Source organism: Mesorhizobium sp. M8A.F.Ca.ET.181.01.1.1 (assembly GCF_004792025.1).
In the GTDB taxonomy this organism is placed as follows: Bacteria; Pseudomonadota; Alphaproteobacteria; order Rhizobiales; family Rhizobiaceae; genus Mesorhizobium.
In genome coordinates this window covers 1037467-1268152 of record NZ_SRTV01000001.1, presented here as the reverse complement: position 1 = coordinate 1268152, position 230686 = coordinate 1037467, and the positions used below count along the sequence as shown (strand labels likewise).

Sequence of the window (230686 nt, the reverse complement as noted above, 5' to 3'; positions counted from 1 at the left end):
AGCAGCCGCGCGGTTTCCTCGGTCTCGGCATCGGTCATGCCGGCGACCGGCTCGTCGACCAGAAGCAACTTCGGATCCTGGGCCAAGAGCATGCCGATCTCAAGCCACTGCTTCTGGCCGTGGCTAAGATTGGCCGCCAGGTCATGACGCTTGTCGCCCAACCGGATGATGCCAAGAATCTCGTCGATCCGTCGCGTCTCGGCGGGCGATTGGCGGTGGAACAGCGCCGGGAAGATCGAGCGCGGCCCCTTCAGCGCCAGCATCAGGTTTTCCTCGATCGTGTGGCTTTCGAAGACGGTCGGCTTCTGGAATTTGCGGCCGATGCCCATCATGGCGATCTCGGCTTCGTCATGCCTGGTGAGGTCCACCTGGCCGTCGAAGAACACTTCGCCTTCGTCGGGTCGCGTCTTGCCGGTGACGATGTCCATCATCGTCGTCTTGCCGGCGCCGTTGGGGCCGATAATGGCGCGCATCTCGCCTTTGTCGAGCACCAGCGACAGATTGTTGATGGCGCGAAAGCCGTCGAAGGATACCGAGACGCCGTCGAGATAGAGGATTGTGTTGGACTTGCTCATGGCCGCTTACTCCGCAGCCTGCGGTTCGGGATCAGACCAGGACCATTCGCCTGGATTTCTCGCCGGCGATCGAGCAGGCTTCGAGGTGGCGGATGCGACTCTCACCTCGGTGCCGGCTTCGTCAGCGAGGGAAGCTACGCGCAATGCCCTGGCATTGCCGCGCCAACTGTCCCACATGCCGATTATGCCCTTCGGCAGGAGCAAGGTGACGGCGACGAACAGGCCGCCCAGCGCGAACAGCCAGAATTCCGGCAGCACACCGGTGAACCAGGATTTGCCGGCATTGACGAGCAGCGCGCCGATGATCGGCCCGACGATGGTGCCGCGTCCGCCCACCGCCGCCCAGATCACCACCTCGATCGAATTGGACGGTTCGAATTCGCCGGGATTGATGATGCCGACCTGCGGCACGTAGAGCGCGCCGGCAATGCCTGCCATGACGGCCGAAACGGTGAAGGCGAACAGTTTCACGTTCTCCGCCCGCCAGCCGAGGAACCGCGTGCGGCTCTCCGCGTCGCGCACGGCCATCAGCAGCTTGCCGTATTTGGAGCCGACGATCGCCCAGGTGATGAAAACGGCGAGCGCGAGCATTACCGCGCTGGCCGCGAACAGCGCCGAACGGGTCGCGTCGGCCTGCACGTTAAAGCCCAGAATATCCTTGAAATCGGTGAGCCCGTTGTTGCCGCCGAAGCCCATGTCATTGCGGAAGAAGGCGAGCAGCAGCGCATAGGTCATCGCCTGGGTGATGATCGAGAGATAGACGCCGGTGACGCGGCTGCGGAAGGCGAACCAGCCGAAGACGAAGGCAAGCAGGCCGGGCACCGCCAGCACCATGATTGCCGCGAACCAGAAATGGTCGAACCCGGTCCAGAACCACGGCAATTGCTTGTAGTTCAGGAACACCATGAAATCAGGCAGGATCGGATTGCCATAGACGCCGCGCGAACCGATCTGGCGCATCAGATACATGCCCATCGCATAGCCGCCGAGCGCGAAGAAGGCGCCGTGGCCAAGCGAAAGGATGCCGCAATAGCCCCAGACCAGATCGAGCGACAGCGCCAGCAGCGCGTAGCAGAGATACTTGCCGGTCAGCGCGACTATGTAGGACGGCACGTAGAAGGCGCTGGTTGGCGAAACAGCCAGGTTGAGCAGCGGCACGATGACGGCCACCGCCAGCAGGGCGAAAATGGTGATGGCGATGCGGCGGTTGGCACCCGCGGCGAAGAAGCGTCCTGACATCATGCTTCCACCGCCCTGCCCTTGAGCGCGAACAGGCCGCGCGGGCGCTTCTGGATGAAAAGGATGATCAGCACCAGCACGACGATCTTGCCGAGCACGGCGCCGGCATAGGGTTCGAGAACCTTGTTGACAATGCCGAGCGAGAAGGCGCCGACCAGCGTGCCCCAGAGATTGCCGACACCGCCGAAGACGACGACCATGAAACTGTCGATGATGTAGCCGCGGCCGAGATTGGGCGAAACATTGTCGATCTGGCTGAGCGCGACGCCTGCAATACCGGCAATGCCGGACCCCAGCGCGAAAGTCAGCGCGTCGACCCACGGCGTCCTGATGCCCATCGAGGCGGCCATGCGCCGATTGGCGGTGACTGCGCGCATCTGCAGGCCCCAGGGCGTGCGCTTCATCACGTAGAGCAACATGCCGAACACCGTGAGCGCGAACACCAGTATCCACAGCCGGTTCCAGGTGATGGCCAGTTGTCCGACGTCGAATGAGCCGGACATCCAGGACGGATTGCCGACCTCCTGGTTGGTCGGTCCGAAGATCGAGCGCACCGCCTGCTGCAGGATCAGCGATACGCCCCAGGTCGCCAGCAGCGTCTCCAGCGGCCGGCCGTAAAGAAAGCGGATGACGCCGCGCTCGATGATGAGACCGACGAATGCCGCAACCAGGAAGGCAAGCGGCAGCGCGATCACCAGCGACCAGTCAAAGAGGCCGGGAAAGGACGTGCGGATCACCTGCTGGACGACGAAAGTCGTGTAGGCGCCGAGCATCACCATCTCGCCATGTGCCATGTTGATGACGCCCATGACGCCGAACGTGATCGCAAGCCCGATCGCTGCCAGCAGCAGCACCGAACCCAGCGATATCCCATACCAGATGTTCTGGCCGGCATCCCACAAGGCCAGCGTCGAATTGATGTTTGCGATCGCAGCCGTCGCCGCGTCCTTGACCGCTCCAGAGGCGTTGGCCTCGACCGAGGTGAGCAGCGAAACAGCATCGCGGTCGCCGCGCGCACCGATCAGGGCGATTGCGGCGAGCTTGTCTGCGTCGGGCTTGTCTGAAACCAGAATGGAAGCGGCACGCGCCTGTTCCAGCAAAGCCTTGACGCTTGCCACGCTTTCACTGGCGATGGCTGCGTCGAGCGGGCCGATATTGGCGGCGTCCGGTGTCTTGAACATGGTGTCCGCGGCGGCGATGCGGACCGTCGGATCCTTGGAACCAAGCGTCAACGTGCCCAATGCATCGCGGATCGTGCGGCGCAACGTGTTGTTGACGCTGATCTTGGTTATGTCGTCCTCGGAGGCCTCGCCTGCTGGCTCGCCGCTCAGCGGGTCGAAAAGCTGGACGTTTTCGTCGCCTTCCTTGCCGACAAACACCATCGAGTCGGCCGTACGAACGTAAAGATTGCCGTCCGCCAATGCAGCAAGCGGCCGTTCGACAGCCGGATCGCCTGTGGCCGTCAACTCTTGAACGACAGCTCCTGTTTCGGAAAAGTCCGTTACTGTCGCGAATTTGGCGATGATGGCACGCAGATCGGCTTCCGCAGCGCCCGAAGACGACAGCGTCGTCAGCAGGAACAGAAGCGTCAGGCCAATCGCGTGGAGAATCTTCATCGGCTTTCGGTGACCATTGAAGGTTGAAGTTGGCGTCCGGACAGTGGAGGAACTGTCCGGACGCGCGCGGTCTTGGGCGTGGACCCGAAGGTCCAGCCCGGGGAGGATCAGTTCGTGCCCTTGCCGCCGCACTTGCCGGTTTTGACGTTGAAGTTGCCGCAGCTGAGCGGCGCGCGCCAATCGGAAATCAGGTCCTTGGAGTCGGGCAGGTAGTCGGACCATTCGTCGCCCATCACCAGGCCCGGTGTCTTCGAAACCGTTTCGAATTGGCCATTGGCCTGGATTTCACCGATCAGCACCGGCTTGGTGATGTGATGGTTCGGCATCATCGTCGAATAGCCGCCGGTCAGGTTCGGCACCGAAACGCCGACCATGGCATCGATGACCTTGTCCGGATCGGTGGTGCCGGCCTTTTGAACCGCCTTCACCCACATGTTGAAGCCGATATAGTGGGCTTCCATCGGGTCGTTGGTGGTGCGCTTGTTGTTCTTGATGAACTTGTGCCAGTCGGCAATGAACTTCTTGTTCTCGGGCGTGCTGACGCTCTCGAAATAATTCCAGGCCGCAAGATGGCCGACCAGCGGCTTGGTGTCGAGACCGGCAAGTTCTTCCTCACCCACCGAGAAGGCCATGACCGGGATGTCTTCGGCCTTGATGCCCTGGTTGCCGAGTTCCTTGTAGAACGGAACATTGGCGTCGCCATTGACGGTCGAGACGACGGCGGTCTTCTTGCCGGCCGAACCGAACTTCTTGATCGCCGAAACTTCGGTCTGCCAGTCGGAAAAACCGAACGGCGTGTAGTTGGTCATGATGTCTTCGGCCGCGACGCCCTTGGACTTCAGATAGGCTTCGAGGATCTTGTTGGTGGTACGCGGATAGACGTAGTCGGTGCCTTCCAGCACCCAGCGCTTCACCGAGCCGCCGTCCTTGCTCATCAGATAGTCGACGGCCGGAATGGCCTGCTGGTTTGGAGCCGCACCGGTGTAGAACACGTTGCGCTCGCTTTCCTCGCCCTCATACTGGACGGGATAGAACAGGATGTTGTCGAGCTCGGAGAACACCGGCAACACCGATTTGCGCGACACCGAGGTCCAGCAGCCGAACACCGCCGCGACCTTGTCCTTGGAGATCAGTTCGCGCGCCTTTTCGGCGAACAGCGGCCAGTTGGAAGCCGGATCGACGACGACGGCTTCAAGCTTCTTGCCGAGCAGGCCGCCCTTGGCGTTCTGCTCGTCGATGAGCATCAGCATGGCGTCCTTCAGCGTCGTCTCCGAAATCGCCATTGTGCCCGACAGCGAATGGAGAATGCCGACCTTGATCGTGTCGTCGGCAGCCCTGGCCGGAGCGGATATCATCAAACCGGCGGCGACCACGCCCGCCGAGACCATTTTTGTTATTGTCGAGAAATTACCCCTCATACCGAAGACTCCCAAGCTGGTTGATTGCACCGCAACACTACGATGCAACCCCCGTGCCAACCGCTGCCGGCTTGCTGAAAATAGCAAACTAACCGAACGTTATCAGTTAGTTGATACATTAGAATGAACAGAGATAAGAGAGCCGGTTAAAAAATGATTGAGGGAAATTTGCGCAGCGCACGAGGCGTATGCCTAATTTTAGCTCATTTTTGACACGTGCCTATATTTTGACCTTGGCGCACGTGTCGCGGACGACAAATGTTGCGGCGCGGCACGAAAATAGGGCAAGCTTGTCGTTCAAACGGACGACGTCATGACATCAGGCATTTCACGCATATTCATCGGCATTTTGTCTGTGGCGGCGGCAACCGGAGCGGCACGAGCCGATTTCAGCGATGGCAAGATGCCCGATGGCACTTATCACTGCGAAGTCTATCTGCTCGGCCTGTTCCTCAACCTCGGCGACATCACCATCAAGGGAAACGCCTACACAGGCCCCGTCACCTTCGGTACCGCCCAACAGGCTTACAACTATCAGATGGATGCAAACGGTGTGATTTCGTGGCTGGGCCCGCTCGGCGGCTATACCGCCGGCGGCAACGCGCTCTCGATGACCCAGGCAACCCTGGAAGGCCAGAACCCGCCCTCCTTCGACATCATCATGAAGCAACCCGACGGGGCCTTCACCGCCTCGACCTGCACCAAGGGAGGCAATCAGTAGGCCTTCGCCTCCCATCGGGGCTGCCTTGGGAGTCTGCACGTCTGCCGTGTCATCTGGATGTTGCCGAAACTGGATAGGCAGCGGTGCGCCGTCACATCCACCTCGAGAGGCCGACACCATGGCCAATTCCCCGTCTTCATCCTCCCCCTTCATTCGCGACGCTTCAACTCGGGAAAGCCGAGTGTCGAAAGAGCGGCGACCGCATGTGTTTCGCCGGCAAACAACGAGCCGACAAAGCTGCCGCCGGCGATCAATGCGCTGGATGCAAGGCTGCCTTTCAGGAGCGTGCGGCGCGAAACGCGCTCGGCGATGACGCGTCTACGACAAGACCCACGCCGCCGCCGATGGCTATGAAACAACGATCGTTGCGCGAGGCCGCCTAGCGCGCTTCCGTGGCAATTTCGAGCGCCAGGCGGCTCATGTCGGTGAAAAGCTCCTGGCGTTCGGAATAGTCGGTCTGTTCGCCGGTGAGCAGATTGTCGACCACGGTCAGCAGCGATAATGCCCTCGCGCCGAAATGCGCCGAGATGCGATAGAGAGCGCTGGTTTCCATGTCTACGGCCAGCGCTCCGAGCGCCCTGGCGTCGGCATAGCGGGCACGTGGGTCGGGATGGTAGAATATGTCGGTGCAGGCTGTCAGGCCGGCGTGGTGGTCGATGCCGAGTTCGGTTGCCTTGGCCAATGCGCAAGCGAGCAGCGCCGGATCCGGGCCGACATCAGCCTCGTAAAGGCCAAAGACCCGGCCGTTCTCAGTGTCTTCAGGCCGTGCCGATTGCGAGATCACAAGGCTGCGCAGCTTTGCCTCGGCGCTCAGGCCACCGCAGGTACCGGTGCGGATCAGTGTCCGAGCGCCATAATAATCAAGCAATTCATGCGCATAGATCAGGAACGATGAAACACCGATACCCGTCGCCTGAATGCTGATGGGCCTGCCTCGAAACGAGCCGGTAAAGCCAAGCGCACCGCGACGACGATTGACACAACGCGGCGTGTCGAGGAACGTGCCGGCCATCCACTCCGCGCGCTGCGGGTCGCCCGGCAACAAAATCGTGTCGGCGTAGTCGCCCTTGCTTGCCTCGATGTGTGGCGTCAACAGCTGCTCCCCCAAGCCCGCCTGCTATATTGCCAATAATCATGGCGTTGTTACCGCGTTGTGCAAGGGGCGCGGCATTGGAAATACCTAAGATTCAAGCACATCCTTGACGATCGTAGCCAGTTGCTTGAGCGAGAACGGTTTTGGCAGGAAGCCGAAATGCGCCTCCGCCGGCAGGTTTCTGGCGAATGCGTCCTCGGCATAGCCGGAGACGAAGACGAACTTGATGTCCGGCTGGCGTTTGCGCAATTCACCGAGCAGCGTCGGCCCGTCCATTTCCGGCATCACTACGTCGGAAACGACGATATCGACCTTGCCGCCGAGCGCTTCGAACACTTCCAGCGCCTCGACGCCGGAGGACGCCTCGTGGACGGTGTAACCACGCGAGGTCAGTGCCCGCATGCCGCCCATGCGCACGGCGTCCTCATCCTCGACCAGCAGTACCGTCGCCGACCCGGACAGGTCCTTGATGCTATCGGCCAGTTTGACTGCCGCGGCGGCCGGTGCTTCACCGGGTTCGGCCGCCTTTTTCGCTTCCGCGATGTGACGTGGCAGGAAGATGCGGAAAGTCGATCCCTTGCCGACTTCGGAATCGCAGAAAATGAAACCGCCGGTCTGCTTGATGATGCCGTAGACCATGGACAGACCGAGGCCCGTACCCTTGCCGACCTCCTTGGTGGTGAAGAACGGCTCGAAGATCTTCTTCAGCACGTCGGGCGCGATGCCTGAGCCGGTGTCCTCGACCTCGACCACCACATAGTCGGCGGCCGCGAGTTCGCGATACGGGAAGGTCTTGGACTCCTCGGCGGTCACGTTGCGTGTGCGCACGGTGAGATCGCCTCCCGCCGGCATCGCGTCGCGCGCGTTGACCGCCAGGTTGACCACCACCTGCTCGAACTGGCCGATATCGACCTTGACCGGCCACAGGTCGCGGCCGTGGTCGACCTTGAGCTTGATGTCGTTGCCGACCAGCCGGGCAAGCAGCATCCTGAGATCGGCGAGCACGTCGGTGAGGTTCAGCACTTCCGGCCGCAGCGTCTGCTTGCGCGAGAAGGCCAGCAACTGCCTGACCAGCGAGGCGGCCCGGTTGGCGTTCTGCTTGATGTTCATGATGTCGGGGAAGGACGGATCCGACGGCCGGTGATTGGTCAAAAGCAGGTCCGACGCCATGATGATGGCGGTCAGCACATTGTTGAAGTCGTGCGCGATGCCACCGGCGAGCTGGCCGACGGCCTGCATCTTCTGGCTTTGCGCCATCTGCCCTTCGAGCGCCTTTTGCTCGGTCGTCTCGACGGCGTAGACGATGGCCGATTCCTCGGCCCCTTCGCCGCCGGTACCGTCGGCGACGGCATTGACGTAGAAGCGGATGTGCCGTTCTTCGTTGCCGGGCAGCACGGTGTCGATCGGTTCGATATCGGCCTGCCGCTGCCGGGCTTTCTCGAACGCCGCGGCAAAGGCCGGCCGGTCGCGGTCATGGATCACCGTGTCGAGCCGTACGCGGCGATCCACGGCATCGCGATCGACGACCGAGGAAAACAGCGACAGAAAAGGTGCGTTGGTGCGCAGGATGCGTCCGCTGGCATCGACACCGGCGATCGCCATCGGCGTCGAATTGAAGAAGCGGGTGAAGCGCACTTCCGAAGCGCGCAGATCGGCCGAGGCATCCTCGCCTTGCGTACGGTTGAGCACGATGGTGCGCGTCGGGCCGCCGACGCCCTCGCGGCTTGCCGAAACGCGGTGCATGAAGCGCACTGGCAGCGCCTCGCCGGTCATCGTCGTCAAGTCGAGATCGATGACCGCATTGCGCGTCGTGCCGGGATCCGCCTTGACGGAGCGCACCAGCGCCATGCCGTCGCCGGCAACGATATCGGGCAAGGTGACGGCGCCGGGCGTGAAGCTGGCAAGGTCGATGCCCAGCCATCCGGCGAGCGTGGCGTTGATGTAGGTGACGCGGCCGTCCTGATCGGCCGAAAAGAAACCGGCCGGCGCGTGGTCGAGGTGATCGATGGCCTTCTGCAGATCGAGGAAGAAACGCTCCTGCTCGGCCCGCTCCTGCGAAATATCGGCGAGTTGCCAGGCCAGCATCGGCAACCGCTGGCCCGGAACGCTGAACGCGCGGGCGCGCGCCCGGTACCAGCGGGCGCCCGGTTCAGCGCCGGGCCGGATCGATTGCGCCAGCCTGAACTCGCCATCGCCCGGCTGCCCGTCACGCAAGCCGGACGCCAGCCGGTAAATGGTCACCGAGGCCTCGGGGACATCCGAGAGCAATCCTTCGACGGTCTTCAGATCGGCGGCCGAGGTGGCCCCGGTCATATCGGCATAAGCCCGGTTGGCGTAGACGACGCGACCCTTGGTGTCCGTGACCAGCAGGCCTTGGCCCATCGAATCGACGAAAGCCTTGGACAGTTCGTCGCCCGTCGAGCGCGGTGTGATCTGCACGAAGCCGATCGCGGTCGCGAACAGGAAGCCGACACCGATCATCGCCAGCACGCCGAGCATGCCGAGCAGGAAGGGATCGCCGAGGCGCTCGCGGAAAAGGCCGAAGACGATGGCCGCGCCCGTCAGAACGACGATGAAGATGATAAGCCGGGTGACCGCGCCCGGTCGCGTATTCTGGTCGACGATCGGTACCGGATAGAAATCGCCGCGCGCTTCCTTGGCCATATGCCCCCTGCTCGTGAAATCCGAGGTTCCGACACCCGCCCCTAATGCATGTCGCCCAAAAGTGACTTCGGTTTTGGGAAAACGTCACGCATGAAAAACAAGGACCTGAAGCGCGTCGCATGAATCCGTTTCAGCGCGACGCGCTTTAGCCGGTTGAATCATATTCTCCTAGTCCGGAAAAGGCCCGGGCGGCAAATGTCAGATAAAAATGATGTCGAGCGGCCTTCCCTGTGTTTCAAGCTGTTCACGATGCGTGAAAGGCAACTTGCGGTGGCCAGTCGCAACGGTCTAGTGTCGCGTCACTTTCCAAAACCGATCAGGGGAAACCAATGCAGTGGCTGGATAGCGTGGCGGGCCCCGGTTATGCGGCGGCACTCCTGTGGACCTTCGCGGCGCTGATCCTGCTGGTCATCGTTCTCATCATCGTCAGGCTCGTGCGCAACCTGACCTTCGGGACGTTTGTCGCCGGTGGCCGCAACCGCAAGACGCGGCTCGCAGTCATGGACGCCACCGCCGTCGACAGCCATCGCCGACTGGTGCTGGTGCGACGCGACGACATCGAACATCTGCTCCTGATCGGCGGCCCGACCGACGTCGTTGTCGAACGCGACATCCGCCTCGCCGCGCCGCGCCGTCCGGCATTGACCGGGGATGGCGGCCCGCAGCCTGTCCCGGCGGCCGGGACCCCGGTCGCGAAGCCGCGGCCGCCGCAGCCCGCTCCCGCGCCTCCCAGACAACCACCCGCTCCGCAGCCGGTGGCAGGGCCCGCCCGCCAGCGCCCGGCGGCACCGCCACCGGCTCCCGCAGCGAAACCGGCGGCGCAAATCTATCAGTCGACCAATGTCACGCCGCTGCCCGCCTACGGCTCCGCCAATGCCAATGCCGTCAGGCACGCGCCACCGCCGCCGCAGGACAGCATCGACGACACGCTGATGAAGGAACTCGAGGTTTCGCTGGACCAACCACGGTCCGGCGGTCCGGCGGCCAAACCGGCAGCCAAGGCGCCGCCGTCGCTCGATGATGAAATGACGAGGCTTTTGGGCGAACTCTCAAGCCAGAAGAGATGATTTGCGCCCAGGGTGGCCTGCCGGTGAATTGAACCGGTCGATGTTCAAGCGCGCTTTGGCATGCGCGGCGACATCGAACAAAAATGGCCGGAAAACCGGCCATTTGGAAATCGATGCAGCGCTACTGTCAGTCGTCGCGATAGACTTTTTCACGGCGCTCATGCCGCTCCTGCGCTTCGATCGACAAGGTAGCGATCGGGCGGGCGTCGAGCCGCTTCAACGCGATCGGCTCACCGGTCTCCTCGCAATAGCCATAAGTGCCTTCGTCGATGCGCTGTAGTGCCGAATCGATCTTCGAGATGAGCTTCCGCTGACGGTCGCGGGCCCTGAGCTCGATGGCGCGGTCGGTTTCCGAAGAGGCGCGGTCGGCGAGGTCGGGATGGTTGGCGTTTTCCTGCTGCAGGATTTCGAGGGTTTCGCGCGCTTCGCGCAAAATGTCATTTTTCCAGGTGACGAGCTTTAGGCGGAAGTAGGATTTCTGCCGTTCGTTCATGAACGGCTCGTCTTCGGAGGGTACGTAATCGGCGGTAACGATGTCGTTCATTCGACTCACCCAAACAGCCCCAAATTTGGCGCCTATATATTCGCCGCCAGACGCCTGCACAAGCGCAATCAGCCACCGGCTCACGCAATTGTTAAAGTGCGCCCGCAGCCTTCCCCGGAGCGGGATAGATCTGTTTCGATGGCGAAAGTAGGACGATCTTCGCCGCTTGCCCCCGCAAGTGATTCGCCGCGCCGAAGAACGTGCACCATTGTGCGCGATGCTTTTCTCGTGGCTAATCGCGGCAGGACTTCGGCTTTCGGGCGTCATTGGAGGTTGAGTGAGCAGGCTTTATCTGTTGCGACACGCCAAGGCCGGCTGGGCCTTGCCGGGCATGCGTGATTTCGATCGTCCGCTCGACGCATCCGGCCGCGCCGATGCCGAAAAGATGGGGGCCGCGATGCGATCCCGTTCCTATGTGCCGGACCTGACGCTGTGCTCCAACGCCAAACGCGCCAGGGAAACGCTCGAGGGACTGGCCGGTCAGACGGACACGGGCAAGGTGCTGTTTTTCGACACACTCTACAGCGAAGACGCGGCCGGCTATCTCCGGCTCGTCCGGGATCATGGCGGATCCGGCTCGTTGCTGGTCATAGGCCACAACCCGATGACGGAGGATCTCGCCATGGCGGTTTCGGGCGATGGTGGCGAGACGGAGCGGGCAATGCTCAATCATGGCTTTCCGACCTCGGGCCTCGCCGTCGTCCGTTTCCCCGGCAATCTGGCGAAAGCGGCCCAGGGAGCGGGCTATCTCGAAGCCTTCCTGACACCGGCCGATCTCTGATGCCGATGTCCAGCGCCATTTCAAAGCCGGGTTCCACCGCCTATATCGGGCGGACGCAAGTCCGAGAGAGCATATTTTGGCATCATCGCTGACCACCTTCACCGACGAGGCAAGAATTGCCCTCGACACATTGTCGGGACGTGCCACCGGACTTTTTTCTCCATCGCTGCGCTTGGGTGTCACGGGTCTATCCCGCGCGGGCAAGACCGTCTTCATCTCGGCCTTCGTCCACAATCTGATCCACGGCGGACGCCTGCCGCTGTTCGAGGCGCAGAAATCGGGGCGTATCGCGCGCGCCTTCCTCGAACAGCAGCCCGACGACGCCGTGCCGCGTTTTCAGTACGAGGACCACATCGCCGCTCTGGTCAACGATCGCGTCTGGCCGGACTCGACCCGCGCCATCTCTGAACTGCGGCTGACGATCGAATATGAATCGGCCTCCGGCTGGAACCGTATGTTCTCGTCGGGCAAGCTGTCGGTCGACATCGTCGATTACCCCGGCGAATGGCTGCTCGACCTGCCGCTGCTCGGCAAATCCTTCGCCGATTTTTCGCGAGAAGCCCTCGAAATGGCCACGTTGCCGGTGCGCGAGGACCTGTCGCGGGCCTGGCGGGCGATCTCGACGGAAATCGACCCGAATGCCGACGCCGACGAAATGACGGCACGCCGGCTGGCTGAGAGCTTCGCCGCCTATCTCAAGGCATGCAAGCTCGACGAGCGAGCGCTTTCGACCTTGCCGCCAGGACGTTTCCTGATGCCGGGCGACCTTGAAGGCTCGCCCGCGCTGACTTTCGCGCCGCTGGCCGGCCTCGGCGACAGGCGCGCGCGCAACGGGTCGTTGCATGCCATGATGGAACGGCGCTACGAGGCCTACAAGACACATGTCGTCAAACCGTTCTTCCGCGAGCATATCACGCGTCTGGACCGCCAGATCGTACTCATCGACGCGATGCAGGCGCTGAACGCCGGGCCTGGCGCGATGGCCGACCTGGAGCGCGCCGTCACCGAGATCCTCAACTGCTTCCGCCCCGGCCGGGGCAGCTTCCTCACCGACCTTTTCTCCCGGCGTATCGACCGCATCCTGGTTGCCGCGACCAAGGCCGATCATCTGCACCACGAAAGCCATGACCGGCTGCAGGCGATCGTGCGGCGCCTGGCCGACCGCGCCGTGGCGCGGGCGAATTTCACCGGCGCCGATGTCGACGTGGTCGCGATGGCGGCCGTGCGCGCGACCCGCGAAGGCACCGTCAAGCAGGGCCGGGAAACATTGCCTGTTATCATCGGCACGCCGATCGCCGGCGAGAAGATCAATGGCGAAACCTTCGACGGAAAGACGGAAACAGCTATATTTCCTGGTGATTTACCGGAAAAAATTGATGCTGTTTTCGATCTTTCGGGACCGGACCACAGGCAGGACTCCACAGACCCGGCAATCCGCTTCGTCCGGTTCCGTCCGCCCAAACTCGAACGCACGGCCGAAGGCGTCACGCTGTCGCTGCCGCATATCCGGCTCGACCGTGCCCTGCAGTTCCTGATCGGAGACCATTTGGCATGACAGCGCCCCGCAAACCGGCGGCATTCCGTATCGAGCCGGAAGCCGCGGCGAAACAAGACGCGCCACGAGCCCGCCAGGCCGAACCGTCGCGCAAACCACGCTCGGTGAAGGCCGATGTGGCGCTGGTCATCCCGGCGGAGGTCGACGTCTTCGACGAACCGGACATTATTGCCGCCGAGCCGTCGCCGTCGGTCGCCCCCCGAAAACGCTCGGTTCTCGGCAGCATCTTCTTTGGCGCCTTCGGCGTGCTGGTTTCGCTGGCTGTCGGCCTGTGGACCGACCAGTTGATACGCGATCTCTTTGCCCGCGCCGAATGGCTGGGCTGGCTCGCCGCCGGCATGGCGGCGACAGCGTTGCTGGCGCTTCTGGTGATCCTGATTCGCGAATCCCTGGCGATCGCCCGGCTCGCCGAGGTCGAAAAGCTGCAAAAGCGAGCCCTCGACGCCATCGCGCGTGACGATCCGAAAGCGGCGCGATCTGTGGTCGATGAACTGTCGGCCTTTGTCGCGGCCAAACCCGAGACCGCGGCCGGCCGGCGCGCGCTGGCCGAATTGCGCGGCGAGATCATCGACGGCGCCAGTCTGGTACGCCTGGCGGAAGCGGAAATCCTCGGCCCCCTCGATGCCAGGGCCAAGGTGATGGTCCTCGAGGCCGCCAAGCGCGTCTCGCTGGTGACGGCGGTGAGCCCGCGCGCGCTCGTCGACGTCGCCTATGTCGTCTTTGAGGCCGGGCGCCTCATCCGCCGGCTGTCGGAACTCTATGGCGGACGACCCGGAACGCTGGGTTTCTTCCGCCTGGCGCGCAGTGTGCTGGCGCATCTGGCGGTCACCGGCTCGATTGCCGTCGGCGACAGCTTTGTCCAACAGATCGTCGGCCACGGCCTGGCGGCGCGCCTCTCGGCCAAGCTCGGCGAAGGCGTCGTCAACGGCATGATGACGGCGCGCATCGGCATCGCCGCCATGGAGACGGTGCGCCCCCTGCCCTTCAGCGCTGCCAAGCGCCCGGGACTGGGCGATTTCCTCGCCGCGCTGACGTCGTTTGCGACAAGGAAAGACGCCGAAACAAACGCACCCGACAAATGACGAGCGCCTCTTTCGCGGCACGATGGGATTGCGCTTTCGAGGCCCTGAGGTGACGAAGCATTAACCAATCTTCTTCATGGTCAAACCGGTTTCAAACAGCCTCGTTGTTGCCGGGTGTCGTCGATGAAAAGCGTAATTCTGTCCAGCATCTTGCCCCTGGCGGCGGCGATCACAGCAGTCGCCGGTATTGCCTCCGGGGCTTGCGCCGGAGAGCCGGACAAGCAGTTTTTCCAGTCGGCCGAAGGCAAGTGGGTCGGCCCCGGCGAAATCGTCGCCGGCAAGTACAAGGGCACGAAATTCAACTGCAGCTTCACCGGCTCCACCCCCGACGGCAAGACGGGCATGACGCTTGACGGCGGCTGCCGGGTCGGCATGTTCACCCAGCCGATGTCGGCCAAGATCGAGCGCAACGGCCGCGACTACAAGGGTTCCTTCATGGGCGGCTCGGCCGGTGCCGGGCTCGATATCATCGGCGGCAATGTCGTCGACGCCCGCAAGGTGGTCTTCACCATCAACCGCAACCAGCTGCGCGGCGTCATGCAGGCACGCATTCCCGACGACAATTCGATGACGGTGACGGTCGCCGTGCGCGTTCAGGACCAACTGGTGCCGGTGATCGGCATGAGCCTTAAGCGAGTCGATGCCGTCGAAGTCGGCTCCATCACGCCGAACTGAGGCGCACCCCGCCTCCATTTCTTTAAGCAATTCCGGATGGTTCTTGGCATTGCTGGGATACCCCCAAACAAAAGAGGCGGCAGCCCATCGCCACCGCCTCCTTTGAAACAAACGAACCGGGCGTCAGCCCTTGATCGCGGCGGTCACCTCGTCATAGGCCTTGCAGGCGTCGGCCAAGGTCGTGGAACCCTGATACTTGGTCGTCACCGCCTGGACCTTGGCGGTCAGGTCAGCCGCCTTGGACGGGTCCTTGGTGATCGCCTCCTGCAGCGCGGCGGCCATGTCCTGCGCTTTCTTGGTTGCGATCTCGGTCGTGCATTCCGGCGCCTTTGAACAGGCCGAACCGGCAAGCACCGCCAGCCCGACGGCAACGAGCAAAAACTTCTTCATGTCAGTCATCTCCTCAAAAGGGCGCGACTTGATCGCCGCTCACCCCCAATGGCCGAAGCCGAGCGTGCTTAGCCTTCGATTGTGGCAAGATGCAACGCGTTACCGACGTTAACTTGTGTAGCGCGCCTGCAATATCGCCAACGGCCGGATTCAGGCTGCTGTGTCGGCGGCGGCAAAGTTCAGCTACGCGGTTGTAGCAGCGCCAAGACGGCCGTCGATGCGGCAAGGATGGCCGTCACGGTCAAAGGCGCTGTCGGGCCATAGGTGTCCACAACATAACCGCCGACAACCGCACCGGTGGTGATGGCGACCTGAAAGGAGGCGACCATCAGGCTGCCGGCTGCTTCCAGCGCGTCAGGCGCCGCGCGAGACAGATTTGTCGGCAGCACCACAGGCGCCATGCCGAAGGCGAAACCCCACAGGGTGGCGAACCCAAAGGCAACGCCGATGTGCACGCCCCAAAGCACCAATGCCAGCGCCGCGAACGCCATCAATGCGGCCGTAACCACGAGAGCCACGTGGATATTGGCGTCGGCCATGCGGCCACCGGCAATATTGCCGATCACAGCCGCGATGCCAAATCCGAGCAATGCCAGGGCAATTGGCCCGGTTGCAAGGAGCGTCACGTGTTCGAGAAAGGGACGCACATAGACCGAGCCGGCAAAATGCCCCGTCATCAGCAAAAGGATGGCGAGCATACCGAGTTGAATGCCACGCCGCCGTGTCAGCCGAAAGACGTCTGCAAGACTATTGCTTGCCGTTGCAGGCAAGGTCGGCAGGCTGAGCAACTGCAGCAGCATGGCAAGCAAGGCCAACCCCGCCGTCATGGCCATGGCGCTGCGCCAACCCAGCCAATCGCTGATCAACGCGCCCATCGACGGTGCGGCAATTGTTGCGAGCGAGACGCCGAGGGTGACGATCGCCATGCCCCGCCCCGTCGCATTGGCGCCAACCAGCCTCGCCACGACGGCGACCGAAAGTGCCCAGAAAGCGCTGAGAGCGATCCCCAGTCCGGCCCGGCCCAACAATAACAGCCAGAAATTGGGCGCCAGCGCCGCAAGAATGTTGGAACCGACCGCCAGGGCCATGAGGCCGACAAGCACCGTCTTGCGGTTCAATCGGCCGATGAGGACATTGCTCAACATGGCCGTCACGGCGCCGACGGAAGCGGTGGCGGTGACCACCTGCCCGGCCGTCCCCTCGCTGATGCCGAGATCGCGCGCCATCGGCGTCAACAGACCTGCCGGCAGGAATTCGGCGGACACCAGCGCAAAGCTGGTTGCCGCCAACGAAAGGACCGCGAACCATGTGGTTGCGCTCCACGTCGCCGGCGCGGCGGCATCAAGGTCTATCGCCGCGTCTTCAAGCTGTAATGTTGTGTCAGTCACGGAAGGATCTCCAAAGTTTGGAGATCTTTCATAAACGAGTCTTTTCGGATGATATGTATCTCAAAATCCGAAATTCATGTCTATTCGTCCAGGAATTGTGCGACGCACAACGCCCGGCGAGACATTGGTGATGCGCTTGAAGGCGCGAGCGAAGGATGCCTCGGAATCATAGCCCAAGCGGGTAGCAACCTCGGCCACCGACAAGCCGTTTTGTCCCAACAACTCGCGGGCAAGCTGCATGCGCAGACGGGCGAGATAGCGTGCCGCGCCTTCTCCCAATACGGCGCTGAAGCGCTCCGCGAAAATCGAGCGCGATTGGCCCGCCAGGCCGGCGAGGCTTTCGAGCGTCCAGTTATGGCCGGGGTCTCGGTGCATGGCTGCCAGAGCGCGGCCGATATGAGGGTCGCGGATGGCCGCGAGCCAACCGGTGGTCGAAGTTCCCGTGCAATTGACCCAGCAACGAATGAGCCGGGCTGTCAGCAAGTCCGCCATACGCGACAAGATGGTGGCGCTGCCCATCTGCGGTTGCGCGGCCTCCGCGGTCATTGCCGCCAGCAAAGGACCAACGACCGGGTCATTGCCGGCAACGTCGCAACCCTTGATGAGAGGTGGCATCAACGCGATCAATGGGTTAAGCGCACAGGCGCCCAAGGTCATGGAGCCGCAGAACAGGGTGCTTGTCGCGCCCGTGCCTTCCCGCACGACTTCGCAGACGTTGCCCCCCAACTTGGTCACCTGGCAATCATCGAGCGAGCCGCCTGCGACGTCCGGCGCGCTAGCCAGCCGATGGGCGATGCCTTGCGGCAGCAGCACCAAATCGCCATTGCGCAACTCATGCCATCCCTGCGCTTCGGTATGGATCCAGCATGGACCCTGACTTACAAAGTGAAAACGAAGGAGCGGTTGCTCCGGAAAGGCGATGCTCCACGGATGTCGGAGCTCGCATCGGCCATAGTTGACGCCACTCAAGCGAAAGTCTTGCAGGACTTCGCTGAGCGCATCCATCGGAATATGTGGCGCCGAAGACGACCGGGACGAATGGTCAGGCATTGGGCAGATATAGACACCAATCGTCCGACAGGCAAGCGGAGACCGTTGTTCCACCAGGGGAATCGCTTCGACGGCACCCCTGCCGGCCCTGGCAGGCTCCCCGCCCTTGCCTCCCGCTCCAACTGCATGCAAGGAGTGATTTCGGACACAGGGACAAGAGGCATGGCAGCGGAAGCATCAGGCAGCGATCTCATTCAGGTGGTGGCGCTGCTTGCCGCAGGGGTCGTCGCCGTCCCCATCTTCAAGCGCATGGGTCTCGGCTCGATCCTCGGATATCTCGCCGCAGGCGTGGTGATCGGCCCGTTCGGCATCGGTGTCTTTTCCGAATCGGGAGCCATCCTGCATGTCGCCGAACTCGGCGTCGTCATGTTCCTGTTCATCATCGGCCTGGAAATGCAGCCATCGCGGCTCTGGGGCCTGCGCCGCGAGATCTTCGGGCTTGGCGCGCTTCAAGTCGGGGTCTGCGCGGTGCTGCTGACTGGTGTCGGCATGGCCGGAGGGTTTCCGATCGCGCAATCCTTCGTCGCCGGGGCCGGTTTCGTGCTGACCTCGACGGCCATCGTCATGCAGCTTCTGGAGGAGCGCGGCGAAATCGCCTCTCCCAAGGGCCAGCGCATCGTCTCCATCCTGCTGCTGGAGGATCTGGCCATCGTGCCGCTGCTCGCCCTGATCGCTTTCCTGGCGCCCGGCGGTGCCGATACCAGCCTGTCGGAGCGGCTGACCGAGGTCGGTATCGGCCTCGCCGCGATCGTCGGACTGGTGGTGGCGGGACGCTACCTGCTCAATCCCTTCTTCCGCATCCTGGCGGATGCCCGTGCGCGCGAGGTGATGACGGCCGCGGCTCTGCTGGTCGTGCTCGGGTCGGCGCTCGCCATGCAGCTCAGCGGCCTGTCGATGGCGATGGGCGCCTTCCTGGCCGGGGTGCTGCTTTCGGAATCGACCTTCCGCCATCAGCTCGAAGCCGACATCGAACCGTTCCGCGGCATCCTGCTCGGCCTGTTCTTCCTTGCGGTCGGCATGTCGCTCGACCTGCATGTGGTGGCCGCGAACTGGAAGCTGATCGCCATCTATGTCGTCGCCTACATGGTGATGAAGGCTTTCGGCATCTACATCGTCGCCCGCATCCTGAAATCAGGCCACCGCGAGGCACTGGAGCGCGCGGTCTTCATGGCGCAAGGCGGTGAATTCGCCTTCGTACTCTATTCCGCGGCCGCCGCCGTCGGCATCATCGACGGCCAGGCAAACGCGACGCTGACGGCGATCGTCATCATCTCCATGGTGCTGACGCCGCTGGCGATCATCGCCTTGCGCCATTTGACGCCGCGCGACGAGCAGTCGCTGGACGGCGTCGAAATCGCCGACGGCCTGACCGGCAGCGTGCTGATCATCGGCTTCGGCCGCTTCGGCCAGATCGCCAGCCAACCACTGCTCTTGCGCGGTATCGACGTCTCGATCATCGACAACGATGTCGAGATGATCCAGGCGGCCGCCGATTTCGGCTTCAAGGTCTACTATGGCGATGGCACGCGGTTGGACATCCTGCACGCGGCCGGGGCCGGCCGGGCGCGGGCCGTGCTGATCTGTGTCGACAAGCCCGACGCCGCCATCCGCATCGCCGAACTCGTCAAGGCGGAGTTTCCCTTGCTTACGGTGTTGGCACGTGCGTTCGACCGCGGCACGGCGCTGCAGCTCATCCGCGCCGGCGTCGATTATCAGCTGCGCGAAACCTTCGAATCGGCGCTCGTCTTTGGTGGCTCGACCCTCGAGGCGCTGGGCGTCGATCCCGAAGACGTCGCCGAAACGATCGAGGACGTCAGGCGTCGCGACACGGCCCGCTTCGAGACCCAGCTCGCCGAAGGCATCCGCTCGGGACAGCGTTTCCTGAAAGGCAATATCGGCACGCCGATCCCGACCCCGCTTTCCACGCCCCGCCGTCCTGGCCAGGCGCTCAACGAGGAAACGGCCGGCGTCCTGCATAAATCCGAACCGGCGGATTGAACGGGGAAATCAACGATGGAACTGAACAGCAGAGCCCTCTCGGTCACCAAGTTCTGGCGCGACGCCGGCGAGGATGCCTGGTTCGAGAAGAACGACGCATTCGATGCCGATTTCCGCGCCCGCTTCCTCGACCTCCATTACGCCGCCGCGCGGCGCGAATGCGACGACTGGTCAGGACATGCCGAAGGCTCGCTGGCGCTGATGATCCTGCTGGACCAGTTTCCGCGCAATTGCTTTCGCGGCACCGGCCATATGTTCGCGACCGACCCCCTGGCAAAGCATTTCGCGCAAAAGGCGGTCGCTGCCGGCCACGATTTGGCGCTGGAACCGGAGGTCCGCGTATTCCTCTATTTGCCGTTCGAGCATTCGGAAAATCTTGCCGACCAGGACCGGTCGGTTGAACTTCACACAGCCAGGGCCGAGTTCAATCTGAAATACGCCCTGGAACATCGTGACATCATCCAGCGCTTCGGCCGTTTCCCGCACCGCAACAAGATGCTTGGGCGCGAAACGACCGCTGAGGAAAAAGCATTCCTGGATGACGGTGGTTTCTCCGGCTGATACCAGCGGTCTAGCGCAGCCACCAATCCTGGCCTGACGGCAGGCGCTCGATGCCGGCGGCATCGACCGAGCCCAGGCGATCGACAACGCGTTTGCCGCCAATGGTGAGGTCCGGCGCGATCTCGGCCAGCGGTGCCAGCACGAAGGCGCGCTCCAGCATGCGCGGGTGTGGCACTTCCAGGCCCGTTTCATGGATGATGCGGTCGCCGAACACCAGGATGTCGATGTCGATCAGGCGCGGCCCCCACCTCTCCTCGCGCACGCGCTTGAGCTTTCGCTCGGCATCGAGGCAGAGGTCGAGCAATGCCCGCGGCGACAGCCGCGTCGACAGTGCTGCGGCCGCGTTGAGGAAATCCGGCTGGTCGAGCTTGCCCCAGGGCGGCGTCCGGTAGAGCGAGGAAACGGCGGCCATGTCAGTGTCGGCATCGGCGTCGAGCAGGCGCAATGCAGCCCCCATCGACTTGGCCGGATCACCGAGATTGCCGCCGAGGCTCAGATAGACGGTGTTACTCGGGCCAGACAACGGTCACCTCGACGTAATCGAGCACGCCAGGCACCGGCGCATTCGGCTTGCGAACGGTGACCTCGGCTTTGCGAATCTGGGGAAAGCGCCCGGTGAGGGCCTTTGCGACTTCCAGGGCCAGGGCCTCGATCAGGAAGCGCCTGTGTCCGGTAATGATCTCCTCGATGACGGTGAAGGCAACGCCGTAATTGACGGTTTCCCCGATGGCGTCATCGACGAGCGCACGTCCGGGCTCGACGGTGAGCGAGGCATCGACATAGAAGCGCTGCCCGAGCGCTTCTTCCTCGTCCAGCACGCCGTGCCGGGCAAAGAAGGCGCAATTCTTCATGCGGATGACATACATGGCTCAGCGTTCCGATCCGGTGTCCCGCGCCAGCATAGCATCCGCCACGGCCAGCGCGTCCACGTTGATTGCGACATCATGGACGCGAAACAGATGCGCGCCCTTGAGCCTGAGTATGACGCTGGTCGCCGCCGTACCGGCCGCCCGGTCGGCTGCGTCGCGGCCGGTGACGGTGCCGATAAAGCGTTTTCGCGACGTACCGGCCATCAGCGGGAAGCCGAGCGCGCCAAGCTCGGAAAACCGCGCCATCAGATCGAGGTTTTCCGCCGCCGTCTCCTTGGCGAAACCAAAGCCGGGGTCGAGCACGACATGGTCGTCGGCGACACCCTGCCCGCGCCCGATCTCCAGCGATTTTCCCAGGAACGCCAACTGGTCGGCGATCACGTCGGGCAGCTTTTCGCGGTCGCGGCCGGTATGCATGATGACGAGCCCGGCGCCGGTTTCGGCCGCCACCCGCGCAATGCCTGGCTCGCGCTGCAGACCCCAGACATCATTGACGATGTGCGCGCCGGCTGCCACCGCGAGCCGTGCTGTCTCCGCACGATAGGTGTCGACCGAGATCAGCACGTCGCCTGCACGCGCCAGCGCCTCGATCACCGGCAGGATACGGGCCTGCTCCTCGCTGGCCGAGATCGCCGCCGCGCCGGGCCGGGTCGATTCGCCGCCGATATCAATGACCGCGGCGCCTTCCCCGATCATGCGGCGCGCATGGACCAGCGCGGTTTCGGGAGCATCAAACAGGCCGCCGTCGGAAAAGCTGTCGGGCGTGACATTGAGGATGCCAACTACCACGGCCTTGCCGCCAAGCTCGAGATGACGCCCATGCGCCAGCTGCCATCGCCTCGCCGTCATTGCGCATCAACCATGGGCTCATCAACCAAGGGGGTCATCAACGATGTGTGATCCGCATCGGATCAGTTCCGTTGCGCCGGCAAAGGCCGTAAAGCAAGGTGACCGAAGAGGCAACATGATGACACGATCCCTGCTCTGCGCACTGCTGCTTACCGTCGCCGTTCCGGCGGATGCGGCCAATCTGGTGAAGACATACAGCTATTTCGCCATTGGCGGCAGAACGCTGGAGGATATCGAGCAGCAACTCGCCAAACACGGGCCGCAGGTCAAAAGCACGGGGTCGCGCCACCCGGGCGCCACCCAGATGGCCTTCACGACACGCATCAGCTACGCCAGCCAGTCCGGCTCCTGCCGGATCGCCGACGCGGTCGTGACCGTCAAGGTCAAGGTGATCCTTCCCGAATGGCGCCGCCCACGCAAAGCCGATGCCGATGTACGGCTGTTCTGGGATACATTGTCCGCCGACATCAAGCGCCATGAAGACCGCCATGTCGAGATCGCCAAGAACCACGGCCGCGCACTGGAAGACGCGCTGAAGGCAACCCATCCGCAGAAGGATTGCAATGCTGCAAAGGCCAAGGCCGCCGAGATAACGGCGGCCGAGCTTGCCAGACACGACCAGGACCAGTTGCGGTTCGACCGTGTCGAAGGCGTCAATTTCGAAAGCCGCATCCTGCGGCTGATGCGCTACCGGATGCAACGCATCGAGAGTGGCCAATTGCCGCCGCCAACCTGAGTTTCCTCGCCGGCTCCGTTCGCCTGGATGCAAGCCAACCGGGCGGAAGCGTAGTGCCAGCTTCGAATTTTTTTCGAGCGGCGTTCGAAATCGGTCTATAGGGAACGACATATCCAGGGTTGCCTCGGGCACAAGCTGGAAGCACGACCATCACGATCGATCGCGCCGCGAATGCACCACAAAGACCCGATGGTGATGCGGCAGCGCAAGGCGCATGGACGAGAAATATGGACCAGGCAGTCGACAAGCAGGCCGTGGCGGCCGCGAGCGCGCCGCTGACCGAAAGCGAAAAGAACGCCATTATCGGCGGCGTCCTTCTGTCGATGCTGCTGGCGGCCCTCGACCAGACCATCGTCGCGCCCGCCATGCCGACCATCGGGCGCTCGCTCGGCCATGCCGAATACCTGCCCTGGATTGTCACCGGCTACCTCTTGACCGCAACCGCCGTGGCACCGCTCTACGGCAAGATTTCCGACGTCTATGGGCGTCGGCCGACCGTCTATGCGGCAATTCTCATCTTTCTTGTCGGATCGCTGGTCAGCGCACTGGCTCCCAACATGTTCGTCCTTATCCTGGGGCGCGCGATCCAGGGGGCCGGTGGCGGCGGCCTTTTCGCGCTGACGCAGACCGTGGTCGGCGACCTTGTCCCGCCGCGCGAGCGGGCGCGCTATGCGGCGTGGTTTTCCGGCACATGGGCCGTCGCCAGCGTCGCCGGGCCGCTGCTGGGCGGCACTTTTGCCGAACATCTGCATTGGTCCCTCATCTTCTGGATCAATATCCCTCTGGGCTTTGTTGCGATGGCGATCATCAACACGCCGCTCAAGAAGCTGCCGATCGCGGCCAAGAATCACAGCATCGATGGTCTTGGCGCATTGCTGCTCATCGTGGCCACGGCGCTGTTGCTGCTGGCGCTGAACTGGGGCGGCAGCGCTTACCTGTGGATGTCGCCGGAAGTCGTCGGCGTCCTGGCCGGCTCCGCGCTTTTCTGGGGAGCCTTTGCCCTGCGGCTGATGCGGGCGGCCGAACCGCTCATTTCGCTGGAAGTGCTGGGCAACCCGATCGTCCTGGCCGGCACTCTGTCGATGTTCCTGCTCCAGGCCTCCAGCGTCGGCCTTGCCGTCTATCTGCCGGTCTATCTGCAATCGATACTTGGCCTGACGGCCAGCGAGTCGGGCATTGCAATGCTCGGCCTTCTGCTTGGAACCGTGGGCGGCGCCGCTTCCAGCGGCCGCCTGATACCGCGCTTCACCCACTACAAGCGCATCGCCATGGTCGGCGTCCTCTTCGCCATCCTGTGCATGGGCCTGCTGGCCTTTGTCGCCGGCCATGCATCGTTGCTGGTCGTCGAAGTCCTGACCATCTGTATCGGGCTGGGGACCGGGACGACATTTCCGGTAACCACCGTCTCCGTGCAGAATGCCGTCGACCGCATGCATCTTGGTGTGGCGACGGGGGTGCTTACCTTTCTGCGGTCGCTGGGCAGTGCATTGGGGGTCGCGATGCTCGGGGCCATCGCTCTGGGCTTTGGGTTGCCGCTGGCCGGTGAAGGCGTTGCGGTGGCTGGACATGTCGCATCGGCCCAGCCCTTCGTGATGATCTTTCTCGTCGCGGCCGGCACTCTGGGACTGGGCCTCATCACGCTTACGCTGATGCCCGAGAAAGAACTTCGAGGCCACGTCGACGATCCGGCGCCCATCCTGGCGGAATAGCTAGCCGGAGACGCCGAGCTTCTTCTGCAGGCTGGTGGACGAAGTCGTATACTGGAACACGATTCGTTCGCCGGGGCTGACGACGCGCTTGGCGGCCTGCGCCATCAGCGCCACCTCGTGGAAACCCGACAGGATCAGCTTCAGCTTGCCCGGGTACCAGTTGATGTCGCCCACCGCGAAGATGCCGGGCACCGATGTCTGGAATTTCTCCGTATCGACCGGGATCAGGTTCTCATGGAGATTGAGCCCCCATTCCGCGATCGGGCCGAGCTTCATGGTCAGGCCGAAAAACGGCAGCATGCGGGTGCAAGGCACCTCGATGTCGCCATCCGGGCCTCCCTTGATGGTGGCCGATGCCAGCTGGCCATCGGCTCCGGTGAGCCCGGTCACCTGGCCGACCCGAAATTCCAGCTGCTTCATCTCCTGCATGGCGTACATCTTGTTGACGCTGTCGGGCGCTGCGCGAAACTCGGGCCGCCGGTGAACGAGTGTCACGCTCTTTGCCACCGGCTGCAGGTTCAGCGTCCAGTCCAGCGCCGAGTCGCCGCCGCCGACGATGACCAGGTCATGGTCGCGAAAATCCTCCATCCGGCGAACCGAATAGAAGACGCTCGTGCCTTCATAGGCCTCGATGCCGGGAATTGGCGGGCGCTTCGGCTGGAATGAGCCGCCGCCGGCGGCGATCACCACCACCTTGGCTTCGAACACCTCGTTCTCGTCCGTGGTCACGCGAAAGCCGCCGTCGTCCAACTTTTCGAGACTGGAGACCATGCGGTTGTAGGTGAAGTCAGGCTTGAACGGCTCAACCTGCTCAAGCAACTTGTCGACGAGCCCTTGCGCCGAAATCGAGGGCCAGCCGGGGATGTCGTAGATCGGTTTTTCCGGATAGAGTTCCGCGCATTGGCCGCCCGGTTTGTCGAGAATGTCGATCAGGTGGCACTTGAGGTCCAGCAGGCCGAGTTCGAACACGGCGAACAGGCCGACCGGCCCTGCCCCGACAATGAGGACGTCTGTGCTGATGATGCCGGTCATGATGCGCCTCGCTGCGAAAGTCCCGGCGAGACTGCATGACCATTGCCCCGCTGCCAAGCGTCAGCGGCAAAAATCGCCGATGCAGGCTTTCAGCCCTGACGTTCTGGCACCCGCACGATCAGGCCGTCGAGTGCGTCGCGCACCTTGATCTGGCAAGACAGGCGCGAGTTCGGCTGGACCTCATAGGCGAAGTCCAGCATGTCTTCTTCCATCGCCTCGGGCTCGCCGACTTCGGCCGTCCAGGCCTCGTCGACATAGACATGACAGGTCGCGCAGGCGCAGGCGCCACCGCACTCCGCTTCGATGCCCGGAACGGCGTTGCGAATGGCGTTTTCCATGACCGTCGAGCCGTTTTCGGCATCCACGTCGAAATGTGTGCCGTCATGGGCGATGAAGGTCAGTTTGGTCATTTGTCACCTGAAGGGAGTTTCGCCCGCAACGAAGAGCCTTTCGCCTGGGACGAAAGAGAGTTTCGCCCGAGATAATCACTCCGGCAAACAAGTCAACTGCCGCACGAAAGCGGCGCTCCGTGACGTTTTTGTCGCAAACCGGAATCAGCGATTGATGGCGGCGATGAAGTCGCGCATTTCGTCGATCAGCCGGCCGAGCCGCTTGAGGGTCTGGACGTCCTCCGGACGGCGCTCGATATCGGTGGCGCAATCGGCGATGGCGAAGGCGCCCACGCCGCGTGCCGATCCTTTCAAACCATGAGCCAGCAGCAGCCGGTCCTTGATGTCGGCATCGACTATTTTGTCGCGCACCGACAATGCCTGCTGTACAAACAGCGCCAGCACCTCCTGCTCAAGGGCGCGGTCGCCCATCGTTTGACGGGCAAGGTGTGCCAAATCGACCGGCCGGGACTGCCTCGTTCCCGATACGTCGCCCCCGGGCATTGAGAAGGCAATGCCGCTTTCGCCACGCATGAACTCGAACTCCATTTTCTTCGGCCGCCTGAAAAACTAGGCGATTCCAGTGGACAACGGGTTAATGAATGGCCGGGAAAAATGTTGCGAAAACGGCGCCCAAATCACGGTTCCGTTAACCTTATATTTAAAGTTTTACGTATCCCGCGGAATGCATGTTTTCTTTACCCCCCTGTGTCATTACGATACGAGGGTCCATTTTCAGCCTCCTGCGCGGGGGTAAGATAACCAGAATTATAAGCCCCCGCGGCAGCTAGTACAGGGTAGCGAAGGCATGGCGAAGAAACCAACGACGACCAGAACTCTCGACAGCGACGTAGCCAGGGAACTCGAAAAAGCGCTCGATCTCGACCTGAGCAGCGATACCGACAGCGGCGACCTCGATATCGCGGCTTCGATGGAAGATCTGGAAGCGCAGATATCGCAGGCCGCCGACGAGTTGGCACGCGAGGGACGCAATCAGCAGCCGTCGGCGCCCGTCGTCAATCAGGCTCAGGCCGCAAAGCCCGCGCCAAAGGCCAAGCCGGCCGAACTTCGCCCGGTGGAGACGCGCAATGGTGGCCAGCCCGCTGGTTTCGCGCCAGCCAACGACGATCGCCAGAAAGATTACAAGACCCTTCTGCACAGCCTGAACAGGCGCGCCTCCAACACCATCTACTGGGTCATCGCCTTTGTCTCGCTCGCCTGGATAGCGGGCGCCGGCGGACTGGCCAACCTGCTTTTTGGACCGGGCATCTGGCGGATACGCACGCTGGACCAGTTTTTCGCCCGCCCCGAACTGATCGGCCTCGCGGTCGCGGCAATCGTGCCCGTCATCCTGTTCTGGGCCTTCGCGGCGATGATCCGCCGCGCCCAGGACATGCGCATCGCCGCGCAATCGATGACGGAAGTGGCCTTCCGCCTGACCGAGCCGGAAAACATGGCCCAGGATCGCGTCATGATGATCGGCCAGGCCGTCCGCCGCGAGGTGGCCGCCATGGGCGAGGGCATCGAACGCACGCTTGCCCGTGCCGTGGAGCTGGAAACGCTGGTCCACAGCGAGGTCAACCAGATCGAGCGCTCCTATTCGGAAAACGAAACCCGGATTCGGTCGCTGGTCGACGGACTGGGCAGCGAACGCGAAGCCGTGGTCTCCCATGCCGAACGCGTCCGCGCCTCGATCTCCGGTGCGCACGAGACCTTGCGCGATGAAATCGGCGCGGCAAGCGACATCATCCGCGACAGCATCCTCAATGCGTCGACCAAGCTGTCGATGACGATCACCAATTCCGGCGACACGCTGATCGACCGCATCAATGAAAGCTCGATGTCGATCTTCGACTCGGTGGAAGGCCGGCTCGACAACATCACCGACCGGCTTTCGACCTCCGGCGAGGCTTTCGCCAGCCTGCTCGATACCCGCATCGCCAAGCTGACGGACACCACGGACGGCTTGACTCGCTCGTTGACCGACCTGCTCGACGACCGCACCACCGGCATGGTGTCTCTGCTCGGCGGCGCCGCGCGCACCCTCAATTCCGAGTTCGAGGCCAGCCTCAACGGCATCGAGCGCACCTTGGCCGAACGCGGCCAGGCGCTGATCAGCGAATTTCAGACCCGCGCCGAAGCGCTGGACACCGGCACGCAGAAGCTCAATGCGGCGCTGGAAGCCCGCGCCCGTCAGATCAACGAAACGCTGGTCGAGCGTGCGCGTGAAATCGCCCACACCTTCGCCGAGAGCAAGGACACGCTGTCGGCCATGATCGATCAGGGCAAGACCCAGATCGGCGCCGACATGGCCGACATCGTCACCTCGACCTCGTCCATGCTCGAAGCGCGCGCCAGCGATTTCGCCGGCCGCATGGAGGCAGCCCGCCACGTCGTGTCGCGCTCCTTCGACGCCGACATCCAGAGACTTGCCGACGCCCGCGTCGGTATCGAGGAAGCCGTCGAAAACCACAGCCGCAAGCTTTCCGAGAGCCGCGAGCGCATGGCGGAAGCCATGCAGGCGGACCTGGCGAAATTCGCCGAGGGCCGCGCCGGCATCGATGCCGCGGTGACCAACCAGGTGCAGAAGCTGGCCGAAGGCCGCGGCCTGATAGCGCGTGCGCTCGAAGAAGACCTGCGCAAGGTCAACGAATCGCGCGCCGCCATCGATGCGTCGCTCGGCAGCCACCTCGAAAGGCTGGAAGAAGGCCGCAACCGGCTCTCTCTGGCCCTCAACGAAGACTCTGGTAAATTGGTGCAAGCTCGTACGATCATTGATGAAATGGTCGCCGGACATGTCGGAAAACTGGCTGAAGGCCGCAACATCCTGTCGCGCGCTTTGGAAGCTGATCTCGGCAAATTGTCCGACAGCCGCGCCGACATAGACGGCCTTGTCGCCGGCCAGGTCGAGAAAATCGCCGAGGGCCGCGCGGTGCTCGCCAAGGCGCTGGAAAACGACATTGCCGGTATCAAGAACCTCATCGAGGCGCATTCGGCGAAACTGGCCGAAGACCGCACGCAGCTCGGCCGTTCGCTCGAAAGCGACTTGTCGGGCATACGCGGCCTGATCGACAGCCATTCGGGGCGCCTGGCGGAAGACCGCGGGCTGCTGTCGCAGACGCTTGAAGCCGATCTCGCCAAGTTGGCCGAAAGCCGCGCCAGCATCGACGGGCTGGTCGCCGGCCAGGTCGAGAAGCTCGCTGAAGGCCGCGACATTCTCAAGCGTGCGCTGGAATCCGACCTCAACACCATCAAGAACGTCATATCGAGCCAGTCGGACAAACTTGCCGAGGATCGCGGGCAGCTCTCGCGCGTTCTGGAAGCCGATCTGCAGAACGTGAACAGCGTCATCGCCGACCACATGAACAGGCTGGTTCAGGATCGCTCGACCTTGTCGAAAGCGCTGGAGGACGATCTCGCGAAACTGGCCGAAAGCCGCTCCAGCATCGACGGGCTGGTCGCCGGCCAGGTCGAGAAGCTCGCCGAAGGTCGCGACATCCTGCGCCGCGCATTGGAGGCCGACCTCAACACGGTCAGGAACACCGTTACCGACCAGTCCCAGAAACTGGTCGACGACCGCGCCCAGTTCGCCCGCGCGCTGGAGGCCGATCTCGAAACCGTCAACAGCCTTGTCAACAGCCACTCGGACCGACTTGCCCAGGAGCGTTCGACATTGTCGAAGGCGCTTGAGGCCGACCTCGAAACTGTCGGCAGCCACGTCAACAGCCACACCGAGAGGCTCGCCCAGGATCGTTCGACCTTGTCGAGAGCGCTCGAGGCGGACCTGCTGACCGTTAGCGGCCACGTCAACAATCACGCGGAACGGCTTGTCCAGGAGCGTTCGACCTTGTCGAAGGCGCTCGAAGACGATCTTGCCAAGCTGGCCGAGAGCCGCTCCAGCATCGACGGGCTGGTCGCCGGTCAGGTCGAGAAGCTCGCCGAAGGCCGTGATGTCCTCAAGCGTGCGCTGGAGGCCGATCTTGCCAAGCTGGCCGAGAGCCGCTCCAGCATCGACGGCTTGGTGGCCGGCCAGGTCGAGAAGCTCGCCGAGGGCCGCGACATTCTCAAGCGCGCTCTCGAAGCCGACCTGCAGAGGCTGACCGAAAGCCGCGGCGATATCGACGACATCATCGCCGGGCATGTCGGCAAGTTGTCCGAAGGCCGCAATATGCTCAGCCGGGCGCTGGAAGATGATCTCGGCAAGCTCGCCGAGACCCGCAAGGACGTCGATCGCTCGCTGTCCGGCCATATCGACCAGATTGCGGCCCGGAGCACGGACATTTCCGTCGCCATCGCCGCCGATGTCGACAAGATCGAGCAGGCGTTCAGCCGCCAGACCGGCATCATCGAGGAACGCGCCGGCACCATGGAGCGCGCCCTGTCGACTGGTGTCGACAACGTCCGCAGCGTCCTCGAGAAGAGCGCGGTCTTCGTCGCCGGCGCCTTGCGCGAAAAGGTCCTGGAAGTCACCAGCACGCTGCACGAGCAGGCCGGTGCGGCCTTCAGCGACGCCGATCGCAAGATCGCCGAGCGCGCCGAACAGACGTCCGCCGCCCTGCTGGCACGGGCCGAAGACATTGCCCGCACCTTCGAGGAGGCCGATCGTCGCCTCCACGCCCGCGCGGAAGATACGTCGAACGCCTTGCTCGCCCGCGCCGACGACACGTCCAGCTCGCTGCTGGCCCGCGCCCATGAAACCGCCGATCAGCTCGCCGCTCGCGCTGGCGAGATCGCCGGCACCTTCGACATGACGGACCAAAAGCTCGCCGCCCGTGCCCAGCAGACCGCCGATCAGCTGGCCGCCCGCGCAAGCGAGATTGCCGGCACGTTCGACGCGGCCGACCAGAAGCTCGTCGCCCGGGCCGTGGAAACGGCGCAGTCGCTGGCCGCCCGCGCCGGCGACATCTTGCGCAACTTCGAAAGCGCCGACCAGCGGCTCGGCATGCGAATCGGCGAATCCGCCGAGGCGCTCGCCGCCCGCGCGTCGGACCTTGGCCGCATCTTCGACGCCGCCGACCAGCATTTGGTCTCGCGCATCGCCGAGGGTTCGGACGCGCTGTCCAGCCGGGCGTCCGAAATCGCCCGCATCTTCGACGACGCCGACCAGCGCCTGGTTTCGCGCATAGCCGACAGCACCTCGACGATCGGCGAGCATGCGCAGACCATTGTCGGCGCCTTCGCCAGCACCGAGCAGAGGGTCGCCGATCGTGCCCGCCAGACCGGCCAGGAACTGGCCGTGCATGCGCGCGAAATCGAGCAGGCGCTTGCCGGCGCCGACGAGCGTCTTGCATCGAGCGCGGCGGCCGCGGCCGCCCGTGTCGAAGAGCAGATCGCCGGCGTCGAAAACCGGCTCGCCTACACGGCCGAGACGATGGGCCAGAAGCTCAACGAGCAGGTATCGACCGCCGAGGCGCAACTCGTATCGCGTGCCAATGTGATCGCGGAGACCTTTACCGCGGTCGGCCAGCATATCGGCCAGAGCACCAACGATGCCGCCAAGACGATCGGCGCCAACACCCGCGAGCTCAACACCATGCTCGCGGCGCGGTCCGCCGAGATGTCGAAGATCCTCGACGAAACCGCGCGTCCTTTGGTCGAGCGCTTCACCCAGGGCGGCTCGGACCTGCAAAAGAGCATGGAAGAGGTCACGGAACGCGCGACCGAGAAGCTGCGCAGCGAGAATGCGACCCTGGTCAACGCGCTGGCCAGCCGTACCGCCGAAACCTTGTCGGCGGTCGAAGGCGCCCGTTCGTCGCTGTCCGACAGCGTCGCCGATCTCATCGGCCGGATGACCAAGTCCAGCTCGCAGCTCGGTCAGTTGATCGAGCAGGCCGCGGTCAACCTCGGCGAGGTCGACCAACGTCTGACCGGCAGCACGCAAAGCTTCGCGGCAACCACCGAAAAGGCGGCGCAGACCTTTGCCAGCTCGGCGCGTCTGGTCGATTCGAACACGACAAGGCTGACGGAACTGTCGTCGTCGACCTTGCGTGAGGTCGCCTCGATCGCCACCAAGTTCGACGAACACAGCCGCCTGCTCGCCGGCGCCTCGGACCTCCTGAGCTCGGCCCAGAGCAACCTCGAACACACGCTGGAAAGACAGTCGTCGCTCGAGGATCTCGCCGTTGGCCTGGTCAAGAAGTCGGAAGATCTCGAAAGGGTCATGCGTTCTTTCGAAAACCTCGTCGGCCAGACGCTGCAGAACGCCGAAGGCAAGACGCTGGAATCGGCCGACAAGATCCGCAACGCCATCACCGAGGTCGTCGAGTCGGCAACCAAGCGCTTCGCCGATGCGACCGAGGAAATGCGGCGCACGGCGGGCTCGATCAAGAGCGAGCTCGACCTCACCCGCGCCGAGCTCAAGAAAGGCGTCATCGAGATGCCGGAAGAGGCCAAGGAATCGACCTCGGCCATCCGACGCGCCGTTTCCGAGCAGATCAACGCCTTGAAGGAGCTTTCGGATATCGTTGCGAAATCCGGTCGTGGCGGCGACTCCTCGGAACCGCGTCCCTTGCGTCCGGCGCCGCAGGCACCGGCGGCACGCGCCGCCGAGCCGCCCCGTCGCGCTCCGGCGCCGCAGCAGGCGGATCTGCGCCCGCCGCAGGCACCGCTGGGCGGCGCGGCACTGCGCGGCACGCTCGATCTGGAGCGTCCGGCGGAGCCAGCACCACGCCAGCGTGCCACCGACGCCGGTGCCCGCGCGCCGCAAGGCGGCTGGGTGCGTGATCTGCTGACCGCCGCGTCGAACGATGCCGACCTCAGGCCGGCGGCCCCCCAAGCGCCCGCGGAAGCACCGCGCCCGGCCCCTGCCCAGCGTTCCCCGCTGCATGTCGTGGAATCGCTGAACTCGCTGTCCGTCGATATCGCGCGGGCCATCGATCACGATGCCTCGATCGAGCTGTGGAACCGCTACCGGCGTGGCGAGCGTGACGTCTTCACGCGCAGGCTCTACACGCTGAAAGGCCAGCAGACGTTCGACGAAATCCGCCGCAAGTACCAGGCGGAGGCCGAATTCCGCGCCGCCGTCGACCGCTATTGCGACGATTTCGAGAAGCTGCTCAAGGATGTCTCGCGCAACGACCGCGACAACATCATGGCGCAGACCTATCTCACGTCGGACACCGGCAAGGTCTACACCATGCTGGCCCATGCCAGCGGCCGCCTGCATTAAGCGGTCGCCAAGCCAAAACGAAAAAGGCGGGGGATTTGTCTCCCGCCTTTTTTCTTGAAGGGACTGATCTCGCCACCCGGAAGACGCATCCGTATTTGGTCTCGCTTTTCCGGAACCGGATACTGACTTGTGAAGACGGCAATCATCTTCGACTGCGAGTTTCTCTGCCTTGAGGGCTCACAACGCAGATACTGGTGCGCGGCCCATGACCCGGATCCGGTCATCGCCCAGATCGGGGCTGCAAGGCTCGGCCTCGAAGGCGACTTCCCCGTGCTGGGCACGCACAAGGCCTACATCACGCCGATAGACCGATTCGGCGAGAGATACGCGCTCGATCCGTTCTTCACCGGGCTGACCGGCATCACCGAAGAAATCATCGAGGCCGAAGGCGTCGGGCTGGAAGAAGCCCTTGCGGGCGTCGATCGGTTTTCCGATGGAGCTCGGTTCTGGTCCTGGGGCAAGGACGAACTGAACATGATCGCCATCAGTTGCTATGTCGCGGGCATCAAGCCGCCCATCCCGGCCACCCGGTTCGACAACGCCGTGAAACTGCTGATCGCGGCCGGCATGCCGATCGAGGACCTGGCAAGGACACCGAGCAACAAGCTTGCGCAATATTACGGCGTCGAACACCAGCCATTGCAGGGGCATGACGCGCTAGACGATGCGCTGTCCGTCACCTACACCCTGCAGCACCTGATGAAGACTGGAAAGCTGCGGCCGGACGTCTTCGACCGTCCGTAGCCCGAAAGATGGAACTCCTGCGCGCCTGGCGCTCAGATCACCGAATCGGTCCAGCGGACGATCTGCTTGGCCGCATCGCCGAAGGCCGCGTCGAGCGCGCCGACATAGGCCGGGTTGCCGCTGCCTGATACGGGTGCGGATGCGGTGAAGTTCTTGGAAGCCTTCACTTCGCCGTTGCGGTCGTTGAGCAGGCGCACGAACAGGTCGACCTCGGCATGTTCGCCGCCATTGACGCGGACCTCGAAGGACCGGACCTCGACGATCACCTGATAGTCGATCGCCAGCCCCTCGCCCGGCTTGCCGACGCCGGCAAAGCTGCCCGAGCGCTGGAACGTCTCGGCCAGCCGCGCCTGCACGATCAGCGGCAGGCGGTCGGCCCATTGCGCGCCCTTCAGATACTGGATCGAGCGGTCGGAGGGTTTGATGACGATGTTCTGGCTGTCCAGCGCCTTCAACGCCGAAGGCTGGGCGATCAGGATTTGCTTGCGGCTATGGCCATGCGCGTCGACCGATGGCGCCGACAGTTCGAACGTGTCGAGCGGTGCCGGCTTGCCGCCGAGAGCCGCGCAACCGGCAACCGCCAGGACAACCAGCAGCGCAGCTGATTTCAACCCGCCTGTTCCAAGCCTACTCAACGGCACGCGTGATCCCCGCTGTCCCCGATCGTAAGATCAAACCTGCATTCACGAGCACTGTTCTTGCGGCGGGGCGGCGCCGAAGTCAACGCCGCGCCCTGCCGTCGAACTGACGAACCTCGCCCTCGCCACCCGAAAGGATGCGCTGCGGATTGCGGCTGAGATCCGTCACCGCCTCCTCGATGCGGTTGATCGAGCGGCGGCTGTCCTGCACCAGCGCCTCGACATTCTGCAGCCCCTGGCCCGAGAAGCGCGCCAGATTGTCGGTGATGACCCCAAGGCGGGCGTTCAGCGTATCGGCGACCTGCTTGAAGGATTTCAGCGTATCCCTTGCGTCGGCCATCACGCCGTCGGCCTGACCCGAGCCGAGCAGCTTGTCGACCTTGGCGAGGATGCCGTCGACCCGCACCGAGGCGTCGTTGAGCCGTTGCGCCAATTGCCTGGCGTCCTTGATTGTCTGGTCGATGTCGTCGGCCCGATTGGCGATCTTGCCGGTCACCTCAGCGATATCGGCAGCCGCCTTGTCGGCGTTGTCGCTGGCCTTCTGGATGTTGGCGAGCGCTTGGCGCACCTGCGCCGGGTCGATGCCGTCGAGTACGCCATCGACCTTGGCCAGCGTGCCTTGCGTCTGCTTGGCGAAGTCGTTGACCGATCCGACAGCCGTATCGACGTTCTTGATCACGCCATCCAGCTGCCGCGAGGTTTCCTTGAGGTTCCCCGTCACCGTGTCGACATTGGCAACGATGCTCTTGATCTTGTCTTTGTCGACGGCATTGAGCAGGCCCTCCGCTGCCTTCAACGTGCCGTCGAGCTTGCCTGAAACGCCTTTCAGCTCATCGGACAGCGCGCTGACGGCGGACAAGAACTTGTCGATGCCGTCGGAATTCCTGGCCAGTGCATCGGAAAACGTCCGTACGTTCTGCACGGTCTGCGTCAGCGGCCCGCGGACATCCTTGGTGAAGCCCTCCAGCTCCGTCAGCACCTTGTCGGCGCGGGTAAAGATGTTCTGCGCCGTCTGCAGCAGATTGGTCACGGCCGAAGGATTGGCGATGATCTCGGCGACCTTGCCCTCCTTTTCAGCCTGGTCGAGCAGCTTCACTTCCTTGGGGTCCGCGCCCTTGAGCTCGATATTGGCCTGCCCGGTAAGGCCGGCAAGGCCGATATCGGCCTGCGTCGACTTGGTGATCGGCGTCATCCGGTCGATCTCGGTGTCGGCGATGGCGACAGTCGGATTGTCGACGTCGATATAGACACGCTTGACGTCGCCAACCTTGACGCCGTTGAACAGCACGAAGCTGCCGCGGCCGAGACCAGAGGCCGAGCCCGGAATGCGCACCCGCAGCAGCGTCGTCTCGCCCCTGTCGCCGATCGCGGCCGTCCAATAGACGAAGCCGAAAGCCGCCAGGATCGCAACCAGCGTGAAAATGCCGACAATGACGTAGTTGGCTCTGGTTTCCATTGCTTCACTTATGGCTATGCACGAGCGGCAAGATCAAGTTGCCGTGCGCGTTTTCCGCGGAAATAGGATTTCACCCACGGTTCCTCGCTCTTCAGCATGTCGTCGATAGTGCCTTCGACCAGGACCTTTTTCTTGCCCAGCACCGCCACGTGGTCGCAGGCTGTAAACAGCGTATCGAGGTCGTGGGTCACCATGTAGACGGTCAGATCCATGGTGTCGCGCAGCTTGACGACGAGTTCGTCGAACTCGGCCGCGCTGATCGGGTCGAGGCCCGACGTCGGCTCGTCGAGAAAGACGATGTCGGGGTCGAGCGCCAGCGCCCTGGCAAGCGCGGCGCGCTTGATCATGCCGCCGGAGAGTTCGGAGGGAAACTTCTGCGCCGCATCCGGCGGCAGCCCGACCAGCTCGATCTTGAGCAGCGCCAGCTCGTCCATCAGCTTCCTTGGCAGGTCGAGATATTCGCGCATCGGCACCTGCACGTTCTCCATCACGGTCAGCGCCGAAAACAGCGCACCATGCTGGAACAACACGCCAAGACGCATGTCGATGCGCAGCCGCTCGATGTCGCTTGCCTTGTCGACGTCGACGCCGAACAGTTTGATTGTTCCCGACTGCTTGGGCATCAAGCCCAGAATGGTGCGCAACAGCACGGACTTGCCGGCGCCCGAGGCCCCGACGAACCCCAGTATTTCGCCGCGCGTGATGTCGAGCGACAGCTTGTCGAGGATCAGTTTGTCGTCAATGGCAACGGTGACGTCGTGCACCGAAAGGACGATTTCGCTGTCGACCTCGTCCTTCACCTCGACCCCATTGCCCTTCGCCATCTTGTCAGAACTCGATCGCTGCGTAGAACATGGCGAAAAGCCCGTCGAGGATGATGACGACGAAGATCGACTTCACCACCGAAGCGGTCACGTGCTGGCCGAGCGATTCGGCGCTGCCGCCAACCTTCATGCCCTCGACGGAGGCGATCGTGCCGATGATCATGGCCATGAACGGCGCCTTGATCAGGCCGGCGAAAATCGTGCTGAGATCGATTGCGACACGCAACCGGTCGATGAAGGCAGCGGGCGGGATATCGGAGTAAAGCCAGGCGGCGACAATGCCGCCGCCAAGTGCGGCAAAATTCGCGATGATCGTCAGGCAGGGCAAGGCGATCACCAGGGCAACCAGCCGCGGAAAGACCAGGACGCCGATCGGATTGAGGCCGATGACCTTCAGCGCATCAACCTCCTCGCGCATCTTCATGGAGCCGATTTCGGCAGTGATCGCGCTGCCGGAGCGGCCGGCGATCATGATTGCCGTCATCAGCACGCCGAGTTCACGCAGGATCAGCACGCCGACGAGATCGACGACGAAGATGTCGGCGCCGAAATAACTGAGCTGATAGGCGCCCTGCTGGGCGACGATGGCCCCGACGATCGCCGACATCAGCACCACCACGGGGATAGCGCCGACGCCCATGCGATCGATCTGGTTGAAGATGGCTGCCGGGTTGACCGCATGGCCGCGGCCGAGCTTCATCTGCGCGCCGCGGATGGTGGCGCCCAATATGTTCATCGAGGCGAGGAAATCGTCGCGCATCTCGTAGACGCGCCGGCCAACCGCCTCCAGCGCCCGAATGACAATGTTGGGCGGCCGCGCCGGTCCGGATTCGGGCTCGCGCCGGACGGCTTCGCCGACTGCTTCGAGCAATATGGAAGCGACGTCACTTTGGCCTTGCAGCCGGACCTCGACATTCTTCTTCTCGAAGACGCTGACCAGCCGGTCGATCAGCCAGGCGCCGGCGGTATCGATCTTCTCGATTTTCGAAAGATCGAGCGCCAACGTCTTGAAACCGCTTCGCTTCTCGATCTTGCGCATCTCGGCGTCGATCAGCGCCACGGTCCGTGTCGTCCAGACTCCGGAAAACGCGCAGCCGAGGACGCCACCCTCCTCGCCGACCGCCACGCGCGGGTCGTGATCAGCCCCCGAGGCGGTCGTGCCGCTTGCGTCGCGTTTACCGATGGTCAACATGGCGTCCTGTTTAGCCTGATGGGTCCGACCTTGTCGATTTGCCGACAACCCTTCTCGCATAGCCGGAGCAGAAAAATATGGCGCGTGTCATTTCGGTCGAGGCCGAGCGTTTTCCGATCGCCGGGACCTTCACCATTTCGCGCGGCTCCAAGACCGAGGCCGAGGTCATTACCTGCACGATCAGCCAGGGTGGCCATAGCGGGCGTGGCGAATGCGTTCCCTACAGGCGCTATGGCGAGACCATGGCTGGTGTCCATGACGCGATCCAGGCGATGAGTGACCAGATCGCCGGCGGGATGGACCGCATCGCCCTGCTCGACGCAATGCCTGCCGGGGCGGCGCGCAACGCCATAGACTGTGCCCTTTGGGATCTTGAAGCCAAGATCAGCGGCAATCCGGTGGCGAACGCAATCTGGCCGGACCCGTTGCATCGGCTCGAAACCGCTTACACGCTGTCGCTCGGAGAACCCGAGGCGATGGCGGCGCAGGCCCGCGCCAACGCCGGCCGGCCGCTGCTCAAGGTCAAGATCGGCGGCGACAACGACATCGCCCGCATCCGGGCGGTGAGACAGGCCGCGCCCGAGAGCCGGTTGATCCTCGATGCCAATGAAGGCTGGACCGACGACAACATCGTCGCGAACCTCGCCTTTGCCGCCGAACAGGGCATCGCCCTGATCGAGCAGCCGCTGCCGGCGGGCCGTGACGGCATTCTGCGCCACATCGCGCATCCAGTGCCGATCTGCGCCGACGAGAGCATTCATGAAGCAGGGAACCTCGAATCCCTTGTCGGGCTCTACGATGCCGTCAACATCAAGCTCGACAAGTCCGGCGGGCTGACGGCGGCGCTCACCTTGCGCGACCGCGCTCGTGAGCTGGGTTTCGGCGTCATGGTCGGCTGCATGGTCGGCACCTCGCTGGCAATGGCGCCGGCCGTTCTGCTCGCGCAAGGAGCCGATTTCGTCGACCTCGACGGCCCGCTGCTGCTTGCCCGGGATCGTGTGCCGGGTCTCGTCTACCAGGGATCGCTCGTCTCACCCCCGGACCGGGCGCTGTGGGGCTGAGCGGGCCGCAAGCCCGATCAGCACGAGGCCAATGATCGCGATCGGGATCATCGCCAGGAAGCCATCGACGCCGAGACGGTCATAGAGCGGACCGGAGGCAAGCGTGACGGCGGCCATGAAGAAGCCATTGAAGAAATAGGCGATGCCTTGCGCGGCGCCCGTGCGTTCTTCTGAGACGGTTTCGGCGATCATCTTCTGCAGGCCGATCAGCACCATTGCGACAGACACCGAATGCAGCGACTGCACTGCGAAAAAGCCGCCGACGCCAAGGCCGAGCGGCCACACCAGCGGAAAGGCGATCCAACGCACGATCGAGCCGATGCCGGCAATGAGCATAACCCGGACGACGGGTACGGAGGCGAATATTCGATTGAAAAACAGGAACATGCAGACCTCGGACACCACCCCCCATGCCCATAGCAGGCCGACGACGGAATCGCTGATGCCGATCGATCTCCAATAGATCGAGACGAAGCCATAAAGGAAGGCGTGGCTGGCGGTGATGATGCCGACGCCAAGCGTGAAATAGAGGAAATAGGCATTGAACAGGCCCGGCGCCGCGTGCTGGATTTCCGTCGCCGACAGCGGCGAGGCCTTGCGCGGCTTCCCCAGGCGCGGCGCCATCAGGCCTGCGGCGAGTGCCGCGCCAAGGGCAAGGAATATGATCACCGGAACGGCCCGGGGACCAGTAGCCGCCAGAATGAAGCCGCCCGCGACATTGGCCAGGAGATAGCAGATCGATCCCCATTTGCGCATGCCCGCATAGTTTGACCCGAAGCGGCGCACGCCCGAAAGCGCCAGCGAATCGGCGATCGGCGAATGCGGGGTCCAGACAATGGTCAGCAGCAACGACACCGCCAGCACCGTCGCGTAGGTCGGCGTCAGGAAATACCCCGCGGACAACAGCAGCGAGGCCGCGACGAGCACGACATAGACATCGGCGCGGTCCCTGGCTCGATCGGCAAGCGTGGTCAGCAGCGGTGTCGTCACCACGCGCAGGAACATGGGCGCCGCAAGGATGACGGCGATCTGTTCGGCGTGAAACCCCTTAGCCTGCAGCCAAAGCGGGAAATAGGGCAAATGGGTGCCAAGCGATATGAACAGCGTGCCGAAGATGAGGCTCATGCGCAGCTCAAAACGGCTCGGCTTCACGAGTTGTTCGGGCGAAAGCGGCGGCAGCGGCATGAATCGATCCAATGACGCTGCGCTCAACGACCGGCGAGCAGCGCAAGCCGATCCTTAACATGAGGAAAAACCGGGCGAAACCGGCTGGACCAGTCGATTAACACCAGAAAGTATGGGGCCGGCTTCCGCCTCAGGCGGCCTGCACCACCCTATCCTCGATGAGCATCGGGATGAAGGGCTCGTCAGGCGCTTCAGGCAGCACATGCGCCCAGGTCAGGATCTCCATGCGGCCGTCGAAATGCTCGACCACGGCGGTGCAGCTCTCCACCCAGTCACCGGTGTTGATATATTGCACGTCGCCATAGCTTTCGATGGCGGCATGGTGGATGTGCCCGCAGATGACGCCGTCGACATGCGAGCGTCGCGCTTCCTCGCTGAGCACCGTCTGGAACGAGCCGATGAAGTTCACGGCCTTCTTGACCTTGACCTTGGCCCAGGACGAAAACGACCAGTAAGGCAGGCCGAGCAGCTGACGCAGCCGCGTGATCACCCGGTTGACCTGCATGGCGGCGTCATAGGCATGGTCGCCGAGATAAGCGAGCCAACGCTGGTTGTGGACGACGGTATCGAACTGGTCGCCATGAATGACCAGCAGTCGCCGGCCATCGGCGGTTTCGTGGATGGCGCGGTCGGCCACGACGATGCCGCCGAAATGCACGCCCTGGAACTGGCGCGCGAATTCGTCGTGATTGCCGGCGATATAGGTGATCGAGGCGCCCTTGCGCGCCTTGCGCAGCAGTTTTTGCACGACGTCATTGTGACTTTGCGGCCAGTGCCAGCTGCGCCTCAGGCGCCAGCCGTCGACGATATCGCCGACCAGATAGATGATGTCGGCATCGTGGTAGCGCAGGAAATCGATCAGGAAATCGGCCTTCGCCGCTTTCGAGCCCAAATGGACATCGGAAATGAACATGCTGCGGAAAGTGCGGGGCTCTTGGCCTGACATTGCGGATTCACCCTTGCTTTCGACCAGCCTATGCTCCGATTCATGCAACAACCGTATGACGGTTGCGATTGGTCCAGCGCTGGCGCTAGCCTGCCGGGCAAATCAAAGGAGAAATCGTCATGGATCTTGGTATCCGCGGAAAGAAGGCCATCGTCTGCGCTTCGAGCAAGGGGCTCGGGCGTGGCTGCGCCATGGCGCTGGCCGAGGCAGGCTGTGACATCGTCGTCAATGGGCGCAATGCGGAGCTGGTCGCCAAAACCGCCGCGGAGCTGCGCCAACGCCATGGCGTGACGGTGACGGAAGTCGTCGGCGACGTTTCGAAGCCGGAGGTACAAAAGGCGTTGCTCGCTGCCTGTCCGGAACCCGACATCCTCGTCAACAACAATGGCGGGCCGCCGCTTCGCGATTTCCGCGAACTCGATCGTGGAAAAATCCTCGAAGGCGTTACTCAGAACATGGTGACACCGATCGAACTGGTGCAGGCGGTCATCGACGGCATGGCGGCGCGCGGCTTCGGGCGCATCGTCAACATCACCTCGCTGTCGGTCTACGTCCCGATCCCCGGCCTCGACCTCTCATCGGGTGCGCGCGCCGGCCTGACGTCGTTCCTTGCCGGCGTGGCGCGCACGGTGATCGAGCGCAACGTGACCATCAACAGCCTGCTGCCGGGCAAGCTCGACACCGACCGGCTGCGCGGCCCGCACGAGGCCGGCACGCCGGAGGATCCCAAGGCGGCCGCGGCGCGCAAGACCCGCATCAGCGCCGACGTACCGGCCAAGCGGCTGGGCACGCCGGAGGAATTCGGCCAGATCTGCGCCTTCCTGTGCTCTGTCCATGCCGGCTATCTGACCGGACAGAATATACCCGTCGACGGAGGCCTCTACGTTAGCGCGTTTTGACCGGCGAGCCTGCGAAGCAGCGCAACCTGATTTCGCATGAAACATCCGTAACAAACTGATAAATAATGGATTTTGACGCGCCGGCATTTAAAGCTGCCGGCGCGTCAATTAGCGTCGTGAAAAACCTTGGCCTCATGCTAAAAGGACTCCCGAAGCAGGTTTCGAGGAGCGGCCGCATGGAAGGCGAGAACAAGAAAACGGCACGTTCGGACCTCGACGAAGCCGCCCTCTACTTCCACAAGCATCCTACGCCGGGAAAGCTCGAGATCCAGGCGACCAAGCCGCTCGGCAACCAGCGCGACCTGGCGCTCGCCTATTCGCCTGGCGTCGCCGCCCCTTGCCTCGAGATCCGCGACAATCCCGCGACTGCCGCCGACTACACGGCGCGCGCCAACCTGGTCGGCGTCGTGTCGAACGGGTCGGCCGTGCTCGGCCTCGGCAATATCGGGCCGCTGGCCTCCAAGCCGGTGATGGAGGGCAAAGCGGTCCTGTTCAAGAAGTTCGCCGGCATCGATGTCTTTGACATCGAGATCGACGCGCCGGAAATCGAGCGCATGGTCGAGACCGTCGCGGCTCTGGAACCGACCTTCGGCGGCATCAACCTCGAGGACATCAAGGCGCCGGAGTGTTTTGAGGTCGAGGAACGCCTGAAGGCTCGCATGAGCATACCGGTGTTCCATGACGACCAGCACGGCACCGCCATCATCGTCGCCGCCGCCGTGCTCAACGGGCTGGAATTCGCCGGCAAGACCATTTCGGAGATCAAGGTCGTCACCTCAGGCGCCGGCGCCGCCGCCCTCGCCTGCCTCAATCTGCTGGTTTCGCTCGGCGTGCGCGTCGAGAACATCTGGGTCACCGACCGGTTCGGCGTCGCCTATAAGGGCCGTGTCGACGAGATGGACCGCTGGAAAGACCCCTATGTAAAGGACACCGAGGCGCGCACGCTGGCCGACGTCATACCGGGCGCAGATGTTTTCCTCGGCCTCTCCGCCGCCGGCGTGCTGAAGCCGGAACTGCTCCAGCACATGGCGTCGAAGCCGTTGATCCTGGCGCTGGCCAATCCCAATCCGGAGATCATGCCGGAAGTGGCGCGGGCGGCGCGTCCCGACGCCATGATCTGCACGGGCCGATCCGATTTTCCCAATCAGGTCAACAACGTGCTTTGCTTCCCCTACATCTTCAGGGGCGCGCTCGACTGCGGCGCCAGCGCCATCAATGAGGAGATGAAGATGGCGGCGGTGCGGGCGATCGCCGCCCTTGCCCGCGAAGAACCGTCCGATGTCGCCGCGCGCGCCTATTCCGGCGAGACGCCGGTCTTCGGCCCGGAGTTCCTGATCCCCTCGCCCTTCGATCCGCGTCTCATCCTGCGCATTGCGCCGGCGGTGGCCAAGGCAGCCTGCGACACTGGCGTGGCGACGCGGCCAATCGCCGACTTCGCCGCCTATATCGACAAGCTGAACCGCTTCGTCTTCCGCTCCGGCCTGGTGATGAAGCCGGTGTTCTCCTCCGCCAAGGCTTCCAGCGCCAAGCGCGTCATCTACGCCGACGGCGAGGACGAGCGTGTCCTGCGTGCCGCCCAGGTTGTGCTCGAGGAAGGCATCGCCGAACCGATTCTGATCGGCCGCCCACATGTCATCGAGGTCAGGCTGAAGCGTTACGGCCTGCGCATCAAGCCCGGTGTCGATTTCGGCCTGATCAACCCGGAGGACGATCCGCGCTACCGCCACTATGTCGACCTCCTGATCGAACTCGCCGGCCGCCGCGGCGTGACGACGGAGGCCGCGCGCACCATGGTGCGCACCGACAACACCGTGATCGCGGCGCTGGCGCTGAAGCGCGGCGACGCCGACGCCATGATCTGCGGCCTCGAAGGCCGTTTCGAGCGGCATCTGCGCAACGTCACGCTGATCATTGGGCCGCGCACCGGCATCAAGGACCGGGACCTGTCGACCCTTTCCATGCTGATCTCGCAGCGCGGCATCATCTTCCTCACCGACACTCACGTCTCCGTCGACCCCACGGCCGACGAAATCGCCGAGATGACCGTGCTGGCGGCCGAGGAAATCCAGCGCTTCGGCATAGAGCCGAAGGCGGCGCTGCTGTCGCATTCGGATTTCGGCTCGCGCGATTCGCCCAGTGCTCTGAAGATGCGTCAGGCCGCAGCCATTCTGGCGCGCATCGCGCCGGAACTGCAGTGCGATGGCGAAATGCACGCCGATTCTGCCTTGTCGGAGCATTTGCGCCAGCGCGTCTATCCGCATTCACGCCTGAAGGGCGAAGCCAACCTGCTGGTGTTCCCGAACCTCGATTCGGCCAACATCACGCTGACGGCGCTGCGCGCCATGATGGATGCCCTGCATGTCGGCCCCATCCTTCTCGGCACCGACAAGCCAGCGCACATATTGACGCCCTCGGTGACCTCGCGCGGCGTGGTCAACATGACGGCGCTGGCCGTGGTCGAGGCCGCGCACAAGGCGCAGGCCGTCGCCAATCTGGACTGAACGGGCTCGCGCGACCCGATTGATCCAGCCTCGCGTGGGCGGATGAAGTGTTGCGAGCCCACAACTCTTAACCGAGAAATCCCGCACTGGACGAATGCCGATTTCACGGAACGGATCAATTTGATATGGTCAGGCCGTCTGACTAGGCCGTGAGAATGTCATGAGAGCCCTGTTGCTCGCTTCGACAATGCTGATTGTGACCGGCGCAGAGGCGTTTGCCGCCGACGCCATCGGGTCGGAGCCGACCGTGCATGACTGGTCCGGCGTCTATGTCGGCGGGCATCTCGGCTATGGTTTTGGCAGCACAGACGCGACCTACAACCTGCCAAACACGCCAACGATCCGGGGCACGCAGGATTATGACACCGACGGCTTTCTGGGCGGTGTCCAGATCGGCTACAATTACCAGGTCAATTCCGCGGTTCTTGGAATCGAGGCCGATATTTCGGGCGCCGATATCAAGGGACATTCCGACGAGATCAATGTCGGCGGAGGTGATGTCTACGACACCAAGGTGGATTGGTTCGGAACGATCCGCGCCAGGGCGGGCTATGCTTTCGACAGCACCCTTGTCTACGGGACTGGCGGCCTTGCTTTCGGAGGCGTCGAAAACCAATATCTCGACGGACCCGCCAACAGCTATTCCGAAAAGAACACCAACGTTGGCTGGACGATTGGCGCAGGGCTGGAGCAGGCAATCACCGATCATTGGTCGGCAAATGCCGAATATCGATATGTCGACCTGCGGGACCAGACGATCAACTACGCGCCCAACTCCAATACGACCTTCGACAATACGTTCAGTACCGTCAGGATCGGGATGAACTACAAGTTCTGACGGCCGGCCATGCCCATTGCCGCGGCTGACGGGCACCATCGAATGCGCGCCGCTTTTCAGCCGACACAAGATGACTTCCGAAATGGACGATTAACCGCGAACGGCGTAGCCTTGGCCATTACTGGCAAGCGGGATCGAGGCGGATGGCAAGCGGAGGTTTGAAGCAGGCGCATGCTGCCGTGCTGCTCGGCCTCCTGCTGTCCGGCGCGGCGGTCAGCGAGCCGCAGGCCGCTTCGCGGGTCTGCCGTCAACTGGAGGCTGACCTCGCCGCGACCTCACGCGGCGGTGGCGGAGGCCCGGCATTGGTGCGGAAATACGACGCCGCGATCGAAAGGCAGCGCGACCAGATCTCGAAGGCTCGCGGTCAGGCGAGCAGCGCCGGTTGCGGGTTCTCGCTGTTTTCACGCAACATCAACCAGTGTGCCGGGCTGAACGCCACCATCGAGCGCATGAACGCCAATCTCGACAGTCTACAGGCCAAGCGTGCCCAGCTCGCCGGCGGCGGCTCACGCCGCGACCGCGGCCGCATCCTGGCGGCGCTCGATGCCAATGACTGCCGTGACGATGCGGTGGGGCCCCGTCGCGCGCCTCCGCAGGAAGCCAATCGTGAAGATGGGGACAATGCCAACCTCTTCGACCAGCTTTTCGGCGCCGACAACCGGCGGATCGATACCTTGGACCAGCCTGACGATTCGGGCGAAGAAAGCGATGTCAGCCGCGTCCTGAACCAGCCCGGCATTCCGGACGTTGCGGGCAGCGGCGGCGAATTCCACACCAGTTGCGTGCGCACTTGCGACGGCTATTTCTTCCCCATGTCGAACGCCGCCTCGGCCGGCGATTTCGAGCGCGACCAGAAGAATTGCGAATCGGCCTGCCCCGGTACCGAGATGCAGGTCTTCTATTCGCGCGGCATGGACGACGATTCGGCATCGATGACGTCATCGGTCACCGGCAGGCCCTACGGCGAGTTGCCGACCGCCTATCTCTACAAACAGCCCAACATGTCGCGGCCACCCGCTTGCGGCTGCAATGCCGCGCAGAATTTCCAGATCATTGGCGGCAACTCGCCAAGCCAGCAACAATCACAGCCCGAACCGGACGCGGCGCCGTCTGTTCCGGTACCGGCCTCGAAGCCCGATCCGGGTGCCGACCCCGAGACCCTGGCCAACATGCAAGGCGGGCTCGACCGTGAAGCCATCAAACGTCTTTCGGCCAGGCCGGTGACACCGCCCGTTTCGGCCCTGCCCCCGGAACAGCGCAAGGTCAGGGTCGTCGGGCCAACGTTCCTTCCCGACCCATCAGCGGCAATAGATCTGCAAGCTCCGGCCCCGAAGACCGTCCAGTAAGGGCAAGCCTGAGCGGCATGAACAGCGCCTTGCCCTTGCGGCCGGTCGCTTCCCTGATCTTGCCGGTCCAATCCTTCCAGACCGTCCCGTTCCACGGCTCCTCAGGCAGGAGATCGAGTGCCTGGTGCAGAAAATCGCGGTCGTCATCGGAAAATTCGGGCATCTCCTGCGGCCCTTCGCGCAGGACACGCCACCAGGCAATCGCATCAGCCAGCCGGTCGAGATTGCCGCGCACCGCCAGCCAGAACGGCTCGGCGTGTTCGCCGGAAATACCCAGCACCATCAACCGGTCCCGCGCCTCGGCGAACGGCATACGGTGCAACAGCACCCGGTTGAGCACGAACAGCTCGGCCGGATCGAACTTGGACGACGATTTCGAGGTCGCGGCCGGGTCGAAATGGCCGGCGAGTTCGGTCAGGTCATGCGCGGCCGCGACATTCTCCGATGTGCCGACCAGCACGGCCAGCGAAGCGACGGCCATCGGCTCGATGCCATCCTCGCGCAGGCTCTCGATGGAAAGCGCGCCGGTGCGCTTCGAGAGTCCCTCGCCCGAGACGGTGGTCAGGAGATTGTGGTGGCCGAAAACGGGCGGCTCGGCGCCCAGCGCCTTGAACAGGGCGATCTGCACGCCGGTGTTCGTGACATGATCGTCGCCGCGGATGACGTGGCTGATGCCCATCTCGATATCGTCGACGACGGAGGGCAGCGTGTAGAGATAGGTGCCGTCCTCGCGCACCAGCACCGGATCGGACAGCGAAGCCAGATCCACCGTCTCCTCGCCACGCACCAGATCGTCCCAGTGGATCTCGGTGCGCTCCGGCTGCAGCGGATCGCTGGAGAAATTGGGCAGCAGGAAACGCCAGTGAGGCCGGCGCCCGTCGGCCTGATATTCGGCCACCTGCTCCGTCGTCAACGCCAGTGCCTCGCGGCCATAGACTGGCGGCAAGCCTCGCGTGCGGCGCACCTTGCGCCTGAGGTCGAGTTCTTCCGGCGTTTCGTAGCAGGCGTAAAGGACACCCGCAGCCTTCAGCCGCTCGACCGCAGCGTCATAGATTTCGAAGCGTCGCGACTGATACTCGGTGGCATCCGGGAAAATGCCCAGCCAGTGCAGGTCGTAAAGGATGGCGTCGGCGAATTCCTGCTTCGAGCGGGCGACGTCGGTGTCGTCGAAGCGCTGGATGAAACGGCCCTTGTTGTTGAGGGCAAACAACCAGTTGAACAGAGCGGTGCGCGCATTGCCGATATGGATGCGGCCGGTCGGTGACGGGGCGAAACGAACGGTAACTGTCATGAGCGGGGCGTACCGGATGCCTTTGTGATTGACAAGATGCGCCCCCGCGCCGTGCCGCAGACATAGAACATGGCGGCTGGAATGAAAAGACCGGGCCGGGGCGCGCCTCAGGCCGCGCATGGCCGGCGGCGCCCCCGACGAGGTAAGTCGAAGGCGATCAGCGGCCGAAGTCGTCGGAACTGAGGCGGGTCCAGCGGTCGCCCATCAAGCCGCCGATAGCGATGTCGCCGGAGCGGACCGCCTCCGTGACCTCGGCGATTCGCGAGCGGACCATCGTCCCCCCGGCATAGCGGAAGATGAGATTCCTATAACCGAAGAGGTGGGACATGAACCTGCCCTGGGTCTGCCCGCTGATGCCCACGCAGCCCATATCCCGCGCTGCGGCGACAAGGCCATCCAGCGTCGCGCCCCAGTGAGGTGCGGACGCCTGGATTTGCAACAGGTTCGCCATGTCGCCGGCTTGACCGTAGAAGGCATAGCAGCCGAGCATCCTGCCGGTTCCGTCGTAAGTCCCGCCAAAATGAAGCGGGCCGTCGGCCCGCTTCTCGGCCGCCAATGCGAGCAGCCGCGGCAGCTCGCCATCCCTCCAACTCGGCCGAAGAGCGTAATCCGACAGGAGGGCCGGCAGCCGCTCGGCAAATTGCGCGGCATTGATCGGCTCGGCATGGACCCGATGCGACGATGAAGGCTGGACGGGCGCTTCGAACCTTCGCTTCGTGAGAGCATCGAACGCCCTCGCGCAGGGTTCGAGTGCAAGGCGAGGCAGGCGGGGCCATTTGCGGTGCAGTGCGGCGGCCGCCATCGCGGCTGGCCGGAAGATATAGGTCCATCCCAGACAATGGACCGGCAGGAGCTGGTATTTCATCGGCCGCGCGAAGGCCAGGGATACCCGGTTGGCCGAATCCGTCAGCTGCAGATCGAATTCGCCTTGATGCAAGGCGCGCAGCAATTGCGGTCCGGCCGAGCCGTGATCGGCGCCAGGGTCGGCCATGAACGGACCGATGATCGCCGCATTCAATGCCGCTCCGTTGAGTTCGTAACGGGTTTTCAGAACGCCGAGGAACCCACCCAGATCGCCCTGCGGATTGATCTGGACAAGGGCACTGCTCTCACCGGACTGGCCGGCAGGGTCAAGATAGATCTTTCTCATATACTCGGCCGTCTCCGCGATCGCGCGATCGAGGAGGTGACGGCGACGCCGGCGAAACTGCGTCAGGAAGAGTGCGGCGACGCGTTCGAGATCTTCGGCGGCGAGCGGCCGAACCGAGCCGTGCTGAGATCCCAGCACCGATGGCGCAGCCACCTTTTCCACGCCAGTAGTTCCGGAAGCAAGATGCATTTCGAAGACCGCTTGGGTTGCTTTTTCAGCATACAACAACCAAAAGTAGAGGCAACGAATCTCGGTCGGTAACGTAAACAGACACCGCGATCTCGATATATGAAAAAGGACTTCGCAGGCGGATTTGCTTAGCCGGCATATGCCGGGTGACAGGGGCTCGGACGTCTCGCAGCGCGTGATGGAGATGGCCTCCAGCCTAAGCCGGAGGCCATCTCGGGTCAGACCATGAGGCCCTTGGTCAGTTCCAGCGCCTGGCGCTCGAACAGGCGGCGGTAGATGCCGCCCTTCAGGCGGATCAACTCGTCATGCGAGCCTTCCTCGACGATCTTGCCGCGATCGAACACCAGCAGCCTGTCGAGCGCCCTCACCGTCGAAAGCCGGTGCGCGATGACCAGCGTCGTGCGGCCGACCATCAGCCGTTCCATCGCCTGCTGGATCAGCACCTCCGATTCCGAATCGAGGCTCGATGTCGCCTCGTCCAGGATCAGGATGCGCGCATCGGCCAGGAAAGCGCGGGCGATCGCCACGCGCTGACGCTCGCCGCCCGACAGTTTCACGCCACGCTCGCCGACCAGCGTGCCATAGCCTTTCGGCAGGTTGGCGATGAAATCGTGCGCGCTCGCCAGTCTCGCGGCATGCTCGATCTCCTCTTGGCTGGCGCCTGGCCTGCTATAGGCGATGTTTTCGGCCAGCGAACGGTGGAACAGGATCGGTTCCTGCTGGACGATGGCGATCTGGCCGCGTAGCGACGCCTGGGCGACCTGCGAGATATCCTGGCCGTCGATCACTATCTTTCCCGCGTTCACGTCATAGAGCCGCTGGATGAGCTTGACGAAGGTGGTCTTGCCCGAGCCCGAGTGACCGACGAGCCCGACACGTTCACCCGGTGCGATATCCACCGAAAAGTCGCGATAGAGCGGCGACCGGTGATTGCCGTAGTGAAAGGTGACGTTGTCGAAGGCGATGTGGCCCTGCGTGATGGCAATCGGTCCGGCGCCAGGCCGATCTTCAATGCCGAGCGGTTCGGACTGGAAATCGACCAGTTCCTCCATGTCGTTGATCGAACGCTGCAAATTGCGGATATGCGTGCCGATATCGCGCAAATAGCCTTGCAGCACGAAGAACGAGGTCAGCACAAAGGCGACATCGCCGGCGCTCGCCTGTCCCCACGACCACAGCATCAGCGCCAGGCCGATCACCGCGGCCCGCATGACCAGCAGCAGCGCCCCTTGCGTGGTGCCGTTAATGGTGCCGCGCACCCAAGTGCGCCGCGTGCGCGCACGCCATTTGGCAACCACCCTGGCGAGGCGGCGCTCCTCGCGCTCCTCGGCGCCAAAGCCCTTGACCACGGCGTTGCAGCTCACCGCGTCGGCCAGCGAGCCACCCAGCCGCGTATCCCAGGTGTTGGCAAGTCTTGCCGCCGGCGCCACATAGCCAAGCGACAGCATCGCCGTCACCATGATGAACAGCACGGAGCCAGCCGCGACCACCGCGCCCATCAGCGGCCAGAACCAGCCGAGCAGCAGCGTCGAGCCTAGGAGCATGACGACGGACGGCAGCAGCGCGATCAGGATGGTGTCGTTGAGCAGGTCGAGCGCCCACATGCCCCGCGTCACCTTGCGCACGGTCGAGCCGGCAAACGAGTTGGCATGCCAGTCGGTGGAAAAGCGCTGGACGCGATGGAAAGCGTCCGCCGCGATGTCGGCCATCATCTTCAGAGTCAATTCGACGATCGCCATGAAGGCAAGGTTGCGCAGCACGACGCCGGTGAGCGCCAGCGCCATCAGAATCAGGAATGCCGTCATCGCGGCATTCCAGGCAATCGCGTCCGCGCCGGCGCTGCTGGCGACGGCATCGACCAGCCGGCCGGAATAGAGCGGTGTCAGCACGTCGGCCATCGTCGACAGCAGGAAACCGCCCATGATCAGCGAAAGCCGCCAGGGCTGGCGCCGCCAATGGATGAGCGTGAACCCAAGAACACTGCGAAAGGCGCTGGCGCGCAAATCGATCTTAAAACGAGCCATGATGTCATTCGGGCGCAAACGAGCCCGATCCCAGTAAGGTCGAAAATTGATAAACCGCGCCGGGCAATTGCCCATGAATGCGGAGGTTCGGCTATGGTTGGTCGCCCGCCCAATGGGCGGCGACCGGCAGCGGTAAATGCCTTTTCTGCGTCCGGAATGGTTCCGATATTTCGGAACACCGGCGCAGCCCTAGGCTTCGCGGCCTCGCATAACGATGTCAAATCCTAGCATTCGGTCCTCCCTGAAGGGAATCGCGGAGAGGCCGTTATAGGGATGCTTCGATCGTTCGCCAAGGCAAGCCTGGCCAAAAGCAGTGCTGGACCAGCCGATGAGGCGATTTTGCAACAGTCGCGACTGGTGCCTCTCGTCGTCGCGTTGCTTACTCGGCAGACACCGCACGATCGAGGCGCATGTATCGTCCATCCATCGATGCCTTGAAGCCCAGTCTTTCATAGACCCCATGCGCGTCGCTGGTCGACAGGCTCCAGTGCGAGACGGTGCTGAGTTCAGGATGATCGATGAGTGCCCGCACCAGCCGCAAGCCGATGCCTTGCCCGCGATGCTCGGGCCAGATGATGATGTCGGCGAGATAGGCGAATACCGTGCGGTCGGTGATCGCCCGGCCGAAACCGACCTGCTTGCCGGCGATGTAAGCGGCGGCGCAGAACGAGTTGGCAAAGGCTCGGTGATGAAACGCATCGCTGCGTCCAGCTCCCCAGTAGCTCGCCATCAACAGGTCGGAGGTCGCGCGGAAATCGATGCGTGACAGGTCGAAGCTGATCTCACAATCCGGCATGATGGCACTCTCGCCGCGGTATCGCGCACTCTCGCTCGGCAGGCGAAAGGACCCCTATCCACGATCCCTAAAACGGTTGGTGATGGGATAGCGGCGGTCGCGGCCAAAATTCTTCCTAGTGATCTTTACACCCGGTGCCGCCTGCCGGCGCTTGTATTCGGCGATGTAGAGCAGATGTTCGATGCGTGTCACCGTCGCCCGGTCATGACCGCGCGCGACGATGTCGTCGACGCCCATCTCGTTCTCGACCAGGCATTCCAGAATATCGTCCAGCACCGGATAGGGCGGCAGCGAATCCTGGTCGGTCTGGTTCTCACGCAATTCGGCCGACGGCGCCTTGTCGATGATGTTCTTCGGGATCACCTCGCCCGAAGGCCCGAGCGCGCCCGGCGGCACATGGCTGTTGCGCCAGCGCGACAGCGCATAGACCTGCATCTTGTAGAGGTCCTTGATCGGATTGAAGCCACCGTTCATGTCGCCATAGAGCGTGGCGTAGCCGACCGACATCTCACTCTTGTTGCCTGTGGTGACGACCATCGAGCCGAACTTGTTGGAGATCGCCATCAGGATGGTGCCGCGCGCGCGGCTCTGCAAATTCTCCTCGGTGATGCCTTCCTTGGTGCCTTCGAACAACTGCGTCAGCGTGTGCAAAAATCCTTCGACCGGCTCGAAGATCGGCACGATGTCATACCGGCAGCCAAGTGCGCGGGCGCAGTCCTCGGCATCCTTGAGCGAGTCCTTCGAGGTGTAGCGATAAGGCATCATGACGGCGCGCAGCCGCTCCTCGCCGAGCGCGTCGACCGCAAGGGCCGCACAGATCGCCGAATCGATGCCGCCGGACAGGCCGAGCACCACATTCTTGAAGCCGTTCTTGTTGACGTAGTCGCGCAAGCCAAGCATGCAGGCGCGGTAGTCGGCCTCCTCCTTGTCCGGGATTTTCGACATCGGTCCTTCCGAGCAGACCCAGCCATTGTCCGCACGTTTCCAGGTGGTGACGTCGACCGCGTCCTCGAACTGGCTCATCTGGAAGGCGAGCGTCTTGTCCGCGCCGATGGCGAAGGAGGCGCCGTCGAAGATCAGCTCGTCCTGGCCGCCGAGCTGGTTGGCATAGATCATCGGCAAGCCGCATTCGATGACTTGCTTGATGACGACCTGGTGGCGAACGTCGATCTTGGCGCGATAATAGGGCGAGCCGTTCGGCACCAGCAGGATTTCCGCGCCGCTTTCGGCCAGCGTCTCGCAGATGCCGACCTCGCCCCAGATGTCTTCGCAGATCGGGACACCGATGCGCACGCCACGGAAGTTGACCGGCCCCTGGATCTCGGGCCCGGCCTGGAAAACGCGCTTCTCGTCGAACTCGCCGTAATTGGGCAGGTCGAGCTTGTAGCGTTCGGCGATGATCTTGCCGCCATCGGCGAAGACGATGGAATTATGCGTGCCGCTCTTGCGCTTCAGCGGCGTGCCGATGATGACGCCCGGACCACCGTCGGCGGTATCGGCGGCAAAATCCTGTGCCGCCCGCTCGCATGCCCTGAGGAAGGCCGGCTTCAGCACCAGGTCCTCCGGCGGATAGCCCGCGAGGAAAAGCTCGGTGTAGAGCACGAGATCGGCGCCCTGGCGGGCAGCATCCGCCCTCGCCTCTCGCGCCTTGGCAAGATTGCCAGCGACATCGCCGACCGTCGGGTTGAGCTGGGCAATGGCGATACGCAGTATGTCGAGTTTTTTGGTCATGCCTGCTGACTTAGCGCGGCGGAATTCGCCCCGCAATGGCGTTCGCTTGGACCAATTCAGACCGTCAATCGTCGCCCATATACTCGCGCAGCGATTGCGGCGAATGGTTCTCTCCGATCGACATCGCCAGGATGCGCGAAATGTGCCGGCGCGGCAGGCCCGTCTCCTTCACCCATCGATTGATCTGGGCCTGGATCCTGTCGAGATCCTTCTTCGATGTCGGGTTCTCGGCGATGTCGAGGCCCGCGTCGCGAAGGGCGGCGGCCATATCGGCCGAAATGACGAAAGCGTCCCAGCCCAGCCAGCGCAGGAAATACTGGCCGGTGTTGCCGCCGAGCCGGCTGCCATGCTTGCCGAGATAGGCCATCAGCCCGACCTGGTCGTCGGCGGGCCAGTCGGCGAGAAACCGGCCGAAACCGCGATGCTCCCTGGACACGCGCTCGACGAAGGCGGCGTTGTCGCGAACGGATTTGATCTTCTGCGGATTGCGCACGATGCGTTGATCCGAAGCCAGGTCGTGCCAGAAATCGTCAGGCTGGAACAGCAACCGCTTGGGTTCGAAGCGCAGGAACGCCTCTTCGAATCCAGGCCATTTCTGCTCGATGACCCGCCAGACGAAACCGGCTGCGAAGACGCGCTCGGCCATCGTCGAGAGGATGCGGTCATCGGTGATGTCGGCCACCGCCGCATTGTCGGGCATCGGCCCCAACAGGGAGGTCAGTTCCGCCTCGCCGCCCTTGCGATTTGCCGCGCGAGCGCGAATTTTCTTGAAGTCGGCCATCGGTCCCTGTCGGTTCGCCTCAATCTAGCACTTCCCGCCTGGGCCGGCAGCCTCTACCTCTAGCGCAGCAAAGCGCTTGGAGACAGCCATGAACAAGACGATCGACGATCTGGCGAACCGCTGGCTGAAGCGTAAGCCGGATGGACTGAGCCAGCTGGAAAGCCGGGTGCTGCAAAGCACCATCGAGCGTACCACCATCACCAGGGACACCAACAAGGCCGTCGCCTTCCATCAGACCTTTGGCGACCGCCTTGCCGATACGATTGCCCGCATCGGCGGCTCCTGGTCCTTCATCCTGACCTTCATCGCCTTCCTGGTCGTCTGGACATCAGGCAATGTCTGGCTGTTGTCACGCGATGCGTTCGACCCCTACCCCTTCATCTTCCTCAACCTCGTGCTGTCGATGATCGCCGCCCTGCAGGCGCCGGTGATCATGATGGCGCAGAACCGCCAGACCGAACGCGACCGCATCGATGCCGCCCACGACTACGAGGTCAATCTGAAGGCCGAGATCGAGATCATGGCGCTGCATGAGAAACTGGACGAATTGCGCCACAGCCAGATCATCGGCATGCGCGACGAGATCGTGCGGCTGGCGGAAGTGGTCAAGCGGATCGATGAAAGACTGTCACAGCAGTCGGCGTCATGACCGAGGCGATCCACCATTTCATCGAACAATACGGGTTGCTGGCGGTTTTTCTCGGCTGCGTGGCCGAAGGCGAAAGTGCCGCGATCCTGGGTGGCTTCTTCGCTCACCAACATGTTTTCGTGCTGTGGCATGCCTTTGCCGCGGCAGCGCTGGGCGCCTTCGCCGGCGATACCTTCTTCTTCATCCTCGGCAGGAGTTTCGCCGATAATCGCCATGTCGTCAGGCTGCGTCGGCGGCCCGGCTTTCGCCGCGCCTACCGTCTGCTCAACACCCATCCCAACATATTCGTGCTGTCGAACCGCTACATTTACGGCATGCGCCTGGTCGGCGGCGTCGCGGCCGGCCTTTCGACCATAGCGGCGCCCCGCTTCGTCATCCTCAACGCCATCTCATCGGTGATCTGGGCAGTGCTGTTCAGCACGATCGGCTATGTCTTCGGATTGGGAGCCGAACAGTTGATCGGCCAGGCGCTGATGCGCCACGAGCGGCTGTTCGTCGGGCTTGGCATCGGCCTTGCCGTGGCCGTGCTTGCCTGGCTTGCCGCCCGCCACATCGCCAAGCGGGAGCGCGCCAAGGAGGTTTGACCGGTTAGTCGATGCCGAGCGCCCGATCACCCCGATCGAGAATGAGCGGGATGATCAGGTCCTCCTCATCGGCGAGATGCCGGGTCAGCATCGCGATCAGCCGGCTGTTTTCGTCGGCGTAGGCATCGGCGGCGAAGCGCTGCTTGTCCTCACTCTCCTGAAGTGTGCGGATGAAGGCATTCGCCGCCTCGGCGTTGCGCTCCAGTCCTTCGTGGATCGTGTGGTGATCGGCATCGAGAATGTCGAAGCCGCGTTTCAGACGGGGCTCCGCCTTGGCGAAGGCCGGGAAATACTGGTAGTCCTCGACATTGTGGTGCCCATCGAGATCCCGAGAAAATGGTTGAGGCGCGGTGCGAACCAGCGCGCGAAATCGGGAGCAGGCAGTCTGCCTTCGCGATAGTTGCCAATGCCGTGGCTGCAGCGGCACGACATGTTCCGCGAACTCGGCGGCATGCTCACCGGCGTTCGAGAAGCGAGGAATTCGTGACCTCTGCCATGACGGTCTCCTTTGGTGACTGTCATATAGGGATCAAAGTCTCAGATCGGCACCCCGGTAATGCGTTCGATCAGGGCAATGCCCCAGACGCCGCCAGCGATCACGACCGAAATCAGCACCGCCAGCGAGCCACAATCCTTGGCCAGCTGGATGTCGACATTGAACTCGCGGCTGAACGCGTCGCATGCCGCCTCGATGCCGGTGTTCAGAACCTCGACCATGATCAGCAGCAGCACCGCGCCGATCAGCAAGGCATAACCACGCCAGGAGACCGAAATGAACCATCCGGCCGGCAAGGCGAGCGCCAGCAGCATCAGCTCCTGCTGGAATGCCTTCTCATGAGCGGCCAGCTTGCGAAACGCCCGCACCGAATTGATAAAAGCATCGATCAGCCGTTGCATGCCAAGGCCCCTCTCGGAATCACCGGCCCGGGATAAAGCAATGCTCCGATCAATGGAATAAGGCGGATCGTCCAAATTTCATTCGGCGACCGGTATGGATGGCGTCGACTTTTCAAACTGCGGCAGCCCGTCGTCTATCGAATAATAGTCGCCCTTGTCGCCGACGAAGATATGACATTCGCCCTTGAGCGCGGTCGGCTTGTCGAACGATCCCGCCATGACCGAAATATAGTCCTGATCCATTGCCTTCCAGAACAGCACCGATCCGCATGCCTTGCAGAAGCCGCGCCTGGCGAAAGCGGACGCTTCATACCAGGTGATGCTTTCCGTCCCTTCAATCGAGATGTCGGTATCGGCGACATTGGTCGCGGCATAAAAATGCCCGCTCTGTTTACGGCATTGCGAACAATGGCAGTAGACAACGCCACGCAGCGCCCCGCTTGTCCGGAAGCGGACCGCTCCGCACAGGCATGATCCCTGGTGGTTGTTGCTCATTTCGGCACTCCTCGAAGAAACCTCGTCTCCAGCATCCTTGTCAGGATTCCAGCTTCGCGGTGGTTACGCGCAAGCAAATACGACATCGATTGGCGCGGCGAATTCGAAATTCAGTTTCATTTGCGGCAACACACCGCGGAGTTTCGCATTCAAGACCACCGAACAGCGGGTTGTCCCGGGATGGTTGTGCAAAAATTCATGCGATTACAGCCACAGGTAGAGAACGCCTCTGGAAGTCGGGCGGATTAAGGAAACTTTAGCGCCGACGCAACTATGATCCTCCCAAGCGAAGGGCGCAGGTGGGGACGCGCCTCTTCGCAAGATGTTCTGGCGCACCGGGTAGCGCTCCCCAGGTCGGTGATCAATGGACCCGCGAATTCTGGCCGGGATCCGAGGGGAAGAGTGAATCAGACATGCAGCCGGCAGCAGCCTCGACCGAACGAAGCACCGATATCGCAACCACCGTTGTCGCCACCATGCGCCAGCTTGGCGTCCTCGGTCTGCCACGCAACTATGAGATTTTCTATGAGGCCTTGAGCGGCACCAACCGCGAACTCAGCCTCGCCGTCGTATCGCTGAGCAACCGGCCGACGCAGGACGAGCTGGATCAGATCGGACGCACCTTCTTCGCCCATAACCATGGCCCCGGCATCGTCGAGCATGCCAGGGACGTCATCGCCCACGAGCTCGAAGAGGTCGCGTCGCTCCTGCGCAGCGAACGCAGCCACATCGAAAAATACGGCAGAATCCTCGATGAGACATCGAGCGGCCTGACCAACCGCAGCCTGCTCTCCCAGGATCTTCTGCAAAAAATCGCCAATGCAATGACCATCGCGACCAATTCGACGATCGATCACGGCCGGCAGATCGCCTCGACGCTGAGCGACAAGACAGCCGAACTCGAGAGCGTCAAGTCGAAGCTCGAGGAATACAAGCGGCTGGCCGACACGGATCCGTTGACCCAGATCTGGAATCGCCGCGCCTTCGACAAGGAAATCACCAGGATCTACAACAGCAACAAGGGTATCCTGTTCAATGCCCTGGTGCTTGTCGACATCGATCGGTTCAAGGACATCAATGACCGCTACGGCCATCCCGTCGGCGACAAGATCATCCAGATCATCGCCGAGATTTTCCGGACCAGTATTCGCGGCGACATGTTCGTCGCCCGCACCGGCGGCGAGGAGTTCGCGCTGATCATCGAGGGCGCCAGCGAGGACGCGACCTACGAGATCGCGGAACGCATCCGCACGCTGATCGAGCAGACCCCCTTCACCAGCAGCCAGACCGGCATGAATTACGGCACCGTGACGGTATCGATGGGTATCTGCATGGCATCCGAGGCCGAAGGCCCCGAAGACCTCTACACCAAGGCGGATCGGGCGCTCTATCGCTCGAAAGTCAGTGGCCGCAACCGCGTCACCAGGCATTCGGCCATGGCCGGCCGCGCCGGCAAGAGCTGGCTGCTTTACAAGCAAGACTGAAGCCTGCGCTTTTCGCCGGCCGCGCCAGCACGGTCGGAGGCACAAACAAAAAAGCCGAAAATGGAAAAGGCGCCGGGTTTCCCAGGCGCCTTTTGCTTCATCGGTCCAATTGCCAGGCTCAGCCGTTCGCGACTTGCTTGTGCTGCACCGGATGGCTCTTCTTCAACAGATCCGAGACCAGGAAGGCCAGTTCGATCGCCTGGTCGGCATTGAGGCGCGGATCGCAATGGGTGTGGTAGCGGTCCTGCAACTCCTCGGCCGTGATGGCGCGCGCGCCACCGGTGCATTCGGTGACGTTCTTGCCGGTCATCTCGACATGGATGCCGCCCGGATGGGTACCTTCGGCGCGGTGCACCTCGAAGAAGGTCTGCACCTCCTTCAGGATGCGATCGAAGGGCCGCGTCTTGTAGCCGGCGGCTTCGATGGTGTTGCCGTGCATCGGATCCGACGACCAGACCACGCTGCGGCCTTCCTTCTGCACCGCGCGCACCAGCTTCGGCAGATGGTCGGCAACCTTGTCGGAACCGAAGCGGGCGATCAGCGTCAGCCGCCCCGGCTCGTTCTCGGGGTTCAGCAGGTCGATCAGTTCCAGCAGGCCGTCCGGCGTCAGCGACGGACCGCATTTCAGCCCGAGCGGATTCTTGATGCCGCGGCAATATTCGACATGCGCATGGTCGGGCTGGCGCGTGCGGTCGCCGATCCAGATCATGTGGCCCGACGTGGCGTACCAGTCGCCGGAGGTCGAATCGACACGGGTCAGCGCTTCCTCGTAGCCGAGCAGCAGCGCCTCGTGGCTGGTGTAGAAGTCGGTTTCGCGCAGCGCGAAATTGGTTTCGGACGTAATGCCGACCGCGCGCATGAAATCCATCGTCTCGGTGATGCGGTTGGCAAGCGACTCGTATTTCTCGCCTTGGGGGCTGTCGGAGACGAAGCCGAGCATCCAGCGATGCACGTTCTCCAGGCTGGCATAGCCTCCCTGCGCGAACGCACGCAGAAGATTAAGGGTCGCCGCCGACTGGCGGTACGCCATTTCCTGGCGGGCAGGATCAGGGATGCGGGACTTGGCGTCGAATTCGATGCCGTTGATGATGTCGCCGCGATAGCTCGGCAGCGTCACCTCGCCCTTGGTCTCGTTGTCGGACGAGCGCGGCTTGGCGAACTGGCCGGCGACGCGGCCGACCTTCACCACCGGCTGCGCGCCGGCGAAGGTCAGCACGACCGACATTTGCAGGAAGACGCGGAAGAAGTCGCGGATGTTGTCCGCGCCATGTTCGGCAAAACTCTCGGCGCAGTCGCCGCCCTGGAGCAGGAAGGCCTCACCGGCGGCGACGGTAGCCAATTGCTTCTTCAGCTTGCGCGCCTCGCCGGCAAAGACCAGCGGCGGAAAGGTGGCGAGTTGGGCTTCCGTGTTCTTCAGCGCTGCAAGGTCCGGATAGGCGGGAACCTGCTTGATCGGCTTTGCTCTCCACGAATTCGGCGACCATTTCGTCATCGCTGCACCCAACGCTCTTTCCGGCGAACACCCTTGCCCGCCATTTCCAGCCCCTAGATGGGGTGGCGGCTCCATACACGAAGCCGATTTCCTATTCTAGACCGGAATTTCGATGCTGGCGAATGGCTTGACGCCCCCTGGACGACCCGAAAGCCGGGATCAGGCCGCCTTCTCCGCCAACTTCGCCAATTGCGTCATGACCACAGCCGAGCCCGCCAGGCGCTTTTCGGCATTCGGCCAATCACGCGCGAAGACCACGCTATGGTCCGGCCTGATCTTGGCCAGCGAACCCTGCTCGCCGATATACTTGACCAGTCCGACGGGATTGGGGAATTCACGCTTGCGGAAATGGATGACGACGCCCTTCGGCCCGGCGTCGAGCTTCTCGACATTGGCCTTGCGGCAGAGCGCCTTGATGAAGACGATCTTCAAGAGATGCTTCACCTCGTCCGGCAGCGGGCCGAAACGGTCGATCAACTCGGCGCCGAAGGCGTCGATTTCCTCGGTGGTTTCGAGATCGCCGAGACGGCGATAAAGCGCCAGCCTGAGCTGCAGGTCCGGCACGTAGCCTTCCGGGATCATCACCGCCGTACCGACGGCGATCTGCGGCGACCAGCCGCCATCCTGGACCTCGCCGGAATCCTTCACCTCGGCGACCGCCTCCTCCAGCATCTGCTGGTAGAGCTCGAAGCCGACCTCCTTGATGTGCCCGGACTGTTCTTCGCCCAGAAGATTGCCAGCGCCCCTGATGTCGAGATCATGGCTGGCGAGTTGGAAACCGGCGCCCAGCGTGTCGAGCGATTGCAGCACCTTCAGTCGGCGCTCGGCCGTGTCGGTCAGCTTGCGGTTGGCCGGCAGGGTGAACAGCGCATAGGCGCGCACCTTCGAGCGCCCGACGCGGCCGCGCAACTGGTAGAGCTGCGACAGGCCGAACATGTCGGCGCGATGGATGATCAGCGTGTTGGCGGTCGGGATGTCTAGGCCCGATTCGACGATGGTGGTCGACAGAAGCACGTCGTACTGCCCGTCATAGAAGGCGTTCATGATGTCATCGAGTTCGCCAGGCGGCATCTGCCCATGGGCCACCGCCACCTTCAGCTCGGAAACGGATTCCTTCAGGAAATCATGGATTTCAGCGAGATCGCTGATCCGCGGAACCACATAGAAGGAATGGCCACCGCGGTAGCGCTCGCGCAGCAGCGTCTCGCGGATGACCAGCGGATCGAAGGGCGAGATGAAGGTGCGCACCGCCATGCGGTCGACCGGCGGCGTGGCGATCAGCGACAGTTCGCGTACGCCGGTCAAGGCCAGTTGCAGAGTGCGCGGAATCGGCGTCGCCGACAGCGTCAGGACGTGCACGTCGCTCTTCAGGTCCTTCAGCCGTTCCTTGTGCTTGACGCCAAAATGCTGCTCCTCGTCGATGATCAGCAGGCCGAGATTCTTGAACGAGATCGACGACCCGAGCAGCGCGTGGGTGCCGACGACGATGTCGACCTGCCCCTCGGCCAGGGCCTTCTTCGTCTCGGCGAGTTCCTTGGCGCCGACCAGCCGCGAGGCCTGGGCGACACGGATGGGAAGCCCTGAGAAACGCTGCGAGAATGTCTTGAAGTGCTGGCGCGACAACAGCGTCGTGGGCACCACCACGGCGACCTGAAATCCTTCCAACGCAGCGATGAAGGCGGCGCGCAGCGCCACTTCGGTCTTGCCGAAGCCGACATCGCCGCAGATCAGCCGGTCCATCGGCTTGCCGGCGCCAAGGTCGTCGCGCACCGAGTCGATGGCCGTCTGCTGGTCGTCGGTTTCCTCGTAGGGGAAGCGGGCGGCAAACTCGTCATAGAGGCCTTCGGCCGGCACTAGCGCCGGCGCGGCGCGCATCTGCCGTTCGGCGGCGATGCGGATCAGCTGCCCGGCCATATCGAGCAGGCGCCGCTTCAGCTTGGCCTTGCGCGACTGCCAGGCGCCGCCGCCGAGCTTGTCGAGCGTTGCCTCGGCTGTGTCGGAGCCATAGCGCGACAAAAGCTCGATGTTTTCCACCGGCAGGAACAGCCGGTCGTCGCCCGCATAGTGGATTTCCAGGCAGTCATGCGGCGCGCCGACCGCTTCGATGGTGCGCAGGCCGATGAAGCGGCCAATGCCGTGGTCGGCATGGACGACAATGTCACCGGCCGACAGGGCCGAGGCTTCGGCGATGAAATCGGACGCACGCTTCTTGCGCTTCGAGCGACGGATCAGCCGATCGCCCAGAATGTCCTGTTCGGCGACAACGACTAGCTTTTCAGTCTCAAAGCCGGATTCCAGCGGCAAAACCGCCAATGCGGCCTGGCCCGGCTCGAGCTGTTCGGCCTCGGCCAGCGTCTCGACCTGTTTGAGGTTGCCGAGATGGTGCTCGGCCAGAATCTGGCCAAGCCTGTCGAGCGAGCCTTCGGTCCAGCCGGCGATGACGACCCGGCGCCGCGCCGCGCGCTCGTCGGCTATGTGCCGGACGACGACATCGAAGACATTGACGTTCGGATCGGCTCGCTCCTCGACGAAGCTGCGGCCATGCCGCGAGCCGGCGTGGAAGACTTTCTTACCCCCTACGTCGGGCGCATCGAACACGGTAAAGTCGATGTCCTCGCGCTCGCCAAGCGAAGACTTGAGATTCTCCGGCGAGAGGTAGAGCAGGTCCGGCGCAACCGGCTTGTAGGGCACCGCATCCTTGAGCGCACCGTCAGCCTGCTTTTTGCGCGCCTCGTAGTGGTCGAGGATCAGCGTATGACGTTCGGCAAGCGCCTCATGCGCCAGATGGTCGAAAACCACGGGTGCGTCAGGCAGGTAATCGAACACCGTCTCCAGCCGCTCATAGAAGAACGGCAGCCAATGCTCCATGCCCGCGAAGCGCCGCCCCTCGCTGACCGCGGCGTAGAGCCCGTCGTCACGCGATGGCGCGCCGAAGGCCTCGATATAGGCGCGGCGGAAGCGGCTGATGGTTTGAGGCGTCAGCGCCACTTCGCTCATCGCCTGCAGCGCCATCGATTTGCGCTGGCCAGTGGTGCGCTGCGTGGCGGCGTCGAAGACGCGGATCGATTCCAGCGTGTCGCCGAAGAAATCAAGTCGCAGCGCCTCGGTCCAGCCGGGCGCGAAGAGGTCGAGAATGCCGCCGCGCACCGCGAATTCGCCGATGCCTCGCACGGTCGGCACGCGTTCGAATCCCGACGTCTCCAGCCGCGCGATCAGCGCATTCATGTCGATCTGGTTGCCGGGTCTGGCGTGGAAGGTCTGCGCCTCGACAAGCTCCGCGGGCGGAATACGCTGCAGCAACGCATTGGCGGTGGTGAGAATGACGGCACGATGCGGTTTCTTCGCCAGCGCGATCATGGCGGTCAGCGCATCGAGGCGCTTGGCGGCGGCATCGGAACCCGGCGACACACGGTCGTATGGCAGGCAGTCCCAGGCAGGCAGCTCCAGCACGGGCAGGCCGGGTGCGACGAAGGACAGCGCCTCGATGATGGAAGGCAGGCGCTGGCCGTCGCGGGCCACGAACAGCACCGGCTTGTCGGGTGCGATCTCGAGCGCCGTCTGGACCAGCGCGAAGGCCTCGTATCCATCGGCGACACCGTCGACGATGAACTGGCCGGTGCGGCCCTTCGGCAAGCCAATGGTGGGAATGAGAGCCATCAAATCACGGTCTTGGTTGTCGCAATTCCCGTGGGAAAACCGCTTCGCACTTTTCCTGGAATTGCTTGTGTTCAGAAAGTCATGTGTTCAGAAAGTCATGGTCCGGCGGGACGCCAGGATTTTTTGCAGGACGGCACAGTCGATCTCCGTCGGCACCGGGCGTTCGCCAGTGACCAGCGGCAGGAATTCCGTGTCGGAAATGTCGAGGAGCCTCTCATATTGGTCGATTTCCTCAGCGGTCAAGGTGCCGATCTCGGCATCGGCGAAGGTGCCGAGGATGAGGTCCATCTCGCGCATGCCGCGATGCCAGGAGCGGAACAACAGCTTGCGGCGATGGGCGTCCAGACCCTCGCTTGATCGTTTCGTTCCGGTCATTGTGCCGCATCCTCGCTTCAAGCGGCGCATATAGCGTGGATAGTGGGCGGTGTCAGCCTTGCGCTGCGGCCGTCGCGACATAAGCTGACATCATGCGTCCTTCCATCCTCGATCCCCTGTTTGTCCCGATCACTTCGCTTGCCGGCATCGGACCGAAGGTCGGTGCGTTGATCGAGAAGGTCGTGGCGGCCGACCTCGGCGATCGCGCAGCGCGTGCCGGCGATCTGTTGTTCGTGCTGCCGCACACCGTCATCGACCGCCGCAACCGGCCAGGCATCGCACTCGCGGCCGAAGGCGCCATCGTGACGCTTGAGCTGCGCATAGACCGCCACCAGGCGCCGCCGCGCGGCAACAAATCAGTGCCCTATCGGGTCTACGCCCATGACGATACCGGCGAAATCGGCCTGACCTTCTTCCATGCCCATGCCGCCTATCTCGAAAAGGCGATGCCGGTGGGCGAGCATGTCGTGGTGTCAGGCCGCATGGAATGGTTCAATGGGCGCCCGACCATGGTCCATCCCGACCATATCGCACTCGCCAATGAAGCCGAGAACCTGCCGCTGGTCGAACCGGTATATCCGCTGACCGCGGGGCTGTCCGGCAAGGTTTTGCGCCGTGCCATCGGCCAGGCGCTCGGCCGCCTGCCGGACCTGCCGGAATGGCAGGACGATGCCTTCATGCGCCGCCAGGGCTTTGCGTCCTTCGGCGACGCGCTGACCCGCATCCATTATCCCGCCGACCCGATCGATGTCGCGGTCGAAGGGGCTGCATGGCGCCGCCTCGCCTATGACGAATTGCTCGCCGGGCAGGTTTCGCTGGCCCTGGTGCGGGCAAAGGTGCGACGCCTGTCAGGCCGACCGCTCGTCGGCGATGGCCGCATCGTCGAGAAGCTGCGTGCGGCCCTGCCCTATTCGCTTACCCCCTCGCAGGAATTCGCGCTCGCCGAAATCAACGCCGATCTCGCCGACCCCGAGCGCATGCTGCGGCTGCTGCAAGGCGATGTCGGCTCGGGCAAGACGGTCGTGGCTCTCCTGGCCATGGCACGCGCCGTCGAGGCCGGCGGCCAGGCGGCGCTGATGGCGCCGACCGAAATCCTGGCGCGCCAGCATCTGGCGACGATCACCCCGCTTGCCGCCAAGGTCGGATTGCGCATCGCCATCCTGACCGGCCGCGAAAAGGGCCGCGAGCGAGCCGAAACGCTGGCGGGTCTCGCCAGCGGCGAAATCGACATCGTCGTCGGCACCCATGCGCTGTTTCAGGAAACGGTCAGCTTCCACGATCTGGTCCTGGCCGCCATCGACGAGCAGCATCGCTTCGGCGTCCATCAGCGGCTTGCCATCACCGCCAAGGGCGACGCGCCAGACATGCTGGTGATGACCGCGACCCCCATCCCGCGCACGCTGGTGCTGACCGCTTTCGGCGACATGGATGTGTCGAAGCTGACGGAAAAACCAGCCGGCCGCCAGCCGATCCGCACCGTCACGCTGCCGCTCGAACGGCTCGACGAACTGGTCGGCCGCATGCTCGATGCCGTCGCGGATGGCCAGAAAATCTATTGGATCTGTCCGTTGGTGGAGGAGTCAGAAGAGATAAAACTGATGTCGGCCGAGGATCGTTTCGCCTCGCTGAAGCCGCTGTTCGGCGATCGCATCGGCCTTGTCCATGGCCGCATGAAGGGTGCCGAGAAGGACGAGGCAATGCGCGCCTTCAAGCAGGGCGAGACGCGCATCCTGATCGCCACCACTGTCATCGAGGTCGGCGTCGACGTGCCTGACGCCACGATCATGGTCATTGAGCATGCCGAGCGATTCGGTCTCGCCCAATTGCACCAGCTGCGCGGCCGGGTCGGGCGCGGCGATATCAAGTCATCCTGCGTGCTGCTCTACAAGGACCCGCTCGGCGAAACCGCCAAACGCCGGCTGTCGGTGATGCGTGAGACGGAGGACGGCTTCCTGATCGCCGAGGAGGACCTGAAATTGCGCGGCGAAGGCGAATTGCTCGGCACGCGCCAGTCCGGCACGCCGGGTTTCCAGGTGGCGCGGATCGAGGCGCATGCCGACCTTCTCGAAGCCGCGCGAGACGATGCCAGGCTGATCCTGTCGCGCGACCCCGAACTGCAATCGGATCGCGGCGAGGCGCTGCGGCTCCTGCTCTACTTGTTTGGCCGCGACGAGGCCGTGCGGCTCCTGCGCGCCGGATGAGGGCTTAGCGGCGGATTGGCCAGGGTTCCGTTGATCGGCTCACCGTTCAGCGTCACCAATTTCGTCTTTACCTCAGGGGCCACCAACCCGGCCGACACGATCAGCTTGGCGCCGTCCTCGATCGTCATGTCGAGCGGCACGATGTCGGATTTGGGCACATACATCAGGAAACCGGTCGTCGGGTTCGGCGTGCACGGCATGAACACGGCGATCAGCGGATCACCTTCCTGGTCGAGCTTCTGATTGATCTCGGTTTCCTTCTCGCTGGCGACAAACACCAGCGACCACACACCCTTGCGTGGATATTCGACCAGCCCAACCTGACGGAACATGTCGCCCTTGTTCGACAGCACGGTCTCGAAAATCTGCTTCAGCGAGCCATAGATGCCGCGCACCAGCGGCATGCGGCCAAGCAGGCGCTCGCCAAATCCGACTATGGCGCGGCCGACAATGTTGGCGGCGAGAAAACCGATCAGCGTTATCAGGATCAGCGCGACGATCAGCCCGAACCCCGGAACCGGGAACGGCAGGTAGGTATCGGGGCTGTAACGCGCCGGGATATAGGGTTTGACCCAGGAATCGACCCAGCCGATGAACGACCATGCGATATAGGCGGTGATCGCCAGTGGGGCGCAGACGACGAAGCCCGTGAGGAAATAGTTCCTCAGCCGGGTCATGCCGGGGGTCTTCGGAGCATCGGACATGGTTCACCGGGCGCGCGGATTGCGCCGCAACATTAGTGAACCGGAAGACGGTTTGGAACTGCGAAGTTTTTAAAGGCGCCTGTTTAAGAGTGCCTATTCCACCGTCACCGATTTCGCCAGATTGCGCGGCTGATCGACGTCGGTGCCCATGAACACGGCGGCGAAATAGGCGAGCATCTGGATCGGCAGCGCATAGATGATCGGCGAGATGATTTCCGGCACATCCGGCAGCACGATCGTCTCCATCGTCTTCACGCTCACCTGTGCCGCACCTTTGCTGTCCGTGATCAGGATGATCTTGCCACCGCGCGCCGCCACTTCCTGCATGTTGGACACGGTCTTTTCGAAGATGCGGTCGTGCGGCGCAATCACGATCACCGGCATGTTCTCGTCGATCAGCGCGATCGGCCCGTGCTTCAGCTCGCCCGCCGCATAGCCTTCGGCATGGATGTAGGAGATTTCCTTGAGCTTCAGCGCGCCTTCCATGGCCAGCGGGAAATTGGTGTCGCGCCCGAGATAGAGCACGTCCTTGTAGCGCGACAGCTCGCGCGCGATCCGTTCGATCTGCTCTTCGAGCTTCAGCACCTGGTTGGCATAGCGCGGTGCTTCCGAAAGCGCTCGCACCAGCGTCTTCTCTTGCTCCGTCGAGATCGCCCCGCGCGCCACGCCGGCGCGCACGGCAAGCGACGCGAGCACGGACAATTGACAGGTGAAAGCCTTGGTCGAAGCGACGCCGATCTCCGGCCCCGCGAGCGTCGGCAGCACCACGTCGGATTCGCGCGCCATGGTCGATTCCCGCACGTTGACGACGGCGCCGATCTTCATGCCGGCCTTGCGGCAATAGCGCAGCGAGGCCAGCGTATCGGCGGTCTCACCGGACTGCGAGATGAAGAAGGCCGCATCGTTCGCCGACAGCGGCATCTCGCGGTAACGGAATTCCGATGCGACATCGATATCGACCGGGAGTCTCGCATAGCGCTCGAACCAGTATTTACCGACAAGGCCGGCGAGATAGGCAGTGCCACAGGCGGAGATGGCCAAGCGGCCGATCTTGGCGAAATCGAATGGCAGGTCGAGCGGCTTGGACACGCCGGAGACAAAATCGACATAATGCGCCAGCGTGTGCGAGATCACCTCGGGCTGCTCGTGGATTTCCTTCTCCATGAAATGGCGGCGGTTGCCCTTGTCGACCATGAAGCTGGTCGACAGCGACTGCTGGCGCCTGCGGTCGACTTGTCTGCCGTCGATGTCGAAGATGGCGACGCTGTCGCGGCGCACCACCGCCCAGTCGCCGTCTTCGAGATAGGTGATCGAGTTGGTGAACGGAGCGAGCGCGATGGCGTCGGACCCCAAGAACATCTCGCCATCGCCATGGCCGACCGCCAGTGGGGGGCCGTTGCGGGCGCCGACGATCAGGTCCTCGTCGCCCTTGAACATGATGGCCAGCGCAAAAGCGCCTTCCAGCCGCTTCAGCGCCTTGTGCGCGGCCTCGACCGGCTTCAGCCCCTTGGCGAGCTCCCTCGCCACCAGATGCGCAACGACCTCCGTGTCGGTCTGCGACGAGAAGGAATAGCCGTCGCGGATCAACTCGTCGCGCAATTCGGCAAAATTCTCGATGATGCCGTTGTGGACAATAGCGACGCCGTCGGAAAAATGCGGATGCGCATTGGTCTCGTTGGGCACGCCGTGGGTCGCCCAGCGGGTGTGGCCGATACCGATCGTGCCATCGAGCGGCTCGTCCTTGAGCCGGCGTTCGAGGTTGACCAGCTTGCCTTCGGCGCGGCGGCGGCCGAGCACGCCCTTTTCGATGGTGGCGACGCCTGCCGAGTCATAGCCGCGATATTCGAGCCGCTTCAGCGCATCGACGATAAGCGGCGCAACCTGGGAGTGGCCGACGATTCCAACGATACCGCACATGCAGACAGTCCCCGATTGCCCATGGAAAACCAGCGCTATTTAGGGGTGGCCGGCCTGCCGCGAAAGTCACATTGCATTTCGTCCCGTGTAACGGACGCTTCTGCAGGCATGCACCATGACAGCCCGCCCTTGCAATCCGGTTACTGCAATCGCTCGGTTTTTCGATTGCTTCGGCGAGAAAGCAGCCCCGTCGACCAATCGCTAATGGTCGGCGCCAGCCGCCTTTTTCTTCGCCGCCGCTGCGGAGGCAAACCGTTCGCGCAATTCCTTGGCTTTGCCGGGAATCGTCTTCTGGCGGGCACGGCCGAAGGCCAGCGCATCGTCGGGCACGCTTTCTGTGATGACGCTGCCCGAGGCGATATAGCCGCCCTTGCCGATGGTGACCGGCGCCACCAGTGAGGAATTCGAGCCGATGAAGGCGCCCTCGCCGATATCGGTGAAGAATTTCGAATAGCCGTCATAGTTGCAGGTGATGGTGCCGGCGCCGATATTGGCCCCGGCGCCGACGCGGGCATCCCCGATATAGGTCAAATGGTTGACCTTGGCGCCCTCCTCGATAACGGCCTGCTTGACCTCGCAAAAATTGCCGACCTTGGACTTCTGCTTGAGATCGGCGCCCGCCCGCAGCCGTGCGAACGGCCCGACATCGCAATTGGAAGCAATGGTGGCGCCCTCGATATGGCTGAAGGCGTGGATCTTGGCGCCCGAGGCAACCCTCACACCCGGTCCAAACCAGACATTGGGTTCGACGATCGTGTCGGCGCCAATTTCGGTATCGTGCGAGAAATAGACGGTTTCCGGAGCAATCAGCGTCACGCCCGACAGCATCGCCTCATGGCGCCGACGCGCCTGCCAGATGGCTTCGGCTTGCGCCAGTTCGGCGCGGTTGTTGATGCCCAGCGCACTTTCGAAGCTGGCTTCGGTGGCAACGACATCAAGGCCCTGTGCACTGGCGATCTCGACGATATCGGTGAGATAATACTCGCCCTTGGCATTCTTGTTGCCGACGGCGTCGAGCAGTTTGAGCGCGTGCGCGCCGGCCACCGCCATCATGCCGGCATTGCAGAAGCCGATCTTCTTCTCTTCTTCGGAGCAATCCTTTTCCTCGCGGATCGCTATCAGCTTGCCTCCCTTTTCGATCAGCCGGCCATAGCCGGTCGGGCTGGGCGGTCGGAAACCGATGACCACGACAGCGGCACCTTCAGCCAGTTTCAGTCGCGCCACCGTCAGGGCATCCGCATCGATCAGCGGCGTATCACCGAACATGACGAGGACATCGTCATAACCCTTTGATATCGCTTCGCGAGCGGCGAGGACGGCATGCGCCGTGCCAAGGCGTTTGTCCTGAACGAAGGTCTCCGCCTTCGGTGCAAATTTCGCCGCCGCCTTACGCATCTCATCCGCGCCATGCCCGATGACCAGCGCCTGGCCGCTGGCGCCAGCGGCCTCGGCCGCCTTCACCACATGAGCTACCATCGGCAACCCCGCGATCTGGTGCAGCACCTTCGGCAGCGCGCTCTTCATGCGCGTGCCTTCGCCGGCGGCGAGGATGACGGACAGGCAGGTTCTCTGGCTCATGAAGGCAACCATATGAAAAGGGTTGGGAATCAAATCATGCTAGCAGTGGCGCGATGCTGCACCAATGCGGTTAAATTCCGGTGAGATGCAGACGGAAGAGCAACTGACTTCTAATCAGTAGGCTTACCCCAGCCGCCCCAGCAGCGGAAAATTCTCCAGCAGCCAATAAGACACCGCCTGCACGCCGCCGGTGAGGAAAAACACGCCGGCGACGACCAGCAGCGCGCCGATCGCCTTTTCGACGCGGCCGAGATGGACGCGGAATTTGCCGAGGAAGCGCATGAAAGCGCCGGAGAACAGCGCGGCGATCAGGAACGGGATGCCGAGGCCGAGCGAATAGGCGGCGAGCAGCAGCGCGCCCTCGCCCACGGTTTCACGGCCGCCGGCCAGCGTCAGGATCGGTCCCAGCACCGGTCCGATGCAGGGCGTCCAGCCGAAGGCGAAGGCAAGGCCCATGACATAGGCGGCGACGGCGCTGGCCGGCTTGCCCTGCGACTGGAAGCGCGCCTCGCGCGACAACAAGGGGATGCGCAGGATGCCCAGAAAATTCAGGCCCATCAGGATGATCAGCACCCCGGCGCCCATCGCCAGCGGCTCCTGCCAGACGCGCAGCAGCCGGCCGATGGTCGAGGCGCCGGCGCCGAGCGCGACGAACACGGTCGAAAAGCCGAGCACGAAGGCGATCGAGGAGTAGAGCAGCGCGCCGCGTGCGCCCTGACTTGCGGTCGCGCCCGCATTGCCGCGGAAATCGTCGACCGATATGCCGGCCATGTAGCAGAGATAGGGCGGCACCAGCGGCAGCACGCATGGCGACAGGAACGAGATGGCCCCCGCCCCGACCGCGCTGACATAGCCGATGTCCAATGCCATTCCAAAGCTCCTACTGTTCCGGCGCCGATATAGCGACGCGCCGACCTGTGCGCCAATCACCAATGTGTGGCAACCGGTCGCCGTTCGGGCAATCGCACTCGCCCCGAATTCAGCTGCGCCACCCATCTTAGTACGACCGAACCGAGAGAATTGTTACGGGCAACGAGGCCCGCCAGCTGCCAATGTCCTCAAGCCTCTCGGGAAGAAAACCCGACCGGCAGGCGTTGACACGACGAGGCCGCGATTTCCCGCGCACCTCCACATATTAGCCAGGGAGATTTCCATGAAGACCATAACTGTAGGGCTAGCCGCGCTTTTGCTCAGCACCGTCGCATCCCTCGCCGCCGATGCGTGGAAGGAAGCCAATGTCGGAGGCACCAAGATCTACACCAACGCCAAGGGCATGACGCTTTATACCTACGACAAGGATGAGAAGGGCAAGTCGAACTGCGACGACAAATGCGCCGCCAACTGGCCACCGTTGAAGGCCGAAGCCGGCGCGAAGGCCTCCGAAGGATGGACGATCGTCAAGCGCACCGACGGCACCAAGATGTGGGCCTATGACGGCAAGCCGGTCTACACCTTCATCAAGGACAAGAAAGCCGGAGATGTGGGCGGCGATGGCGTCGCCGGCGTCTGGCACATCGCCAAAGCCGACTGAACCCCTCAACGCCATATCCTGCCCGCTGGGGGACATGGGTTGGTCGCCGGCATCCTTGCCCGATCCGGCGATTGGCTTTTTTGTGAACCATGGCGCGCCCCGGTCCGGCATTCCGGCGGATCTTTCCTCGACTCACCGAAAAATGAACCGGGTCATCTTTCGAGACTGGTGACGATCATCCAGCCTGACCGAAATTCTGTGATTTCTCCATACACTCTTAGAGTGTATTGCTGGCGGCACCCGCGCAATTTGGCCCCTTCCCCTTGACCGGATGCAAAAGCGCGGCCATGTGAGCGACGAACAGAACCGAGATTTCGTCGCGCGCAGCGGAATTCTTCTGCCGCATCACAGCTGATATGAGACCTCATGGACGTCGTCGTCGTCGAATCGCCGGCCAAGGCGAAGACAATCAACAAATACCTCGGCAGGAACTACAAGGTTCTTGCCTCGTTCGGCCACGTCCGCGATTTGCCGGCCAAGGATGGCTCGGTGCGCCCGGATGAGGATTTCGCGATGTCCTGGGCGGTCGACACCGCCTCGGGCAAGCGCCTTACCGACATCGCCAATGCGGTCAAGGATGCCGACGGCCTGATCCTCGCCACCGACCCGGATCGCGAAGGCGAGGCTATCTCCTGGCATGTGCTGGAGGTGCTCAAGCAGAAGCGCGCGCTGAAGGACAAGCCCGTCAGCCGCGTCGTCTTCAACGCCATCACCAAGGCGTCGGTGCTGGAGGCGATGGCCAATCCGCGCCAGATCGATGCGCCTCTCGTCGATGCCTATCTCGCCCGCCGGGCGCTGGACTATCTCGTCGGCTTCACGCTGTCGCCGGTGCTGTGGCGCAAATTGCCGGGCGCCCGCTCCGCCGGCCGCGTCCAGTCGGTGGCGCTGCGCCTGGTCTGCGACCGCGAATCCGAAATCGAACGCTTCATCCGCGAGGAATATTGGCAGATCGCTGCCATCCTCGGCACACCGCGCAACGAGACCTTCGAAGCCCGCCTGACCGCATTCGAGCGCAAGAAGCTGCAAAAGCTCGACATTGCCAACAAGGCGCAGGCCGACGACATCAAGGCGATGCTCGAGGGTGCGACCTTCAAGGCGCTGTCCGTCGAAGCCAAGCCGACGAAGCGCAACCCCGGCCCGCCCTTCACCACCTCGACGTTGCAACAGGCCGCCTCGTCGGGCCTCGGCTTCTCGGCCACGCGCACCATGCAGGTGGCGCAGCGGCTCTACGAAGGCATGGACATTGGCGGCGAGACTGCTGGCCTCATCACCTATATGCGAACCGACGGCGTGCAGATGGCCCCCGAGGCGATCGACGCCGCTCGTGACGCCATCGCCAAGGAATTCGGCCCGAAATACCTGCCGGAAAAGCCGCGCCAATACACCGCCAAGGCCAAGAACGCCCAGGAAGCGCACGAAGCGATCCGGCCGACGGATTTCATGCGCACCCCGGCGTCGGTCCGGCAATATCTCGATGCCGACCAGATGCGGCTCTATGAGCTGATCTGGAAGCGCGCCATCGCCAGCCAGATGCAGCCGGCCGAGATCGAGCGCACCACCGTCGAAATCGAGGCGCTGAACGGCGCCCGCACCGCCGAGCTTCGCGCCGTCGGTTCGGTCGTCCGCTTCGATGGCTTCATCGCCGCTTACACGGACCAGAAGGACGACGACGCGGAGGACGAGGAAAACCGCCGTCTGCCCGAAATCCGGGCCGGCGAGCAGCTTGCCCGCCGCGCAATCAATGCCACCCAGCACACCACCGAGCCGCCGCCGCGCTACTCCGAGGCGTCGCTGATCAAGAAGCTGGAAGAACTCGGCATCGGCCGTCCCTCTACCTACACGGCGATCCTGAAGACGCTCGAGGACCGTGACTATGTCACGATCGACAAGCGCCGGCTGGTGCCGCAGGCCAAGGGCCGCCTGTTGTCGGCCTTCCTCGAAAGTTTCTTCGAGCGCTATGTCGAGTACGACTTCACCGCCTCGCTGGAGGAAAAGCTCGACGAGATTTCCGACGGCAAGCTCGCCTGGAAGGACGTGCTGCGGGACTTCTGGAAGGATTTTTCCGGAGCCGTCGCCGACATCAAGGAGCTGCGCGTCACCGACGTGCTCGACGCGCTGAACGAGGAATTGGCGCCGCTGGTTTTCCCCGCCCGCGAGGACGGCTCCAATCCGCGTATCTGCCCCAAATGCGGCACCGGCAATCTGTCGCTGAAGCTCGGCAAGTTCGGCGCTTTCGTCGGCTGCTCGAACTATCCCGAATGCTCCTTCACCCGCCAGCTCGGCGACGCCGCCAATCCCAATGGGGAGAACGGCGGTGGCGAGGACGGCACCAAGCTGCTTGGCAAGGATCCTTATACGGCCGAGGAAATCACGCTGCGCTCGGGCCGCTTCGGCCCCTACATCCAGCGCGGTGACGGCAAGGAAGCCAAGCGATCGAGCCTGCCCAAGGGCTGGACGCCTGAATCCATAGATCACGAGAAGGCGCTCGCCTTGCTGGCGCTGCCGCGCGACGTGGGGCAGCATCCGGAAAGCGGCAAGATGATCTCGGCCGGTCTTGGCCGCTACGGCCCATTCGTGCTGCACGATGGCACCTACGCCAATCTCGACAGCATCGAGGACGTGTTCTCGATCGGCCTCAACCGCGCGGTCACCGTGATTGCCGAGAAGCAGTCGAAGGGCAAGGGCGGCCGCAACGGCGGCACGCCGGCAGCCCTGAAGGAGCTTGGCGACCATCCGGACGGCGGCGGCAAGATCGTCGTGCGCGACGGCAAATACGGCCCTTATGTCAATTTCGGCAAGGTCAACGCCACGCTGCCCAAGGGCAAGGATCCGCAATCGGTGACCGTCGAGGATGCGCTGGCGCTGATTGCCGAGAAGGAAGCCAAGGGCGGCGGTGGCAAGAAGCCGTTCCGCAAGGCGGCCGCGGCCAAGGCCCCCACAGCCAAGAAAACCACGACCAAGAAGGCAGCAGCCAAGAAGCCGGCCGCGAAGAAAAAAGGATAGGACGGCGTGGCGCGCAGGATCACCGGAAGAAGCCACGGCGATCCGCGCACCGCCGACACCAGGGCCAAGGTCAAGGACGATTACCGGCCCTCGCGCGATGAAATCCTGCGCTACATCGCCGAAAACCCCGATCGTGCCGGAAAGCGCGATATCGCGAAGGCGTTCGCGCTGCGCGGCGACGACCGAATCTGGCTAAAGGATCTCCTGCGCGACCTGCAGGACGAAGGCGTTCTGACCAAGGAACGCAAGCGGCTGGCCCGCGTCGGCGCCCTGCCCCATGTCGCAGTGCTCGACATCTTTGGCCGCGATGGCGACGGGGTCTTGCTGGCGCATCCGGCCGAGGCGGTCGGCCCGGGCGAACCTCCCGTGGTCTCGATCCGTGTTTCGCGCGGGGGGAACGGACCGGCGCCGGGCATCGGCGACCGTGTGCTGGCCAAGACCTTCCCGACCGACGATCCGTCAGGGCCTGCCTATACCGGCCGGGTGATGAAGATCTTCGAGAAGCGCACGGATGCCGTCCTCGGTGTCTTTCGCGTGCTTCAGGACGGCAGCTTCCGCATCGAGCCGGTGGAACGGCGCCAGCCCGAGCTGATCGTCGACAAGGAATTCCAGAACGGCGCCAAAAACGGCGACCTTGTCGAGGTCGAGCCCGCGCGAGCCTCGCGTTATGGGCTGCCGAGAGCCAAGGTGCTCAACGTGCTGGGTTCGCTGACGAGCGAAAAGGCGGTCTCGATGATCGCCATCCACGCGCACGACATTCCGCATATCTTCCCGGCCGAGGTGATAGCCGAATCCGAAGCCGTCAAGCCGGCGACGCTTGCCCATCGCGAGGACTGGCGCGACCTACCCCTGGTGACCATCGATCCGGCTGATGCCAAGGACCATGACGACGCCGTCTTCGCCACCCCTGACCTCGACGAGAGAAATCTCGGCGGCTTTATCGCCACCGTCGCGATCGCCGATGTCGCCGCCTATGTCCGCTACGGCACGGCGCTCGACCGCGAGGCCCTGAAGCGTGGCAATTCGGTTTATTTCCCGGATCGCGTCGTGCCGATGCTGCCCGAGCGCATCTCCAACGATCTCTGCTCGCTGCGCGAGGGCCAGGATCGCCCGGCGCTAGCGGTGCGCATGACCTTCTCCGCCGATGGCCGCAAGATCAGGCATTCCTTTCACCGCGTCATGATGAAGTCGGCGGCCAAGCTCGCCTACAGCCAAGCCCAGGCGGCGATCGACGGCGTGCCGGACGACAAGACCGGCCCGATCCTCGACACGGTGCTGAGGCCGTTGTGGGACGCCTACGCGATCCTCAAGCGCGGCCGCGACAGCCGCCAGCCGCTCGAACTCGACCTGCCGGAGCGCAAGATCCTGCTCAAACCGGATGGCACGGTCGACCGCGTCATCGTGCCGGAGCGGCTCGACGCCCACAAGCTGATCGAAGAGTTCATGATCCAGGCCAATGTCGCCGCGGCCGAAACGCTGGAGGGCAAAAAGCAGGCGCTGGTCTACCGCATTCACGACGCGCCGTCGCTGGCCAAGCAGGAATCGCTGCGCGAATTCCTGCAGACGCTTAGCCTGTCGCTGGCACGCGGCGCCCAGATGCGGCCCAGCCAGTTCAACGGCATCCTGGACCGCGTACGCGGCGCCGACAATGAGGCGCTGGTCAACGAAGTGGTGCTGCGCTCGCAGAGCCAGGCCGAATATTCACCCAAGAACATCGGCCATTTCGGCCTCAACCTCAGGCGCTACGCGCATTTCACCTCGCCGATCCGCCGCTACGCCGACCTGATCGTCCATCGTGGGCTTATTGCCGCACTCGGTCTTGGACCCGGAGGACTGACGCAAGACGAGGAGGCGCGCCTCGAAGACGTTGCGGTGCTGATCTCCGGCACGGAACGGCGCGCAATGGCTGCCGAGCGCGACACGGTCGACCGGCTGATCTCCGCCTACCTCGCGGAGCGCATCGACGACCGCTTCGACGCCCGCATCTCCGGCGTCACCAAATCAGGACTTTTTGTCCAATTGCCGCAGTATGGCGCCGATGGTTTCATCCCGGTGTCAACTCTCGGCGGCGATTACTATATATACGACGAAACGGCCCGCTCCCTGTTCGGAGAACGCTCGGGCAAAGGCTACCAACTGGCGGACCGCGTCGAGGTCCGGCTCGTCGAGGTGGCGCCAATGGCCGGCGCGATGCGCTTCGAGATGTTGACCGACCCAAAGCCCCTGCCAGGCTCCAGCAGGTCGTTTCACAAGGCTAAGGGCCGCGCCCGTGCGTCGCAATCGCGACCGGGGTCGCGCGGCAGGAGACGATGATGGAACAACAGGTTTTTGGCGGCGAACATCACTCGGGCCGGATTGCCCGCCCATTGTGGACGGCGATGAAGCGAGGGCTCTTGGGCCGCTGCCCGAATTGCGGCGAAGGCAAGCTCTTCCGCGGCTTCACCAAGACCGTCGAAACCTGCAGCGTCTGCGGCGAGGAGATTCATCACCATCGCGCCGACGATTTGCCCGCCTATCTCGTCATCGTCATCGTCGGCCACATCGTGCTCGGCGCCTTCATGGGTGTCGAGGCGACCTCGACGCTCTCCACCTGGCAACACATCCTCATCTGGGTGCCCTTGACCATCCTTCTCTCGATCGCGTTGCTGCAGCCTGTCAAAGGCGCCGTCATCGGATTGCAATGGGCGTTCTATATGCACGGATTTGGTGGCGAAAAGGATGTGATCGAGCCGCATCCCGGGGCCTGAGGTGTTGGCTGGCGCAACATGCCAATCGTTAAGGCCACTTTCGCATGCAAGAAGTTTCCGCTAGGTCCCGCGCATGGAAGCTATGACCAAGGCGGACGTCGACAAGATCGACAAGGGCCTGGCCGTGCATGACGGCCGGCCCCTGCGTCCGCGTGATGCCGCGACGCTCATCCTGCTCGACCGCAAAGGCGACGACGTCCTGGTGCTGATGGGACGCCGCCACGCCGCGCACGCCTTCATGCCAGGGAAATTCGTTTTCCCGGGCGGCCGCACAGACCCTGCCGACAGCCGCATCCCGACGGCGACCGCCCTTAACCAGCACGAAGAAGCCAAGCTGACGGCCGGCCCCGGCCGCACCAGCCACGCCCGAGCCCGTGCCATCGCTTTGTCGGCGGTCCGCGAAACCTATGAGGAAGCCGGCCTGCTGATCGGCCGCAAGGGCGCCTTTGCTTCGACCAGGCGCGACTGGCAGGGTTTCGTCGAACATGGCGTGGCACCGTCGCTGGAGGCGTTGCGCTTCGTCGCGCGCGCCATCACGCCGCCGAACCGGGTGCGCCGATTCGACACCCGCTTCTTCAGCGCCTGGCGTGGCGACGTCGCCATCGAATTGCCCGATGGCGGCCCGACCAACGAGCTGGAGGAACTGGTCTGGCTGCCGCTCGCCAAGGCCAAGCAGGCTGATATACCCGACATCACCCGAATGATCCTGGACGAGTTGGAAAGGCGGCTCGCCCACGATCCGCTGCTGCGTCCGGGTGGCCCCGTCCCCTTCTACCGGCTTGTCCGCAACCGCTTCACCCGCGAACTTCTCTAGAGCAATTCCAGGAAAAGTGTGACCCGGTTTTCCCGGGACAAGAGCGAAGCACTTGCCCTTGGGAATTGCGTAAGATCAAACAGACAGAGTATTCAGCATCTCATGACGGTCGATACCCAACCACAGGGCGACGAACGCGTACACTGGCTGCCGATGGTGGCGGCGATCTCGTCGATCAGCGTCGTCGGCATTGCCATCGGCCTCGGCATGCCGCTGCTCAGCGTCATCCTGGAAACACGCGGCCATTCGGCCTCGATGATCGGCCTCAACACGGCCGTAGCCGGCCTGGCCTCGATCGCCGGGGCGCCGCTCGCCACGCCGCTCGCCATGCGCTTCGGCGTCGCCTGGACGATGATCGCCATGATTGCTACCGGCGCGCTGGCTTTCGTCGGTTTCCATTTCGCGCCTGATTTCTGGATGTGGTTTCCGCTGCGCATCGTGCTGCACATCGCGCTGACGGTGCTGTTCATCCTGTCGGAATTCTGGATCAGCACGTCGGCGCCGCCGCACCGGCGCGGCCTTGTGCTTGGCATCTACGCCACCGTCCTGTCGCTCGGCTTTGCCGCAGGGCCGTGGCTGTTCGCCCATCTCGGCAGTTCCGGCTTCAGGCCGTTTGGCGTCATCATCGCCCTGGTGACGCTCGCCGCCATACCGGTTCTGGCCGCCCGCAACGAAAGCCCTACCATCGTGGCGGAGAGCGAGACCAGCCACTTCCTGCGCTACATCTGGCTGGTGCCGACCGCGACTTTCGCCGTGCTGGTGTTCGGCGCGGTCGAGACCGGCGGCTTCGCGCTGTTCCCGGTCTATGGCAACCGCATCGGATATTCCGAGGCCGACGCGGCGTTGCTGCTGACCATGATCGGCCTTGGCAATGTGCTGTTGCAGATCCCGATCGGCATGATCAGCGACCGCGTCTCGGACCGGCGCTATCTGCTGCTCGCCTGTGCCACGGTTGGTCTCGTCGGCACGATATTCATGCCGTTCTTTGCCGCGAACTGGCATTTGATGGCAGCGCTTCTCTTCGTGTGGGGCGGTGTCGTTGCTGCCATGTACACGATCGGTCTTGCCCATCTCGGATCGCAGCTCTCCGGCCACGAACTGGCGTCGGCCAATGCTGCTTTCGTGCTGTGCTATGGCGTCGGGATGGTGCTTGGGCCGCAGGCGATCGGCATCGGCATGGACAGTTTCGGGCCTTCCGGCTTCGGCTGGTCGCTCGGCCTTTTCTTCGGCGCCTACATCGCCCTGGTCTGCTTCAGGCTCGTTCGCAAGATCCTGCTGTAGAGCCCAACCCGTCGCTTATCGGCACTGCCCAGCGACAGGCTGCTGACAGAACCGTGTCAGCAGCCACCGGTTAAAAGGGTGTCCTAAAACACCTGAACCGAGGACACTCCGATGATCGACAGCGGCTTTGAAACCACTTCGCTGCGAATGACCCTCCTGCTGCTCGTCAGCTTCCAGGCTCCGGCTGCCGACGTCGACCGCATCATGGACGCGGTTGTGGCGATCGCACCGCTTGCCATGGGCAAGTATGACCGCAATGCCTATCAGTCGGCGCGCGGCATCGAGCGCTACAGGCCCCTTGAAGGGGCAGCGGCCGGCGCCGAAACCGAATTGCGCCGCCGCCCGGGCACGGTCGAGGTTTCCTTCGAATTACCCGACGACCAGGCGCTGGCGGCCCGCGTCGTCGAGGCGATTTTCCAGGCCCATTCCTATCAGGAGCCGGTGATCCGCATCCAGCCGATCCTTGCCAGCCGCTCCAAGGGGCTGGACGACCGCGCCAATCCGAATCGCTGGTGGAACACGACCGGAAACTGGAAGAAGGTCGCGGTATCAGAGGCGCAAACCGTCTGATTTATGCATACCGGGCAGCTTGAGCGGGCCACATCGGGTCCGCCGGGCTTGACTTTCCAGGCACGTTCTTTATGTGTCGCGCCAAGTTTCCCGCGTCCGGGTGTTTTCCCCGTGCTCCAGCGGCCAAAACTCCACGAACATAACGGACTGAGATCATGGCCAAAGCCGCAAACATCAAGATCAAGCTTCTGTCGACCGCCGACACCGGTTTCTTCTACGTCACCAGCAAGAACAGCCGTACCAAGACCGACAAGCTGTCGTTCCGCAAGTACGACCCGGTCGCCAAGAAGCACGTCGAATTCAAGGAAACCAAGATCAAGTAATCTGGGTTTTCCCTCTGGAATGCAAAAACGCCGCCCGATGGGCGGCGTTTTTGTTTGCAAGGCGGAAGGCTACGGCTGGGTGCGCTCAGCCCGGCTGAATTCATTCAGCCTGACTGAATTCATTCAGCCGATACGGTCGCCGCTTTCCCTGTCAAACAGATGCAGCGACGCCGGATCGGCCGCCAGCCGCACGACGTCGCCGGGTTTCACGCCCGCGCGGCCCATGGCAAAGACGCAAAGCTGCTGGCCGGCCAGCTTGACATAGAACTGCGTCGACAGGCCGAGCGGCTCCACCACACCGACTTCGCCTTGCAGCGCACCGTCATCGGCCAGCCTTATATGCTCGGGCCGCAGGCCGACGGTGATGACGTCGCCATCCCCGAGCGGCAATCCGTCCGGCAGCCGAAGCTTCTGGCCATCGGACAATACGGCGTCCATCTTGCCACCCTTCTCCACCACCGCCGGCAGGAAATTCATGCCCGGCGAGCCGATGAAGCCGGCGACGAACATGTTGGCCGGCCGGTCATAGAGATCGAGCGGCGCGCCGACCTGCTGGATCAGCCCGTCATGCATGACGACGATCCGGTCGGCCATGGTCATCGCCTCGATCTGGTCGTGGGTGACGTAGACCGAAGTGGTCTTCAATTGCTGGTGCAGGGCCTTGATCTCGGCGCGCATGTGGACGCGCAGCTTGGCGTCGAGGTTCGACAGCGGCTCGTCGAAGAGAAAAACCTTGGGATCGCGCACGATGGCGCGGCCCATGGCGACACGCTGCCGCTGGCCACCTGACAATTGCCTGGGCAGGCGTTGCAGGAACGTATCCAGCCCCAGCCGCCTGGCAGCACCATCGACGCGAGCATCGATCGCCGGCTTCTCGGCCTTTCGCAACATCAGGCTGAAGCCCATGTTCTTCGATACGTCCATATGCGGATAGAGCGCATAGGACTGGAACACCATGGCGATGTCGCGATCCTTCGGCGCGACATCGTTGACCAGCCGCTCGCCGATGCGGATTTCGCCGCCGGAGGCCTCCTCCAGCCCGGCGATCATCCGCAAAAGCGTGGACTTGCCGCAACCTGACGGTCCGACCAGCACGACGAACTCGCCGTCGGCGATCTCGAGATCGACCGCATGCAGGACGCGCACGGCGCCGTAATCCTTGCGAACCTTTTCGAGCGTGACAGAGGCCATCGATCATCCTTTGACGGCGCCGGCGGTCAGGCCGGTGACGAGATAGCGTTGCAGGAAGGCGAAGAAGATGCAGACCGGGATCAGCGCCAGGATCGACGCCGCCATCATCTGCCCCCAGTCGACGGCAAACTTGCCGATGAAGGTGAGCAGGCCGACGGCGAAGGTCTTCTGGTCGTCGCTGGAAATCAGCATCAGCGCGAACAGAAGCTCGCTCCATGCCGCGGTGAAGACGAAGCCCAGTGTCGCGCCCATGCCTGGCAGGGTCAGCGGCACGATCACCCGGCGCATTGCCTGCCCACGCGTGCAGCCGTCGATCATCGCCGCCTCTTCGAGGTCCTTCGGGATGCCGTCGAAGAAGGACTGCATCAGGAAGGTGGCGAAGGCAGTGTTGAAGGCGGTGTAGATGATGATCAGCCCGGTCAGACTGTTGATCAGGCCGATCTGGCCCATCACGCGGTAGATCGGCGGAATGACCATCACCAGCGGAAAGGTCTGGGTCAAAAGCAGCATCAGCGCCAGCGCCGCCTTGCCGCGAAAGGTGAAGCGCGACATGGCGTAGCCGGCAAGCGTGGCGATCACCGTCACCAGGGCAGCCGTCGACACCGAGACGATGACGCTGTTGATGAAATAGCGCGGGAAATCGGTGGCTTCGAGCACGGTGATGAAGTTCTGTAGCGTCATGTGCGACGGCCAGAAGGTTATGCCTTCGGAATAGAGAAGCCGCTCCGGCGTGACCGAGATCTTCAGCGTCCAGTAGATCGGGAACAGTGCGAAGACCACATAGGCCGCGATTGCCGCGTAGAGACCGACGCCGCCGAAAAACCGTTGTGAAGCAGAGCGTCCCGCGATCATCAGACGTGCCTCACAAGCGAGCGGCGGATGGCGATCAGCGCAATCGCATAGGCGATAAGCAGGACGAGCAGCAGCACGGCCACAGCCGAGGCATAGCCCTTGTCCAGCGACTTGAAGGCGCTGACATAGATGTAGACCGGCACCGTGTTGGTCGAGCCGGCCGGCCCGCCCTCGGTCATGACGAAGATCAGGTCGGCGAAGGTGGCGATCCAGATCGTGCGCAGCATCACCGTGATGGCTATGGTCGGCGCCAGGAACGGCAGCGTCACCTTGGTGAAGCGTTGCCAGGGCGAAGCGCCGTCGATCGCCGCCGCCTCATGCAGCTCCGAGGGAATCGACTTCAGCGCCGCCAGCAGCGTGATGGCGAAGAACGGAATGCCGAACCAGACATTGGCGACGATCGGCCCCCACATGGCGGTGGCCGGATCGGAAAGCACGTTGGTCGGCTCGGCTTTCAGCCCCAAGGCGAACAGCCAGTGCGGCAGCGGACCGATGATCGGGTTGAACAGCCAGGCCCAGGTCAGGCCCGACAGGAAGGACGGCACCGCCCAGGGCAGGAAGACCAGCGCCTGCACCGCCTTGCGGCCTGGGAACGGCTTGTCGAGCAGCAGCGCCAGGCCAAGGCCGAGGAAGAATTGGAAGAACAGGCTGGCGACCGTCCACCACAGCGTGTTGACCAGCGCCTGCCCCAGCACCTGGTCCGAAAACATCGCCTGATACTGCCCGAGCCCGACATATTCCGACTTGAAGGCGGAGAACTTGCGGAAGGAATAGCTGATGCCGATGACCAGCGGCACGAGCAGCACCACGACCAGCAGGATGATCGCCGGGCTGAGATAGAGCCAGGGCTCGATGGCAGCGTGTGTGAGCCACTTACGTCGCGGCTTGCCGACAGATCGTATTTCGGACACGGCATAGGTCATTGGCTGTGGAACGTCCTTTGGGAGCGCGGCGTTGGCGACAAGCGTCCTTCTCCCCGTTCAACGGGGAGAAGATGCCGGCAGGCAGATCACGGGCGGCGCCAGCTTCTGAGAACTCAGCGCTGCCCCTCATCTGGCCCTGTCGGGCCACCTTCTCCCCGTGAACGGGGAGAAGGAAAAGCCTGCGCTTACTTCTTGTTCTTCGCCAGCCAGTCCTGCTGTTCCTTGGTCAGGAAGGCAGCCCACTGGTCGGCGACGTCCTTGGCCGTCTTCTGGCCGAGCAGCACTTCCTGGAAGTTCTTGATCGCCACCTGGTCGACGAAGTTGCCAAGGTTTTCGAGGTGCGTCGGCGGCGTCACCATCTCATATTTGGCGCCGTCGCTGAGCTCGGTGAACCAGCCCTTGAACTGCTCGGTCTTGAAGTGGGCGTCCTGGTCGGCGCCCTTGTGGATCGGGATGACGCCGACTTCCTTGGCCCATTCCAGATTGTCCTTCGGCGAGAGCAGCGTCGCCATCAACTTCCAGGCATCATCCTTGTGCTGCGAGTTGGCGAACATCGCCCAGCCGGCATAACCGAGCGTCGGATAGGACTTGCCGCTCGGACCGGTCGGCATCGGCGCCACGGCGAAGTCGTCGGCGCTCATCTTGTCGGCGATGCCGAGCAGTGCATCCGGATCCTGGTTGAGCATGGCGCAAGTGCCGGAATAGAAGCCGGTGACCGTTTCGTTGAAACCCCAGCTCACGGCATCCTTCGGCGCCAGGCCGTCCTTGTACATGTCGGCCAGCATCTGCAGGCCCTTGACCGAGCCCTCTTCATTGATGGTCGAGGTGCCGTCCTCGTTGAAATAGCCACCCTTGCCGGCGGCGATGTTCATGAACATGTGCATGCCGTTGAAGGCGCCCGGCCCGCCGCGCAGGCAGTAGCCGTATTTGCCGGGAATGGCCGAGATTTTCTTGGAATCGGCGACGAATTCGTCAAGCGTCGCCGGCGGACCGTCGAGGCCGGCTTGCTTGAACAGCTTCTTGTTCCAGAACAGCGCGTTCACATAGTAGCCGTAGGGGATCATGAACTGGGTGTTGTTGACCGTCGAGCCGAACTGCTTGGCGCGGTCGCCGAGCGTCTTGGCGTCGTCCCACTTGGCCATATAGGGGCCGAGATCCTCGAGCTGAGCGTTGTTGGCGTAAAGCCCCATCCAGCGTTCCGGCATCTCGACCACATCGGGCGTATCGCCGGCCTGCACCATGGTCAGGAATTTTTCAAACGCCTGCCCCCAGGGCAGCGAGACCAGCTCGACCTTGACACCCGGATTGGCCGCCTCGAACTCGGCAATCTGCTTTTTCAGGAACTCCGTGCGCGGCGGGCTGGTGATGACCTCGACCATTTTCAGGGTCGAATCGGCGAGCGCGCCCCCGGCGGAAATTGCCAGCCCCGCGACGGTGGCAAGCATGACGGTCAGTTTTTTCATGTTCAAGACTCCCATTTTGAACCCGCTTGTTATTTTCTGGCTTTTTCGAAGGCCTGGGCGACATCCGCCCAAAGATCCTCGACACTTTCCAATCCGACATTGAAGCGGATGGTTCGGGGGCTGACGCCGAAGCGCGCCATCGAATTCAGTCCCGGCGTCTGCTCCAGCGACGCCTTGGCCGGCACGACCAGGCTCTCATGCCCACCCCAGCTGACGCCGATGCGGAAATATTTCAACGCGTCGACGAAGACGGGAATGTCGATATCCTCGGTAACTTCGAACGAGAACAACCCGCCATAGCCGGCAAGCGTCGCCTTGCCCGGATGGTTCGAATAGACGGGGTGGTTGACCCGCTCGACATTGCCATGCGCCTTCAGCCGTTCGGCGATGGCGAGCCCGCTCTTCATGTGGTGCGGCAGGCGCAGCGGCAGCGTGCGCAGGCCGCGCAGCAAGAGCCAGGCCTCGAACGGTGACAGCTTGCCGCCGAGATAGGAATAGGTCTGCTCGTTGATGTGTTTGATGTGCGCGGCCGAGCCCGCCACCACGCCGGCAACGGTGTCGCTGTGGCCGCCGAGATATTTCGAGGCCGAGTGCAGCACGAGATCGACGCCGTGCGAGATCGGCTTCTGGAACACCGGCGTCGCCCAGGAATTGTCGATGGTGGTGATGATGCCCTGCTCCTTGGCCAGCCGGGTCAGATGCGGCAGGTCCTGAAGCTCGAACATCATCGAGGTCGGGCTTTCCAGATAAAGCAGCTTTGCGCCGGGCAATGCCGCCGCCACCGCATCCGGGTCCGAGCCGTCGACATAATCGACCTTGATGTTGAGCCGCGGCAGGAGCCGCTCGAACAGCCGGTAGGCATCGCCATAGCAATTGCGTACCGCGACGATGCGCTCGCCCGCCCCGACGAAGGCAAGCACGGTGGCGCTGATCGCTGCCATGCCGCTTGAAAAGCCGCGCGCGGCCTCGGCGCCTTCGAGCGCCGCGACACGCGCCTCGAACTCCATGACCGTCGGATTGTCGCCGCGCGAATAGATCGGCTGCTTTCGCTTGCCGGCAAAGGTATCGGCCATTTCGGCGTAATTGGCGAAGGTGAACAGCGACGTCTGGTAGATAGGCGGCACGACGGCGCCGCCGGGGAACGGTTCATCATGCGCCAAAAGCGTCGCCGCCTCGGCGAGATAGTCTTGATCGAAACCGGCTGGGTGCTCGTTCATCTCAGGTCCGAAAGTTTGAGTTTGGCCGCACCGCGCTTCAGGTCGTCCTCGACGGTGGCGATGAGCTTCAGCGCCTCGCCGCGGGCGCCTTGCGGATCACGCGCGGCGATGCACTCGTAGATGGTGCGGTGATAGGGAAAGCTGGCATGGCCGAAATCGCGCACGCCGAGTGGATGTTCCCAGAAACGGTGGAACAGTTCGTGCATGGCCGCGATGATCTGTTCGAACAGCGGATTGCCGGAGACCCGGTAGATCGCCTGGTGGAATTCCCAGTCCTCTTCCGATGACATGCCGTCTAGGGTGCGAAACGCCTGCTCCATGATATCGAGCTTGCGTTCGATCTCGGCAATGTCGGCGGGGCTTGCCCGCTCGGCGCACAGTGCCGCCGCCTCCGCTTCCAGTGCGCGGCGGATTTCCAGCGTCTGCATCAGGCTGGTGAAATCATTGCCGCCCGCCAGCGTCAGCGGCAGATGCAGCATATCGGGCGATACGGCCGCCTTGAGATAGGTGCCGCTGCCTTGCCGGCGCTCGACCAGGCCCAATCCCTCCCACCGCGTCAGCGCCTCGCGCACCGTGTTGCGGCTGACCTTGAGCCGTTCGGCCAGGATGCGCTCGGTCGGCAGTCGCTCACCAGGCTGCAAGGCCTCGGCGCGGACGAAGCCCACCAATGCCTTCAGCACGGCGTCGTCGCGCGCCGTCGTCTGAATGGGTGGCAGGCTGTTCTGGTCCACACTTCCTCCAAGTGGTCCAATGGTCCAACCAATTTCTGCATAGATGGAGCCTCCTGTCAATCGCTTGTCAGGAGGCAGCCGCCTTCAGCCTGTGGAAGCCAGCCTTCAGTCCGTGGAAGAGTGTGACGCGCTGCGTTCGGAAGGACACCCGGCTGCGGCAGCCGGTCCGAACCATCTGGTCAGCGCATCGGCCAATCCCTGTGGAGTCCCAACTCCTACCCAGGCCACATATCCATCGGGCCGGATCAAAACCGCGTCGGGCGCAGCGACCGTTCCGAGTACGGGAAGCTCCCAGGCACCGGCATACCTGGCGTCGATCTGCCGGATCCGGCCGGCCGAAGGCGCACTGTCCAGTCTGCCTGGTTCACCGAAATGGAGGAGCACCGGCCGCGCGTCGTGCAGCAAGGTAAACAGCCGCAACGGCCCGTTGGCGGTGAGCAGATCGAGGTCGGGCATTCGCCGCCCAAGCAGCGCGTGCCCTTCCCCGAGGTCGTAGTGGACACCCAGGCCGGACATCTCGGCGGCGATTCGTTTGCGTGGCCCGTCCATGGCGAGCAGTTCGGCAAACGTGTCGCCCAGAGCCTTGGTGCGGTCGTCCCTGCGACGAAGCGCGACCTGCGCCATCGCATTGCGCAGCACGCGGGCGGCAACCGGATGGCGTTCGGCATGGTAGCTGTCGAGCAGGCTTTCAGGGGACGTCGCCTTGACCACCTGGGCCAGCTTCCATCCCAGGTTCACCGCGTCCTGCACGCCGATATTGAGGCCCTGTCCGCCCATTGGGGGATGGATGTGCGCAGCATCGCCGGCGAGCAGAATACGTTTGTTGCGGTAAGACGCGGCCTGGCGTGTCATGTCGGTGAACCGGGAAATCCAGGTCGGATTGTGGACCCCGTAATCGGTGCCGTAAACCGCGACAAGCGCCTCGCTGAGATCGCGCAGCGTAGGTTCGCCGCCAATGGTCAGATGCCTCTCGGTCAACACCACACCCACGCGGTCGCTTTCTTCAATCTTGCCTATCGCATGAATACCGTAGGCGTCGCTGCGAAAGCCCCATGCAGGTTCCTCAGACATCTCGACGTCGGCGATCATCCAGCTCATCGTCGGATCCCACCCGTCGAACGCGATGCCCGCCGCCTTGCGGATGATGCTGCGTCCTCCGTCGCAGCCGACGAGATATTGCGCTCTCAGGCACCGACCACCGGACAGTTCGACGTCGACGCCATCGTCATCCTGTGCGAGGCCCGTGACGTCCTGTCCGCGATAGATCGGCACCCCCAACTGGCTGATCCAGTCGGCCAACAGCCGCTCGATATGGTTTTGCCGCAGCGCCAGCAGATAATTGTGCCGCGTGGGAAAATCGCTGATGTCCAACCGGATCATGTGGAAGCCCACGGACGGCGATAGCTGTCCCTGTGACAGGAACCGGTCGGCAATTCCACGCTGGTCGAGTACCTCGATGGTGCGTGCGTGCAGGCCACCCGCTCGCGAGCCGATGAGTTCCTGGTTGGGCCGCCGCTCGACAATGGCCACATCGACGCCCGCCAATGCGAGTTCGCCACCCAGCATCAACCCGGTCGGACCGCCTCCGGCGATCACCACTGCACGGTCCCGACCTACTTGGCCTCTTGGCAACAATTCCGGCATTCGCCACTCCCGTTTCGGTTAACTTGGGTCGTGGTTTTACGGGAACAGCCAGGTCTTGCCGCAAGCCCCTTGTACGCCATATGTATGAAATGGAGGGGGTAGCCTCTCGCCTTCCCCTCTGCATACGGCAGTGAAAAGGTCGCGCGTTGCGAAGCGATAGCGCGCGAGGTGCCGTTAGAACCCAGGAAAGCGTTCTTCAGATCCTGCCGCGCACAAAAAAGCCCCGGCACTTCCGGGGCTTGGCGCGGAATCCTGATGTCATGTCGGACAAGAGGGGGCCGGTCGGCGTTTGGCAGCGGTACGAGGAGGCCACTATGTGCCAGCGCCGGCCGGCCGACCCCACGGACCCAGGAGATGCGGCGGACCTGAGCATCATGGGGTATTCCTGAGGGACCGAGCCGGCTGTCTACCCTCGTGCCGGCTTCGTCTTGGCCTGCACATTTGCGCAAGAGCTTATGAAAATCAACAGTTTCTTAACCAAGGCTCGCGAATCGCTTGGATTAAGGTAAATGGGTAACCCTGTTGGGTTGACCGGATAATCGGGCCCGGACCGTCAGGCCGCCTTGGCAACGACGCGGTTGCGGCCGCCGCTCTTGGCTTCGTAGAGCGCGAGATCGGCGCGCTTCATCAGCGCGGCCGCCGTATCCACGCCCTTCAGCACCGATGACACGCCAACGCTGACGGTGACCTCGATCGTCTTGCCGTCGGCGCCGATGGCGAAAGGCTTCTGGGCGATTTCGGCACGGATGCGTTCGGCCACCTTCTCGGCCACGGTGCCGTCGGTGTCCGGCATCACCACCACGAACTCCTCGCCGCCGAACCGGCAGGCAAGGTCGATACCCCTGACGTTCTTGCGCAGCCGCCGCGCGAATTCGCGCAGCACCTCGTCGCCGCCATCATGGCCGTGCGCGTCATTGATGGACTTGAAGCGGTCGAGATCGGTGATCATCACCGACAGTGGCCGGCGCCGCGCCACTGCGCGGTCGAACAGCGTCTGCAGATGGCTGTCGAGATAGCGGCGGTTGTGCAGCCCGGTCAGGCCGTCGGTCACGGCCATTTCGATGGTCTGGGTGACGCTGGCGCGCAATTGGTCGTTGTAGCGCTTGCGGCGCACCTGGGTGCGCAGCCGCGCCGTCAGTTCCTGCTGGTCGATCGGCCGCATCAGATAGTCGTTGATGCCGAGTTCGAGCCCTCGGATGAGGCGCTCTTCCTCGCCCTCCTCCGCCAAAAGGATGATCGGCACAAAACGGGTGCGGTCGAGCGAGCGCAGTTGCGAGCAGAGCCTGAGCGGATCGAAATCGGCGAAGGTGGTCGAGATCATCACGCATTCATAGGGCGTTTCGGCGGCCTGGAAGAACCCGGCATGCGGATCACCGGTGACGTCCAGGTCGGCACGGTCGCGCAACATCTTCTGGATGCGCTCGACCGACGATTTGCGCTCATCGATCAAAAGTACTTTCGGCGTCGTGTCCTCGGACGCGAAATTGCGGCTCAAAAGTTCCTCGATGCCTATGTTGCGTGTGGTCGAGGCGCGTAGCCGAAGCTCGTCGGTCAGCGACTTCAGGCGGACCAGGCTCTTGACGCGCGTCATCAGTTGCAGGTCGTTGACCGGTTTGGTCAGGAAATCGTCGGCACCGGCCTCCAGCCCGCGCACGCGGTCTGAGACCTGGTCGAGCGCGGTGATCATCACCACCGGAATGTGCGACGTCGCCGGATCGCTCTTCAGCCGCCGGCAGACCTCGAACCCGTCCATATCGGGCATCATCACGTCGAGCAGCACGACATCGACCTTGCCGTTCTCGCAGGTCTCGATCGCGTCGGGCCCGTTGGTGGCGGTCAGCACCTCGAAATATTCGGCCAGCAGCCGGACTTCCAGCAGCCTCACATTGGCAGGGATGTCGTCGACGACGAGGATCCGCGCGGTCATTTCACAAGGCTCCGGCTCGGCTGGAAGGGCACATCAGGCATCGCCCAGATAGGATTTGATGGTTTCGATGAAGCGCGGCACCGAGATCGGCTTCGAAATATAGGCCTCGCAGCCACCCTGGCGGATGCGCTCCTCATCGCCTTTCATCGCGAAGGCAGTCACGGCAATGACCGGGATAACGTGCAAATCATCGTCCTCCTTCAGCCATTTGGTCACTTCCAGCCCCGACACTTCGGGCAGTTGGATATCCATCAGGATAAGGTCCGGCCGGTGTTGGCGCGCCAGGTCGAGCGCCTCGAGACCGTTGCGGGTTCGCACCGTCTCGTAACCGCTAGCTTCGATGAGGTCCCGAAAGAGCTTCATATTGAGCTCGTTGTCCTCGACGATCATGACCTTCTTAGGCATCGACATCCCGTCCCGACCGTCCTCCGCCCGGAGGTGACCGTCATGCGCTCTTTCCTTGAACGCACCAAACCCTGCTTCACTATACGGCAATATGATTGACGAAACGGAAACCCGCGGCCTGCAAAGCAGCACGAATTCCGCCTCGACTCCCTGCGCGTCCAATAGGCGCGCCACACTCTAATGGCTTGCCGCAAGCAACTCTTGCCATTACTGCGGGAGAGACTCATTCCACACACCGAAGGTAGTGATGGCAAACGCAGCGTCAATGCGCGAAGAGGCGGAAAACATTGCCGTGAAGGCATTGGGCTTCGTTGCCGCCGATCCCGAGCTTCTACCGCGCTTTCTGGCGATCACGGGAATAGAGGCGCATTCGATCCGCCGGGCGGCAGGCGAGCCGGGTTTCCTGGCCGGCGTCCTGCAGTTCATTCTCGCCCACGAGCCGACCTTGATGCGTTTTGCGGAGGAAACCGGCACCCCGCCGGCGGCAGTCGGCAAGGCGCTGCGCGCCTTGCCGCTCGGCGACGACAATCACGAGCGTTCCACATGAGCGATGATCCCGAAACCGCGCGCCAGATCGAGGAACTTGCGGCCGACGACCGGCCGCTGCTGGTGCTCGACGTCGACGATGTGGTGCTCGAATTCATCCGCCCGTTTCCGTATTTCCTCAAGGCACGCGGCTATGGCCTGACACTGGCTTCCTTCCGGCTGACCGGCAACATTGCCGAAACGGCCAGCGGCCGCCTGATCGAACAACCCGAAGTCACGGCACTCCTGGGCGATTTCTTCGACGCGCAAGCTGATTGGCAAAGCATCACCGATGGCGCCGCGGAGGCCCTGACGGGACTTGGAGGTCGCGCGGAAATCATATTGCTGACGGCCATGCCGCACAGGCATCGCGCCGCGCGCCGCGCCCATCTCGATGCGCTGGGACTAGCCTATCCGCTGCTGACCACCGAGATGGCCAAGGGCCCGGCGGTGGCCAGGCTGCGCGGCAAGACCGGGCGGCCCGTGGTCTTCGTCGATGATCAGCCGCACAATCTGGCGTCGGTGCGGGAATCGGTCGCCGACTCAAATCTTTTCCACCTGATGGCCGACAATTCGCTGCGCGCGTTCCTGCCCCCGGTCTCGGACGATGTCATCGTCGTCCAGGACTGGCACGAAGCCGCGCCGAAGATCGCGAGCGCTCTGGGACTACAGGCGCTTTGACGCAATTCCGGGGGGAATTGCTGGAGGGCTACCCCCTCAAGGGTTCAGCTTGGCCCCTGCTCCGCCATTATCGGTGCCGCCGCTATTGCTGCCTTCGTTAGCGCTACCGCCGTTAGCGCCACCGCCATTGTCATCGCCGCTCTCATCGTCCGCGCCGCCACCATCATCGACACTGTCATCCACCGCCGGATCGGCCGGCTTCAGCATGACGCCGTTGACAGTGACCGAACCGTCGGCCTTGGTGTTGATAGCCCATTCCAGCTTGCCGTCCGGCAGCGTCTTGGCAAAACCCTTCGCCATGAGAGCGACAGGCACGTACTGCCCGACCTCCGGCTCCGCCTTCGCCGCTTCCTGCAGGTGCTCCATGATCTTGTCGAAACCGGCGACATCGACGGTCAGATTTGCATCGGGCTTCTGGCCGAAGGTCGTCATCTCGCCTTCGAGCGCGATCTCCATGTCCTTGTTCTTCACGGTGCTGTGGCCGATGACGACCTTCGGAGTCTTGGCCAGGAAGTCGGCCTTGAGCTGGTCGCCAAACTCGGCCGGCAGTGGCGGATCCTGATTGAGATCAAAGGCTTCGATCGCCTTCTTCGCCATACTGTCGAGATCGATGCTGGCGCCGCCGAAGTTCAGGTCGATATCGGTGGGCAGCAGTGCCACGCTCCAGCTCGGCAAGAGCTGCTGCGGCACGGTCAGCCCCGAAGCCTTGATGCCATAGCTGATCTTGCCATTCTGGGCGACGCCGTCGGAGCCGAACGCTATGCCGAGCTGGGTCGCTCCGAACGTGCCGATCGGGCTGTCGACCGCAAAATCCTTGAAGCCATAGGTCCCGTCGATACGCTCCCACACCGGAAGCGCGGCGAGCAGAAGCGACTTGAGCTGCGCCTGGTTTGCCTTCAGCGTCTTCTCGTCCTCATTGGCCACGGCAAACGCCAGGAGATCGAGCAGCGGCTTGGTCTCGACGCCCTTGCCGCTGGCCTCCACCGACAATTCCGGCGACTTCACGGTAACGGGAAAATTCAACCCGCTCTCGGGATCATTGAATTTTATCGCTTCGACGAAGTTCGCAATCTTTTGCGTCGTCGTGAAATCGACGCCGCCATTGGCTGCCTTGGCCGCGGACAGGGTCGCGGTGCCGGCACCGGCGCTCGCATCCATCTGCTGCTTGGCGTCCTGCGACGACATCGTCATCCCGGCAATCGAACTGGTGGCGCTGCTGAACGCCGCCAGCTTGGGGTCGTAGACGCCGCTGCCCTTGCCGTCCTTGATCGAAAACCGCGTGCTCTGCTTTCCCTCGGGACCGTTGAACTCGAATGAGGCGCTCTGCGAAAAGTCCATCGAGACATCCCAGGACCCGTCGCTGCGCGGCTTGACCAGCAGGGCGTAGGGCGCAAAGTCGAATTTCACCATCTTCTGGTCGGGGAAGGTCGCGGCAAGCGCCTTGAAATCAAACACGATCTTGTAGGCGTCGCCTTCGGCCGAAACCTTCAGGATACCCTTGTCGAGCGCCTGTTTGCCGACATAGCGCGACAGGTCATCGGACAATTGCTTGGCGCCCTGGCTGTCGACGGTCTGGCCGAAAGCAGGTGCGCTGAGCAGAAGCGCGGTAAACGCAATTGGCAACATAGGGTTCACGGGAATTCTCCGTTCGGTCGAAGGCAAAAATCGTTTCGCATCTCTGGTAGGGAAATACCATCCCGACTGCAAGACGATGACAGTCAGGCAATCGGCTTCAACGTCAGCCGCATCAGCGGCCGACCGGCCTTGCGCTCCACAAGCCTCTCGAACCCGGCCTTCTCGAACACCCCAGACGAGCCGACGAACAGGCCGATCGAGCGCGAATCGCGGGACAGGTCTATCGGGCAGGCCTCGACAAGCCGTGCCCCGTTCCTGCGGGCGAAATCGATGCCGCCTTCGACGAGGCGGTGCGTGATGCCCCTGCCGCGCGCCTTGGCGCGGATGAAAAAGCAGGAGATCGCCCAAACGGCCGGATCGGAAGCGTCGGCGGGATCGATCGGCGCCGACCCCCTGCCCTTGTTGTTCCATTCGGGCACGTCGGCGCGTGGCCCGATCTGCATCCAGCCAACCGCCTTGCCGTCCTCGAAGGCCAGCAGCCCGGGCGGCGGGCCGGCCTCGATGCGCGCCTTGATGTGATCCTTGTTGCGTTCGCGGCTGCTCTCGCGCCGCGCCGCCGGCGCCAGCCGGAAATGCGTGCACCAGCAGCCGTAGCAGGCGCCCTGCTTGCCGAAAAGGTCCTCGAAATCAGGCCAGAGCTCTGGCGCCAGCGGCACTATGGTCGTGCTCATGCGTTCTCCCCAGGCCAGGCTTGTCGCTGGCCCTGCGCTGTCGTACCATTGCATTTGTTCTCTTTATGTTCGCAGTGATGGCGGCTCCTGTCAACAATCCCGATCACGGTTTTTGTCGTGACTGCCTGACGTTTCAGCGTGGCGAAACGCGCCGCTGCGAACGCTGCGGCAGCCCTCGCCTTGCCCGCCATCCCGAGCTTTACCGGCTGCACCTCGCCCATATCGATTGCGATGCCTTCTACGCGGCGATCGAAAAGCGCGACAATCCCGCGCTCAAGGACAAGCCGCTGATCATCGGCGGCGGCAAGCGCGGGGTCGTCTCCACCGCCTGCTATATAGCGCGCATTCGCGGCGTGCGTTCCGCCATGCCGATGTTCAAGGCGCTCGAGGCCTGCCCCGAGGCGGTCGTGATCGCGCCCAACATGGAAAAATACGTGGCCGTCGGCCGCGAGGTGCGCGCCATGATGCAGGCGTTGACGCCCCTGGTCGAGCCACTGTCGATCGATGAGGCATTCCTCGATCTCGCCGGCACCGAGCGGCTGCACGGCCTGCCGCCGGCGGTGGTGCTGGCGCGCTTCGCGCTGGCCGTGGAGAAGGAGATCGGCATCACCGTGTCGGCCGGCCTGTCCTATTGCAAGTTCCTCGCCAAGATTGCATCGGACTTCCGCAAGCCGCGCGGCTTTTCGGTCATTGGCGAGGCCGAGGCGGTCGGCTTTCTGGCAACGCAGCCGGTGACCATGATCTGGGGCGTCGGCAAGGCGTTCAACGCCACGTTGGAACAGGATGGCATCCGCACCATCGGCCAGCTCCAGAAGATGGAGCGTGGCGACCTGATGCGTCGCTACGGGGTGATGGGCGAACGGCTCTACCGGCTTTCGCGCGGTGAGGATGTCCGCCGCGTCGACCCCGACCAGGATGCCAAGAGCGTATCGGCCGAAACTACTTTCGACACCGACATCGCCTCGCTGGACGAGCTGGTCTCGGTGCTGAGGGGCCTTTCGGAAAAAGTGTCGGCGCGGCTGAAGAAGTCAGGCATTGCGGGTCGCACCGTGGTGCTGAAGCTGAAGACCCAGGATTTCAAGCTGCGCACGCGCAACCGTCAGCTTGGCGACCCGACCCGGCTCGCGGACCGCATCTTTTCGACCGGCGTGGAACTTCTTCGCAAGGAGACGGACGGGACAAAATTTCGATTGCTTGGCATCGGCGTCAGCGACCTTTCGGATGACGACAAGGCCGACCCGCCGGATCTGGTCGATGTCCAGTCGCGCAAGCGCGCCATGGCCGAAGGTGCCATCGATGCGTTGCGCGACAAGTTCGGGCGCAAGGCGGTCCAAACCGGCTACACCTTCGGCAAGGGCCGGGACGCCCATCCGCCGGAGCCGCTTGAAGATTGAACCCGATCAGCTGCGTCGAAGATCGATGCGGCTGGTCACGACGCTCTTGCCGGTCTTGGGATCACGGTCGACCACGGTCAAGACAATCCCGTCCGCCCCGTTTTTCTGTACGGTAAGCTGCGCGGTGCGGTCGCCATTGACCTCCTTGGCCCAGCGGATGGCGAGGTTTATGGCATTGCCGGAACGGCTTCCGTTCAGCTGCGCCGGTCCGGTGCGCGACCCCACATAGACGCCGCTGTATTTGGCGCCGCTGGTCTTCAGACGGGCGCTGATGGCGCGTGTCACCAGGATCAGGCCGCGGCAGTTGCCGTCGAGCGACAGCGAGGACGATGTCGCACCCGATTTGAACGTGCAGGAAACGCTGACCGTCGGGGCTTGGGTCGTCACCTGAACGGTCCCCTTGCCGGCGAAATTGCCCTGGAAGGACTGGAGAAATTTGCTGTCGTCGGCATGCGCGGCAGTGGCCGCGACGAGCAGGCCTCCAGCAAGCGCAAACCGCGTGAGTGATGTCATCGAAGGTCTCCTTGTGACGGGTGGAAGGGCAATCGGCGATGCTCAGGCGGATACCGCGACTCAACGCACCTTGCCATGTCAGGTTCCGACAAGACTGTTTTGCAACAGCGCGCAAAGTCTCTGGCCCAGTCAAATGGGGCGGCTAGTGGTTGCGGCAAAAACCCCGGCTTGCGACATAGCGGACATGGCACCCACCCCTTCGATCCCCAAGGCAGCGTTCTGGATGGCGCTGTCGATCACGTCGTTCCTGGCGATGTCCGTCGCCGGCCGCGCCACCACGGCCGAACTCAACGTCTTCCAGGTGCTGGAACTGCGCTCGGTGATCGGCTTCTTTATCCTCTTGCCGCTGGTGTTTGCGAGCGGCGGGTTTGCGGCGATGCGCACGCAACGTCCCCTCGCCCATGTCGCCCGAAACGTCATCCACTATACCGGGCAGGCGGCATGGCTCTACGCATTGACCTTGATTCCACTGGCCGTGCTGATCTCGATCGAATTCACCACACCGATCTGGACGGCTATCCTGGCGGTGACTTTTCTTGGTGAAAGGCTGTCCCGGCCAAAGCTTGCCGCGATCGTGCTGGGCCTGATCGGCGTGGTGGTCATCGTTCGGCCCGGCGTGGGCTCGGTCGATCCGGGCCATCTCGTCGTGCTCGGCGCCGCGGTCTGCTTCGGCATCTCGGTGGTCATGGTCAAGTCGCTGACGCGGACGGACAGCGTCGTAAGCATCATCTTCTGGATGCTGATCATCCAGTCGGTGGTCGGCCTCGTTCCAGCCCTTTACGAGTGGCGCAACCCGCCACTGGAACTGTGGCCGTGGATCGTGCTGATCGCCTTCGCCGGTATGTCGTCCCACTTCTGCATGGCCCGCGCGCTTGGCTATGCCGACGCCACCGTCATTTCGCCGATGGATTTCCTGCGCGTGCCGTTGTCGGCGCTGATCGGCTGGCTGCTTTACAGCGAGCAGATCGACGCTTTCACCGCCGGCGGCGCACTGCTCATCCTGATGGGCAACCTGCTCAATCTTCAGCGGAAACCGGCAAGGCCGGCGGAAGTGGCCGCTTCTTAAACCACCGCCGCCGGTCAGTCGCCATCGTTCGGTATGTTGAGAACGTGACCGCAGGCCTTGCAGTGCACGGCGTCCGGCTCATGCCGCTGCAGCCCGCATTGCGGACAGGGAAAGAACACTTTCGCGGGCCGGAAAATCGCCTGCGCCAGCCTGACGAACAGCGATATGCCGATGATCATGGTGACGATCGCCGTCAGCTTGCCGGCGATACCCGGCAGCACGATGTCGCCGAAGCCGGTCGTCGTCACGGTCGCGACGGTGAAGTAAAGCGCGTCGATGTAGTTTTCCAGCCCGGCTCCGTTGCGGAAGAAAAACGTGTAGACGAAGCCCGTGATGACAAAGAGAAAGGTCACAAGGTTGATGACCGCGTGGCTTGCCTCGCGCCAGGGTCTCAGGCCGCGCATCTCGAAATGCCGCCAGATCGAACCGCTGCGCGATAGCGACCACAGCCGCAGAATGCGCAGAAAGCCTAGATTTGCGAGCGCCGTCGGCATCAGCAACGTCAGAAGGATGAAGGCATCCACCCAGAAGGTCGGCTGCTTCATCAGGCGCAGCATGTCGTTTGAGGCCAGCAGCCTGGCGCCCAGATCGGCGGCGACGAGGGCCGCCACGGCATAGTCCAGCCACAGAAACGAGGCCGACTGCTGGATGACCGGCGTGGCGATGAAGAAGGCGATGATGGCGAGGTCGATGATGACAGCCACCAGTTGGAACCGGAACGCGGCGGGCGAGCGCCCATGATAGAGCCTGCGCAGCATGTCGCGCAGACGCGCCGTCGCAGAGAGCCCCCGAAATGCCTTGCTGTCGGCGCCCCTCATCCGGATCGCGAGCGTGCGCAGCGGAGGCTTTCTGGCAAGCGCGCAGATCACACCAGTTCCACTTCGACCACGCCCGGCACCGCGCGCATCGCCGAGGCGATCTGCGGCGAGACGCGATAGCCGCCCTGCAAGGCAATCTCGACCTCGCCCTGCGCCTCTTCCTTGATCACGATGATGCTCACCTGGCTTTCACCGCGCTGGGTGAGCTGGGATTGGATCATCGAGGCAGGCCCATCGTTCCGGACGAAAATGCGCAGCGCCTTCTGGATGCGGCTTGCTTCGTCTTCCAGCGATTGGACGGAGTTGATGCGCAGGTTGACACCCTCGGGCCTGTCTTCCGCCGCGACGGTGATGACAACGGAGCGGCCGGCTTCGAGGAGATCGCGGTACTGGGCCAATCCTTCTGAAAACAACACGGCCTCGTACTGGCCGGAGGTGTCGGAAAAGGCCACCACGCCCATCTTGTTGCCGGTGCGCGTCTTGCGCTCCTGCTTGCTGGTAACGGTGCCGGCCAGCCGGCCGGCGGAAGCGCCGCGCTTGACGGCAGCGGAGAACTCCGCCCAGTTCTGCACCCGCATCTTCTGCAGCGCCGCCTTGTACTCGTCGAGCGGATGCGCCGAGAGATAGAAGCCGACGACCTGGAATTCGCGGTGCAGGCGGTCGGCGGCGAGCCACGGATCGGTCGCCGGCAGGTTGAGCGCCTGCGACTGGGCGCCGAGCGAGGCGCCGAAAATATCGGCTTGGCCGGAAACGGCGTTCTGCTGGGCAAGTGACGCCAGTCCCATCATCCGCTCGACGCCAGCCAACATCTGGGCCCGATCGTGGCCGAAGCAGTCGAGCGCGCCGGCCATGATCAGGCTTTCGAAAACCCGCTTGCCGACGATCTTCGGGTCGACCCTCTCGCAGAAATCGGCCAGGCTCTTGAACGGCTTTTCGCCGCGAACGGCGACGATGTGCTCCACCGCGGCGTCGCCGACACCCTTGAGGGCAGCCATCGAGTAATAGATGCGGTTCTCGCCGACCTCGAAGGCACGGAAGCTGGTCATCACCGACGGCGCCAGGACCTCTATGCCGAGGCGCAGCGCATCCTGGCGGAAGTCGGCCAGCTTGTCGGTGTTGCCCATGTCGAGCGTCATCGACGCCGCCAGGAACTCGACCGGATAATGCGCCTTGAGATAGGCGGTCTGGTACGAGACGACGGCGTAGGCGGCGGCGTGCGACTTGTTGAAACCATAGTCGGCGAACTTGGCCAGCAGGTCGAAAATGAAGTCGGCTTGCGGCTTGGCGACGCCGCGCTCGACCGCGCCGGAGACAAAGCGCTCGCGCTGCTTGTCCATCTCGGCGCGGATCTTCTTGCCCATGGCGCGGCGCAGAAGGTCGGCTTCGCCGAGCGAATAGCCGGACAGCTCCTGCGCGATCTGCATCACCTGTTCCTGGTAGACGATGACGCCTTGCGTCTCCTTTACCAGATGGTCGATCTTGGGATGGATCGAGGCCATCTCTTCCTCGCCATGCTTTCTGGCGTTGTAGGTCGGGATGTTTTCCATCGGGCCCGGCCGATAGAGCGCGACCAGCGCGATGATGTCCTCGATACAGTCGGGCCGCATGCCGATCAGTGCCTTGCGCATGCCGGCACTTTCCACCTGGAACACGCCAACCACCTCGCCGCGCGAGAGCATGGCGTAGGTCTCGGGATCGTCAAGCGGGATGGTCGCCAGGTCGATGTCGATGCCGCGGCGACGGATCAGCTTTACGGCCGTCTCCAGCACCGTCAGCGTCTTCAGGCCGAGGAAGTCGAACTTCACCAGCCCGGCCTGCTCGACATATTTCATGTTGAACTGGGTGACAGGCATGTCCGAGCGCGGATCGCGGTACATCGGCACCAGTTCCGACAATGGTCGGTCGCCGATGACGATGCCGGCGGCATGCGTTGAGGCATGGCGGTAGAGGCCTTCCAGCTTCTGCGCCATGTCGAGCAGCGTCTGGACGATCGGCTCCTTCTCGGCCTCCTCGGCAAAGCGTGGCTCGTTGGCGATGGCATCGGCGAGCTTGACCGGATTGGCCGGGTTCTGAGGCACCATTTTTGAGAGCTTGTCGACCTGGCCATAGGGCATCTGCAGAACACGGCCGACGTCGCGCAGCACCGCGCGCGCCTGCAGCGTACCGAAGGTGATGATCTGGCCGACCTGGTCGCGGCCGTATTTCTGCTGGACGTAGCGGATCACCTCCTCGCGGCGATCCTGGCAGAAGTCGATGTCGAAATCGGGCATCGACACGCGGTCCGGATTGAGGAAGCGTTCGAACAGCAGTGAGAAACGCAGCGGATCGATGTCGGTGATGGTCGTCGAATAGGCGACCAGCGAACCGGCACCCGAACCACGCCCCGGCCCGACCGGAATGCCTTGTGCCTTGGCCCATTTGATGAAGTCGGCGACGATCAGGAAATAGCCGGGGAATTTCATCTTCTCGATGATGCCAAGCTCGAATTCGAGCCGCTCACGATATTGCTCGACCGTGTAGCCCGGTGTCGGTCCGTGCAGGGCAAGCCGGGCATCGAGCCCTTGGCGCGCCTGGCGGGCCAGTTCCTCGGCCTCGGCCTTTTCGGCGGCGTCCTTGTCGGAGGCATCGCCGCCCGTGAAACGCGGCAGGATCGGGCTACGGGTTTTCGGATAGTAGGAGCAGCGCAACGCGATCTCGACCGTGTTGTCGATCGCTTCCGGCAGGTCGGCGAACAATTTCGCCATGTCGGCCTGGCTGCGCAGAAAATTGTCCGGCGATAGCCGGCGGCGGGTGTCGACGGCGACGACCGAACCTTCGGCGATGGCGATCAACGCATCGTGCGCCTCATACTCGTCGCGCGACGAGAAGAAGGCCTCGTTGGTGGCGACCAGCGGCAATTCATGGGAATAGGCGAGATCGATCGAGGATTTCTCGATCATGCGATCATAACCCGAAACCCGGTCCAGTTCGACATAGAGGCGGTCGCCGAACATCGCCTTGAGCGTGAGCAGGCGCGCCTCGGCGAGATCCCGGCGATCTTCCTTCAGGGCTATGCCGATCGGACCGCGCGGCCCGCCACTGAGGCAAATCAGGCCGTCACATTGGCCGTCCATCATTTCGGTGGTCAGGTGCACCGCTTCGCCGGGCGGTGTTTCGAGGTATACGCGGCTGACCAGCCGGACCAGATTGGAATAGCCGGCTTCGGTGGCCGCGATCAGCACGACCGGCCGCATGTCGGGACCTTGCCGGCGGCGGTCGCGCTGGCCATCGCTGTTTTCGCCGGAGAAGGCGAGAGCGATCTGGCAGCCAATGATCGGCTGGATGCCGTCCTTCACCGCCTTCTGCGAGAACTCCAGCGCGCCGAACAGATTGTTGGTGTCCGTAACGGCGATGGCCGGCGCTTCGTCCTTGACGGCATGGCCGACGATCTTGCCGAGTTGCAGCGCGCCTTCCAGCAGCGAATAGGCCGAGTGGACGCGCAGATGGACGAACGGCCGCGCCGGCATCTCCGGCCGCGCGGCAGCAATCGCGGCTTCGCGCTTCAGGGGGTCGCGTGGAAGTCTGTCATCCGCCATGGTTTGTCGCGCTGCCGAAGGTCTTTGAGTCGATGAGAATGTATTGTCCGGGACCGGGCGATACCAGTCCAGCACAAACGACTACTGACCACAGGCTTCCAGCCCGCTCACGCGAATTCCATGATCACCGCATCGACCGCCAGGCTGTCGCCCGGCTTGGCGTTGAGTTTCGACACGACAAGATCGCGCTCGGCGCGCAGAACGTTTTCCATCTTCATGGCCTCGACCACGGCCAAGGTCTCGCCGGCCTTGACCTCCTGGCCCTCGGCAACGGCAATCGACACCACAAGGCCGGGCATCGGGCAGAGCAGCAGTTTCGACGTGTCCGGCGCCACCTTTTCCGGCATTAGCGGTTCAAGCTCGGCGGTGCGCGGCAGCATGGCGCGCGCCGTCACAGACATGCCTTTCCAGGCGATGCGCAGGCCATTGGCGACTGGCCGGATCTGGGCGGCGACCCTGTGCTTGCCGACCGTACCGCGCCAGATCAGGTCGCCGGGTCGCCAGTCGGATGAGACGGTCAGCGTCTTGCCTCCGTCGATCGACAGGTCGATCTCCATCGGGATCGAAATCATCCCTTCGAGGACTGACGCCTGGAGATAGTCTTCGCCGATCTTCACCACCCAATCGCGCTTGAGCGCTCCCGAATGCGGCGCCAGCCGCCCGCCCAGCCGGTCGAGACGGTCGCGGCGCAGCAGTTCCACCGCGGTGGCGATCGACGCCAGCACGGCCTTTTCCTCGCTGTTCGGCACGACGGGGGCAAAACCGTCGGGATATTCCTCAGCTATGAAACCGGTCGATATCGCCCCTTCCCGCCAGCGCGGATGCTGCATGAGTGCCGCCAGGAACGGAATGTTGTGCTCGATGCCGTCGACCACAAAGCTGTCGAGCGCTTCCGACATGGCATCGATTGCCTCGAGCCGGGTCGGTGCCCAGGTACACAGCTTGGCGAGCATCGGGTCGTAGAACATCGAAATCTCCGAGCCTTCGGTGACGCCGGTGTCGTTGCGGATGACGACATCGCCGAACTGCCCCTCCTCCGGCGGCCGATAGCGGGTCAGCCGGCCGATCGATGGCAGAAAATTGCGATAGGGATCCTCGGCATAGAGCCGGCTTTCCACCGCCCAGCCGTTCAGCTTGATGTCGCCCTGCTTCAAGGTCAGCTTTTCGCCGGCGGCGACGCGGATCATCTGCTCGACCAGATCGATGCCGGTGACCAGCTCCGTCACGGGGTGCTCGACCTGCAATCGTGTATTCATTTCAAGGAAATAGAAGTTCTTGTCCTTGTCGACGATGAACTCGACGGTGCCGGCGCTCTGGTAGTCGACGGCCCTGGCCAGCGCCACCGACTGTTCGCCCATGGCCTTGCGCGTCTTGGCATCGAGGAAGGGCGATGGCGCCTCCTCGGCGACCTTCTGGTTGCGCCGCTGGATCGAGCATTCGCGCTCGCCGAGATAGAGGGCGTTGCCATGCGCGTCGGCCAGCACCTGGATCTCGATATGGCGCGGATCGACGACGAATTTCTCGATGAACACCCGGTCGTCCCCGAACGAACTCTTGGCCTCGGAGCGTGCCCGGTCGAACCCGTCGCGTACTTCAGACTGGTCCCAGGCGATGCGCATGCCCTTGCCGCCGCCGCCGGCCGAGGCCTTGATCATGACGGGATAGCCGATCTCGCCGGCGATCTTTTCGGCATGGTCGGCATTCTCGATGACACCGAGCCAGCCGGGCACGGTGGAAACCTTGGCGGCGTTGGCGAATTTCTTCGATTCGATCTTGTCGCCCATCGCCTTGATGGCTTTGGGTTTCGGCCCGATGAAGACGATGCCTTCCGCTTCCAGCGCTTCGCAGAAGGCGGCCCGTTCGGACAGGAAGCCGTAGCCGGGATGCACCGCCTGGGCGCCGGTTGCCTTGCAGGCGGCGATGATCTTTTCCGGCACGAGATAGCTCTGCACGGCCGGCGAAGGCCCGATATGCACCGCCTCATCGGCCATTTCGACATGCACGGCATCGCGATCGGCGTCGGAGTAGACGGCGACCGTTGCAATGCCCATCTTGCGCGCCGTCTTGATGACGCGGCAGGCGATCTCGCCACGGTTGGCGATCAGGATCTTGGTGAACATGCAGGCAGAATTCCCCTCCGGCGAACAGTTTAGTTCTATGGACTATGTCGCCATGTCTCAAGTACCGCGATGGACGACATGAAAGCCGCGCCTGCGACGCGCCATAGCGCTCCCTGCTGAGCCGGTTGTCGAATGGTGTGCTATCTGCGTCAACAAAGCCGACATTTCGTCTCATCTGACAGTTGATGAGCAGCCCAAAACCTGAAAACTTGGACACAAAAATCGCCTTGGAGGAATTGCCCGATGAAAACCCGCGCCGCAGTCGCTGTCGCCGCCGGAAAGCCGCTGGAGATCATGGAGGTCGACCTTGAGGGCCCGCGCGATGGCGAGGTGCTGGTCGAGATCAAGGCGACCGGCATCTGCCACACCGATGAGTTCACGCTGTCGGGCGCCGATCCCGAAGGCCTGTTCCCGGCGATCCTCGGCCATGAGGGCGCCGGCGTGGTGGTCGATGTCGGCAAGGGCGTTACCTCTGTCAAGAAGGGCGACCATGTCATCCCGCTCTATACGCCCGAATGCCGGCAGTGCCCGTCCTGCCTGTCGCGAAAGACCAATTTGTGCACCGCCATCCGCGCCACCCAGGGGCAAGGCCTGATGCCCGACGGCTCGTCGCGCTTCTCGATCGGCAAGGACAAGATCTTTCACTATATGGGCTGCTCGACCTTCTCCAACTTCACCGTACTGCCCGAGATCGCGGTCGCCAAGGTCAACCCCGACGCTCCCTTCGACAAGATCTGCTACATCGGCTGTGGCGTGACCACAGGCATCGGTGCGGTCATCAACACCGCCAAGGTCGAGCAAGGGGCCACATCAGTGGTCTTCGGCCTCGGCGGCATTGGCCTCAACGTCATCCAGGGCCTTCGCCTTGCCGGCGCCGACATGATCATCGGCGTCGATTTGAACAACGACAAGAAGGAATGGGGCGAGCGCTTCGGCATGACGCATTTCGTCAATCCGAAGGAGATCGACGGCGACATCGTTCCGCATCTGGTCAACATGACCAAGCGCGGCGCCGACCAGATCGGCGGCGCCGACTACACGTTCGACTGCACCGGCAACACCAAGGTGATGCGCCAGGCACTGGAAGCCTCGCATCGCGGCTGGGGCAAATCGGTCGTCATCGGCGTTGCCGGCGCCGGCCAGGAGATTTCCACACGGCCGTTCCAGCTGGTCACCGGACGCACCTGGATGGGCACCGCCTTCGGCGGCGCGCGTGGCCGCACCGACGTGCCGAAGATCGTCGACTGGTACATGGACGGCAAGATCCAGATCGACCCGATGATCACCCATACGCTGAAGCTAGAGGACATCAACAGGGGATTCGACCTGATGCATGAGGGCAAGTCGATCCGGAGTGTCGTGGTTTACTGAAGACGGCCACATGCCGCCTGCCAATCGGCCAGCGACCTCTGTGGTGAAACATGGGAGGAAATGGAATGGCGGAGAAACTGCATCCGAAAATCGACAATGGGCTGCCAAGGGAAAGCGCGAGCTTTGCCGGCGGCACGCTGGTCTGCGCCTGCACCAGCAAGCCGGTCAAGGTGAAGGTCAAGGGCCAGATCGCCCACAACCATGCTTGCGGCTGCACCAAATGCTGGAAGCCTGACGGCGCGGTGTTCTCGGTGGTGGCGGTTGCCGGCACCGGCGACGTCACCGTCACCGAGAACGGCGACAAGCTCAAGGTGGTCGACCCCTCTGCGCTGATCCAGCGCCATGCCTGCACCGGCTGCGGCGTCCACATGCACGGGCCGGTCGAGCGCGACCATCCATTCAAGGGCCTGTCCTTCATCCATCCCGAGCGCTTCGAGGAGGATGGCTGGTCGCCACCGGGCTTCACCGCCTTCGTCTCGTCGATCATCGAATCGGGCGTCGACCCCAAGCGTATGGACGGCATCCGGGCCCGGCTGAAGACAATCGGGCTGGAGCCTTATGACTGCCTCAATCCGGGCCTGATGGATTACATCGCCACCTGGACGGCGAAGAAGTCCGGCGCGCTGCCCGCCTGACAACTGTGACAATTCAGGTATGGGGCCGGATGCGTTTCCGGCCCCTGCTTGTTTCTGGAGAGACAATGCCCGCACCAGCCATCTACGTCGACGCCGATGCCTGCCCGGTCAAGGCCGAGGTCGAAAAGGTCGCCGGACGCCATGGCGTCATCGTCACTTACGTTTCCAATGGCGGGCTGCGTCCCTCCCGCGACCCCATGATCCGCAATGTCGTGGTGTCCAAGGGCGCCGACGCCGCCGACGACTGGATCGTCGAGAACGCGAAGCCTAACGACATCGTGGTGACGGCGGACATTCCGCTTGCTGCCCGCACGGTGGAGCTCGGCGCGCATGTGCTGGGACCGACCGGGCGGCCCTTCACACCGGAAACGATCGGCATGGCGGTAGCGATGCGGGACCTCAAGCAGCATCTGCGCGAAACCGGCGAAAGCAAGGGCTACAATGCCGCCTTCGCGCCGCAGGACCGCTCGCGGTTCCTCGGCGAACTCGACCGTATCTTGCGGCGCGCGCTGAAATCCGCCACACCGGACTAGCAACAAAGCGCCATCCAGGTAGAGACCGCCATGGCCGCCGAAACCCCGATCGAGAAACCCATGCAGCGCCACATGCTGTTTGCGGTATCGGCGTGTCTCGGTGCGTTTGCGCTGCTTGTGGCGTTGCTGCTGCACGCCCCGCTCGCCTATTCGATCGGCGCCAACGCATTTTTCGCCGCTTACGTCATTCTTGTCGTTAGCCAGATGCCCAAACTCACCGGCAAGTATCTCAGCAAGAATGCACGCGCCACCGATCAGCCGGTGCTGGTCATCTTCGCGGTGACGCTCGTTGTCGTCGCCTTTGCCGTTGTCTCCTTGTTCCTGCTGATCAATCGGAAAGATGGGGATCACCCGATCCAACTCGGCTTCGCGCTGCTGTCGATCCCGCTCGGCTGGTTCACCATCCATGCCATGGCGGCGCTCCACTATGCCCATGTCTACTGGATGGACGGCGATGCGGTCGACGCCGAAACCAAGAAGAAAATCCCGGTCGGCGGCCTGCTGTTCCCGGGCGACAAACGCCCCGAGGGTTGGGACTTCCTCTATTTCTCGACCGTCATCGGGATGACGGCACAGACGGCCGACACAAACATCTCGACGACGCACATGCGTTGTGTCGTGCTTGTCCACTCGGTCCTGTCGTTCTTCTTCAACACCGTCATCGTCGCCGCGGCCGTCAATCTCGCCGTCAGCCTGGGCGGTCCGTAATAAATCCGTGATCGGATGAAACATCGGTTTGGATCGCGACGTATCAGGAGGACAATGAACACGTAGACCAAGCCGCAGGGCCGGGAGACCAGACAAGATGGAATCGGTTGCCAGAAGCCAATCCGAAATTGGACCGGGTGCCCCCGCTTCAAAAGAGAAGACATTGATCTACCGGCAGTCGCGATGGACGCGGCTGACGCACTGGATCTGGGCCATCTCATTGTTTTTCATGCTGCTATCCGGCCTGCAGATTTTCAATGCCCGGCCGCAGCTCTACATCGGCAAGCAATCCGGCTTCGACTACAGCAACACCATTTTCGCCATAGGCGCCGAAAACACCAATGCCGGTCCACGCGGTTACACCGAAATCTTCGGGCACCGCTTCGACACGACAGGCGTCCTCGGTTGGTCGGGCCCTGCCGGTAACGAAACGGCGCGCGGTTTCCCATCCTGGGCGACGATCCCCTCCTATTATGACCTCGGCACCGCCCGTGTGATCCATTTCTTCTTTGCCTGGATCCTGACCACGACTTTGCTGGTCTGGCTGGTCGCCAGCCTGATCAACGGTCACATCCGCCGCGATCTGGCGCCGCGCCTGGATGACCTCAAACGCTTGCCACAGGACATCGCCAATCACGCCAGGCTCAAATTCCACCACACGCGCGAATACAACACATTGCAGAAAATGGCCTATGGCGGCGTGCTGTTCGTGCTCTTGCCGCTGATGATCATCACTGGCCTGGCCATGTCGCCGAGCATGGATTCGGTGCTGCCCTTCCTCAACGATCTGCTCGGCGGGCGGCAGACGGCGCGCACTATTCATTTCACCGTCATGGTTCTGCTGGTTGCCTTCTTCATCATTCACATCCTGATGATTCTGGCCGCCGGCCCGATCAATGAGCTGCGTTCAATCATCACCGGCTGGTACCGCACCGATCCTCCCGCGCCTGACAACAACACATCCGAGAGGAGTGCCTGACATGGCAAAATTTGAGATCAGCCGCCGGAAATTCCTCACCGCCGCCAGCCTCGGCGCTTCCGGCATCATGCTGTCGGGTTGCGACGCCTTCGACAGCCAGCTCAGCATCGGCAGCGGCCTGCGCAGTTTCCTCGAAAACGCCAATGGCCTCACTCACAGGGCACAACGGTTGCTCGGCGGCGGCAATTCGCTGGCGCCGGAATTCACCGAAGCCGATATCCGTCAGCCAATGCGGCCGAACGGCGTCACCGCGCCGGATGACGACGCATACAAGGCCCTGCTCGCCAACAACTTCGCCGATTGGCGCCTGGAGGTGTCGGGCCTCGTCGAAAAGCCGCTGTCGCTCACCCGCGAGCAGCTCATGAACATGCCGAGCCGCACCCAGATCACCCGCCATGACTGCGTCGAGGGCTGGAGCTGCATCGCCAAATGGACGGGCACGCCGCTGTCGCTGCTTCTTGACCAGGCGGTGGTCAAGCCGCAGGCGCGCTATGTCATGTTCCACTGCCTCGACACGATCGACCGCAGCCTGTCGGGCGACATCAAATATTACGGGACGATCGACCTGATCGATGCCCGCCATCCCCAGACGATCCTTGCCTATGGCCTGAACGGCAAGCCGCTGCCGGTCGAGAACGGCGCGCCGCTGCGCGTCCGTGTCGAGCGCCAGCTCGGCTACAAGATGCCGAAATATCTCTACAAGATCGAACTGGTCGACGGCTTTGCCAATATTGGCGGCGGCCGCGGCGGCTATTGGGAGGACAACGGCTACGACTGGTACGGCGGGATTTGATGGCCGTCCGCATAGAGGCCGAGCACGATCTATCGCCCATCGAGTTGAGTTCGCTCGAGGAGCGTCTCCATCGCGACAACCGGCGTATGACGGACCGCGACGACGACCGGGAACTGGCCTTTGTCATCCGTGATGATGCGGGACACGCGATCGGAGTAGCCGCCGGCTATTCCTGGGCGGGCACGTGCGAGCTCACATTGATGTGGATTGACGAGGCTCACCGAGGCCGCGGCTACGCAAGGCAATTGCTCGACGCTTTTGTCGCCGAGGCGGCCGATCGCGGCGTCAAGAAGATCTGGGTCGCCAGCCACGACTTCCAGGCACCAGGCCTGTATGAAAAGGCCGGCTTCGAGCGCATGGCCGAACTGGCGGGATGGCCCGAAGGCCATTCCAACATCATCCTTTGTAAAACGGTAGCGGCGGCCGGCGCGGCTTAGGCAACCTTGTCGAGCAACGGCTTCAGCGCCGGATGGATTTCCGGCGAGGCATGCTTGATCAAAGTCAGCAGTGCACGCTCATTCTCGTACAGAGGCCGGTTCACCCCGATATGTCCGACCAGCCAGCCGGCTTCACCGGCATCGATCGTCTCGGCGCGTCGGGCCAGCGCCTCGGTGGCCCTGTTCTTCGCCTCCCACTCGGTCTCTATGTCGTCAGGTGACCGATAGGCCCCGATGATGCCGGCAAGACCACCGGAGACCATGCGGCTGAAGAAACCGCCGATTTCCGGACCCGCGTGATCGAGGAAGGTTTCGTGGCGCAGCGCCACCTCGCCGGTGGGCGCCTCGTAACCGGCCGAGCACATGACGAAATTGGCGATCGCCTTGACGAACAGATCGTTCCAGGACGGATCGTTGTTGGCCTGGGCTGTCCGCTCGTTGATCCTGAACAGCACCTCGGCCTCGGCCCGGGTGATGGCGATGTTGCCGTCGCCGCCATGGGCATGGAGGATACGGCGAAGAAGCTCGACTTCCGTTTTGGCGATCAGTCCGGGCACCAGCACACCGCCGAGCATCAGCGGTCCCTTGCCGTCGACGACCGCGTGGGCGACTTGCTCCAGCGCGTAGACGCAAAGCCGGCTCGGCGATGATTTCGCCTCTTCCAGCACGTGGACCAGCAATTCGAGTTCGGTCCGGCTGTCGACCATGCCGTCGCGCGAAATCGTGCGGACCAGCCAATCGGCATTTTCCTGCGAAATATAGCCCGAGGGCTTTTCCTGGTGGACGATGTAGTCGGTGACCGCCTCGACGAAGAAAGGTGCCCATTCCGCGCATTTGTCTCGCGCCGTCTGGTCGAGCGCGAACAAGGCCCCGGCTTCGCCCCGGGTCACCACGCCGTCTGCGAACACGTCGCGGCGCAGCATCACGACATCCTCCGCAGCAATCCGGTTCTTCGACGTCAGCCCCGCCACCGGAGCGCTCATGATCAATTCGCCCATCTGTCGTCCCCGTCCGCCCAACGCGTCACATCGGCCTGCTATATCAAGAGTGTCTTGAAAAACCGCCAAATGGCGTGGTTAGCGAAGACTTGTGAGATCAATGTCGCCCAAAAGTGTGCAGCGGTTTTGGGAGAACGACATGCATCAACAAAGATCTAAAGCGCGGGACGCGCTTAGATGTCGCTGGGAGGTGACAAGGTGTCGCCGACGGGCTATGGATGGCGCGTCGAGGGCTCAGGGTTTGAGTCCTACCTGTTTGCGGGAGAGAGCAGCGAGAGCTGCCGCCGAAGGGGAAATCGCCCGAAATCTCTCAGGCAAAAGAACCGTAGACGGGAAAGACACTCTGGAAAGTCGGGGCTTGCCCCCGCGCCGAAGGTGTAAGCGCCGCTGACAGAGTTCCGGCTGCGCGAGTCTCTCAGGCTTCAGACAGAGGGGCACGGACTGGTCGCCATCAGCGACCGATTGCGTGCGACTCTGGAGACGACATGACGGGCGACGACAAACACCTTCCCCTCGAAGACATCCATACAGCCGCCGGTGCGCGCTTCGGCGCCTTTGCCGGCTGGTCGATGCCGTTGACCTATCCGGCCGGCGTCATGAAGGAGCATCTTCACACCCGCGAACATGTGGGGCTGTTCGACATCTCGCATATGAAGCTGTTCGAGGTCGGCGGGCCGGAAGCGGCTGCGCTGTTGAGCCGCGCTTGCCCGCTGGATGCCGGCGCGCTCGAGATTTCGCAGTCCAAACTGACGTTCTTCCTGAATGAGGCAGGCGGCATTCTCGACGATCTGATCGTCACCCGACTTGGCGACGACCGCTTCATGGTCGTCGCCAATGCCGGCAACGCCATCGCCGATGAAAAGCATCTGCGCGCGCTGGCGGCTGATTTCGATGTGCAGGTCGAGCCGCTCGACCGTGTCTTCCTGGCCATCCAGGGCCCTGAAGCCTGGGCCGCCCTTTCCCGCGCAGGCATCGAGACCGGCTCGCTGCTGTTCATGCACGGCGTCGAGCCACGGAAAAACTGGTTCATGAGCCGGTCGGGCTATACCGGCGAGGACGGTTTCGAGATCGGCCTGCGGGAGGCGGACGCACGGGACCTGGTCGCCAAACTGCTCGAGGACGAGCGCGTGCTTTGGATCGGCCTTGCCGCGCGCGACAGCCTTCGGCTCGAAGCCGGCCTCTGCCTGCACGGCCAGGACATCACGCCGGAGACCGACCCGGCCGCGGCGGCGCTGATGTGGGCAATCCCAAGGGATACCAGGGCTTCCGGCGCCTTTATCGGTGCCGACGCCTTGCGCGCCGCCGTGGAGCGGGGCCCGGCGCAAAAGCGCGTTGGGTTGAAGCCCGAAGGCCGCCAGCCGGTACGCGCGGGCGCGGCGCTATTCGACGCCGACGGCAACCCGGTCGGCCATGTCACCTCGGGCGGCTTCGGCCCGTCCGCCGGCCATCCGGTGGCCATGGGCTATGTCACCACATCGTTGGCAAAGACGGGAACGCGAGTTTTCGCCGATGTGCGCGGCACGAAGATCCCAGTCGAAATCAGTTCCCTGCCCTTCACCCCTCATCGCTACCGCAAAGGATGAATTCCATGGCAACAACCTATTTCACATCAGACCACGAATGGCTCCGCGTCGAAGGCGGCACCGCTACCGTCGGCATCACCGATTATGCGCAGGAGCAGCTCGGCGACCTCGTCTTCGTGGAACTGCCGGAAACGGGAAAGAAGCTCGCCAAGGGCGATACCGCCGTCGTGGTCGAATCCGTCAAGGCGGCCTCCGACGTCTACGCGCCGGTCGACGGTGAAGTCACCGAGGCCAACGGCACGCTGTCTTCCGACCCATCACTGGTCAATTCGGCGGCGACCGGCGCCGGCTGGCTATGGAAGATGAAGCTCGCCGACGAAAGCCAGCTCGCCAGCCTCATGGATGAGGCCGCCTACAAAGCCCATATCGCCTGACATCAGGAACTTGTTGACATGACCGCTGCCCCCTACCCGTTCTCGGCCCGCCACATCGGACCCGGCCTTGCCGACGTTCGAGCCATGCTCACCGTCATCGGTGTTCCCTCGGTGGAGACGCTGATCAGTCAGGCCGTGCCGAGATCGATCCGCCTCGACCAGCCGCTGGACCTGCCAGCGCCAGCCAGCGAAGCCGAAGCGCTTGCCGAATTGTCCGCGACCATGGCGAAGAACAAAGTGCTGAAGAGCTTCATCGGCGCCGGTTACCACGGTGTCCACGTGCCGCCGGTCATCCAGCGCAATCTGTTCGAGAATCCGGCCTGGTACACCGCCTACACGCCTTACCAGGCCGAGATCAGCCAGGGCCGGCTGGAAATGCTGTTCAACTTCCAGACGCTGGTCACGGAACTGACCGGCCTGCCGGTGGCGTCGGCTTCGTTGCTCGACGAGGCAACAGCAGTCGCCGAAGCGGTCGGCATTGCCCTGCGCCACCATCGCGACAGGCGCACCAAGGTGGCGCTCGCCGGCACGCCGCATCCGCAGACACTGGACGTGGTGCGCACCCGCGCCGAGCCGCTCGGCATCGAGATTGACGGCGAGGAGATCGACGACAACACCGCCGCCCTGCTCGTCTCATGGCCTGACACCTTCGGCGTCTATGGCGACCACAAGGCGGCGATCTCCAAGGCTCGCGCTGCCGGCGCGCTGGTGGTTTTCGTCGCCGATCCGCTTGGCCTGACGCTGACCGACGCGCCGGCAAAGCTCGGCGCCGACATTGCGGTCGGCCCGATGCAGCGCTTTGGCGTGCCGATGGGTTTTGGCGGCCCGCACGCCGCCTATTGCGCCGTCTCCGACAAGCTGACGCGCCTGATGCCCGGTCGCCTGGTCGGCCAGTCGGCCGATAGCAAGGGCCGGCCGGGCTACCGCCTCGCCTTGCAGACGCGCGAACAGCATATCCGCCGCGACAAGGCGACCTCCAACATCTGCACCGCGCAGGCGCTGCTTGCCAATATGGCGACCGCCTACGCCATCTGGCATGGTCCGGTCGGCTTGCAGGCGATCGCCGGGCGCATCCACGCGCTGGCCAACCGCCTGGCAAGCGGCCTCGAGGCTGCGGGTGTATCGGTGCTCGGCTCCAGCCGTTTCGACACGGTGACGGTGGAGACGAAAGGCAAGGCCGCCCAGATCGCCGCCGCCGCCGAAAAGACCCACCGGCTGCTGCGTGTGCTCGACGCCGACCATGTCGGCATCAGTTTCGACGAAACCTCGACCAATGCCGATCTCGAGGCGATCGCAGCCCTGTTCGACGCCAAGGCTGCTTCTTCGGCCGACAGCACGGTGCCCGGCAAGCCGCGCGGCAAGGAGTTTTTGACCCAGTCGGTCTTCCACGAGAACAAGTCGGAAACCGAGATGATGCGCTTCCTGCGCCGGCTGGCCGACAAGGACCTGGCGCTCGACCGCGCCATGATCCCGCTGGGCTCCTGCACCATGAAGCTCAATGCCGCGGCGGAGATGATGCCGGTGAGCTGGCCGGAAATCGCCAACCTGCATCCCTTTGCGCCGGCAGCGCATTCGGCCGGCTACCGCGCCATGATCGGCGAGTTGGAAGGCTGGCTGGCGGAGATCACCGGCTTCGACGCCGTGACCTTGCAGCCCAATGCCGGCAGCCAGGGCGAATATGCCGGGCTGCTGGCCATCCGCGCCTATCACCGCTCGCGCGGTGAGGGTCATCGCACCGTGTGTCTGATCCCCTCTTCCGCGCATGGCACCAATCCGGCGAGTGCCGCGATGGCTGGCATGAGCGTCGTCGTCGTTCGCTGCCTGGAAGACGGCAACATCGACATGGACGATATGCGCGCCAAGGCCAATGAGCATTCCAGGAATCTCGCGGCGCTGATGTTCACCTACCCCTCCACGCATGGCGTCTACGAAGAAGGCGCGCGCCATCTCTGCGCGCTCATCCATGAGCATGGCGGCCAGGTCTATTTCGACGGCGCCAACCTCAACGCGCTGGTCGGACTTGCCCGTCCCGGCGACATCGGCGCCGACGTCTGCCACATGAACCTGCACAAGACCTTCTGCATCCCGCATGGCGGCGGCGGACCGGGGGTCGGTCCGATCGGCGTCAGGGCGCATCTGAAGCCCTATCTGCCCGGCCATGTCAGCGAAGGCTCGGCGCATGCCGTGGCGGCCGCCCCGTTCGGCAGCGCTTCCATCCTGCCGATCACCTGGATGTACATCCGCATGATGGGCGCTTCCGGCCTCAAGCAGGCGACCGAGACGGCGATCGTCTCGGCCAACTACGTGGCGACGCGGCTCGCCCCGCACTTCCCGCTGCTTTACAAGGGCAGGAGCGATCGTGTCGCCCATGAATGCATCCTCGACACCCGCGTGCTCAAGGAGAGCGCCGGCATCAGTGTCGAGGACATCGCCAAGCGCCTGATCGACTATGGTTTCCACGCGCCGACCATGTCGTTCCCGGTCGCCGGCACGCTGATGGTCGAGCCGACCGAGTCCGAGCCCAAGCGCGAACTCGACCGTTTCTGCGAGGCCATGATCGCCATAGCCGGCGAAGCGGCGAAAGTGGCCAAAGGCGAATGGCCCTTGGCCGACAATCCGCTGGTCAACGCACCGCATACGTCAGCCGAGGCGCTGGCCGGTCAATGGACCCACCCTTACTCGCGCCTGGAAGCGGCCTATCCCGCCGGCGACGCCGACACCGCCGCAAAGTACTGGCCGCCGGTATCGCGCATCGACAATGTCGCCGGCGACCGCAACCTGGTCTGCTCCTGCCCGCCGCTGTCGGATTATCTGGGTGCTGCGGAATAGCTACGCGGAGCGCAAGGCCGGCTTGATCGGTTCGGCCTTGCCCATCCTATTGTGGCTGATGACGCAGTTTCGGCCGGCGCGCTTGGCCGCGTAGAGCGTGGAGTCGGCCCTGGCCAGCACCTCGTCGAGGGTGCTGCCGTCGGCCTCGCCGAACCCGATCCCGCCGCTGACCGTGCTGCGCAAGGGGCCGAGCGGCGTGGGCACGACTTCCGTGCCGAAAGCGACACCGATCTTGCTGGCAAGATCATAGGCCCGCTCTTCCGTCATCCGCGACATGACGATCGCGAACTCCTCGCCGCCCAGGCGAAAGGCGTCGACCCCGGTCCTGGCATATTTCCGGATGACGGCACCGAAACGGCACAGGACCTGATCCCCGACCGGGTGTCCATAGATGTCGTTCGTCCGTTTGAAGTGATCGAGATCGAACATGACGATCGCCATGAACGGGCCGAAGGTGCGCTCGCCATAAAGCGACGTCAGGCCCCGGCGGTTCATCAGCTTGGTCAGCGGATCGGTCATGGTCTCGGCCTTCAGCTCGATCTGCGCCTGCAAATGGTGGAGCGAAAGCGTCAAAGCGCCGAGGCCGGTCATACAGGCCACCGCCACGACAGAGTTGAGGCGTTCAGCCCAATTGTCGGGCGCGACACCGAGCGTCCACTGCCCTTTGGCCATCAGAACCACGCCGCAAAGGGCAAACGACAGCGCACAGGTGCCGCTCAGGAACGAAACCACCAGCAGGATGCGGCGATCGTGACTGCCATTGATCCAGAACATGGCCCCGATCGTCGAGAGCAGCACGGTAACCGTCGCGTAGGTGATCACGAAACCGATACCGTCAAGGCCCATGAAGGTCACGGCCGCACAGACGGCCATGGCGGCAAATGTCGGAGCAATCACACGCCTGTGGTCCGGCACACCGAGATATTGCATGGCCGAAATGCAGATGATCAGAAAACCCAGGCTGAGCAGCGCCAGCGCGATCTGGCAAAGCAGCGGATCGGGCTCCCTGGTATAGCGCCAAAACAGGATTACATGCGCGACGAGCACGAGAATGCCGCATGCCACCGTCAGCACGAATCCGGCCCGCGGCGCGGTGGCCCAGATCGCGAACATGGTGACACTGAGACAGATGCCCGACAGCGCGGCTGCGAGCAGGAGCGAACTGAAATCCAGCATATCGGGCGGGGGCCTCTCGAGCGTCGGCGGTTGCGCCGCATTCTAGGTCAGCGGCAGCCCTCGGACATGGTTTTCAGGCAATCTCTCGACCCAACCTGCGGATAGGGTTTACAAAGCGTCGATGCCACCTGTGCCGAAACCGCACCCCTGGCCGGCGCGCGGATCAACCGGCATCAGCCCTTGTTGAGCAAGGCGAGGTTGGCGTCGACAACGGTGGGATCGGCCATGCCGGCCTTCGCCTCCAGCAGCAGTGCCCTGGCCTTCGTCTTGTTGCCGCGCAACAATTGCGAATAGCCCATATTGTTGACGATCCGCGGTTTGCGGCCGGCGACTTTCAAAAGCTGGCCATAAGCGCGGTCGGCGAAGTCGAAGCGGCCGAGTTCGTCATAGGAAGCCGCAAGCCCCATCCAGGCCTCCGCATTGTCGGCCTTCAATTCGACGGCCTTGCGGAAATGCTGTTCGGCAAGACCATAATTGGCGTCGCGAAACTGCGCCTTGCCTTCCGCCAGGTCGGATGTGTCGACATCCTTAGCAGTCGGCTGGATGGCGGTTGTCTTGGTCGTGTCGACGTTGGTGTTCGTCGTGCACCCGGTGATCATCAGGACGGTTGCCATCGTGGCCACCGCCGCAAATTTTATCTGACGCATGCCCTGCCCCGTCGCCCGATTTGCCGGGTCGTTCTTCAGGGAAAGACACTACAGCACAGCGATTAAGCTTCGGTGCCGAAATGCGGCTAACTTTTAGTGTCCCGAATACCGGCCATTAACCACGGGTCGCGACGCCCTCGATACCGCAGGGTTCTTACGGCTCCATGGCCCTGAGCTCGCCCGGAACCGGATAACGGCTGCCGTCATAGCGCAGCCGGTAGGTTCGGTTCACAGGTTTGCCGGGATGAGACTGGCACTCGCCATCCGTGTCGGGGGACGGCTCGTCGGTATCCGTCCGTTCGACCGCGGTGATGTCACGATAGCCGTGATGTCTCGCCGCGCCCATCGTCAGGCTGACCCGACTGGAATGAAAGGATCCCGCGCAATTGGTATCGCCTTCGCCACCATTACCGGCAACGACAAGGCCATCGAGCACCATGCGCAGTGCATCGCCGGCGACGGCATAGAGCCGCAGGTCGGTTTCGCTGAAGGGATCGGCCTGCGAATGATTGGCCATCTCGATACGCAGGCCAAAGGCGGTGACACCGGGCGCCAACCCATAGCGGCCGGTATCGAATTCGATCTTGCGGATAGCGATGGCATCGTCGGTTATCAGCCCGGGCTGGAGCAAGCGCTGGCGCACTTGCTTGCTGTTCCTGTCGACGACCAGAAGCTCGATATCGCCAACATGCCCGTCGTCCCTGGATTGGGCGCTGTCGGTCAGCGGCACCGCGACCAGCAGCAGATCGTCATGGGCGGGCCAGATCTTGCAGATCAGGCGGAATGGCGAATCGCTGTCCTGAGGCGCCAAGGCGATGCTGGTGTGGGGCTCGAGCGTGAATGAGGCACCATCGGCGCTCTTGAGAGCCTTCGGATAGGCCTGCTGCACCAACGCGGCGGCATCGCCGCAATCGCCAGCCGCGGCCTGGGCGGGTGACAAGCCCGCCGCGGCGAGGCCCAGCAACAGGGTGGGCAACAGTATTCGCATGGACTTCTCGCTGATTACGGACGTTACAGGTCCAGATTGCGTGCATGTCGCGCGAATCGGTCGCGACCGGCGCGCTTTAGTGACCCGTCATTTTGACGATGATGGGAATGACGGCGATCATCAGCACCACCGGCAGGATGCAGACCACGACCGGCACGGACATCTTTGCCGGCAAGGCGTGCGCCTTCTCCTCGGCCAGCGACATGCGCTTGTGGCGCATTTCATCTGAAAACACCCTGAGCGCGCCCGACAGGCTGGTGCCGAGTTCCTTCGACTGCTGCAGGAGCGTGGCGAAGGAGCGCACCTCGTCCAGGCTGAGGCGATCGGCGAGCGCCTTCAGCGCGTCGTCGAGGCTGCGTCCCGCCCGAAGCTCCAGCGACACGAGCTGCAAATTCTGGCTGAGCGACGGATAGGTCTTGGCGAGTTCTTTCGAAACGCGCTCGACGCCCGCTTCCATACTCATGCCGGCATCGGAGCAGACGATCATCAGGTCCATGAAATCGGGGAAGCCGTTGCGGTATTCGCGCATCTTTTCCCGAACCTTCTGGGTCAGCACCAGACCCGGCAAGAAATAGCCGGCAGCGCCCGACAGGATGATGAAGGTCCACCGGCTGGTCATGGTAGCGTCCGGGCTGGCCATCCACCGGTTGAGCACGAAGACGGCGAACGTCGTGCCGATCATTGCCGTGAACCGGATGAGGAAGAACATGCCAACGGCGCGCGGCTCCATGTAACCGGCCTGGATGAGCTTCAAACGCAGGCGGGCGACATTTTCCGGGTCGCTCTTGGCGTAGAATTCCTGCGCCCTCTTCACCGCCTTCTCGCGCACGACGCCGCTATTCTTCTTCTGCACCGGTTCGGGCTTGGCCGCCACCGGACCGTGGTCGACCTTGAGCCGGCGCTTGACTTCATTGCGGTCACCCTTCGCCGCCACCATCGGCCAGGCGACCGCGGCGACTCCGACGAGCAGCAAGAGGACCGCAACCGGCATCAGCGAGGCCGGCGCGAGCGAGGCGAGGAATTCGATGACGCTCTGCATGTCAGAACCTGAAGTTCGACATCTTGAACATGATCAGATTGCCCAGCATCAGCCAGGTAACCGAGCCGCCGATCATGTACCACGTCTTCGGCACGCCCCAGACGTCGCTGTAATATCCCGGCATCATGGCCATGATGGCGGTGAACAGCAGCGCCGGCACGGCAGTCAAAATGTAGGCCGACAGGCGGCCTTCGGTCGAAATCGCGCGCACCTTGCGGCGCAGCTTGCCGCGTTCGCGGATCGTCGTCGACAACCCATCGAGGATTTCGCGCAGATTGCCGCCCGAACTGGTCTGGATCGACACGGCGGTGACGAACAACGGCAGGTCCTCGTGGCCTACCCGGTCGAAAAGCGAGTTCAGCGCCGAGACCAGGTCGGAACCATAGGTGACTTCGTCGGCAATGACGCCGAATTCCGTACCGATCGGATCGGGCATCTCGCGCGACACCATGGCAATCGCCACCGGAACCGGATGACCGGCCTTGAGGCCCCGCGTGATCAGTTCCAGCGCCTCCGGCAACTGCATGCCGAAACGTTTCAGCCGGCGCTTGCGCATGGAGCGCATCGCCATGACCGGCAGCAGCGGCACCAGCATGACGAACAGAATGAGCCCCATCAACAACGGCAAGCCGCGCGAGATGGCGAACAGCGTCATGGCCATCGCCACGCCGCAGGTGATCGTCAGGAATTTCGACAGCGGCATCACCATGCCCGACTGCGTGCGCAAGGCACGGAACCGGTCCGGCGAGAACAGCGACGTTCCCGCGTCGAGACCGCGCTCCTTGCGCAGTTGGATCAGCACCTGCTCCTGGCTGATCTTGTTTTCCTGAAGTTTCATGCGCCGGTTGATGGCGGTGCGCTTGTCGCTGCGGCCGGCATAGAGCAGGTAGACCGCCTCGGCGACCATGATGCCGGTCAGTGCGGCCCCGGCATAGACGACATAGATCGCGCTGAAGCCGTCGAACACCCCGGCTACTCCTGCGGCCGGCCGGGTTCGAAATAGCGTCCCGGAAAGTCGATGCCCATGGCGCGCAGGTCCTCGAGGAAGCGCGGCCGGATCCCGGTTGCCTCGAAGTAGCCGAGAATGCTGCCGTCGGCATCCATGCCGGTGCGCACGAAGCGGAAGATTTCCTGCATCTGGATGACATCACCCTCCATGCCGGTCACCTCGGCGACGCTCGTCACCTTGCGCTTGCCGTCGGAAAGCCGGGTCAATTGGACGATGATGTCGATGGCGCTGGCGATCTGGCTGCGGATCGACTGCACCGTCATCGGCATGCCGGTCATGCCCAGCATCTGCTCGAGGCGTGAAATGGCATCGCGAGGCGTGTTGGCATGGATGGTCGCCATCGACCCTTCATGGCCGGTGTTCATCGCCTGAAGCATGTCGAATGCCTCCTCGCCGCGGCACTCGCCGAGGATGACGCGGTCGGGACGCATGCGCAGCGCGTTCTTGACCAGGTCGCGCTGTTTGAGCTCGCCATGGCCTTCGATGTTGGCCGGGCGCGTTTCCATGCGCGCGACGTGCGGCTGCTGCAATTGAAGCTCCGCCGCGTCCTCGATGGTGATCAGCCGCTCGTCTTCCGGAATGAAGGCCGACAGCGCGTTGAGCATCGTCGTCTTGCCTGTGCCGGTGCCACCCGAAATGATCGTCGTCTTGCGGGCATGCACGGCCGCGGCCAGCACTTCGGCCATGTTCTGCGTGATGGCGCCGAATTCGACCAGCCTGTGCAGGCCAAGCTTGTTCTTGGAGAACTTGCGGATCGACACCAGCGGACCGTCGACGGCCACCGGGCGGATGGCTGCGTTGAAGCGCGAGCCGTCCAGCATGCGTGCGTCGACCATCGGCTGCGATTCGTCGACGCGGCGGCCGACGGCGGCCACGATCTTGTTGACGATTCTGAGCAGATGCGCCTCGTCCTTGAACGGGATGTGGACCTGCTGCAGCTTGCCTTTCTTTTCGACGAAACAGTTCTGGTGGCCGTTGATCAGGATATCGTTGATGTCGGGGTCCTTGAGCAACGGCTCGAGCGGGCCGAGGCCGACCATCTCGTCGACGATATCGTCGACCAGCGCGTCGAGTTCGGCGGTATTGATCGCCATCCGCTCCTGGCGGGTTTTTTCCGATACGAAATCATGCACTTGCCGGCGCATCTCGTCCTTGGGCAAGCGCTCCAGCGCGACGAGGTTGATCTCCTCGAGCAGCATCCGATGGATGCGCACCCGGGCATCGAGCACCTTGTTGGCATTCTTTGCCGGTGCCGCTTCCGGTTTCGCCGGCAAAGCCTTTCGGCTGGTCGGGATAACGACGGCATGATGCGCGACCGGTGTCGATTCCGCCGGTCGCTGCGGGCGGGCGTCGCGATTCTGCAGGGTGGAAAAACGGCTGGTCATCCAGCTTTCCTTTTCAACAGGCCCCTGCCGAAACCGAATAGCGACTTCGACTTGCTCGCGGTCGCCACCGACTCTTCCGGAAGGATGATCTTCTTCAGGTCGTTGACGACATTGGCGTTGGGATCGATCTCGTGCAGCGGCACGCCGCGGTCGACCGCCTCGCGCACCAGCCGGTAGTTGTTGGCGATGCCGCCGACAAAATGCTCGCCAAGGATTTCCTGGACATCCGCCTGCTTGATGCCGTTGTCGAACATCTTCTGCTCGAAACGGTTGACGATCACGTTCGGCTTCACTTCCTTGCCGGCGGTCTCATAGACGGCCTGGATCAGCCGCTGCGTATGGCGCAGGCACGGCACCGTCATTTCAGCAACGATGTAGAGCTTGTTGGAACCGAGCAGCACCGTTTCCGTCCACGGAAACCAGGTGCGCGGCATGTCGATGACGACATTGTCGAAATAGGCCGAGACGAGGTCCAGCATGCGCACCACGACATCGGTCTTGAACGAGCGCATTTCGGCCGGATGGGTCGGCGCCGCCAGCACGCAAAGTCCGCTGGCGTGCTTGGACAGCATCACATCGAGCAGCTGCCGGTCGAGGCGCTCGGGTTGGTTCTCGATTTCGGTGATGTCGAAACGCGGCTCCAGATCGAGATATTCGGCGCAGGCACCTTGCTGGAAATTGAGGTCGACCACACAGGTCGAGGCGCCGCGCGTCACCGAATGATGCAGCTGGAACGCGGTCTGCAGCGCCAGTGTCGTGGTGCCGACGCCGCCGGCGGCGGGCATGAAGGTGTAGATTTGCGACTCGGTGTTTTCCTCGCGGCCGGGTCCCTGCAACGCTCGCACGACCGAACGCACGAGGTCGGCCGTGGTGATCGGCTTGACCAGGAAGTCGGCGACCTTGAGTTGGACCAGGATGCGGACAGCGGCGGCGTTGAACTCCTGCGTGACCACGACCACCGGTGCCTTGCCCTCGAGCCGGCGCATCACACGTTGCAGTGACTCGATTTCTTCCAGCTTCGCCGCATCCATATCGACGATAACGACGCCGAACTCGGCCTCCTGAACCTCGCCGCGCAGTTCGGTGACGTTCTTCTCGACCGTCATGAGCTGGATGATCTCGGAGGCGGCAAAGGCCGTCTTCGTGTCCTGCGCGAAGGTCCGGTCTGTCGATACGAGCAGGATCTTCTTGGTGCTGTTTGCCATTCTTGCCGCCTATGAGGTCGATCGCCGTCTGGATCAGTTGCCGGTGGTCGTTTGCGCTGCCTTGGCACCGGCCGCCTGATCGGGCGTGGCGGCCCCGGCATCGCCACGCTTGGCAGGCACGAGAAGCCTCGTGTTCTGGACGCCGTACTTCCACGGGTCGACCATCTGCATGACGGTGTTGGCGGCCTGCGCCTCACCGGCGGCTGTCGTCACGCCTTCGCTGCGCACATAGTCGTCGCTGGTACAGCCGCTTGCCAAACCGGCAAGAAGCAGTGCGATGCTCGATCTCAGGACCAGACGCATGGCTTCAGTCCTTCGGCAGGTCGAGGAAATGGCCGACTTTGGTCGCGGAAGCGCCCCGCGCAGCGCTGCCGTCAGCCAGCGCCAGCGCACGGTTGGTGTCCGGCGCCTTCACTTCCTCGGTGTTGTTGAGGAAATAGTCGACATTGCTGGCGGGCTGTGTGCCATCGGTCGGCTCAGCCATTTTCTTCGACGGATCGACCGGCTTGACCAGATAGGGCGTGACGATGATGACCAGGTCGGTCTCGCGCCGCTGATAGGATTTCGACGAGAACAGCGACCCCAGCACCGGCATCTTGCCGAGACCGGGTATGCGAGACGTGATGATGTCGTTCTGGGACTGCAGCAGCCCGGCGATCATGAAGCTCTGGCCGTTCTTCAGGTCGACCGAAGTCTTGGCGCGGCGCACGATGAACCCCGGCACCGAAATGTTGCCGATATTGTACGATGCCGACGCATCGATCGAGGAGACTTCCGGCGCGATGTCGAGGCTGACCAATCCGTCCTTCAGCACGGTCGGCGTAAAGTCCAGGCTGACGCCGTATTTCTTGTAGCTGACGGAGATATTGCCATTGTCTTCGGAAACCGGGATGGGAAATTCGCCGCCGGCGAGAAAGCTCGCCGTTTCGCCGGAGCGAGCAATCAGGTTCGGTTCGGCCAACCTTCGGGCAAGGCCGCGCTCCTCCAGCGCCTTGATGGCGATATCGATCGAGACGCCATTGGACAGCAGCCGGCCGATGATCTCGCCGGTGCCGGCCGCCGGGACCGGGCCTGGATTGATCGAGACGTCGCGACCGCCGAAGCCGTAAGCGAAATTGGCGCTGTATTTCGCGCCCAGATCCTGCCCGGCCTGGCGATTGATCTCGACGAAGCGGACATTGAGCTGGACCTGCTGCGACGAGGAGATATTGACCGAATTGATCACCTCCTCATTGCCGGAGAAGCGGGTGGCGATCTTGTTTGCCTTTTCGGCGGCGACCGCGTCATCCGCCTCGCCCGAAAGCACCACGCGGCCATTGGCCGAGCCGACCTTGATCTTGGCGTCCGGCACGCTGGCGCGGATGGTGCTCGCCAATTGGTCGGTGTCGAGCGTCACTTCGATGTCGATGGTGCCGACGAGCTGCTTGTTCTCGTCGAACAGCGCAATGCCGGTGGTGCCGAGATTGTTGCCCAGCACATAGAAGGATTTGTCGGTCAGCGGATTGACGTTGGCGATCTCCGGATCGCCGATGACGATCTGGTAGAAGGCCGCGCTCGTCATGATCGTCTTGGGCTTGCCCTTGGCGACCTTGATCGACGCATTCCTGGTCGACGAGACATGGACGATGTCGTTGTCCGCCTTGGCCGCGCCGACGAAGGCGAGCATGCCGCTCGCGGCCAGTGAAGCCGCCATCGCCAAGGCGCGCACCAAACGCAACCGATCCGTCATTCGATATAGGGTATGCATCGCCATTATCCCGTCCCGCCCGGTCCCCACCGGTCTTTACTTCTGATCCCGCGAAGGAACCTTGTATTCCTCGGCCTGCGTGCCGCGTGTCACGATGACCGTCTTGAACTTCGGCTTCTCCGGCTCCTTTGCGACGGCATCGAACAGGGAGCCGGCCGCCGCCTGGGCCTTGGAAGCCACAGATCCGCCGAAGGAAGAGATGGTGGTGACGCCGTTCTTGCCGTCGCCGCCTTCGCTGGCGGAGCGCAGCGAAAGCGACAGCGTGCCGACGGTGCGGGCCAGCGCCACTTTCTGCGCGCCGTCGCTCGTCACCTCGATGGTCACGGAATTGGCCACCTGCGGCGTCGTCTGGCGCTCGTCGGCGCCCTGCCCGACGCTCAGCACCTTGGCGTCGGCAACGACGATTTCCGAGGTGATGGTCGAACCGGCCGCGCCTTGCGCGTTCTTGGCGACTTCCTGGATTTCGCCGGCATCGCGGGTCAGCACGACATCGACCCGGTCGCCCGGCGTGACGAAGCCGCCGACGCCGGCGATCTCGTCGGTGCGGATGGTGACCGCCCGCATTCCGGGCGTCAGCATATTGGACAGCGTCGCGCGGCCGTTCGGTCCGGACAGCTTGGTGAGCAGCACCGGCTCGTTGACCTCGATCGGCGACAGCACGACCCGGCCACCTTCGCCGAGCAACCCGTCGATGGTCGCAAAGGCGCCCTGCGGCAGGGAATCCTGCGGCCACGGGATTTCGCTGAGTTTGGTGCGATCGAGCTCCATGCCATAACGCAATGGCGCGGTCGCCACCACGATCGTCTTGAATTCGATCCTGGGTGAGGCCGGAGCGGCGATCGAGGCCGTCTTCTCCTGGGCATCGGCCTGGGCTTGGCTCTTGACCCAGAAATCCGCGGCAAAGATCGAGATCGCGCCGAAAACGGCGGCGATGCCGATCATCGTTATGGCCTTGCCCCTCACACCTAAACCCCTGACGCCTGCAGTTTCTTGTTATGTTGGGCTCACGCTAGTCGGCATTGTTAAAGAATCAGGAATCTTGTGCGGTGGCATTCGACCTATTTCCGCCCGCTTGGTTATCGAATGGTTTTAGGGTAAGAAGGGCTAAATCCCCGAACGTAACAGGAACCTCCGTCGCTTGGCGCCGAAAAGCGTGGCAGTATCGACGGGTGATTCGCAGCACCGGACCCTTATGGTTGGCATGGACGACAACAACGATCTCTTCGGCAACATCGACAAGCAGCCGCAGCCGGTTCGCGCGCCGGCGCGCCCAGCGGATCCGCTGGTGCAAGCGGCCGCCAGGCGCCCGGCCGCGGCCAAGGATGGCAGCGAGGGTTACAGCGCCGCCGACATCGAGGTGCTCGAAGGCCTGGAGCCGGTGCGCCGCCGGCCTGGCATGTATATCGGCGGTACCGACGACAAGGCGATGCACCATTTGTTCGCCGAGGTCATCGACAATTCGATGGACGAAGCGGTTGCCGGCCACGCCACCTTCATCGATGTCGAGCTTTCCGCCGACGGCTATCTCACCGTCACCGACAATGGCCGCGGCATCCCGGTCGATCCGCATCCGAAATTCAAGAAGCCGGCGCTCGAAGTGATCATGACGACGCTGCATTCGGGCGGCAAGTTCGATTCCAAGGTCTACGAGACCTCCGGTGGCCTGCACGGCGTCGGCGTTTCCGTCGTCAACGCCCTGTCGGACCATCTCGAGGTCGAAGTCGCGCGCGGCCGCCAGCTTTATCGCCAACGGTTTTCACGCGGCATTCCGGTAAGCGGTCTGGAGCACCTCGGCGAGGTGCACAACCGCCGCGGCACCAGGACGCGTTTCCATCCCGACGAGCAGATCTTCGGCAAGGGTGCGGCCTTCGAGCCGGCACGGCTCTACCGCATGACGCGCTCCAAGGCCTATCTGTTCGGCGGCGTCGAAATCCGCTGGACCTGCGATCCTTCCCTCATCAAGGAAAAGGATCAGACGCCGGCCAAGGCGGAATTCCATTTTCCCGGCGGCCTCAAGGATTATCTGAAAGCGTCGCTAGGCGACGAATTCCAGGTGACGCGCGAAATCTTCGCCGGCAAGAGCGACAGGCAAGGCGGCCATGGCTCGCTCGAGTGGGCGGTGACCTGGTTCGGCGGCGACGGCTTCATCAATTCCTACTGCAACACCATTCCGACCGGTGAAGGCGGCACGCACGAGGCCGGCTTCCGCAACGTCCTGACGCGCGGCCTGCGGGCCTATGCCGACCTCGTCGGCAACAAGCGCGCCTCGATCGTCACGTCGGAAGACGTCATGATCTCGGCCGCCGGCATGCTGTCGGTGTTCATCCGCGAGCCGGAATTCGTCGGCCAGACCAAGGACAGGCTGGCGACGATCGAAGCGATACGCATCGTCGAGACCGCGATACGCGACCCGTTCGACCATTGGCTGGCCGACAATCCGCAAGAAGCCTCGAAACTGCTCGACTGGGTGATCGCGCGCGCTGACGAACGGGTGCGCCGCCGCCAGGAAAAAGAGGTGTCGCGCAAGAGTGCGGTGCGCAAGCTGCGCTTGCCGGGCAAGCTCGCCGACTGCACACAGAACGCGGCGGCAGGTGCCGAACTCTTCATCGTCGAAGGCGATTCCGCCGGCGGCTCCGCCAAGCAAGCGCGCGACCGTGCCAGCCAGGCCGTCTTGCCGCTGCGCGGAAAAATCCTCAACGTCGCCAGCGCCGGCAATGACAAGCTGGCCGCCAACCAGCAGATATCGGACCTGATCCAGGCGCTTGGCTGCGGCACGCGGTCAAAGTATCGCGACGAGGATTTGCGCTACGACCGCGTGATCATCATGACCGACGCCGATGTCGACGGCGCCCACATTGCTTCGCTGCTGATCACCTTTTTCTACCAGGAGATGCCGGCGCTGGTACGCGGCGGCCATCTCTATCTGGCGGTGCCGCCGCTTTACTCGATCAGGCAAGGCGGCAAGGTCGCCTATGCCCGCGACGACGCCCACAAGGACGAGCTTCTGCGCACCGAATTCACCGGGCGCGGCAAGGTCGAGCTCGGCCGCTTCAAGGGCCTGGGCGAAATGATGGCCTCGCAGCTCAAGGAGACCACCATGGACCCCAGGAAGCGCACGCTGCTCAGGGTCGACGTGATCGACGCCGAGGCGGCGACCAAGGATGCGGTCGATGCACTGATGGGTACCAAGCCCGAAGCCCGCTTCCGCTTCATCCAGGAACGCGCCGAATTCGCCGAGACGGAAGTGCTGGATATCTAGCCGCTGGCGAGTTTAGCTTGCGTCCCTGACATGGAGACCGGCATGTGACCTGGGCGCGGCTGAAAACCTATTTCGAGACGAGCCTGGCCGGCCTGACGCAACCGACGCGATCGGACTGGATCTTTGCCCTGCGCACCGTTTCGGCTGGCATGATCGCGCTTCTCGCCGCCTATGCGCTGAAGCTCGACCATCCGCAATGGGCGATGATGACGGTGTTCATCGTCGCCCAGCCGGTTGCCGGCATGGTGCTGGCGAAAGGCTTCTACCGGCTGCTCGGCACGCTTGCTGGGGGTGTCGCGGCAATCGGCATCACCACGGCGTTCGGCACCGGCCCCTGGATTCTGGTGACGGTGCTTGCCGTCTGGATAGGCATCTGCACCTTCGTCTCGTCGCTGCTGCGCAATCCCGAAGCCTATGGCGCCGCCCTTGCCGGCTACACCGCCATGATCATCGGCCTGCCCGCTTTCGGGCAACCGCATCTGGTCGTTGACCTAGCGGTCGCGCGTTGTGCCGAGATCGTGCTCGGCATCGTCTGCGCCGGCCTCACCAGCCGGCTGATCCTGCCCAAACTGGCCAGCGACGCCATCATCTCGCGGCTGAAACGCTGCATTCTCGACCTCGCCACTTACGCCGGCGGAGCGTTTTCCGGCGGGGATCGGGCAACGCTGATCGGCCTGCACCGGAAGCTTGTCGCCGACACCCAGACGCTTGGCGAGATGCGCGCCTATGCCAGGCTCGAAGCGCCGAGCTTCGCACCGCGCGCGCACCCGGTGCGACGCACGATCGGACAACTGCTCTCGGCTCTTTCGGCGGCGCGCGCGCTCTATTCGCATGCCGCTCCGAAAAACGCGGCCCTCATCCCGGTGCGCTCGGAGCTGCAAGCCCTTGTAGGCGAACTGGCAACCAAGCCGGGAGCGCTGGACGATACCTCGCCCTGGTTGGCGCGGCTCGACGCGATCTCAACCAAGGCCCGGCAAATGCCCGATGCCTCGGTCGATCAGGGTGAGGACAGGGTCGGAACCATCACCCGCCTCACCATAGCGGCCGATTTCGCCGAGGCGCTGAAACAGGTGCTTCGTGGCCTGGACGCGCTGCGCGCGCCGGTGACCCGCCGACCAGGTCCTGGCAGCCAGCAGCCGGCCCTGGTGGTGCATCGCGACTATCCCGGTGCCGCGCGCAACGCCATCCGCGCGGCCGTTGCCACGCTGTTGGTCGCGGCTTTCTGGCTGACGACGAAGTGGTCGGAGGCGGCCGGCACCGTCATCCTGGTTGCCGTCGTGTCGAGCCTGTTTGCCGCTCGCCCCGATCCCGTGCAGGTATCATGGGGTTTCTTCAAGGGAACGCTGCTCGCTTTGCCGTTCGCCTTTCTCGTCGGCCAGATCGCGCTTCCCGCCCTGCCGGGCTTCGGCTGGTTCATGCTGTTCGTCGTGCCCATCATGGTGCCGGCGGCACTCGCCATGGCCAATCCGCGCTATGTCGGCGTGGCGACGGCCTTCGCCATCAATTTCCTGGCCTTCCTCAGCCCGCATCAGGCGATGACCTATGATCCCGGCCCCTTCTTCGCCGGTTCGGCATCGATCCTGGTCGGCATCCTGCTGGCGATCGGCGTCTTCATCGTCGTGTTGCCGGCGGATCCGTGGCTCGCGGCCGACCGCATCGTACGGGCCATGCGCGAGGATCTGGCGCGGCTTTGCCTGCATGAGCGCGTGCCGAGGCGTTCGGCCTTCGAGAGCCTCGCTTATGACCGGGTCAATCAGTTGATGCCGCTGGTGCAGAATTCCGGCAGGAAGGGCGAGGCGGTGCTGGGCGGCGGCGTCGCCTCCGTCACGGTCGGCCTGGAAATCCTGCGGCTGCGCAGTGCCAGCCAAGACCATGCCATCCCATCGGAAACGGCGCTTTCAATCGCCAACTTCCTGAGGGGATTGGCGCGCGAGCTGCTTTTCCGTGCCCCTGGCGATCCGCAAACAGCGACCGTCGCTGTTGCCCGGCAGTATGCGGCGGGCATCGCCCAGCGAAACGCCACCGGCGACATGCTGCAAATCGCGGCGTCCCTGCGCATCATCGCCGCGGCGATGGAGGATTTCCCGGATTTCTTCGCGAGGGATAAAACCTAGGCTGCGGCGATCGCCAGCGCGTGGCCGCGCGCGTTCTCGCGCAGGGCATCGAGATGGATCGACTTGACCAGAGCGGCAAGATCGCCTTCGGCGGATTGCCCGCCCAACTCCTTGAGCATCAGCCAGCTGACCTCCTGAACGCCGGCGACGCGCTTGCCGTTGGCAACCTCACGCCAGATCTTCAGCGCGCGCAGGATGACCGCATGCGTGGCGGCAGCCAGGCCGGCACTGCGGAACAACGCCTGCAGGGCCACGTCGTGCCCGCTGGCCAGCAGCGCCCTCACCCGTGGCTCGGACTGCTGGCTGAGCGCGACCAGCGCCGAGCCGAAGAAATCGACCTTGCCGTGCGCGATAGTGCGGATCAGGAAGCTCGCGGTCAGATCGCCACGCAGCCTGAGATGCTCGATCAACGCCGCATGCTCTTCCTGGCGCGTGCCTTCGATCAGCGTCACCGAGGCCTTGACGCAGGCCTCCCGCATGACGCGTTCTGCACGCGCGGCTCCCATCAACGCCATGACCAGCGGCGATGTCTTCAATGTCTCGCCAAGCTTGATGAGCAGCATGTGCCGGCAGTCGGCGGGCAGCCTGATATCCGATATCAGCGCCTCGCGCACCAAAGGCAGATGCCCATGGCGCTCCGCCATGCGGCGGAAACTCATCGAAGCGATGGCGGCACCGGTGTTGGCCAGAAGCACGGCGCAGGCCTCCGCCTCGCCGATCTCGGCGATGGCCGCCGACAGCGCCATCGAGACGAGCGGCCGATCGGCGATCAGTTTCTGCGTTGCCTTCTGGCTCGCCGCCACGCGGTTGATCAGATCGGCGTCGGTGAGCAGTGGCGAGCGCGCCAGCACGACACCGGCGACTTCCGGCTGGTCGGCGGCAAGCACGCTTATGATCTGCAGCGGCGCGTGGTGGCTCATCGAGAGCGCTTCCGCCATCGCCAGCCGCACCTTCGACGAGGCGTCGTCGAGCAGCAGCGTCAGCGCCGCTTCGGCGGCGCAGCGGTCCTCGAACGGCAATTCGGAATTGACATAGGCCCGGGCCAGCGCATTGGCCGCGGCGGCGCGCTCCGACACCCTGGCCGTGTAGATCCATTTCAGGAAATGCGAAACAACAACCATGCCCGTCTGCTTACGCCCCTAGCCGGAAGGTTTCCGGCCCCGTGAGGACGGTAGGCAGAAATGGTTTACGAACGGTTCACCATGTTCATTAACTGGCTTGCGAGCGCTGGATGCAGCGCCTATCAACCGTCAGACAGCGCAGGAGACGGAAATGGCCGGGCTATATCTCGAGGAGTTTGTTGTCGGCCATGTCTTCCAGCACACGCTGCGCAAGACCGTCACCGAGAGCGACAACATGCTGTTTTCGGTGATGACGCTGAACCCGCAGCCGCTGCATATCGACTTCGATTTCGCCGCCAAGAGCGAATGGGGCAAGCCGCTGGTCAACTCGCTGTTCACGCTCGGCCTGATGATCGGCATCTCGGTCAACGACATCACGGTCGGCACCACGGTCGCCAATCTCGGCATGAAGGAAACCGTGTTTCCGCACCCGGTCTTCCATGGCGACACCATCCGTGTCGAAACATCGGTCGTCTCGGTGCGCGAGTCCAAGTCGAAGCCCGACCGTGGCATCGTCGAATTCGAGCACCGCGCCTACAACCAGCATGGCGATCTGGTCGCCAAATGCACCAGGCAAGCGATGATGCTGAAGAAGGCGGCCTGATGCGCTCGCTGCTGTTCGTTCCCGGCGATTCCGAGCGGAAGCTGGAAAAGGGATTCGGCGCCGGCGCCGACGTGGTCATCGTCGATCTCGAGGATTCCGTGGCGCCGCGGAACAAGGCGCAGGCGCGCGAGATAGCGGCGCGCTTCATCCTCGAACGCAGGGGGCAAACCAACCCGGCGATCTATGTCAGGGTCAATGACCTCTCGACCGGGCTGACGGACGATGATCTTGCCAAGCTCGTTCCGGCAAGGCCGGACGGCATCATGCTGCCAAAATCGAACAGCGGCCAGGATATGCAGCAGCTCGCAGCCAAGCTCAGGGTTCGCGAGGCCGAGAACGATCTGCCCGACGGTTCGATAAAAATCCTGCCGATCATCACCGAAACTCCGGCGGGCCTGCTGGCGGCCGCGACCTATGCCGGCGCAAGCGTGCGGCTTGCCGGCCTGACCTGGGGCGCGGAAGACCTGTCGGCCGCGGTCGGCGCGCGTGCGGCCCGCGACGAGCGCGGCCACTACACCGACCTCTTCCGTCACGCCCGCCTGACAACCATCCTCGCGGCCGGGGCCGCGGAGGTCGCCGCGATCGACACCGTGTTTCCGAATTTTCGCGACATGGCGGCCTTCGCCGTGGAATGCACCGAGGCCGAACGCGACGGCTTCACCGGCAAGATGGCGATCCACCCGGATCAGGTGCCCGTCATCAACACCGCCTTCACGCCCTCGGCCGCGGCGGTGAAACAGTCGGCGGCCATCGTTGCGGCGTTCGAGGCAGCGGGAAATCCCGGCGTCGTCGGCATCGACGGCAAGATGTTCGACCGCCCGCATCTGCGGCTGGCCGAACGCCTACTGGCGCGCGCAAGGGCGGCCGGTATACACATCTGACAGCTACTTTTGTTCCCAGCGCGGTCGGCGCATCGAAAAGACCTCGTCGACGCTGGCATAGTCCATATAGCCGAGACGAGCGACATTGCCGGCCTTGGTGATGTCGAACAGGCCATCCTTCAGGAAGGCATCGTCGATATGCACGCCGATCACTTCACCGGCGACGACGACGGCGCTCGTTGGCGATCCGTCGAGCGCCTTTGGGCGAAACACTTCCGTCACCCGGCATTCGAGCGCCGCGGGTGCCGCCGCCACGCGCGGCGGCCTGACGAGACGCGACGGCGCCATGGCGAGATCGGCATAGACGAACTCGTTGACCCCGCGCGGCGCGGCGACGGACGTGTAGTTCATCTTCTCCGCAAGGTCGCGGCTGACCAGATTGGCGACGAACTCGCCGGTTTCCTGCGCGAACGAGGCGCTGTCCTTCTCGCCCTCGGAGGAAAACCAGACGATGAAAGGCCGGGTCGAGACGGCGTTGAAGAAGGAGTATGGCGCGAGATTGACCTCGCCGGCCTTGTTCAGCGTCGATATCCAGCCAATCGGACGCGGCGCCACGATCGCCTTCGACGGATCATGCGGCAGGCCATGCCCCTTGGACGGCTCGTAGAACATTCAGCCCGCCCAAGGTCCGGTATAGTCCGCATAGAGTTTTGCCGGATCGGGCCGTGGCCGCTCCGGCGCCTGGCCCGCATAAGAGCCGATATGGATGAAACCAACGACGCGCTCCTGCGGCGCCAGTCCGAGGATCGCCCTGCCCTCCGGCACGTCGGAATACCAGTTGCTGATCATGTTGGTGCCGTAGCCAAGCGCATTGGCAGATATCATCAGATTCAGCGCCGCCATGCCTCCGGACAGGAACATCTCCCATTGCGGGATTTTCGGGTTCTCCCTGGGAATTGATACGACACCGATCACCAGCGGCGCGCGCGAGAACCGCGCCAGTTCCTGGTTGCGGCGGCCTTCTGTCAACGGTCCTTCACGTTGTTCAGCCAGCGCCGCCAGTTGTCTGCCGATCTCGATGCGGGCCTCGCCGCGATAGAGGATGAAGCGCCAGGGTTCGAGCCGTCCATGGTCGGGCACGCGTGTGGCGGCGGCAATCATCGTGGCGATATCGGCGTCGCTGGGCGCAGGCTCCTTGAGATCGGGAATCGGCGCTGAATTTCGGGTCAGCAGGAAGTCGATGATCGGCGACGCCATGGGCGCAAGTCTCCTGGACATTCTGTTTTGAGCTGAAGCGCACCATCGGGAATTCGGGCGGCTCGGGCAAAGGCGCGCTAGCGCCGGGCTGAAGAGTCACGGATCGGACTCTTAAGCCTTGAAATTGCCACCGCCATGGGCTTCAACGCAAGGCATGTTTGAGGGGCGACTGCGTCTTTTCCTGGTCCGGCTCTGCGCCGCGCTGTTCCTGCTGCCGGTCTCCATGGCTGTCGCGCAGGAAAAGGATGGCGTTGGCGACCTGAAACTTCCCGGAATTTCGAGCTATGCGACGCCGAAGAGCGGGACCCCGCTGGCGCTTGGCGGCGGTGGCGCCATCACCCTGTCGGCCCAGTTGACCGACAAGGGCACCGACATCACCCGCGGTCTCGTCTGGCGCGTCTTCAAGCCTGAAGCCGTCAACGGCAAATTGCCGATGGTCGCCTCCGCGCATGGCGGCAGCGCCGTCTTCCAGCTCGAACCCGGCAGCTATCTGGTCCACGCCTCTTATGGCCGCGCCGGCGCCACCAAGCGCATCACCGTCGGCAAGGAAGCCAAGCGAGAAAGCCTGGTGCTCGATGCCGGCGGCCTGAAGCTCGACGCGGTCCTGTCCGGAGGCGTGCGCATTCCGCCGAAAAAACTGCGCTTCTCGATCTATGAGGGCACCGCCGAGGCCAATGGCGACCGCGCACTGATCATCCCCGATGTCGAACCCAACAGCGTCGTGCGACTCAATGCCGGCATCTACCACGTCGTCTCGACCTACGGCGCGGTCAATGCCGTCATCCGCTCCGACATCCGCGTCGAGGCCGGCAAGCTGACCGAAGCCACCGTCGAGCATCACGCCGCCGAAATCACGATGAAGCTGGTGCGCGAAGCGGGTGGCGAAGCGATCGCCGACACATCCTGGTCACTGCTCAACGAATCCGGCGATCCGATCAAGGAAACCGTCGGCGCTTTCGCCTCGATGGTGCTCGCCGAAGGCGACTACACCATCATCGCCAAGAACCGCGACCGGATCTATCAGAAGGATTTCACGGTCGTGGGCGGGCAGAACCAGGAAATCGAGGTTCTCGCCACCGAAGCAGCGGCCATGGATCCGGAAGAAGGCGCGGACTGAAGCAATTCCAGCAAAGGTGCGAAGCGGTTTGGCGTCCGGAATTGCGTAAAAGCAAAGAGACGGCGCATTGGAGGCGATCTCGTTTTCGCCGGAGATACTCCTTTAGGCCGCCAGTTTCGTTCGAGCCGGCAGGAAAGGAATGCGCCGACGCGGCAGCTCTGGCGCCAGGTCGAACACGCCGCGATAAAGGCGATCGAGCAACGCTTTGCGGTCGCGCAACGGCTCCAGTTCGCTCCAGCTGAGCACATTGCCGACGCGCACCTCGATCGCCTTGCCGGACAACCGCGCGAATTCACGGATGAGCAGCGAGGTGCGCAAGGTCAGCGAGGCCTTGCCGACGAATTTGGCCACGCGCCCGTCGCGCTCGGCCATGTTCATCGGCCCGCTGACCAGATGGAAAAGCCTGCCGTTCTGCCCGGAGAAATGCATGGGGATGACCGATGCCTTGGCTTCCTGGACGAGACGGGCCGGAAACATCTTCCATGGCAGGTCGCGCGCCCGGCCAAAACCCTTTGGCGCGGTGGCGACGCCGCCGGCCGGAAACACCACGATGGTGACGCCTTCCTTGAGCAGCCGCACCGCTTCATGGCGCACCGCCATGTTGTTCTTCACCGCGTCCTTGGTCTCGGAAAAGTCGATTGGCAGCGAATAGGGCCCCATCTCGCGAATCCTGAGCAGATCCTTGTGGATCATCACTCGAAAAGGTCGCCCGAGTTGCTCTGCCAGTGACAGCACGGCGATGCCGTCGCCAATGCCGAAGGGATGGTTGGCAATGATCACCAGCGGCGTGTCGGGCAATTGCGCGGGCGGCCATTGGTCGGGCGTTCGCACGCCTACATCGATGAGGTCCAGCATGCGGCTGAACACACGCTCACCGGTCGGCACAACCTGATGGCGCCAGAATTCATAGAGCGCTGCGAACCGGTCGCGCCCCGAAAGGCCTTCCACCGAATGAATGAACCAGCGCGCCAGAGCCGGCTGGTGCGGGTTGGCATAGGAAAGCTCGGGAAATGGTCGTTCGCGCGATTTCAGCTTGAGCATAGCGTTCCGGTACAACATCGCCGTGACAGGGATATGAAAATGGCGGTGGATCGCTCCACCGCCATTCGATCGAAAACAGTCCGAATCAAGCAGCGCGCTTGCGTCGGCGATCAGGTGTGACCGCTTCTTCGGTCAGCCGTTCGATCGCTTTGGCAAGGCCAAGCGATTCCTGGTCGCGCGAACCGAGCCGGCGGATATTGACGGTCTGCTCCTCCGCCTCGCGCTTGCCGCAGACGAGGATGACCGGCACCTTGGCCAGGCTGTGCTCACGGACCTTGTAGTTGATCTTCTCGTTGCGCAGATCGGCTTCCGCCAACAGCCCGGCGGCTTTCAGCTTCGCCACGACCTCGTTCGCATAGCTGTCGGCGTCCGACGTGATGGTCGCCACCACCACCTGCAGCGGTGCGAACCACAGCGGGAAATGGCCGGAATAGTTCTCGATCAGGATGCCGAGGAACCGCTCCATCGAGCCGCAGATGGCGCGATGCACCATGACAGGCTGCTTCTTCTCGGAATCCGAGCCGATGTAGAAGGCGCCAAAACGCTCCGGCAGGTTGAAGTCGACCTGCGTCGTGCCGCATTGCCATTCGCGGCCGATCGCATCCTTCAGCACATATTCGAACTTCGGCCCGTAGAAGGCGCCCTCGCCCGGATTGATCGAGGTCTTGATCCGATTGCCGGAGCGCGTCCTGATCGTTTCCAGCACGCTGCCCATGATCGCCTCGGCATGATCCCATGCCTCGTCGGTGCCGACGCGCTTGTCCGGCCGCGTCGACAGCTTGACGCTGATTTCGTCGAAACCGAAATCGGCGTAGGTCGACAGGATCAGGTCGTTGATGCGCAAGCACTCGGAAGCCAGCTGTTCCTCGGTGCAGAAGATATGCGCATCGTCCTGCGTGAAGCCGCGCACGCGCATCAGCCCGTGCAGCGCGCCCGATGGCTCGTAGCGATGCACATTGCCGAATTCCGCAAGCTTTACGGGTAGATCTCGGTATGACTTCAACCCATGCTTGAAAATCTGCACGTGACCCGGGCAGTTCATCGGCTTCAGCGCGAAGACGCGGTCATCGTCGGTTTCATCGCCCGCGACCGTCACCTTGAACATGGCGTCGCGGTACCAGCCCCAGTGGCCCGACGTCTCCCACAGGCTCTTGTCGAGTACCTGCGGCGCATTGACCTCCTGATAGCCCTGCTCGTCGAGGCGTCGACGCATGTAGTTGACCAGGTTCTGGAACATCTTCCAGCCCTTGGCGTGCCAGAAAACCACGCCCGGCCCCTCTTCCTGAAAATGGAACAGGTCCATTTCGCGGCCAAGCTTTCGGTGGTCGCGCTTCTCGGCCTCCTCCAGCATCGTCTGGTAGCCTTCGAGCTGCGCCTGGTCGGCCCAGGCCGTGCCATAGATGCGTGTCAGCATCGGGTTGTTCGAATCGCCGCGCCAATAGGCGCCGGCCACCTTCATCAGCTTGAAGGCGTTGCCGATCTGGCCGGTCGAGGCCATGTGCGGACCACGGCAAAGGTCGAACCAGTCGCCCTGCGCATAGATCTTGAGATCCTGATCCTCGGGAATGGCGTCGATCAGTTCGAGCTTGTAGCGCTCGCCCTTGTCGGCAAAGACCTTTTTTGCCCTGTCGCGCGACCAGACCTCTTTGGTGAACGGCTTGTTGCGCGCGATGATCTCGCGCATCTTCTTCTCGATCACCGGGAAATCGTCCGGGGTGAACGGCTCGTTGCGGGCAAAGTCGTAATAGAATCCGTTCTCGATCACCGGCCCGATGGTCACCTGCGTGCCCGGCCACAATTCCTGCACGGCTTCTGCCAGCACATGCGCGGTGTCATGGCGGATGAGTTCCAGCGCACGCGGGTCTTCGCGGGTGATGATCTCGACCTTGCCGGATTTGCCCACGGGATCACTGAGGTCGCGCACGGTGCCGTCGATGGCATAGGCCACGGCCTTCTTGGCCAGCGACTTGGAGATCGACTCGGCAAGGCCGGCACCGGTCATTGCCGCGTCATAGTCGCGGACGGAGCCATCGGGAAATGTCAGGGAAACGGAATTCAGCATATGGTTCTCCTATCCAGTCCCGCAAACGAGCGCGGGTGGTTGAAATGCATGTCGCCCAAAAATGTATGGCGGTCCTGGATTACGACATGCACAAGATAAAGCCGGAAGCGCCAATCACATGGACAAACGGCAGCGCGCGGGTTTTAGAGGCAGTGCCGGGCCAGGTAAAGAGTGCTGACTGGCCCGGCCGTCAGGAAATGTCGGCAGAGATGTCGCAGACACGTCGCCCAGGCTTGCGCACATCCCCGCAATCGTCTGGAATTGTCGATATGGAAAACGCAACACCTAGCCGAACCGCCCTTGGCGTCGCCCGCATGAGGGCTCTGCATCAATTTTCACCGCAGGCAGGGTTGTTTCGCGATGCCTACGCGATCGCGATTCTGGGTGAAGCCGCTCCCGCGGCGCAGGAGCTTGAGCAGGAAGACGAGCGCCGCCTGCGCATGCGCCTGTTCGTGGCAGCGCGCGCCCGCTTCGCCGAGGACTGGCTGGCGGCGGCAGTGCGTCGCGGTGTCCGCCAACTCGTCGTACTTGGCGCCGGCCTCGATACGTTTTCGCTGCGCAATCCGTATCCGGACCTCAGCGTGTTCGAAGTCGATCACCCGGCCACGCAAGCCTGGAAACGCAAATGCATTGCCGATAGCGGTCTTGCCGAGCCAGCCGCCACCAGATTCGTGCCGGTCGATTTCGAGCGGCAAAGCCTGTCTGCGGAACTGGCCGAGGCCGGTTTGCAGTCGACCGCGCCGGCCTTCTTCATCTGGCTGGGGGTCGTACCCTACCTGACGAAGGAAGCGATCTTCAACACATTGTCCTGGATAGCCGGTATCCCCGGCTCGGAGGTCGTGTTCGACTACAGCGAGCCGACCGAGAACCGCGATGCGGCGGGACAGGCGGCCCAGGCCTTCCATGCGGCGCGCGTCGCGTCTGTCGGGGAGCCTTGGATCAGCTTCTTTGTTCCGGCAGAGCTGGCGAAATCCCTGACTGAACTCGGCTTCGACGAGATCGAAGATCTCAAGAGCGGCGATATCGCCGCTCGCTTTTCCGGAGCACCGAAGGCAATGACGAGCAATTCCGGCGGCCACATCATCCGCGCCCGCCGAAGCGCTTAAGCAAATCCAGGAAAAGCGTGCAGCGGTTTTCCCGGGAGAAGCGCGTAGCGCTTCCCCTTGGGAATTGCGTGGAAATCAAACTCATTTCATCAGCTGCGGCAGGTCCTTCAGGAACGCGGCCCGTGTCGCCAACCCCTTCGGCATGTCGGTCCGCTTCGCATCGACGACGAGCCGGGCGAACACGATCTGGCGGCCGTCTTTCCGCGCCCAGCCGACAAACCAGCCGAGCGAGCGCTTGTCCTTGCCGCCCTCGCCGAGCCTGGTGCTGCCGGTCTTGCCCTGAACGGCCCAATTGCCGGCCTTGAAGCTCGGTATGATAGCCCGTGTCATTTCATGCGCCTTGGCCGACACTGGCATAGTGCCGGCGAGCAGTTGCCGCAGGAAGGCGACCTGTTCGACCGGCGTGATCTCGAGCGAGGAGTTCACCCAGGAATGGGTCAGTCCGTCATCCTTGCCGGGTTTGCCGGAAACGTCGCCGTTGCCGTAGTTGAGCTTCGATACGTAGCCGGCAAACTTCTCGGCTCCAAGCCTGCGGGTGATCTCGCGTGAGAACCAGATGATGGAATCACGTTCCCAGATCGTCGGATCGACGGTTTTCTGGTCGCGCTTCACCGCCTTGAACTCAGGCTTGTAGTCCCATGCCGGAGTGTGTTGATCGGTGAGGATGCCTGCGTCGTAGCCGATCAGCGAAAGCGGCACCTTGAACGTCGATGCCGGGCTGAAGCGCTGGTCGCAGGTACCGTCCTGGTAAAGCGTCTTGCCGCTCTGGGCGTCGGCGATGAGCGTGCAGTGCACATCCGCGAGCGGCGCCGATTGAGCGCGCATCGGAAACCCCAACAGCCAGGCAAGCAGGAACAGGATTCCGGCAAAGATGAAGGGAAGACGGTCGATGTTGCGCATGGGATGCTCGCTCCAGGAGGGGTTCGCGAGCGGGCTTAGCGAGGGCTCTTGTCTCGATTTTGTCTCAAATGCGCAGTTGTTGTGCAGGCTTGCGTTAACCCTACCGGATCGTAAACCGGCGCGGCTGGCGCCGCGTGAGCAGCTTCCTCATCCCTGCGCTTCGCCTCGCTTACGGCCGATCCCCCAGTACCGCCATGGCATGAACCAGGCATAACGGGGCGCCAGAACCTCCGGCACGAGATCGATGCCGTGCGTGCCGAATGGACCGCAGCGCAGCACGCGGAACAACCCCATCCAGCCACCGGCCCAAAGACCATGACGGGCGATTGCCTCATGCGCATATTCCGAACAGGTCGGCAGATGCCGGCAGGAATTGCCGACAAAGCCGGACAGCGTCAGTTGGTAAAGCCGCACGAGCGAGGTGCCGAGCACGCGGCCGGGCGTCTTGCGCCAAGGGCCGGGCCAATTGCGGCCGCGCCTCGACGCTCCGGCTGTATGCGCATGCCCGTGCTGGTCGCCCACTGCGATCTCCGCGTTTCCAGCTGATAGATGTGCGCTTGCGCCGGAGAACGCAATCCCGCTCGCCCCGCCGTCACGGGCGGTGACGGCGAAATGGCTGCCGGTCGACCGGAGGTGCCCACCGGCCAGGGTGGGGCCACTCGTCGTGATGCCCTGCATCGCGTCTTTCGTCACGCCATTGAAACGTCGCGATCCGCATGACATCGCCGAGGATGTTCAGGAACTGGATCATGGTCGTGTCTCCTTTGACCGGATTAGACCGCTGCTGGCCTTCGCCTTCAAACGAGTATAATTTCCGCTTCGGATAATCCTGGGTTATGCGAAAATGAAGCGTGGACGCCTGCCCCTGACGGCATTGAGGAGCTTCGAGGCGGCTGGGCGGCATGTGAGCTTCAGCAAGGCCGCCGAGGAGCTTTTCGTCTCGCAGGCGGCGATCAGCCGGCAGATCCGCGAACTCGAAACCTTCCTGCGCCAACCGCTTTTCGAACGGCACCATCGCCGCGTCGAACTGACGGATGCGGGCCGCCGGCTGCTTGCTCAACTGATGACGAGTTTCGATGCGATTGACCGCCTGCTCGGCGATCTGGCCGCCACCCCGGCCCAGTTCGTGGTTCGCGTCAGCGTCGAACCTTCGCTCGCAGCGGTGTGGCTGGTGCCGAGGCTCAACCGGTTCCGGCAGTTGCGGCCCGACATCGACGTTTCCCTCGAAGTCGACCCAAGGCTGATCGAGTTCCGCAGCGACCAGCCCGAACTTGCCTTGCGTTTCAGCTCACGCTCGACGTCATGGCCCCGTAGCGAGGCCGAACGGCTGGCTTCAACGGTCGATTCGCCGGTTCTGTCGCCGGCGCTGCTTTCATCGGGCCCGGCCCTCGAGAAGCCGGCCGACCTTGCTCGCTTCACGCTTTTGCACGAGGAAAACCGCCAGGGTTGGGCGCGCTGGTTCGAGGCGGCGGGCGTGCCAGCCGATGCGGTGCCCGCGCGCGGCCCGATGCTTGCGGACGCCTCGCTCTCGAAGCAGGCCGCGCTGCTTGGACATGGGGTGGCGCTGGGCGATCTCCTGCAGATTGGCGAAGAATTGGCGACCGGGGCACTGGTCAAGCCGTTCGACATCAATGTCGCGTCCGGCGCCTATTGGCTGGTGGCCAGGAGTTTGCACGATCTCTCCGAACCGGCAGCGGCCTTCGCCAATTGGCTAAGAAGCGAATTTGCCGACAGCAGGCCGGCGCTGAAAGCGCCGGCCTGAGCCATTGCCCTGGCAAGATTCCGCTACTTTGCTTTGTATTTTTCGAGAAGTTTGTCGAGATCGTTGACGTCCAGGGACGGATGTCCCGCCGCAGGGTCGTCTGCCGGGTTGAACGTGACGACGATGTCGCGCCACAAATCATAGTGGGCGGCGTAGGATGCCAGCCCGGAAAACGGCGCGCAACGCGTGATTGCCCGAATGGCGGCTTCGGCTACCTTATCCCGTGGCGGTGTCACGGGGCCGACGATTTTTGGCGGGCCGGCGAGCGATCCGTCCTTGTTCAAGCTGATCCGAACGCGTGCAATGCTTGTGGTATTGGCAGGCATGCTCCAACAGGCTTGGATAGCCTTCATGAGATAGTCGCCGATATCGCGCTGGACCGCTGGTTCCGCCCCGCACGATCCGCCGCTCGACACAAGTGAAGCCGCAAGAATGCCGGCGAACATGAGGTTATTGCATGAATGACCGGCTGTGCCCTGGCTGGATCTGCCCGCCGCCGTAAGGCCAAAGCCCACGCTCAGGCCGCTTCGTCGGCGCGCTTCTTCTCGATCTGGCCGATCGCGTCGACCACCGCGTCGAAGGTCAGCATGGTGGACGCATGGCGCGCCTTGTAGTCGCGCACCGGCTCCAAATAGCTGAGGTCGGCGAAGCGGCCTTCCGGCGGCGCGCCGTTCTCCTTCAGCATCTTCAGCATGGTCTCGCGCACCGCGCGCAATTCCTCGGCGCTGGCGCCGACGACATGTTGCGCCATGATCGAGGACGATGCCTGGCCGAGCGCGCAGGCCTTCACGTCGTGGGCGAAGTCGGTAACAACGCCGTCCTCCATCTTGAGGTCGACGGTAACGGTCGAACCGCACAGCTTGGAATGCGCCTTCGCGGTCGCGTCGGGATGATCGAGCCGGCCGATGCGGGCGATGTTTCCGGCAAAACCGAGAATTTTCGCGTTGTAGACGTCGTTGATCATTATTTTCCAATCCGTCGCCGCCAAGCGAACAGCGATTGCCGTTGTTGCGTCTTTCATTCGCTCGGCACGACCATATATAATGCTGGCAGTCCGGCATCGACAAGGCGGCGAACGCCACTGTCCTTGCCGGGAAGTTCACGCCGCTTACGGGCTGGAAACGGGGCGAGTTTCCGACACCGAAAGGTCGTGGTCCGTTCAACTCGTTCCTCCTGAGAGAGGAACTACGGGAGACGCCTTTTATGGATGCCGTCATCAAGAAGCTCATGCCCCAGTCCGCCTACATGGAAAAGCCGGTCACCGACCGCCCGAGCGAAGCCGAAGTCGAGGCTGCCGTGCACACCTTGCTGCGTTGGACCGGCGACAATCCGGATCGCGAGGGTTTGATCGACACCCCCAAGCGCGTGGCCAAGGCCTACCGTGAAATGTTCGGCGGCTACGACATGTGCCCGGCGGACGAGCTCGGCCGCACCTTCGAGGAGGTCGCCGGCTACGATGACCTGGTCATCGTCAAGGACATCCAGTTCCATTCGCATTGCGAGCATCACATGGTGCCGATCATCGGCAAGGCGCATGTCGGCTATCTGCCCGACGGCAAGGTGGTCGGCCTGTCGAAGATCGCCCGCGTCGTCGATATCTTCGCCCATCGCCTGCAGACGCAGGAAGCGTTGACCGCGCAGATTGCCGGTGTCATCCAGGACGTACTCAACCCGCGCGGCGTCGCCGTCATGATCGAGGCCGAGCACATGTGCATGGCCATGCGCGGCATCCGCAAGCAGGGCTCAACCACGCTGACCTCAACCTTCACCGGCGTCTTCAAGGATACGCCTGAAGAGCAGGTTCGTTTTGTCACCATGGTGCGCGGCGGCGAGGCGTGAGCCCCTTGCCGACGTCGCGGTCAACAGGAAAATAGACCGGATATGTCGGCACTGGAATTCCCGAAAGCTCCGTCAGACAAGAAGACCCTGGAAGAAGGCGCGGTGTTCTCGCCGCGCTTCGACGCCAACGGCCTGGTCACCGTCGTCGTCAGCGATGCCGCCGACGGCATGCTGCTGATGGTCGCGCATATGAATGCGCAAGCGCTGGCACTGACGCTGGAGACAGGCATCGCCCACTACTGGTCGCGCTCGCGCAACACGCTCTGGAAGAAGGGCGAAACCTCTGGCAATTTCCAGCATGTCGTCGAGATGCTCACGGATTGTGACCAGGATGCGTTGTGGTTGCGCGTGAAAGTGTTGGGCCACGACGCAACTTGTCACACTGGCCGACGTTCATGCTTTTATCGGACGGTGGGGCTGATCGACGGCAAGGGGACGCTTGCCGACGACGGCAGCAAGCCGCTGTTCGATGCGGAAAACACGTATCGGAAGCCATCAGCTTGAACCTTCTGCCTCACATCAACTACACAGATTCATCATTTCGATACGGCCCATCCGTATATTAGCTTTGGGACAAGGGAGATCATGATGCTCGAATGGGCGTCATTGCGTAGCAGACCAGACGTCAGGGAGGCCAACGGCCTGTCCTCGACCGGCGGCGCATCCGAAACAAAATCCCCCAAGAAAACAGGTATTTCGCTGGCGCTCGGCGGCGGTTGCGCCAGAGGCTGGGCGCATATCGGCGTGCTGCGCGCGCTCGATGAAGCCGGCATCGAAGTTTCGATGATTGCCGGTACCTCGATCGGTGCTCTGGTCGGCGGCTGTTATCTTGCCGGCAAACTGGATGAGCTGGAAGAGTTCGCCCGCAGCCTCACCAGAAGGCGCATCTTCGGCCTGCTCGATCTCAACCTGCGCGGCAGCGGCCTCTTCGGCGGTATGAAACTGGACGCGCGCCTGCGCGAGCACGTGGCCGGTATCCGCTTCGACGATCTGCCAAAGCCGTTTGTCTGCGTCGCATCGGAAATCCGCACCGGCCACGAGATCTGGCTGTCGAGCGGTTCGCTGATCACGGCCATGCGCGCATCCTACGCACTGCCCGGCGTGTTCGAGCCGGTCGATTGCAACGGTCGTGTGCTGGTCGACGGCGCGCTGGTCAATCCGGTGCCCGTTTCGGTCTGCCGCGCCTACGAGCAGCCGCTCGTCGTGGCGGTCAACCTGCACTACGACCTGTTCGGCCGCGCCGCCGTGATCAAGCACAGTGCCGGCGAACTGGTTATCGAAAAGGACGCCCCAAGGCCCGGCCAGGTCAACGCCCAGCACCAATCGCACCAGACGCGTCTGGGCATCACCGGCGTGATGGTCGAAGCCTTCAACATCATCCAGGACCGCATTTCGCGCGCCAGGCTAGCCGGGGATCCGCCCGACATGTCGCTGCAGCCCAAGCTCAGCCATATCGGCCTGACCGAATTCCACCGGGCCGACGAAGCGATCCAGCTCGGTTACCAGGCGACGATGGCGCAGATCGGCGAACTGACGCGGCTGCAGACGGTTCTCGCCTAGATCATTTAACTCTATTCGCTTGCGCACAAACTGATTGCAAGATGCAATTGGTCATGGTGATCTGCGCCAATTGAAGCGGAGGTGCCGATGGCCAGGATTGTCTATTCCATGCTGACGTCGTTGGACGGCTACATCGCCCGATCGGACGAGGACATCGGCTTGCCGGTACCCGAAGCAGAGCTGCACCAGCATTTCAACGACATGATGAGACAGGCCTCCGCCGTGCTCGCGGGACGGCGCATGTACGAGGCCATGCGCTTCTGGGACAACCCTGAGCGCGAGACCGGCGCCACCGAGGTCGAGCGGGATTTTGCCCGTGCATGGCGGGAGACGCCGAAGATCGTCTTCTCGACCACGCTTCAGCAAGTCGGGGCCAATGCCCGGCTGGTGGATGACGATGCCGAGAACACGGTAAAGTCTCTCAAGGCACGGGCCGATGGCCTCGTCATCCTCGGCGGCGCCGATCTTGCGGCGTCCCTGGCACGAGCCGGTCTCATTGATGAATACCGGCTCTACATGCATCCTGTGGTGCTGGGTGGCGGCAAGCCATACTTCCAATCCGGCCTGTCGCTGACGCTGAAACCGCTCGGCACGGAAAGTCTTACCCAGGGCGTGACGTTGCTGCGTTATGCACCGGCCAGCTGAATTGCCCGGTTTCCGCCGCGCGGCTATGCCCGCGCAGCATCGATGATGCGAAACTGCACCGTACGGTTGCCGTTCCAGTGATTGCCCGACAGCGAGCCGGCGACATGCACGGTCTTGCCTCGGTTCTTGAACAGGAATTCGCCGAGCACGGTGTCGACGGCGCGAAAGGCGATCGCCTGGATGCGGCCGCCGCTCTCCGACTGCAAATCAGCCCGAATATGGTTGGTGCCGACCGGCCTGATATCGACCAGCCGATGGCGCGGCAGCACGAAAACCGGCGCGACATGCCCGGCGCCGAAGGGGCCCGCCTTCTCCAGCGCGTCGAGCAGGCCGAGCGTCGCGCCTTCCGCGGCAAGCGCGCCGTCGATCGCCAGGCTTTCCTCATCCTGCAACCGGAAAACGTCGGCAGCCGCGCGCTCCTCGAAGAAGGCCCTGAGTTCGCCCAGCCTTGCGCGCTCGACGGTGATGCCGGCGGCCATGCCATGGCCGCCGCCCTTGACGATGAGCCCGGCAATGGCCGCCTCGCGTACCAGCCGGCCAAGATCGAAACCCGACACCGAACGGCCCGAACCGGTACCGATGCCCACAGCGTTGAAGGCGATGGCGAAAGCCGGCCGGCGCGCATGATCCTTCAATCGCGAGGCCAGCAGGCCGACAATGCCGGGATGCCAGTTGTTGCTGGCGGTGACGACGATCGCCGGGCCGCTGCCGCCCGCCAGCTCGGCATCGGCCTCGGCGCGCGCGGCGGCAAGCATCTCCTGCTCCATCAGTTGCCGCTCCTGGTTCAGCCGGTCGAGCGTCTCGGCGATGGTCTGCGCCTCGACCGGATCGTCCGTTGCAAGCAGCCGGCTGCCGAGCGCCGCATCGCCGATGCGTCCGCCCGCATTGATGCGCGGGCCGATCAGATAGGCGAGATGGAAGGTGCTGATCGGCTCGCCGATGCGCGACACCCGCGCAAGGGCAGCCATCCCTTCATTCTTCTGCTGCCGCGCCATTTGCAGACCCTTGACGACGAAGGCGCGATTGACGCCGGTGAGCGGCACCACGTCGCAGACGGTCGCAAGCGCCACGAGATCGAGCAGGGAAAGCAGGTCCGGCGGCGCGGCGTCGGTCATCGCGCGCAGCACCTTCGCAGTCTGCACCAGAGCGAGAAAGACCACGCCGGCGGCACAGAGATGGCCCTGCCCGGAAAGGTCGTCGTCGCGATTGGGATTGACGACGGCATGCGCCGCCGGTAGCGCGCCGCCAACCTGGTGGTGGTCCAGCACCACGACATCGGCGCCCGCCTCCTTGGCTGCCTCCACGGAAGCGGCGCTGTTGGTGCCGCAATCGACGGTGACGATCAGCGTCGCGCCGCGCGAGACCAGTTCGCGCATGGCATCGGGATTGGGACCGTAGCCTTCGAAAATACGATCCGGGATATAGATTTCCGACGGCACCGAGAAATGCGCGAGAAACCGCTTCAGCAAGGCCGACGAGGCCGCGCCATCGACGTCGTAGTCACCGAAGATCGCTATTTTTTCCCGGGCCACGACGGCGGCGGCGATGCGGATGGCGGCCTTGTCCATGTCGGTCAATGAGGCCGGGTTCGGCAACAGGTCGCGGATCGTCGGGTCGAGAAACCGCTCGGTCTCATCAGCGGTCACGCCGCGTCCGGCAAGAACGCGCGCGACGATGTCCGGCACGCCATGGCCTTGCGCGATGGCGAGCGCGATCATGTCCTGCCGTTCGGTCAGCCGGTGCTCCCAGGAGAGACCCGTAGCCGACTGCCTGACATCGAGGAAGAGGCGCCTTTCGCCTGTCATGCGCTTTGCCAACTCATGGTTGGCCGCAGCGGCGCGCGTTCTGGGTGTTGCGATAGGATTTTGTTATGGGAGTGGCACGCAGGATCGGATCCGCGTGCCAGTCAAACGCCTTCATCGTCAATCCTTGCGCGGCCAGGTTCAGATGCCGCCAATGGCTAACAACTGCGACCCGGCTCCGCAAGCAGGTCTAGAACTTATCCAGATCCTGGTGCCGGGCCTTGATCTCCCGCACGGTGCGCGACGAGGAGCGCAGCACGATCGTATGGGTGGTGATGTAGGTGCGGCCGAACCTGACGCCGGCCAGCATGTTGCCGTCGGTGACGCCGGTGGCCGCGAACAGCACGTCGCCGCGCGCCATGTCCTCGGCCCGATAAACCCGCTTCGGATCGGCAATGCCCATCTTTGCCGCACGGGCGATCTTCTCCGGCGTATCGAGGATCAGCCTGCCTTGCATCTGGCCACCGGTGCAGCGCAGCGCGGCCGCGGCCAGAACGCCTTCCGGCCCGCCTCCGGTACCGAGATAGATGTCGATGCCGGTTTCTTCCGGGTCGGTGGTGTGAATGACGCCGGCGACGTCGCCGTCGCCGATCAGGCGGATCGCGGCGCCGGTGGCACGCACGGCGTCGATCAGCTTGGCGTGGCGCGGCCGGTCGAGGATGCAGGCCGTGATGTCGGATACGGCGGCGCCCTTCGCCCGGGCGATACTGGCGATGTTGTCGGCCGGCGAGGCATCGATGTCGATGACGCCTTCTGCATAACCAGGGCCGATCGCGATCTTGTCCATGTAGACGTCGGGTGCGAACAGCAGGCTGCCCTTCTCGGCGATCGCGATCACGGCGAGCGCGTTCGGCAGGTTTTTGGCGCAAATCGTCGTACCTTCGAGCGGATCAAGCGCGATATCGACCGCCGGGCCTTTGCCGGTACCGACCTCTTCGCCGATATAGAGCATCGGCGCCTCGTCCCGCTCGCCCTCGCCGATCACCACCGTGCCCTTGATGGCAAGGCGGTTGAGCTCCTCGCGCATGGCGTCGACTGCGACCTGGTCGGCAGCCTTTTCGTCGCCGCGGCCGCGCAGCCTGGCGGCCGCGACGGCGGCTCGTTCGGTGACGCGCACCAGTTCCATGGTGAGTATCCGGTCAAGGCCGGCGACGATATTCTGGGCCACATTCATTTCGGCAAATCCTCGTTTGACGGCGCCTCCCGCCGGAGGCGCGCCTGTTTTGTCAAACGAGCATGACAACGGCAAGACCTGCCGGCAGTTTTATCGAAAGGATAGCAATATCAATCGATTGAACCTTATTCTTGAAACAATGCCGGCCCGGTTCGAGACGAAACGGGCCGGCAGGAAACAGGAAGTTGCCGCCCTTGGTTGCCTAGAAAACCGCGAGGTATTTGAGCAGCGAAATAATGCCGATGATGATGACGATGATCTGCACGATCTGCCTCATTCTGGCGTCGAGCGGCAGCCGCTGCACCAGATAGAGAACGAGAATGATGACGAGAAACGTGATCAGGATGCCGATCAACACGGACGAAGCCATGGTGCCCTCCTTCAATGATGTCCTGAAAAGAAACGAGCCGGCATAGCCGGCTCAATACCGACGCGCTCAGTACCAGCGGCGCGACGTGTCGTTCATCGACTGGCCGACGGCGATCCCGGCCAGAAAGCCGAGCAGGCCGATAAGGCCAACCACGGCGGTCGTCGTGCCCGGATTTTCGCGCGCGACGTCCGAAACCGCCTGGGCCTGGCTGCGCAACTGCTGTGCCGTCCGCGAGGCACGCGAAGCGGCTGTCTCGTAGAAATCCGATGCCTGTTCGCTGGCATCATCGAGCATTTCCGCGCTGCGCGCCGAAATGCTCTTGTTGATCTTGGTGATCTCCTTGCGCAGGTCTGCGATCTGCTTTTCCAGCGTCTTCTGGATGTCGCCGATGTCAGGGCTGTCGGATTTGTTGGTATCGGCCATGAAGCGGCTCCCTTGGTTGCTGACCAAGAGAACGGCGCCGACGCCAATTCGTTCCGGGATATCCCCATCGAACCGAAATGTGCCGGCAGTGGTTATGCCCGGCGATTCCGGGGGCCTGCTACCCTGCCCGCTCGATGCGGATGACCTGCGGCTTGTCGGTCAGATGGCCGTCCTTGGTGATGCCGTCGACGGCCTTGCGCACGGCGGCCTCGGTGGTCTCGTGGGTGACGAGGATCACCGTCTTCTGCGCCGCCGCCTCGCCGCTGACCGCATGCTGGACGATCGATTCCAGCGAAATATCATTGTCGGCCATACGCTTTGCGATCGCCGCGAACACGCCGATGCGGTCATGCACGGTCAGCCGGATGAAGTAGCCGCCGGCATGGCTGCGCATCTGCGCCTTCCTGTAGGGTTTCAGCTCCTTCGCCGGCCGGCCGAAGACAGGACCATGCTGGAAGCCGGGCCGGCTCTTGGCGATGTCGGCGACGTCGCCGATGACCGCCGAGGCGGTGGCATTGCCGCCGGCGCCGGGGCCGGAGAGCAGCAATTCGCCCAGAATATCGGTCTCGATGGCCACCGCATTGGTGACGCCGTGCACCTGCGCGATGACGGAAGCCGTCGGCACCATGGTCGGATGGACGCGCTGCTCGATGCCGCTCTCCGTGCGCTGGGCGACGCCGAGCAGCTTGATCCGGTAGCCGAGATCGCCTGCCGCACGGATGTCGGCCTGGGTAATGTTGGAAATGCCTTCCATGTAGATGTCGTTCGCCGCGATCCTGGTGCCAAAGGCTAGGCTGGTCAGGATCGAGAGCTTGTGCGCGGTGTCATGGCCCTCGATGTCGAAGGTCGGATCGGCTTCGGCATAGCCCAGCCGCTGCGCGTCCTTCAGCACGACGTCGAAGGAGACGCCCTCGGCCTCCATGCGGGTCAGGATATAGTTGCAGGTGCCGTTGAGAATGCCGAACACACGGTTGACCGAGTTGCCGGCCATCGCTTCACGCATCGTCTTAATGACGGGAATGCCACCTGCTACAGCGGCCTCGTAGTTGAGCAGCACGCCCTTCTTCTCGGCGATTTCGGCAAGCGCCACGCCATGCTTGGCAAGCAGCGCCTTGTTGGCGGTGACGACATGACGGCCGGCTTCGAGCGCGGCTTTCACCGAGGCCCGCGCCGGCCCCTCATCGCCGCCGATCAGCTCGACGAAAACGTCGAGCTCGGCGGTCTGCGCCATCTTAACCGGATCGTCGAACCAGTTCGCGGCGCTTAGATCGATGCCACGGTCGCGTTTCCGGTCGCGCGCCGAAACCGCCGACACGATGATGTCGCGCCCGCATTGGCGGGTCAGTTCCGCCGCCTTGTCGCGCAACACGCGCGCCACCGATGCGCCGACCGTGCCGAGTCCGGCAATTCCAACACGCAGTGCTTCAGCCATGGAAGGCGACGCCCCTCAAATCAGATCGAATTTGTATTTACCGGTGGGCGGAAAGCGGCACCACATTGTTGGGCTGCTTGGCGCTGGTCGACAGGAAGCGCTTGATGTTGCGCGCCGCCTGGCGGATCCGGTGCTCGTTCTCGACCAGCGCCACGCGCACGAAATCATCGCCATGCTCGCCGAAACCGACACCAGGCGCCACCGCCACATCGGCGTGTTCGATGAGCAGCTTGGAGAATTCGAGCGAGCCGAGATGACGGAACGGCTCCGGGATCGGCGCCCAGGCGAACATCGAGGCCGCTGGTGCGGGAACGGTCCATCCGGCGCGGCCGAAGGCATCGACCATCACGTCGCGGCGCTTGTGATAGATGTCACGCACCTCGGCGATATCGGCGCCGTCGCCATTGAGCGCGTGCGCGGCCGCCACCTGGATCGGCGTGAAGGCACCGTAATCGAGATAGGATTTGACCCGGGTCAGCGCCGAGATCAGCCGCTCATTGCCGACGGCGAAGCCCATGCGCCAACCGGGCATGGAGAAGGTCTTCGACATCGAGGTGAACTCGACGCAGACGTCCATGGCGCCCGGCACCTGCAGCACGGAAGGCGGCGGATTGCCGTCGAAGTAGATTTCCGAATAGGCAAGGTCGGACAGGATGATGATGTCGTTCTTCTTGGCGAAGGCCACCACGTCCTTGTAGAAATCGAGCGAGGCCACCAGCGCCGTCGGGTTCGACGGATAGTTGAGGATCAGCGCCAGCGGCTTCGGGATCGAATGGCGGACGCCGCGCTCGAGCGCCGGGATGAAGCCGTCATCGGGCTCGACCTGCAGCGAACGGATGACGCCGCCCGACATGATGAAGCCGAAGGCGTGTATCGGATAGGTCGGATTGGGGCACAGGATCACGTCGCCGGGCGCGGTGATCGCCTGCGCCATGTTGGCGAAGCCTTCCTTCGAGCCAAGCGTGGCCACCACCTGGGTGTCGGGGTTGAGCTTCACGCCGAAGCGGCGGGCATAGTAGTTTGCCTGGGCGCGGCGCAGGCCGGGAATGCCGCGCGATGAGGAATAGCGGTGCGTGCGCGGATCGCGCACGACCTCGCATAATTTGTCGACGATGGCCTTGGGCGTCGGCAGGTCCGGATTGCCCATGCCAAGGTCGACGATGTCGGCGCCGCGCGAACGGGCGCTGGCCTTGAGCCGGTTGACCTGCTCGAACACATAAGGCGGAAGCCGGCGGACCTTGTGAAATTCTTCCATGGCAGTTCCAGACAGCAAAGGGAGCCCCGGATATCTTAGGGCATTGGGCGCGCGCTATATACTCATTTGCAGGTAGGGTCGAGGGCGGGGTCGCATTTGCCTTCGATCTGCGTCAGCGTCTGCGGACCATGTTTCTTCGCGAGATCGGTCAGAGCCGCCTGGTTGGTGACGGCCGCGCCGCCTCTTTTGGCACGCTGCGCGTTCTCGTCGGCCTTCAACTGGGCCAGCTTGGCGTTCTTCTCGGCCTCGGTGAACTGTTTCGCCGCCACTTGCGGCGGGATGTTGAGGTTCGGAAAGGTGCCGGTGTCCTTCGGGCCCGCGTCGGTGGCCATCGGCACCGGACCGCCGGTATTCGTGCTCGAGCATCCGGCAATGGCCACGAACATGATCGCCGCGCCGATGCGGCAAAAATGGCCGGCACCGAAAAAAACAGTCTCGCCAAACTTAATCGTCATATTGTTTCCTTGGCAGCCGGGGTAGAGCGAGATTGGACCCTGTCGGATGTCCCATGTTAATATGTCAAGAAAACGCTTCCGGAGGAACCCCGCGAACCATGTCCAAAACACCCGATTCGGGCAAAGCGGAAGATGGCGGACCTTCGACGGTCGAGCAATATCTGGTGAAGGACCCGGAACGCTTCGCGCTGAACATGGCGCGGATGATCGAACAGGCCGGCAAGGCGGCGTCCGCCTGGGCCGAACCGCGCGAAAAGGGTGAGGTGCGCGACCACGTCGCCGAGCCTGTCGTCGACATGGTCAAGACCTTCTCCAAGCTCAGTGAATACTGGCTTGCCGATCCGCAGCGCGCGCTCGAAGCGCAGACGCGGCTGTTCGCCGGCTATATGACGGTTTGGGCGAACGCCATCCAGCGCGTCAGCCCCAACGCCGAGGGTGCCGACGATGCCGTCAAGCCGGAGCGCGGCGACAAGCGCTTCCAGGATCCGGAATGGGGCCGCAACGCCTTCTTCGATTTCCTCAAGCAGGCCTATCTCGTCACCTCGCGCTGGGCGTCCGAACTGGTCGACCACGCCGAAGGCCTGGACGAGCATACCCGCCACAAGGCGAGCTTCTACGTCAAGCAGGTATCCAACGCCATCTCGCCGTCCAATTTCATCCTGACCAATCCCGAACTGTTTCGCGAAACCGTCGCCTCCAACGGCGAAAACCTGGTGCGCGGCATGAAGATGCTGGCCGAGGACATCGCCGCCGGCAAGGGCGACCTGAAATTGCGCCAGGCCGACTATTCGCCCTTCGAGATCGGCAGGAACATCGCCAACACGCCCGGCAAGGTGGTCGGCCGCAGCGATGTCGCGGAGATCATCCAGTATGATGCGGCGACCGAGACGGTGCTGAAGCGCCCACTGCTGATCTGCCCGCCCTGGATCAACAAGTTCTACATCCTCGACCTCAACCCGCAGAAGTCCTTTATCCGCTGGGCGATCGAGCAAGGCCACACCGTTTTCGTCATCTCCTGGATCAATCCGGACGAACGCCACGGCGCCAAGAACTGGGAAGCCTATATCCGGGAGGGCCTCCAATACGGCCTCGACACGATCGAGAAGGCGACCGGCGAACGCGACGTCAACGCGATCGGCTACTGCGTCGGCGGCACGCTGCTGGCGGCGGCACTGGCGCTGATGGCCGGGGAAGGCGACGACCGCATCAAGTCGGCGACCTTTTTCACCACGCAGGTCGACTTCACCCATGCCGGCGATTTGAAAGTGTTCGTCGACGAGGAACAGGTCGCGGCGGTGGAAAAGTCGATGAACGAAAAAGGCTATCTCGACGGCACCAAGATGGCGACCGCGTTCAACATGCTGCGCTCGGGTGACCTGATCTGGCCCTATGTCGTCAACAACTACATGCGCGGCAAGGATCCCCTGCCCTTCGACCTGCTCTACTGGAACGCCGATTCGACCCGCATGGCGGCGGCCAACCATTCCTTCTACCTGCGCAACTGCTATCTCGAGAACAACCTCTCGCGCGGCACGATGGAACTGGCGGGCCACACGGTCTCGCTCGGCGATGTCACCATTCCCGTCTACAATCTCGCCTCCCGGGAAGATCACATCGCGCCGGCGCTGTCCGTCTTCCTCGGCTCGAAATATTTCGGCGGCCCCGTAGAGTACGTGATGGCGGGATCGGGGCATATAGCGGGCGTCGTCAATCCGCCCGCATCCAACAAGTACCAGTACTGGACCGGCGGTCCGCCGGAAGGCGACTTCGACCAGTGGATAGAAAGGGCCACGGACCATCCCGGGTCCTGGTGGCCGCATTGGCAAAGCTGGATAGAGGCCAAGGACAACACCCGCGTACCTGCCCGCAAACCTGGCAAGCATATGAAAACCTTGGGCGATGCTCCCGGCACCTATGTCAAGGTGCGTGTGTAACGGACTGTAATGTGTGGTGAGTTGACGGCCCCCTAAAAGCGGGCGAAATGGTGTCGTCAACCATCAAGCAGCCGCAATTCGGCAATCGCTGCAAAAATACTTACAGGCTTGCTGATTTGACACAGGTCTCGTTTCCGGATCGGAGACAAAGGTCGCCCTGACGCGGACATGCCAGTCAGCGACACGGATGTACCGACCGGACATCGAGGGGGAATTTGACTTTGAAATCAGCAGGATGGAGCCTCGCAAAGGGAGAACGCCGCGCCATTGTGGCAGCGCTCTGCTCCGTGCTTCTAGCCTCCTGCACATCGGCTGGCGACCCGACGATGTCGGTTGGAATGCCGGGCTATAATGCTTCCGCATCGGACATCCACGCCGCCTCCACGAGCAAGCCCCTCGCCGCCACAGATTCGTCGTCGCAGGTGGCGACGGAGCAGACGACCGTGATGAGCGAAAGCGACGCGGCGCTCCCCGAGACAGTTGCCTACGTACCGATGGCCAAGCCGCAGGCCGCCTTTCCGCTCACCACGCCGGCCGGCGTGGAAACGATCGCGGGGCAGACGCCGCAGGCCTTGCAGCAGCCGGTACAGACGGCGCAGCAGACCGACGCGGTCGCCCAGAAGATCGCCGCCGCCGATGCCGCCGCGACGACGCCGAAGCCGGCCGCGGCACCGGTGATGAACAATCCGGTCTATGTGACCGCCGGCGAGGCGCCACAAGCCGAGGCGCCGAAGAAGAAAAGCTTCCTGGCCTCGATGTTCGGCGCCACCCCCGCTTCGGCAACGCCCGCCCCGCTGGTCAACACACGATCGGGCGAACAGCCGGCCGTGCAGGCCAAGTCCGCTCCGGCAGCGGCAAAGCCGATCATCACTTTGGCCTCGGCCGATTCCACGGCAAAGCCGATACAGTTGGCTTCGACCGGTGACGAAGCCGGTCACATCACCGGGAGCGATGCCTTGCCCGGCGTGCGCCAGACGGCCCTGTTCGAGATCAAGCGCAAATCCGGCCTCGACGACGAAAGCGACGTCGACCTCAACGAGGACGAAGGCTCGGGTGGCAGCTATCAGGTTGCGTCGGCCGCCGGCATGGCCCGCCTGGCGCCCAACGGTCTCCTGAAGCAGAATGAGAGCGTGGACGTCGCCTGCCTGAAGCCGTCCCTCGTGCGCGTGCTGAAGACGATCGAAGGCCACTACGGCCGCAAGATGATGGTGACCTCCGGCTATCGCGACCCGGCCCGCAACCGCCGAGCCAACGGCGCCAAGAATTCGCTGCACATGTATTGCGCCGCCGCCGACATCCAGGTGCCCGGCGTCTCCAAATGGGAGCTGGCGAACTACATCAGGACCATGCCAGGCCGCGGCGGCGTCGGCACCTATTGCCACACCGAATCGGTCCATGTCGACGTCGGCCCCGAGCGCGACTGGAACTGGCGCTGCCGCCGGCGCAGTGGCGGTGGCGACGGCTGACAGCGTCAATGGACCTGAGCCTGTTGGGCTCCGCCAATAGCGTTCCCGTGAACCTTCAAGATTGGCCGAAGCCGACTCGACTTCGTCACTCCTGTGCGAAGCAGACGCGAAGCCTTGTCGCGACGGCCCGAGGACGACGAAGCGACTGACGTCACCGCAAATTACCAGGCCCTGCCAACCCGGGCGAAATCGCCGATTTGGCGGGCCGGAAAAAAGTTGTCCAAGGCGGCACCTAACGGGTTGCCGGTTGCGCGCAACGTCAGTATAAGCCGCTTCGTCTGAGCGCGCCCATCGTCTAGCGGTTAGGACACCGCCCTTTCACGGCGGTAACAGGGGTTCGATTCCCCTTGGGCGTACCAGATCTTTCAAGCACTGAGCTCCGTTTTGAGACGATGCGTCGAATATCCGACGAATAACGCCAGTGAATTTGCCTGAACAGTTCGGCTGCGGACGGAGGAATACCGGCGCCGGCTTTCCATGGTGTCCAGCCCTTGGTCGGCGGTCCTTCAGTCCGCGGTCGCGCACGCAGTGCCTCCAATTCGAACGTCTGGTGATCGCGCTGATTATCCATGAAAGCCGTGCAAAGAGAGGTTGACGTTTGCGAGGGACCGTTCAGCGGACCGCTCGTTCATGCTTTGTTGGGACTATTTGCTCATCATCCCTGGCGGCAGAGGGGACCGGTGCCGATGGAACGACTATCTTTTGGACGAGTCTGCGGTGTAACGACCGTCGTGCTGATCGCCATTTGGGGCGTGCAGAAAGCCGGCGATCATATATGGCCGAGGCATCCAGCCGCCGTCGTAAACTCGGCATTGGTGCCGGAATACGAACTGAGGCGTCAAAGAGACGAGGCATGGATAAAGCGTTACGCGCTTTGGCTGACCTAGCGCCGAACAGGAATTAACCTCCTATACACCTTCCGCCTTGCACGGCGGTGATCGCGGTGCTTTGGATATCCTCTCTGTCCGTTGGGAAGGGTTGGGGGCGTGGATGCGATACAGCAGATCGCCGACCTGTTCGGCCTGAAGGCGGTCGCGATCGGCCTGCTGATCTTCATTCCGCTGGAACGGCTGTTTCCGTTGCGGCGGCTGCAACGGATTTTTCGCAAGGGCTTTTTCAACGACCTGTCCTACGCGGCCTTCAACGGCTTCGTCGTCAACTTCGTCGGCGGCCTGATCTTCGTGCCGATCTTCAGCGCGCTCGCCTTGCTGGTGCCGGACGGGGTGACGACGGGGGTGGCGGGCCAGCAGACCTGGATGCAGGTACTGGAAATCATCGTGCTGACCGACCTTGGCGTCTACGCCGCGCACCGCACCTTTCATGCCGTCCCGATCCTCTGGCGCTTCCATGCCATCCATCACAGCGTCGAGGAAATGGACTGCCTCGCCGCCTTCCACGTCCACCCCGTCGACCAGATCGTCACCAAGGCAACGGCGCTGCTGCCGGTGTTCCTGCTCGGCTTCAGCGGCGAGGCCATCGCGCTCTATTCGGTGATTTATATGGGGCACACGATGCTGGTCCATTCCAACACCAAGATCGGCTTCGGCCGCTGACCTGGCTGATCGCCGGTCCGCAGTTCCATCACTGGCACCATGCCGGCGAGCGAGCCGCCTATGACCGCAACTTCGCCGGCCAACTGGCGCTCATCGACCTGGTGTTTGGCACCTATCGCGTGCCTACAGCCTCAATGCCGGCCAAGTACGGCGTCGACGATCCGATCCCCTCAAACATCTTTGGCCAGATCGGTTATCCCCTGGTGCCGCGCAAGGCGGTCACGACCGGGGATAGACCGCGGTCGGAACCGTGAAGCTTGCGCTACGGTTAGATGATTGCGCACTCCTAATTTAGACGATGCTTGCACTCCTGCCGTGACTACGCGATGCTCAGTTGGGGCAATAATGGGGGCGGGTTTTGCGTAGATACCGACATTTCGTGTACGTCGCGCACCGCGGCGGCGCATGATCACAGACCTATTTCTCACTGGCGTCGCCGCTTTTTCTATCCTGATTCCACTCTACGTCATCCTCAAATGACAACCCTGGTCTTGGCTCTTCCGCTCGTGGCGGGAACTTCGAGCGGCAAAACCGAGCTTGCGAGGCCGTTACAGCGCGTTCCTCCCGGTCACCAATGCCAGTCTATCAGACCTCGGTCTCTCTCCCGATCCTACGCGGCCAATGGCTGGCCGATGCGATTTGGCAGGGGGCGGCACCGCGTCGACAATATCGCCGGCTACGACGTCGGCTGCAGCCATGCCTTCGCGCTGACCGCTCGGCTCCTCTATCTTGTCGAGCGGACGGGCCGGTGATTAAATGGATGCGAAAGGAGCGCTCATATGATGGTTCACCTTTCGGCCGATGTACGCGCTCCCGCGGCAACGCCCCCAAAATATCTCTTTGGTCCGCTCGCGGATTTTCTGATGCTTGGCGGCAGCGCATTCCTGATATTGCCGGCGCTGTACTTCGTGCCACTGAGGTACGAAAGTCTGGTGGCGGCGACGATGCTCTTCCTGGCTTATGTGATCAACTATCCGCACTTCGCCCACTCATACCAACTCTTCTACCGCAATTTCGGACGGAAGCTGCGCGGCGACGGCTACGACAGGAACCTCCAGCTCCGCTACATCTTCGCCGGCATCGTCGTTCCCCTGCTCATGGGCGCATTTTTTGCCTACAGCTCGATCACGGCGAACGCCCGGCTGCTGGGAAACGCAACCAACGCGATGTTCTTTTTCGTCGGCTGGCACTACGTCAAGCAAGGCTACGGCATGTTGATGGTGGATGCCGTCCTGAAGCGCAGGTTCTTCACCGATCCGGACAAGAAAATCCTACTGATCAACAGCTATGCCGTCTGGCTGTTCGCATGGCTTCAGACCAACACGGCGGTCAGCCGGGGAAAGTACCTGGGACTGGAGTATTATACGTTTGCCACCCCTGCATGGCTCAATGCGATTGGGCTGTCGGCCGCGGCCGCGTCAACGGCCGCCACTGCCGTGATGCTGATCAATCGTTGGGGCAGGAATGGCGGCAGCCTGCCATATAACGGCGTCATCGCCTACGTCGCGTCGCTCTATCTCTGGATTCTGATTGTAAGGACAAATCCGCTCTGGCTGCTCGTGGTGCCGGCGCTCCATTCCTTGCAGTACCTGGCGGTGGTCTGGCGCTACCAGAGCAATGTCGAGCGTGACGGGCGCGATGTCGAGAAAGTTCCGCCGTCCGGAATCCTGTCCATTCTTGGTCCGGCCTACAGGGTGCGGCTTGTGGAGTTCATCAGTGCTGGCCTCCTCCTCGGCGGTCTGGGTTTCTGGCTGATTCCGACCGCGCTGACGGCCCTTATCCCCTATGACCAGGAGGTGCTGGGATCGTCGCTGTTCTTCTTCATCGTGTTGATTTTCATCAACGTGCACCACTATTTCCTGGACAATGTGATGTGGCGCCGCGGCAATCCCGAGGTCTCGAAATATCTGTTCCGATAGAGCATTTTTGCGGCCACGCGGAATCGCTCGGCGTGACGCGGAAATGAACCGGGAATGGGATTTACTTCCGCCCGAGCCAGTCCATTGCTTCGGAATTTTGGAGGCCTCGCCTCGGAATCGAACCGAGGCTTCCGAGATTTGCAGTCTCTAGCGTAGCCGCTCCGCCACGAGGCCATGCGTGCTTTGGTAACGTGCAGAAGTTTAAAGATTCTTCATGTCTTGGGTAAAAATTTCGGCAACACCCCATTGCGGAAAAGAGCCTGACCACGGGGCTCGAGGCCAGCAGCTTCGTGGTCAGACTGCGTGTCTAACTGCCGACCAGCGGCACGGTCACCGTCGTCGCGTAATTGATCGGGAAGCCGTCGAAGTATGGGAAGTCTATGACGAAGGCATAGGTGGCGGTCAGATGCGCCATGCGAAAGCCGCCGCTCGCCGGATCGATGGCGATCGTGACGTTGACATCGTGCAGGCCCAGGGCCTGCAATTTCTGCGTCGCGATCGACTGGAGGGCAGTTTGGGACAACGTGTTGTTAAGTTGCAGGGACCGTGCGGACGCCTCCAGCGTGTAGCGAACGCTGGAGGCCGAATTCATCGACCAGCCGAAGGCGAAGATTCCGAATAGCAGCATGATAAGGAACGGTGCGATGAGCGCGAATTCGAGCGCGGCTCCGCCCGATCGATCGGCCTTGAAGCCTCCCGCATTACCGAACACGGATCAGCTCCTGCTGGCCGATCGTGCTGGGGGCGGAAAAGACGCCGAAGGTGAAGGGAGGTGTCCATGTCGCCGATGCGTCGATCTGGACAAAGACCGACGGTGCCTTCGGCCCGCTGCACAAGGTCGAAGCGTCGACCACGGTCGTTCCGCATTTGTAGATCCGGCTCAGCGTGACCTGACCGTCGTCCGGCATCCTCTCCCAGTTCGCCAGTGCTGCGGCCTGCGTCGCGCTGTCGTCGGCCGAGCCCGCCAAGAGCATGTTCGCTGCCGTCTTCACGCTGGCGCGCATCGACAGCGAACTCGTGACGTATGACCAGCCGTCGGCTATGCCGAGCAGTACCAGACACAGGATGGGCAAGACCATCGCGAACTCAACCGCGGCAGTGCCCGCGTCTTCGCGAATGGCTGGAATCAATCGATAGGCCCCGGGCTTCATTCGACAATCGCGACTGACGCCGCCGCCGGGAGGTCCTTCATTCCCAGACTCGAGCAGTCCTGGTTGATCGTGGAATTGCCGGACCACTGGATAGTGTCGGCGACAACCTGCGTGCAGCCATTCTTGCCTGAGAAGTTGCCCAGGTAGTTGACTTGCTGCTTGGAGAAATAGATGGCGCCTGTCAGCAAGGAATCTGCAGTACCGTTGAAGGTGCTCTGCGCCGCCATGCCTGTCCTGTCACCGTAGAACAGCATACCGGAATAGGTGCCCGACTGAGGCGCGCTGAGCGTCACGGTCGCATTCCCGTTCATGCTGACGGTGCTGCTGCCCGCCATGAAGATGGTGACGCCGCTGCCCGTGACGACTGCCCCCGCGTTGATCTTCAAATTCCCCTGAACGACATAGACGCCGGGCGAAAGCGTGACATTTCCGGAGAGGTCCATGCCACTGCAATAAGTCCCGGGCTGGATTGTTTGCGTCGTCTTATTATTTTTGAGAGTCTGGCATGGGTTGCTGGCGGCAGGCGCTGGCACGCTGGCGAACGGATCGGGTATGGGCAAGGCCTGGGTGATCGGCGCCTTGCAGATCGTGGTCACCGGATTGTTCAGCACGACGCCGCCCGCCGAGATCAGGCAGTCGGCCTGGAGAGCCGCCGATCCCTGCACCTTAATGGCGTCTTGGGCGATCGAATTCGTCATGATGACGCAGCCGGTGAGCTTCATGCTGGCGCTGCCGGAGACGAGCACCGACTGCGAGGCCGAGGGATCGAGCGCCCGGAGGCAGGCCTTGGATGCGTCAGTGATGAGCGCCACCGCCCTCGCCTGTTCTGGAACCTGACTCTGGGTGAAGATCAGGGTGAACATACGATTGAGCTTTTGGCCGACGATAACTTCAACCGCTTTCTTGGCCGTGTTCGGCCCGGATGCCGGCGGTGTATTGACGACGATCGTGCCGGCGCCAAGACCATTCGTTGCAGCAGACTGGGTCGCGGCAGCGACGATCGTCGGCGTATCCGAACCCGAGATCTGCTCCAGTGCGCCGGCATAGGCTGCGGCATCCGCCGTGGCCTGCAGTCTCAAGCTGTTATAGTACCAATAGGAGGTTTCCACGCCAAAACCCGCCGCACCGACAACGATCGGCAAGGTGAGGGCAAAGATGGTGGCGACATTCGCCGATCTGCTGCGGCGCATGCTGGCCGCCATGAGCCGGATTCGGGTGAAGCAGTTGAACACCATAATCCATTAGAAAACACGCATGTATGAATGAACGCCTAAAAACTTTGGCTCATTTTTGATGAAGGCCGCCATTCTTAATGGGTGCACGCGGCCATCTGGACGAACAGGGGGCCAACGGACGGGGCGCCGGCTGTTTACCGTTCCCTGACGAAACGACCACGCCGCGCTGCATGGGGGAGCCGGTATGGGGACAGGATCAAGCGGCCCGGCTTAGGACCTATCACCGCGAACTGGGATCAGCGCCGTCTGGCCCCAACAACATGCGACGGCACCGGCAGTGGCCGACTCGAAGGATGAGCCAAGAAAACTCGAACCAGTAGCGCGATCTTTGGGATGATATCTGCTTCAGGCGGAAAGAACTGGAGCTGGCTCAGCAACCGACCCAGCCAACAGTTCTCTTTGTACGGCAAGGAAAAACCTGCGTACTTCGTCACTGGCCGCCGTTCTGTCCCTGCCCGTCCCGACAACGAGATCGAGCAACTCCGCCGCTTTTGCCTTCCAGAACGAGGTGGCGGTCTCGCCATGCAGATTGCCGAGCCTGGCGGCAACTTCCCTGACCAAGAATAACTGACGATCGATCGGGAACGCACGGACTTTTTCTGGGGACATCTTCCGAACCATGAAACTGACGCAACGAATCAACCATTGCCGAACAAGCAATGGCTAACCGCGAAAGTGGAAACGGAAGCTTAACGGCGCCGGCCAATGCATTCCCCGCACGCGAATTGTCATACGCACTCGAAGCTGAGCTGGTTTACGCCATTCGGCGCGGCTCTCAAGCCTGCAGTGCTCGCGCCTCACCGCCGCGCTTGCGTGGCGCCATCATGTCGCCCGCCATAAGTCCGGTGACGCGGCAGAACGCCATGAACGCCCGGCAGGCGTCTTCGGTCTTGACCACATCGACGGTCGCGCCAAAACAGGCATTGAAGGCTTTCTGATACACGGGCCCCTGCCGGCGTGCCGGCCAGTCCTGCAGAAAATCGAGCGCCTGCTCGACGCCGTAGATTTCCTCGACGGGCAAGCCGGGACCTGGTGCAATGCGCACCGGCACCTCGAATTGCAATCTGTCCATCCGACATCTCCCGAACCGGCATAGTCCCAAGCAACGCCGCTCGTCGTAAAAAGTTGCTCGCCATCTTATGTCGTGAGAATGTGTCGCCACTGCGGAAGCGGACGATTTGCCGCAGTCAACCGCGACCGTTTGCTGCGGCAAGGACCAGCAGACGCCCGTGAACTTTCGAACACGGACGTCTTGAACCCTCGGTCACTGGTTGGCCGGATCGGTCTCCGCGTCGAAGGCCATCCGCGCCACCGTCAGCAGAACGTAGGCTGACGGCAAGGCGAACAGGGCGCCGAGGACGAGCGCTCCGGTTCTCGACAAATAGAGCGTCTCGGCGATCGCCCAATAAACGGTTCCGATACCGATGAGCGCCTGGACGGAAAGAAATGAAGCAGCCGAGGCCGCGCGTGACAGGCTTTTGAATGTCTTGATACGCTGTTGCATTGCAATGATCCGAAAATGACGCGCCGCGCCACCAATGCGCGGCTCTCGGCCGCCGCACGGGTTGCGACGCGAATGGCTTGGAATGGAGGTGAACGTGCGGTCCCGGACCGCTCAGGCTCGCGTGGAGGGAGGCGCACGCGGCTGGTTGGTGCTGACACGGGGCGCGCAGACCGGCCCATGGCCGGCGACAAACATCTCCGGCGACGTCGGGGCGGGGCGACGGAAGACAGCCTGCGGAACCGGGAGGGCCGGATGGCCGCCGGCGAACTTCGCAAGCACCGGCCGGGCGCCGCGAACCTCCAGCGCCTGGGCCTTGTTGGCGACACGCAGCAGCGCTGCGACCTCACCCGACCGTTCGAGGCCAACGCTGGCACCGCCTTGCGCGGCATCCCAGGAAATGGGCGTGTCCGGCCGGCCGAGACACAGCATCGCCAGCAGCACCAAGCCCATCAGACATGAGCAGGCTGCCGTCAGTGGCGATTCAAGGGACTTGATGCGCCGGACCGCCGGGAACGGATGCGACCTCCAAAACATCACCCCGCCTAACGCACGATGGCCACAATGGAAAGCGAACGCCATGCAAAACCGGGAAAAGGATCGCCTCGGCATGCGAATATCCCGGCGCTGGAGCTGCATCAGGCAGTTCTTCCTTGAACCTTTCGCCCCCAAGTGCCAAATCTGGTGACATCTTAGCGCCAGCACTCCTGCGGCGCGCCACCTTCTATACGGACAAAATGGTCACCTATCTCGACGCCGCCACGGCACCGCTCAGAAACACCGGCCAGATCCGCCTTTATGGCGAGGAAGGCTTTGCCGGCATGCGCAAGGCATGCGACCTCACCGCGCGCTGCCTTGACGAACTGGTGCCGATGGTCGGCCCCGGCGTCACCACCGACACGATCGACCGTTTCGTCTTCGAGTTCGGCATGGACCACGGCGCACTGCCGGCCACGCTCAACTATCGCGGCTATACGAAATCGTCCTGCACCTCGATCAACCACGTCGTCTGTCACGGCATTCCCGACAACAAGCCGCTGAAGGATGGCGATATCGTCAACATCGACGTCACCTACATCCTCGATGGCTGGCACGGCGATTCCTCGCGCATGTATCCGGTCGGCACGATCAAGCGGGCGGCCGAACGCCTTCTCGAGGTCACCCACGAATGCCTGATGCACGGCATCGCCGCCGTCAGGCCAGGCGCGCGCACCGGCGCCATCGGCGCCGCCATCCAGACTTATGCCGAAGCCGAGCGCTGCTCGGTGGTGCGCGATTTCTGCGGCCACGGAGTCGGCCAGCTGTTCCACGACGCCCCCAACATCCTGCACTACGGCAATGCCAATGAAGGCGTGGAAATGCGCCCCGGCATGATCTTCACCATCGAGCCGATGATCAACCTCGGCCGACCGCATGTGAAGGTGCTGTCGGATGGCTGGACAGCGGTGACACGCGACCGCTCGCTGTCGGCGCAATACGAGCACACTGTCGGCGTAACCGACACCGGCTGCGAGATCTTTACGCTGTCGCCCAAAAAGCTCGACCGCCCCGGCTTGCCCGCCTAGGAGGCCGTCCTCTCTATCGTCTGGTTGTTTTCGCGCCTATTTCCAGTGTTTGCGTGGCCGCCGGTCTTCGTCCTCGTCCTGGTCTCGGAACCAGCGCATTATTTCGCGGCAACTGCGCGGACGGCCATCGCTGACCCTGCCATCGGTGCATGGATCGAAGCGTTCGCGCGGGTATTAGTCGTGCCTTTCCCGATAACGCTCGCGGCGATCCAGCATGCGCAGGATCTCCCGGCTTGGGCGCCCCCCATTGCCGCAACATTGCGCGAAAGTTGGAAACTACTCATTCCTTGCCGCCGACTGGGGAGCAATTCCGGCTGCTCGACGGCTGTGGGCTGATTGACAGCGTTGAAAAGACAAAAGACCTCGACCGCCCCTGTCCGCCGTCCTAGTATTTCGTGGGGATCAGCGATCATTGCTCAGCTGCGGGCTGGATATGGGCGGCGCATGGCGACACAAGGCGACGACGATGAGCGGAGTTTCTTCTCCGAGGTGCCGGTGCGGTCGGCGGCGAGAGCCAAGGCGGCAGCCGATGAAAAGCCGCATTATCTCGGCCATCGCGATCGCCTGCGCGAGCGCTTTGCGTCGGCCGGCCCGGATGCCTTGCCCGACTATGAGCTTCTGGAACTCCTGCTCTTCCGCCTGATCCCGCGCGCCGACACCAAGCCGGTGGCCAAGGCGCTGCTCGCCCGCTTCGGCACCTTGGCCGAGGTGCTCGGCGCGCCCGTCGGCCTGTTGCAGGAGGTCAAGGGCATCGGCCCGGCCGTGGCGCTCGAACTGAAGGTCGTCGCGGCGACCGCCCAGCGCATGGCGCGCGGCGAGATCCACGGCCGCGAAGTCCTGGCCTCATGGCAGCAGCTTCTCGACTATTGCCGCTCGGCCATGGCGTTCGAGGCGCGCGAGCAATTCCGCATCCTGTTCCTCGACAAGAAGAACGCGCTGATATCAGACGAAGTGCAGCAGACCGGCACGGTCGACCACACGCCCGTCTATCCCAGGGAAGTGGTCAAGCGCGCGCTCGAACTGTCCGCCACGGCCATCATCCTGGTCCACAACCACCCTTCCGGCGATCCGACGCCGTCACGCGCCGATATCGAGATGACGAAAGAGATCATCGAAGCGGCCAAGCGGCTGGGCATCTCAGTCCACGACCACATCATCATCGGGCGAAAAGGCTATTCCAGCATGAAGGGCCTGCTGCTGATCTAGACGGCGGGACTGGCGCCAGGCCAAGGGCAAGAGCCGGGATTTTTCAATCAACATAGTCGGCTCTAGAATTGCGACCCCAAAATAAGCTATAATGGGCCAGGTATTTCCCTGGACGGCTTCGCGCCTCTTGGAATGCCTGGAGGAACGGGACATGGCCGTAGCGCTTGTACTCGTTTTGATCGTCGTGGGCTCAGTGTTGTTTCACCTGCTGAGCCCATGGTGGTGGACGCCGATTGCCTCGAACTGGGCCTATATCGACAATACCATCATCATCACCTTCTGGATCACCGGCATCGTGTTCGCCGCAGTGGTTCTATTCATGGCCTATTGCGTCTTCCGTTTCCGTCATCGGGAAGCCAACCGGGCTGCCTACGAACCTGAAAACAAGCGGCTCGAATCGTGGCTGACGATCGTCACCGCGGTCGGGGTCACGGCGTTGCTGGTTCCCGGCCTGTTCGTCTGGAGCCGGTTTGTCAACGTCCCAAGCGACGCAACCGACGTCGAAGTCGTCGGCCAGCAGTGGCAGTGGAGTTTCCGTCTGCCCGGCAAGGACGGCAAGCTTGGCACATCCGACACCCGCGACGTCTCCGCCGACAATCCACTGGGCGTGATCGGCGGCGATCCCAATGGTCAGGACGATGTCGTGGTCGAAGCGGCCGATCTGCATCTGCCGGTCGGCAAGCCGGTCAAGATGCTGCTCCGCTCCATCGACGTGCTTCATGATTTCTATATCCCGGAATTCCGCGCCAAGATGGACATGATCCCGGGCTCGGTCACCTATTTCTGGTTCACTCCGACCAGGACCGGGACCTTTCAGGTCTTGTGCGCCGAACTCTGCGGCCAAGGGCATCCCTTGATGCATGGCGTGGTCGTGGTCGACACGCAGCAGGACTACGTGGCCTGGCTTGGCCAGCAGCAGACTTTCGCGCAGTTGTCGGCGCCGCAGCAAACCGGTTCGGTAGAGCAGGCGCCGGGCAAGACGACGGGTTTGAAAATTGCAGCAAAGCTCGAAACGGCCGGAGCTCGCTGAGAAGGACCGGAGGTGTTCCTATGGTCGACATCACCCCTGCGGACGGCATCCCGCCCGCCGAAGTCGCGGAAGTGGAACTCTATCATCCGCGCAGCTGGTGGACGAAATACGTTTTCTCGCAGGACGCCAAGGTCATCGCGATCCAGTATTCGGCGACAGCAACGGGCATCGGTCTGGTCGCCCTGGTGCTGTCCTGGCTGATGCGGCTGCAGCTCGGCTTCCCCGGCACGTTCGACTTCATCACTCCGGAGGCCTACTACCAGTTCATCACCATGCACGGCATGATCATGGTGATCTACCTGCTTACCGCCCTCTTCCTCGGCGGCTTTGGCAACTACCTGATCCCGTTGATGGTCGGCGCCCGCGACATGGTCTTTCCCTATGTCAACATGCTGAGCTACTGGATCTACCTGCTCGCCGTGCTGGTTCTGGTGTCGGGCTTCTTTGCGCCCGGCGGACCGACGGGGGCCGGCTGGACGCTGTACCCGCCACAAGCCATTTTGAGCGGCACACCGGGTGGCCAGGGCTGGGGCATCATCCTGATGCTCTCGTCGCTGATCCTGTTCATCATCGGCTTCACGATGGGCGGCCTGAACTATGTGGTGACGGTGCTGCAGGGCCGCACGCGCGGAATGACGATGATGCGCCTGCCGCTGACCGTCTGGGGCATCTTCACCGCGACCGTCATGGCGCTGCTTGCCTTTCCGGCGCTGTTCGTCGCCAGCGTGATGATGCTACTCGACCGCGCGCTCGGCACAAGCTTCTTCATGCCGGCGATCTCCGAGATGGGCGAGCAATTGCCGCACAATGGCGGCAGCCCGATCCTGTTCCAGCATCTGTTCTGGTTCTTCGGCCATCCCGAGGTCTACATCGTGGCGCTGCCGGCCTTCGGCATCGTATCCGACCTGATCAGCACCCATGCCCGCAAGAACATCTTCGGCTACCGGATGATGGTCTGGGCCATCGTCGGCATCGGCGCGCTGAGCTTCGTGGTCTGGGCACACCACATGTATGTCAGCGGCATGCACCCCTATTTTGGGTTCTTCTTCGCCACCACGACACTGATCATCGCCATTCCGACGGCCATCAAGGTCTACAATTGGGTGCTGACACTGTGGCGCGGTGACATCCATCTCACCATACCGATGCTGTTTGCCCTGGCCTTCATCGTCACCTTCGTCAACGGCGGGCTGACCGGGCTGTTTCTTGGCAATGTCGTCGTCGATGTCCCACTGTCCGACACCATGTTCGTCGTTGCCCACTTCCATATGGTCATGGGTGTCGCCCCGATCCTCGTGGTTTTTGGCGCGATCTACCATTGGTACCCGAAGGTCACCGGCCGGATGCTCAACGAGATGCTGGGCCGGTTCCATTTCTGGGTCACCTTCCTCGGCGCCTATCTGATCTTCTTTCCCATGCACTATCTCGGCCTGATGGGCGTGCCGCGGCGCTATGCCGAACTGACCGACATGACGATCATGACGGAGTCGGCCCACCACCTGAACTCGTTCATCAGCATCATGGCGTTCATCGTCGGCTTTGCCCAAATGGTGTTCCTGTTCAATCTGATCTGGAGCATCCGCCATGGCCGCGAGGCCGGCGGCAATCCGTGGCGGGCCACGACCCTCGAATGGCAGACGCCGCATACACCGCCGGCCCACGGCAATTTCGGCAAGGATCTGCCGATCGTCTACCGCTGGGCCTATGACTACAGCGTGCCGGGCGCCAAGGAGGACTTCATTCCGCAGAACATGCCGGGCTCCTTCGGCCCCTCGAGGGAACCGGCATGAGCGTCATCCTGGTCTTCCTGCTCGTCATTGCCGGTTTTGCCGGATGGTGGCTTTCACACCAGAGGCTGATGGGCAAGCCATGGCTCGAGCAAGGCCTGGCCAGCGATTTTGTCGCCTTCGACAGGTCGGCGCTGCCCACCGCCAAGATCGGCCTCGGCGTCTTCCTCGCCGTTGTCGGCTGCCTGTTCGCGCTCTTCACCAGCGCCTATTTCATGCGGATGACGGTGTCGGACTGGCAGCCGCTGCCGCTGCCGCGGCTGCTCTGGTTCAACACCGGCGTGCTGATCCTGAGCAGCGTAGCCCTGCAATGCGCCTCGGTGGCGGCGCGCAGGGGCCAAGTCGACATGGTCAGGCTCGGTCTTGTCACCGCCGGGCTCACGGCGCTCGCCTTCCTGATCGGACAGCTCATGGCATGGCGGCAACTGACCGACGACGGCTATCTCCTGAGCTCCAATCCGGCCAACAGCTTTTTCTACCTGATCACCGGCATGCATGGCCTGCACATATTGGGCGGGCTTGTGGGCCTCGGCAGAACCACCGCCGGCGCCTGGAATGGAGCGCGGCCGGAGCGGCTTCGCCTCAGCGTCGAACTGTGCGCCATGTACTGGCATTTCCTGCTCTTCGTCTGGCTCGCCATCTTCGCGCTGCTGGCCGGCTGGGCCGCGACATTCGTCGACATTTGCCAACGATTGCTGACCTGAGAGGATCAAGCGGATGGCAGAGACACTGACACATATCGGCCAGACGGAACCACGGCCCACGGGCTGGCAAGGCATTGCCGCCGACTGGTCCTCAGATCAGCGTGCGTTCAAGAACGTGTCCTGGGGCAAGGCCATGATGTGGATCTTCCTGCTCAGCGACACCTTCATCTTCGGCTGCTTCCTGCTCTCCTACATGACCGCGCGCATTTCGACGCGTGTGCCGTGGCCCAATCCGAGTGAGGTTTTTGCGCTTCGCATCGGTGGCTCCGATATCCCGCTGATCCTTATTGCCATCATGACCTTCGTGCTGATCTCAAGCAGCGGAACGATGGCCATGGCGGTCAATTTCGGCTATCGCCGCGACCGCCGCAAGACGGCGATCCTCATGCTTGTAACCGCGGCACTCGGCGCGACCTTCGTCGGCATGCAAGCCTTCGAATGGACCAAGCTTATCACCGAAGGGGTGCGGCCCTGGGGCAATCCCTGGGGCGCCGCGCAATTCGGCTCATGCTTCTTCATGATCACCGGTTTCCACGGCACCCATGTGACGATCGGGGTGATCTTCCTGATCATCGTGGCCCGCAAGGTCTGGCGTGGAGACTACGACACCGGCCGGCGCGGATTCTTCACCAGCCGCACGGGCCGCTACGAGAATGTCGAGATCATGGGGCTGTACTGGCACTTCGTCGATCTGGTCTGGGTGTTCATCTTCGCATTCTTCTATCTTTGGTGAGAGGCAGATATGGCTGAAGCAACCGCAAACGGCCTGGGGCAACACGCACTTCACACTGGCCATGCACATGAAGCGCCGGCGGCCATCGTACATGCCGACTTGCATCAGGAACATCCGATCAAGCTCTATCTGGTGGTCTGGGCATGGCTGTTCATCCTCAGCACCTGCTCCTACCTGGTCGATTATTTCGGCCTTCACGGCTATCTCAGATGGTCGCTGATCCTGATCTTCATGATCCTCAAGGCAGGGCTGATCGTCGCTGTCTTCATGCACATGGCCTGGGAACGGCTGGCGCTGGCCTATGCGATCATTCTGCCGCCGATACTGGTGCTGGTGTTCGTGACCATGATGGTCTTTGAGGCCGACTACACGCTTTTCACCCGGCTGTCGTTTTTCGGAGCCGGCCCCTGACGCGCACACCGGATTTGCCCTTGGCATTTCCGGGCAGAACCCACGGATCTCGCATGCGTGCAGCCCTCTTGCCGGCGCCTTGAAACTATCGGCCGCTGGTCCAGTTTTCCTAAAAATGGACCCGGGTTTGCCGTGCTGATCTTCGGTTCGGAAAAGAACATGCTCAAACAAGGGAGGCCAGGATGACGATCGCAAACAAATTGAAGGACTTCATCGACGGCAAGGGAATTTCCTACGACACCGTCGCTCACCATCGCACGTCGACAAGCCGGCAGGCGGCACTAGCCGCGCATGTGCCCGGCAGCATCATGGCGAAATCCGTGGTCGTTCACCACGAGCTTGGCTATACGCTGGCCGTGGTTCCGAGCACCCACAGGATCGAACTTGGCAGGTTGCAAGACGTCATGGACAAGCGTCTTGGCCTTGCTTCCGAAGACGAGGTGATTTTGCTCTTCGATGATTGCGACACTGGCGCCATCCCGCCGATCGGCGCCGCCTACGATGTGCCAGTGATCGTCGATGAAAGCCTTGGCGACGCCGCCGACGTCTACTTCGAAGGCGGCGACCATCGAACGCTGGTGCATGTCAGCGGCAAGGATTTCCGCAATCTGACCATGGGCGCATACCAGGGCCGCTTCAGTCACCCGGCCTCCTGACGGCTTCGATCAGCCCTGCACCGGCACCTCGCCGATGCAGGGAGGCGCAACGTCCTCAACTCGCCGACCCGGCTGGCGGCTCCACGACCTTGCGGTAGACATGCCAGGTGGCGTGACCGAGGATCGGCAACACGACGGCCAGCCCGACGAACACCGGCAGCGACCCGATGATCAGGGCGACGGCGACAATCAGTCCCCAGACAGCCATGGTGATCGGGTTCGCCAGCACCGCACGCACCGAGGTGTGAATGGCTTCGTAGGCGCCGACGTCGCGATCGAGCAGCAATGGGAAGGCGACAACCGTTGTGCACAAAACCACCACTGCGAAGACGAAGCCTATGGCATGCCCCAGGACAATCAGCGACCAACCGCGTCCGGTGGCGAATATCTCATTGATGAAGCTGGATATCGATTCCGGCGGAGCCGGACCGAAGAGATATTCGTAGAAGAGTTTCGCCGTCAAAAGCCAGGTGATGAAGATTGCCAGAAGCATGATCCCGACCGCCGCGATGGCGGGGAGCGCCGGAGAATTTCTGACTTCGAATGCGTGCCGCCAGGAAGTGTCGAGCCCGGCTTCCCGTCTGCGGCTAATTTCATAGAGGCCTATCGCCGCGAACGGGCCAACCAGCGCGAAACCCGAGACCAGTGGAAACAACAACGGCAAAGCATTGGCGCCGGAAGTCCAGGCGGCGAGCACGACTCCCACCAGCGGATAGATCAGGCAGAGAAAAACGATGTGCGATGGTTTGACCATGAAATCGTCGACGCCCCGCTTGAGCGCGTCGAAAAGGTCGGAAACACCGATTTTTCGAATTCCGATATGTTCCAGCGTCTCGCTGGAACCTGCAATCACGTGAAAGCTTGCCATGACCGTTCCTCCAGACCTGGTCCGGTAAAGTCGCGGTTTCGTGGTGCTGCCGTTCTGTGTGACTGGCCACGCAAAACCGCGACCTGCACCGCAAACAACATACTCTCTTGCCGGAGACTTGTCGCGCTTTGTCAGAGGGAGACCCGCCGGTCTGGCTAGCTCCGGCGGGGTTTTTTCGATATTCTGGTACAGCGCCGCGTGCCCTTTTTAGACACGCGAAGGGCGCCGTACCACGTTGATTGACGCATGGTTCCTGCTGAAGATCGATTTTCGATTTTCAGGACCATGCGCCGGGTCAAGGGTGAAGGTCATGGACGGAAGGACGCTTCTCATACTCGGCCTTGGCATAGTCGCTTTGCTGATCCTGGGATTTTGGGCAATACCATCTTGATCTCGGAGCCGATCCTGGTCTGCTCGCAGGGTCTTCAACGCAACAATTGCGGACTGGCGGTGTCGAGCCGGCGGGTGTGGCAACAACGGCGTCAACCTCCGGCTGACATGAACGCCCGTGTTGCGACGGTGTCGGCAAGCAGTGTGGCAAAGATCGCGAAAAGATAGAAAATCGAGAAGGCAAACAACGCTTTCGCAGGCTTCGTCTCCTTGTCTGCAACGACCAGAACCTTCCAGGCGTGCCAGATAAAACCCGCGCCCAATGCAGCCGACGCAATCCCATAAAACGCGCTCGCGAATCCGAGCATCCAGGGCAGCACGCCGATCGGCGCCAACAACAGTGAATAGGCGAATATCTGTTTTCTGGTCGAGGCCTGGCCGGCCACGTTCGGCATCATCGGAATGCCGGCAGCCGCGTAGTCGCCGACCTTGAACAGCGCCAGTGCCCAGAAATGCGGCGGCGTCCACAGGAAGATGATCAGAAACAGGATCAAGCTCTCAATGCCGATGGCGCCAGTCGCGGCCGCCCAGCCAATGACCGGAGGAAGGGCACCCGCCGCACCGCCGATGACGATGTTCTGCGGCGTCGAGCGCTTCAGCCACATCGTATAGATGACGATGTAGAAGAAGATGGTGAAGGCCAGCAGCAGCGCGGCAAGCCACCCCACCAGCACGCCGAGCGTCATGACCGAAAGCGCCGAAAGCACCAGGCCGAAGCCGAGAGCTTCGCCTGGCGTGACGCGGCCCGACGGAACGGGCCGCTTTGATGTGCGAGACATCAGCGCGTCGATGTCGGCGTCGTACCACATGTTGAGGGCCCCGGCCGCCCCTGCCCCGACTGCAATCGCACCGATTGCAATCACGGCAATGACCGGATTCATCGCGCCGGGCGCCACCATCAGGCCGACGAAAGCGGTGAATACGGCCAGCGCCATCACTCGCGGCTTCAAGAGCGCGAAGAAGTCGCCCGCTGTCGCTTCCGAGAGGCGGATGCCGGTATCCTTGAGGCGGCCTTCCTGGGTCGACATTTCAGCCGGTGAAAGAACAGGGTTACGGAGAGAATTGTTTCAGATAGGCAATGACGTTGGCCACGTCCGCATCGGTCTTGAGGCCGGGAAACGTCATCTTGGTCCCCTTGACCATGGCCTTGGGGTCATGAAGGTAGGTCGTCAATGTCGGTTCGTCCCATTTGACGCCGGATTTGCCGGCGGCGATCATGGCATCGGAATATTTGAAATCCGGATGCGTACCGGCGGTGCGGCCGATGACGCCATGCAGCGATGGACCGATCTTGTTCTTGTCCTCGTCCGCGATGTGGCAAACCTTGCATTTGGTGAAGACCTTCTCACCAGCCGCAGCGTCCTGAGCTTGCGATGGATTGGCGGTGAAGGTTGCAAGAGAGGCGACGGCGAAAAACGCGATCAAGCGCATGGCATTTCCTCCTGATCGTCAAATGTCCCTGAGACGATCTGCGCGCATGTCGGTACCATGCGCCTTGCACGGGAGAACAGATTATCCGCTTCTCCCCATATGGAATTGCGGCATCTATATACCACAGAATCTGGCTGGCAGGTAGAAGAGGTCGACCGTACGAAGGTTTGATGCATGTCGCCCAAAATTGATTACGGTTTCGGGAACAACGACATGCATGGAAGCAAAGGCCAAAAGCGCGTCAAACCGTTGCGACGCGACGGGCTTTAGGCGGTCTGCGGTGGCTCAGGGCACTTCCGTCTGACAAGTCGCGGCAATCTGGCTGACCGCCTCACCGAAGCCGGCCAGGTCGAAATCGGCCTGACCGCGCCCGGACAGCAGTCCGAAACGCCACGACAGCAGCAGGCGATTTGCCGGAACGAGGCGCTTTATGCCGTCGGCGCCATCGCGCATCAGCATCCTGGCGCGTGTGCCGACCGACCAGCTCTCGTCGAATTTGCTGTCCCTGTCGATCGTGACCGACATGGTGATTTTCCGGCTGGCGGAAACCGCGTCGTTCAACTGCAGCCATTCGGTCCAGGCGGGCTCGCCGTCCGCCCGGCAGGCAATTGTCAGCACCGGGCTGTAGCTCAGCGCGCCGCCCCCGGTGATCAACTTGTTAGTGGCATAGAGAGAGGCGGTGACGAGGCCGTCATTGCCGGTATCGAAACGCCAATTGTCCGTGCCGGCCCCGGCAGCGCCGCAGGCCAAGGCCAGGAAAAACACGGTGGCGGCAGCGCGCCTCAGTTCCACGAACACCCGCAACGACATTGCCAACTACCTCTGGTCTTCCAACCAACCAGATAATGATCAAGGCTTCGCACCGCCACCGGTGCCCACCAGGAACGAATCCGATGTTGCAATTTCGCAACGAAAAAGGCCGCCCGGAGGCGGCCTTTCGGAATTCGTTGGAATGTCCGGTCTATTCGGCGTCCTTGGCCGCCTTTTTCTTCGGTGCGGCCTTCTTCTTCGGCTCTTCCGCGTCGTCGGCTTTCTTGTCGTCAGCCTTCTTCGCGGCGGCCTTCTTGGCCGGCTTCGCCTTGGTCGCGGTTTCGGCCTCCTCGTCGTCGGCCATCAGCTCTTCCTTGCTGACCTTGACGTCGGTGACCGAGATCTGTTCGAGCAGGTGGTCGACAACCTTCTCCTCGAACATCGGCGCCCTGAGCGCGTTGAGCGCCTCGGGGTTGCTGCGATAGAACTCGAAAGCTTCCTGCTGCTGGTTGGCCGGGAAGCGACGAACCTGCTCGAACAGGCCGCGCTGCAGTTCCTCATCCGACACGGTGACGCCGGCCTTCTCGCCGATCTCGGCCAGCACCAGGCCAAGGCGCACGCGGCGCTCGGCAAGACGCATGTACTCGGCGCGCGCCTCTTCCTCGGTCGTCTCTTCGTCGGCGAAGGTGCGGCCGGCGGCTTCCAGGTCGCGGTTGACCTGTGCCCAGATGTTGTTGAATTCCGCCTCGACGAGCTTCGACGGTGCTTCGAACGAATAGGCCGCATCAAGCTGATCGAGCAGCTGGCGCTTGACCTTCTGGCGCGTCATCGAGCCGAACTGGTTCTCGATCTGGCCGCGCACGATGTCACGTAGGCGCTCGAGCGACTCCAGGCCAAGATTCTTGGCGGTCTCGTCATTGATTTCCAGTTCGCCGGGCTTCGACACTTCCTTGACGGTGACGTCGAAGGTCGCTTCCTTGCCGGCCAGATGCGCCGCCTGGTAGTTTTCCGGGAAGGTTACGGTGACCTGCTTCTCGTCGCCGGCCTTGGTGCCAATCAGCTGTTCCTCGAAGCCCGGAATGAACTCCTTGGAGCCCAGCACCAGCGGCTGGTCGTTGCCGGCGCCGCCGGCGAAAGCCTCGCCGTCGATCTTGCCGACATAGTCGATGCTGACCCGGTCGCCCTCGGCGGCCTTGCCGGCCTTCGGCTCGTAGCTGCGTGCCGATTCCGCGACGCGCTTGACCTGGTCGTCGATTTCCGAATCGGGAACGTCGAACACCTGCCGCGTCACCTTGATGTCGGAGAAATCCTTGATCTCTATCGCCGGAATGACCTCATAGTTGAGGCGGAATTCGAAGTCGGCGCCGCCGGCCAGGATCTTCTCGGCTTCCTTCTCGTCCTCGGTCATGATGACCTCGGGCTGCATGGCGGCTTTTTCGCCGCGCCCGGTGATGATGGAACGGGTCGAGTCGTTGAGGATCTCGTTGACCACTTCGGCCATGAACGACTTGCCATAGACCTTGCGCAGGTGCTGCACCGGCACCTTGCCCGGACGGAAGCCGTTGATGCGGACCTTGTCGCGGGCATCCGACAGCCGGGCCATCAGCTTGGCTTCCATATCACCGGCCGGCACGGTGATCTTGATCTCGCGCTTGAGACCGGAATTGAGTGTTTCGGTGACCTGCATCGTAAAACCTTTGTTTTCACCAATGAGACTGCCAAACGGCTCCCTGCCGTTCACAGCCTGCCGGTAATTCTTGCCGGGAATGGCTTTTGGTACGGAACCTGGCGATTTGACCGGAAATGCGGCTCAAACTCTCCCAAACTGCGTTCCAAAATGTGAATAAGTTCTTGTTTTTCCTACTTCTTATCACATTCTGCAGAAGCGGATCGTCGCGTCCCGTCACATTTGACACGCCTTTTGTCACAGGCGAGCCTAATTTTCAACAGTCTTCGCGTTTAGGCGAATAACCACATTTCGGTCCTGACCCGACATGTTGTCTCCGACATTGACAGAATGATGGCTACATGGGATTGCCGGGCCACGCGGGTATGGCGGAACTGGTAGACGCACCAGATTTAGGTTCTGGCGAGAGATCGTGGGGGTTCGAGTCCCTCTACCCGCACCACCCTTCGCTCTTCGAACTTTGGGTGGCAGGCCACACGAAGCTCGTTAGACGAAGGAGTGTCCTCCGAAGCCTTGGCGAACGAGGACCGGCGTTATCGTGCCTCCCACGACCTAGTAAAGCGGCTCCTCGAACAGCGTCTTGTCGCCATCCACCAGCGCCTTGATCTGCGCCGTGCCATCGGCGGCGAGCGCCAGCTTGATCCCGAATGGCCGCACCCGCATGTCGGTCTGGATCGCCAGTCCCTCGCCTTCGGGCAGATAAAAGCGTTCGATGCCGTAATCCGGCGCGATTGTCATGCCTTCGCCACGCAGGTCCCAACCGGCGGCGACATGGCCCGAAATGTCGGCCTCCTCCGCGGCGGCCGGCGTCGGCGCCTTGCCGAACCAGGCGATGGTCGGTGTCCAGTAGCCATCGGCGCCCTTTTTCAGCCGGACCACGATCGAGGTATCGTCGCTGGAGAATTTGTCGGCCGGAATGTTGGCGATCATCTTCACCGGTATGCGCGAGATGTCGTAGCCGAGGATGATATAGTCGCCGCGCAGCAGATCGCGTGGGTCGACGGGCTCGATCTTCAGCAGCACTTCCTTGCCATTGCGCAGGATCGCCGCCCGTCCAGCGATGATCCAGCTCAGGAATCCGATCTGGACGAGCGCCAGCACCAGCGCCGAGATGACAAGCCTCTTTCCGGTCATCATGCCGTGGCTCCCCCGCTGACTGGACCCTTCATGCGTTTTTCGACGCGGATGATGACGATCGCAAGCACGCCGAGCAGTACCGCGGCAGCAAGGAAGAAGCCGGCCGTATCGAGCATCGACTGCAAGGTCACGACGTAGATGATGGCGAGTTCGAAGGCGAAACCGAGATAGGCAAGCCAGCGCAGGCCCCGGCTCTCGCGCCCTGCGAGCACGATAGCCGCGACGATGCCGGCCAGCGCGACGACCGAAGCGATGGCGAAGCCGCTGTTGTAGGTACTTTCGTCGGCCAGTTCGAACTGGATGATGGCCAGGCCGGTGAGGAAGCCGAGCAATGCGTGCAGCGGCAAGCGGCCGCCGAGCTGCACGATCCTGTCGACAGGTTCCGGCGCAAAGACCGAACCCGCGAAAAGCAGCGCCGAAACGATGACCTGCGGGATCGCTACCGGCAGCGTCGCATGATCCATCGCCAGCAATATGAGATAGAAGAGCAGCGACAGGATGATCAGGTGCCGCGCCGGCTGGCTGCGGGTCCAGAACGAGATGGCAAACAGCACGATCGCCATGACGACGAAGGCATGCGGAAAGCCGCTGCGGCTGTAATAATCGAACCCTTTCAGGAACAGCCAGGCGTCGGCGATGCCAACTGCTGCCACGGTCAGCGGGTTTGAGCGCAGCGCCACCGCCGCCAACGCCGTGCCGGCGCCCCAGGTGACCAGAGCCGAAGCCTCGTCGCCAGACAAATGGTACATCTGGCCGATCAGCGCGATCGAGCCGCCGAACGCGGCCGCCGCCACGATCCACAGCGCTTCGCCGATTGCCGCGTGGTCGCGCGTCTTCAGCACCGCGCCGCCGACATAGCCGCCGAGGATAATGGCAAAGAGCGCCGCCACTCGCGCCAGGCGCGGAATCGCATCCCAGTTGGCGGCGACGAAGATCAGGATGGCGGCTCCAAAGAGAAGGGCCGCCATCATTGCGAGGATCGAGCCGAAGCTGAGCGACTGGCGTGCGTTGGCCTCGACGTCGCGCCTCAGCACGTCGGCCGTCGAGGCGTCGATCAGTCCTGCCTGCCGCCACCGCTCGATGTCGGCCCTGATCCGTGTCGAGTACCCCGCCATGTCCTCTCTCCCCACCCGGTCGTCATTTTAACCGACGCACCCAAACCGTTGACGTCACGGCACTTTCTGATTCTGGCTTCTTTGTGTCAGGTCCGTGAAGGCGCGTTAATGTTGCATTGCACAATTTGCATTGCTGCCATGCAGCCATAGCGCTTTTAAATCGATATGGGTCCCCCTACTTATGGTTCGTACACAAACGGAATGATCCGCAAGAAAGACGAAACGAGAACTACCATGAACTTGATCCGCAACTACCGCAACTGGCGCCGCTACCGGGACACCGTTTCCGAGCTGAGCCGCCTGAGCAACCGTGAACTGACCGACCTCGGCATCAGCCGCAGCGACATTCCTTACGTCGCTCGCAAGGCGGTCTAATTCTTCGGACCGCGAATGGTCCGAACCAGTTTTGAAAAAGAGAACGACAATGAACCTGATCCGCAACTATCGTAACTGGCGCGTTTATCGCGAGACGGTTACCGAGCTGGGTCGCCTTTCGAACCGCCAGCTGCATGATCTCGGTATCGTCCGCGACGAAATCAAGATCGTCGCCCGCAGGGCGATCTAACAGAATTTCGCTGAGGTCGACCTCCTCCCCGACCTCAAGCGAATACGGTCAGCCCTTACCTCCTCCCAAGGGTTGACCACCAAAACGGCGCCCGCCGCACCTCCTCCCGCGGCGGGCGTTGTTTCCCCGGGGCAAAACGAATTTGCCCCAGAGGCTTCGCCCCTCTTTAAAGTTGCGAAAAGAATTTCGTCAAAGCCGACCTCCTCCCCGGCGATGACGAATAGGCCCAACCTTCACCTCCTCCCGAGGGTTGGCCACCCAAACGGCGCCCGCCGCACCTCCTCCCGCGGCGGGCGTTGTTTCCCCGGGGCAAACGAATTTTGCCCCAGAGGTTTCGCCCTCTTTAAAAAATGCGAAAGGAATTTCGTCTGAGCCGACCTCCTCCCCGGCGATGACGAATACGGTCGATCTTCACCTCCTCCCGAGGGTCGACCCCCAAAACGACACCCGCCGGACCTCCTCCCTCGGCGGGTGTTGTTGTTTTCAGAAGAGGCTTTCCCGACCAGCGTTTGCGTTACCGCCGCGCGACAATTGCAATCGCGGCTGCAAGCGATTATTCCGGCGGCCATGAGCAAAAATCCAATCCATATCATCGGCGGCGGCCTCGCCGGTTCCGAAGCGGCATGGCAGGTGGCGCAAGCCGGCGTGCCCGTCATGCTGCATGAAATGCGCCCGGTTCGCGGCACCGACGCCCACAAGACAGGCGGCCTGGCCGAACTGGTCTGTTCCAATTCCTTCCGCTCCGACGATGCCGAAAACAACGCCGTTGGCCTTCTGCACGCCGAAATGCGGCTGGCGGGCTCCTTGATCATGAGTGCCGGCGACGCCAACCAGGTGCCGGCCGGGGGCGCGCTGGCCGTCGACCGCGACGGTTTCTCCGAGGCGGTGACCAAAAAGCTCGAGGCGCATCCGCTGATCACGATACAGCGTGAGGAAGTGCCAGGGCTGCCGCCGGCGGAGTGGGACCAGGCGATCATCGCCACCGGGCCGCTGACCGCACCGTCGCTTGCCCAATCAATCGCCGAGGCGACCGGCGCCGATGCGCTGGCCTTCTTCGACGCCATCGCGCCGATCATCCATTTCGACACGATCGATATGGATACCTGCTGGTTCCAGTCACGCTACGACAAGGTCGGGCCTGGCGGCACCGGCAAGGACTACATCAACTGTCCGATGGACAAGGACCAATATCTCGCCTTCGTACAGGCGCTGATCGACGGCCAGAAGACCGAATTCAAGCAGTGGGAAGGCACGCCCTATTTCGACGGCTGCCTGCCGATCGAGATCATGGCCGAGCGCGGCGTCGAAACGCTGCGCTACGGACCGATGAAGCCGATGGGCTTGACCAACGCGCACAATCCGACCGTGAAGGCCTATGCCGTGGTGCAGTTGCGCCAGGACAATGCGCTGGGCACGCTCTACAATATGGTCGGCTTCCAGACCAAGCTGAAGCACGCCGAGCAGGTGCGTATTTTCCGCACTATTCCGGGCCTGGAAAACGCCGACTTCGCCCGCCTCGGCGGCCTGCACCGCAACACCTACATCAATTCTCCGACCTTGCTCGACGCCTCGCTGCAGCTAAAGTCGCGGCCCGGCCTGCGTTTTGCCGGCCAGATCACCGGCTGCGAAGGCTATGTCGAAAGTGCAGCCATCGGCCTGCTCGCCGGGCGCTTTGCCGCAGCCGAGCGGCTTGGCCACGCACCGTCCCTGCCGCCGCTCACCACCGCCTTCGGCGCGCTGCTCAACCACATCACCGGCGGCCACATCGTTTCCGACGACGAGCCCGGGAAAAGATCCTTCCAGCCGATGAACGTCAATTTCGGCCTGTTCCCGCCCGTCGAAGCGCCGAAGACCGAAGGCAAGCGCATGCGCGGCAAGGACAAAACCGTGGCCAAACGGCATGCGATCACGTCGCGAGCGCGGAGTGACTGTCGACAGTGGCTGGGTTTGCCGGCGGAGACGGCTCAGGCGGCGGAGTAGCGGACAGCCCGATCAGTCCTCAGGCGATATTATTCCGCGGCCTCGACACCTGCCGACGGCAGTCCGGGCTTGCCCGCCTCCCCCGGATTTCTCCGCAGATACGCTGCCTTCAGCGTCTCCGACGTGTCGCGCGAACCGTCATGGCTCCATCCCGGCGGCTTGATCAGGTAGTTCAGGCGCTCGCGCGGCGTCAGATCGGGTGCGAAGGCGTCCCTGAACATGCCGATCCATTCGTGGAACGCCACCTTCAGCGGGTTGAAGGTGCCCAGGTTCTTGACGATCCCATAGCGCGGCCGATCTTCTTCCAGCTCCTCGACGAAGGTGCCGAACATGCGGTCCCGACAGCGCCATGCCGAGCACGACGATCGCAACCAGTACGGACAAGCTCATGGATTTCCTCCCGGCCGGCCCGTCGTCTTCGGCGACAGTTCTCGGCAGGCGGACTCCTTAACACGATTGACGTTTACGTCAAAGTGCTGGCCAACCCTTGCCTGCACGACGCAGCAGCAACCAATGCCGGCGCAACGCCGACAGCCGTGCCACGCCGCCGAGCGGTGAGTGGCGCGAGCCTTCCATCTTGGCGAGATAGGCGCGTGACAGCGCCAGCGGCAGGAATGCCGAACGCAACGACCCCGGCAGCGCCGCAGCGCCTTGCTCGAAGGCCGACAGGTGTTCGCGCGCCAGCGCGATCATCGCCGCCACCGCGCGCCGGGCACCAGGCCCGCCGTCGCCGGCAACAAATTCTTCCGGCGACGAGCCCGCCGCCGCCAGGATGTCGGCCGGGATAAAACACTGTCCACGCCTGCGGTGCAGCGGCAACAGAAGCAAAAGCCCCGTAATCGCCTGCGCACAACCCGCCCTACCCGCCAGTTCGGCAAACCCTGGCGCGTCGGCGGGATCGAGTACCATCGCCGCGAGTTGGATGAGGGCGGCCGCCGTCTCGCCGCAATAGCCCTCCAGATCGGTGCGCGATGGCATCGGGTCGTCGTAGAGATCGAAGATGCGCGCCTCGAGCATGTTCTCGAAGGCCAGTTTTGGCAGCTTGAATGCTGTAATGGTGAGGTTCAAGGCGTCGGCAACGGGATGGCCCGCGCCCGCCTCACCGCCGGCGGCAATGACATCGCGCCACCATTGCAGCCGCACCTCGCCGGGTAACGGCTCATGGATGCGGTCACGGATGCCGGCGATCTCGGCATTGAAGGCGTAGAGCGAAAACAGCGCGTCGCGCTTGTCGGCAGGCGCGTAGAGCGCGGTGAGATACCTGTCATGGTCGGCGGCGCGCACCGCGTCCATGACGATTTTGGCGTTCTGCAACATATCAATCGACGGCGATGAGCGCCGCGGCCACGGCGCGGTCTTCCGCCAGAAGGACATTGTAGGTCCGGACCGCGGCCCCGGTCGACATCGGGTCGGACGTTATGCCGGCCTCTTTCAGCGCCGCCCGCAGCGCCGCCGGCAAGGGCCGCAAATCCCTGCCCATGCCGACCAGCAGGATCTCGACCTTGTCGGCTTCCGCCAGAAGCTTGTCGAAATCCGCGACGGTCAGCGCCAGGGGATTTGCCGGCTCCCAGCCATGGATGCCCGTGGGCAAGCAGAGCAGCGAGCCGCGATGCGACATGTCGGCAAAGCGAAACCCGCCATTGCCATAGGCCTCGATCGGCGCGCGGCCGGGGAAATGCGCCTCGCGGATGACGATGCCTTTGCCGGTCACCACTCTGTCACCCTTCGGGCCGCGCGTCAGGTCGCGACGGCCTTGCCGCCGTTCACCGGCTTTTCCTCATCGGCCGAAGCCTGCGGCCGCAGCTTGAACAGGATCAGCAACGGCGCCGCGATGAAGATCGACGAATAGGTACCGAACACGACGCCGAACAGCATCGCCAAGGTAAAGGAGCGGATCACTTCGCCGCCAAACAACACCAGCGCCAGCAGCGCCAAGCTGGTCGTCACCGACGTCAGCGTCGTTCTCGACAGCGTCTCGTTGATGGCGTTGTTCAGCAGCTGCGGTAGAGGCATTCGCTTGTATTTTCGCAGATCCTCACGGACGCGGTCATAGACGACGATCGTGTCGTTCAGCGAATAGCCGATGATGGTCAGGATCGCCGCCAACGACGACTGGTTGAACTCGAGCCCGGAGATGACGAAGAAGCCGAGCGTCATGACCACGTCGTGCACCGTCGCGATGATGGCGCCGACCGCGAACTGCCATTCGAAGCGGAACCAGACGTAGACCAGGATGCCGAGCAGCGCGACGATCATGGCGATGGTGCCTTGCTTGGCCAGTTCACCGGAAACCGTCGGTCCCACCACTTCGACGCGGCGGAAATCATACTGGTCCTGCAGCTCGCCGCGGACCTTGTCGATGACCGTCTGCTCGGCATTTTCGCCGCCATCCTGCGTGCCGACGCGGATCAGCACGTCGTTCGGCGCGCCGAACTGCTGAACCTGCACTTCGCCGATGTTGAGTTCCGACAGCCTACCGCGAATGTCGGCAAGATTGGCATCACCGGTCTTGGACTGAACCTCGATCAGCGAACCACCCTTGAAATCGATGCCGTAATTGATGCCGACACTCATGAACGCTACCACGGACAGTATCGACAATGCGCTCGACAGCGCGAACGTCCACCGACGGATGCCCATGAACGGAATTTTCGTGCCGGGCGGTACGAAGGTTATCGGTGCGCGTGGCAACTCCTTCGGGCGGGCACGGCGCAGCCAGATCGACACCAGCAAGCGGGTGAAGGTGAAAGCGGTGAAGACCGTGGTCAGGATGCCGATGGCGTAAGTGATGGCAAAGCCCTTCACCGGTCCGGTACCGAGATAGAACAGCACCACTGTCGCAATCAGCGACGTGACGTTGGAATCGACGATGGTCGCCAGCGCCTTCGAGAAGCCGGTGTCGATCGCCTGGATCACCGAGCGGCCGGCTCGTCGCTCCTCGCGGATACGCTCGTAGATCAGCACGTTGGAATCGACCGCCATGCCGATGGTCAGCACGATACCGGCGATACCGGGCAAAGTCAGCGTCGCGCCAAGCAGCGACAGCAGCCCGACGATCATCGCCACGTGCACCGCCAGCGCGATGTTGGCGAGGAAGCCGAGGAAGCCGTAGGCGACGAACATGAACGCCACGACGAGGATCGAACCGATGATGCCGGCGACCTTGCCGGCATGGATCGAATCCTGGCCCAGGCCCGGACCGACGGTGCGTTCCTCGATGACGGTCAATGTCGCGGGCAGCGCGCCGGCGCGCAGCAGCACGGCGAGGTCGTTGGCGCTCTGGGCAGTGAAATTACCGGAGATCTGGCCGGTACCGCCAAGGATCGGCTCGCGAATCTGCGGCGCCGAGATCACCTGGTTGTCGAGGATGATGGCGAACAGCTTGCCGACATTCTGCGCGGTGGCCTGGCCGAAGCGGGCAGCGCCCTTCGAATCGAAGCGGAACGAAACCACCGGCTCGTTGTTCTGCGAATTGTATGTCGCCTGTGCGTCGACGAGGTTTTCACCCGATACGATGACGCGGTTCTCGATCAGGTATGGAACCGGCGGATCGTCCTGCGAATAGAGCACCGAAGAACCGGCCGGCGGGCGTCCCCTGAGCGCATCCTGCACCGGCATCGACTGGTCGACCATCTGGAAGGTCAGCTTCGCGGTCTGGCCGAGGATTTCCTTCAGCCGCTGCGGATCCTGCAGGCCGGGCACCTGGACAAGGATGCGGTCGTCGCCCTGCCGCTGCACGATGGGCTCGGTCGTGCCGAGTTCGTTGACGCGGCGCTCGACCACTTCGATCGACTGCGCCAATGCGGTCGATGTGCGATACTTGATACCGGCGTCGGTGACGGTGAACTTGAGCAGCCCCGGCTCGGAATCGTCGAGCGACATTTCCTGGATGGAGCCGCCTGTGAACAAGCCGGCTGCGACAGGATCGGTCAAGCTCTTCAACGCCTTCTTGGCGGCATCGAGCTGAGCGGGATCGGTGATGCGGACCTGCAGGGTCTTGCCGGTACCGGCAAGACCCGTATAGCCGATCTTGGCATCGCGCAGCAGTGTGCGAATTTCATCGCGCGTCGTCTCGAGCCGATCCTTGATCAGATCGTTCTGGTTCATCTCCAGCAGGATGTGCGAGCCGCCCTGGAGATCGAGGCCGAGCGTCATCTGCCGCTTCGGCACCCAGCTGGGGAGCTGGGCCAGCGTGCTGGCGGGGAACAGATTCGGCGCGGCGAGGACCACTGTGGCGGCCACGGCCAGCCAGATCAGGATCATCTTGAAGCGCGAGAAATAAAGCATATGGCGTCGTCCGTCAGAGCGTGTCCGCGGATCGCTCCGCCTGGAATTTGGTTATTTCTTGGCGTTCTGGTTGGCGACCGGTTCGCCCTTGACGCGCACGTCGGCAATCGTCGAGCGCAGCGCCGTCACCTTGGTGCCGCCACCAAGGTCGATCTCGAGTTCGTTGTCGTCGATCACCTTCGTCACCTTGCCGACGAAACCGCCGCCGGTGACGACCGTGTCGCCGCGGCGAACCGCCGCCAGCATCTCGCCGCGCTTCTTCAGCTGCGTGCGCTGCGGGCGGATGATCAGAAAATACATGATCACGAAAATCAGGACAAACGGCAAAATGCTGATGAACATATCGGGAGAGGCGCCGCCGATGCCTTGGGCGTATGCCGGTGTCACGAACATCGAGGTACTCCTGAATTTTGAAAACAGCCGCCAAACCGTCTTGTGGAATTTGGCGGCCCCTAGAAATTTGGCCGGAATATAGTCGGTAAAGTTGTCAATGCAACTGCGCGACCGGGCAAATCCGCCGCTTTTCCGGCCTGTTTAGCCGTGTTAGAGCAGGATCGCGAAAAGCGCGAGCCGGTTTTCGGAAAAGATCACGTTCGAACAAATGGTTGCAACCGGTTTCGAAACCGCCGGTATCGAACCGGGTCCGCCTGCCACTGCAAAAACCAAAGCAAAAAGACCTGATATGACCGATACCAGCATCGATGCCTTGAACCAGAAACTCGACCGCCTGATCGAAGCGGTCGGCCGCCTCGCTCCGCCGCCGGTCCCTGAAACCGACCTCGACGTGGCCGACTGCTTCGTCTGGCAGGCCGATCCCGGCTATCTGGAGCCGGTGCGCAAGGTCAATCGCGTCGACATCGGCCTGATCCGCGGCGTCGACCGCGTCCGCGACATCCTCGTCGACAACACCGAGCGCTTCGCCGCCGGCTTCGCCGCCAATAACGTCCTGTTGTGGGGCGCGCGCGGCATGGGCAAATCGTCGCTGGTCAAGGCCGTGCATGCCGAGATCAATGCCAAGGCCAAATCACAAAAGCCCAAGTCCGACCTGCCGCTCAAGCTGATCGAAATCCACCGCGAGGACATCGACACGCTGCCGAAGCTGATGAGCTTGCTGAAGGCGGCCCCTTTCCGCGTCATCCTGTTTTGCGACGACCTGTCCTTCGATCATGATGATACGTCCTACAAGTCGCTGAAGGCGGCGCTTGAAGGTGGCGTCGAGGGACGCCCGGCCAACGTCATCTTCTACGCCACATCGAACCGCCGTCACCTGTTGCCGCGCGACATGATCGACAATGAGCGCTCGACCGCCATCAACCCGTCCGAAGCGGTCGAGGAAAAGGTCTCGCTATCCGACCGTTTCGGCCTCTGGCTCGGCTTCCACAAATGTTCGCAGGACGAATATCTCGACATGGTCAACGGCTATGCCAGCCATCATGGCCTGGATATAGACCCCGAGCAGTTGCGGGCGGAGGCTCTCGAATGGGCAACGACGCGCGGCAGCCGCTCCGGCCGCGTCGCCTGGCAGTTCACGCAGGATCTGGCCGGCCGGCTTGGCAAGCCGTTGAAGGATTGATGCGTTTGATCGCGTCGCGGGCGCAACGTCATCCGGGCGGTTGAGCCCGTCGCAGATCGCCCGGCGTTTGGCCGATCTCGCGGCGCATCCAGTGCGCCAGGTGTGACTGGTGCGCGAAGCCGGTCAATTCCGCCACTTCGCTTGTGCTGAGATCGCCTCGCAACAGCAGAACGCGTGCGCGTTCGACGCGACGTCGCAACACGTAGCGGTGCAGTGACGCCCGTCGCCACCTTGAACCATGTCCGCAAATGCGAGCTGCTCGCGCCGGCAACCCGGCTTAGTCGATGGGTCGAAAGCGGCTCGTGGAGAGCCGCCTCGATGTACTCCAGCACGCGTTTCAGCTGGGTATCCGACAAACGGTTCGTTCGACCGATATCAGGTTCGCCGAGGCCAAGCAGCCTCACCGCCAGTGCGGCGCCAATGCTGTCGGCAAACAAAGGGTCACTCGGCGAGTTCGACTTCAATTCGCTCTCGAGCGCCCGGGCGAGATGTTCGATGCGCTGGTCACGAAGCAGGTGACGCGTGTCGAACCGCACTGCTTGTGCCTTGCCGCCAAGTTCCGCCGCCACCCTTTCCATCAGCGCCGGCTGCAACGCAATCTCTATCGTGTCGAACGGGGTTTCGGCCTCGAAGCCGCCTTCCTGGCCGGCCGGCACCAAGTCGATATCACCAGCGCGCCTGACGAAATATCGTCCGACCTGATTGCAGTAGGAACGCGTCGCCGCGCTGGCATGCACCATGATGCGATGGTGTGGCGCCCGGGACAGACGATGGACGCCAGCTTCGACATGCCGGGAGGCCATTGTTACGTCGGACGCGGCTTGGGCCGAAGCGTATTGCGAACGCATGCTCTCTCGATTCATGGCAAAACCTGTTCAAGATTTGGCAATTCCCGCGCGATTTTCAATGCCGTGGACCTGTACTCACGCCTCTCCATCAAACCTGGAAGAGAGGCTATGCCATGAGTTTCTATGTTGTTGTCGGAGCCGGCCCGGTCGGTCGCGAAACCGCTCGCCTTCTTGGCGAGGAAGGACATGACGTCGTTCTCACCAGCCGAAGCGTCGGTTCGAACGGATTGCGGAATGTGCGGGCCGTACAAGCCGACGCCACCGATGCCTCGGACCTCGCGCGTGTCTGCCAAGGCGCCGATGCCATCTTCATGTGTGCCATGGCCACCTATCACAGGTGGCCGACCGACTTCTTCCCCATCATCGACGGTACCGTGCGCGCGGCCGAAACGGTGGGCGCCAAGCTCATCGTACTGGGAAACCTGTATGGCTATGGGGAAAATGCCGACAGCCCGCTTCGCTCCGACCTTTCCCTGGACCCGACTTCGAAGAAAGGAACCGCCAGGACGATCATGTGGCAGCGGGCGGTTCGGGCCAATGTACCGGCGATCGAAGTGCGGTCGAGCGACTATCTCGGACATGGCGCCATCAGCTACTTCTCGCTTGTTGCGCTGCCTTCCATCATCGAGGGGAAACCCACCGCTTTCATTGGAAACCTCGATGCGACGCATGCCTGGGCCTTCACCAAGGACGTCGCCAGGACGCTTGTCGCGGCCTCCCGCTACACGGGCGAATGGGGGCGCGCGTTTCACGTTCCCTCGCAATACGCCTCACCCAGGGAGCTCATCCAGAAAACCGCTGCGATGCTTCGGCGAGAGATTTCAGAAACGCGTTCCTATTCCATCGCCGAGATGGAGGCATTGGGCATGCATGAGCTGATCGAGATGAGTTATCTTTTTGAGAACCCCTTATTGGTGGATTCTTCCGACGCGGAGGTCCTTCTCGGCATCAAGGCCAGCAGCCTCGAGGTCATGATCGCCGACACCCTGCGCGATCACCTTTGAGCCTTGAGCAACAGGCATCCGACAAAACTGAAAAAGCCCGCTCCTTTCGGGGCGGGCCTGAGCCGGCGGGCTGGACTGGAGGTCAGGCGGCCCGCAAATCGCTTTTTTTATTCTATTCGAGATAACCTGACGGGTCGACCGGAGCCGAGTTCTTGCGCACTTCGAAGTGCAGCTTCGGCGAGTCCGTCGTGCCGCTCATGCCGGACAGGGCAATTTCCTGGCCGCGCTTGACCTTCTGGCCGCGCTGCACCTCGATCGAGCTGGCGTGGCCATAGACGGTGACCAGACCATTCTCGTGGCGCACCAGCACCGTGTTGCCGAATTCCTTGAGCCCATCGCCGGCATAGATGACGACGCCGTTCTCGGCCGCCTTGACCGGCGTGCCTGACGGCACGGCGATGTCGACGCCGTCCTTGCCGGATCCGAAACCGGAAATCACCCGGCCGCGAACCGGCCAGCGCATCTTGCCGATCCCCGTGGCACCCGGCGCCACCGCGTCGTCGTCCTCAGCCTGCTGGATGACCTTCGCGTCCTTCTTCGGCGGCGTGTAGGAAGCCAGCGTTTCCGACGGCGTGGCCTTTGCCGCGGGCTGCGTGGTGGCCGTGGTCACCGGATCGATCTTGGCCGGCTTGGCGCTGGCGACTGTCGCCGTTCCGCCGGCCGGCACCTTCAGCGTCTGGCCAATCTTCAACAAGCCATCCTTCATGCCATTGGCCTGCTTCAGCGCGACGACGCCGACACCGGTCTTCCTGGCGATCGAGGACATCGTGTCGCCCGACTGAACCGTGTAGGTACCGGCGGCGCCGGTTGCCTTGGCCGCCTGCGCCGGCTTGGGCTCCTTGGGCAGGCTCGCGGCGGCCGACGCATCGACCTGAGCGGCGGACTTGCCTTCCTTCAGCTTCGGTTGCTGCGGCAGCACGGCCACCTTGTCCGGCGCGGAAGCCGGGAGATCGTGCTTGCCGTCCTTCGCCGGCCCATCCTTCAACTGCTTTGCGTCGGCAACCTTCGGCTCGCTTTTGCTTGAATAGGCATAGGCCGGGATGACGATCTTCTGACCGGACTTCAGCCCCTTGGTCGGGCTCAGGCCATTCACCTTCATGATGACATCGGCCGGCACCTTGTAATGCGTCGCCAGGCCGGAAATGGTCTCGCCGTCCCTGACGACGATTTCGGTGGCGTGCGGCGTGCCTGCCTGGGCCATCTTCGGCTCGTCGGGCTGGGCATTCTTGAAAGGCTTCGCGGCCGGCGCGACGGTGCCGGTCGTCGTCCTGTCGACGTGAGGAGCGGGCCGAACCAGGGCCGGCGCCGATGCGACACGCACCGGATTGGCGGCAGGCGCGAGCGCTGGAGCCGGCTGCGCCTGCGCGGAAGCCGGCGGCGGCAATGGCCGGCTCGAAACCGGTTCGAGACTGGAGCGGCTCACCGACTGCGTGTGGGTGCCGTCGAGCGGAGCAGCCGAGACATCGCCCGGATAGGGCTGCGCCGCATCCTGTTTGTTGATGATGGCGCGCTGGTTGTTCGTCGAGGAGGTAAAGACGTCATCGACACTGTTGAACCGCGAAGCCTGGGAACTGCATCCGGCCGCCGCGCCCGCAATCATCAGAACAGCGCAGCCCCGCGCCAGATTGCGACTATTTGCCTTCAAAAGACTGAGTTGCATCGCACTAACCCGCACAAAACGCTGCACCAACTGGACAGGATTAAAGCGCGTTAATGTTACTGGGCGGTTAACCCATTAGAATCCGACGAAAATTTTCTTAAAACATTTGAGGATGGTCAGCGATACGGATAGCTGGGCCGAAATGAGATCCGCAGCCTGTCCGAAACTAGATAACCGCTGCCATGCTGCGCAGGATTGGTTGCAGCCGCACCATGCCGATATCCTCGCGTTCGAAACGGCTGCCGACCTTGGTGAGCTTGGCCAGCACCTGCTCGCCCTCTTCCGGCCCAATCGGCGCGATGACGATGCCGCCGCTCGACAACTGGTCGAGCAGGAAGCGCGGCAGGCTGTCGAATGCCGCCCAGGCCACGATGCGGTCGAACGGCCCTTCATTGGGCAATCCGTTGGAGCCATCGGCCTGGCGCACGATGGCATTGCCGATGCCGAGCGCCTCGAAACGCTGCCGGGCTTGCTCGACCAGCGTCTTGTAGCGATCGACGGTCACAATGCGCGCCGCCAGCCGCGACATGACAGCCGATGTGTAGCCGGAACCGGTGCCGATCTCGAGCACACGGTTTCCCGTTTCGATGGCGAGTGCGGCGATCACCGCCGCCTGCATGTCGGCGCCTTCGATCGCTTCGCCGCATTCGATCGGCAGCATGCGATCCGACCAGGCGATCTGGTGGAACTGCGCCGCCAGGAAACCGCGCCGCGGTGTCGCTTCGAAAGCCGCGATCAGTGCCTTCGGCACCGTTCCCCTGCCGCGCAGGCGCAGCAGGAAAGCGGCAAATCCTTCGCGATCATCGATTGGAAAGCCTTGGTTCATGCAAGCGCCTTGCTCAGCTGGTCACGGATCTCATGCGCGGTAAGGTCAAGCTGCAACGGCGTTACCGACACCAGCCGGTTGCGCAAGGCAAAGAGGTCGGTGCCTTGCTTGCCTTCGACCGGCTCGCGGCCGAAGCGAAGCCAATAGTAAGGCAGGCCGCGCCCGTCTCGGCGCTCGTCGACCCACAGGCTGTGCACCAGCTTGCCCTGCGTGGTGACCACTGTGCCGGCCACCTCCTCGGGAAGGCAGTTGGGGAAATTGACGTTGAGCAGGACGCCGTCGGGCAATGGCGTCGCGACGAGCTTCTTCAGCAGCGCCGGCGCCAGCGCCTCGGTGGTCTCGTAAGGGACGACCCGGTCCTCGCCGACATAGCTGTAGCCCTGGCTGAGCGCGATCGACCTGATGCCGAGCAGCGCGCCCTCCATGGCGCCGGCGACGGTGCCGGAATAGGTCACGTCGTCGGCGATGTTGGCGCCCGAATTGATGCCGGACAGGATCAGGTCGGGTGCACCGGGCAGGATCTTCTTGACGCCCATGATGACGCAATCGGTCGGGGTGCCGCGCACGGCAAAATGCTTCTCGCCGATTTTTCGCAACCGCAGCGGCTCCGAAATCGACAGCGAATGCGCGTAGCCCGATTGGTCCTGTTCGGGCGCCACCACCCAGACATCGTCGGACAGTGTGCGGGCGACGCGCTCGAGCGACGCCAGGCCCTCGGCATGAATGCCGTCGTCATTGGTCAGAAGAATGCGCATTATTTCGATTCGATCTTTTCCAGACCGCCCATGTAAGGCCGCAGCACTTCAGGAATGGTTACGCTGCCATCCTCATTCTGGTAGTTTTCGATGACAGCAATAAGCGCGCGGCCGACAGCGGTGCCCGAACCGTTGAGCGTATGGACGAAACGGTTGCCCTTGCCATCCTTGTCCTTGTAGCGGGCGTCCATGCGGCGCGCCTGGAAATCGCCGCAGACCGAGCAGGACGAGATTTCGCGATAGGCGTTCTGGCCGGGCAGCCAGACCTCGATGTCATAGGTCTTGCGGGCGCCAAAACCCATGTCGCCAGTGCACAGCACCATGGTACGGAACGGCAGCTCGAGCCGCTTCAGGACCTCCTCGGCGCATTGCGTCATCCGCTCGTGCTCGGCGAGCGAGGAGTCCTGGTCGGTGATCGACACCAGCTCGACCTTATAGAACTGATGCTGACGAAGCATGCCGCGCGTATCGCGTCCCGCCGAGCCTGCCTCCGAACGGAAGCAGGGCGTCAGCGCGGTGTAGCGCAGCGGCAGCTTTTCGTGCGCCGTGATTTCCTCACGCACGAGGTTGGTGAGTGGCACTTCGGCGGTTGGGATCAGGCCAAGCCTGCCCTCCCCGTGTGGCGTGAAGAACAGATCCTCCTCGAACTTCGGCAACTGGTTGGTGCCGAACAGAACGTCGTCCTTCACCATCAACGGCGGGATGATCTCCTCATAGCCGTGTTCGGTCGTGTGCAGGTCGAGCATGAACTGGCCTATCGCGCGCTCCATCCGCGCCAGGCCGCCCTTCAGCACGGTGAAACGCGAGCCAGACAGCTTTGCCGCGCGCTCGAAATCCATCATGCCGAGCGCTTCGCCGATCTCGAAATGCTCCTTCACCCAGTTCGGCCGCGTCGGCACCTTGCCGACGATATGCCTGACGACATTGTCGTGCTCGTCCTTGCCGACCGGAACGTCGTCGAGCGGCACATTGGGCAGCACCGCCAGCGCGTCGTTCAGCGCCTTGTCGAGCTCTCGCTCGCGCGCCTCGCCATTCTGGATAAAGGTCTTGATCTCGCCGACTTCGGCCTTGAGCTTTTCGGCAAGGGCAGCATCGCCCGAACGCATGGCATTGCCGATCTCCTTCGAGGCGGCGTTGCGGCGCTCCTGCTTGGTCTGCAGTTCGGTGACGTGCTCGCGCCGCGCCTCGTCCTTGGCGATCAGCCCGTCGACCGTGGATTGCGCCTCAGCCGACGGCCACGAGCGCTTGGTGAGCGCCTCGACGAGAGCCTTCGGGTTGTCGCGAATCCATTTGATGTCAAGCATGGTTATCCGTCCTCAAACTAGGCAGGAGGGCGTAAACCGCATCCTCGATCGATGCAAGATGAGGCGGGGCGGCGGTTGTCGTTTTCCGCCGCTGGCGTCTTACGAGGCAGCCGGCGCCGGAGGCTCGTCCGGCGCCTTGTCCGCCACGGTCTCGCCGGCTTCCTGCTTCTCGCGCGCCAGCCGCTGTTTTTCCTGATCCCGCTCGATCCATCGCGCGGCCCAGATGGAGACCTCGTAGAGAACGATGGTCGGAATGGCCAGGCCGATCTGGCTCATCGGATCCGGAGGTGTCAGCACCGCGGCCACGATGAAGGCGATGACGATCGCCCATTTGCGTTTTTCCGCCAGCGCCTTGGACGACAGCATGCCGACACGCGTCATCAGGCTGGTCACCACCGGCAACTGGAACACCAGGCCGAAGGAGAAGATCAGCGTCATGATCAGGCTGAGATATTCCGACACTTTCGGCAGCAGGGAAATCTGTACCTGGTCGTCCGTGCCTACCTGCTGCATGGCGAGGAAGAACCACATCACCATCGGCGTGAAGAAGAAATAGACCAGCGAGGCGCCCATCAGGAACAGGATGGGCGATGCGATCAGGAACGGCAGGAAGGCATTGCGCTCGTTCTTGTAGAGGCCAGGCGCGATGAATTTGTAGATCTGCGTGGCGATCAGCGGAAAGGCAATGACCATGCCGCCGAACATGGCGAGCTTGACCTGCGTGAAGAAGAATTCCTGCGGCGCGGTGTAGATCAGCTCGACCTTGTGCGGGTCGAGCCCCGCCCATTTCGTCGCCCATTTGAACGGGACGACCAGAAGGTTGAACAGCCGCTTGGCGAAGAAGAAACAGACCAGGAAAGCGACGAAGAAGCCGCCGAGCGACCAGATCAGCCGTCGGCGTAACTCGATGAGATGCTCGATCAGCGGCGCGGACGATTTCTCGATCTCGTCCTTTTCCTTGTCCGAAACGCTCACTTGGCGGCTCCAGCCGTCTTTTTGGCTCCCGGCTTCTTCGCCGGAGCAGGCTTCGGTTCGGCTTTTGCTGACGCTTTGGCAGCAGTCGCCTTGGGTGCAGGTGTCGCTTTCGCCTTCACCGCGGGTGCGGCTTTTGCCGTCACCGCCTTCGCAGATGTCGAGGCCATGGACGGCGCCTTCGCGGCCGGGGCCGCCTTGGCGGTTTTCTTGGCCGCAGCTGCCTTCGGCGCAACGGCAGGATCCGTGGATGCCGCCACAACCGATTCATCGGTCATTGCCGGGAAAATCGGGGCTGGTGTCGTGGCTTCAGGCCCGTTGACGCCAGGCATTTCAGTCGCGCCGTTCTTCAACGGCTCGGCCGCCTGTGGCGTCGAAGCGGCAGGGGCCGACGGATCGGCGGCCGGCTTCGGCTTCATCGCGGCATCGACACCGGCGCGCACATCGGCCGCCGCCTGCTCGAACGGATTGAGCTGCTTTCGGATTTCGGCAACCGGGCTCAGGCCCCTGAGCTCGTCGACCGACTTCTTCACGTCGTCGAGCTCGGCTTCCTTCAATGCCTCGTTGAACTGTTTCTGGAAGTCGGCGGCCATGGCGCGCAGCTTCGCCGTCGTGCGGCCGAAGGTGCGCAGCATGTTGGGCAAATCCTTCGGCCCGACGACCACGATCATGACGATCGCGATCACCAGCATTTCGGTCCAGCCGACTTCAAACATGGCAATCCGTTCCGACTAGAACTTCTTGGCTCAGCTCTTGCTGGCCTTTTCCTTCGCGGCCGAAACGGTCTCATCGGCACGGTGTTCGACGGTGCGCTTGTCGTCGGCAACGTCGTCGTCGGCCATGCCCTTCTTGAAGCTCTTGATGCCCTTGGCCATGTCGCCCATCAGCTCGGGAATCTTGCCGCGACCGAACACCAGAAGCACGATGACCAACACGATCATCCAGTGCCAAATCGAAAATGAACCCATAGCAAATCTCTCTCGAATGTTTTCCCTGGCGATGATCTATGCGTTTTCGCGTTGGGATTCAAACACAACCGCGACAGAGTTTATGAAAGGGTGTCGGATGTCACGCATTTTCAGCGATGCGGCCCGCTACCAAACGGCACATCTAAAGGTGCAAGACGGCTTTTGATAGGCGCTCGTGGTCAATCTTCCGTGACGCGCGGCGTCAGCAGACCGAGCTCCTCGAGATCGATGTCGGTCAGCGGATCCTCGTCCTCGGTCAGCGCGTCGGGATCGGCCGGCGGCTGCGGGATGGAGAAGTTCGACGGCATGCGGCCTGACAGCAGGCCGGCGCCCTTCAGTTCCTCCATACCCGGAAGATCGCGGATCTCTTCGAGCGCGAAATGATCGAGGAAGGTTTCGGTGGTGCCATAGGTGACGGGACGGCCGGGCGTTTTGCGCCGGCCGCGCATGCGCACCCATTCCGTCTCGAGCAGCGTATCCAGCGTCCCCTTCGAGGTCTCGACGCCTCTGATGTCCTCGATCTCGGCGCGCGTCACCGGCTGATGATAGGCAATGATCGCCAGCACCTCGAGCGCCGCCCGCGACAGCTTGCGCTGCTGCACCGTATCGCGGCTCATCAGAAAGGCGAGGTCGCCAGCGGTGCGGAACGCCCAGGCGTCGCCGACCCGGACCAGATTGACGCCGCGCCGGGCGTAGATCTGCTGCAGCTCTGTCATGGCGAGGGTAAGATTGATGCCATCGGGAAGGCGTGCGGCAAGCTGCTTTTCGCTGACGGGTTCGGCGCTGGCGAACACGATCGCCTCGGCCATGCGCACGGCTTCCGCCAGATACAGCCGCTCGGCCGGGTTCTGTACCGGATTCCCGGCCGAGGCCTGGTCGATCTCGCCGTCTTCCGACTCATCATCCATCTTGAATGGGATAACCGAAGCGTTGGCGCGTTCGCTCATGATGCCACCTCGACTGCCTTGATTGTCTGTGCGCGGTGGTCGCGCAGATAGATCGGTGCGAACACCTCGTCCTGCCGCATATCCATCTTGCGCTCGCGCACCAGTTCCAGTGTGGCCGCGAACGAACTGGCGATCGCGGTGCGCCGCTCTTGCGGGCTGGTCAGATATCGGATGAGGAAGCTGTCGAGCGTCGTCCAGTCGCGCAGCGAGCCGATCAGCCGGGTCAGGATGTCGCGAGCGTCCTTGAGTGACCAGACGCCGCGCCTGGCGATCGTCACGTTGGTGATCGCCTGCTTCTGCCGCTGCTGCGCATACGCGGTCAGGAGATCGTAAAGCGACGCCGAATAGGTGTTGCGCTTCTCGATGATGACCATTTCCGGCATGCCGCGTGCGAACACGTCGCGGCCGAGCCGGTTGCGGTTGACCAGACGCGCCGACGCATCGCGCATGGCTTCGAGCCGCTTCAGCCGGAATTGCAGCACCGCTGCGAGTTCCTCGCCGCTTTCGCCCTCTTCGCCCGGCTGCTTGGGGATCAGGAGCTTCGATTTGAGGAAGGCCAGCCACGCCGCCATCACCAGATAGTCGGCGGCAAGTTCGAGCCGCAGCGCCCGCGCCGTCTCGACAAAGGTCAAATATTGCTCGACCAGCGCCAGGATGGAAATGCGCGCCAGATCGACCTTCTGGGTGCGGGCAAGGTGCAAGAGAAGATCGAGTGGGCCTTCGAAGCCGGCCACGTCGACGACCAGCGACGGGTCGCCCGTCAGCCGTGACTCATCGTTCTCGGCCCACAGGCGGTCCATCGGTGCAGCCTTCGCGGCCTTGCTTTCCAATGCTTCCGCCACTGCCTGTCACTTCCTCTTTGCTAGGCCACCGCGTCGAAATAGGTGGCGAATTCGGCACGGATTTCGGTTTCTTCGGCCGCGTCGCGTTTGCTTATATAGGTCATCGCCCGCTTGGCACGCTCCAGCGACTTGCCTTCAAGCCCCGTGGTGCGCGATGCGATACCCGCCATCTCCTCAAAAACACCGTTGCAGTGAAGGACCAGATCGCAGCCCGCCGCAAGGATCGAGGCCGCCTTTGTCGGGAAATCCCCAGAAAGTGCCTTCATCGAGGTGTCGTCGCTCATCAGCAGTCCATCGAAGCCGATCTCGCGTCGAATGATCTCGTCGATGACCTTGCCGGAAGTCGTCGCCGGGTTCTTGGGATCGATCGCGCTGTAGACGACATGCGCGGTCATCGCCATCGGCAGATGGTTGAGCTCACGGAACGGAGCAAAATCGTGCCGCTGCAGATCGCTGAGCGAGGCGTCGACGACAGGCAGTTCGAAATGCGTATCGGCAAAGGCCCGGCCGTGCCCCGGAATATGCTTCATCACGGGCAGCACACCGCCCGACATCAGGCCCTCGGCCGCGGCGCGGCCAAGTTCGATGACCGGACGCGGATCCTTGCCATAGGCGCGCGCGCCGATGACATCGCTGGCCCCTTCGATCGGCACGTCGAGCACCGGCAGGCAATCCGCTGATATGCCGTAGCGCAGCAGGTCGAAGGCATGCAGCCGCGCCATCAGCCAGGCGGCGCGTGCGCCGGCGTCGTGATCGTCGCGCCACAGCGCCCCAAGCGCGCCGCCGGCCGGATAATTCGGCGCCAGTGGCGGCCGCAGGCGCTGTACCCTGCCACCTTCCTGGTCGATGAACACCAGCGCGTCCGGGCGCCCGATACAGTCACGCATTTCGGCGACCAGGTCGCGGATCTGCTCGGCCTCGCCAATGTTGCGGGCAAACAGGATGAAGGCCCACGGGCATTCATTGCGATAGAAATTGATTTCTTCGCGGGTGAGCGATTTCCCGGCACAGCCGAGGATCATGGATTTTGATTCGGTCATTTCAGGAGTCTAGGGCTTCGCGCTGTCAAAGGGAATCATCCCTGACCGCATGCGGCGGGCTGCAGGACATGTTCCACATGAAAAAGTCAGGCATATGGATATCGCCATATAAAAAGCCGGCGCGGCCCAGGGCCGCGCCGGCTTTGAAGGATTGGATCGACGTCTAGCGCGATACGAAGCAGTTGCCGCCCGCGGCCTTGTAGCTGGTGCACAGATTGATGGCATCGTTGCGCGACTGAGCCGGAACGCGGACGCGGTAAAACGTTCCCTTGCCGGCAATCTCGGCCTTGACGATGTTGGCCGTGCGGCCGGAAAGCACGCTGCCATAACGGCGCTGCAGATCCTGGTAGGTCGACTGGGCGCTGTCCACCGTCGGCTGCGAAGCGATTTGTATCGACCACGCACCGCTGCCAGTCGCGGTCGAGGCCGGATCGATGGAAGCGACCTGATCGGGCTTGACCTCGCCGACCACGTCGACCGGCTGGTCGGACGGACGTTGCGGCGCGATCGCAACCTTGGCTGGCGTGTTGGCCGACTGCGCCTTGGCTTCAGCCTTGGCAGGCTTGGCGGCAGGCTTCAGAGCCGGCTCATCGTCAGCCTGCGCGGCGGCGGGCGCCACGGTGCCAGTCTGGTCGGTGCCAGTCTCGTTGGCGCCAGTCTGGTCGGCGCCAGTCTGGTCGGCGCCAGTCTGGTCGGCTCCGGCAGGCGCCACATGCTGTGGCGCCGGATCCGTCGGCTCGGCCGCGGCCACCTGCGGTGCCGCCGGTGCCGGATCCTCGCGCGCCACCAGTGAGCCGTCGGACTTGACCACCATGGTCCTGACCTTGCGCGGCGCAACGGCAACGACGTCGTTGTTGGTGCCCTTGTCGGCGTCCTGCAGGACCTGCGCGATGCGATCCTCCGACTTCGGCGCGGGCGCCGCATTGTCGGCCGGGGCCGCGCCAGCGGTCGAAACCTCGCCACCGCCATCCGTGCCGGCGGCGGCGTTCTGATCGGGAGAAAGATTGACGGCGCGGGCCGGGTCTTTCGCCTGCACGTCCACTGGTTCCTCAGTGTTGGTGACAAGCTTCTGCTGGACCGGCTCGGCGGGCTTCGCGCCCTTGACCACCGCGTCATAGACCTTGTTGTCCTGGTTCGGCACCACCGTGCCGCCCGGATTTTCCGGCTTGACCTTGATCGGCGAATTGTCCGCCTTGACGATCACCGGAGCTTCGCTGCCGCCCTTGCCGCCCAAAGACAGCGCAAAGGCGCCAAGGCCGCCCGCGACCGCAACGGCACCGACAATCGCGGCAATGAACAGGCCGCGCCGGCCCGACGGCCTGGCGGCTTCCCGCTCGCCGAGGCCCGGAACCGACATCGCTTCGTCCAGCTCGGGATCGTAGTCGAGTTCATCGACGGCAAAATCGTCCGCCTGAGAGACCGGCTGGCTGCCGGGCAGATTGTCGAGATCGAAGCCTTCGGCAGCATCGGCATAGCCCGAGGCCGACGCGCGGGCGGGCATTTCCGCCGGCCGTGCCGCATAGGTCCGCGCTTCCGGCTGATAGGCTTGCCTCGGCTCTTCATATCCCGGATTGACCCCGTCATATCCCGGATTGACCTCGCCATATCCCGGATTGGCAGCGCCATATCCCGGATTGGCCGCGCCATATCCTTTATTGAACCCGGTATTGTAGGATTCGTCGGCATAGGCGGCGTTGCCGGCAGTAGCAGGCGCGACCTCGACCGAATTCATCTCGGTCAGAAGGCTGGCGAATTCGGCGTCGAGATCATCATAAACGGCCGCTGCCGGCTCATCTTCCTCGAAATGCAACTCCGGAATGTCGAGATCGTCAGCCAGCGCGACGACGCGCTCCGGCACATCGACCGTCTCGACATCGGGCATCTCTTCATAGTGCGAGGACTGCCCGGCCTGCGGCGCCGATACCGGAGCCATATAGGGAGCAGCCGCAACCGGCTCGGCCGAACGGTAGGACGGCACGGTGGCCACTTCCGGGGCCGCCATCCTGGCCGCCATGGAGGGAGCAGGCTGCGCGGCAAACGCCGGCTGTTGGGGAACTGGTGTCACGCGGCTCCAGGAACGGGCCGACTCCGACGCTCCGGAACGTTCCGCCAGCCAATCGAGCGAATCGGCCTGATCCGGCCGGGACGCCGTTTCGTCACGCGAACCGATGCTTTTGGCCAGGGCGGCGTCGAAGGCATCATTGTCGAGATCGACATCACCCTGTTCAGCGGCATCCGGGCCGAAATCCTGGTCCTGAAGTTCATCGAGCAACAGGTCGTCGAGGTTGGCGTCGGCGGCCTGGGCGGAGCCGGATTGATGCGCATCCTCGGACGCTGTTTCATCGAGATCCCAGTCGAGGTCACCAACAAGATCGACGGGTTGCTCCGCGATCTTTGTAGTCGCGGCGAGAGGCGGCTGAACGGGCGCTGCGGTTGGCTGGGTCGCGGCTGGCTGGGTCACGGCGGGCTGAACCATGGCCGGTTCCTTGGCCGACGGCAGCGTGCGCGCGGTCATGGCACCGAGAAGCGCGTTCAGCTCGTCTTCGAGGCTTCGTTCGTCCGCGATGGGCGCTTGCACCGGCGGCACAATGGCTGCCGCGGGAGCTGCCGATTGCGGGGAAGCCGCGGCGATTTCGGCGACGGGCTCTTCGGCAGGCTCGGCAAACGCCTCGTCCAGATTCAGGTCGAAGGCGTCATCCGAAACAGCTTCAGCGCCTGGAATTTCATCCTGCGTCTCGACGGCATCGGCGCGCAGTTCGTGCGCCGGCTCGTCATCAAAAGCCTCCGGCTCGTCCGCCTGAACGTCAAAATCCACATCGACATCGGGCATGGCATCGTCGAAGTGACCCGCGAAATCCTCGTCGGAGATCACCTGGGTTTCATCCGCGGCGGCTAGTACAGGTTCTGGATAGTCGACAGCAGCCGCTTGGCGCTGATCCGCCGGATGGTCGTCGAGCATCAGCTCGTCTTCGAGCGAGATCGCGACCGCATCGTCGAATTCATGATTGGAGGCCGGCTCGACGGCCACCGGCACTTCGGCCACCGGCGATTCAACGGCATGCCGGGCCTCGGCAGCCTCGTCCTCGATATGGAAATCCTGGTCGAGGGAGGCGGCAAGCTCATCCTCCATCGGCAGATCATCGTCGAAGGGCGAGATGTCTTCGAGCGAACTGGCGACGGCATTGTCGAAATCGGCGTCGAAGGCAGGTTCAACGGACGGCACGGCTTGCGCGGCGCCAGCGGTCGCATGGCTGGCGGCGACCGCCTGGTCATCGGCATCCGACATGTCCAGGTGGAAATCGTCGTCGAGTGACAATGCGAGATCGTCGTCCGCAACATCGACGGCCACCGGCTCGACTGCCGGCTCATGAGCTGCGACAACTGGAGCGGCAACGCTGTCGGCAGCGTCGAACTCGCCCATCAGCTCCTTTTCGAGGTCGATGTCGAAATCGCCCTCTCCCGCGGACGGATCGGCCACAGCGGCTTTCGGCTCGGCCGGCGCCTGCGGCTTGACCGGCTGGCGCGGGTCGAATCCCATGATCCTGGTCAGTTCCGCGAACGGATCATCGTCGGCGATGTCGTTGTTGTCGGCTGCTCTCAGTTGGGTTCTGTCTGCCATTATCGTTCCCGAACTCGCACTCATTCGGACGCCTTGGACGTCGCGCAGGGTTGGCCCTTACCAGCGCAATGTGGGCAAAAGGTGACAGGTTTTTTAGTCAAACCTAACGCATTTCGGTGGGCGCAGCCGCTCCGATCAACGTCAGGCCGGACGTCAGAACATCCGAAACAGCCTGCACCAGCCCTAGTCTGGCATGCGTCAATTGTCGGTCGTTAACCTTAACAAAACGTAAGTCCGGATTATCCGTGCCCCGGTTCCAGTGTCCGTGGAAGCTGGAAGCCAGATCATAGAGATAAAATGCCAGCCGATGCGGCTCGAGCGCAAGAGCGGCGGACTCGATCAGGCGTGGATATTCGGCAAGCTTCCGGATCAGCCCGATTTCACCTTCGTCGGCCAGCGACGTTGCCGCGGCCGCCAGGTTGTTGCGATCGAAATTCGCCTCCCCCAACTGTTCGCTCGCCTGCCGGAACACCGAATGGCAGCGCGCCGAGGCGTACTGCACGTAGAACACCGGATTGTCCTTCGACTGCTCGGTGACCTTGGCGAAGTCGAAATCGAGCGGCGCATCGTTCTTGCGATAGAGCATCATGAAGCGGATCGGATCGCGTCCGACTTCTTCCACCACCTCGCGCAACGTCACGAAATCGCCGGACCGCTTGGACATGCGCACCGGCTCGCCATCGCGAAACAGCTTGACCAGATTGCACAAGAGGACGGTGAGCTTGACGTCGTCGCCGGCAATCGCCCGCGCCAAGGCTTCCAGGCGCTTGACGTAGCCGCCATGGTCGGCGCCGAGAACATAGATCAGGTCGACGAAGCCGCGATCGACCTTGTCCTTCAGATACGCCACATCGGCGGCGAAATAGGTGAACGAGCCGTCGGACTTGACCAGCGCCCGGTCCATGTCGTCGCCGACGGCGGTCGAGCGGAACAGCGTCTGTTCGCGGTCTTCCCAGTCGTCCGGCTTCTCGCCCTTGGGCGGCGGCAGCTTGCCCTTGTAGATATGGCCCTTCAGCGTCAGGTCGTTGATCGCCGAGCGGATCTTCCTGGCATTGTCGGCATGCAGCGTGCGTTCGGAGAAGAACACGTCGTGGTGCACGTTGAGCAGCGCAAGGTCCTCGCGGATCATCGCCATCATCGCATCGATGGTCCGGTCCTTGACGATGGCCAGCGCCTCGTCGTCCGGCATCTGCAGCAAGGAACGGCCGAACTCCCTGACCAGGGCCTCGCCGACGGAGACAAGATAGTCACCGGGATAAAGCCCCGGCGGAATCTCGCCGATATCTTCTCCAAGCGCCTCGCGGTAGCGCAGCATCGCCGAGCGCCCAAGCACGTCGATCTGGGAGCCGGCGTCGTTGATGACATATTCCTTGGTCACGTCGTAACCGGCGAACGCCATCAGATTGGCGAGTGCGTCACCGACGACGGCACCCCGGCAATGGCCGACATGCATCGGCCCGGTCGGGTTGGCCGAGACATATTCGACGTTGGTTTTGCGTCCGGCGCCGATCGTCGAGCGGCCATAGTTGCGCCCCTCGCCTAGAAGCGCCGACAGATGCGCCTGCCAGAAACCGTCCTTGAGCCGCAGATTGACGAAGCCTGGACCGGCGACCTCGGCAGCGGCGACGTCATTGTCCGCCCGCAGCGCTTCCGCCAGTTTCTCGGCCAGTGCGCGCGGGTTCTGGCCGGTGGGCTTGGCCAGCACCATTGCCGCATTGGTCGCGAGATCGCCATGGCTGGCGTCGCGGGGCGGCTCGACGGCGATGCGCGACAGATCAGGCGAAACGCCATTGCTGTCTTTCAGGTCAAGCGCTTCGACAGCCTTTACGACTCGCGCGGTGAAATCGGCGAAGATGTTCATGGTGTATGCTCTGGCGGCTTTACGACGAATCCGGCCCTTTGGCCGGCAAATCGAGCCCGCCCTAGCTCAAATCCGGGGTGCGGTCAAACAAACGCCTGTGTTCCTTGAGCGCGTAGGTGTCGGTCATGCCGGCCAGGAAATCGGCGACGCTGCGTGCCTTGATGCGATCCTCGGCGCGGTCCAGCCCTTCGCGCCAGCCATCGGGCATGGCGCGCGGGTCGGCGAAATAGACGTCGAACAGGTCCCTGACGATCTGCTCGGCGTCCGCACGCACCCGCATGACCTCTTCGTGCCGATAGAGGTGCTTGTAGAGGAAGGCCTTCAGTTCCTTCTCGGCTTCCGCCATTTCGGCCGAAAATGTCACCATCGTCTCGCCCGCCGCCCTCACCGCCTCGACGCTCAGCGGCCTGATCCGCTCCAGATTGGCGGTCGTTGACTTGATCACATCCTCGACCATGGCCGTGATCTGCCGCCGCATCAATTCGTGGCCGGTGCGCACGTCGTCGAGCCTGGGATAGCGCTCGCGCACGCTCTTCAGGATCGTTCCAGGCAGCGAAACGGCCTTCAGCATGTCCAGCGTCAGCAGCCCTGACCGCAGCCCATCGTCGATATCATGCGTGTTGTAGGCGATATCGTCGGCAATCGCCGCGCACTGCGCTTCGATGCCGGCGAACCGGTCGAGTTCGAGATCCTGCAATTGCGAGTAGTCGCGGATCGCCTGCGGGACCGGCCCTTTCAGGCCCTTGCCGCTGCCGTCGGTGAGCGGACCATTGTGCTTGACCAGGCCTTCAAGCGTCTCCCAACTCAGATTGAGCCCGTCGAACTCGGCGTAGCGCGCCTCCAGCCTCGTCACGATGCGCAGGGATTGTGCGTTGTGGTCGAAGCCGCCCCACGCCGCCATCTTCTCGTTCAGCGCGTCCTCACCTGTGTGGCCAAAGGGCGTGTGGCCGAAATCATGCACCAGTGCCACCGCTTCGGCGAGATCCTCGTCGCCGCGCAACGCCCGCGCCAGCGCACGCGCGATCTGTGCCACTTCGATCGAATGGGTGAGCCTTGTGCGGTAGTGATCGCCTTCATGGGCGATGAAGACCTGCGTCTTGTGCTTCAGCCGCCGAAACGCCGTCGAATGGATGATCCGGTCGCGGTCACGCTGGAAAGGCGTGCGGGTCGGACTTTCCACCTCGTCGAACAGCCGGCCGCGCGAGCTCGCCGGATCCGTGGCATAGGCCGCGCGCGGCCGATAGCCGAATCCGATGTCGCCAAGCTCATTTGTCATGGCTGATGCTGCCGCAGTTGACTTGCCCCGTCGCGCTTCATACCTATCATGTGAAACCGAAAGCAAGGTGACGCCTATGGGCGCGGATGCCAAGACCGCCATGAAAGTCGAGATGACCGAGGCCGCCGCCAAGCGGATCGCCAAAATTGTCTCTGGCGAGGCCGGCAAGACGGCGCTGCGCGTTTCCGTCGAGGGCGGCGGCTGCTCCGGCTTTTCCTACAAGTTCGATCTGGTCGGTGCGCGCAATGACGACGACGTTGCCATCGAGAAGGACGGCGCCACGGTGCTGATCGATGATCTGTCCCTGGTCTATATGGGTGGCTCGGTGATCGACTTCGTCGACGATTTGATGGGGCAGTCGTTCCAGATCCGCAACCCGAATGCGGTCGCCTCCTGCGGCTGCGGCACCAGCTTCTCCATCTAGGACCGAGATGCCCGCAACCGGCGCGGTTCGTCAGGTTGCGCTCTCCGCCGGTCGCGACCTCGACGCGACATTGGCCTTTTGGCGCGATGTCCTCGGCATGAGGGTGCATGCGCGGTTCGATCCGCCCGGCATTGCCTTCATCATGGCCGGCGATGTCAGGCTGTTGTTCACCGACGGCATCCCGGCCGGCACCATCTATCTCGACATATCAGGCCTCGAAGCCTTCCACGCCGAGGCAAAGGCAGCCGGCATCCCCTTCACCGCGCCGCCGACACTGGTCCATCGCGACACCGAAGGGCAGTTTGGTCCGGCGGGGGAAAGCGAATGGATGGCCTTTCTAAAGGATCCGGCAGGCAATACGATCGGTTTAGTCGAACGCCTTCCGCCGCAGGAACAATGAGACCGTCATGAAAATCGTCACCTGGAACATCAACGGCGTGCGCGCCCGCATCGGCAACCTGACCCATTGGCTGACCGAGAGCGCGCCCGACATCGTCTGCCTGCAGGAGATCAAGACGGTCGACGAGCAGTTCCCGCGCGCCGAAATCGAGGCGCTTGGCTACAATGTCGAAACCCATGGCCAGAAGGGCTTCAACGGTGTCGCGCTGTTGTCGAAGTTGCGCTTCGATGAAGTCACCAGAGGCCTGCCGGGTGACGATGCCGACGAACAGGCACGTTTCATCGAAGGCGTGTTCTCGACCGACAAGGGCGCGCTTCGCGTCGCCTCGCTCTATCTGCCGAACGGCAACCCGATCGATGACGAGAAGAAGTTTCCCTATAAGCTCTCCTGGATGGCGCGGCTGGAGCGCTGGGCGCAGGAGCGCCTGAGGCTGGAAGAGGCGCTGGTGCTGGCCGGCGACTACAACGTCATTCCCGAGCCGATCGACGCGCGGTTCCCGGAGAACTGGCTGGGCGACGCGCTGTTCCAGCCACAGACAAGGCAGGCCTTCCGCCGGCTGCTCAACCTCGGTTTCACCGAAGCGGTGCGCGCGGTCACCGATGCCCCGGACACCTACACCTTCTGGGACTATCAGGCCGGCGCCTGGCAGAAGAACAATGGCATCCGCATCGACCATCTGCTGCTGTCGCCTGAAGCCGCGAACCGGTTCTCATCGGCGTCGATCGAAAAACATGTGCGCGCCTGGGAAAAACCATCCGATCACGTCCCGGTGGCGATCGACCTCGCGCTGCAGCCGGCCTGACGCAGACCCTTCTGCCGCCGAGTAGTCCGGACCTCGTGTCGCCACAATCGCGCGCATGATGGGAAATCATCATGGTGGCCGGGTTTCCATGACCGTTCGATTTGCTCATTATCCGATCGGCTTGGCATTCGCCATGACCGCGATCGTGCCGGCCTTCGCCGCCCCGGAATGTCTCGCCAATGGAAAATCCTATCCGGTCGGACAGGTCGCCTGCCTGACGGTTGCCGACCAGAGTCATTTGGCTCGCTGCGACATGGTGCTCAACAACACATCGTGGACCAAGGTTGGCGATGGCTGCCCGGCAAACACCATGGCGCCGCACCTGCACGTCACACCGATCTCGACACCCGCGCCAAGCATGGTCCCGACGGAGCCAACCGAAAACTAATTTTCTCCTGGATTGCCTCGTCCTCGGATCGAGACGAGCCTCGATAGGCCGGCGTTGTCCGTCATTACCATGCCGACGTTCTTCGCTAGAGAAGCCAAGCAGTTGGCTTTTCGTCCGCTACACGGATCGCTCCTCGGCTCGCCGCATGGTGACGGGGAAAGAGCCTACTGATCGGCGTTGCTGCCCTTGGTCAGGATGTCGTCCGCCAGCGAGATCGCGGTGCGGCGGTCGGCTTCGCCGGCCGCGGCGAACGCCTCTTCCTGCATGCCGCGGATCCAGGGCTGATCGGTCGGCGACGCACGCTCCAGGGCCGCGGTCATCATCGCCAGGCCGCGCACGATCTTGCCGCTCTGGAACAACAGGTGGCCAAGCGTCGCTTGCGCACCGGCATGGCCCTTCTCGGCGGCGAGCTGGAACCAGCGCCCGGCCTGCTTGACGCTGGCCTTCACACCGCCCTCGCCCTTCAGGAACATCTGGCCCATCTCGAACTGAGCGTTCGGATTGCGGTAGTTGGCGGCGGCGCGCATGTAATATTCCTGCGCCGCCACCTCGTTCTCGGTGACCGGGCTGCCGGGAATGCCAGTGCGCAGATAGTCGCCGAGCGCCACCAGCGCGTCGGAGACATAGCTTTCTTCCGGCGAGCCGGGCTCGACGTCCTGGTCGACGATCTCCGAGAAGAACTTGAAAGCCTCATAGTCGTCGCGGGCCACGCCGTCGCCCTCGGCATACATGCGGGCAAGCTTCCAGGTGGCGCCGATCTGGCCGTTTTCGGCGGCATATTTGTAGGCCTCGGCGGCCTGCTCCTTGTGGCCGCTCTTGTAGGCGGAGAACCCGAACTGAAACACTGCCCAGGGGCTCGACTGCGGCTTCACGCCGGTCTTGTCGTCGAACACCTTGTCGTCGAAGGCCATGGCCTGGCCCACGGCGCCAAAGATCGCAACCGCGACCAGTGCCGGAAGGACAGATGACCTCAACAACTCTGGTGTTGACTTCAACAACTCAGATATCCGCATAGCAGTGTGTTTCTTTCGCACCGCCCGGATGGGTGACCGCGCCATCCCTGGCGGACCCTACCGTCTGTGCGTATTTCCATATCGCGCCCGACTGATAGTCGGTCGTGCGCGCCTTCCATGTCTTCGCTCGTGCCGCCAGTTCGGCCTCGGACAGCGCTACGTCGATCGTTCCGTTCACCGCGTCGATCGAGATCACGTCGCCATCCCTGACGAGGCCGATCGGGCCGCCAACCGCCGCTTCCGGGCCGACATGGCCGATGCAGAAACCGCGCGTCGCGCCCGAGAAACGGCCGTCGGTGATCAGCGCCACCTTGCCGCCCATGCCCTGGCCGTAGAGTGCCGCCGTCGTCGACAGCATCTCGCGCATGCCAGGACCGCCGCGCGGTCCTTCATAGCGGATGACCAGAACCTCGCCTTCGCGGTAGGCGCGGTTCGTCACCGCCTCAAAACATTCCTCTTCCGAATCGAAACAGCGCGCCGGGCCGGAGAATTTCAACTCCGCCATGCCCGCGACCTTCACGATCGCGCCTTCAGGGGCAAGATTTCCCTTCAAGCCCACGACACCGCCGGTTTGGGTAATTGGTCTGTTGGCCGGGCGGACCACATCCTGATGTTCATTCCAGGCAACGTGCTCCATATTTTCGGCCAAAGTACGGCCAGTGACCGTCAGGCAATCGCCATGCAGATAGCCGTGGTCGAGCAGCGTCTTCATCAGCAGCGGAATGCCGCCGGCCTCGAACATGTCCTTGGCGACATATTTGCCGCCCGGCTTGAGATCGGCGATGTAAGGCGTCTTCTCGAAGATTTTCGCCACGTCGAACAGGTCGAACTTGATCCCCGCCTCATGCGCGATCGCCGGCAGATGCAGCGCGGCATTGGTCGAGCCGCCGGTGGCCGAAACAACGGTCGCCGCGTTTTCCAGTGCCTTAAGGGTGACGATGTCGCGCGGGCGGATGTTTTTGGCAATCAGTTCCATGACCTTTTCGCCCGAGGCGAAATTGAAGCGGTCGCGCATTTCGTAGGGCGCCGGCGCGCCGCAGGAATAGGGCAGCGCAAGACCGATTGCCTCGGCGACGGTGGCCATGGTGTTGGCGGTGAACTGGGCGCCGCAGGAACCGGCTGAAGGACAGGCGGCCTGCTCGATTTCGAGCAGCTCGGCATCATCGATCGTGCCGACCGAGTGCTGGCCGACCGCCTCGAACACATCCTGCACGGTGATCTGGCGGCCGCGATAGCTGCCGGGCAGGATCGAGCCGCCATAAATGAAGATCGACGGCACGTTGAGCCGCACCATGGCCATCATCATGCCGGGCAGCGACTTGTCGCAGCCGGCCAGGCCGACCAGCGCATCGTAGCAATGGCCGCGCATGGTGAGTTCAACCGAATCAGCGATGACTTCGCGCGACACCAGCGACGACTTCATGCCCTGGTGGCCCATGGCGATGCCGTCGGTGACGGTGATGGTGCAGAATTCGCGGGGCGTGCCGTTGGCGGCTGCCACGCCCTTCTTGACCACTTGCGCCTGGCGCATCAGCGAGATGTTACAGGGTGCTGCCTCGTTCCAGCAGGAGGCGACGCCGACCAGCGGCTGCGCGATTTCGGCCGCCGACAGGCCCATGGCATAAAGATAGGACCGGTGCGGCGCACGCGCCGGACCGACAGTCACATGGCGGCTAGGGAGCTTAGCCTTTGAAATGACCTTGGCGTCCATTCTCTTCCTTGCCGCGGGCGGTGCGGCCTGCCCCATCGCCGAGCCTTTTGGCACGTGTCCCGAGACGAGTTCGAGGTGCGCCGGGTTTATGGCGGGAAATGGGCAATTTCCTCGGCCTGACCTTTAGCGCAGGGGTTGTTCAGAAAGTGTTGCCAAAACGTCACAATCGCACGAGGCGGCCCAAGTGCGGCTTATATGCAACGCAGCTTGTATGATGGGGCCAGCGACGACGCCGCACAAACGAAAAGGCCGGGCAATGCCCGGCCTTTCACTAAAACTTTCAAACGCTTAGAACTTGATCTTGACGCCGCCGGATATTGCCGTGACCAGATCATTGCCGAAGTCGTAACTCGCGTCGTCACCTGCAACATAGCCATTGTCCCCGGCCACTATACCTGAGTGACCGCTGGTCAAGACGCCTATTGCGCCAGCTACGCGAAATTCAATGTTGGGCTTAGGCGTGTAGGCAACACCGCCGCCAAGTGTCCACGTATCGGTCTGCGCTCCATAGCCGTGCGAAGTGCCACGATCCCATGAAAGCTGACCAGCAGCGCTCCACTGATCGTTAAACTTGTGGCCAACGCCGCCTGAGATCGTCCAGCCATCACGATACATCAGATCGAGTGAGGTTAACTGTGCAGAGTGCAGTTTGTCGCCCGTGACACAGAGCGCGTCGGGAGTACCCACCGCACAAATTGGAACGCTCTGCAGGACACTCCAATTGACCCACTTGACGGAGCCAAAAGCCAACCACCCAGGAGCGATGCCAGATTGCAATTTGAATTCAACAACATCCGGCATATATTGCGTGGAGCCGTAGATCGGAATTATGCCCTGGCCAACACTGGTCAAATCGAGCGTACCCTCGATGTTATCGAGCTTAACCTTCGAGTTATAGACGAGGCTCGCGCGCAGTGCGATGTCTGGGATTTCATAAGCGAGGCCAGCGCGCCAGCCCCAGCCAGTGGTCGACAGATCGACACGGCCCGTCGGTGACGGCCCAAATGGGTTGAAAGCCACAAGACTTTCCTTAAAGCCGTAGACCTTTTGATAGAACACACCGCCGATAAAGCGAAGCTGACCTTTGCCCGCATCCATCTTGTATGAGCAGGTGCCCGCGTAGTTATCGCTCTTGATGTCGGTCTCTATGTTTGAAACTGCGCCGTTCCACATGCCTGGCGCGGAATGTGCTCCCCAAGGTTGGGAATAGTCGACCATGCAATCGACGCCCGGAACGACCTGCGCCTTAACACCGATGCGCGGCACCCAATAGCCCTCCGCTCCATCAGCCGAGGTGCCCAAGCCGAGATTGAATCCGCCCGGCCCCTTGGCATTCTCGTATTTGCGATCCGGCATCACATAGGTTGCTTCGGCCTCCGTCGCGACCTGGGCCGGATCGAACAGCAGGTCGATATCGTAGCCGCCGCGCTCCAGACCGCCAGCATGCGCCGGGTGGATAAGCGAGCCCATCAAGGCCAACGAAAAGCACCCTGCCCCCAGCAGTGCTTTCAGACGCAAATTGCTCATGGATGTCCTCCCGAATAACTAGTGGATCAAGCTAGAACCAATTCAAGTTAACGGCGCAACAACGAATTCCCGGGCGTACATGTACATGTCCGCCAAACGCTTTTTCGACAAAATGCAAAGGAATGTCACAAGGCCAAAAACGGCCCTGCGCACATCCAAAACGCCGAAAAGATGCACGAAAATGGCCCCAAAAAGCTCGAAAACAGCTAATTTTGAGGGGATCTGGCCCCATTGTTACATTATGGCAACAATGGGGCTAAAAGTTTCCGTTTACGTCAAGATTTACGCAACGGAATGCCCATTTTTGAGGCCGGTGACGCATGGAATTCGCTCCGGGGTCATGCACGAATCTGCCCTTCAGCCGGCGTCGCGAACCCTGGTCAGCGCTACCGAAAGCTTGTCCTGCGCGGCGCGATATTCGGCCAGCTTTTCCCGCTCGCCTTCCACGATCTCGGCCGGCGCGCTGGCAACGAATTTCTCATTCGACAGCTTCTTGTGCAGGCGCGCGATTTCCTCGGTCACCTTGACCAGTTCCTTCTGCAGCCGCGCGGCCTCCGCGGTGAGGTCGATCAGGCTGCCAAGCGGCAGGCAGATCGTCGCCTCGTTGAGCACGATCTGTGCCGACCCCTTGGGTGCCGCATCGGCGAGCGAGATGTCACCAACACGCGCCAGCCGCTTGATCGCTGAGTCCTCGCGAACCAGCCGTTCGCGCGTCACGTCGTTGGCGCCGACCACCACGAGCGGCGCTATTGCCGCTGGCGGCACGTTCATCTCCGAGCGCACCGAGCGGATACCGGAGACGAGATCGACCAGCCAGTTGATGTCGGCGGCCGCTTCAGCATCCTCGAAATCCGGCGACGGCCATGCGGCATGGCACAGCAGCGAGGCGCGTTCCCTGCCCTCACCCGCCGTCTGCGCCCACAGCTCTTCGGTCATGAACGGCATCATCGGATGCAGGAGCTTGTAGATCTCGTCGAGCACGAAAGCGACGCAGGCGCGGCTCTCGGCCTTGGCGGCCTCGTCCGTGCCCATGAATACCGGCTTCAGCAGTTCCAGATACCAGTCGCAGAACAGGTTCCAGACGAAGCGGTACGCGGCTCCCGCCGCCTCGTTGAAGCGGTATGAGGTGATGCCGTCGGTGACCTCGCGTGCGGCGCGTGTCAGCTCGGTCAGGATCCAGCGGTTGACCGCCAGCTTAGCGTCGTTCAGCCAGAAATCGTCATTGCGCGCGACTTCGTTCATCTCGGCAAAGCGCGTCGCGTTCCACAGCTTGGTGCCGAAATTGCGATAGCCGGCGATGCGCGCCGGGTCGAGTTTCACGTCGCGTCCCTGCGCCGCCATCACCGTCAGGGTGAAGCGCAGCGCGTCGGCGCCATATTCGTCGATCAGATCGAGCGGGTCGATGACGTTGCCCTTCGACTTCGACATCTTGGCGCCGTTCTTGTCGCGCACCAGCGCATGCACATAAACGGTGTGGAACGGCTCCTCGTCCATGAAGTGCAGGCCCATCATCATCATGCGGGCGACCCAGAAGAAGATGATGTCGAAGCCGGTCACCAGCACATCGGTCTGGTAATAGGTCTTCAACTCCGGGGTTTCATCCGGCCAGCCGAGCGTCGAGAACGGCCACAGCGCCGACGAGAACCAGGTGTCGAGCACGTCTTCGTCGCGCGTCAGGATCTCGCCCGGCTTGAAGTTTTCGAGCTTGTCTTCGACCCACGCCTTCCAGGGGCCTTCGAGCGCCAGATAATATTCGATCGCCGCGCCCAGCGCCTCTTCCTCGGACTTCTCGACAAAGACGCGCCCATCCGGCCCGTACCAGGCCGGGATCTGATGCCCCCACCACAGCTGACGCGAAATGCACCAGGGCTGGATGTTCTCCATCCAGTCGAAATAGGTCTTCTCCCAGTTCTTAGGCACGAAATTGGTGCGCCCCTCGCGCACCGAGGCGATCGCCGGCTTGGCCAGTTCCGCCGCGTTGGCGTACCACTGCTCGGTCAGGTACGGCTCGATCGGCACACCGCCGCGGTCGCCATGCGGCACGGCGTGGCGATGCGGCTCGACCTTGTCGAGGAAGCCGCCGGCCTCCATCAGTTCGACGATCTTCTTGCGGGCGACGAAACGGTCGAGACCGTCGAGCTCGTCCCAGACAGCTTGCCGTTCTGGCGTCGCCTCGAGGCCCGCCAGGAAGTCCTCGTTGTCCTTCAACTTGACCGCCGCCTCGACCGTCAGGATGTTGATCGCCGGCAATTGGTGGCGTTTGCCGACCTCGAAGTCGTTGAAGTCATGCGCCGGCGTGATCTTGACCGCGCCCGACCCCTTTTCAGGATCGGAATACTCGTCCGCCACCACAGGTATCTTGCGGCCAACGATCGGCAGGACGACATTCTTGCCGATGAGATGTTGGAACCGCTCGTCGTCGGGATGCACGGCGACAGCCGTGTCGCCCAGCATGGTCTCGGGGCGGGTCGTCGCCACGGTGATGAAGGTCTTTGGGTTTTCCGGATCGAAGGTCGCGCCTTCGATCGGATAACGGAAATGCCAGAGATTGCCGTTGACCTCCTGCTGCTCGACCTCGAGGTCGGAGATGGCAGTCAACAACTTGGGGTCCCAGTTCACAAGGCGCTTGTCCTTGTAGATCAGCCCTTCCTTGTAGAGGCTGACGAAGACTTCGAGCACCGCCTTGGACAGGCCTTCGTCCATGGTGAAGCGTTCGCGCGACCAGTCGGCGGAGGCGCCCAGACGTTTCAGCTGGTTGAAGATCAACCCACCCGATTCGGCCTTCCACTCCCACACTTTCTCGATGAATTCTTCGCGCGTCAGATCGCGGCGATGGATCTGCTTTTCCATCAGCCGCCGCTCGACCACCATCTGCGTGGCGATGCCGGCATGGTCCATGCCGGGCTGCCACAGGACGTTCTTGCCGCGCATGCGCTCGAAACGAACCAGAATGTCCTGCAGCGTGTTGTTGAGCGCATGGCCCATATGCAGCGACCCGGTGACGTTGGGCGGCGGAATGACGATGGTGAAGGCCTCGGCCCCCTCTTCCGCTCCGGCGCCGGCGCGAAACGCGTCGGCTTCCTCCCACATCTTGGCGATCTTCGGCTCGACGGTCTTGGCGTCGTAGGTCTTTTCAAGCATGGGAAAACGGTCCGCGCTGTCGGGAATTTTGCTGGTTCGGTGTAAATCGGAAGGTCTTGGCCAAGTCAACCGCGAGGGCTGCCTGGGGTCATCACAAGCAGATAGGCGCGGACCTATTCATTTCAACAGAAGGCCGCGCGGCGATCGCATCTTCGCCGCGAGGCATCGCTGCGAACGAGCCCGGGGCTCCCGCGCCTTCATTGTCAGCGACCCCGATGGCAGTTTGATCGCCTTCGCCAGTTCGGCAACCAACGGCCGACCTCTTCACAACGAAAAACGCCGCCTCGACGGCGGCGTTTCTTCTGGAATTCAGGCCTGGACGCTATTGCGCCCCGCGTGCCACGCGCTCGATCTCTTCGCGCACCAGCCTTTCGACCAGCGTCGGCAGGTTGTTGTCCAGCCAATCCTGCAGCATCGGCCGCAGCATCTCCTCGGCCATCTCGTCGAATGTCTTCTTGCTGCGGCTTGCAAAGGCGTCGGACAGTTCGCCGAAGGCAGCCGCAACCTGCCGTCCAGTGTGTTCGGAAAGAATTGCGGGACGCACCGCATGCGCTTCGTTCGCCGCCGCGCGCGCCTGAGCCGTGCCCGTTGGAGCATCGTTTGACGAAGACCGCTCGATCGCAGGTTCCGCCGCCGACTCGCTCGCCGACACATCCGGCTGGGGCGATGGGCGGATGCTCCGCTCCGGCATCGCCTTGGCTTGCTCGCCAACCGCCGCGATCTCGCGACGCCAATCGGCGACGATGGCTTCACTTGTCGCAACCTCGACGGGAGCCGCCGGCGCGTCGCGGCTGGCGGCAGGCGCCGGCTCGGCGGCAACCCGGGCGCTGACCTCAGCCAATGTCGTCGGCGTCCTGCCCGCAGCCGGATCGGCACGTGGCGGCGTTTCGGTGCGTGCTGTCGCCGGCAGTATGGCTGGCGTCTGGATTTCCGCCATCGCGACAGGCTTCCTGACCTCTGGGACGGCATGCAGTTCGGCGCGGAACGCATCGATATCCGCAGCTGGAACAGCACTCGGCGCGGGCTCCAGGTCCTGTTGCAACTCATCGGCGTCGCCGGGCTGCTTGCGGCCGTTGTCGCTGTCTTCGATGATCCTCCTGATGGAAGCGAGTATCTCTTCCATGGAGGGTTCGCGCTGTGCGCTGCTTGCCGTTGCCATCGTCACATCCGCCGCCCTTGTGACCCGTTGCAGGTTTCCGCTCCGGCAAAAGCCGGATTCGAATCATGGCGACAGCGTAACCGACGGATCGCCGCACGAGAATCCCCAATCTGGGGACATGTGGGATTTCAACAGATTAGAGCGATTCCGCCAAAGCCGTGTGACGGTTCCCGTTAGCAACCACCAGAAGGACAACGACAATCCTGTGTTCCCGTACGAACCACTCAGCCCGGAAACGCCGTTCGAACGAAGGGCCTAGCGGCCATCCGGCGTGCGCAGGCCGATCCACTTGTCCTTGACGGCGTTGTAGTGTTCCTCCGGCTTGTACTTCGTCACCGCCAAGCCAAGCCGGTCGACCGACAGGCGGCCCATCGCCGACAGGATGGCATAGCTTGCCACCACCACATCGCGTTCGTAACCAGCGTGGTTGATCTTGGCGGTGATGACGGCGGCTTGCGCATTGAGCACGTCGAGCGTCGTGCGCTGGCCGACATTGCGCTCCTCGATGACGCCGTTCAGGGCCAGTTGGGCGGCGTCGATCACCTGCTTGTTGGCGGACGCGCTTTGTTGCGCGGCGGTGTATTGGGACCATGCCGTGGCGACGGCCTGGCGCACCTGGTCGCGGCTGACGTCGACCTGGATACGCGCCTGCCCCAGCGATTCCTTGTTCTGCCGCACGACCGCCGAGGTTCGGCCGCCCGAATAGATCGGAATGGTCAGCGTCGCGCCGATATTGGCCGACGTCGAATTGCCGTTGGAACCTGACAAGTCGGGGATGGCGTTGCGGTAGTTTTCCGAAACGCCAGCCGAAGCCGACAACTGCGGCAACAGCGCGCCCTCGGACGATTTCACCGAAAATGCAGCGGCATCGACCAGATGCTGGGTGGCAAGGATGGCCGGGTGTTCGGCCGATCCGATGGCGATCGCGGCGTCGAGGCTCGACGGCAACAACCTGCCCAATGGCGAAGCGGCCTTGAGCTTGCCGGGCTCGTCACCGACCACCTGGTGATAGGTCGCGGCGCTGGCCAGCGCCTGCGCGCGCGCAGCGCTCAGCGCTGCCACCGCGGAAGCGCGCGAGGCATCGGCCTGCGCAACGTCGGTGCGCGTGCCTTCGCCGACCTCGAAGCGCGAGCGCGCGGCGCGCGCCTGCTCGGTCAGGAACTGCAGGTTCTGTTCGGTCAGCACCGCGATCTGCCTGTCGCGAATCACGTCCATATAGGCCATGGCCGCATTGAACAGCGTGTTCTCCTCGGTATTGCGCAGGCTTTCAACGGACGCCTTGACCTGGGATTCGGCCGCCGCGACATTGTTCCTTGTCTGAAAGCCGTCGAACAGCGACTGGTTGATCTGGATGCCGTAGCTGCCGCTTGTCAGCTTCGAATTGCCGCCGCCATTTGCCTGGCGCGTGTTCGTATAGTCGATGTTGGCCGAGCCGGTGATCGTCGGGCGCCAGCCTGACTTGGCTATGGCCACGCTCTCGTCGGTCACGCGCACGCCGGCACGCGATGAATTTAGTGTGGAATTGTACTGATAGGCTTTTGCAAGGGCACCGGTGATGGTTTCGGCCGATGCAGCCAGTGGGGACAGCGCGGTCGCCGACACAAGGACGGCGGTGAAAAGTGACTTGCGTACTGACGGCACGGTTTAACCCTCATTCGTTTTCCATGGGAACCGCGCCGCACCAGCTTCTCTTCCTGAGCAGCCCGAACGGCGTGTTTCATGTTCCCTGTTGCTCAGCCCAAAGTGCCCCCAGTCTGGGATCAGCAACGATCGTTCAAATGCAAGCGACCATGACAAAGCCTTTGCTGCAAGGCCAAATCATTCAGAATTCGAAAGCATGCTCACGTTCGAATCCGGGTAGTGGCTTAATTGCCGCATTAAATGCCCTTCTCCCGGTTACAACCCCCCCCGCCTTGAAAAAAAGCCGCGCCACGCCCGAATTGCCCTGACCCTCGACCGCAACCAGGCGGCCGCCTTCGGCGAGCTGGTCGAGCAGCGACGCCGGCACTTTGGCGACACTGCCGCCGATGAAGATGACATTGTACGGCGCCTTCGCCGCATGGCCTTGCGCCAGAGCGCCCTGGACCACGGTCACATTGCCGCAGCCCAGGCTGGACAGGGTCGACGCGGCGGTTTGCGCCAATGCCGAATCGCTTTCGAGCGCCACGACGGACCTCGCCAGGCGCGACAGGATCGCCGAAGCGTAGCCGGTGCCGCAGCCGACATCGAGCGCCGAATCGGTCACACTGATCTCGGCCAGTTGCATCAGCTTGGCCAGCGGCGAAGCCTCCATCAGGTAGCGCGAGCCATCGGCGCTGTCTGCGATGCGGATGTCCTCGTCGATATAGGCAAGATCGCGCTGGCGATCGCCGACGAAAACCTCGCGGGGCACGGAAAGCAACGCCTCGAGCAGCGGCGCGCTGGTCACGTCGGTGGTGCGGACCTGACCATCGACCATCTTGACGCGAAGTTCGGAGAAATCAGCGCTCATGTCCCAACCAATCTGCTTGCCGCGTCAGAATCGCGGTTCATGTCGACCGGAACTTCAGGCTCCGGCGCTGACGCGCGGGAGCCCGGGTATTGGAGGCCTCGCCCGGAATCGAACCGGGGTGCAAGGATTTGCAGTCCTCTGCGTAACCACTCCGCCACGAGGCCTCGTTGCTCCCGGCGTTCCACCCGGTTCCAATAGGTTGCGGCGAAAAAGCCGTCAAGCGGCCACGACGTATTCCGAACGGTTTCGTCTGCGCCGGCTGCAGCCCTGTCAGTTCGCCGTCATAGCCACCCGCTCACATTCGCAATCCGTTAAGCATGGCGGATGATCGAGCGAAACTCCGCGCTCCGGCTTGCGTTGTGAAACGGGAGGACTGCGCCATGCCCTGGCCAAACCGAACGACGAAACGAACGGAACGGAAAACGTACCGCTGCTGGGGTCCGAGGACTTAGTGCGCTACGCCATCAACTGCCTGAGAATAGAAGGCACAGGCAGGCTTTCACCGCGTGACCGCGCGCGTCTGGCCTCGGCTTCCGCGGTCCTGAAGCAGATCAGCGAGGATTTGAAGGCAGGCACGCAACCGGATTCGAAGGAATCGGGCACTGGCACCGAGAGACAGGGCCAGAATTGATTCTCTTCGGAGACCACCGCCGTGCGAGATGTATCGGCCGCTCAATCCGGCCGGCGTCGCCGCTCCCACCAGACGACCAAGCGGCGCCGGTGGCGGCGCACCATGGCAAATTCGTAGGAGAGCACCAGCAGTCCGAGCGGCACCATCCAGAACCCAAGGATCGGCAAGAAACCGAGAATGCCGCCAATGGTCAAAAGCACGCCGATCGTGATTCTGAGACCGCGCGACTGCGGCATGGTGAATTCGCGGCCGAAAACCGAGATCTTTCGTGCTGCTATCCGGTTTTCGTCCGCTGCCGTCATCGCGAAGAACTGCCTGTCTGGGGGCTCGATAATGTCATTTTACGAAAGCTGCGACCGCCCTTTCGGTTCCGCGCCGTCACCAAGACGACTAATATGAGGGCGGCCAAGGCCGATTGCGAGAAACCGCTGCGCGAAAAAGTCTCGGAAAAATGCGAAATGCTTCTTTGCAAAGCCGAAACGGGTTTGCTATAGGCTGCGCCACTTGCTCAAAGAGCCTCCGTTCCCCGGTAGCTCAGTGGTAGAGCAACCGGCTGTTAACCGGTTGGTCGCTGGTTCGAATCCGGCCCGGGGAGCCAACATTTCCAAGGTCCGTTCCGGACACATAGGTTACGGTTTATACCGGAGACATGGGTAACACTTTTGGCCCGACGGGGTTTTGGAGTGGTTCGAGCCTGCATGTCTCATCATCGAAGTATCCCAAATCGTAGGCCATGAAGCTCGCCAGCCAGATATGGTCTTCGACCTGTTTGATGCCAACGGTCTGGCCGGCGAAGACGAGGCTGAGATTGATCTTCTTGCAGTCGGAGCCCCGGAAAGGCCGATTGCCTAAGAGGAGCGCCTTGACGGGCTGTGACAGCGACACCTCTGGCCGCTGCCGTTGCCCCAGCTAGGCGGCTACCCCACCGCGGCCTGATTTGGTGCCGCTCATCCAGGGGAGCGGAGCAAGCGGCTCCTGCAGGATCTTGACGGATCTCGCGAACCCAGCGACGGCATCGCGCGCGACCGACAGGGGTATCTGACCGTCGTAAGCACGCTGGCAAGCCCGGAAGGCCGTCTCGAAAATCGGGCCCCGACGTTCCCGCGGCCACTCGTCCAGGAAATCGAATGCGTGATCAAGACTTCGTATTTCTTGAATGAACTGACCATTCCTAACCAACACTGGTCGATCGAACGTCCTGTCGCCCATATGGTCCTCCATTCGGTTGAGCGATTTGGTTTGCTGGTTCAGCTTTTCACGCAACGGCATGCTCAGGCTCCGCGAACATGCCGCCATCTCCACATCTGGGCGGGACACCGGCATAGGCCGGAACCGGCGGCGGATCATCGTCATCGTCATCCCGCCAGGGGTATCGCAGCCAGCTACGCCTCGTTTTGTTTCGACGCCGGCCTGAAGACGGACTGCGGTCAAACGGTGCCCTGGCCGGCGGCTTGCGGCCAATCTCGTCCAGGGTGTGGAGCGCAAGAAGAATCTCGCTGACTTGCGCAATGGCACCGCTGTCCAATTGGCGTAGGGTGGGATTGTCAGGAACCGCATTGGCGTCTGAAGCCCAGAAGGCGAGCAAAGCCCTCTTCTCGCCGACCGTCATGTCCTCGTTCAGGACGTCCTCGGGCGTACGCAGGGCAGCGAATTCCTCTGCGTGATCTGTCAGTCTGAATTCATGAACACAGTCAGATTCGTATCTCATCTCCATTCTCCGCGATCTGTGCCTCCCGGCCAGGCCGGGAGGCGGACCACAGACTGAGGTTGCCAGTATCAGGCGACCTTGCGTTGCAGCTCTGCATCCATGGACTGCTTGCTGCCGCTCTCCTGAAGCGGAACCGCTCTGGCTTCGGAGCGGATCTCGATGCGCCGAGGCTTGAGTTCCTCGGGCACTTCGCGGACCAAGTCCACCGACAGCAGGCCATTATGGATATTGGCCGCCTTGACCTTGACGTGGTCTGCAAGTTTGAACACCTGCTTGAAGTTGCCTATCGCGAGGCCGCGGTGGAGGATTTCCAGATTTTGCTGATCAGGCTTCCTCTGTCCGATTACGGACAATTCAGGGCCGTTCTGCACAAGGTCCACTTCGTCAGGACCGAAGCCGGCGACGGCCATGGTGATGCGATAGTCGTTGTCGCCATTCTTCTCGATGTTGTAGGGAGGCCAGTCGGAGCGGACGCTGTTTTCGAGCATGTCGAACAGCCGGTCGAAGCCGACGGTGGTGCGGTAAAGAGGGGAATAATCAAAGCTTCTCATAGCCATATCCTCCGTGAAGCAACATGGTTTACGGGTCGCCGCAGCGCTGCTGCGGCGCGGTATGTCGAGCCGAAGCCTCGACGGAAAACGATCTGGGAATCACGGTTTTTTTGTTCAAGAGGTCGCCCAAAAAAATTTTCGGAGCGGCACCACGGCCATTCAAGATCGGGCATGCGCCAGACTTTTGCGGTGAAAGCATTCCGGTTGGAAGCGGGTGAGGAATATGGCTCGGCAAGTGCGCGCCAGGTTCCGCCTCTGGTCACGAGCGGCCTTGCACACTGCCGCCGCCGCGCGATAGATGCGTTCGGTCAAGGGAGGACATCATGCGGAAAATCCTGGTATCGGCATTGCTGCTCACGGCAGCGTCGTTCGCGACCGGCGCTCATGCATTGGACAGCGGCGGAACCCCGGTCGTCGTGACGCCGCTCGCATCACGCACCACCACGGCATCCGGCCAGCCGATCACGCTGCCGCAGAAGAACGTGCAGGTGCTGGTCTCGACCTATGACATCGCGCCCGGCGCGACCTTGCCGGTCCATCGCCATCCCTTCCCGCGCTACGCCTATGTCCAGGCTGGAACGCTGAAGGTCACCAATGTCGAGACCGGCAACAGCAACACCTACAAGACCGGCGATTTCATCGTCGAAATGATCGGGCAGTGGCACCAGGCCACCAACATTGGCGATGGGCCGGTCAAGCTCCTGGTGATCGATCAGGTCGAGGAAGGCGCCAAGAATACGGAATTGCGCCAGTAGCCGCCAGGCTGCAGGTGCCCCGAGGGCGGGAAGGCAATGCGCCGCCCGCCCCTCGCCTCGCGGCAGCCCCAGCGCTTAGCCCCAGGCGCCAACCGGCTGCCGGGTCGCTGCGTTCAGCCTGTTGAAGGCGTTGATCAGCGCGATCTGGATGACCAGCGCGGCAAGGGCCTTTTCATCATAATGGCGGGCCGCTTCGTCCCAGACATCGTCCGGGACCGCGTCCGGCCGGTCGGCCAGTCTGGTGCCGGCTTCGGCCAGCGCCAATGCCGCGCGTTCGGCGTCAGTGAAATACGGCGTCTCGCGCCATGCCGCCAGCGCAAAGATGCGCTCGTCCTTTTCTCCGGCCTTCTTCAGTTCGCGCGCATGCATGTCGACGCACACGCTGCAGTTGTTGATCTGGCTGGCGCGCAGATGAATGAGCTTGCGCGTCACATAGGGCACGTCGGCCGCCTCGGTCGACTTGTCCAGCGCCAGCAGCGCCTGCACCGAACCGGGGATGAGCATCACCGGGTTCTTGATCCTTGCTTGCATGGTCGTTCTCCTTTTGAATTGTTTCTCCAGGCGTGTTTTCCCGGCCCGGACGACTCGCATCCAGGGTTTCGAACTTGATGAAAACTGTTGGCTGCCCGCCGCGTATCAGGCCTGTTTTGCGGTAACCTGTTCGAGCCGTTCGAGAATGCGCGGCCAGCCACTTCCCATGCCGATATAGCCACGCTCGTCGGCCGGCCGGAATCCCGACTGCTCCATTCGCACCCGGGTCGCCACTCCCTCGGGCGTCAGTGACCATGTCACCACGGTTTTCAACCCACTGTCCGATTCCGTCCCATCGCCCCAACTGTAGGCCAGCAGCCGCGGCACCTCGACTTTCAGCACCACGCAGTTCGTCACGCCAGACCATCCGGGAACTGGCGTCGCGCGGAATGTGAAGCGATGCCCTTCTTGCGCCGCGAAGTCATTCTGCATGAGCCATTCGCCGACGAGTGCTGGCACGGTCAGTGCGCGCCATATCTTTTCCGCCGAATATGGGATCAGCCTTTCGACGACGATCGATTTGGTTTCCGTCATGCCTTGCTCCTCTCGTTGTTGTCGTCGCGCCACGCACGCGCAATCAATAACCTGCCAGCTATACATTACTCATAACCATGCAGTTATGCAACAGTCAAGAATGGAATCTGCCATCTGGTCCAAATGGCGGCGTAGGTTCACGCTTTCGCGTCAGCCGTCGTGGTGCTAGGGCTCTCCACAACATGATGAACTGGATCGCCCCTTGACCACGCAAACTCGCCCGCCGCTGATCGAAATCTGTGTCGAAGGCATCGATGGCCTGCTCGCCGCGCAGGCCGCCGGCGCCGACCGGGTCGAACTCTGCGCCAGCCTGGTCGAGGGCGGCATTACGCCCAGCCTCGGCACGGTGCGCGCAGCGCTCGACCAGGCGACCGTGCCGTTCCACGTCATGGTGCGGCCGCGCGGCGGCGATTTTCTCTACAGCGAGACCGAATACCGATCGATGCTCGCCGATGTCGCCGCGCTCAGCGAACTCGGCGTGCCCGGCGTGGTGTTCGGCTGCCTGAACGCCGACGGCACCATCGACGAGAAGCGCATGGGCGAATTGACCGAGGCCGCAGGCGCCTTGAACGTCACCTGCCACCGCGCCTTCGACATGACGCGCGATCCGGCCGAGGCGCTGGAAGCGCTGATCCGCTGCAAGGTTGGCCGTGTGCTGACCAGCGGCCAGCGCGACACCGCGATCGAGGGCTTGCCACTGCTGGCGGATCTGGTGCGTCAGGCCGACGGGCGCATCATCATCCTCGGCTGTGGCGGGCTCGATCTCGGCAACATCGCCGAGGTGCGCGCAAGGACCGGCCTGGCCGAAATGCACTTCGCCGCCCTCAAGGACGTGCCGAGCGCCATGCGCTACCGCAATCCCAAGGTCGGCATGGGCGGCTCCGATCTCGACCGCGAGTATCGCAACACACTGACCGATACACCGCTGGTGGCGGCGACGATCACGGCGGCCAAGGCATGACCCCTCCGATAGACTGCATAGCGCAGGACGACGAAGCCGCCATTCTGGCGCTCAACAACGAGCACGCCGCCGAATTGTCGTGGCTCGAAGCCGAACGGCTGTCCTTCCTGCTCGGCGAGGCATTTTATGCGCGCCGCATCGGTGATCTCGAAGCCTTCATCATGACCTTCGACCAGGATGCGAACTACGACAGCCCGAACTTCGTCTGGTTCCGCGAGCGCTACGAACACTTCATCTATGTCGACCGCGTCGTCGTGGCGGCGCATGCAAGAGGCCGCGGCCATGCTCGCCTGCTCTATCGGGACCTGTTCGACCATGCGCAGAGCGCCGGCCACACGCTGGTCACCTGCGAGGTCAACACCGACCCGCCCAACCCCGCCTCGGACGCCTTCCACGCCGCCCTCGGCTTCGCCGAAGTCGGCGACGCGGTGATCCACGGCGGCAAGAAAGCGGTGCGTTATTACGTCAGGCCGATCGCCGCCTGATCCGGTGGCGCTCGCCATCGGCGCTCACTCACCAATTGCGGTTGAGCCATTCACGCGCCGGGCGCTCGATGAGGTAGTAGCTGCAGAGCGCGCAGGCAAAGACGCCGGCCAGCATCGGCCATGGGTTGGTGCCCTGATCGTAGACGAATTTGTAGAAGGGCTGCTGCCACAGATAGAGCGAATACGACCACAGGCCCAGTGTCGTCATCGGCAAGGATGACAGCCATCCCGACAAGAACCTCGTGCTGAAATCCAGCGCGTTGACGGCAATCGCCAGCAACGGCACCGCGACCAGGTAGTGGATCGGTGTCGGCACGGCGTCCATGAACAGGAAAACCGCGCCGGCAGCCGCCGCAACGGCGACATAAGGCCCCTTCAGCAAGGACGGCAGCTTGCCGTCGGCCTTGAGCAGGCAGATCGCGGCCGACAGCAGGATCGAGGCGATGTGCACGTCGGTGCGCCAGTATGTGGTTTCATAGTCCATGTGCATGAACCAGTAGGAAGCCGCGCCATTGGCCATGGCCAGCGCAGCCAAGACCAGCAGAAGCGGCACGACACGGCTTCGGCTGGCAACGATTGCGCTGATCGCCGCCAGGATAATGTAGGCATGCTCTTCAATGCAGAGCGACCAGATGTGGTCGAGCGCGCCGGCCCGGTTCAGGAGAATTCCGGCATAGTTGTAGGTGAATGTCAGGGCCGTCACGGCCGCCTTCCATTTGAAGCCGATGAACGTGCCGGAGAGCGCGACCATGGCGAGGACGACAAAGACCAGAAGCGCCGGATAGATGCGCGAGAAGCGGCGTTTGAAGAATTTCTTCAGTGGATAGCGTTCGATGAACAGGATTTCGGCCATCAGCCGGCCGCTGAGCACGAAAAAGAATTCGACACCCAGCACGCCCAGATTGATGCCGGGAACGGGGAAAAAATGCCCGATCAGCACCAGGGCGATCGACAGGCCGCGCCAGCCATCGAGATAGGCCAGCCTTGTCCTGGCCGCCGATCGGTCGGCGATCGCTCGGGACGGAACCAAATGGGTCGCGGAAATTTCGGACATGCCGATCCCTTCGCATTGGCATGCGAAAGGGCACGGCGGTAAGGATTCCGAACCCGGCTCGCATTCCCGCCCCAACCCATACTGCAGTGCAATATGAATTTGTGCAAGTGCGAGATTGTCGCCAATGCGATTCCCAAGCAAGCATGGGCCGCAATTGCTTCAAGCAGAGGATGGGACGCGGCGCCGGGGGCTAGGCAGCTACACGCGCCAGGAAAGAAAGAGGGGCCGCTACAGCCCCTTTTTGTCCGCAATCGATCTTGCGTCAGGCGTTGGCTGCCGCCACCGCGCGCTTGGCCATGACCGCGATCAGATTGGCGCGGTAGTCTGATGAAGCGTGGATGTCGCTCATCAAGTTCTTCGCCGGCACTTTCACGCCATTGAGCGAAGCGGCATCGAAGCTCTTGGCGAGTGCCGCCTCGATCTCCTTCGAGCGGAAGACGCCGTCGTCGCCGGCGCCGGTGACGGCAACCCGGACGCCATCCTTGCCCTTGGCCACGAACACGCCGACGATCGCGTAGCGCGAGGCCGGGTTGCGGAATTTTTCGTACGCGGCCTTTGCCGGAGCAGTGAAGGAGACCGCCGTGACGATCTCGCCATCCTTCAAGGCGGTTTCGAACAACCCCTTGAAGAACTTGTCGGCTGATATCTCGCGCTTGTTGGTGATGATGGTGGCGCCCAGCGCAAGCAGCGCCGCCGGATAGTCCGCCGCCGGGTCATTGTTGGCGATCGAGCCGCCGATCGTGCCCTTGTGGCGAACCGCCGGGTCGCCGATCAGCGACGCCAAATGGGCAAGCGCCGGGCAGGCCTTGCGCAGCTTCTCGTCATTGGCGACATCGAAATGCGTGGTGGTAGCGCCGATCGTGACCGTCTTGCCGGACACCTTGACGCCCTGCAACTCCTTGATGCGTGACAGGTCGACCAGATCGGAAGGGGCCGCCAGCCGCGTCTTCATGGCGGGGATCAAGGTCATGCCGCCCGACAGCAGCTTGGCGTCCCCATTCTTCACGAGCTTGGCGGCTTCAGTGACCGAGGCGGCACGGTGATAGTTGACTGCGTACATGGGATCCTCCCCTAAGTGGTCAGGCAGTAGTAGCAGTGAGTAGTCAGTAGTGGGAACGTCGCCGCCGGAGCTGGATACGGTGCCCTATTCGCTACTCACTACTCCCCACTCACTCATTTCGCGGCGCGGATCGTGGCCCACACGGTCGACGGCGTGGCCGGCATGGCGATGTCGGCGATGCCGATGGCATCGGTGATGGCATTGATCACCGCCGGCGGCGAGCCAATGGCGCCGGCCTCGCCGCAGCCCTTGATGCCGAGCGGGTTGCTCGGACATGGCGTGTTCGACGTCGAGACCTTGAACGACGGCAGGTCGCCGGCGCGCGGCATGGTGTAATCCATATAACTTGCCGTCAGCAGCTGGCCGCTGGCATCGTAGTGAGCGCCCTCCAGCAGCGCCTGCCCCACGCCCTGGGCGATGCCGCCATGCACCTGGCCCTCGACGATCATCGGATTGATGATGTTGCCGAAATCGTCCGCCGCCACGAACTGGACGATCTCGGTCGTTCCGGTTTCCGGATCGATCTCGACCTCGCAGATGTAGCAGCCCGCCGGGAAGGTGAAGTTCGCCGGATCGTAGAACGCCGTTTCCTTCAGTCCTGGCTCCATGCCGGCGGGCAGATTATGCGCGGTATAGGCAGCCAAGGCCACCTGGAACCACGGCAGGCTCTTGTCGGTCCCGGCCACCTTGACCTCGCCATTCTCGATGACGATATCGCCCTCGTCGGCTTCGAGCAGATGGGCCGCGATCTTCTTGGCCTTGGCCTCCACCTTGTCGAGCGCCTTGGCAATCGCCGACATGCCGACCGCGCCCGAACGCGAACCGTAGGTGCCCATGCCCATCTGCACCTTGTCGGTGTCGCCATGAACGATCGAAACCGAGTCGATCGGCACCCCAAAGCGCTGATTGACCAGTTGCGCGAATGTCGTCTCATGGCCCTGGCCATGACTGTGCGAGCCCGTCAGCACCTCGATCGTGCCGACGGCGTTCACACGCACTTCAGCCGATTCCCACAGGCCGACACCGGCGCCAAGCGAGCCGACCGCCGCCGACGGCGCGATGCCGCAGGCCTCGATATAGCAGCTCATGCCAATGCCGCGCAGCTTGCCCTTCCCAGCCGCATCCGCCTTGCGCGCGGCAAAGCCGGCATAGTCGGCGGTCTTCATCGCCGCGTCGAGCGAGGTCGCATAGTCGCCGGCGTCGTAGTTCATGATCACCGGTGTCTGGTGCGGAAACGTCGTGATGAAGTTCTTGCGCCGCAGCTCCGCGGGAGACACGCCGAGTTCGCGTGCCGCGGCCTCCATGGTGCGTTCCAGCAGATAGGTGGCTTCCGGCCGCCCTGCCCCGCGATAGGCATCGACGGGTGCCGTGTTGGTGTAGACGGTGCGCACATTGGCGTGGATGGCCGGGATGTCATACTGGCCCGACAAGAGCGTGGCGTAGAGATAGGTCGGCACGCAGGACGAGAACAGCGACATGTAGGCGCCGAGATTGGCGATCGTGTCGACCTTCAGCCCGGTGATCCTGTTGTTCTTGTCGAAAGCCATCTCCACCGTCGAGACATGGTCACGGCCATGGGCGTCAGTGAGGAAGCTCTCCGTGCGATCGGCGACCCATTTGACCGGCACGCCGGTCTTCTTCGAGGCCCACAGGCAGACGATCTCTTCCGGGTAGATATAGATCTTGGAGCCGAAGCCGCCGCCGACATCCGGCGCGATCACGCGCAGCTTGTTTTCGGGTGCGACATTGTAGAAGGCACTCATCACCAGCCGCGCGACATGGGGATTCTGCGATGTCGTCCAGCAGGTGTAATGATCCTCGGCCTTGTCGTAATGGCCAAGTGCGGCGCGTGGCTCCATGGCGTTCGGCACCAGCCGGTTGTTGACGATCTTCATGCGGGTGACGTGCGCCGCCGCTTTGATGGCGGCATCGGTCGCCTTGCCGTCGCCGATCTCCCAGTCGAAAATCAGGTTGTTCTCGGCTTCGGCATGAACCTGGGGCGCGCCCTTTTCGAGTGCCTTTGTGGCATCGACGACCGCCTTAAGTTCCTTGTAGGTGATTTCGACCGCCTCGGCGGCATCGCGTGCCTGGCCCTTGGTCTCGGCCACGACGATGACGACGGCATCGCCGACATAACGGACCTTGTCGACGGCCAGCGGCGACCATGCGCCCATCTTCATCGGCGAGCCGTCCTTGGAATGGATCATCCAGCCGCAGATGAGGTTGCCTATACCGTCGGCCTTGAGTTCCTTGCCGGTCAGGACGCCGATGACGCCCGGCATGCCTTGAGCCGTTTTCACGTCGATCTTCTTGATCTGCGCATGCGCGTGCGGGCTGCGCACGAAGGCCGCATGCTTCATGCCGGGAACCACCATGTCGTCGACATAGCGGCCGGCGCCGGTGATGAACCTTTTGTCTTCCTTGCGCGCGACCCGAGCGCCAACGCCTTCGATGCCCATGGAAATTCCTCCCGAATTTAGGGGATAGGCAGTAGCGGTTAGGCAGTAGTGGGTGAACTCGCGGTCATATCGATGCTTGCCCTACTCACTATTGCCTGCTGCCTGCTGCCTAAGCTGCCTGTTTCGCCTTGCCCTTGGCCCCTTCGACATCGTCTTCGATGCGGCGAGGATCGCCTTCACGATGTTGTGGTAGCCGGTGCAGCGGCAGATGTTGCCTTCGAGTTCCGCCCGCACCGTCGCCTCGTCGAGGCCTTCGGGATGGCGGTTGATCATGTCGGTTGCAGCCATGATCATGCCTGGCGTGCAAAAGCCGCATTGCAGACCGTGATATTCCTTGAAGGCCGCTTGGACGGGATGCAGGTCGGCGCTGTTGGCGAGACCTTCGATCGTAACCACTGTCGACCCGGACGCCTGGACCGCCAGCATCGTGCAGGACTTGACCGCCTTGCCGTCGACATGGACGACGCAGGCCCCGCACTGCGAGGTGTCGCAACCGACATGGGTGCCGGTCAGGCCGAGATTCTCCCGCAGGAAATGGACGAGCAGCGTTCGATCCTCGACGGCACCGTCAACCCGCTTGCCGTTCACCATCAACGAAACGTCCGACATAGCCCCTCCCTGGGTGTCAACCTTGGTCATCACGCTGCCGACGAGCCGTTGGCACTTCGGCCATGCGTTATTCGTACACCGCACAATGCACAAAAAACAGCACGACGGAAAAGGCGGATCATTGTACTTTCGGTCATGGCCAAGGCACCGAAGTGCATTCCTGTGGCCCCATTGCCAAAACGCCTCGTGGCGGCAACAATGCCTTCGACGCCGCGCACAAGAAGCACTCGAAAAGCCGCGCACAGAAGGCGTCGGAGGAAATGCGGGAGAACGCCGCTGACAGGTTCACGGACGCGCTATGCATGCGGCTTGTCGGCGCTGACCACGGACGAGCCCGACCCGGATGATTTCGCACGCGCGGTAGCCGCCGAGGCCGCCGCCATCGATGCCGGCTTTGCCCTCGTGTTCTTTTCCCAGAGCCTTGTCGAGGCCGGGGCCCTGTCGCGGGCACTCTCGGTCCACGCGCCGGGGCTCCACCACGCCGGTTGTTCGACCGCCGGCGAGATTACGCCGCAGGGGCTCGAGGAAGGCCATATGCTGGCGATGCTGCTGCCCTCGGCATCCTTCACGGCGGTCAGCACCATGGTCGACAATTTGTCGACTTCGGGCATGGACAGGATCACCGAAGAGGTCGAGGCCCTGCGGCGCACGCTGCGCGCCCGGCTCGGCGGCGAGCAGACCAGGAACACCTTCGCGCTCTGCTTCATCGACGGGCTGTCCTATGCCGAGGAAGCGGTGAGTTCGGCCATCCACTGGGGTCTTGACGA

210 protein-coding genes, 5 tRNA genes, 2 pseudogenes and 1 riboswitch (2 of these 218 running past the window's edge) are annotated in these 230686 nt (G+C 62.9%); of the genes and pseudogenes, 83 read left to right on the top strand and 134 right to left on the bottom strand.

What is annotated here, in order from left to right:
* The 4 genes from urtD to urtA all read right to left on the bottom strand — a co-directional run.
* Nucleotides 1–575, bottom strand: the 5' portion of a protein-coding gene (urtD, locus tag EN824_RS06170) for an urea ABC transporter ATP-binding protein UrtD (RefSeq protein WP_135864454.1). It extends 172 nt beyond the left edge of the window; only the first 575 of its 747 coding nucleotides appear in the window; the start codon lies at nt 573–575; its stop codon lies beyond the left edge, outside the window.
* 6 nt (nt 576–581) lie between these two features.
* Nucleotides 582–1817 carry an urea ABC transporter permease subunit UrtC gene (gene urtC / locus EN824_RS06165; RefSeq protein ID WP_135864451.1) on the bottom strand — a complete coding sequence of 412 codons (1236 nt, stop codon included), beginning with the start codon at nt 1815–1817 and terminating at the stop codon, nt 582–584.
* The gene (gene urtB, locus EN824_RS06160; RefSeq protein WP_127278247.1) at nt 1814–3430 is read right to left on the bottom strand and encodes an urea ABC transporter permease subunit UrtB; all 1617 of its coding nucleotides are present in this window, start codon (nt 3428–3430) and stop codon (nt 1814–1816) included. Before urtB ends, urtC begins: the two co-directional genes overlap by 4 nt.
* A gap of 107 nt (nt 3431–3537) precedes the next feature.
* Nucleotides 3538–4818: an urea ABC transporter substrate-binding protein gene (urtA, locus tag EN824_RS06155; protein ID WP_245464357.1), complete on the bottom strand. Its 1281-nt coding sequence runs from the start codon at nt 4816–4818 to the stop codon at nt 3538–3540.
* Nucleotides 4819–5161: 343 nt separating this feature from the next.
* On the opposite strand from urtA, the gene EN824_RS06150 reads away from it, so the two are divergent.
* On the top strand, nt 5162–5569 hold the full coding sequence (locus EN824_RS06150; RefSeq protein WP_135931986.1) for a hypothetical protein: 408 nt from the start codon (nt 5162–5164) through the stop codon (nt 5567–5569).
* 379 nt (nt 5570–5948) lie between these two features.
* On the opposite strand, the gene EN824_RS06140 is transcribed toward EN824_RS06150, so the two are convergent.
* Both EN824_RS06140 and EN824_RS06135 read right to left on the bottom strand, forming a co-directional pair.
* Nucleotides 5949–6662: a DeoD-type purine-nucleoside phosphorylase gene (locus EN824_RS06140; protein ID WP_127278244.1), complete on the bottom strand. Its 714-nt coding sequence runs from the start codon at nt 6660–6662 to the stop codon at nt 5949–5951.
* 87 nt (nt 6663–6749) lie between these two features.
* Nucleotides 6750–9326 carry an ATP-binding protein gene (locus tag EN824_RS06135; RefSeq protein WP_135864445.1) on the bottom strand — a complete coding sequence of 859 codons (2577 nt, stop codon included), beginning with the start codon at nt 9324–9326 and terminating at the stop codon, nt 6750–6752.
* Nucleotides 9327–9655: 329 nt separating this feature from the next.
* On the opposite strand from EN824_RS06135, the gene EN824_RS06130 reads away from it, so the two are divergent.
* Nucleotides 9656–10393 (top strand): flagellar biosynthetic protein FliO, encoded by a 738-nt coding sequence (locus EN824_RS06130; RefSeq protein ID WP_135864443.1) that lies wholly within the window; start codon nt 9656–9658, stop codon nt 10391–10393.
* Nucleotides 10394–10520: 127 nt separating this feature from the next.
* Here EN824_RS06130 and dksA read toward each other — a convergent pair whose 3' ends face one another.
* Entirely contained in the window at nt 10521–10937 is a 417-nt protein-coding gene (gene dksA, locus EN824_RS06125) for an RNA polymerase-binding protein DksA (RefSeq protein ID WP_006202025.1), read from the bottom strand.
* A gap of 277 nt (nt 10938–11214) precedes the next feature.
* Here dksA and EN824_RS06120 point away from each other — a divergent pair, with 277 nt between their 5' ends.
* From EN824_RS06120 to EN824_RS06105, 4 genes are all read left to right on the top strand, one after another.
* Nucleotides 11215–11718, top strand: a complete 504-nt coding sequence (locus EN824_RS06120) for a histidine phosphatase family protein (RefSeq protein ID WP_127281061.1) — start codon at nt 11215–11217, stop codon at nt 11716–11718.
* A gap of 76 nt (nt 11719–11794) precedes the next feature.
* Complete coding sequence (locus EN824_RS06115) at nt 11795–13273, top strand: YcjX family protein (protein ID WP_135864441.1); 1479 nt, start codon at nt 11795–11797, stop codon at nt 13271–13273.
* A complete protein-coding gene (locus EN824_RS06110) occupies nt 13270–14355 on the top strand; it encodes a TIGR01620 family protein (RefSeq protein WP_135931985.1) in 1086 nt (361 codons plus the stop codon). The genes EN824_RS06115 and EN824_RS06110 overlap by 4 nt, the downstream gene beginning before the upstream one ends.
* Nucleotides 14356–14478: 123 nt before the next feature.
* Nucleotides 14479–15030 carry a hypothetical protein gene (locus tag EN824_RS06105; RefSeq protein ID WP_127279123.1) on the top strand — a complete coding sequence of 184 codons (552 nt, stop codon included), beginning with the start codon at nt 14479–14481 and terminating at the stop codon, nt 15028–15030.
* A gap of 123 nt (nt 15031–15153) precedes the next feature.
* Here the strand turns inward: EN824_RS06105 and EN824_RS06100 are convergent, their stop codons facing one another.
* The 3 genes from EN824_RS06100 to EN824_RS06090 all read right to left on the bottom strand — a co-directional run bounded on the left by EN824_RS06100 (nt 15154) and on the right by EN824_RS06090 (nt 17858).
* Nucleotides 15154–15420 carry a hypothetical protein gene (locus EN824_RS06100; RefSeq protein WP_027029131.1) on the bottom strand — a complete coding sequence of 89 codons (267 nt, stop codon included), beginning with the start codon at nt 15418–15420 and terminating at the stop codon, nt 15154–15156.
* A 179-nt stretch (nt 15421–15599) separates the two neighbouring features.
* The gene (locus EN824_RS06095) at nt 15600–16808 is read right to left on the bottom strand and encodes an MFS transporter (RefSeq protein ID WP_127279122.1); all 1209 of its coding nucleotides are present in this window, start codon (nt 16806–16808) and stop codon (nt 15600–15602) included.
* Nucleotides 16809–16868: 60 nt separating this feature from the next.
* On the bottom strand, nt 16869–17858 hold the full coding sequence (locus tag EN824_RS06090; RefSeq protein ID WP_189343655.1) for an AraC family transcriptional regulator: 990 nt from the start codon (nt 17856–17858) through the stop codon (nt 16869–16871).
* Between the two features lie 162 nt (nt 17859–18020).
* Between EN824_RS06090 and EN824_RS06085 the strand changes: the two genes are divergently transcribed.
* Together EN824_RS06085 and EN824_RS06080 are read left to right on the top strand one after the other, a co-directional pair.
* Nucleotides 18021–19856 (top strand): monovalent cation:proton antiporter-2 (CPA2) family protein, encoded by a 1836-nt coding sequence (locus EN824_RS06085; RefSeq protein ID WP_127279121.1) that lies wholly within the window; start codon nt 18021–18023, stop codon nt 19854–19856.
* A gap of 15 nt (nt 19857–19871) precedes the next feature.
* On the top strand, nt 19872–20417 hold the full coding sequence (locus EN824_RS06080) for a DUF924 family protein (RefSeq protein WP_127872554.1): 546 nt from the start codon (nt 19872–19874) through the stop codon (nt 20415–20417).
* Nucleotides 20418–20427: 10 nt separating this feature from the next.
* On the opposite strand, the gene folK is transcribed toward EN824_RS06080, so the two are convergent.
* The 3 genes from folK to folP are packed head-to-tail and all read right to left on the bottom strand — an operon-like array spanning nt 20428 to nt 22135.
* Nucleotides 20428–20940 carry a 2-amino-4-hydroxy-6-hydroxymethyldihydropteridine diphosphokinase gene (gene folK, locus EN824_RS06075; RefSeq protein WP_127281141.1) on the bottom strand — a complete coding sequence of 171 codons (513 nt, stop codon included), beginning with the start codon at nt 20938–20940 and terminating at the stop codon, nt 20428–20430.
* A complete protein-coding gene (gene folB / locus EN824_RS06070) occupies nt 20924–21283 on the bottom strand; it encodes a dihydroneopterin aldolase (RefSeq protein ID WP_023773903.1) in 360 nt (119 codons plus the stop codon). Before folB ends, folK begins: the two co-directional genes overlap by 17 nt.
* 3 nt (nt 21284–21286) lie before the next feature.
* Entirely contained in the window at nt 21287–22135 is an 849-nt protein-coding gene (folP, locus tag EN824_RS06065) for a dihydropteroate synthase (protein WP_127872555.1), read from the bottom strand.
* Nucleotides 22136–22250: 115 nt separating this feature from the next.
* Here folP and EN824_RS06060 point away from each other — a divergent pair, with 115 nt between their 5' ends.
* Both EN824_RS06060 and EN824_RS06055 read left to right on the top strand, forming a co-directional pair.
* Complete coding sequence (locus tag EN824_RS06060) at nt 22251–22871, top strand: DUF922 domain-containing protein (protein WP_167531424.1); 621 nt, start codon at nt 22251–22253, stop codon at nt 22869–22871.
* Between the two features lie 227 nt (nt 22872–23098).
* Nucleotides 23099–24580, top strand: coding sequence for an MDR family MFS transporter (locus EN824_RS06055; protein ID WP_135864439.1), 1482 nt, complete (start codon nt 23099–23101; stop codon nt 24578–24580).
* Here the strand turns inward: EN824_RS06055 and EN824_RS06050 are convergent, their stop codons facing one another.
* The 3 genes from EN824_RS06050 to EN824_RS06040 form a co-directional block, all read right to left on the bottom strand.
* On the bottom strand, nt 24581–25612 hold the full coding sequence (locus EN824_RS06050; RefSeq protein WP_127280422.1) for an NAD(P)/FAD-dependent oxidoreductase: 1032 nt from the start codon (nt 25610–25612) through the stop codon (nt 24581–24583).
* An 89-nt stretch (nt 25613–25701) separates the two neighbouring features.
* Nucleotides 25702–26022 carry a 2Fe-2S iron-sulfur cluster-binding protein gene (locus tag EN824_RS06045; RefSeq protein ID WP_027144910.1) on the bottom strand — a complete coding sequence of 107 codons (321 nt, stop codon included), beginning with the start codon at nt 26020–26022 and terminating at the stop codon, nt 25702–25704.
* 144 nt (nt 26023–26166) lie between these two features.
* Nucleotides 26167–26535 carry an Hpt domain-containing protein gene (locus tag EN824_RS06040; RefSeq protein WP_135880465.1) on the bottom strand — a complete coding sequence of 123 codons (369 nt, stop codon included), beginning with the start codon at nt 26533–26535 and terminating at the stop codon, nt 26167–26169.
* A gap of 274 nt (nt 26536–26809) precedes the next feature.
* On the opposite strand from EN824_RS06040, the gene EN824_RS06035 reads away from it, so the two are divergent.
* Nucleotides 26810–33169 carry a kinesin gene (locus EN824_RS06035; RefSeq protein ID WP_135931984.1) on the top strand — a complete coding sequence of 2120 codons (6360 nt, stop codon included), beginning with the start codon at nt 26810–26812 and terminating at the stop codon, nt 33167–33169.
* Between the two features lie 129 nt (nt 33170–33298).
* Nucleotides 33299–33913: a 3'-5' exonuclease gene (locus EN824_RS06030; protein ID WP_135931983.1), complete on the top strand. Its 615-nt coding sequence runs from the start codon at nt 33299–33301 to the stop codon at nt 33911–33913.
* A 32-nt stretch (nt 33914–33945) separates the two neighbouring features.
* On the opposite strand, the gene EN824_RS06025 is transcribed toward EN824_RS06030, so the two are convergent.
* The 4 genes from EN824_RS06025 to EN824_RS06010 form a co-directional block, all read right to left on the bottom strand.
* The gene (locus tag EN824_RS06025) at nt 33946–34524 is read right to left on the bottom strand and encodes an ABC-type transport auxiliary lipoprotein family protein (RefSeq protein ID WP_245520948.1); all 579 of its coding nucleotides are present in this window, start codon (nt 34522–34524) and stop codon (nt 33946–33948) included.
* 109 nt (nt 34525–34633) lie between these two features.
* The gene (locus EN824_RS06020; protein ID WP_135931981.1) at nt 34634–36007 is read right to left on the bottom strand and encodes an MlaD family protein; all 1374 of its coding nucleotides are present in this window, start codon (nt 36005–36007) and stop codon (nt 34634–34636) included.
* Between the two features lie 14 nt (nt 36008–36021).
* Nucleotides 36022–36831, bottom strand: coding sequence for an ABC transporter ATP-binding protein (locus EN824_RS06015; RefSeq protein ID WP_127872567.1), 810 nt, complete (start codon nt 36829–36831; stop codon nt 36022–36024).
* A gap of 4 nt (nt 36832–36835) precedes the next feature.
* Nucleotides 36836–38023, bottom strand: coding sequence for an ABC transporter permease (locus tag EN824_RS06010; RefSeq protein ID WP_127872568.1), 1188 nt, complete (start codon nt 38021–38023; stop codon nt 36836–36838).
* Nucleotides 38024–38100: 77 nt separating this feature from the next.
* Here EN824_RS06010 and dgcA point away from each other — a divergent pair, with 77 nt between their 5' ends.
* Entirely contained in the window at nt 38101–39084 is a 984-nt protein-coding gene (gene dgcA / locus EN824_RS06005; RefSeq protein ID WP_135931980.1) for an N-acetyl-D-Glu racemase DgcA, read from the top strand.
* Here the strand turns inward: dgcA and EN824_RS06000 are convergent.
* Nucleotides 39055–40269: an MFS transporter gene (locus EN824_RS06000; protein ID WP_135931979.1), complete on the bottom strand. Its 1215-nt coding sequence runs from the start codon at nt 40267–40269 to the stop codon at nt 39055–39057. The genes dgcA and EN824_RS06000 overlap by 30 nt on opposite strands.
* A gap of 130 nt (nt 40270–40399) precedes the next feature.
* Nucleotides 40400–41215 (bottom strand): UDP-2,3-diacylglucosamine diphosphatase, encoded by an 816-nt coding sequence (locus tag EN824_RS05995; protein ID WP_135928638.1) that lies wholly within the window; start codon nt 41213–41215, stop codon nt 40400–40402.
* A gap of 119 nt (nt 41216–41334) precedes the next feature.
* Between EN824_RS05995 and EN824_RS05990 the strand changes: the two genes are divergently transcribed.
* The 4 genes from EN824_RS05990 (at nt 41335) to EN824_RS05975 (ending at nt 46799) form a co-directional block, all read left to right on the top strand.
* Nucleotides 41335–42114 (top strand): SDR family oxidoreductase, encoded by a 780-nt coding sequence (locus EN824_RS05990; protein WP_027146364.1) that lies wholly within the window; start codon nt 41335–41337, stop codon nt 42112–42114.
* Nucleotides 42115–42290: 176 nt separating this feature from the next.
* Entirely contained in the window at nt 42291–44615 is a 2325-nt protein-coding gene (locus EN824_RS05985; protein ID WP_135931978.1) for an NADP-dependent malic enzyme, read from the top strand.
* A 160-nt stretch (nt 44616–44775) separates the two neighbouring features.
* Entirely contained in the window at nt 44776–45453 is a 678-nt protein-coding gene (locus EN824_RS05980; protein WP_135864429.1) for an outer membrane protein, read from the top strand.
* 143 nt (nt 45454–45596) lie between these two features.
* Nucleotides 45597–46799: a DUF2865 domain-containing protein gene (locus EN824_RS05975; protein WP_135931977.1), complete on the top strand. Its 1203-nt coding sequence runs from the start codon at nt 45597–45599 to the stop codon at nt 46797–46799.
* Here the strand turns inward: EN824_RS05975 and gltX are convergent.
* On the bottom strand, nt 46717–48090 hold the full coding sequence (gene gltX / locus EN824_RS05970) for a glutamate--tRNA ligase (RefSeq protein ID WP_127281196.1): 1374 nt from the start codon (nt 48088–48090) through the stop codon (nt 46717–46719). The two genes, EN824_RS05975 and gltX, sit on opposite strands and share 83 nt — an antisense overlap.
* Before the next feature lie 157 nt (nt 48091–48247).
* On the bottom strand, nt 48248–49108 hold the full coding sequence (locus tag EN824_RS05965; protein ID WP_245520947.1) for a hypothetical protein: 861 nt from the start codon (nt 49106–49108) through the stop codon (nt 48248–48250).
* Between EN824_RS05965 and EN824_RS35865 the strand changes: the two genes are divergently transcribed.
* Complete coding sequence (locus EN824_RS35865; protein ID WP_245520946.1) at nt 49058–49501, top strand: hypothetical protein; 444 nt, start codon at nt 49058–49060, stop codon at nt 49499–49501. The genes EN824_RS05965 and EN824_RS35865 overlap by 51 nt on opposite strands.
* 146 nt (nt 49502–49647) lie before the next feature.
* On the opposite strand, the gene EN824_RS05960 is transcribed toward EN824_RS35865, so the two are convergent.
* The 4 genes from EN824_RS05960 to EN824_RS05945 form a co-directional block, all read right to left on the bottom strand.
* A complete protein-coding gene (locus tag EN824_RS05960; RefSeq protein ID WP_135931976.1) occupies nt 49648–51453 on the bottom strand; it encodes an ABC transporter ATP-binding protein in 1806 nt (601 codons plus the stop codon).
* Between the two features lie 379 nt (nt 51454–51832).
* Nucleotides 51833–52249, bottom strand: coding sequence for a GNAT family N-acetyltransferase (locus EN824_RS05955; protein WP_127278681.1), 417 nt, complete (start codon nt 52247–52249; stop codon nt 51833–51835).
* Between the two features lie 54 nt (nt 52250–52303).
* Entirely contained in the window at nt 52304–53980 is a 1677-nt protein-coding gene (locus EN824_RS05950) for an NAD+ synthase (protein WP_127278682.1), read from the bottom strand.
* 64 nt (nt 53981–54044) lie between these two features.
* A complete protein-coding gene (locus EN824_RS05945) occupies nt 54045–54761 on the bottom strand; it encodes a DNA-3-methyladenine glycosylase I (RefSeq protein ID WP_127278683.1) in 717 nt (238 codons plus the stop codon).
* 88 nt (nt 54762–54849) lie between these two features.
* Here EN824_RS05945 and EN824_RS05940 point away from each other — a divergent pair, with 88 nt between their 5' ends.
* Nucleotides 54850–55410: a DUF1003 domain-containing protein gene (locus EN824_RS05940; RefSeq protein ID WP_127872581.1), complete on the top strand. Its 561-nt coding sequence runs from the start codon at nt 54850–54852 to the stop codon at nt 55408–55410.
* Entirely contained in the window at nt 55407–55994 is a 588-nt protein-coding gene (locus tag EN824_RS05935) for a DedA family protein (protein ID WP_127278685.1), read from the top strand. Before EN824_RS05940 ends, EN824_RS05935 begins: the two co-directional genes overlap by 4 nt.
* 4 nt (nt 55995–55998) lie before the next feature.
* Here EN824_RS05935 and EN824_RS05930 read toward each other — a convergent pair whose 3' ends face one another.
* The 3 genes from EN824_RS05930 to EN824_RS05920 form a co-directional block, all read right to left on the bottom strand.
* Entirely contained in the window at nt 55999–56421 is a 423-nt protein-coding gene (locus EN824_RS05930) for a hemerythrin domain-containing protein (RefSeq protein WP_335930805.1), read from the bottom strand.
* 110 nt (nt 56422–56531) lie between these two features.
* Nucleotides 56532–56891, bottom strand: coding sequence for a diacylglycerol kinase (locus EN824_RS05925; protein WP_127278686.1), 360 nt, complete (start codon nt 56889–56891; stop codon nt 56532–56534).
* Nucleotides 56892–56969: 78 nt separating this feature from the next.
* On the bottom strand, nt 56970–57386 hold the full coding sequence (locus tag EN824_RS05920) for a GFA family protein (RefSeq protein WP_127278687.1): 417 nt from the start codon (nt 57384–57386) through the stop codon (nt 56970–56972).
* 413 nt (nt 57387–57799) lie between these two features.
* On the opposite strand from EN824_RS05920, the gene EN824_RS05915 reads away from it, so the two are divergent.
* The gene (locus tag EN824_RS05915; RefSeq protein ID WP_127278688.1) at nt 57800–58870 is read left to right on the top strand and encodes a diguanylate cyclase; all 1071 of its coding nucleotides are present in this window, start codon (nt 57800–57802) and stop codon (nt 58868–58870) included.
* A 118-nt stretch (nt 58871–58988) separates the two neighbouring features.
* Here the strand turns inward: EN824_RS05915 and EN824_RS05910 are convergent, their stop codons facing one another.
* From EN824_RS05910 to EN824_RS05900, 3 genes are all read right to left on the bottom strand, one after another.
* Nucleotides 58989–60362, bottom strand: a complete 1374-nt coding sequence (locus tag EN824_RS05910) for a 3-deoxy-7-phosphoheptulonate synthase class II (protein WP_127872585.1) — start codon at nt 60360–60362, stop codon at nt 58989–58991.
* Nucleotides 60363–60521: 159 nt separating this feature from the next.
* Nucleotides 60522–64019 (bottom strand): transcription-repair coupling factor, encoded by a 3498-nt coding sequence (mfd, locus tag EN824_RS05905; protein ID WP_127872586.1) that lies wholly within the window; start codon nt 64017–64019, stop codon nt 60522–60524.
* Between the two features lie 87 nt (nt 64020–64106).
* A complete protein-coding gene (locus EN824_RS05900; RefSeq protein WP_127281115.1) occupies nt 64107–64394 on the bottom strand; it encodes a succinate dehydrogenase assembly factor 2 in 288 nt (95 codons plus the stop codon).
* A 92-nt stretch (nt 64395–64486) separates the two neighbouring features.
* Between EN824_RS05900 and recG the strand changes: the two genes are divergently transcribed.
* On the top strand, nt 64487–66595 hold the full coding sequence (gene recG, locus EN824_RS05895) for an ATP-dependent DNA helicase RecG (RefSeq protein WP_127872587.1): 2109 nt from the start codon (nt 64487–64489) through the stop codon (nt 66593–66595).
* Here recG and EN824_RS05890 read toward each other — a convergent pair.
* The 4 genes from EN824_RS05890 to EN824_RS05875 form a co-directional block, all read right to left on the bottom strand.
* On the bottom strand, nt 66547–67299 hold the full coding sequence (locus EN824_RS05890) for a DUF502 domain-containing protein (RefSeq protein ID WP_127279539.1): 753 nt from the start codon (nt 67297–67299) through the stop codon (nt 66547–66549). The two genes, recG and EN824_RS05890, sit on opposite strands and share 49 nt — an antisense overlap.
* Nucleotides 67300–67392: 93 nt before the next feature.
* Nucleotides 67393–69216 (bottom strand): glutamine--fructose-6-phosphate transaminase (isomerizing), encoded by a 1824-nt coding sequence (gene glmS, locus EN824_RS05885; protein ID WP_127279538.1) that lies wholly within the window; start codon nt 69214–69216, stop codon nt 67393–67395.
* Nucleotides 69217–69417: 201 nt separating this feature from the next.
* Nucleotides 69418–70794, bottom strand: coding sequence for a bifunctional UDP-N-acetylglucosamine diphosphorylase/glucosamine-1-phosphate N-acetyltransferase GlmU (gene glmU / locus EN824_RS05880; RefSeq protein WP_127279537.1), 1377 nt, complete (start codon nt 70792–70794; stop codon nt 69418–69420).
* Nucleotides 70795–70917: 123 nt separating this feature from the next.
* On the bottom strand, nt 70918–71664 hold the full coding sequence (locus EN824_RS05875) for a cytochrome c biogenesis CcdA family protein (protein ID WP_127279536.1): 747 nt from the start codon (nt 71662–71664) through the stop codon (nt 70918–70920).
* A 283-nt stretch (nt 71665–71947) separates the two neighbouring features.
* Here EN824_RS05875 and EN824_RS05870 point away from each other — a divergent pair, with 283 nt between their 5' ends.
* The 8 genes from EN824_RS05870 (at nt 71948) to rpmG (ending at nt 81063) form a co-directional block, all read left to right on the top strand.
* Complete coding sequence (locus EN824_RS05870) at nt 71948–72325, top strand: hypothetical protein (protein ID WP_127279535.1); 378 nt, start codon at nt 71948–71950, stop codon at nt 72323–72325.
* A 366-nt stretch (nt 72326–72691) separates the two neighbouring features.
* Entirely contained in the window at nt 72692–75328 is a 2637-nt protein-coding gene (topA, locus tag EN824_RS05865) for a type I DNA topoisomerase (protein WP_127280412.1), read from the top strand.
* A 6-nt stretch (nt 75329–75334) separates the two neighbouring features.
* A complete protein-coding gene (gene rnr / locus EN824_RS05860) occupies nt 75335–77641 on the top strand; it encodes a ribonuclease R (RefSeq protein ID WP_135864399.1) in 2307 nt (768 codons plus the stop codon).
* Nucleotides 77641–78075, top strand: a complete 435-nt coding sequence (locus EN824_RS05855) for a DUF983 domain-containing protein (RefSeq protein WP_135864396.1) — start codon at nt 77641–77643, stop codon at nt 78073–78075. Before rnr ends, EN824_RS05855 begins: the two co-directional genes overlap by 1 nt.
* 73 nt (nt 78076–78148) lie before the next feature.
* Nucleotides 78149–78889 carry an NUDIX hydrolase gene (locus EN824_RS05850; RefSeq protein ID WP_127280874.1) on the top strand — a complete coding sequence of 247 codons (741 nt, stop codon included), beginning with the start codon at nt 78149–78151 and terminating at the stop codon, nt 78887–78889.
* Between the two features lie 102 nt (nt 78890–78991).
* Nucleotides 78992–80170 (top strand): MFS transporter, encoded by a 1179-nt coding sequence (locus EN824_RS05845; RefSeq protein WP_135880491.1) that lies wholly within the window; start codon nt 78992–78994, stop codon nt 80168–80170.
* Between the two features lie 111 nt (nt 80171–80281).
* Nucleotides 80282–80740, top strand: coding sequence for a hypothetical protein (locus EN824_RS05840; RefSeq protein WP_135931975.1), 459 nt, complete (start codon nt 80282–80284; stop codon nt 80738–80740).
* 155 nt (nt 80741–80895) lie between these two features.
* Nucleotides 80896–81063 carry a 50S ribosomal protein L33 gene (gene rpmG, locus EN824_RS05835; RefSeq protein ID WP_006201775.1) on the top strand — a complete coding sequence of 56 codons (168 nt, stop codon included), beginning with the start codon at nt 80896–80898 and terminating at the stop codon, nt 81061–81063.
* A gap of 123 nt (nt 81064–81186) precedes the next feature.
* On the opposite strand, the gene ugpC is transcribed toward rpmG, so the two are convergent.
* From ugpC to EN824_RS05785, 9 genes are all read right to left on the bottom strand, one after another.
* Complete coding sequence (gene ugpC / locus EN824_RS05830) at nt 81187–82254, bottom strand: sn-glycerol-3-phosphate ABC transporter ATP-binding protein UgpC (protein ID WP_127280747.1); 1068 nt, start codon at nt 82252–82254, stop codon at nt 81187–81189.
* Nucleotides 82255–82257: 3 nt separating this feature from the next.
* Nucleotides 82258–83106, bottom strand: a complete 849-nt coding sequence (locus tag EN824_RS05825; protein ID WP_135931974.1) for a carbohydrate ABC transporter permease — start codon at nt 83104–83106, stop codon at nt 82258–82260.
* Nucleotides 83106–84029, bottom strand: a complete 924-nt coding sequence (locus tag EN824_RS05820) for a sugar ABC transporter permease (protein WP_127872594.1) — start codon at nt 84027–84029, stop codon at nt 83106–83108. The genes EN824_RS05825 and EN824_RS05820 overlap by 1 nt, the downstream gene beginning before the upstream one ends.
* 185 nt (nt 84030–84214) lie before the next feature.
* Nucleotides 84215–85492 carry a sugar ABC transporter substrate-binding protein gene (locus EN824_RS05815; protein WP_127280536.1) on the bottom strand — a complete coding sequence of 426 codons (1278 nt, stop codon included), beginning with the start codon at nt 85490–85492 and terminating at the stop codon, nt 84215–84217.
* Nucleotides 85493–85521: 29 nt separating this feature from the next.
* Nucleotides 85522–86709 carry a PLP-dependent transferase gene (locus EN824_RS05810; RefSeq protein WP_135880493.1) on the bottom strand — a complete coding sequence of 396 codons (1188 nt, stop codon included), beginning with the start codon at nt 86707–86709 and terminating at the stop codon, nt 85522–85524.
* Nucleotides 86706–87440 (bottom strand): FadR/GntR family transcriptional regulator, encoded by a 735-nt coding sequence (locus EN824_RS05805; protein ID WP_127872597.1) that lies wholly within the window; start codon nt 87438–87440, stop codon nt 86706–86708. The genes EN824_RS05810 and EN824_RS05805 overlap by 4 nt, the downstream gene beginning before the upstream one ends.
* A gap of 105 nt (nt 87441–87545) precedes the next feature.
* A complete protein-coding gene (locus tag EN824_RS05800; RefSeq protein WP_127278637.1) occupies nt 87546–89084 on the bottom strand; it encodes an FAD-dependent monooxygenase in 1539 nt (512 codons plus the stop codon).
* Nucleotides 89085–89637: 553 nt separating this feature from the next.
* Entirely contained in the window at nt 89638–91011 is a 1374-nt protein-coding gene (locus EN824_RS05790) for a PleD family two-component system response regulator (RefSeq protein WP_127278638.1), read from the bottom strand.
* Nucleotides 91012–91044: 33 nt separating this feature from the next.
* Complete coding sequence (locus EN824_RS05785; protein WP_006334976.1) at nt 91045–91416, bottom strand: response regulator; 372 nt, start codon at nt 91414–91416, stop codon at nt 91045–91047.
* Between the two features lie 247 nt (nt 91417–91663).
* Here EN824_RS05785 and EN824_RS05780 point away from each other — a divergent pair, with 247 nt between their 5' ends.
* Both EN824_RS05780 and EN824_RS05775 read left to right on the top strand, forming a co-directional pair.
* Nucleotides 91664–91963, top strand: coding sequence for a DUF3572 domain-containing protein (locus EN824_RS05780; RefSeq protein ID WP_127278639.1), 300 nt, complete (start codon nt 91664–91666; stop codon nt 91961–91963).
* Nucleotides 91960–92622: a hypothetical protein gene (locus EN824_RS05775; protein ID WP_127278640.1), complete on the top strand. Its 663-nt coding sequence runs from the start codon at nt 91960–91962 to the stop codon at nt 92620–92622. The genes EN824_RS05780 and EN824_RS05775 overlap by 4 nt, the downstream gene beginning before the upstream one ends.
* Nucleotides 92623–92658: 36 nt before the next feature.
* Here EN824_RS05775 and EN824_RS05770 read toward each other — a convergent pair whose 3' ends face one another.
* On the bottom strand, nt 92659–94248 hold the full coding sequence (locus EN824_RS05770) for a hypothetical protein (RefSeq protein WP_127278644.1): 1590 nt from the start codon (nt 94246–94248) through the stop codon (nt 92659–92661).
* 92 nt (nt 94249–94340) lie between these two features.
* Nucleotides 94341–94928 (bottom strand): GNAT family N-acetyltransferase, encoded by a 588-nt coding sequence (locus EN824_RS05765; RefSeq protein ID WP_127278641.1) that lies wholly within the window; start codon nt 94926–94928, stop codon nt 94341–94343.
* A 65-nt stretch (nt 94929–94993) separates the two neighbouring features.
* Here EN824_RS05765 and EN824_RS05760 point away from each other — a divergent pair, with 65 nt between their 5' ends.
* Nucleotides 94994–96322 carry a DNA polymerase IV gene (locus EN824_RS05760; RefSeq protein WP_127278642.1) on the top strand — a complete coding sequence of 443 codons (1329 nt, stop codon included), beginning with the start codon at nt 94994–94996 and terminating at the stop codon, nt 96320–96322.
* Nucleotides 96323–96328: 6 nt separating this feature from the next.
* Here the strand turns inward: EN824_RS05760 and EN824_RS05755 are convergent, their stop codons facing one another.
* Nucleotides 96329–96835 carry a hypothetical protein gene (locus EN824_RS05755; RefSeq protein ID WP_127278643.1) on the bottom strand — a complete coding sequence of 169 codons (507 nt, stop codon included), beginning with the start codon at nt 96833–96835 and terminating at the stop codon, nt 96329–96331.
* A 184-nt stretch (nt 96836–97019) separates the two neighbouring features.
* Between EN824_RS05755 and EN824_RS05750 the strand changes: the two genes are divergently transcribed.
* Complete coding sequence (locus tag EN824_RS05750) at nt 97020–97901, top strand: DMT family transporter (protein ID WP_135931973.1); 882 nt, start codon at nt 97020–97022, stop codon at nt 97899–97901.
* Between the two features lie 14 nt (nt 97902–97915).
* On the opposite strand, the gene EN824_RS05745 is transcribed toward EN824_RS05750, so the two are convergent.
* The 3 genes from EN824_RS05745 to EN824_RS05735 all read right to left on the bottom strand — a co-directional run bounded on the left by EN824_RS05745 (nt 97916) and on the right by EN824_RS05735 (nt 104414).
* Nucleotides 97916–98719, bottom strand: a complete 804-nt coding sequence (locus EN824_RS05745) for a potassium channel family protein (RefSeq protein WP_127281131.1) — start codon at nt 98717–98719, stop codon at nt 97916–97918.
* Between the two features lie 47 nt (nt 98720–98766).
* Nucleotides 98767–102294, bottom strand: a complete 3528-nt coding sequence (gene dnaE, locus EN824_RS05740) for a DNA polymerase III subunit alpha (protein WP_135931972.1) — start codon at nt 102292–102294, stop codon at nt 98767–98769.
* A 107-nt stretch (nt 102295–102401) separates the two neighbouring features.
* Nucleotides 102402–104414: an acetyl/propionyl/methylcrotonyl-CoA carboxylase subunit alpha gene (locus EN824_RS05735; RefSeq protein WP_135931971.1), complete on the bottom strand. Its 2013-nt coding sequence runs from the start codon at nt 104412–104414 to the stop codon at nt 102402–102404.
* 243 nt (nt 104415–104657) lie between these two features.
* Between EN824_RS05735 and EN824_RS05730 the strand changes: the two genes are divergently transcribed.
* The 7 genes from EN824_RS05730 (at nt 104658) to EN824_RS05700 (ending at nt 109870) form a co-directional block, all read left to right on the top strand.
* Nucleotides 104658–105785, top strand: coding sequence for an S-(hydroxymethyl)glutathione dehydrogenase/class III alcohol dehydrogenase (locus EN824_RS05730; RefSeq protein ID WP_135931970.1), 1128 nt, complete (start codon nt 104658–104660; stop codon nt 105783–105785).
* A gap of 65 nt (nt 105786–105850) precedes the next feature.
* Nucleotides 105851–106420 carry an S-(hydroxymethyl)glutathione synthase gene (gene gfa / locus EN824_RS05725; protein ID WP_127872609.1) on the top strand — a complete coding sequence of 190 codons (570 nt, stop codon included), beginning with the start codon at nt 105851–105853 and terminating at the stop codon, nt 106418–106420.
* Nucleotides 106421–106485: 65 nt separating this feature from the next.
* Entirely contained in the window at nt 106486–106953 is a 468-nt protein-coding gene (locus EN824_RS05720) for a YaiI/YqxD family protein (RefSeq protein WP_135921492.1), read from the top strand.
* A 30-nt stretch (nt 106954–106983) separates the two neighbouring features.
* Complete coding sequence (locus EN824_RS05715) at nt 106984–107661, top strand: DUF1345 domain-containing protein (protein WP_135928614.1); 678 nt, start codon at nt 106984–106986, stop codon at nt 107659–107661.
* A gap of 97 nt (nt 107662–107758) precedes the next feature.
* On the top strand, nt 107759–108640 hold the full coding sequence (locus tag EN824_RS05710; RefSeq protein ID WP_135931969.1) for a cytochrome b/b6 domain-containing protein: 882 nt from the start codon (nt 107759–107761) through the stop codon (nt 108638–108640).
* Nucleotide 108641: 1 nt separating this feature from the next.
* Nucleotides 108642–109433 (top strand): molybdopterin-binding protein, encoded by a 792-nt coding sequence (locus tag EN824_RS05705; RefSeq protein WP_135915793.1) that lies wholly within the window; start codon nt 108642–108644, stop codon nt 109431–109433.
* Entirely contained in the window at nt 109433–109870 is a 438-nt protein-coding gene (locus tag EN824_RS05700) for a GNAT family N-acetyltransferase (protein WP_135921488.1), read from the top strand. The genes EN824_RS05705 and EN824_RS05700 overlap by 1 nt, the downstream gene beginning before the upstream one ends.
* On the opposite strand, the gene EN824_RS05695 is transcribed toward EN824_RS05700, so the two are convergent.
* Nucleotides 109867–110868 (bottom strand): hypothetical protein, encoded by a 1002-nt coding sequence (locus EN824_RS05695; protein ID WP_135931968.1) that lies wholly within the window; start codon nt 110866–110868, stop codon nt 109867–109869. The genes EN824_RS05700 and EN824_RS05695 overlap by 4 nt on opposite strands.
* A 249-nt stretch (nt 110869–111117) precedes the next feature.
* Nucleotides 111118–111204: riboswitch (glycine riboswitch) on the top strand.
* 149 nt (nt 111205–111353) lie between these two features.
* On the opposite strand from EN824_RS05695, the gene gcvT reads away from it, so the two are divergent.
* From gcvT to gcvP, 3 genes are read left to right on the top strand one after another with little or no spacing between them, the layout of a single operon-like run.
* The gene (gene gcvT / locus EN824_RS05690) at nt 111354–112451 is read left to right on the top strand and encodes a glycine cleavage system aminomethyltransferase GcvT (protein ID WP_135931967.1); all 1098 of its coding nucleotides are present in this window, start codon (nt 111354–111356) and stop codon (nt 112449–112451) included.
* 5 nt (nt 112452–112456) lie between these two features.
* Nucleotides 112457–112825 (top strand): glycine cleavage system protein GcvH, encoded by a 369-nt coding sequence (gene gcvH / locus EN824_RS05685; RefSeq protein ID WP_127277662.1) that lies wholly within the window; start codon nt 112457–112459, stop codon nt 112823–112825.
* A gap of 18 nt (nt 112826–112843) precedes the next feature.
* On the top strand, nt 112844–115654 hold the full coding sequence (gene gcvP / locus EN824_RS05680; RefSeq protein ID WP_135931966.1) for an aminomethyl-transferring glycine dehydrogenase: 2811 nt from the start codon (nt 112844–112846) through the stop codon (nt 115652–115654).
* Here the strand turns inward: gcvP and EN824_RS05675 are convergent, their stop codons facing one another.
* From EN824_RS05675 to cpaB, 10 genes are all read right to left on the bottom strand, one after another.
* Nucleotides 115655–116830, bottom strand: a complete 1176-nt coding sequence (locus EN824_RS05675) for a GGDEF domain-containing protein (RefSeq protein WP_135931965.1) — start codon at nt 116828–116830, stop codon at nt 115655–115657. It lies immediately after the preceding gene.
* A 173-nt stretch (nt 116831–117003) separates the two neighbouring features.
* On the bottom strand, nt 117004–117477 hold the full coding sequence (locus EN824_RS05670; RefSeq protein ID WP_127279842.1) for a hypothetical protein: 474 nt from the start codon (nt 117475–117477) through the stop codon (nt 117004–117006).
* Between the two features lie 154 nt (nt 117478–117631).
* Nucleotides 117632–118465, bottom strand: coding sequence for a hypothetical protein (locus EN824_RS05665; RefSeq protein ID WP_189522126.1), 834 nt, complete (start codon nt 118463–118465; stop codon nt 117632–117634).
* Between the two features lie 76 nt (nt 118466–118541).
* Nucleotides 118542–119504, bottom strand: a complete 963-nt coding sequence (locus EN824_RS05660) for a type II secretion system F family protein (RefSeq protein WP_127279841.1) — start codon at nt 119502–119504, stop codon at nt 118542–118544.
* 1 nt (nt 119505) lies between these two features.
* Nucleotides 119506–120471 (bottom strand): type II secretion system F family protein, encoded by a 966-nt coding sequence (locus EN824_RS05655; protein WP_127872617.1) that lies wholly within the window; start codon nt 120469–120471, stop codon nt 119506–119508.
* 5 nt (nt 120472–120476) lie between these two features.
* A complete protein-coding gene (locus tag EN824_RS05650) occupies nt 120477–121898 on the bottom strand; it encodes a CpaF family protein (protein ID WP_127872618.1) in 1422 nt (473 codons plus the stop codon).
* Nucleotides 121895–123103, bottom strand: a complete 1209-nt coding sequence (locus EN824_RS05645) for a response regulator (RefSeq protein WP_127280813.1) — start codon at nt 123101–123103, stop codon at nt 121895–121897. Before EN824_RS05645 ends, EN824_RS05650 begins: the two co-directional genes overlap by 4 nt.
* 33 nt (nt 123104–123136) lie before the next feature.
* Nucleotides 123137–123406, bottom strand: a complete 270-nt coding sequence (locus EN824_RS05640) for a hypothetical protein (protein ID WP_127280814.1) — start codon at nt 123404–123406, stop codon at nt 123137–123139.
* Nucleotides 123407–123410: 4 nt separating this feature from the next.
* A complete protein-coding gene (locus tag EN824_RS05635) occupies nt 123411–124796 on the bottom strand; it encodes a type II and III secretion system protein family protein (protein ID WP_245511799.1) in 1386 nt (461 codons plus the stop codon).
* A 90-nt stretch (nt 124797–124886) separates the two neighbouring features.
* Nucleotides 124887–125813: a Flp pilus assembly protein CpaB gene (gene cpaB, locus EN824_RS05630; protein WP_245511795.1), complete on the bottom strand. Its 927-nt coding sequence runs from the start codon at nt 125811–125813 to the stop codon at nt 124887–124889.
* Between the two features lie 238 nt (nt 125814–126051).
* Here cpaB and parE point away from each other — a divergent pair, with 238 nt between their 5' ends.
* The gene (gene parE, locus EN824_RS05625) at nt 126052–128109 is read left to right on the top strand and encodes a DNA topoisomerase IV subunit B (RefSeq protein ID WP_127872620.1); all 2058 of its coding nucleotides are present in this window, start codon (nt 126052–126054) and stop codon (nt 128107–128109) included.
* Between the two features lie 44 nt (nt 128110–128153).
* Nucleotides 128154–130223 (top strand): FUSC family protein, encoded by a 2070-nt coding sequence (locus EN824_RS05620; RefSeq protein ID WP_127872621.1) that lies wholly within the window; start codon nt 128154–128156, stop codon nt 130221–130223.
* On the opposite strand, the gene EN824_RS05615 is transcribed toward EN824_RS05620, so the two are convergent.
* A complete protein-coding gene (locus EN824_RS05615; protein WP_127872622.1) occupies nt 130220–131344 on the bottom strand; it encodes a DUF2336 domain-containing protein in 1125 nt (374 codons plus the stop codon). The genes EN824_RS05620 and EN824_RS05615 overlap by 4 nt on opposite strands.
* A gap of 151 nt (nt 131345–131495) precedes the next feature.
* Here EN824_RS05615 and EN824_RS05610 point away from each other — a divergent pair, with 151 nt between their 5' ends.
* Both EN824_RS05610 and EN824_RS05605 read left to right on the top strand, forming a co-directional pair.
* Nucleotides 131496–131948 (top strand): MaoC family dehydratase, encoded by a 453-nt coding sequence (locus EN824_RS05610; RefSeq protein WP_056572267.1) that lies wholly within the window; start codon nt 131496–131498, stop codon nt 131946–131948.
* Nucleotides 131948–132829 (top strand): CoA ester lyase, encoded by an 882-nt coding sequence (locus EN824_RS05605; RefSeq protein WP_127872725.1) that lies wholly within the window; start codon nt 131948–131950, stop codon nt 132827–132829. The genes EN824_RS05610 and EN824_RS05605 overlap by 1 nt, the downstream gene beginning before the upstream one ends.
* 3 nt (nt 132830–132832) lie before the next feature.
* On the opposite strand, the gene EN824_RS05600 is transcribed toward EN824_RS05605, so the two are convergent.
* Together EN824_RS05600 and EN824_RS05595 are read right to left on the bottom strand one after the other, a co-directional pair.
* Nucleotides 132833–133441 carry a flavin reductase family protein gene (locus EN824_RS05600; protein ID WP_127277448.1) on the bottom strand — a complete coding sequence of 203 codons (609 nt, stop codon included), beginning with the start codon at nt 133439–133441 and terminating at the stop codon, nt 132833–132835.
* The gene (locus tag EN824_RS05595) at nt 133442–134026 is read right to left on the bottom strand and encodes a nitroreductase (protein WP_127872623.1); all 585 of its coding nucleotides are present in this window, start codon (nt 134024–134026) and stop codon (nt 133442–133444) included.
* A 154-nt stretch (nt 134027–134180) separates the two neighbouring features.
* Here EN824_RS05595 and EN824_RS05590 point away from each other — a divergent pair, with 154 nt between their 5' ends.
* A complete protein-coding gene (locus EN824_RS05590) occupies nt 134181–135143 on the top strand; it encodes a hypothetical protein (protein WP_127277443.1) in 963 nt (320 codons plus the stop codon).
* A gap of 102 nt (nt 135144–135245) precedes the next feature.
* Here the strand turns inward: EN824_RS05590 and EN824_RS05585 are convergent, their stop codons facing one another.
* Both EN824_RS05585 and thrS read right to left on the bottom strand, forming a co-directional pair.
* On the bottom strand, nt 135246–136184 hold the full coding sequence (locus tag EN824_RS05585; RefSeq protein WP_127872624.1) for a GNAT family N-acetyltransferase: 939 nt from the start codon (nt 136182–136184) through the stop codon (nt 135246–135248).
* An 85-nt stretch (nt 136185–136269) separates the two neighbouring features.
* Nucleotides 136270–138246 carry a threonine--tRNA ligase gene (gene thrS / locus EN824_RS05580; protein WP_135907124.1) on the bottom strand — a complete coding sequence of 659 codons (1977 nt, stop codon included), beginning with the start codon at nt 138244–138246 and terminating at the stop codon, nt 136270–136272.
* A gap of 44 nt (nt 138247–138290) precedes the next feature.
* On the opposite strand from thrS, the gene EN824_RS05575 reads away from it, so the two are divergent.
* On the top strand, nt 138291–139352 hold the full coding sequence (locus EN824_RS05575; RefSeq protein WP_245520945.1) for a class I SAM-dependent methyltransferase: 1062 nt from the start codon (nt 138291–138293) through the stop codon (nt 139350–139352).
* An 81-nt stretch (nt 139353–139433) separates the two neighbouring features.
* On the opposite strand, the gene blaOXA is transcribed toward EN824_RS05575, so the two are convergent.
* The 3 genes from blaOXA to EN824_RS35100 form a co-directional block, all read right to left on the bottom strand.
* On the bottom strand, nt 139434–140252 hold the full coding sequence (gene blaOXA / locus EN824_RS05570) for a class D beta-lactamase (RefSeq protein ID WP_135915784.1): 819 nt from the start codon (nt 140250–140252) through the stop codon (nt 139434–139436).
* A gap of 147 nt (nt 140253–140399) precedes the next feature.
* Nucleotides 140400–140774, bottom strand: coding sequence for a membrane protein insertion efficiency factor YidD (gene yidD, locus EN824_RS05565; protein ID WP_127872627.1), 375 nt, complete (start codon nt 140772–140774; stop codon nt 140400–140402).
* 70 nt (nt 140775–140844) lie between these two features.
* Nucleotides 140845–141003: a hypothetical protein gene (locus tag EN824_RS35100; RefSeq protein ID WP_189522125.1), complete on the bottom strand. Its 159-nt coding sequence runs from the start codon at nt 141001–141003 to the stop codon at nt 140845–140847.
* Nucleotides 141004–141096: 93 nt separating this feature from the next.
* On the opposite strand from EN824_RS35100, the gene EN824_RS05560 reads away from it, so the two are divergent.
* Nucleotides 141097–142014 carry a LysR substrate-binding domain-containing protein gene (locus EN824_RS05560; RefSeq protein ID WP_135931964.1) on the top strand — a complete coding sequence of 306 codons (918 nt, stop codon included), beginning with the start codon at nt 141097–141099 and terminating at the stop codon, nt 142012–142014.
* Between the two features lie 23 nt (nt 142015–142037).
* Here EN824_RS05560 and EN824_RS05555 read toward each other — a convergent pair whose 3' ends face one another.
* Nucleotides 142038–142460, bottom strand: coding sequence for a cell envelope integrity protein TolA (locus tag EN824_RS05555; RefSeq protein WP_135931963.1), 423 nt, complete (start codon nt 142458–142460; stop codon nt 142038–142040).
* Between the two features lie 71 nt (nt 142461–142531).
* On the bottom strand, nt 142532–142978 hold the full coding sequence (locus tag EN824_RS05550) for an iron-sulfur cluster assembly scaffold protein (RefSeq protein ID WP_127277427.1): 447 nt from the start codon (nt 142976–142978) through the stop codon (nt 142532–142534).
* A gap of 239 nt (nt 142979–143217) precedes the next feature.
* Here EN824_RS05550 and folE point away from each other — a divergent pair, with 239 nt between their 5' ends.
* The 4 genes from folE (at nt 143218) to EN824_RS05530 (ending at nt 146058) form a co-directional block, all read left to right on the top strand.
* On the top strand, nt 143218–143853 hold the full coding sequence (folE, locus tag EN824_RS05545; protein WP_135931962.1) for a GTP cyclohydrolase I FolE: 636 nt from the start codon (nt 143218–143220) through the stop codon (nt 143851–143853).
* 42 nt (nt 143854–143895) lie between these two features.
* On the top strand, nt 143896–144357 hold the full coding sequence (gene hisI / locus EN824_RS05540) for a phosphoribosyl-AMP cyclohydrolase (RefSeq protein ID WP_127277422.1): 462 nt from the start codon (nt 143896–143898) through the stop codon (nt 144355–144357).
* Nucleotides 144358–144441: 84 nt separating this feature from the next.
* A complete protein-coding gene (locus EN824_RS05535; RefSeq protein WP_127872630.1) occupies nt 144442–145413 on the top strand; it encodes a patatin family protein in 972 nt (323 codons plus the stop codon).
* Nucleotides 145414–145500: 87 nt separating this feature from the next.
* The gene (locus EN824_RS05530; RefSeq protein ID WP_135880518.1) at nt 145501–146058 is read left to right on the top strand and encodes a dihydrofolate reductase family protein; all 558 of its coding nucleotides are present in this window, start codon (nt 145501–145503) and stop codon (nt 146056–146058) included.
* Between the two features lie 23 nt (nt 146059–146081).
* On the opposite strand, the gene recJ is transcribed toward EN824_RS05530, so the two are convergent.
* From recJ to EN824_RS05495, 8 genes are all read right to left on the bottom strand, one after another.
* Complete coding sequence (gene recJ, locus EN824_RS05525; protein ID WP_135864349.1) at nt 146082–147863, bottom strand: single-stranded-DNA-specific exonuclease RecJ; 1782 nt, start codon at nt 147861–147863, stop codon at nt 146082–146084.
* A gap of 13 nt (nt 147864–147876) precedes the next feature.
* On the bottom strand, nt 147877–147978 hold the full coding sequence (locus EN824_RS35860; RefSeq protein WP_245520944.1) for a DUF6434 domain-containing protein: 102 nt from the start codon (nt 147976–147978) through the stop codon (nt 147877–147879).
* A gap of 72 nt (nt 147979–148050) precedes the next feature.
* Nucleotides 148051–149034, bottom strand: a complete 984-nt coding sequence (gene glpX / locus EN824_RS05520) for a class II fructose-bisphosphatase (RefSeq protein ID WP_135931961.1) — start codon at nt 149032–149034, stop codon at nt 148051–148053.
* A 202-nt stretch (nt 149035–149236) separates the two neighbouring features.
* On the bottom strand, nt 149237–149404 hold the full coding sequence (locus EN824_RS05515; protein WP_081295122.1) for a Thivi_2564 family membrane protein: 168 nt from the start codon (nt 149402–149404) through the stop codon (nt 149237–149239).
* A 66-nt stretch (nt 149405–149470) separates the two neighbouring features.
* Nucleotides 149471–149827: a hypothetical protein gene (locus EN824_RS05510; protein WP_127280821.1), complete on the bottom strand. Its 357-nt coding sequence runs from the start codon at nt 149825–149827 to the stop codon at nt 149471–149473.
* Nucleotides 149828–149945: 118 nt separating this feature from the next.
* Nucleotides 149946–151259, bottom strand: a complete 1314-nt coding sequence (locus EN824_RS05505) for a homoserine dehydrogenase (RefSeq protein ID WP_135931960.1) — start codon at nt 151257–151259, stop codon at nt 149946–149948.
* A 37-nt stretch (nt 151260–151296) separates the two neighbouring features.
* Nucleotides 151297–152514, bottom strand: a complete 1218-nt coding sequence (locus EN824_RS05500) for an LL-diaminopimelate aminotransferase (RefSeq protein WP_127872635.1) — start codon at nt 152512–152514, stop codon at nt 151297–151299.
* A 62-nt stretch (nt 152515–152576) separates the two neighbouring features.
* Nucleotides 152577–152969 carry a hypothetical protein gene (locus EN824_RS05495; RefSeq protein WP_135931959.1) on the bottom strand — a complete coding sequence of 131 codons (393 nt, stop codon included), beginning with the start codon at nt 152967–152969 and terminating at the stop codon, nt 152577–152579.
* Between the two features lie 98 nt (nt 152970–153067).
* On the opposite strand from EN824_RS05495, the gene phaC reads away from it, so the two are divergent.
* The 5 genes from phaC (at nt 153068) to EN824_RS05470 (ending at nt 159841) form a co-directional block, all read left to right on the top strand.
* Nucleotides 153068–154903, top strand: a complete 1836-nt coding sequence (phaC, locus tag EN824_RS05490) for a class I poly(R)-hydroxyalkanoic acid synthase (protein ID WP_135931958.1) — start codon at nt 153068–153070, stop codon at nt 154901–154903.
* Nucleotides 154904–155118: 215 nt separating this feature from the next.
* Complete coding sequence (locus EN824_RS05485) at nt 155119–156369, top strand: YcbK family protein (protein ID WP_127872637.1); 1251 nt, start codon at nt 155119–155121, stop codon at nt 156367–156369.
* A 284-nt stretch (nt 156370–156653) separates the two neighbouring features.
* Nucleotides 156654–156728: transfer RNA gene (locus EN824_RS05480), tRNA-Glu, on the top strand.
* A 627-nt stretch (nt 156729–157355) separates the two neighbouring features.
* A complete protein-coding gene (locus EN824_RS05475; RefSeq protein WP_167531456.1) occupies nt 157356–157922 on the top strand; it encodes a sterol desaturase family protein in 567 nt (188 codons plus the stop codon).
* A gap of 779 nt (nt 157923–158701) precedes the next feature.
* On the top strand, nt 158702–159841 hold the full coding sequence (locus tag EN824_RS05470) for a hypothetical protein (RefSeq protein ID WP_135864337.1): 1140 nt from the start codon (nt 158702–158704) through the stop codon (nt 159839–159841).
* 98 nt (nt 159842–159939) lie between these two features.
* Here EN824_RS05470 and EN824_RS05465 read toward each other — a convergent pair.
* From EN824_RS05465 to EN824_RS05430, 8 genes are all read right to left on the bottom strand, one after another.
* Nucleotides 159940–160015, bottom strand: a tRNA-Cys gene (locus tag EN824_RS05465).
* A 133-nt stretch (nt 160016–160148) separates the two neighbouring features.
* Nucleotides 160149–160553, bottom strand: a complete 405-nt coding sequence (locus EN824_RS05460) for a TadE/TadG family type IV pilus assembly protein (protein WP_127276694.1) — start codon at nt 160551–160553, stop codon at nt 160149–160151.
* Nucleotides 160543–160992, bottom strand: a complete 450-nt coding sequence (locus EN824_RS05455) for a TadE/TadG family type IV pilus assembly protein (protein WP_127276692.1) — start codon at nt 160990–160992, stop codon at nt 160543–160545. Before EN824_RS05455 ends, EN824_RS05460 begins: the two co-directional genes overlap by 11 nt.
* Entirely contained in the window at nt 160989–162227 is a 1239-nt protein-coding gene (locus EN824_RS05450; RefSeq protein WP_167531455.1) for a pilus assembly protein TadG-related protein, read from the bottom strand. Before EN824_RS05450 ends, EN824_RS05455 begins: the two co-directional genes overlap by 4 nt.
* Nucleotides 162228–162572: 345 nt before the next feature.
* A complete protein-coding gene (locus EN824_RS05445; RefSeq protein WP_127872639.1) occupies nt 162573–162836 on the bottom strand; it encodes a DUF6074 family protein in 264 nt (87 codons plus the stop codon).
* 166 nt (nt 162837–163002) lie between these two features.
* A complete protein-coding gene (locus EN824_RS05440) occupies nt 163003–163299 on the bottom strand; it encodes a DUF982 domain-containing protein (RefSeq protein WP_127276690.1) in 297 nt (98 codons plus the stop codon).
* Between the two features lie 192 nt (nt 163300–163491).
* Nucleotides 163492–163731: a hypothetical protein gene (locus EN824_RS05435; protein ID WP_127872640.1), complete on the bottom strand. Its 240-nt coding sequence runs from the start codon at nt 163729–163731 to the stop codon at nt 163492–163494.
* Between the two features lie 111 nt (nt 163732–163842).
* Complete coding sequence (locus EN824_RS05430; protein WP_127872641.1) at nt 163843–164265, bottom strand: hypothetical protein; 423 nt, start codon at nt 164263–164265, stop codon at nt 163843–163845.
* Nucleotides 164266–164465: 200 nt separating this feature from the next.
* On the opposite strand from EN824_RS05430, the gene map reads away from it, so the two are divergent.
* From map to EN824_RS05390, 8 genes are all read left to right on the top strand, one after another.
* The gene (gene map / locus EN824_RS05425) at nt 164466–165293 is read left to right on the top strand and encodes a type I methionyl aminopeptidase (RefSeq protein ID WP_127872642.1); all 828 of its coding nucleotides are present in this window, start codon (nt 164466–164468) and stop codon (nt 165291–165293) included.
* Between the two features lie 444 nt (nt 165294–165737).
* Nucleotides 165738–166499: a DNA repair protein RadC gene (radC, locus tag EN824_RS05420; RefSeq protein ID WP_127276682.1), complete on the top strand. Its 762-nt coding sequence runs from the start codon at nt 165738–165740 to the stop codon at nt 166497–166499.
* Nucleotides 166500–166650: 151 nt separating this feature from the next.
* Nucleotides 166651–167529, top strand: a complete 879-nt coding sequence (locus EN824_RS05415; protein WP_127872643.1) for a cytochrome c oxidase subunit II — start codon at nt 166651–166653, stop codon at nt 167527–167529.
* Between the two features lie 20 nt (nt 167530–167549).
* Nucleotides 167550–169319, top strand: coding sequence for a cytochrome c oxidase subunit I (gene ctaD / locus EN824_RS05410; protein WP_127872644.1), 1770 nt, complete (start codon nt 167550–167552; stop codon nt 169317–169319).
* Nucleotides 169316–170020 (top strand): cytochrome c oxidase subunit 3, encoded by a 705-nt coding sequence (locus EN824_RS05405; RefSeq protein WP_127872645.1) that lies wholly within the window; start codon nt 169316–169318, stop codon nt 170018–170020. The genes ctaD and EN824_RS05405 overlap by 4 nt, the downstream gene beginning before the upstream one ends.
* A gap of 13 nt (nt 170021–170033) precedes the next feature.
* Complete coding sequence (locus EN824_RS05400; protein WP_127872646.1) at nt 170034–170753, top strand: heme-copper oxidase subunit III family protein; 720 nt, start codon at nt 170034–170036, stop codon at nt 170751–170753.
* Nucleotides 170754–170762: 9 nt separating this feature from the next.
* Nucleotides 170763–171164 (top strand): cytochrome C oxidase subunit IV family protein, encoded by a 402-nt coding sequence (locus EN824_RS05395; RefSeq protein WP_127276671.1) that lies wholly within the window; start codon nt 170763–170765, stop codon nt 171162–171164.
* 182 nt (nt 171165–171346) lie between these two features.
* Nucleotides 171347–171820, top strand: a complete 474-nt coding sequence (locus tag EN824_RS05390; RefSeq protein ID WP_127276669.1) for an aminoacyl-tRNA deacylase — start codon at nt 171347–171349, stop codon at nt 171818–171820.
* A gap of 55 nt (nt 171821–171875) precedes the next feature.
* Here the strand turns inward: EN824_RS05390 and EN824_RS05385 are convergent, their stop codons facing one another.
* From EN824_RS05385 to tig, 5 genes are all read right to left on the bottom strand, one after another.
* On the bottom strand, nt 171876–172688 hold the full coding sequence (locus EN824_RS05385) for a DUF2189 domain-containing protein (RefSeq protein WP_127276667.1): 813 nt from the start codon (nt 172686–172688) through the stop codon (nt 171876–171878).
* 482 nt (nt 172689–173170) lie between these two features.
* A complete protein-coding gene (locus tag EN824_RS05380; RefSeq protein ID WP_135921454.1) occupies nt 173171–174106 on the bottom strand; it encodes a heme o synthase in 936 nt (311 codons plus the stop codon).
* 22 nt (nt 174107–174128) lie between these two features.
* Nucleotides 174129–174509, bottom strand: a complete 381-nt coding sequence (locus tag EN824_RS05375; RefSeq protein ID WP_135931957.1) for a cytochrome c family protein — start codon at nt 174507–174509, stop codon at nt 174129–174131.
* Between the two features lie 285 nt (nt 174510–174794).
* The gene (locus tag EN824_RS05370) at nt 174795–175319 is read right to left on the bottom strand and encodes a hypothetical protein (protein ID WP_167531454.1); all 525 of its coding nucleotides are present in this window, start codon (nt 175317–175319) and stop codon (nt 174795–174797) included.
* Between the two features lie 151 nt (nt 175320–175470).
* On the bottom strand, nt 175471–176946 hold the full coding sequence (tig, locus tag EN824_RS05365; RefSeq protein ID WP_127872647.1) for a trigger factor: 1476 nt from the start codon (nt 176944–176946) through the stop codon (nt 175471–175473).
* 359 nt (nt 176947–177305) lie between these two features.
* Between tig and EN824_RS05360 the strand changes: the two genes are divergently transcribed.
* Nucleotides 177306–177388 (top strand) — tRNA-Leu (locus EN824_RS05360).
* Nucleotides 177389–177498: 110 nt separating this feature from the next.
* Here the strand turns inward: EN824_RS05360 and EN824_RS05355 are convergent.
* Both EN824_RS05355 and EN824_RS05350 read right to left on the bottom strand, forming a co-directional pair.
* Entirely contained in the window at nt 177499–178083 is a 585-nt protein-coding gene (locus EN824_RS05355; protein ID WP_127872648.1) for a GDYXXLXY domain-containing protein, read from the bottom strand.
* A complete protein-coding gene (locus EN824_RS05350) occupies nt 178080–179198 on the bottom strand; it encodes a DUF2157 domain-containing protein (protein WP_135866848.1) in 1119 nt (372 codons plus the stop codon). Before EN824_RS05350 ends, EN824_RS05355 begins: the two co-directional genes overlap by 4 nt.
* Before the next feature lie 234 nt (nt 179199–179432).
* Between EN824_RS05350 and EN824_RS05345 the strand changes: the two genes are divergently transcribed.
* The 3 genes from EN824_RS05345 (at nt 179433) to trmFO (ending at nt 181743) form a co-directional block, all read left to right on the top strand.
* The gene (locus EN824_RS05345) at nt 179433–179573 is read left to right on the top strand and encodes a DUF1127 domain-containing protein (protein WP_013531315.1); all 141 of its coding nucleotides are present in this window, start codon (nt 179433–179435) and stop codon (nt 179571–179573) included.
* Between the two features lie 49 nt (nt 179574–179622).
* Complete coding sequence (locus EN824_RS05340) at nt 179623–179763, top strand: DUF1127 domain-containing protein (RefSeq protein ID WP_013895120.1); 141 nt, start codon at nt 179623–179625, stop codon at nt 179761–179763.
* A gap of 567 nt (nt 179764–180330) precedes the next feature.
* Complete coding sequence (gene trmFO, locus EN824_RS05335; protein ID WP_135866845.1) at nt 180331–181743, top strand: methylenetetrahydrofolate--tRNA-(uracil(54)-C(5))-methyltransferase (FADH(2)-oxidizing) TrmFO; 1413 nt, start codon at nt 180331–180333, stop codon at nt 181741–181743.
* Between the two features lie 29 nt (nt 181744–181772).
* Here trmFO and EN824_RS05330 read toward each other — a convergent pair.
* The 5 genes and pseudogenes from EN824_RS05330 to yajC all read right to left on the bottom strand — a co-directional run.
* Nucleotides 181773–182081, bottom strand: a pseudogene (locus EN824_RS05330) (sterol desaturase family protein); the annotation flags it as partial.
* A 130-nt stretch (nt 182082–182211) separates the two neighbouring features.
* Entirely contained in the window at nt 182212–183060 is an 849-nt protein-coding gene (locus tag EN824_RS05325; RefSeq protein WP_189343749.1) for a phytoene/squalene synthase family protein, read from the bottom strand.
* A 1-nt stretch (nt 183061) separates the two neighbouring features.
* Complete coding sequence (locus tag EN824_RS05320; protein WP_127872650.1) at nt 183062–183454, bottom strand: Mth938-like domain-containing protein; 393 nt, start codon at nt 183452–183454, stop codon at nt 183062–183064.
* 26 nt (nt 183455–183480) lie between these two features.
* Nucleotides 183481–186030 carry a protein translocase subunit SecDF gene (secDF, locus tag EN824_RS05315; RefSeq protein WP_135866843.1) on the bottom strand — a complete coding sequence of 850 codons (2550 nt, stop codon included), beginning with the start codon at nt 186028–186030 and terminating at the stop codon, nt 183481–183483.
* Between the two features lie 51 nt (nt 186031–186081).
* Entirely contained in the window at nt 186082–186423 is a 342-nt protein-coding gene (gene yajC, locus EN824_RS05310; protein ID WP_010909882.1) for a preprotein translocase subunit YajC, read from the bottom strand.
* A gap of 289 nt (nt 186424–186712) precedes the next feature.
* On the opposite strand from yajC, the gene EN824_RS05305 reads away from it, so the two are divergent.
* Complete coding sequence (locus EN824_RS05305; protein ID WP_127872652.1) at nt 186713–187603, top strand: ATP-binding protein; 891 nt, start codon at nt 186713–186715, stop codon at nt 187601–187603.
* A 28-nt stretch (nt 187604–187631) separates the two neighbouring features.
* Here EN824_RS05305 and EN824_RS05300 read toward each other — a convergent pair.
* Nucleotides 187632–188451, bottom strand: a pseudogene (locus EN824_RS05300) (AraC family transcriptional regulator).
* A 113-nt stretch (nt 188452–188564) separates the two neighbouring features.
* On the opposite strand from EN824_RS05300, the gene EN824_RS05295 reads away from it, so the two are divergent.
* Nucleotides 188565–189455, top strand: coding sequence for an NAD-dependent epimerase/dehydratase family protein (locus EN824_RS05295; RefSeq protein ID WP_135866839.1), 891 nt, complete (start codon nt 188565–188567; stop codon nt 189453–189455).
* A gap of 112 nt (nt 189456–189567) precedes the next feature.
* Here the strand turns inward: EN824_RS05295 and EN824_RS05290 are convergent, their stop codons facing one another.
* The 13 genes from EN824_RS05290 to EN824_RS05230 all read right to left on the bottom strand — a co-directional run bounded on the left by EN824_RS05290 (nt 189568) and on the right by EN824_RS05230 (nt 205525).
* Nucleotides 189568–191115 (bottom strand): peptidoglycan DD-metalloendopeptidase family protein, encoded by a 1548-nt coding sequence (locus tag EN824_RS05290; RefSeq protein ID WP_135931956.1) that lies wholly within the window; start codon nt 191113–191115, stop codon nt 189568–189570.
* 166 nt (nt 191116–191281) lie between these two features.
* Nucleotides 191282–191941 carry a protein-L-isoaspartate(D-aspartate) O-methyltransferase gene (locus EN824_RS05285; RefSeq protein WP_127872656.1) on the bottom strand — a complete coding sequence of 220 codons (660 nt, stop codon included), beginning with the start codon at nt 191939–191941 and terminating at the stop codon, nt 191282–191284.
* Nucleotides 191938–192696: a 5'/3'-nucleotidase SurE gene (surE, locus tag EN824_RS05280; RefSeq protein WP_127281111.1), complete on the bottom strand. Its 759-nt coding sequence runs from the start codon at nt 192694–192696 to the stop codon at nt 191938–191940. Before surE ends, EN824_RS05285 begins: the two co-directional genes overlap by 4 nt.
* Entirely contained in the window at nt 192696–194000 is a 1305-nt protein-coding gene (gene serS, locus EN824_RS05275) for a serine--tRNA ligase (RefSeq protein WP_135866835.1), read from the bottom strand. Before serS ends, surE begins: the two co-directional genes overlap by 1 nt.
* Nucleotides 194001–194099: 99 nt before the next feature.
* Nucleotides 194100–194975 carry a twin-arginine translocase subunit TatC gene (tatC, locus tag EN824_RS05270; protein ID WP_127872658.1) on the bottom strand — a complete coding sequence of 292 codons (876 nt, stop codon included), beginning with the start codon at nt 194973–194975 and terminating at the stop codon, nt 194100–194102.
* Nucleotides 194972–195688: a Sec-independent protein translocase protein TatB gene (gene tatB / locus EN824_RS05265; protein ID WP_135866833.1), complete on the bottom strand. Its 717-nt coding sequence runs from the start codon at nt 195686–195688 to the stop codon at nt 194972–194974. Before tatB ends, tatC begins: the two co-directional genes overlap by 4 nt.
* Nucleotides 195689–195718: 30 nt before the next feature.
* Nucleotides 195719–195940, bottom strand: a complete 222-nt coding sequence (locus EN824_RS05260; RefSeq protein ID WP_015317533.1) for a twin-arginine translocase TatA/TatE family subunit — start codon at nt 195938–195940, stop codon at nt 195719–195721.
* A 179-nt stretch (nt 195941–196119) separates the two neighbouring features.
* Nucleotides 196120–196887 carry an SMC-Scp complex subunit ScpB gene (gene scpB / locus EN824_RS05255; RefSeq protein ID WP_127280243.1) on the bottom strand — a complete coding sequence of 256 codons (768 nt, stop codon included), beginning with the start codon at nt 196885–196887 and terminating at the stop codon, nt 196120–196122.
* Complete coding sequence (locus EN824_RS05250; RefSeq protein ID WP_127280245.1) at nt 196884–197687, bottom strand: ScpA family protein; 804 nt, start codon at nt 197685–197687, stop codon at nt 196884–196886. The genes scpB and EN824_RS05250 overlap by 4 nt, the downstream gene beginning before the upstream one ends.
* A 62-nt stretch (nt 197688–197749) precedes the next feature.
* Nucleotides 197750–198769 carry a beta-N-acetylhexosaminidase gene (gene nagZ, locus EN824_RS05245; RefSeq protein ID WP_027146796.1) on the bottom strand — a complete coding sequence of 340 codons (1020 nt, stop codon included), beginning with the start codon at nt 198767–198769 and terminating at the stop codon, nt 197750–197752.
* A 163-nt stretch (nt 198770–198932) separates the two neighbouring features.
* Nucleotides 198933–202388 (bottom strand): SPOR domain-containing protein, encoded by a 3456-nt coding sequence (locus EN824_RS05240; protein WP_135866830.1) that lies wholly within the window; start codon nt 202386–202388, stop codon nt 198933–198935.
* A gap of 103 nt (nt 202389–202491) precedes the next feature.
* Nucleotides 202492–204249, bottom strand: a complete 1758-nt coding sequence (argS, locus tag EN824_RS05235; RefSeq protein ID WP_135866828.1) for an arginine--tRNA ligase — start codon at nt 204247–204249, stop codon at nt 202492–202494.
* A 61-nt stretch (nt 204250–204310) separates the two neighbouring features.
* Entirely contained in the window at nt 204311–205525 is a 1215-nt protein-coding gene (locus EN824_RS05230) for a deoxyguanosinetriphosphate triphosphohydrolase (protein ID WP_135866826.1), read from the bottom strand.
* A gap of 76 nt (nt 205526–205601) precedes the next feature.
* Here EN824_RS05230 and erpA point away from each other — a divergent pair, with 76 nt between their 5' ends.
* The 4 genes from erpA to EN824_RS05210 all read left to right on the top strand — a co-directional run bounded on the left by erpA (nt 205602) and on the right by EN824_RS05210 (nt 207539).
* Nucleotides 205602–205949 (top strand): iron-sulfur cluster insertion protein ErpA, encoded by a 348-nt coding sequence (gene erpA, locus EN824_RS05225; protein ID WP_127279920.1) that lies wholly within the window; start codon nt 205602–205604, stop codon nt 205947–205949.
* Between the two features lie 7 nt (nt 205950–205956).
* The gene (locus EN824_RS05220; RefSeq protein ID WP_127872664.1) at nt 205957–206349 is read left to right on the top strand and encodes a VOC family protein; all 393 of its coding nucleotides are present in this window, start codon (nt 205957–205959) and stop codon (nt 206347–206349) included.
* Nucleotides 206350–206356: 7 nt separating this feature from the next.
* A complete protein-coding gene (xth, locus tag EN824_RS05215; protein ID WP_127872665.1) occupies nt 206357–207151 on the top strand; it encodes an exodeoxyribonuclease III in 795 nt (264 codons plus the stop codon).
* An 88-nt stretch (nt 207152–207239) separates the two neighbouring features.
* On the top strand, nt 207240–207539 hold the full coding sequence (locus EN824_RS05210; RefSeq protein WP_127279923.1) for a hypothetical protein: 300 nt from the start codon (nt 207240–207242) through the stop codon (nt 207537–207539).
* Between the two features lie 164 nt (nt 207540–207703).
* Here the strand turns inward: EN824_RS05210 and EN824_RS05205 are convergent, their stop codons facing one another.
* The 9 genes from EN824_RS05205 to EN824_RS05165 all read right to left on the bottom strand — a co-directional run bounded on the left by EN824_RS05205 (nt 207704) and on the right by EN824_RS05165 (nt 219514).
* On the bottom strand, nt 207704–208552 hold the full coding sequence (locus tag EN824_RS05205) for a tetratricopeptide repeat protein (protein WP_127279924.1): 849 nt from the start codon (nt 208550–208552) through the stop codon (nt 207704–207706).
* Complete coding sequence (ilvD, locus tag EN824_RS05200) at nt 208539–210263, bottom strand: dihydroxy-acid dehydratase (RefSeq protein ID WP_135866824.1); 1725 nt, start codon at nt 210261–210263, stop codon at nt 208539–208541. Before ilvD ends, EN824_RS05205 begins: the two co-directional genes overlap by 14 nt.
* A 288-nt stretch (nt 210264–210551) precedes the next feature.
* Complete coding sequence (locus tag EN824_RS05195; RefSeq protein ID WP_127278526.1) at nt 210552–211790, bottom strand: OmpP1/FadL family transporter; 1239 nt, start codon at nt 211788–211790, stop codon at nt 210552–210554.
* Nucleotides 211791–212147: 357 nt separating this feature from the next.
* On the bottom strand, nt 212148–214931 hold the full coding sequence (locus EN824_RS05190) for a valine--tRNA ligase (protein WP_127278527.1): 2784 nt from the start codon (nt 214929–214931) through the stop codon (nt 212148–212150).
* 322 nt (nt 214932–215253) lie between these two features.
* A complete protein-coding gene (locus EN824_RS05185) occupies nt 215254–216090 on the bottom strand; it encodes a PopZ family protein (protein ID WP_127278528.1) in 837 nt (278 codons plus the stop codon).
* 255 nt (nt 216091–216345) lie between these two features.
* Nucleotides 216346–217731 (bottom strand): TolC family outer membrane protein, encoded by a 1386-nt coding sequence (locus EN824_RS05180; protein WP_127278529.1) that lies wholly within the window; start codon nt 217729–217731, stop codon nt 216346–216348.
* A 181-nt stretch (nt 217732–217912) separates the two neighbouring features.
* On the bottom strand, nt 217913–218581 hold the full coding sequence (locus EN824_RS05175) for a protein-L-isoaspartate O-methyltransferase (RefSeq protein WP_135866821.1): 669 nt from the start codon (nt 218579–218581) through the stop codon (nt 217913–217915).
* A 90-nt stretch (nt 218582–218671) separates the two neighbouring features.
* Nucleotides 218672–218745: transfer RNA gene (locus tag EN824_RS05170), tRNA-Cys, on the bottom strand.
* Nucleotides 218746–219253: 508 nt separating this feature from the next.
* Entirely contained in the window at nt 219254–219514 is a 261-nt protein-coding gene (locus EN824_RS05165; RefSeq protein ID WP_127872671.1) for a hypothetical protein, read from the bottom strand.
* Between the two features lie 221 nt (nt 219515–219735).
* On the opposite strand from EN824_RS05165, the gene EN824_RS05160 reads away from it, so the two are divergent.
* Nucleotides 219736–219810 (top strand) — tRNA-Asn (locus tag EN824_RS05160).
* A gap of 311 nt (nt 219811–220121) precedes the next feature.
* Here the strand turns inward: EN824_RS05160 and EN824_RS05150 are convergent.
* The 3 genes from EN824_RS05150 to EN824_RS05140 form a co-directional block, all read right to left on the bottom strand.
* Entirely contained in the window at nt 220122–220421 is a 300-nt protein-coding gene (locus EN824_RS05150) for a DUF982 domain-containing protein (protein ID WP_135866900.1), read from the bottom strand.
* A 46-nt stretch (nt 220422–220467) separates the two neighbouring features.
* A complete protein-coding gene (locus tag EN824_RS05145) occupies nt 220468–220920 on the bottom strand; it encodes a hypothetical protein (protein ID WP_135915760.1) in 453 nt (150 codons plus the stop codon).
* 68 nt (nt 220921–220988) lie between these two features.
* Entirely contained in the window at nt 220989–221471 is a 483-nt protein-coding gene (locus tag EN824_RS05140; RefSeq protein ID WP_127277412.1) for an Hsp20 family protein, read from the bottom strand.
* Nucleotides 221472–221794: 323 nt separating this feature from the next.
* Here EN824_RS05140 and EN824_RS05135 point away from each other — a divergent pair, with 323 nt between their 5' ends.
* Complete coding sequence (locus EN824_RS05135) at nt 221795–222226, top strand: cupin domain-containing protein (protein ID WP_127281308.1); 432 nt, start codon at nt 221795–221797, stop codon at nt 222224–222226.
* Between the two features lie 75 nt (nt 222227–222301).
* On the opposite strand, the gene EN824_RS05130 is transcribed toward EN824_RS05135, so the two are convergent.
* Together EN824_RS05130 and EN824_RS05125 are read right to left on the bottom strand one after the other, a co-directional pair.
* Entirely contained in the window at nt 222302–222757 is a 456-nt protein-coding gene (locus tag EN824_RS05130) for a carboxymuconolactone decarboxylase family protein (protein ID WP_127872673.1), read from the bottom strand.
* A gap of 105 nt (nt 222758–222862) precedes the next feature.
* On the bottom strand, nt 222863–223291 hold the full coding sequence (locus EN824_RS05125) for an SRPBCC domain-containing protein (protein WP_127279182.1): 429 nt from the start codon (nt 223289–223291) through the stop codon (nt 222863–222865).
* Nucleotides 223292–223493: 202 nt separating this feature from the next.
* Between EN824_RS05125 and EN824_RS05120 the strand changes: the two genes are divergently transcribed.
* Complete coding sequence (locus tag EN824_RS05120; RefSeq protein ID WP_189521750.1) at nt 223494–224252, top strand: copper homeostasis protein CutC; 759 nt, start codon at nt 223494–223496, stop codon at nt 224250–224252.
* Nucleotides 224249–224737: a GNAT family N-acetyltransferase gene (locus EN824_RS05115; protein WP_127279184.1), complete on the top strand. Its 489-nt coding sequence runs from the start codon at nt 224249–224251 to the stop codon at nt 224735–224737. Before EN824_RS05120 ends, EN824_RS05115 begins: the two co-directional genes overlap by 4 nt.
* A 28-nt stretch (nt 224738–224765) precedes the next feature.
* Here EN824_RS05115 and EN824_RS05110 read toward each other — a convergent pair whose 3' ends face one another.
* The 4 genes from EN824_RS05110 to EN824_RS05095 all read right to left on the bottom strand — a co-directional run bounded on the left by EN824_RS05110 (nt 224766) and on the right by EN824_RS05095 (nt 229919).
* On the bottom strand, nt 224766–225791 hold the full coding sequence (locus tag EN824_RS05110; protein ID WP_127279185.1) for an acyltransferase: 1026 nt from the start codon (nt 225789–225791) through the stop codon (nt 224766–224768).
* Between the two features lie 262 nt (nt 225792–226053).
* Nucleotides 226054–226851, bottom strand: a complete 798-nt coding sequence (locus EN824_RS05105; protein WP_135931955.1) for a xanthine dehydrogenase family protein subunit M — start codon at nt 226849–226851, stop codon at nt 226054–226056.
* A 113-nt stretch (nt 226852–226964) separates the two neighbouring features.
* Entirely contained in the window at nt 226965–229310 is a 2346-nt protein-coding gene (locus tag EN824_RS05100; RefSeq protein WP_127279186.1) for a xanthine dehydrogenase family protein molybdopterin-binding subunit, read from the bottom strand.
* A gap of 81 nt (nt 229311–229391) precedes the next feature.
* Nucleotides 229392–229919, bottom strand: a complete 528-nt coding sequence (locus EN824_RS05095) for a (2Fe-2S)-binding protein (RefSeq protein ID WP_272483005.1) — start codon at nt 229917–229919, stop codon at nt 229392–229394.
* Between the two features lie 309 nt (nt 229920–230228).
* Between EN824_RS05095 and EN824_RS05090 the strand changes: the two genes are divergently transcribed.
* Nucleotides 230229–230686, top strand: partial view of an FIST signal transduction protein gene (locus EN824_RS05090; protein WP_127872680.1) — the 5' end (the start) only. The gene runs 679 nt beyond the window's last position; 458 of the gene's 1137 nt are visible here — the first part of the coding sequence; its start codon is at nt 230229–230231; the stop codon falls past the right edge of the window.

Bases quoted from the DNA above. Each gene is read 5' to 3' on its own strand.
- EN824_RS05990 (WP_027146364.1), top strand. From the start codon at position 41,335: ATGGATCTTGGTATCCGCGGAAAGAAGGCCATCGTCTGCGCTTCGAGC.
- gcvT (WP_135931967.1), top strand. From the start codon at position 111,354: ATGACGGGCGACGACAAACACCTTCCCCTCGAAGACATCCATACAGCC.
- dgcA (WP_135931980.1), top strand. From the start codon at position 38,101: ATGGCGCGTGTCATTTCGGTCGAGGCCGAGCGTTTTCCGATCGCCGGG.
- folE (WP_135931962.1), top strand. From the start codon at position 143,218: ATGGATGCCGTCATCAAGAAGCTCATGCCCCAGTCCGCCTACATGGAA.
- EN824_RS06085 (WP_127279121.1), top strand. From the start codon at position 18,021: ATGGCAGCGGAAGCATCAGGCAGCGATCTCATTCAGGTGGTGGCGCTG.
- EN824_RS06090 (WP_189343655.1), bottom strand. From the start codon at position 17,858: ATGCCTGACCATTCGTCCCGGTCGTCTTCGGCGCCACATATTCCGATG.
- EN824_RS35100 (WP_189522125.1), bottom strand. From the start codon at position 141,003: ATGATCCAGTTCCTGAACATCCTCGGCGATGTCATGCGGATCGCGACG.
- EN824_RS05780 (WP_127278639.1), top strand. From the start codon at position 91,664: ATGGCAAACGCAGCGTCAATGCGCGAAGAGGCGGAAAACATTGCCGTG.
- EN824_RS05850 (WP_127280874.1), top strand. From the start codon at position 78,149: ATGGAAGCTATGACCAAGGCGGACGTCGACAAGATCGACAAGGGCCTG.
- EN824_RS06110 (WP_135931985.1), top strand. From the start codon at position 13,270: ATGACAGCGCCCCGCAAACCGGCGGCATTCCGTATCGAGCCGGAAGCC.
- EN824_RS05810 (WP_135880493.1), bottom strand. From the start codon at position 86,709: ATGAACGAGCACCCAGCCGGTTTCGATCAAGACTATCTCGCCGAGGCG.
- EN824_RS06010 (WP_127872568.1), bottom strand. From the start codon at position 38,023: ATGTTGACCATCGGTAAACGCGACGCAAGCGGCACGACCGCCTCGGGG.
- EN824_RS06050 (WP_127280422.1), bottom strand. From the start codon at position 25,612: ATGACCGGCATCATCAGCACAGACGTCCTCATTGTCGGGGCAGGGCCG.
- tatB (WP_135866833.1), bottom strand. From the start codon at position 195,688: ATGTTTGAAGTCGGCTGGACCGAAATGCTGGTGATCGCGATCGTCATG.
- EN824_RS06100 (WP_027029131.1), bottom strand. From the start codon at position 15,420: ATGAAGAAGTTTTTGCTCGTTGCCGTCGGGCTGGCGGTGCTTGCCGGT.
- serS (WP_135866835.1), bottom strand. From the start codon at position 194,000: ATGCTTGACATCAAATGGATTCGCGACAACCCGAAGGCTCTCGTCGAG.
- EN824_RS05250 (WP_127280245.1), bottom strand. From the start codon at position 197,687: ATGGACCGCCTGTGGGCCGAGAACGATGAGTCACGGCTGACGGGCGAC.
- recJ (WP_135864349.1), bottom strand. From the start codon at position 147,863: ATGACAGGCGAAAGGCGCCTCTTCCTCGATGTCAGGCAGTCGGCTACG.
- EN824_RS05745 (WP_127281131.1), bottom strand. From the start codon at position 98,719: ATGAGGGGCGCCGACAGCAAGGCATTTCGGGGGCTCTCTGCGACGGCG.
- EN824_RS05605 (WP_127872725.1), top strand. From the start codon at position 131,948: ATGCGCTCGCTGCTGTTCGTTCCCGGCGATTCCGAGCGGAAGCTGGAA.
- EN824_RS05355 (WP_127872648.1), bottom strand. From the start codon at position 178,083: ATGATGACCGGAAAGAGGCTTGTCATCTCGGCGCTGGTGCTGGCGCTC.
- thrS (WP_135907124.1), bottom strand. From the start codon at position 138,246: ATGCTGAATTCCGTTTCCCTGACATTTCCCGATGGCTCCGTCCGCGAC.
- EN824_RS05675 (WP_135931965.1), bottom strand. From the start codon at position 116,830: ATGCTGGATTTCAGTTCGCTCCTGCTCGCAGCCGCGCTGTCGGGCATC.
- EN824_RS05960 (WP_135931976.1), bottom strand. From the start codon at position 51,453: ATGGCTCGTTTTAAGATCGATTTGCGCGCCAGCGCCTTTCGCAGTGTT.
- EN824_RS05190 (WP_127278527.1), bottom strand. From the start codon at position 214,931: ATGCTTGAAAAGACCTACGACGCCAAGACCGTCGAGCCGAAGATCGCC.
- EN824_RS05560 (WP_135931964.1), top strand. From the start codon at position 141,097: ATGAAGCGTGGACGCCTGCCCCTGACGGCATTGAGGAGCTTCGAGGCG.
- EN824_RS05385 (WP_127276667.1), bottom strand. From the start codon at position 172,688: ATGGCAAGCTTTCACGTGATTGCAGGTTCCAGCGAGACGCTGGAACAT.
- EN824_RS05790 (WP_127278638.1), bottom strand. From the start codon at position 91,011: ATGACCGCGCGGATCCTCGTCGTCGACGACATCCCTGCCAATGTGAGG.
- EN824_RS05950 (WP_127278682.1), bottom strand. From the start codon at position 53,980: ATGACCAAAAAACTCGACATACTGCGTATCGCCATTGCCCAGCTCAAC.
- EN824_RS35860 (WP_245520944.1), bottom strand. From the start codon at position 147,978: ATGAAGGCGTTTGACTGGCACGCGGATCCGATCCTGCGTGCCACTCCC.
- EN824_RS05995 (WP_135928638.1), bottom strand. From the start codon at position 41,215: ATGTCAGGCCAAGAGCCCCGCACTTTCCGCAGCATGTTCATTTCCGAT.
- EN824_RS05500 (WP_127872635.1), bottom strand. From the start codon at position 152,514: ATGGAAGAATTTCACAAGGTCCGCCGGCTTCCGCCTTATGTGTTCGAG.
- EN824_RS05935 (WP_127278685.1), top strand. From the start codon at position 55,407: ATGACCGAGGCGATCCACCATTTCATCGAACAATACGGGTTGCTGGCG.
- EN824_RS05855 (WP_135864396.1), top strand. From the start codon at position 77,641: ATGGAACAACAGGTTTTTGGCGGCGAACATCACTCGGGCCGGATTGCC.
- EN824_RS05130 (WP_127872673.1), bottom strand. From the start codon at position 222,757: ATGCAAGCAAGGATCAAGAACCCGGTGATGCTCATCCCCGGTTCGGTG.
- EN824_RS05125 (WP_127279182.1), bottom strand. From the start codon at position 223,291: ATGACGGAAACCAAATCGATCGTCGTCGAAAGGCTGATCCCATATTCG.
- EN824_RS05510 (WP_127280821.1), bottom strand. From the start codon at position 149,827: ATGGCCGATACCAACAAATCCGACAGCCCTGACATCGGCGACATCCAG.
- EN824_RS05985 (WP_135931978.1), top strand. From the start codon at position 42,291: ATGGAAGGCGAGAACAAGAAAACGGCACGTTCGGACCTCGACGAAGCC.
- EN824_RS05210 (WP_127279923.1), top strand. From the start codon at position 207,240: ATGACCGTTCGATTTGCTCATTATCCGATCGGCTTGGCATTCGCCATG.
- glpX (WP_135931961.1), bottom strand. From the start codon at position 149,034: ATGAATGTGGCCCAGAATATCGTCGCCGGCCTTGACCGGATACTCACC.
- EN824_RS05195 (WP_127278526.1), bottom strand. From the start codon at position 211,790: ATGAGCAATTTGCGTCTGAAAGCACTGCTGGGGGCAGGGTGCTTTTCG.
- EN824_RS05765 (WP_127278641.1), bottom strand. From the start codon at position 94,928: ATGAGCACGACCATAGTGCCGCTGGCGCCAGAGCTCTGGCCTGATTTC.
- glmS (WP_127279538.1), bottom strand. From the start codon at position 69,216: ATGTGCGGTATCGTTGGAATCGTCGGCCACTCCCAGGTTGCGCCGCTT.
- EN824_RS06055 (WP_135864439.1), top strand. From the start codon at position 23,099: ATGGACCAGGCAGTCGACAAGCAGGCCGTGGCGGCCGCGAGCGCGCCG.
- parE (WP_127872620.1), top strand. From the start codon at position 126,052: ATGGACGACAACAACGATCTCTTCGGCAACATCGACAAGCAGCCGCAG.
- EN824_RS05665 (WP_189522126.1), bottom strand. From the start codon at position 118,465: ATGCGAATACTGTTGCCCACCCTGTTGCTGGGCCTCGCCGCGGCGGGC.
- EN824_RS05135 (WP_127281308.1), top strand. From the start codon at position 221,795: ATGCGGAAAATCCTGGTATCGGCATTGCTGCTCACGGCAGCGTCGTTC.
- EN824_RS05535 (WP_127872630.1), top strand. From the start codon at position 144,442: ATGCTCGAATGGGCGTCATTGCGTAGCAGACCAGACGTCAGGGAGGCC.
- EN824_RS05915 (WP_127278688.1), top strand. From the start codon at position 57,800: ATGCAGCCGGCAGCAGCCTCGACCGAACGAAGCACCGATATCGCAACC.
- EN824_RS05710 (WP_135931969.1), top strand. From the start codon at position 107,759: ATGGAATCGGTTGCCAGAAGCCAATCCGAAATTGGACCGGGTGCCCCC.
- EN824_RS05875 (WP_127279536.1), bottom strand. From the start codon at position 71,664: ATGGCATTGGACATCGGCTATGTCAGCGCGGTCGGGGCGGGGGCCATC.
- EN824_RS05870 (WP_127279535.1), top strand. From the start codon at position 71,948: ATGAAGACCATAACTGTAGGGCTAGCCGCGCTTTTGCTCAGCACCGTC.
- secDF (WP_135866843.1), bottom strand. From the start codon at position 186,030: ATGCTTTATTTCTCGCGCTTCAAGATGATCCTGATCTGGCTGGCCGTG.
- EN824_RS05770 (WP_127278644.1), bottom strand. From the start codon at position 94,248: ATGTTGCCAATTGCGTTTACCGCGCTTCTGCTCAGCGCACCTGCTTTC.
- gcvH (WP_127277662.1), top strand. From the start codon at position 112,457: ATGGCAACAACCTATTTCACATCAGACCACGAATGGCTCCGCGTCGAA.
- EN824_RS06080 (WP_127872554.1), top strand. From the start codon at position 19,872: ATGGAACTGAACAGCAGAGCCCTCTCGGTCACCAAGTTCTGGCGCGAC.
- EN824_RS06130 (WP_135864443.1), top strand. From the start codon at position 9,656: ATGCAGTGGCTGGATAGCGTGGCGGGCCCCGGTTATGCGGCGGCACTC.
- EN824_RS06150 (WP_135931986.1), top strand. From the start codon at position 5,162: ATGACATCAGGCATTTCACGCATATTCATCGGCATTTTGTCTGTGGCG.
- EN824_RS06135 (WP_135864445.1), bottom strand. From the start codon at position 9,326: ATGGCCAAGGAAGCGCGCGGCGATTTCTATCCGGTACCGATCGTCGAC.
- EN824_RS05840 (WP_135931975.1), top strand. From the start codon at position 80,282: ATGATCGACAGCGGCTTTGAAACCACTTCGCTGCGAATGACCCTCCTG.
- erpA (WP_127279920.1), top strand. From the start codon at position 205,602: ATGGGCGCGGATGCCAAGACCGCCATGAAAGTCGAGATGACCGAGGCC.
- EN824_RS05925 (WP_127278686.1), bottom strand. From the start codon at position 56,891: ATGCAACGGCTGATCGATGCTTTTATCAATTCGGTGCGGGCGTTTCGC.
- EN824_RS05815 (WP_127280536.1), bottom strand. From the start codon at position 85,492: ATGAAAAAACTGACCGTCATGCTTGCCACCGTCGCGGGGCTGGCAATT.
- EN824_RS05910 (WP_127872585.1), bottom strand. From the start codon at position 60,362: ATGACGAAATGGTCGCCGAATTCGTGGAGAGCAAAGCCGATCAAGCAG.
- EN824_RS05900 (WP_127281115.1), bottom strand. From the start codon at position 64,394: ATGACCGGAACGAAACGATCAAGCGAGGGTCTGGACGCCCATCGCCGC.
- argS (WP_135866828.1), bottom strand. From the start codon at position 204,249: ATGAACATCTTCGCCGATTTCACCGCGCGAGTCGTAAAGGCTGTCGAA.
- EN824_RS05205 (WP_127279924.1), bottom strand. From the start codon at position 208,552: ATGCGGATATCTGAGTTGTTGAAGTCAACACCAGAGTTGTTGAGGTCA.
- urtA (WP_245464357.1), bottom strand. From the start codon at position 4,818: ATGGTCTCGGCGGGCGTGGTCGCCGCCGGTTTGATGATATCCGCTCCG.
- EN824_RS05455 (WP_127276692.1), bottom strand. From the start codon at position 160,992: ATGAAGCCCGGGGCCTATCGATTGATTCCAGCCATTCGCGAAGACGCG.
- EN824_RS05370 (WP_167531454.1), bottom strand. From the start codon at position 175,319: ATGTCGTTGCGGGTGTTCGTGGAACTGAGGCGCGCTGCCGCCACCGTG.
- EN824_RS05610 (WP_056572267.1), top strand. From the start codon at position 131,496: ATGGCCGGGCTATATCTCGAGGAGTTTGTTGTCGGCCATGTCTTCCAG.
- EN824_RS06040 (WP_135880465.1), bottom strand. From the start codon at position 26,535: ATGCGTGGCGAAAGCGGCATTGCCTTCTCAATGCCCGGGGGCGACGTA.
- EN824_RS05705 (WP_135915793.1), top strand. From the start codon at position 108,642: ATGGCAAAATTTGAGATCAGCCGCCGGAAATTCCTCACCGCCGCCAGC.
- EN824_RS05390 (WP_127276669.1), top strand. From the start codon at position 171,347: ATGACGATCGCAAACAAATTGAAGGACTTCATCGACGGCAAGGGAATT.
- EN824_RS05185 (WP_127278528.1), bottom strand. From the start codon at position 216,090: ATGGCAACGGCAAGCAGCGCACAGCGCGAACCCTCCATGGAAGAGATA.
- EN824_RS06060 (WP_167531424.1), top strand. From the start codon at position 22,251: ATGATGACACGATCCCTGCTCTGCGCACTGCTGCTTACCGTCGCCGTT.
- xth (WP_127872665.1), top strand. From the start codon at position 206,357: ATGAAAATCGTCACCTGGAACATCAACGGCGTGCGCGCCCGCATCGGC.
- folP (WP_127872555.1), bottom strand. From the start codon at position 22,135: ATGACGGCGAGGCGATGGCAGCTGGCGCATGGGCGTCATCTCGAGCTT.
- EN824_RS05380 (WP_135921454.1), bottom strand. From the start codon at position 174,106: ATGTCGACCCAGGAAGGCCGCCTCAAGGATACCGGCATCCGCCTCTCG.
- EN824_RS05785 (WP_006334976.1), bottom strand. From the start codon at position 91,416: ATGCCTAAGAAGGTCATGATCGTCGAGGACAACGAGCTCAATATGAAG.
- EN824_RS05145 (WP_135915760.1), bottom strand. From the start codon at position 220,920: ATGAGATACGAATCTGACTGTGTTCATGAATTCAGACTGACAGATCAC.
- EN824_RS05660 (WP_127279841.1), bottom strand. From the start codon at position 119,504: ATGCAGAGCGTCATCGAATTCCTCGCCTCGCTCGCGCCGGCCTCGCTG.
- EN824_RS05750 (WP_135931973.1), top strand. From the start codon at position 97,020: ATGGCACCCACCCCTTCGATCCCCAAGGCAGCGTTCTGGATGGCGCTG.
- dnaE (WP_135931972.1), bottom strand. From the start codon at position 102,294: ATGGCGGATGACAGACTTCCACGCGACCCCCTGAAGCGCGAAGCCGCG.
- EN824_RS05800 (WP_127278637.1), bottom strand. From the start codon at position 89,084: ATGCCGGAATTGTTGCCAAGAGGCCAAGTAGGTCGGGACCGTGCAGTG.
- EN824_RS05115 (WP_127279184.1), top strand. From the start codon at position 224,249: ATGACCCCTCCGATAGACTGCATAGCGCAGGACGACGAAGCCGCCATT.
- EN824_RS05350 (WP_135866848.1), bottom strand. From the start codon at position 179,198: ATGGCGGGGTACTCGACACGGATCAGGGCCGACATCGAGCGGTGGCGG.
- EN824_RS05635 (WP_245511799.1), bottom strand. From the start codon at position 124,796: ATGGCGGCTTCACTGGCCGCGAGCGGCATGCTCGCCTTCGTCGGCGCG.
- hisI (WP_127277422.1), top strand. From the start codon at position 143,896: ATGTCGGCACTGGAATTCCCGAAAGCTCCGTCAGACAAGAAGACCCTG.
- EN824_RS05755 (WP_127278643.1), bottom strand. From the start codon at position 96,835: ATGACATCACTCACGCGGTTTGCGCTTGCTGGAGGCCTGCTCGTCGCG.
- EN824_RS05640 (WP_127280814.1), bottom strand. From the start codon at position 123,406: ATGCGTCTGGTCCTGAGATCGAGCATCGCACTGCTTCTTGCCGGTTTG.
- EN824_RS05470 (WP_135864337.1), top strand. From the start codon at position 158,702: ATGATGGTTCACCTTTCGGCCGATGTACGCGCTCCCGCGGCAACGCCC.
- EN824_RS05445 (WP_127872639.1), bottom strand. From the start codon at position 162,836: ATGTCCCCAGAAAAAGTCCGTGCGTTCCCGATCGATCGTCAGTTATTC.
- EN824_RS05715 (WP_135928614.1), top strand. From the start codon at position 106,984: ATGGCCGCCGAAACCCCGATCGAGAAACCCATGCAGCGCCACATGCTG.
- EN824_RS05515 (WP_081295122.1), bottom strand. From the start codon at position 149,404: ATGGCTTCGTCCGTGTTGATCGGCATCCTGATCACGTTTCTCGTCATC.
- urtC (WP_135864451.1), bottom strand. From the start codon at position 1,817: ATGATGTCAGGACGCTTCTTCGCCGCGGGTGCCAACCGCCGCATCGCC.
- gcvP (WP_135931966.1), top strand. From the start codon at position 112,844: ATGACCGCTGCCCCCTACCCGTTCTCGGCCCGCCACATCGGACCCGGC.
- ctaD (WP_127872644.1), top strand. From the start codon at position 167,550: ATGGTCGACATCACCCCTGCGGACGGCATCCCGCCCGCCGAAGTCGCG.
- recG (WP_127872587.1), top strand. From the start codon at position 64,487: ATGCGTCCTTCCATCCTCGATCCCCTGTTTGTCCCGATCACTTCGCTT.
- map (WP_127872642.1), top strand. From the start codon at position 164,466: ATGGTCACCTATCTCGACGCCGCCACGGCACCGCTCAGAAACACCGGC.
- folB (WP_023773903.1), bottom strand. From the start codon at position 21,283: ATGTATGTCATCCGCATGAAGAATTGCGCCTTCTTTGCCCGGCACGGC.
- EN824_RS05575 (WP_245520945.1), top strand. From the start codon at position 138,291: ATGCATGTCGCCCAAAAATGTATGGCGGTCCTGGATTACGACATGCAC.
- EN824_RS05505 (WP_135931960.1), bottom strand. From the start codon at position 151,259: ATGGCTGAAGCACTGCGTGTTGGAATTGCCGGACTCGGCACGGTCGGC.
- EN824_RS05290 (WP_135931956.1), bottom strand. From the start codon at position 191,115: ATGCAACTCAGTCTTTTGAAGGCAAATAGTCGCAATCTGGCGCGGGGC.
- EN824_RS05220 (WP_127872664.1), top strand. From the start codon at position 205,957: ATGCCCGCAACCGGCGCGGTTCGTCAGGTTGCGCTCTCCGCCGGTCGC.
- EN824_RS05845 (WP_135880491.1), top strand. From the start codon at position 78,992: ATGACGGTCGATACCCAACCACAGGGCGACGAACGCGTACACTGGCTG.
- ilvD (WP_135866824.1), bottom strand. From the start codon at position 210,263: ATGGACGCCAAGGTCATTTCAAAGGCTAAGCTCCCTAGCCGCCATGTG.
- tig (WP_127872647.1), bottom strand. From the start codon at position 176,946: ATGCAGGTCACCGAAACACTCAATTCCGGTCTCAAGCGCGAGATCAAG.
- EN824_RS05345 (WP_013531315.1), top strand. From the start codon at position 179,433: ATGAACTTGATCCGCAACTACCGCAACTGGCGCCGCTACCGGGACACC.
- EN824_RS05165 (WP_127872671.1), bottom strand. From the start codon at position 219,514: ATGACGGCAGCGGACGAAAACCGGATAGCAGCACGAAAGATCTCGGTT.
- gltX (WP_127281196.1), bottom strand. From the start codon at position 48,090: ATGACAGTTACCGTTCGTTTCGCCCCGTCACCGACCGGCCGCATCCAT.
- EN824_RS05555 (WP_135931963.1), bottom strand. From the start codon at position 142,460: ATGTTCGCCGGCATTCTTGCGGCTTCACTTGTGTCGAGCGGCGGATCG.
- EN824_RS05400 (WP_127872646.1), top strand. From the start codon at position 170,034: ATGGCAGAGACACTGACACATATCGGCCAGACGGAACCACGGCCCACG.
- EN824_RS05650 (WP_127872618.1), bottom strand. From the start codon at position 121,898: ATGACCAGCCGTTTTTCCACCCTGCAGAATCGCGACGCCCGCCCGCAG.
- EN824_RS05340 (WP_013895120.1), top strand. From the start codon at position 179,623: ATGAACCTGATCCGCAACTATCGTAACTGGCGCGTTTATCGCGAGACG.
- EN824_RS05590 (WP_127277443.1), top strand. From the start codon at position 134,181: ATGTTTGAGGGGCGACTGCGTCTTTTCCTGGTCCGGCTCTGCGCCGCG.
- EN824_RS05550 (WP_127277427.1), bottom strand. From the start codon at position 142,978: ATGATCAACGACGTCTACAACGCGAAAATTCTCGGTTTTGCCGGAAAC.
- EN824_RS05495 (WP_135931959.1), bottom strand. From the start codon at position 152,969: ATGACGATTAAGTTTGGCGAGACTGTTTTTTTCGGTGCCGGCCATTTT.
- EN824_RS06015 (WP_127872567.1), bottom strand. From the start codon at position 36,831: ATGGCGAAGGGCAATGGGGTCGAGGTGAAGGACGAGGTCGACAGCGAA.
- EN824_RS05940 (WP_127872581.1), top strand. From the start codon at position 54,850: ATGAACAAGACGATCGACGATCTGGCGAACCGCTGGCTGAAGCGTAAG.
- EN824_RS05305 (WP_127872652.1), top strand. From the start codon at position 186,713: ATGACCGATACCAGCATCGATGCCTTGAACCAGAAACTCGACCGCCTG.
- EN824_RS05100 (WP_127279186.1), bottom strand. From the start codon at position 229,310: ATGGGCATCGAAGGCGTTGGCGCTCGGGTCGCGCGCAAGGAAGACAAA.
- EN824_RS05645 (WP_127280813.1), bottom strand. From the start codon at position 123,103: ATGGCAAACAGCACCAAGAAGATCCTGCTCGTATCGACAGACCGGACC.
- EN824_RS05760 (WP_127278642.1), top strand. From the start codon at position 94,994: ATGTTCGCAGTGATGGCGGCTCCTGTCAACAATCCCGATCACGGTTTT.
- EN824_RS05720 (WP_135921492.1), top strand. From the start codon at position 106,486: ATGCCCGCACCAGCCATCTACGTCGACGCCGATGCCTGCCCGGTCAAG.
- EN824_RS05595 (WP_127872623.1), bottom strand. From the start codon at position 134,026: ATGGCGTCGCCGATCATCGACTTCCTGCTGACCCGAAATTCAGCGCCG.
- EN824_RS05820 (WP_127872594.1), bottom strand. From the start codon at position 84,029: ATGACCTATGCCGTGTCCGAAATACGATCTGTCGGCAAGCCGCGACGT.
- EN824_RS05140 (WP_127277412.1), bottom strand. From the start codon at position 221,471: ATGAGAAGCTTTGATTATTCCCCTCTTTACCGCACCACCGTCGGCTTC.
- phaC (WP_135931958.1), top strand. From the start codon at position 153,068: ATGTCCAAAACACCCGATTCGGGCAAAGCGGAAGATGGCGGACCTTCG.
- EN824_RS05945 (WP_127278683.1), bottom strand. From the start codon at position 54,761: ATGGCCGACTTCAAGAAAATTCGCGCTCGCGCGGCAAATCGCAAGGGC.
- EN824_RS05285 (WP_127872656.1), bottom strand. From the start codon at position 191,941: ATGAACCAAGGCTTTCCAATCGATGATCGCGAAGGATTTGCCGCTTTC.
- EN824_RS05405 (WP_127872645.1), top strand. From the start codon at position 169,316: ATGAGCGTCATCCTGGTCTTCCTGCTCGTCATTGCCGGTTTTGCCGGA.
- scpB (WP_127280243.1), bottom strand. From the start codon at position 196,887: ATGAGCGAACGCGCCAACGCTTCGGTTATCCCATTCAAGATGGATGAT.
- EN824_RS05670 (WP_127279842.1), bottom strand. From the start codon at position 117,477: ATGCGTCAGATAAAATTTGCGGCGGTGGCCACGATGGCAACCGTCCTG.
- EN824_RS05585 (WP_127872624.1), bottom strand. From the start codon at position 136,184: ATGCTCAAGCTGAAATCGCGCGAACGACCATTTCCCGAGCTTTCCTAT.
- EN824_RS05695 (WP_135931968.1), bottom strand. From the start codon at position 110,868: ATGGGCGAATTGATCATGAGCGCTCCGGTGGCGGGGCTGACGTCGAAG.
- trmFO (WP_135866845.1), top strand. From the start codon at position 180,331: ATGAGCAAAAATCCAATCCATATCATCGGCGGCGGCCTCGCCGGTTCC.
- EN824_RS05175 (WP_135866821.1), bottom strand. From the start codon at position 218,581: ATGAGCGCTGATTTCTCCGAACTTCGCGTCAAGATGGTCGATGGTCAG.
- blaOXA (WP_135915784.1), bottom strand. From the start codon at position 140,252: ATGCGCAACATCGACCGTCTTCCCTTCATCTTTGCCGGAATCCTGTTC.
- urtB (WP_127278247.1), bottom strand. From the start codon at position 3,430: ATGAAGATTCTCCACGCGATTGGCCTGACGCTTCTGTTCCTGCTGACG.
- EN824_RS05530 (WP_135880518.1), top strand. From the start codon at position 145,501: ATGGCCAGGATTGTCTATTCCATGCTGACGTCGTTGGACGGCTACATC.
- EN824_RS05095 (WP_272483005.1), bottom strand. From the start codon at position 229,919: ATGTCGGACGTTTCGTTGATGGTGAACGGCAAGCGGGTTGACGGTGCC.
- nagZ (WP_027146796.1), bottom strand. From the start codon at position 198,769: ATGACCGAATCAAAATCCATGATCCTCGGCTGTGCCGGGAAATCGCTC.
- EN824_RS05775 (WP_127278640.1), top strand. From the start codon at position 91,960: ATGAGCGATGATCCCGAAACCGCGCGCCAGATCGAGGAACTTGCGGCC.
- EN824_RS05450 (WP_167531455.1), bottom strand. From the start codon at position 162,227: ATGGTGTTCAACTGCTTCACCCGAATCCGGCTCATGGCGGCCAGCATG.
- EN824_RS06045 (WP_027144910.1), bottom strand. From the start codon at position 26,022: ATGACCAAACTGACCTTCATCGCCCATGACGGCACACATTTCGACGTG.
- yajC (WP_010909882.1), bottom strand. From the start codon at position 186,423: ATGTTCGTGACACCGGCATACGCCCAAGGCATCGGCGGCGCCTCTCCC.
- surE (WP_127281111.1), bottom strand. From the start codon at position 192,696: ATGCGCATTCTTCTGACCAATGACGACGGCATTCATGCCGAGGGCCTG.
- EN824_RS05430 (WP_127872641.1), bottom strand. From the start codon at position 164,265: ATGTTTTGGAGGTCGCATCCGTTCCCGGCGGTCCGGCGCATCAAGTCC.
- EN824_RS05600 (WP_127277448.1), bottom strand. From the start codon at position 133,441: ATGTTCTACGAGCCGTCCAAGGGGCATGGCCTGCCGCATGATCCGTCG.
- EN824_RS05975 (WP_135931977.1), top strand. From the start codon at position 45,597: ATGGCAAGCGGAGGTTTGAAGCAGGCGCATGCTGCCGTGCTGCTCGGC.
- EN824_RS06020 (WP_135931981.1), bottom strand. From the start codon at position 36,007: ATGGAAACCAGAGCCAACTACGTCATTGTCGGCATTTTCACGCTGGTT.
- EN824_RS05890 (WP_127279539.1), bottom strand. From the start codon at position 67,299: ATGTCCGATGCTCCGAAGACCCCCGGCATGACCCGGCTGAGGAACTAT.
- EN824_RS05260 (WP_015317533.1), bottom strand. From the start codon at position 195,940: ATGGGTTCATTTTCGATTTGGCACTGGATGATCGTGTTGGTCATCGTG.
- EN824_RS05415 (WP_127872643.1), top strand. From the start codon at position 166,651: ATGGCCGTAGCGCTTGTACTCGTTTTGATCGTCGTGGGCTCAGTGTTG.
- mfd (WP_127872586.1), bottom strand. From the start codon at position 64,019: ATGGCTCTCATTCCCACCATTGGCTTGCCGAAGGGCCGCACCGGCCAG.
- EN824_RS05730 (WP_135931970.1), top strand. From the start codon at position 104,658: ATGAAAACCCGCGCCGCAGTCGCTGTCGCCGCCGGAAAGCCGCTGGAG.
- EN824_RS05375 (WP_135931957.1), bottom strand. From the start codon at position 174,509: ATGCGCTTGATCGCGTTTTTCGCCGTCGCCTCTCTTGCAACCTTCACC.
- EN824_RS05325 (WP_189343749.1), bottom strand. From the start codon at position 183,060: ATGTTGCAGAACGCCAAAATCGTCATGGACGCGGTGCGCGCCGCCGAC.
- EN824_RS06000 (WP_135931979.1), bottom strand. From the start codon at position 40,269: ATGCCGCTGCCGCCGCTTTCGCCCGAACAACTCGTGAAGCCGAGCCGT.
- EN824_RS05955 (WP_127278681.1), bottom strand. From the start codon at position 52,249: ATGCCGGATTGTGAGATCAGCTTCGACCTGTCACGCATCGATTTCCGC.
- EN824_RS05825 (WP_135931974.1), bottom strand. From the start codon at position 83,106: ATGATCGCGGGACGCTCTGCTTCACAACGGTTTTTCGGCGGCGTCGGT.
- EN824_RS05240 (WP_135866830.1), bottom strand. From the start codon at position 202,388: ATGGCAGACAGAACCCAACTGAGAGCAGCCGACAACAACGACATCGCC.
- gfa (WP_127872609.1), top strand. From the start codon at position 105,851: ATGGCGGAGAAACTGCATCCGAAAATCGACAATGGGCTGCCAAGGGAA.
- topA (WP_127280412.1), top strand. From the start codon at position 72,692: ATGGACGTCGTCGTCGTCGAATCGCCGGCCAAGGCGAAGACAATCAAC.
- EN824_RS06105 (WP_127279123.1), top strand. From the start codon at position 14,479: ATGAAAAGCGTAATTCTGTCCAGCATCTTGCCCCTGGCGGCGGCGATC.
- EN824_RS06035 (WP_135931984.1), top strand. From the start codon at position 26,810: ATGGCGAAGAAACCAACGACGACCAGAACTCTCGACAGCGACGTAGCC.
- EN824_RS05440 (WP_127276690.1), bottom strand. From the start codon at position 163,299: ATGGACAGATTGCAATTCGAGGTGCCGGTGCGCATTGCACCAGGTCCC.
- EN824_RS05700 (WP_135921488.1), top strand. From the start codon at position 109,433: ATGGCCGTCCGCATAGAGGCCGAGCACGATCTATCGCCCATCGAGTTG.
- EN824_RS05105 (WP_135931955.1), bottom strand. From the start codon at position 226,851: ATGTACGCAGTCAACTATCACCGTGCCGCCTCGGTCACTGAAGCCGCC.
- EN824_RS05295 (WP_135866839.1), top strand. From the start codon at position 188,565: ATGAGTTTCTATGTTGTTGTCGGAGCCGGCCCGGTCGGTCGCGAAACC.
- EN824_RS05230 (WP_135866826.1), bottom strand. From the start codon at position 205,525: ATGACAAATGAGCTTGGCGACATCGGATTCGGCTATCGGCCGCGCGCG.
- ugpC (WP_127280747.1), bottom strand. From the start codon at position 82,254: ATGGCCTCTGTCACGCTCGAAAAGGTTCGCAAGGATTACGGCGCCGTG.
- EN824_RS05735 (WP_135931971.1), bottom strand. From the start codon at position 104,414: ATGTTCACCAAGATCCTGATCGCCAACCGTGGCGAGATCGCCTGCCGC.
- EN824_RS05110 (WP_127279185.1), bottom strand. From the start codon at position 225,791: ATGTCCGAAATTTCCGCGACCCATTTGGTTCCGTCCCGAGCGATCGCC.
- EN824_RS05435 (WP_127872640.1), bottom strand. From the start codon at position 163,731: ATGCAACAGCGTATCAAGACATTCAAAAGCCTGTCACGCGCGGCCTCG.
- rpmG (WP_006201775.1), top strand. From the start codon at position 80,896: ATGGCCAAAGCCGCAAACATCAAGATCAAGCTTCTGTCGACCGCCGAC.
- glmU (WP_127279537.1), bottom strand. From the start codon at position 70,794: ATGAGCCAGAGAACCTGCCTGTCCGTCATCCTCGCCGCCGGCGAAGGC.
- EN824_RS05150 (WP_135866900.1), bottom strand. From the start codon at position 220,421: ATGGGCGACAGGACGTTCGATCGACCAGTGTTGGTTAGGAATGGTCAG.
- EN824_RS05920 (WP_127278687.1), bottom strand. From the start codon at position 57,386: ATGAGCAACAACCACCAGGGATCATGCCTGTGCGGAGCGGTCCGCTTC.
- radC (WP_127276682.1), top strand. From the start codon at position 165,738: ATGGCGACACAAGGCGACGACGATGAGCGGAGTTTCTTCTCCGAGGTG.
- EN824_RS05615 (WP_127872622.1), bottom strand. From the start codon at position 131,344: ATGGTTGTTGTTTCGCATTTCCTGAAATGGATCTACACGGCCAGGGTG.
- dksA (WP_006202025.1), bottom strand. From the start codon at position 10,937: ATGAACGACATCGTTACCGCCGATTACGTACCCTCCGAAGACGAGCCG.
- EN824_RS05980 (WP_135864429.1), top strand. From the start codon at position 44,776: ATGAGAGCCCTGTTGCTCGCTTCGACAATGCTGATTGTGACCGGCGCA.
- EN824_RS05395 (WP_127276671.1), top strand. From the start codon at position 170,763: ATGGCTGAAGCAACCGCAAACGGCCTGGGGCAACACGCACTTCACACT.